Raw genomic sequence first — 221,689 nt, 5'->3', positions numbered from 1 at the left:
GGGCGAGCCGGGCGCCGTCCTGCGCGCCCTCGTCCACGAACGAGTCCGGGGCGGCGAGCGCCTTCTCGACCAGCGCCCGGAAGGCGTCCGCGTCGGTGACGGCGAGCAGCGCCGAGCGGTCGGTCCAGGCGAGGTGCGCGATCTGGTGGGCGACGGTCCAGCGGGGCGCGGGGGTGGGCAGTGCCCACTGCTCGGGGCTCAACTCGGTCACGAGCAGGTCGAGTTCCTCGCTCTCGGCACGCAGGTCGTCGATGACGGGCGTCGGGTCGGCCATGGGGGGAGCATGGCAGCGAGCCCAGAAACAATCAAGCGTGCTTGCATGAATTTGGTCGACACCGAGCGAGGGCGCCCTCTCCCGCACTCGGCCGCCAGATCGCCCGGGCCCCGATGGAGCGGGTGAGGGCCGTCAGGCCTCCGGCGTCGGGGCCAGCTTGGCCCTGCCGCGGCCCACCTGGGTGCGGACCGCGCCGATGGTCGCCGCGATGACCAGGGCGATCGCGGCCGCCTCGGTGGCGGACAGGGACTGGCCGAGGACGAGGAAGCCGGCCGTCGCCGCGATCGCCGGTTCCAGGCTCATCAGGATCGCGAACGTGGAGGCGGGCAGGCGGCGCAGGGCGAGGAGTTCGAGGGTGTAGGGCAGGACCGAGGAGAGCAGGGCCACCGCTGATCCGAGGGCGACCGTCGTGGGATCCAGCAGGCGGGTGCCCGCCGAGGCCACGCCGATGGGAAGGAAGAGCAGGGCCGCGACCGCCATGGCCAGCGCGAGGCCGTCCGCCTGCGGAAAGCGGCGGCCCGTACGGGCGCTGAAGAGTATGTAGATCGCCCACATGGCGCCGGCCCCCAGGGCGAATGCGACACCTATGGGGTCGAGATCGCTGAAGCCCCCACCGCCCAGCAGGAAGACGCCGAGCAGGGCCAGTCCCGCCCACACCGCGTTGACCGCACGGCGGGAGGCCAGCACCGACAGGGCCAGGGGGCCGAGGACCTCCAGGGTGACCGCGGGGCCCAGCGGGATGCGGGCGACCGCCTCGTAGAAGAGGCCGTTCATCGCGCCCATCGCGATACCGAAGGCGATCACCGTGCCCCAGTCGGCGCGCGAGTGGCCGCGCAGCCGGGGGCGGCAGACCAGGAGGAGGACCAGGGCCGCGGCGAGGAGGCGGAGGGCGACGACGCCCGGCGCACCGGCCCGGGGTATCAGGGTCACCGCGAGCGCGCCGCCGAACTGGACCGAGATGCCGCCGGCCAGCACCAGGCCCACGGGGCCGAGCGAGCCGAGGCGCCCCGGTGCTCCGGCGGGTGTGGCCGGGGTGGCCGGGGTGGCCGGGGTCGAAGTCGTGGCGCTGGAGGCGCTTGGAGCGTTTGGGGTGCTGGGGGCGGCGGTCACGGGCAGTCCTGGGCTTGATCGAGTACGTCCATCGCGATGTACTACCAAGTCCAGGGTAATGGACTTCGACAGGAGCGTGAACCCTTTTAGGGACTGTCCCGGATGATGGGATCCGAGGAGGGATCCCCGACCGTCACATGCCTGGCCAGGCCCCCTGCGCGTCCCGGAACAGGGGGCGCCCGTCGGGAAGGTACGACGGCATCTCGGCGGACGGCTCATAGGGCGAGCCGTAGGCCTCATAGGTCGAGCGGTACTGCTGGTGAGGTGGCTGGGGCGGCGCCTCCTCCCACAGCGGCATGCGCAGCTCGCCGGTGTCCATCACCGCGTTGTTCTGCGAGCGGTGCAGCCGTGCGTACGCGCCGCCCCGGGCGAGGAGTTCGTCGTGGCGGCCGGTCTCCACGATCCGACCCCGGTCCACGACGAGGACGCGATCGGCGTCCGGGGCGAGGTTGAGGTCATGGGTGATCATGATCGTCGTACGGCCGGCCATCAGGCGGCGCAGAGGCTTGACCACGCGGCGGGCGGCCATCGCGTCCAGGCCGGTCGTCGGCTCGTCCAGCACCAGGACCGGGGCGTCGCGCAGGATGGCGCGGGCGATGGCCAGGCGCTGGAGCTGGCCGCCGGAGAGCCGGGCCGAGTTGGGGTCCACCCTGGTGTCGTAGCCGTCGGGCAGGCGGACGATGAAGTCATGGGCGTCGGCCGCCCGCGCCGCCTCCTCGATCGCCTGGTCGCTGGCGCCGGGCCGGCCGCAGGCGATGTTGGCGCGGACCGTGTCGTGCAGGACCAGGGTCTCCTGCGGCAGGAGCGTCACATAAGCGCGCAGACGGGCCAGCGGGAAGTCGCGCAGGGGCACACCGTCCAGCAAGACGTCCCCGGAGTCCGGGTCGTAGAAGCGCAGCAGGAGCTTGGACACGGTGGACTTGCCGGCGCCGCTCGGGCCGGTGACGATCACCAGCTCGCCGGGACTGACCGTGAAGGAGAGGTCTTCGAGGGCGGTCCGCTCGGCGCCCGGGTAACGGAAGGTGACCCCGCGGACCTCGATGGTCCCGTCCGGGCGGCCGGTTTCCGTGGCCCTGCGGGGGTCGGTGACCGAGGGTCGGACGTCGAGGATCTCGATGAGCCGCTCGGCGCCGGCCGTGGCCGCGGTGACGGTCAGGCCCAGCTGGGCGAGGCCGCGCACCGGCGGATAGAGGTAGCCGAGGAAGGCGGCGAAGGCGAGGAGCCGGCCGAGGGTCATCCGGCCGGTGGAGATCTCCCAGGCGCCGATGCCGATGACGGCGAGCACGCACACCGTCTCGATGACCTGGACGAGCTGCTCGTACGCCTCGTTCAGCCGGGTGGAGCGGACCGAGGCGCGGAACCAGGCGGAGGCCTCCTCTCGCAGCCGGCGGCGCTCGGCGTCCCGGCGGTCGTAGGCCTGGGTGAGCACGATGTTCCCGAGGGACTCCTCCACCACGGAGGTGATCGCGCCGTCGACGACCCGGCCCTCGCGGGAGACGTCCTTGATGGAGCCGGAGAAACGGCGGGCGGCCAGCCAGAACAGGGGCGCGAGGACGAAGGTGGCGGCGGCCAGGTCCCAGCGCAGCCAGAACGCGGCGACCGCGTAGAAGAGGGCGGAGAAGGCCGCCGAGGCGGCGCCGACCAGGCCGGACACGACCATCGTCTCGATCGCCTCGACGTCGCCGGTCAGCCGGGAGAGCAGATCGCCCTGGCGGTGGCGCTGGAAGAAGTGCGGGGGCAGCTGCTGGACATGGTCGAAGACATGCTCGCGCAGCCGCATCACGAACCGCTCGGTCACCCAGGCGGCGAGGGAGTTGCCGGCGTACGCGACGATCGCGCCGGCGATCGCGATGGCCAGCCACTGGCCCGCCGGGCTCCAGAACGCCGTGAGCGAGCCCTTCTGCAGGGCGTGGTCGGTGAGTTCACTGAACAGCAGGATGGCCTCGGTCTCGGCGAGCGCGGCGAGCACCGTGCATATCCAGACGACGAGCAGCCATTTTCTGATCCCCTTGGCCAGCGGCCAGAAACGACGGAATGCGGTGCGGGCGGGAATGGTGGGCGTTTCATGCTCGGACTCATCCGCCTCGATGCTCTCTTCACCCATTGAATTCCTCTTCCAGTGAAAAGCAAAAGGGGCCGACGGTGCACCATCGGCCCCTTTCCGTTCAGCCTCGGATCACTGGTCCCGACCGGGGAACAGCTTGGGCAGCGGCGGCTTCGGCGCGTGCTTCTTCGGCTTCGGCGGCGGGGGGAGCTGCTTGTTGGGCTTGGGGGGCAGCGGGGCAAGCTTCTTGAAGCTCATTTCCGACTCCTATTGGTTCGAAGTTCTTGTTTTCGAGAATTCCGCGTCCGGCTCCCGACATCAAAAAACCTACACGCCACCAGAGAGCCCGAAAGGCAAAATCGGCAAAGGGGCGCTGTGAATACCTTGGTGGTTCCTGAGAGACTCACTCGAAGCCTCTGCGAACCTGAGAGTTCCCTTATAAACCTGAGCGTTGCCCTATGAACCGGCCTTCGGCCCCCAGGCCGCGAGCACCTCGGTGTCCGTCGCCCGCGCGTGCAGGAAGTAGTCGGCCCAGTCGGCGATGTCCGGGTAGGCGCATTCCGCGGTGAGCCGGGCGACGGCCGCCGGTATGTCGTACGGCGTCACGCGCAGGTCGGTGCCGGGGCCGAGGAGGCACCAGTGGGCGCCGGGGCGGCCGTAGGGCATGCCGACGCTGCCGGGGTTGACCACCAGACGGCCGTGCGCGAGGCGGACGTAGGGCATGTGGGTGTGGCCGCAGACGACCGTGCCGATGCCGGGGTCGAGGCCGGTGAAGACCTCCGCCCACCGGTCGGGGCGGGAGTCCACGAGCACCAGTTCCTCGTCGTCGCGCGGGGTGGCGTGGCAGAACAGGACCGTGCCGAGGCCGCGGACGCGCAGGGTGAGCGTGCGGGGCAGGCCGGCGAGGAAGTCGACCTGGTCCTCGCGGAGTTGCCGGGCCGCGTAAGGGCCGATGGGGTCGGGGATGTCCGTGCGCGCACCGCGCCGGTACTCCACCAGCTCACGGTCGGCGTTCCCGCCGACCCACAGCACCCTCTCGCCCTCCTCGCGCAAGCGGTCCAGCACCTCCGCGGGCTGCGGGCCCGCCGTGATGTCGCCGGTGAGGACGATCCGGTCGGCGGCGGCCACCTCGGGCTCCGCGAGGACCGTCTCCAGGGCGGGCAGTACCCCGTGGATGTCCGACAGGACCGCCAAGCGGGCGTGTTCCTCCGTCACTTCACCACCTGTGGTCTCCTTGTCCGGCGCCTGCGCCGGTGCCCTTGCCGGACCTGCGAGACGCCGCGGGCCGTTGCGGACACGGCCGCGGGCGTCAGAGGCGCCCGACGCCCACAGCCGCGTTCGCCGACCTTCATCGGCCTTCGTCGACCCTCGCCGACGTACTCAGTTCGAGTGCCCCTGGCTGTCGCGGGCACGGGCCCACGTCAGCATGACGAGACCCGCGGTGACGTACATGACGACACTGGCGGTGGCCACGGATTCCACGTACGGCTCGTAACCGTCCGCGCGGAGTTGGAACGTGAGGAACGCGAGAGCCGTGCCGAGCGCCGCGATCGCGGCGGACAAGGATCCGAACGGTACTTTCTTCATGGGCAGTTCCTCCGAGCTGCGAGACGACTGGTCAATCCCGAGTCTACGTATGCTCTGCAAACAGTTATTCGCATTCCGGAACACCTCTCAGCTCCTCAACTCCCCTTCTCCTCCTGCAACGCCTGAGCCAGCACCTCCGCCAGATGCAGTCCGCGCACCCCGGCCAGCTGTTCCAGCTGGGTACGGCAGGAGAAACCGTCGGCGAGGACCACCGTCTCCTCGGACGCCGCGCGGACCGACGGCAGGAGCTGTTCCTCCGCACAGGCCCGCGACACCTCGAAGTGGCCTTTCTCGAAGCCGAAGTTGCCCGCGAGTCCGCAGCAGCCGCCGCTCAGCTCGCCGGTGAGGCCCGCGGCCTCGCGCAGCCGGCGGTCGGCGCTGTCGCCGAGCACCGCGTGCTGATGGCAGTGGGTCTGGCCGGCGACCGGTCGGTGCACGGCGGGCGGTGTCCAGTGCGGGGCGTGCCGCTGCAGGGCCTCGGCGAAGGTGAGGACGGCCGAGGCGAGCCGGGCCGCGCGCGGGTCGTCGTGCAACAGCTCGGGCAGATCGGTGCGCAGGGCGGCCGCACAGCTCGGTTCCAGGACGACGACGGGGACCTCGGCCCGCAGCACCGGCTCCATCAGATCCAGTGTGCGGCGCAATACCGCGCGGGCGTGGTCGAGTTGGCCGGTGGAGAGATAGGTCAGGCCGCAGCAGACGCGGGCTCGGCGGGCGGTGAGCAGCGCGGCGGCCGACCTGCTCCGGCCACCGCCGATCCCTTCCCCGCGCACCAGCAGCGTCGGCGGCAGGGCCACGCGCAGCCCGGCGGCCTCCAGCACCCGGACGGCGGCCCGGCCGACGGACGGGGACAGATGCTCGGTAAAGGTGTCCGGCCAGAGCACCACCAGCCGCCCGGCCCCCGGACCGACCGAGCCGGCATCGACCGACCCCGGGCCGGTGTCGACCGACCCCTCGCCGGTGTCGACCGACCCCTCGCCGGTGTCGACCGCCCCAGAGCCGGCATCGGCCGACCCCGAGCCACCGGACCCCTCCCCCGCACCGGCCCCCGGGCCGCTCGCCCCCGAATCGCCCTCCCCCAGCCTCCCGTTGTCCCGCGTGGGTCGCCTCGTGCGCCACCAGTCGGTGAAGGTCTGTGTGGCCAGTCGGGGGATCGCTCGTTCGGGTGCGATCCCGGCCAGGCGTTTGCCGGCGCGCGCCAGCGGGGGGACCGCGGCGAGGGCGTTGAGCAGCGGGGCCGTACGGGTGACGGCGGCCCAGCGCAGCCACTGCGGCAGCCGGCCCATGCTGAGGTGCGCGGCGGGACGGCGCCGGCCGGCGTAGTGATGATGCAGGAACTCCGCCTTGTAGGTGGCCATGTCGACGCCGACCGGGCAGTCGGAGCGGCAGCCCTTGCAGGACAGGCACAGATCGAGGGCGTCGCGGACCTCGGTCGAACGCCAGCCGTCGGTGACCAGTTCACCGGCCAGCATCTCGTGCAGCAACCGGGCCCGGCCGCGCGTGGAGTGCTCCTCCTCGCCGGTCGCGCGGAAGGAGGGGCACATCACGGCGGGGCCGGCCGCCGTGGTCGTACGGCACTTGGCGACGCCGACGCAGCGGCGCACGGCCGCGCGGAAGTCGCCGTCGTCCGCCGGGTAGCCGAAGGCCACATCGACCGGTTCGCGGGGCAGCGGCGAGAAGCGGAGGTTCTCGTCCAGCCGGGCCGGGCGCACCAGCATCCCCGGATTCAGCAGGTCGTCCGGGTCCCAGACCGCCTTGGCCCGCTCGAACAGCCGCACCGTCCGTGCGCCGTACATGCGCGGCAGCAGCTCCGCGCGGGCCTGTCCGTCGCCGTGCTCCCCGGACAGTGAGCCGCCGTGGGCGACGACCAGGTCGGCCAGTTCCTCGGAGAAGCGGCGGAAACGGGCGATGCCGGCCTCGGTGAGCAGGTCGAAGTCGATGCGGACGTGGATACAGCCGTCGCCGAAGTGGCCGTACGGCGTGCCGCGCAGACCGTGGGCCGACAGCAGCGCGCGGAAGTCCCGCAGATAGGCGCCGAGCCGGGCGGGCGGCACGGCGCAGTCCTCCCAGCCGGGCCAGGCCTCGGAGCCGTCGGGCATACGGGTCGCCGTGCCGCTCGCGTCCTCCCGGATGCGCCACAGGGTCCGCTGCGCGGCCGGGTCCGTCACGACCAGGGAACCGACCGCGTCGGCACCCCGGACGATCTCCTGCGCTCGCGCGCGTGCCTCGGCCGCCGACCCGCCGCCGGTCTCCACGAACAGCCAGGCGCCGCCCTCGGGCAGTCCGGCCGGCGAGCGCACCAGGTCGGCCGCCATGCCCTCCACCGTCAGCGGACCGTAGGGCAGCAGTCCGGCGGCGGCCTCGGCGGCGGCGCTCTCGTCGGCGTACCCCAGCACGGCCAGGACGCGCGCGGGTGGAGCCTCGACGAGCCGGACGACCGCCTCGGTGAGGATGCCGAGGGTGCCCTCGGAGCCGCAGAAGGAGCGGGCGACGTCGGCGCCCTTCTCGGGCAGCAGCGCGTCCAGGGCGTAGCCGGAGATACGGCGGGGCAGGTCCGGGAAGCCCGTGCGCAGCCGGGCCAGGTCGCCCTCCACCAGCTCGCGCAGCCCCTCGGGAGCGCCCGCCCAGCCCGGTCCGAGCCGCAGCCGCTGCCCGCGCGCGGTGAGGACGGTCAGCTCCCGCACGCTGTCCGCGGTGGTCCCCCAGGCCACCGAGTGCGAGCCGCAGGAGTTGTTGCCGATCATTCCGCCGAGGGTGCAGCGGCTGTGTGTGGAGGGGTCCGGGCCGAAGCGCAGGCCGTGCGGGGCGGCGGCCTCCTGGAGCCGGTCGAGGACCAGGCCGGGCTGCACGATCGCCGTCCGCGTGCCCGGATCCAGCTCCAGCAGGCCGTTCATGTGCCGGGTGAAGTCCAGCACCACGCCGGTACCGGTCGCCTGTCCGGCGATCGACGTGCCCCCGCCGCGCGCCACCACGGGCACGCCGCGCGCCCGGCACACCTGGAGCACGGCGGCCACGTCGTCGGCGTCTCTCGGGGCGACGACGCCCACGGGGACACGCCGGTAGTTGGACGCGTCCATGGTGACCAGCGCCCGGGAGGTGATGTCGAAACCGACGTCACCCCGGACGGCCTTGCGCAGCTCCGCTTCCAGACCCGTCTGATCCGTCATGCGTCCAGGATGCATCCGATCACGCACAGTCACCGAAACTTTTCCACAGCCCCGCACATATCGTCGTACTAATCCATAGGTCCACGGCTCGGCGATCTTGTCTCATCGGACGGACACGGTTCCGCCCGGTTTCGCCCAGCGGATACCCTCCGACTCGTGGCCGACATCCAGATTCCCGCTGACATCAAGCCCGCCGACGGACGATTCGGCGCGGGCCCCTCCAAGGTGCGCACCGAGGCGCTGGACGCCCTCGCCGCCACCGGTACGTCCCTGCTCGGGACCTCCCACCGCCAGGCGCCCGTCAAGAACCTGGTCGGCGAGGTGCGCGAGGGCATCTCCGAGCTGTTCTCGCTGCCCGAGGGCTACGAGGTCGTCCTCGGCAACGGCGGCTCCACCGCCTTCTGGGACATCGCCACCCACGGCCTGATCGAGAACAAGTCCCAGCACCTCAACTTCGGTGAGTTCTCCTCCAAGTTCGCCAAGGCCGCCAAGCTCGCCCCGTGGCTGGCCGAGCCCACCGTCATCGCCAGCGACCCCGGCACCCACCCCGAGGCCCGGGCCGAGGCGGGCGTCGACGTCTACGCCTTCACCCACAACGAGACCTCCACCGGCGTCGCCATGCCCATCAAGCGGGTCGCCGGTGCCGACGAGGGCGCGCTCGTCCTGGTCGACGCCACGTCCGGCGCGGGCGGCCTCCCGGTCGACATCGCCGAGACCGACGTCTACTACTTCGCACCGCAGAAGTCCTTCGCCTCCGACGGCGGCCTGTGGATCGGTGTCTTCTCGCCGGCCGCGATCGAGCGCGCGGAGCGCATCCACGCCTCCGGCCGCCACGTCCCGGAGTTCTTCTCGCTCCCCACGGCGATCGACAACTCCCGCAAGAACCAGACGTACAACACCCCGGCCCTCGCCACGCTCTTCCTCCTCAACGAGCAGCTGAAGTGGCTCAACGGCCAGGGTGGTCTCGCCTTCTCCACGGCCCGCACGAAGGACTCCTCGACCCGCCTGTACACCTGGGCGGAGGAGTCGAAGTACGCCACCCCGTTCGTCACCGACCCGGCCAAGCGCTCCCAGGTCATCGGCACGATCGACTTCGCCGACGAGATCGACGCGGCCGCCGTCGCCAAGGTGCTGCGCGCCAACGGCATCGTCGACACCGAGCCCTACCGCAAGCTCGGCCGCAACCAGCTGCGCATCGCCATGTTCCCGGCGATCGCCCCGTCGGACGTCGAGGCCCTGACGAAGTGCGTCGACTATGTGATCGAGAAGCTCTGACCTCTCGGCACGTACGACGGTGAAGGGCGCCCGGCGGTGTACGTTGCGCCGGGCGCCCTTCACGTTGCGGAGTCCGGCCGCCTTACTGTCCGGCGAACAACTCGTCGGCACTCGTCACGGTCATGGAGCGGTCGAACCAGGTCCCCAGCAATTCCAGGTCGCCGCAGGCCATAACCCGCTCCCGGACGGAGCCGGAGACCTCGATGCTCCGCACTTCAAGAGCCCGAAGGATGGCCTCGGCCTTACCCTCGGCCTTGCCCTTCGCCTCGCCGTCAGCGTGGACCTTGCGCCACGCCTCCTCCATCACGGTGCCGTTGCCGGGGAATTCCGGGGTGTACAAGGTCATCAGTTTCCTCCAGTAATCCCGGGCCGGGCCCTCACCCAGACCCACCTCGATGATTTCCGCCCACTCCGGGTGGGGCCCCACCACCGGCGCCGCCTCATCCAGTATCGCAAGCAGCCCCGGATCCTTGGCATGCACGAGCACGGAGAACACCGTGGCGGGGATGTCCCTCACCTCTTCCTCCAGGTCAGTGATCACGGGCACGGTCTTCGGTCCCAGCACCAGCGGGAAAACCTGCATGCTGGTGTGGAAACGGCTGCCGATGCGGATGGGCTCCGCGGCCCACGACGCCGTCGTCTTGTCCTGGCACACCACCAACAGGACCGGCGGCAGGCGGTACTTGGCGTAGATGTACGCCAAGTAGTAGGTCCAGCTGTTGTGCTTGTCCGGGTCCGGCCTGCCCTGCGACTCGACGGCGAGCAGAAAGCCACCCTCGTCGTCGGCCGTCCGGACCCGGAAGAGGCTGTCCACTCGCCGTTCCAACGGCCTGATCTCGGTGAGATCGGTGTTCAGGAGCTCGATCGAGCTGTACTCGGGGAACGACATGCCCGCGCGCGGCAGAAAGTGGGCGAACAGATCCGGTTCCTTGCGGAAGACCTGATGCATGGTGTCATGCGGTGAACTGACCATATAGCAGAAAGTAGTCATGAGAACGCGTTCCGTGCGTCTGCATGGCGACAAGGTCGACCGAATGAGTGAATATGCCTTTGGGATATTCCAGGGAGCAACTGGAAAGGGCGCCCGACGGAGTACTACCGCCGGGCGCCCTTCGTTGTCCGTACGTGCGATGCCTACGCGAACTGCCGGAGGAACGCCTGCCAGCTGTCGCGGGAGACGGTGAGGAGGGGGCCGTTCTGCTGCTTGCTGTCGCGGACGGCTCGGCCGTTGTCGGTGGCGTCGGCGACCTCTACGCAGTCTCCGTGCTGACCTGAGTACGACGACTTCCAGAAGGGGCCCTCAGCCTCGGTCACCATCAGTCTTCCTAGATGCTCCGCAGTATGTCCCGGATTCGCTTCGCACTCGCGTCCGGTGCCAATGCTGCCGATCGTAGTACGTCGAACATGTTGCCGTAAGCCGCCAGATCCTCCGGTGCTTCGAGGACCGACGTACCCCGGAGGTTCTCGATGGCCACGGCCTCGACGGTCGGTTCGGAGTCGAAGCTGAAGGAGGAGAAGCCAGCGGTCGTGACGGCCAACGCTCCCGCGCTGAACGGGAGGACCTGCACGGTGACGTTCTTGCGTTTCGCGACGTCAAGGATGGAGGCCAACTGCGCCCTGTGGATGTCGACGCTCACCAAGGGCTGTGTCACCACCGACTCCCAGAGGATGGCGGTGTACGCCGTCCCGCCTGCCTCGATCTTCGTCTGCCGGCTCTCCCTCACGGTCACCAACTGGTTGACCGCTTCAGGTGCGATGCAGTCGGGCCCTTCCATGATGACCGCACGCGCGTAGGCCGGAGTTTGCAGCAGTCCAGGTACCAGCGTGGGCTGCCACTGGCGGATGTACGTTGCGTCATCCTCCAACGCGATGTGATCGACGTAGTCCGGCCGCAGGTGTGCGGAATGCTCCAGCCACCAGCCCCGCTTCTTCGAGTGCTTGGCCAACTCCTCCAACTTGATACGCACTTCCAGGTCCGTGACGCCGTACGCATCAAGCAGCAGCCGTACCTCGATGACACGCGGGGTGGCGTGTCCGCTCTCAACGCGGCTGATCCTGGCCTGGCTTGACGCGATGACCTCGGCAGCCTGCGGCTGGTCGAGCTTGGCGGCCTGCCGGTACTGCCTGAGTGCCGTACCCAAACGCCTGCTGCGCACCGTCGGCCGTCCACCTGCGGGCATGGGACCTCCCCTCTCCGTCGGCAACGATGCCATGCCGACACCAACCCTGGTAGCGCATCACACGATCGAGTGACACCCATGCATGTATTCATTGATTGGGATTGTCGAGGTGCTGAATCCACCTCTAGCTTCGTGCCCATGACCGCAACCCAGACCTTCCGCATCCCCAAGCGCAGACGACACGTGCCGGCCGCCCGTCAGCGCATCCGCAAGGCCCTTGCGGACTGGGGGATCACGGGCGAACTCGCCGACGCCGTGACCCTGTCCGCGAACGAACTCGTCACCAACGCCGTGGCCCACTGCCGGACCTCCTGCGCCGAGGTCGAGGTCGCGCTCACCCTCGATGGACCGGAACTGTTGCTGGAGGTCACGGACCCGGACCGGGACCGGATTCCCCGGCCCCACGACTCCGACCCCGACGAGGAGTGCGGGCGCGGGCTCGCGATCGTCGCGGGGTTGGCCGAGGCGTGGGGGCATCGGGAGAAGACGTACGCGAAGTGCGTGTGGGCCCGGTTCACGGTCGCGGAGAGGCTGGAGGGGACTCATGTTCCGGCGGGCTTATGACGCGCTCGCCCACCTGCTCGGCCGCCCGCGCTCCGGCGTCCCCGCCGCCGACCCCATGGACTTCGCCCGAGAGGTCAGGGCACCGGACCCGTACGTCTGGCGGCTACCGAACCCGCACGACGCCCGCTGGCGCCGCTGGGCCAGGTGCAACCGCGCGGCCGGTTTCCGGCTGCCGATTCCGCGTGATGAGGAGTGCTGGCGCATCGCCACGCATCCTGGCGCACCCCCCTGGGAAGCCACTGACGACGTGGTGCGACCGTACGTAGTCAAGCGCTGACAGGGCAAGCGGCGTTCGGGTCAGCCCAACGCATCGATGGCCTTCGTCATCAGGACGCGTGCCTCACCGCCGTACACGGCCAACCTGGTCAGCCTTGCGAACGCGCGCAGGTAGATGTCCAGCTCTCCAGGTGCTGTGACGGCCACCTTCGCGGCGAGCAGTTCCACATGCACGCGAACGTCGTCGAAGACGGTGAACTGCTCAAGCGGCCACATGACCGCCTCCCTGGCAGCTCCGGCAGGGATGATACCCAGTGAGATCGACGGCAGGGTCATGGAGGCGAGAAGACTTCCAAGCTGACTTGCCATCACATCATCATCGCCAATTCGATGGTGGAGGACGTTCTCCTCGATGAGCGTCGCGAAGCGATGGTCACCCTCGTGCACCACGCGGGAGCGGCGCAGGCGGGCTTCCACCGCTTCGGTCACATCGTCGGGAGTGCCACGGAAGCTGGCGATGGTGCTCATGAGGGCAGTCGCGTACCCCGGGGTCTGCAGATATCCAGGAATCACGTGGGAGGCGTACACGCGGAACAGACGGGTGCGTTCGTACAGCGGTGTAGACGCCTCTTGGAGACGTTTCATACCAGTGCGCTGAAGCCGTCTCCATTGCACGTACATGGAGTCGGCCTGTCGGTTTGCCGCGACCAGATCCGCCGCCTGGTCCCCTGCTCCGCAGGCCGTGCACCATGCCTCGATGTCCTTGTCCGACGGAGCCGTGTGCGCGTTCTCGATACGGGAGGACTTGGCCACGGACCAATGACACCGCCGCGCCAGTTCCTTACCGGTGATGCCCGCGTCCAGACGCAGCTCCCGCAGGCGGCCTGCGAGAGCTGCGCGTGCATCCTGCACACCGGGCGTGGGAAAGGGCGGCATTCCGGCTTACTTGATCTCGTATTCGTCGTGCTCGATGGCGCGCTGCCAAATCAACTCAAACGCGGCAGAACAGGCCTGCACCGCTCCCTCATCGCCACACAGTTCCTTGCCCACCCACTCACCGTCGCCGGAGAAGTGATGCACGCGCATCAGTCGCCCGTCGAAGATCCAGAAGTCGTTGGCTGGCAGCAGAAGATCAACTGCGAGAGGGCGTGGCAGCCACCGGACGACTTCCCCCGCCTCCAGGTTGGCCCGCGTCTGCTGGTGTTCCCAGCGGATGTAGTCACTCACCGGCTCGGAAACGACGCGAGCGCGACGCACGGACACTCCTCGTGCCACGGCGTCCGCGATGTCCTGATGGAAGGGACGCCACCAGGAGGCGCGGTCGGTCCAGTCCACGCGAAGTCCTCGCCGCCACGCCTCGAAGCGCGGGTTGCTGAAGTAGGTGTCGCGTGTCTCCAGGTGGACAGCCGACCGCTCGGTGCCGGCGAGGAGTTCACCGAACTCCGGGATCGAGCTCATCGCATGCCTTCCTGATGATCGGGATCATTCGCCTCGGGATCCTGATGACGGTCTCGCCAGGTGGGATCGGTGCCCTGGCCGGAGACAGAGCGTCGCAGATACTGCTGGTCTCTGCGTCTGCTTCATAGCTCTGGATCAGGAGATCGGCGGTTTCCGCGTCCACCCAGACTGTCGGGCACCCGTCCTCGTCCGTGTCCGGGTCGATTCCAACGAACCGAATGTCCATGGTGGTTGTCCTCCAGCGCCAGTCGGTTGCATGGATTTACACCACGGTCATGCCCGAGGACTCGCACAGTCAAGAGCGCAAATCAGCTACGACGTCGAGGGATCAAGTCACCCGTAATTCGGTGCAACTTCGTGGCACATGAGTGTTGGCGGTTCATACGGTCCTTCTGGCGACTACCTCATCCGTCGCCGCACTCGCTCCAGCCGAGCGGGAGGACATCGAAAGAAGAGGAGTGCACGATGCCCGAGAACGTCATCATGCAGCCCACCGAGGACGGCCTGATCATCTCCCGGAAGTCCATCGCCGCCGCCCGCTCTCGCGCAGAGCAGCCCTCCGACGGCGGCTCGACCGGTGTTTCCGACACCAACGACTGAGCGGAGCCGACAGAAGTGACCGCCTTCTCGAAGGTGGTCGAACGCCTCGGTGGGGACTTCCTCACCGGGGCTTTCGGCCGCACTTACCGCATCTGGCGCGGCGTCGCCGGCGCCTCCTCCGTCCTGACGTGGGGCGACCTCAACACCGTCATCGGCCGGGGACGCCTTGAACCACCTCGCCTGCGTCTTCACCGCGACGGGGAACTCATCCCCTGGCAGAGTTACGCCAGCGCTGTCACCACGCGCAGGAACGTGGTGTGGCAGCGCGTCCAGCCCTCGCGGCTGCACGGCCAACTTCAGGACGGTGCCTCACTGGTCCTGGACGCCGTGGATGAACTCCACCAGCCGGCCGAACGCTTGGCGCACGCTCTCGAAGAGGTGTTCCGCGCCCGTGTCCAGATCAACGCATACGCCTCGTGGACGGCGACGGAGGGCTTCGGTACCCACTGGGACGATCACGACGTCATCGTGATCCAACTCGAAGGAGCCAAGCGGTGGCGTCTGTACGGGCCGACCCGGATCAACCCGCTCCACCGTGACGCCGAAGCCCCGGAGCCTCCGGCAGCCGAGCCCGTGGAAGAGACCGTTCTGCGCACCGGCGACATGCTGTATCTGCCCCGGGGCTGGTGGCACGCGGTAGCGGCCACCGAGGGCCGGTCCCTGCACCTGACCTGCGGGCTCCAGACCACGACCGGCGCGGACCTGCTGGGCTGGCTCTCGGACCGGCTGCGAACCTCGGAAACCGTACGCGCGCACCTGCCCGTCTTCGCCCCACCGCAGGAACAGGCGGCCTACCTCGAACTCCTCCGCAAGGAAGTCACCGACGCCCTCCACGACGACATGATCGGGGACTTCCTCACCGCACGGGACGGCATCGAGCCTGGCCGCCCCATGCCGTCGCTGCCGTTCCTCGACGCCGTACCGGCGCAGGATGACCTGCGTGTCCGGCTCACCACCGCCCGAGCCCGGCTCGCCGCCGACGATCAGGGCCGGGTCGTGCTCCTCGCCGGGGGCGAAGAGTGGACGTTCGCCGCGCCCGTTCGCGCTGTGCTGTCCCCGCTCCTCGGCGGCTGCTCAACGCCCCTGGGGCACCTGGCGGAAGCAAGCGGCCTCGCGGTCGGACAGGTCGCGGGACTCGTCACGGAACTGGTCAATGCAAACGTCGCGGCGGTGAGCGAGCCGTGAGCCCTGACCTCGCGCTGGGAACGTACCGGTGCCGGGACATCCCGCAGGCGGCCGCCCAGGCGATCGCCTGCGGGACTTCCTGGATCGACACCGCTCCCAACTACCATCACGGCCACGCCCAGACCCGGCTCCAGCCAGTGCTCGCCGGGAACCCGGATCTGCGTGTGTCGACGAAGGTCGGATTCTTCACCCCCGACCTTGCGACAGCTGCCGGCGACGCTGGAGTACTCACACCGGCCGAAGCCGCTCCAGGCCACTGCCTCACCCACGGCTACGTCACTTGGCAGAGCCGCCGCAACGCCGCAGAGCTGGGACGTGCGCCGGACATCGTCTTTGTCCACAACCCCGAACGAGCCGTCCGCCCGCATGACGCCATCACCCGCGCCTTCTCCGCTCTCGAAGCCGAGGCCCGCGCCGGACGGATCGGAGGCTACGGCGTCGCCACCTGGACCGGCTTCGACGGCGCGTTCAGTGTCGCTGACCTGCTTCGCATCGCCACCCGCTGCGGAGGGCCCGGCCATCACCTGGCCGCCGTCCAGCTCCCCGTCTCGCTGGTCATGCTCAAACCGGTCGCCCAGGCCCTGGACGGCACCGGCCCTCTCGCCGAGGCAACAGCAACCGGCCTGGACACGTTCATTTCCGCGCCCTTGCACGGCGGAGAACTCCCCGCCATGGTCACTGACGACCTTGCCCGGCTCATTGCCCCAGGCCACACCCGGGCCGAGGCCGCGCTGCGTGTCACCGCGTCCACCCCAGGGGTGAAACACGTCATCCTGGGGTCCGGGCGTGCGCGACACCGGGAGGCCGCCCAGCGCGTCCTCTCTTTGCCTCCGCTCTCGGACAAGACTCTGCACGAGGTGATCGATGTTCTCGGCGCCTGACGACGCCACCGCCCAGCGCATGCGTACCGCCAGGGCTTTCGCGTGTACAACTCTCGCTCTGGCCGACCATGCTGAGAATCCCGTCTGGGGCTACGCCGGCCGGACTCTCTCCGGTGCCGTGACCAGCGCGCAGGGCACCGGCTGGCTCCGCGTCGTCGCGGAGCGCCCCGACAAGGCGCGCGGGAAACTCTGGGACGGTCCCAAGACCGCCCAGGAGCTGTTGCCTCCCGAGATCCCCCGCCCCGCCCTCCACCACGTCCACGACTGGCAGGCCGTCGGCTGGACGTATCGGGCGGAGCTGTACCAGCACTCGGACGCCACCGTCATCTCGCGCTCACCAGTCCTGGAACACGATCCCGCCCTACCCGGATCATGGTGGGCGGAGCTGCGGACCGCGCTCGACTCCCTTGCCGAAGTCCCCACCGTGCGCATCGCCGTACGCGAGGAGTACATCCGCCGAACTGTCCCCGAGTACACGGACTGTGACGTCGGTGAGATCGAGTGGTCCACTGCCCATGGCGATTTCCACTGGGCGAATCTCGGCGGCCCCGGCCTCGCCATCCTCGACTGGGAAGGCTGGGGGCGAGCCCCGGTCGCCTTCGACGCCGCCCAGCTCTACCTCTACTCCCTCCACACCCCCGCCACTGCCGCCCGCGTCCGCCAGACCTTCGCACACATCCTCGGCACCCCGGCCGCACGCGTGGCAGAACTGACCATCTGCGCCCAGGTACTCCAGGCCGCCGACCGCACACCGTTCTACAAGGAACTGGCGAGCCCGGTGAAGGAGTACCTGGCGGCGGCATACGGGAGGACGGCAGCCCCGAGGACCGGCACGTGGTGAAGCTGATGCGGCAGGCACCCCAGTGATCGCTCAGCGCCCGCGCCGCAGCCTCCGCAGCCCGAACAGCGCGGCCAGACCCACGGCGACGACGACGGCGCCGAGCTTCACACTGCCGTTGATGCCACTTCCGCTTCCGCTTCCGAATGAGCCAGAACTCCCGCTCGCCGAAGGTGACTTGGCGGCAGGCGGCGGGTCGGGGGCGTCCTTCGCCACCACCTCGCTGTCGGCGCCCTCGCTGCTGTAGAGCAGCTTGGTGCCGTCGGCGGAGTAGGTGACGCCCTCGCCCTGTCCCTGCAGGGGGACCTCCAGCTGGCCCGCGCGTTTGATCCGGCCGGCGTCGAAGTCGTAGTAGATCCCGCCGAAGTAGCCGCGTACGGCGAGTCGTCGGCCGTCCGGCGAGAACGCCGCGTCCGTGGCCCACAGGTCGACCGGGGCGATCGGCTTGAAGATGTTCGCGCCGGAGGTGGAGAGGGTGGCCGGGCCCTCGTACAGATGCCCGCCGTCCTCCTTCTTGTCGATGATGTAGACCCGCCCGGTCTTCGGGTGGACGATCAGCGACTCGGCGTCGCGCGGACCGTTCGCGTACTTCACGACGTACTGCGTGGCGCTGACCGTCTGGTCCTTCAGCTCCTTCGGCTCGGGCAGCCGGTAGATCCAGACATACGGCCATTTTCCGCCGAAGTTGTCGCCGATGTCGCCGAGGTAGATCTCGTTGTGCGGGCCGATGGAGATGGCCTCGACGTCGCGCGGGGAGCCGATGCCGCGCAGGGTGATCCGGGCGACCGTCTTCCCGGTACGGCTGTCGACGGCGTAAACGTAGGGCCCGTCGCCGCTGTCGTTGTGCGTCCAGTAGATACCGGGGTGGAGACGGGAGGCGGCGAGCCCGCTGGACTCGTCGATCCTCGGGTCCTTGAGGGTGAATCCCTGGTCGCCGTCACCGGCGGAGGCGGACGCGGACGCGGCGGCGGGCAGCGCACAGGCGCCGGCGAGCAGCACCCCGGCGAGGACGGCGAACGAACGACGCATCCCCCAAGCCTGCCATTCCCTCCGGGGGTTCGGCCGAGCCACTCCCGTGGAGCACACCTGACGTGGCGGGCCTCACATCCCACGGCCGCGCTTGATCCTCCATTGATCGTCCATCATGAGCGGATGCTCAGGTTCATGCCCGTAGGTGACTCCATGACGATCGGGAGCGCCGGCGAGCACACCTGGCGTTACCGGCTGTGGCGTCACCTGTGCACGGCGTACGACGGCCCGTTCACCTTCGTCGGACCGCGCGAGGAGCTGTACGACAAGGCGGCCGACGCCCCCACGTCGTCCGCGTACGCCGACCCCGGCTTCCCGCGCCGGCATCTGGCCGGCTGGGGCGAGGGCTGGCTGCACATGGCCCCGCTGGTCGGCGCGGCGGTGCGCGCACACCGCGCGGACGTCCTGCTGGTCTCCCTCGGACTGATCGACCTGGGCTTCTACACCAACGCCGAGCAGACGGCGGAGAACGTCCGGGCCTTCGTCAGCGCCGCCCGGGAGGCGAACCCGCGCATCCGCATGGTCCTGCTCCCGGTCATCCCGAACGTCCGCGCCACGACGGACCCGCCCTTCGCCACCCAGGTGGACCTCTTCAACGTCCTGCTGGCGAAGGCGGTCGCCGACCTGGACGAACCCCGCTCACCGATCCTGCTGGCCTCGCCGCCCCAGTCGTACGACATCCACCTCGACACGTACGACGGCACACATCCCAACGCGAGCGGCGAGCACCGGATCGCGGAGGCGTTCGCGGGGGCGATGTGGGAGGCGTGGGGGCTCGGACAGATGTACGCGGCCGGAACGGATTGACCGGATTCCGGCGGTTCCTGGTCACGGTGCGTATCGTTGTACCGCGCGGCTGCACTCGTCCGTGGGGCAGCCGGGGAGGAGCGCCACGGTGACCATCCTGGAAGACAGGATCGAGATCAAGATGGCCGACGAGAACGCCGTATACCTGGACCAGTGGTTCGAACGGTTCGAGCGCATGCCCGTCCCCGAGGGATACAAGGCCGAGATCGTCGGGGGCAACATCTTCATGGCACCGCAGCGGGACATTCACTGGCAAACCATCCGCCATATCATCTGGGCACTTGAGGACCGCTTCGGAAGGCGGGCGCAGATTTTCACGGACGTCCGCATCGACTTCCCCGGTCCCGGGAACGGCTTCTGCCCCGACGTGGCCAAGCTGCGCGAGGGCGCCGCGAAGGACGACGAGGGCCGTTGGCGGTACGAGGACATCGAGTTCGTCGCCGAGGTCATCTCGAAGGGAACCGCCCACAACGACTACGGCCCCAAGATGACCGCCTACGCGGAGGCCGAGATCCCCGTGTACCTCATCGCGGACCCTTACCAGGGCCGGTGCCATGTGTACACCGAGCCCAAGAGGGGGGACTACACCTGCGAACTGCGCGTCGTCTACGGAACCGACGTCGACATGACCACCACCCCCCTCGGCCTCACCCTCAAGACCGACGAACTCCCCCGCGACTGACCGCCGGTGGCGCTTGCTTCGAGCCCACTTCAAGCCGTTGGCTGGGGAACCATGAAGTACACGCAGCTCGGACGCACGGGACTCAAGGTCGGCCGGCTCGTCCTCGGGACGATGAACTTCGGTCCGCAGACGGACGAGGCCGACAGCCACAGCATCATGGACGCCGCGCTGGACGCCGGCATCAACTTCTTCGACACCGCCAACGTGTACGGCTTGGGCGAGAACAAGGGCCGGACCGAGACCATCATCGGCAACTGGTTCGCCAAGGGCGGCGACCGCCGTGACAAGGTCGTCCTCGCCACCAAGGTCTACGCCAACATGGCCCCCGGCGGGCAGCCCGCCTGGCCCAACCACGACAAGCTCTCCGCGCTGAACATCCGCCGGGCCGTGGACGCCAGCCTGAAGCGGCTGCGGACCGACCACATCGATCTGTACCAGTTCCACCACATCGACCGGGACACCCCGTTCGAGGAGATCTGGCAGGCGATCGACACCCTGATCCAGCAGGGCAAGATCCTCTACGCGGGATCCAGCAACTTCCCCGGCTACAAGATCGCCCAGGCCAATGAGACCGCCGCCCGCCGCGGCACCCTCGGCCTCGTCAGCGAGCAGTGCCTGTACAACCTCGCCGAACGCCGCGCCGAGATGGAGGTCATCCCGGCCGCGCGGGAGTACGGCCTCGGCGTCATCCCGTGGTCGCCGCTGCACGGCGGTGTGCTCGGCGGGATCGTCAAGAAGGAGGTCCAGGGCGGTCGCCGCGCCTCCGGCCGGGCCGCCGACACCCTCAAGGATCCGGTCGGCCGCGCCCAGGTCCAGGCGTACGAGGACCTGGTCGACAAGCACGGCCTGGAGCCCGGCGAGGTGGCCCTGGCCTGGCTGCTGACCCGGCCGGGGGTGACCGGCCCGATCGTCGGCCCGCGCACCGCCGAGCAGCTGGACTCCGCCCTCAGGGCGGTCGAGCTGGAACTGAGCGAGGAGCTGCTGACCGGCCTGGACGAGGTCTTCCCGGGCCCGGGACCGGCGCCGGAGGCGTTTGCCTGGTAACACCAGAAGGGCAGCCGGCGAACCGGCTGCGGTTCCCCGCCGCGGCCGGGAGCTACCTGACCGCCGCGGCCACGGCGACCACAACAAACATCAGCACAAGCACACCGGCCATGATCCGGTTCCGGGTTTTCGGGTCCACGCCCCCGAGCCTAACCGGCCCCGCCCAGGGACCAGCAGGCAACCACCTCGTACCGCGGCTGCTCCCCCGGCACCCCGGACCGCGGCAGATTGCTGCGCACCAGCGCCACATCGGCCACGGTCCAGGTGCCGCTGGTGAACTCCGCGAGCGCGTCGACGTACGGCCGGGCGTCGACGCCGTCCCGGCTGCGCGCCACCGTGAGGTGGGCCTTGTACCGCCGGTGCTCCCCCATCGGCACGCCCGCCTTCCGGGCCGCGGCCTCCGCCCGGTCGGCCAGCAGCCGGAGCGCCTCCACCTCGCCCGAGGCGCCCGTCCACAGGGCCCTGCCGTGCCCGAACTGGCCACCGCCGAAGAGGGCCAGGTCGAAGGGGGTCGTGCGGCGGGCGGCGCGGGCCAGGCGGTCCGACAGGTCCGGTACGAGGTCGTCGGCGACCTCGCCGTAGAAGGCGAGGGTGAAGTGCCAGCCCGGACGGCCTGTCCAGCGCAGCCGCTCCGCACCGGGCAGTGCCTTCAACCGGGCGACCTCGACGGCGAGTTCCTGCACGACGCGCTCCGGAGGGAGTACCGCGGCGAAGAGTCTCATGCCTTCACCTTCGCAGACGCGTCTGTGCATGATGACCTTCATGACGCTCACCATTCGCGAAGGCGGCCCCGACGACCTCCCCCTCATACTCGGCATGCTCGACAGCTGCGTGGAGTGGCTGACCGCGCAGGGGCGCACCGGCCAGTGGGGGACGAAGCCGCTGTCGGAGAACCCGAAGGTGGCGGAATCGGTCGCCGGCTACATGGAGCGGGGCAGGACGTACATCGCCGAGGCCGACGGTGTGCCGGCCGCCACGCTCACCCTCTCCGCGGCGCCCGGCCCCTATCTGTCGCATCTGCCCTCGCCCGGCGAGCCCGAGCGGTACATCCACTGGCTCGCCTCCGACCGTCGCTTCAAGGGGCGGGGCGCCGGTGCCGCCCTGCTCGCGCACGCGGCCGAGGTGACCCGTGAGGCCGGGGTCTCCCTGCTGCGCGTGGACTGCTACGCGGGCGACGACCGCAAGCTCGTCGCCTACTACGAGGCCAACGGCTTCACCCCGACGCAGACCTACACCTCCGGCGAGCAGAACGACTGGCCGGGGCAGGTACTGGCACGCCGGGTGCGGTAGCGGCTCCGGGCACGGGCCGCCACGCGGCCGACGGCGGTACGACCCGCCAGGGGCGCGGGGCTGTATCGAAATGCGGCTCCGCCGCGTGGGCGCGACCGGCCGCGGCGGACCCGCAGCCGGCAACGCACCAGCCCCCCACGGCGCACTCCCGCCCCGTCGGCAGGCCTACGTGACGGCCAGTTGCTCCCGCTCCCGCGGCACGAAGCGCACCCGCGGATGCCCCCCGTGCCAGCCCACCGACAGGCGCAGTCCGCCGATCCGGGCCAGGACCAGGCCGATCGCGGCGGCCGCGACGGCGGACACGACACCGCCGAAAGCGAACCCGACCCGCGGGCCGTAGGTGTCGGTGATCCAGCCGACGACGGGCGCGCCCAGCGGCGTACCGCCCATGAACACCATCATGAACAGGGCCATCACCCGGCCGCGCATGGCCGGGTCGGTGGCCATCTGGACCGCGGTGTTCGCCGTGACGTTCACCGTGAGGCCGAAGATCCCGATCGGGACCATGAGCAGCGCGAACAGCCAGTACGACGGTGTCAGCGCGGCCACGATCTCCAGCGCGCCGAAGGCCAGCGCGGCGGCGCTCAGGACGCGCAGCCGGGCCGTGCCGCGCCGGGCGGCCAGCAGGGCGCCGGCCAGGGAGCCGGCGGCCATCAGGGTGTTGAAGAGGCTGTAGCCGCCGGCCCCGGCGTGGAAGACATGCTCGGCGTAGGCCGAGAGCCACACCGGGAAGTTGAAGCCGAAGGTGCCGATGAAGCCGACGAGGACGATCGGCCAGATCAGCTCGGGGCGGCCGGCCACATAGCTCAGGCCCTCCCGCAGCTGGCCCTTTCCGCGCGGTGCGCGCCGGACCACGTGCAGTTCGCGGGCGCGCATCAGCAGCAGGCCGGTGATGGGCGCGACGAAGGACAGGCCGTTGGCGAGGAACGCCCAGCCGGTGCCCACCCCGGTGATCATCAGGCCGGCGACGGCCGGGCCGACCAGGCGGGCGGACTGGAAGTTCGCCGAGTTCAGACTGACCGCGTTCTGCAGCTGCCCGGAGCCGACCATCTCGGAGACGAAGGACTGGCGGGCCGGGTTGTCGAGCACCGTGGCGAGGCCGACGGCGAAGGCGGCGACGTAGACGTGCCAGACCTGGACATGGCCGGTGAGGGTCAGGGCGGCGAGCGCGAGGCCCGCGAGGGCCATGGCGGTCTGGGTGACCAGCAGCGTGGGGCGTTTGGGCAGGCGGTCGACCAGGACACCGCCATAGAGGCCGAACAGCAGCATCGGCAGGAACTGCAGGGCCGTGGTGATGCCCACGGCCGCGGAGGAGCCGGTGAGACCGAGGACGAGCCAGTCCTGGGCGATGCGCTGCATCCAGGTGCCGGTGTTGGAGACGACCTGGCCTATGAAGAACAGCCGGTAGTTCCGGACCTTCAGCGAGCTGAACATCGAGGACGTGCGGGCGGCGGGGGTAGTAGTGGCGGTCGGTGCGGGGACGGAAGGTGTTCCGGGTCCCGTACTCAAAGTGGCTTCGCCTCCTCCTTGCGGGGTCTTACAGGTGTGCGAGCTTCTCCAGCACGGGGGCGGCGGCGCGCAGTGCGGCCCACTCGTCCTCGTCGAGGCCCTCGACCAGGCCGGCCAGGAACGCGTTGCGCTTGCGACGGCTCTGTTCGAGCATCGTCTCGGCCTGCTCGGTCTGGGTGACGACCTTCTGCCGCCGGTCCTCGGGGTGCGGCTCCAGCCGGACCAGTCCCTTGGCCTCCAGCAGCGCGACGATGCGGGTCATCGACGGCGGCTGGACATGCTCCTTGCGGGCGAGCTCGCCCGGGGTGGCCGAGCCACAGCGGAAGAGGGTGCCGAGCACCGACATCTCGGTGGGGCTCAGCGACTCGTCGACCCGCTGGTGCTTGAGCCGACGGGACAGCCGCATCACGGCGGAGCGGAGGGCGTTCACGGCGGCAGCGTCGTCGCCATGGGTAAGGTCCGGCATGTTCTTTAGAGTAACTCATTACTCTCCCTAAAGACCACCGCGACACAGGCGAAATGCCCGTGACCCTGGCCACGGAACCCCATAGATCACCCATATGAGTGAGTCGGTTCCGGAAAGTGACACACCGGGTGGCCGGATATGGCGACCCTCGTACACATGGGGACCAGTGTGCTCAGCCTGCGGATAGACGGGGAGCTGCTCGAAAGGCTCCGGCACCATGCGGCGAAAAGAGGAATGAGCGTGCAGGACTATGTGGTCCGCACGCTCGTCCGGGACGACTTCGACGAGCGGTTCCAGACCGCCGTCGAGGAGACGGAGAAGTTCTACGGGGTCACCTGAGGGACCCCGGGGGCGCTCAGGTCAGGCCCAGGGCCGGCATCAGGTAGTAGAAGGCGAAGACCGCCGAGACGACGTACATCGGGACCGGGATCTCCCGGAACCGGCCGCCGGCCAGGCGCAGCACCGTGAAGGTGAGGAAGCCCATGCCGATGCCGTTGGTGATCGAGTAGGTGAACGGCATCATCAGCATCGTCACGAACGCCGGCATCGCGATCGTGTAGTCCGCCCAGTCGATCTCCTTGATCGAGTTCGACAGGATCAGGAAGCCGACCGCGATCAGCGCCGGGGTGGCCGCCTGGGAGGGGACCATCGTGGCGACCGGGGTGAGGAACAGCGCCGCGGCGAAGAGGCCGCCCGTGACGACGTTCGCGAGGCCCGTCCGGGCGCCCTCACCGACACCGGCCGTGGACTCCACGAACGCGGTGGTGGCCGAGGAGGAGCTGGCACCGCCCGCCGCCACCGCGAGGCCGTCGACGAAGAGGACCTTGTTGATACCCGGCATATAGCCCTGGGCGTCGGTCAGCTTGGCCTCGTCGCTGACGCCCATGATCGTGCCCATCGCGTCGAAGAAGCACGACAGCAGGACCGTGAAGACGAAGAGGACGCCGGTCAGCGCGCCGACCTTGGAGAAGCCGCCGAACAGGCTGACCTGGCCGACCAGGCCGAAGTCGGGGGTGGCGACCGGATTGCCCGGCCACTTCGGGACGGTCAGGCCCCAGGACGAGACCGTGGTGACCGCGTTGATGATCACCGCGAGGACGGTCATGCCGACGATCGAGATCAGGATCGCGCCCGGCGTCCTGCGCACGATCAGCGCGAAGGTCAGCAGCGCGCCGAGGATGAAGACCAGCACCGGCCAGCCGTGCAGATGACCGCCCGTGCCGAGCTGCAGCGGGACGGTGGTGTCGGCGGCGTCCGGCATGCGCGTGACGAAGCCGGAGTCGACGAGACCGATCAGCATGATGAACAGGCCGATACCGATCGAGATCGCCTTGCGCAGGCCGAACGGCACGGCGTTCATCACACGCTCGCGCAGCCCCGTGGCGACCAGCAGCATGACCACGAAACCGGCCAGGACGACCATGCCCATGGCGTCCGGCCAGGACATCCGGGGCGCGAGCTGCAGCGCGACGACCGAGTTCACGCCGAGGCCAGCGGCGAGCGCGATCGGCACATTGCCGATGACGCCCATGAGCAGCGTGGCGAACGCGGCCGTCAGCGCGGTCGCCGTCACCAGCTGGCCGTTGTCCAGGTGGTGCCCGTACATGTCCTTCGCGCTGCCGAGGATGATCGGGTTCAGCACGATGATGTACGCCATCGCAAAGAAGGTGGCGAAACCACCGCGGACCTCCCGGGCGACGGAGCTGCCGCGCTCGGAGATCCTGAAGTAGCGGTCGAGCACGCCATGGGGCTGCGAACCGCCCGGTATCTCGGGGGTGGGGACCTTGGCGGGGGCCGGGCTGGACATGCGCATCCTCATCACCAAAGGGGGTCCCCCGAGCCCCTTTGGAGTTTCATACGAGCAGAAGTGGTCAAAGACAAACGGTTTCAGTATGAAGGTATGAGTGCGAGATCGCTATCTCCGCGCGTAGAAGACGGGCACGCTTAAGCTGTCCGCATGGCTAAGTGGACCCCCAAGCACGAGGCGCCGGAGCCCCTGGAGGGGCCCGTGGTCGCCACGATCGTCGGCGGCACCATCGTGTGGTTCGTGCTCTTCCTGGTCCAGCTCCCCTTCTACGGCTGGTTCGCCGACCACGGACATCTGTGGTGGCTGTGGACCTGTCTGACCGGGGGCGGACTGGGGCTGATCGGGATCTGGTACGTCAGGAAGCGGGACGCGGCGATCAAGAGGGCGGCGGGGCTCCGGCCGACGTCGGCGGAGCAGCTGTGACCGAGTCCTTGAGCCGGCCGCTCTGAGCGCGGCAGTTGGCCAGAGGGCGACGACGGGCTCGGGGCTCCTTCTTGAGCCGGTCGAAGCCGGTGGTCGGCCGCCCGCCGCGCCCCGGCGGCGCCAGGGCGCGGCATGGTCACACTTCTCCGAGATGGCGTGCGGGAAGGGGCCACAGGCCCACGCGCACCCCTCGTCGTACTCCCGTTCCCAGCAGGTGGAAGATGGGACAGAGGGGGGTATGTGATGACCGTACAGCGAGCGAGGGCTACGGCGCAGAGCACGGGCGAGGCACCGAAGAAGCGCGGCGCAGGTCGGCTGTCGCCCGGCCGGACCCGATCCCTGGGCGCCCTACTGATCCTGCTGTCCCTGATCGCGGCGGTGCTCTGCTACCTCGCGTTCACCGCGTGGCTGCCCTCCGACCGGGAACGCTATCGGGACTACCGGGCCGCCGAGCCGTGCCCCGCCCATGCGACTGAGCAGGTCCGGGCGGAGAAGGACTGCCTGAGCACCTGGCGGTACATTGTCGAGAAGACGGTGATCAAGGACGGCGGGAAGAGTTCCACCTATCAGGCAACCCTGAAGGGCGGGGCTTCCTGGCGGAGGGTCGTGGACTTCGGCGACCCGGGGCCGCTCCTGGAGAAGCTGGAGCCGGGCGACCAGGTCACCGGCACCATCTGGCGCCGCACCATCGTGGTGCTCAGCAAGGACGGCGTCCGGCAGAACACCTCCGAAGCGCCACGCGACGAGCTCCAGATGAACGCCGCCTTCGGCCTCATGGCCGCGCTCCTCGCGGCCCTGATGTTCGTCTTCGGCGCAGTGCGCCTGGTCAGCCCTTGTGCCCCCGAACCCTTCACCTGGAACCCGTACGGCAGGCGGATGCTCATCACCATCGCCGCCGTCTGCCTCGGGGTGGGGCTCCTGACCGTGTGGACCGGGATCCCCTGGTGGGTCGTGCCCGCTGTGGTCGTACCCGTCGTGGTGGGCGCGGCCGGAGTGATGTACCGCGACCTGCGGCGGGGGGGCGCAGGCAGGGCGTGACGGCACCGCGACACCCGCGGCACGCTCCACCATGGTGAGCAAGTGACGAAAGCCCTCGATACGGGTTCGGTCGGGTAGCCGGAGCCACGACGTGTGACTGAGCGCTTCAGTCGGCCAAGTCGAGCGCTCAGTCACAGTGGCCCGGTCGGGTGGGCGGGCGGGCGAAGCCCCACGTACCGTCGATTACATGACCCACATAGACGCGGGCGCGGAACTCGACCCCGTGCATCCGGTGGCCCTACCAGCAGGCAGACCGGCGGGCCTGACCAGTGCTGACGTAGCGGACCGCGTCCATCGCGGCCAGGTCAACGACGTTCCCGTGCGCAGCAGCCGGTCGCTCGGGGAGATCGTCCGGGCCAATGTCTTCACCCGGTTCAACGCGATCATCGGCGTGCTCTGGGTGGTCATGCTGTTCGTCGCGCCGATCCAGGACAGCCTGTTCGGCTTTGTGATCCTCGCCAACACCGGCATCGGCATCGTCCAGGAATGGCGGGCCAAGCAGACCCTCGACTCGCTCGCGGTGATCGGGGAGGCCCGGCCGACGGTGCGCAGGGACGGGAACGCCGTCGAAGTCGCCACCAACGAGATCGTGCTCGACGACCTCATCGAGATCGGGCCCGGCGACAAGATCGTCGTGGACGGGGTGTGCGCGGAGGCCGACGGGCTGGAGATCGACGAGTCGCTGCTCACCGGCGAGGCCGACCCCGTCGTCAAACGCGCCGGCGACCCGGTGATGTCCGGCAGCTTCGTGGTCGCGGGCGGCGGCGCCTTCACGGCGACCAAGGTCGGCCGCGAGGCCTACGCCGCCCAGCTCGCGGAGGAGGCCTCCCGCTTCACTCTGGTCCACTCCGAGCTGCGCACCGGTATCTCCACGATCCTCAAGTACGTCACCTGGATGATGGTCCCGGCGGCCGTGGGACTCGTCATCACCCAGCTCGTCGTCAAGAGCAACGGGCTCAAGGACGCCGTCGCGCGGACCGTCGGCGGGATCGTGCCGATGGTCCCGGAGGGGCTGGTGCTGCTCACCTCCGTCGCCTTCGCGATCGGCGTCATCCGGCTCGGCCGCAAACAGTGCCTGGTGCAGGAGCTGCCGGCGATCGAGGGGCTGGCCCGCATCGACACCGTCTGCCTGGACAAGACCGGCACCCTCACCGAGGGCGGCATGGACGTCACCGAGCTGCGGATGCTGGACGGCGCGGACACGACGTACGTACACAAGGTGCTCGGCGCGCTCGGCGAGTCCGACCCGCGCCCCAACGCCTCCCTCCAGGCGATCATCGACGCCTACCCGGACAGCGAGGAATGGCGCTGCGTGGAGTCGCTGCCCTTCTCCTCGGCCCGCAAGTACAGCGGGGCCGCGTTCAGCGAGGCCGACGGCGAGGCCAGCACCTGGCTGCTCGGCGCCCCGGACGTCCTGCTGACCGACCGGGACCCGGCCCTGGCCGAGACCGAGCGCCTCAACGAACAGGGGCTGCGGGTGCTGCTGCTGGCCCGCGCGAGCCGCGACCTGGACGATCCCGACCCCGCCCATGGCGTCCGCCCCACCGCGCTCGTCGTCCTGGAGCAGCGGCTGCGGCCCGACGCGGCCGACACCCTGCGCTACTTCGCGGACCAGGACGTCCGGGCCAAGGTCATCTCCGGTGACAACGCGGTGTCCGTGGGCGCGGTCGCCGCCAAGCTGGGCCTGGAAGGTACGGCGGTGGACGCGCGGCGGCTGCCCGCCGACCCGGCCGGGATGGCGGAAGCGCTGGACGAGGGGACCGTCTTCGGGCGGGTCACCCCGCAGCAGAAGCGGGACATGGTGGGCGCGCTCCAGTCCCATGGGCACACCGTCGCGATGACCGGCGACGGTGTGAACGACGTGCTCGCGCTGAAGGACGCCGACATCGGGGTCGCCATGGGCTCCGGCTCGGAGGCGACCCGGGCGGTGGCCCAGATCGTGCTGCTGAACAACAGCTTCGCGAGCCTGCCCTCGGTCGTCGGCGAGGGCCGCCGGGTGATCGGCAACATCACGCGCGTGGCGACGCTGTTCCTGGTGAAGACGGTCTACTCGGTGCTGCTGGCGGTGCTGGTGGTGTGCTGGCAGGTCGAATACCCCTTCCTGCCACGGCACCTGACCCTGCTGTCCACCCTGACCATCGGTGTCCCGGCATTCTTCCTCGCCCTCGCGCCCAACAAGGAGCGGGCGAGACCCCACTTCGTGCGGCGGGTCATGCGGTACTCGATCCCGGGTGGCGTGGTGGCCGGCGCGGCGACCTTCGTGATGTATCTGATCGCCCGTCACTCCTACACCGGCTCGGGCCAGCTGAGCGCGGAGACCAGCGCGGCGACCCTGACGCTCTTCCTGATCTCCATGTGGATCCTGGCGATCGTCGCCCGCCCCTACACCTGGTGGCGGGTGCTGCTGGTGGCGTCGATGGGCCTGGCGTTCGTCCTCATCCTGGCCGTGCCCGCGCTGCAGACCTTCTTCGCGCTGAAGCTGGTCGGTATGGCCATGCCATGGACCGCCGTCGGCATCGCGGTGGTGGCGGCGGCCGCCCTGGAGTTCCTGTGGAAGTGGGTCGACCGCCGCTTTCCCGACTAGTCGGGCGTTACTTCTGGTCGGGCGTTACTTCACGCCGACGTAGACACCCGTGGCGCTGACGCCCGGGGTGGTGGAGATGCCGGCGTAGCTGTAGCGCCAGTAGCCGGCGGCGCTCGCGGTGGCGGTGGCCTTCACATTGCCGGAGGTGTCCGACGTCACCGTCTTGATCGTGGTGTACGTGGTCGTGCCGGACTTGCGGAACTGGAGCCTGACCGACTGGCCGCCGACCGTGTTGTACGTGTGCTTCTCCCAGTCGGCGCGGGTCAGCTTGCCCGAGACCGTGACCGTCCCGCCCTTGGTGACGGACGTCGCGCTCACGGTCGTCGTCAGCTTCGAGTAGCGCTGCACCAGCGTGCTGCCGAGGCCGCTCTGGTCCTTGTAGCCGACCTTGCTCATATCGGGGTTCTGCTGGTCCTGGCCGTTGAAGGCGATGGCCTCGGCGGCCACGCTCCAGCCGCCGGCCCAGGCGTTCATCAGGCCGCCGTCGGACGGGGGGTCGGCCGGGTAGATGTCGACGGTGCCCTTGCAGGTGGCCGTCGTCGACGTGGTGGCGGTGCAGGTCGCCGGAGCGCCGTACAGCTCGGGGGCCGTGTCGCTGTAGGTGCCGTGGTAGAGGAAGGCGTCCGTGTAGAAGTCGCTCGCGGCGATGTTCACGTCGGTGCCGTGCGTCATGGTGTACGTGTACGAGACGCTGACCGCGTTGGTGGTGCCCACCTTGACCGCCTTGGCGATCGAGACGTTGGAGAAGCTCACGTTCAGCGTGTAAGGGGTGCCCGAGTCGGTGACGGCCTGCGCGGCCGGGACTGCGAGGGCGGAGAGGGCCAGGGCGCCGGAGACGGCGGCCACGGTGGCACGTATGCGCATGTGCGTTTCCCCTGGAGGGAGAAGTGATCGTGGAGTCGGTTGACTCGCGCGATCAGATCCGCGGGGGATGCGACAGGTTGTACGTGCGTTCCGCCCGCGGATCAGATTTTATGCGCAGCTTACTGATCCATTACCTCATGTCGGTGAAGTCAGTCGAACCAGCGGTCCCGGGCCAGTTCCTCCGTCCGGGACGGGTCCTCCAGCAGGGCCGCCACCTCGAAGCGGCGCGGCCACTGCCCCGCCGCCCAGGCCAGCCCCGCCGCCACACCCTCCAGCGTGGCCGCGTGCAGCACGCCGTCGTCGGTGAGCCGCCAGTCGATCTCCACGCCGTCCACGACCAGTTCCTCGTGCTCGACGTACGTCGCGGGCGTGCGCGGCCCGAGCAGCACCCGCACCGACTCCGGTACGTCGTGCTCGGCGCCCTCGCTCGTCACCTCGCCGGTGACGGACTCGCTCAGCCGCCGCACCTGGAACAGCTCCGCCAGCTCGGCCGCGCGGGCCGGCCGGACCGGCAGCAGCGGCACCCCCGAGGTGAAGGGCAGCAGATCGGGCGAGTCGACGACCACGGCGTCGGCGGCGTCCACGACCTCCGCCCGCCCGTCGAGAACGGCGCGCAGCTCGTCCGGCAGGGTCACCTGCTCCGGGTCCAGCTCCCCCAACGCCCCGTACAGTCCGTGCAGTTGGGCCGTTCCGACCGGCCGCTCGGGGTCGGCCAGCCGGTCCAGCAGCTCGGCGGCGCCGCCCGGCTCGTCCAGCAGTGCCGCCACCGACGTCCGTACGCCCAGCGCCCGCAGCACCTGCTCGTCCTCGAAGCCGGTCGCGTCGGCCTCGTCGTACAGCCCGTGCAGCAGCGGATCGCCGCCGGCCGCGAGGAGACCGGCCGGCCGCCGCCCGTCGAGCACCGGGTGCCCGCGCAGCCACCAGGCCGTGTACGGCCGTACGACCTCGTGGGTGCCGTCGGGCAGCAGGATCCGCACCGGCTGGGTGAGGGCGTCCCGCAGCGGCGGCTGCGCGAGCAGCGCGAGCGCCTGCGGCCACCGCGCGTCGTCCACCAGGTCCAGATCGCGTACGGCGACCAGCTCGGTGGCGACCGGCGGTACCGGGCTGTCCGGGAAGCGGTCGAGGAGGTCCTCGCACCACACGTCGACGGAGTCCAGCAGCCCGGGGTCGTCGGGCTCGGCGAAGTCGCTCTCCCTGGGTTCCAGTTCGTCCGGGTCGAGGACGACATCGGTGGCGCGGACCAGCGCGAAGTTCGCGAGCACCCCGCAGGCGGCCAGCGGCTGCTCGCCCCACTTCTCGGCCAGCTCGGGGTCCACGGCGGCCAGCTCGTCCTCGCGGATCACCTGGGCGAAGGGGCTGCCGGGAAGGACCAGTTCACCGGCCGGAGCCAGTTCCCCGTCCTCGTCGGGCAGGGCGAGCGCGCCCAGCCAGGGCTCGTCCCCCGGCTCAAGACCGGCGTCCCGCACCAGCCCGAGAACCGTCTCGGCCAGCTCCTCGGCGTCCGGCGCCTCCTCCTCCCAGCCGAGGCCGCCCTCCTCGTCCAGCGAGGCGGCGACGGCGGCCCGCACCTGCGGGGTGGTGAGCACCGCGCGCGGGGTGGCGGACAGCGCGCCCAGCTTCTCCAGCAGCGGATGCGCCGCATCCTGGTGGACGACCTTCAGCCCGAGCCGTCCGAGGACGTCCGGGTCGATCCGGGCGCCGTCCGGGGTGGGCAGCAGCACCTGTCGCGGACCGATGGTCGTCCGCCGGTCGGCGAGCGGCACCGGCAGCCCGGACAGCCGCTCGGGGTCGACCCCGGCGAGGCTGTCGTAGAGCCGCCACCACCACTCGGGGTCCTTCTCCAGCCCGGCGAGCCGGTCGACGGCATCGGCGAGCGGCAGCCGGGCGACGCCGAGGGTGCGCAGCTCGACGCGGCGTTCCAGGCCGGCCGGGAGCAGCGTGGGCAGCACCTCGGCGAGCACCCGTACGGTGTCCGCGCCGGCGCCCTCCACGATCTCGGCGTCCCGGGGCCGTACGACCTGCGGCAACTCGTCCTCGCCGCCCGGCCCCGGCACGGCGGGCGGCAGGAAGGCGGTGCGCGGCAGCCTCTCCAGGACGGCCTCGCGCAGCGCCCCGTCCAGCTGCCCCTTGCCGAGCGGGCCGGGCACGAGGTCGACGATCCCCTCCGTGACCGGCCGCCACTCGGTGAGCAGCTCGGCGTAGACGTCGGCCGCGCGCTGCACCAGGAAGTCGGTGAGCGGACCGGGCGCCGGGTGCCGGCGGGTGGTGTCGAGGGGGAAGGAGGCGATCAGCAGGGCGGGCACGCCGAGGGGTTCGTCGCTGGGAGTGGGGGCGTGCACGACCGGGGCGGTACGGGGCCGGGCCGGGGCGCCATAGGCGTCGACGGGTACGGCCCAGGCCACCGTCCAGTGGGGTCGCAGCCGCTCCTCCAGCGGGCGGTCGGCGAGCAGTTCGGGGGTCAGCGGCCCGTGCCCGGAGGCGGTGCGCCAGTTGGTGATGCCGTCGCGGGAGTCCTCCACGACCGTGAAGGCGCCGTCGGTGCGGCGGGTGAGGGTGCGCGGCGCCTCGTCACCGACCTCCACGACCACCTCGCGCAGGCCGGGAAGGGCGAGGAGCAGCGCGTCGTCGACGGCGTGCAGCAGCCGCTCGGCGAGATCGGCGGCGGCCGCGTCCCGCAGCGGCAGGATGACGGCGGTGTCGTACGGGTCCGGGGCGGTGCCCTCGGCGGCGAACGGCAGCCGGAGCAGCGGCACATGCCCGTCCCGGCGCCGCACCTCGTCCCCCAGCCCCGGGCTGTGCCGGGCGGTCCCGGCGGCCAGCTCCCGCGCCTCGGCGAGCGCCCAGCGCACGCCCCCGTGCCGGCCCACGATCGCGGGCTCGTCGGTCACCGAGAGCACGGCGGCGAACCCGACCCCGAACCGCCCGACGGCCCCCTGTGTCACCTCGACGTCCCGCTTCGCGGACGCCCGCAGCGTGGACAGCGACTCGACACCGGCCGCGTCCAGCGGCGCACCGGTGTTGGCGGCGACGAGCACGCCGTCCCTGAGGGTGAGCCGCAGCCGCCCCGGCACCTTCGCCCGCGCGGCGGCGTCGGCGGCGTTCTGGGCCAGCTCGACGACGAGCCGGTCCCGGTAGCCGCCGAGGACCAGGTCCTCCTCGGCGTTGGCGTCCTCACGGAACCGGGCGGGGCTCGCCGCCCAGGCATCGAGGACACCGCGACGCAGACGGGCGGTGCCGAAGGGGTCGGCGCCCTCGGCCGCCGGCCGCACGTACTTGCTCACGTTCTCACTCCTCGTCGACGACGACTGAAGGTACCGCGCCGGGGGAGGCGCGCGGCGCGAGCGGGGGCGGGTGCAGGGCGGTGGGGTGAGCGGACGTCGATGCTGATAGAGATGAAGATCCTGTTGTCAGTGGTCGGTGTGATGCCGAGTACCACTGCAGGAACGTATCGGCAGGGGGATGTACGGAGGTTGGTGTGACGGGGTGGGACATCACGCCCGGGGGCGTGCAGTCGGTGGTCTCCAAGGTGCGCGAGGCCGCGGGCGACATGAACGCCGGGATCACGCTGTACGGGCGGAGCGCGCAGGGCGCGATGGAGTCGGCGGGCACGCTGTCCTTCGGCGACGAGAGCACCGCGGGGACCGGCTCCGGACGGGCGGCGGGTCTGGTGGCGGTGGCGCTGGGGAAGTTCATCGAGGGCACGCAGAAGGACGTGGCCTTCCTGCCGCTGCGCGCCAGTGATTCGGCGAACGGCGCGATCGAGGCGACCAACGCCTATCTGGCCGGGGATCTGGAGCAGGCGTGGAACGCCCAGCACCACGCGACGCTGCCGCCTGATGTGACGGCCTTCCTGGAGAAGGCGCGCAAGCGGGCGGACGGCAAGCAGGCGGACGGCAAGCGGTGATCAGCCCGGAGAAGATACCGACGTTCACCGGCGACCTGGTCGGGCTGCGCCAGGAGATCGCCTTCCTGCGGCAGGCCGCGAAAGCGATCAGCGAGCACGGCCACGCCGTCCACACGCGTTTCCAGCACCTGGACGCCTTCTACAAGGCCCCTGAGGCGCAGCAGCTGTTCGCCACGACGCAGGCGGTGCAGGACACCTCCGGAGGTTTCGGCGAGAAGTTGACGTCGGTGGCCGGTGCGCTGGAGACGTACATGGTCGAGGCCGCGGAGATCGTCAAGCAGCTGGAGACGCTGCGCGCGCGGGCCCGGGTGTTCGTGGAGTCGGTCAAGGGCCACGAAGGCGGTATCCACAGCTGGCGCAGTGACCCGGACAAGGTCGCCGAGCACAAGGCGATCTGGGACGGTGTGAACACGGCCATCGCCTCCTTCCAGCGGGCCGAGGTGACCTGCGCCGACAAGATCACCGCGCTGGTGGGCGGCACGCAGTGGCATGTGAACAACGGCAGAGCCGACCAGAAGAACGCCTACGGTTTCAGCGCCGGCCAGCTCGCCCAGGCGGATTCCCTGCCGTGGGGCCGCCCGGAGCACGAGGAGCTGCTGCCGTTCGGGATCGACTACCACCTGCGGCAATTCGGGATCAGCATCGGGGACAACGCCAAGGGCTCGGTCACAGGGCTGATCGACCTCTTCAGCCCCGGTGACGAGGGCAGCGCCACCCGCGAGGGCCTGGTACGGGTCTTCGTCGGCGCCGAAGGCTATCTCCTCGACCCGCACGGCGACCGGAACACCCACCTCGGCCCGGCTTCGGACCAGTTCATGGAGGACAGCAAGCCCTACGCCAAGGAGTTCGCCAAGTCATTCGTCGGCTGGGACGACTGGTCCACCAACCCCGGCAAGGCATTCGGCACGGTCGTCTTCAACACCCTCACCCTGGGTTCCGGACCTCTGGGTGCGCTGTCCAAGGTCGGCGAGGCGGGCGCGGTGGCGGGCAGGGCGGGCGGACTGGCCCGCGTGGCCGGCACCGTGGCCAAGGTCGGCGAGGTCCTGGACCCGATCGGCGCGGCGACCAGGACGGTGGGTATCGCGGCCCGCACCCTGCCGAAGGTCTCCGACCTGGTCTCGGGCGTCCGGGCGGCCACGGAAGCGGCCACCACCGCCGACAAGGCCCACAGCGTCCTCCGGCTGTCCGACGGCTCCCATATGGAGATCTCCGACGGTCAGTTCGTCCATGGCAAGCATGGCGTCACGGACACCACTCCGGCCCCGTCCGAAGGGGCGGCCGCCGACCGGGTTCCGTCGATCAAGGCTCCTGGCCACCACGAGCTGGTGGGTGCGGGGGCGCGGGCGCCTGAGGCTGCCGCACACGGGGGTGAGAGCCTGCCGCCTCAGGGCAGCCACGAGGGCGGGGCATCGCACAACTCGACGACAGGCCATGGCGATGGCGATGGCGCGCATGGTTCCGGACACGACCATGGATCGGGCCACCATGATGCGGGGGCGGGGCACGAGAGCCATCACTCGCCTGCTGAAGGCAGCGGTCACTCGTCTTCAGAACACCATCACGCCGATGCGACGAGTGTCGGTGGCTCCGGGGCCGGGGGTACCGGACCGGGAAGGGGGCCATGGCCTGTGGCCGACGGCGTCGAGGGGCCTGCGGCGGGTAAGAGCCTCATGTATCCGAATTCTCGGCATACTGTCGCAGGGGCAGCCCGCGGCGAGATCAAGAAAGCGAACAGTGTCATCCTTCGTGGCTACGAGCAGCAGGTCAATCAGGACCTCGCTGACATCGCTGCGGGCAAAGCGACCTGGAAGGTCAAGCTCAGTCGTTACCTGGTCAACGGGCGCCTGTACGAGGTCGAACCCACGGGAAGGGTGTACCCCGACAGCGGCACGGGGATCGCGAAGCTCGACCGGAACGAGTACGCGGCCCTCGTGCAGATCTCCAAAGCCAAGGGCGACATCAGTGCTGCACCGCAGTTGACCCGCGACCCGCGCTTCACAAACAACCCAGGGATCGTGCAGAAGGCCCTAGACATCTACAACGGGACCTATCAACCATGACGTACAACCTCCTCACCGTGGAGCCTCTGAATCTCGACACCATCACAGCAGTACTCGCGCAGTGCCTGCACGTGCGCGAGCAGGAGGTGGACGTCGCCGACGAGGACACCGACCAAGAGCTGCGCAACTGGGACGCCTTGGTGCTCTGCGGCAAGAAATCGGTACTGGGTGACGTGTCCACGTCTCTGGACATCTATGTCCAGGAGTCTGTGCAACCACAGCCCGACGAGTCGGAGCTGGCGTCCGCCTTCGCTCGGGCGGCAGGTGCCGTGGTGCTCTTTCCCGCCGAGGACGTGCCGGTGAGCGCGTACTGGCTGGCCACGGAAGACGGGCGGGTCACACGAGCACGCCTGTACGACTCCGATGACGAAGAACCTGTCTTCACGATCGACACGGTCGAAGCTCCCGTCGCTCGACTTCCGCATGTCGCCGTCGCCCTCATCCCCGAAGTCGTCCGCGAACTGAAGATCGCCACCCCTGTTTCCGATGCCTTCGATGTGCACCTTGAGCACATGCGGCCGGATCAGGCCGGAACTTTGGGAACGCCGCTCCGGCTGGCAAGTGATCGCCTGGGTGCCTGGGAGAAACTCATCCGACACATGGAAGCCTCCTGGGCCTCCTCCGGCTGGTGTCCGCCCGATCTCTATCGCGAGCGCCTTGAAGCGCGGGACGACCTGGAGCAGGTGCGCGGTCAGCTCCCTCACGACGCAGCCACCCTGCTCCAGAAAGCTCTTGAGCCCCTGGACGCTCTGTTCGCCGAGCTGACAGTCGACGACACCGGCGGTCTGCTCCGCAAGGAACTGCCCTTGGCGCAAGATGCCGCGTCGGAACACGGATGGTGGTGGAACCGTCGCCCCGATCCCCTGCCCTGGTAATACGGCCGGCCGCGAACAGGAACCCCTGTGACACACGACATCATCGCCCTCACCCCAAAGATGCCGGACGCCCGGACCATGCTTGCTGGGCTGTACGCCGGCGGCCCCGACCTTCGGGTGGACAGTGTCTCCGAAGGAGCAGCCGTCCGGTTGTGCACAGCTGACGGGCGTCCCCGGGTGACCGTTGAGGTGCCGTTGTTCGTTCAGGTGCCCGGCGAGGTCAGCCGCCTGCTCGGGTCGGACGTGCGAGGCGAGGCGCCGGTGTGGTGGACCGAGGTGCGGGCGAGCACGGCGGTGGAGGAAGCGGGGCGGCTGGCCGGATCGCTCGGTGGGCGGCTGGTGGCGGTGCTGGGCGGGGCAACCTGGCCGGGCGATGCCGCGCATACCGACGTCGTTTCCGTTCCTTTCGGCGGCGGAGGCAGTGCTGACGGCGACGCGCTCGGTGTCGACCTCCTCACCGACCACGCCGCCCTGGTCATCCAGGACCGTCCCGTGGTCGCCGCGACCACCTGGCTCACCGACCTCCTGCGGACCACCGTCGCCTCGGGGCGGGAACTGCAGATCCTCAGCCCGCCCAGCGCCCGGCTGAGCCTGCCCGCCCGCACTCTGATGACCAACGTGCCCGCGCGCTGGGTCGTCCGTGACCCCGACTGTGGTTACTACGACGGTCTCACCGGCGCCGTACTCCACTGGCACGAGGGCCGGTTCGCTCCCGCGCCCGGGGTCCCGGTCGCGGAGGCCTTTGAGGCACCTGCCGCCGCCGAAGGCGAACAGCAGCTCCACCTCTCCATCCGCACCACCCACCCCTCCGACGGGAACCTTCTCCTCGGTGGCGCCCTGGAAGCCGCGTGGCACGCGCTCACCGGTGACGCGCCCGCCGGCTGGTCCACCGCCGAACCCGTCAACCTTCCCTGGTCTCGACGCCAGTTGACCGAACTGGCCCGTACTCGCGCCGAGAAGTCCGCCCCCACCTGGCTCGTCGCCGTCGGTGCCCCGGACCGGCCGGGAATCGCCACCTGCCGTGTCGTGCGCACCCCGGCCGGGGTCGAGGAGCAGATCACGCTCGCCTTCGGCTACACCAGGGGCCAGGCGCCCCTTGAGGCTCTTGGACAACTGGCCGAGACGCTGGCCACCCGTCATCGCCTCACGTCCATGCTCGCCTGCCTCCGCGGCGCCCGCGCCGACCTCACCACCGCGCCGCACCGCGAGGCACCACTCGTTCCGGTCTCCTTCACCCTGGGCTGTGACGCGGTACGTCTCATGGGCCCCGCGGCTGCCGAATCAGCCCTGGAGCCGCGTCCCGTCCGGCTCGGCCCCACGGCACGACCCGCCCTGCACTACCCGCTCGGCGACGGCACCGACCTCACGTCCTGGCAGCGCCTCGCCAACCTCAGCGAACAGCTCAGTCCCCGGACGCGTACGACACGAAGTCGGACCAGGCGTCCGGCGTGAGCGCGAGCCGGGGGCCTGCGGTGTGCTTGGAGTCGCGGACGTGGATGGTGCGGGGGGCTATCGCGATCTCGACGCAGGAGTTGCCGTCGTTGCCGCTGCTATGGCTGCTTTTGAACCACTCCAGGGCCACTTCGACGCAGGAGTCGCCGTCGGGGCCGCTGCTGTAGCTGCTCTTGAACCACTCCAGCTTCATGTTTCTCCCAGCAGTTGTTCGATGAGGGCCAGTGACTCCCCGGGTGGAAGTGCCTGAGCCCGGATGGTCCCGTACCGCAGTTCAAGAATCCGCAGTTCCTTGAGGTTCGAGATCGGGCGCCCATTGAAAGCGCCGTCAGCGCGTCCCACTGCCGTGCCGTCCTCGAACTTCAACAACTCGATCCTGCCGCTCATGCCGGGGTGTGACGGGCTGTCCAGCGGCATCACTTGAAGCGTGACGTTGTTCAACCGCCCCACCTCCAGCAGGCGCTCGAACTGCTGTCGCCGCACCATTGTGCCCCCGACCTTGCGGCGCAGGGTCGCCTCCTCCAGGACGAACCCGAGGGCCGGAGCAGGCGACCGCTCGAAAATGGACTGCCTGGCCATGCGGGCGGCAACTCGTCGTTCTAAGTCCTCCGGTGAGTAGGCGGGGAGCCAACACTCCAGCAACGCTCGCGCATGTTCGAGTGTCTGCAGCAGTCCAGGGATGTTGCTGGTCTCGTACACGCCAATCTCGACCGCCTTGCCCTCGGACTCCGCCAGAGCCCGCACCTTCTTGGGATACCGGACCTTGGCCACGTCCTCCCTCGTCGCCGAGATCAGCCCGCCCGCCCCCAACACCTTGTCGGCCTTGTCCAGATACTCCGGTCGGGGAATCCGCTGGCCGCCCTCGATCTTGTAGACCAGGTCCTCGCCGTAGCCGATGGCCTTGCCGAAGTCCGCGGCCTTCATTCCCACAGCCTCGCGCCGCAGTTTCAGCTGACGCCCCACCATGGCGATGACCGCGATGCCCCACTCGTCGTCCGGATCCACCTCCCAGCCCGGCTCGTCCGCCTCGCCCTTGAGTTCGTCCGACATCGCCCCTCCTGACAAGCCCCGACACGCCGGAGAACCACCGGACAGTGACGGTACGCAACGGCGTAGTTACTCACCACGGTAAGCATCACCGGCCACTCTGAGTGACGTGAATCAGAAAATCGCCGAGACCGAGCCCCCGCCCCAGCCCCAACTCGACGGCGGCATCCCGAACTTCACCGTCCTGTTGTCCTCCACTCCGCGCGGTGCCCGGCTGGCCCGGCTGCTCGCGGCGGACCAGCTCCGGAGCTGGGGGCTTCCGACGGACCCCGCGACGCTGATCGTGGCCGAGCTGGCGGCCAACGCCGCGACCCATGGCCGCCTGCCCGGTCGTAGCTTCCGGGTCACGCTCTACGTCGTCGGCCCCACCCTGCGGATCGAGGTCACCGACACGCGCGGTGACCGGCTGCCCAGGCTTCAGGAGCCGGACGCGCGGGCCGAGTCCGGTCGTGGTCTCCTCCTCGTGGACGCGCTCGCGGATCGCTGGGACGTCAGCGAGGGCCGCTTCCCGCGCAAGACCGTCTGGGCCGAGCTATGCCTTCCGGCGCCGCAGAAATGCCGAGACCCTCGCCGGGAGTAGCGATCCCGGCGAGGGCCTGTCCGGACCTGTGTCAGCCGCCCAGGACGGGCAACGTCAGACCGCAGTCGACCGGCTTGGCGTGGGCCGGGTCCAGGGCGTTGCGGACGAGTTGGGCGGCGTTGGAGTCGTACGCCATGGCGACGTGCTCGGAGAGGTCCCTCGGGCAGATGTCCTGGATGGTGATGTTCTTGACGGTGGCCTTCGGGCCCGCCTTCAGGAACTGGTGCGTGTAGGGAGTGACGACCTCGTCGAGCTTGGTGGCGATGACGGTGTAGTCGACCCCGGGCTGGGTGTCCCCGTCCCGGTCCAGCGTCGTGTTGACCTCGGAGCCGACCAGCTGGTCCTCGTACGCCTCGCCGAGGACCAGCGACACGGGCTTGTTGAGGCCCAGCTTCGTGGTCAGGGTGCCGAGGCCGGAGCCGGTCGTGCCGTGGTTGGACGGGGCCAGTCCGACGAGGCTGTGCACCTTGTTCCGTTCCGGGTGCGCGGGGTCCGTGCCGCCCGCGAACCGCAGATACCAGCGGGGGGTGACACCGCCGCCCTGGGAATGCCCGACGAGGTCGACCTGGTGGGCGCCGGTCGCCTTCAGGACACGGTCGACGAAGTCGGCGATCTGGCCCGCGGACACCGGGACGTGGGCGGTCGCCTTGACCGGGTTGCCGGGTGTCCCGCCGTACTCGGCGGCGAAGACGCAGTAGCCGAGCTGCTTGAGGTACGGGGACATCAGGGCCCAGTTGTCGTAGGCGTTCGCCCAGGTGCCGTGGAGCAGGACGACCGGGCGCGGGTGTGCCTTCGTGGGCTTGCAGTTGAAGTCGTTGGCTCCGGCCGGCGGGTCGTCCGGGTGGACCAGGCCCCCGACCGCCGCCAGGGGGGCGGTGAGGATCTTGCCCCGGGGGGCCGGGGGCTCGGGGGTCCCCGCCGCCGCTGCCACGCCCTGGCCCGCGCCCAGCGCCAGGGCGAGCCCCGCGCAGAGCGCGGCCAGGCCGCCGCGCCACCGGTTCGACCGTCTCGGGGACACACGGTTCGACGGTCTCGGGGAAACACTCCGGCTTCGGGACACACTGCGGTCCGGCATCGGGCCACTCCTCGCCTCGCGGCCGGCCCAGCGCCGGCCCCGGCGATGATCGAGGAGCGGGCCCCCCGCCATGGCCGACGAACGCGCGCGAACCCCCGTATGGAGCAGTCCGTTTCATCCGGTCAGCGGTTGGCGGCCCTCCCAACGGCCCGCCCATCAGCCCGCCGACCGGCTTTTTCGCCGGGCAACTGGGCCCCTGAGGGCCGCCGTTGGACCCGGTGACGCCGGCTCAGGAGTGGCCCGGTGACTCAGGAGTGGTCCGGTGGCTCAGGAGTGGCCCAGCTCCGCCGTCTCCTCGTCGCCCGCCTCCGGGACCGAGCCGGAGTCGCGGGCGGGGCGGAGCGGGAAGGGGTCGACCCTGGTCTCGTCGATGACCGGCGGGGCCGGCTGCGGAGGCTTCGGCATGACCGCGGCCTCCGAGTGGCCGCCGCAGCCGTAGGCGAAGGAGACCACACGGCCGTCGGCCGGGGAGAACTCATTGGCGCACACGCCGAAGGCCTGGCCGAGGGAGCCGCCGATGGGGCTCAGGAAGCCACAGGTCAGACAGGTCGCCGGGGCGGCCTGGGCCATCGGCGTCTGGGGGCCGTACGACTCCTCCCAGCGGTCCGCCGCGACATGGAGGCCGTAGCGGGACAGCACACGGGCGCGGCGCATGCCCAGTTCCTCGGCGACGGCGGCGATCGAGCCCCGGGAGGGGACCATGGGCTGGACGGCCGGGGTGCCGGGGGTGACGTCGGCGTCCTCCGCCTCCGCCAGCTCCGCCATCTCGTGCGAGACCGCCGAGGTCGGCAGCGGCTCCTCCTCGCCGCTGTAGCCGGGCTCCAGACGCAGGTCCTCCTGGTCCGTGGGGAGCAGATCGCCGGGCCCGAGGTCACCGGGGCGCAGCCGCTCGCTCCACGGCACCCACTCGGGGGCGAGCAGGGCGTCCGGGCCGGGCAGCAGGACCACCTCGTCGAGCGTGACGACCTTGGCGCGGGAGGCGCGGGCCACGGTCACCGCCCAGCGCCAGCCGCGGTAGCCCGGCTCTTTGCACTCGAAGAAGTGCGTGACAACACGGTCGCCCTCGGAGAGCAGGCCGGCGTGCTCGCCGACCACGCCGGGCGCGGCGGCCTCCTCGGCGGCGCCGCGGGCGAGGTCGACCGCCTCGGCACACAGACGGTCGGGGGTGCGGCTTCGCGTTGTCGCTGCGCTCACAGGTATCGCTTCTCTCCTACGCCGTCTCGTCGAGTGCGGCTGCCTGAAGGCGGTGAAGCGGACGGAGCGGACCTTGGGGCCGCATCGACGTCTGCTTGCGATCGCGCTCGGGCGCACCTCTGCCATCCATTCTGCGTTATGGCTGAGATACGCACGCTACACCGAATGGGATTCGTCGCCGCTACGCGGCATTGTCTCCCATCCGCTCGCCGATGACCATCGGACCGTCGGCGGGCGGGACGGATGTGATCACGGGCACGGTTCGCCGTCATCCGCGCCGTACCGCACTATCCGGCCGCTTCTCAGGGCACTATGAAGCACGTGGCGACCGCGGACAGGCGTGGTGTTCGGGGTGGCGGTGCGAGCCGGGTCGGCGGCGCCGTCCGGTCCGTCGGGCGTGCCCTGCACTTCCCGGTCACCGGGGCCGCCCGGGGCATCCGCAGGGCCACGCACGCGCATGGCGCGGGTGAGTCGGGCCTGGGCAAGCTGATCGAGCTGCACGCGGTGAACGGCGCCGGCGATGTCATGGTCACCGTGGCGCTCGCCTCCACCGTGTTCTTCTCCGTACCCACCGACGAGGCGCGGGGCCGGGTCGCGCTGTATCTCGCCATCACCATGGCGCCCTTCACCGTCCTCGCGCCCGTGATCGGCCCGCTGCTCGACCGGCTGCCGCACGGCCGGCGCGCCGCGATGGCCGGGGCCATGCTGGCCCGTGCGCTGCTCGCGCTGGTGATCTCGGGCGCCGTGGCGAGCGGCAGCCTGGAGCTGTATCCCGCCGCGCTGGGCGTGCTGGTCGCCTCGAAGGCGTACGGGGTGGTCCGCAGTGCCGTTGTGCCACGGCTGCTGCCGCCCCGGTTCTCGCTGGTGAAGGCCAACTCGCGGGTCACCCTCGCGGGGCTGCTGGCCACCGGGATCGCCGCGCCGATCGCGGCCGGGCTGCACCGGGTCGGTGATCCCTGGCCGCTGTACGGCGCCTTCGCGATCTTCGTCGGGGGAACGTTCCTGTCGTTCTCCCTGCCGCCCAAGGTGGACTCGGCCCGGGGCGAGGACGTGGCGCTGCTCGCGGCCGACGAGCAGCATCTGCACGGGCCCCGCAGGAAGGCGCAGCGGGCGCAGGGGAAAGAGCCAGGCGAGGAGCCGGGGAAGGAGCAGGGGAAGGAACCAAGCAAGGAGCAGGGGAAGCGCCCGGGGCTGCGGACCGTGGGGCCGGCCGTCACCCACGCGCTCGGCGCCAACGCCGCCCTGCGCTGTCTGTCCGGCTTCCTGATCTTCTTCCTGGCCTTCCTGCTGCGCGAGCATCCGCTGACCGGGGAGAGCGCGGCCGTCTCGCTCGGGATAGTCGGTGTCGCCGCCGGGGTGGGCAACGCGCTGGGGACGGCCGTCGGGGGCTGGCTGAGATCGCGTGCCCCGGAGATCATCATCGTGACCGTCGTCGCGGTCGTGCTCGGTACGGGGATCGTGGCCGCCGTGTTCTTCGGGGCGTTCCTGGTGGCCTGCCTCGCCGCCGTCGCCGGGTTCGGCCAGGCGCTGGCCAAGCTGGCGCTGGACGCGCTGATCCAGCGGGACGTGCCGGAGTCGGTGCGCACCTCGGCGTTCGCCCGCTCGGAGACGCTGCTGCAGATGGCCTGGGTGTTCGGCGGCGCCGTCGGCATCGTGCTGCCGCTCAACGGGACGCTGGGCCTGCTGATCGGCGCGGCGTTCGTGGCCGTCGGCTGGCTGACCACGCTGAAGGGACTGCTCGCCTCGGCCCGGCACGGCGGCCGCACCCACCCGCGCGTGGCCTGACCCGCCCCCGTACGGCTTCACCAACCCCCGTACGGCTTAACCGACCCCTGTATGGCCTGACCGACCCCCGTACAGCCTGACCTGCCCCGGCACCCGCCCGGCACCTGCCCGACCCCCGCTCCGGCACCTGCCCCGATACCTCCCCGGCATAACGAACCGGACACGGTTTCCCCGCGCGGGGCACGGCTGGCGTAACGAAGCGGGCACGCCGCACCCCGCATGGGCGGACGGCTCCGGGCGCCCGATAGCCTTCGTGCCATGACCACGCTGCAATCCGCTGTGCGACGCCGCCGCGCCGTCGCCGCCGCCGGCCTCGTTTCCGCCGGACTGCTCGCCCTGTCCGCCTGCGACAAGCCGACGCCCGTCGCGACGGTCACCGTCGGCACAAGCTCGGTCAACTCCGAAGCCATGTGCTACAACGACGGCAACGCGCTGGACGCCAAGGCGCTGACGAACTGCATCAAGAACATCGACAAGGCCAAGTCGATCAAGGTCGACCAGGACGCGACGGTCCGCTTCGGAGTCGACCCGAAGATCGCGGACGCCGGCTGGGTCGTCCTGGTCAACGGCCAGCAGTTCACCGACGTCAGCAAGAAGACCTACCGCACCATCCCGGGCAGCGCGTTCTTCAACCAGCAGTACGGCACCCAGGGCGACACCAACACCGTCACGATCCGCATGGGCGAGAAGTCCAACCAGGGCATGTGGTCGTTCAAGCTGAAGAAGGCCTGATCACGGCCTCCGCGCGCATCCTCGTCGCCACCGCGGTCCCGGCCGAACGGGACGCGGTGGCACGGGCGTTCCCCACGGCCGGGCGATTGCCCTCGGCCGGGCGATTCCCTACGGCCGCGCGAGAGGTACGGCTCCCCGGCGCACTGCTGTGCCGTACCGGCGCGGGCCCCGATCTGCTCGCCGCCGGTGTCGGTCCGGCCCTCGCCGCCGCCTCCACCGCCGGCGCCCTGACCGCGGCCGGCCTTCAAGGCGACCGGTACGGCCTGGTCGTCTGCGCCGGGATCGGCGGCGGCTTCCAGCCCGGGGCACCCGTCGGCTCGCTCGTCGTCGCCGACGCGATCACCGTCGCCGACCTGGGCGCCGAGACCGCCGACGGCTTTCTCCCGGTCACCGAACTGGGCTTCGGGACCATCACCCACCGCCCCCCGGCCTCGGCCGTACGCGCCGTCGCCGAGGCGACCGGCGCCCGCACCGGCACGGTCCTGACCGTCTCCACCGTCACCGGCACCGCCGACCGCGCCGCCACCCTTCTGGAGCGGCACCCGGGCGCGCTCGCCGAGGGCATGGAGGGCTTCGGGGTGGCGGAGGCGGCCGCCGCCCACGGGGTGCCGGTGCTGGAGATCCGCGCGGTCTCCAACCCGGTCGGCCCGCGCGACCGTGCCGCCTGGCGCATCGGCGACGCCCTCGCCGCCCTCACCGAGGCGTTCGGGAAGCTCGCGCCAGCATTGGAGAGTTGGAAACCTGTATGACGACCAGTGAGCAGCAGCAGACCCTGCGGATCGCGTACTCCCCCTGCCCCAACGACACCTTCGTCTTCGACGCCCTCGCCCACGGCCGCGTCCCCGGCGCCCCCGCGCTGGACGTGACCTTCGCCGACATCGACATCACCAACGGCATGGCGGAGCGCGGCGAGTTCGACGTGCTGAAGGTGTCGTACGCCGTCCTGCCGTACGTCCTCGACGAGTACACGCTGCTGCCGTGCGGCGGGGCGCTCGGCCGGGGCTGCGGGCCGCTGGTGCTCACGCGGGAGCCGGACACCGAGCTGACAGGCCGTACGGTCGCGGTGCCCAGCGAGAAGTCGACGGCGTATCTGCTGTTCCGGCTGTGGGCTGCGGACACGTTGCGGGACGGTGGGGTCGGCAAGATCGTGGTCATGCCGTTCCACGAGATCATGCCGGCCGTGCGGGACGGCAGGGTGGACGCCGGACTGGTCATCCACGAGGCCCGGTTCACCTACCGCGGCTACGGGCTGCACAAGCTCGCCGACATGGGCGAGCACTGGGAGCGGACGACCGGGCTGCCGATCCCGCTCGGCGCGATCGTCGCCAAGCGCTCACTGGGCGCGGACACGCTGACGCGGCTCGCCGACGCCGTCCGCGCCTCCGTACGGGCCGCCTGGGACGACCCCGAGGCGTCCCGGCCGTATGTCATGGCCCACGCCCAGGAGATGGACCCGGCCGTCGCCGACCAGCACATCGGGCTGTACGTCAACGAGTTCACCGCCGGCCTCGGCGAGGACGGCTACGCGGCGGTCCGCGGACTGCTCACACGCGCGGCGGCCGAGGGGCTGGTGCCGCCCCTCGGCCGGGATGCGCTCGTCTTTCCCTGACGGGTTCCGCCACGGGCCCCGCGGGCTGCTACACGTCCAACTGGTCGGCGACCGCCCGCAGCAGGCCGGCGATCTTCGCGCCGGAGGCCTTGTCCGGGTAGCGGCCCTTTTCGAGCATCGGCGTGATGTTCTCGAGAAGGGTCGTCAGGTCCTGCACGATCGAGGCCAGCTCGTCCGGCTTCTTGCGCTGGGCGGCGGCGACCGACGGCGTCGGGTCCAGCACGGTCACCGACAGCGCCTGGTCACCGCGCTGACCGGCGACGACGCCGAACTCCACGCGCTGTCCCGGCTTGAGTACGTCGACTCCGGCGGGGAGAACAGAGGAATGGACGAAGACGTCACCGCCGTCGTCGCGGGAGAGAAAGCCGAAGCCCTTCTCGCTGTTGAACCATTTGACACGCCCGGTCGGCACCGTCTGTCCTCGTCCTCGCACTAGTTGGGAACTGCTGCGTCCACTGCTCGCAAAGTGCTCTTGATAGCAGTAGAGCGGGTCCACCGTGACCCGCCGCTACCAAGCGTAATGGTCTCGGGGCGGGTGACAAGACGTCCCCCGGTTGTTCTCTCGCGCTGGGAACTACCCTGGTCCGGTGCGTGACAAAACCCAAACGAATTCCGCCGGGCCCGGTGACCGTCTGATCCGTGCCGGTGCGATCGTCTTCTTCCTGGGCACCGTGGCCACTCTTGTCACGGTGGCCCCGCTGTTCCTCGGCGCGAAGCCCTTTCCGACCTACATGTACTGCATGAGCATGCTCATGGGCGTCGGATTCCTGCTGGCCGGCGCGGGGGTGCTGCGCTCCGTGACCGCGGGCCGGCGTCAGGCGCGAGCAGCCGCCCGGTAGCCCGTCAGCCACTCCGGGAAGGCCGACAGGTCGTCGAGGACGACGTCCGCCCCGGCGGCGCGCAGTTCGTCGGCGGGGCAGGGACCGGTCGCCACGGCGACCGACAGCGCACCCGCGGTACGGGCCCCGCGTACGTCTCCGACGTGATCGCCGACGTACACGCCCGCGCGGTACTCGCGCAGCGCCTCCGCCTTCTGCTCGGCCCACAGATCGCCCACGACGACGTCCGGCTCGATGCCGACGTGGGACAGGTGCAGCTTGGCGCTCGGCTCGTACTTCGCCGTGACCACCATCGTCCGGCCGCCGGCCGCGGCCACCGCGGCCACCGCCTCCCGGGCGCCTGCCATGGCGGGCGACGCGGCGATGGCGATCGACGGGTACATCTCCCGGTACAGCTCGACCATCGCGGGGAGCCGCTCCTTCGGGAACCAGTGGGCCAACTCGTCCAGGAGCGGCGGACCGAGCCGGGTCACCGCCAGATCGGCGTCGATGAACGTCCCGGTCCGCTCCGCCAGGGCCACGTAGCAGGCGTGGATACCGGGCCGGGAGTCGATGAGGGTCATGTCGAGGTCGAAGCCGACGGTCAAAGTCATATCGGCCATTGTGCCGGGTGCGGGTCCGTGGGTGGCTGGTCGCGCCCACGCGGCGGAGCCGCGTATCAGACACAGTCCCGCGCCCCTGGGGGGTTGCAGTCAGCGCAGTTGCATCGTGCCCCCTCCTTCTGCCGCCTCAGCGGCTGCGCTGGGAACGCCACACCACGTACAGGGCCGAGGCGACGGCCGCGCCGCGGACCACCCAGGGCCAGGTCCCGGCGATCGCGTCGTTCATGTGGCCCTGCGCGATCGGGGTGCCCCAGCGGCCGTTGTCGCGGCCCCACAGCCAGACCAGGCCGGCCGCGATCGCCGTGCCGGGCAGGATCATGACGGCCAGCTTGGTCTCCGCGGGCGTCAGCCGGCGCGAACCGTAGGCGATCGCCCAACCGAGCAGCAGGGCGAACCAGTTGCCGAGCACCGCGCCGGCGACCAGCGCGGCGGCGGCCAGCAGCAGAAGCGGGTTGGTCCAGCCGGCGGCGGGCCGGGGCACCAGCCGGCGGCGCCGCCGGGCGTGCTCGGCCTCGGCCGCGGGTTCGGCGGCGTCCGCCTCCTCGACGGGCGGGGACGATGCCCCGGCCTCCTTCGCCGGCTCCTCGCCCGGCCGCTGCGGCCGCTGGAGCAGCTCCGGGATCTCCACGCCGCCGAAGAACCCCGGCACCGAGTCGGCCGACTCGGCGGCCCCGCCGAAAGGGCTGTCGCCGGTCCGCCACCAGTCGGGCTGTACGGCGCTGTCCCCCAGCTCGTGCGCGCCGGCGAGGTGCGGCGGTGACGGGACGTCGCGCGGGGCGGCGGGTGCGGGCTCTGCGGAGTCCGGACGGGGCCGGGACCGGGGGACGGTCCGGCGCAGGCCCTTGCCCTTGGCGCGTTCCGGGTCCGCGGGCCGCGCCGGCACGGTGGCGGCGGACGGGGCGGAGGCACCGGAGGGAGCGGTGCCGCCCGCGGCCGCGACGACCTCGTCGGGGGTGCCCAGGCGGTCCAGGATGCGGCGCACCGCGGCGGGACTGTCGGTCTGCGCCTCGGACCGGTGCCGGTCGATCTCGCCCCGCAGCTCCGTCACGAGCCGCATCCGCGTGCCCGACGGCAGCTGCCGCTGCTGAGCGATGTCCCCGACACGGCTCAGGTACTCGTAGACGACCTGGTCGCTCTCGATCCCCAACGGAATCCCCTCCGGGGCGACGGTGATGAACCCCGGTGAGGACGGTACCGCGTCCGCGTCCGCGCTCCCCCACGCTCGGCTTCTCCCCCACGCTCGGCTTCGCTCGCGCGGGAGGGGCCCCCACCGCGGGGGGACCCCCATCCCGCACTCACTCGGCTGGGACCGGCGCACCCGCTACCGTGGGTCAGATGAGCCATGCGGCCCACCCGGCCCCCCGATCCCTCGCCGAAGCGCTGCGCGCGCGGGACGACGTCTCGCTGGCCGCGCTGCTGCGCAGCCGCCCCGACCTCATCACGCCCGTCCCCACCGACCTCACCCAGCTGGCCACCCGCGCCGGCACCCGCGCCTCGGTGCTGCGGGCGCTGGAGCGGCTGGACCGGTTCGCGCTGCAGACGGCGGAGGCGCTGGCCGTGGCCCCGGACCCGGCGTCGTACGGGACGCTGCTCGGGCTGATGGCGGGCGACGCCGGTGACGAGAGCGTCGCCGCCGCGCTGCCCCGGGCCCTCGCCGCGCTGCGCGAGCAGGCGCTGGTGTGGGGCGACGACGAGCGGCTGCGGCTGGTGCGCACGGCCCGCGAACTGCTCGCGCCGTCCCCGCAGCACCCCTCCCCCACCGGGCTCGGGCCCAGCGTGCAGGAGGCCGCCTCGGGTATGTCGCCGGGCCGGATCCAGGAGATCGTCACGGCGGCCGGGCTGTCCTCGACACACGACGCGGTGTCCGCGCTGACCGCGCTGACCGCGCTGTTCGCCGACCGCGAGAAGATGGCCGAGCTGCTCGCCGGCGCCCCGGAGCCGGCCCGCGAGGTGCTGTCCCGGCTGGTGTGGGGGCCGCCGTACGGACAGGTCACCGCGGATCCGGCCACGCATCTGCGCTGGCTGCTGGACCGCGGTCTGCTGCTGCCGGCCACGCCCGGCACGGTCGTGCTGCCGCGTGAGGTGGCCCTCCATCTGCGCGAGGGCCTAGCGCACCGTGTACCCGAGCCGCTGCCGCCCGCCGTCGAACCGGCCGCCTCGCACAGCCCGCAGGTGGTGGACGCGACGGCGGCCGGACAGGCGTACACCGCGCTCGCCACGGTCGAGGAGCTGCTGCAGGACTGGGACGAGGGCGGCCCGGCCGTGCTGCGGGCCGGCGGACTGAGCGTCCGCGATCTGAAGCGGACCGCCGTCGCCCTGGATGTGTCCGAGCCGGTGGCCGCGTTCTGGGTGGAGCTGGCGTACGCGGCCGGCCTGATCGCCTCCGACGGCGAGGCCGACGAGCGGTACGCGGCCACACCCGCCTACGACGAGTGGCTGGAGCGGCCCCCGGCAGAGCGCTGGGCCCGGCTCGCCGAGGCCTGGCTGGCGGCCACCCGGACCCCGGGGCTGGTCGGCGGGCGGGACGCCAAGGACCGTACGCTCGCCACGCTCGGTCCGGGCCTGGACCGCTCGGCCGCGCCCGAGGTACGGCACCGGGTGCTGACCCTGCTGGCCGGGCTCCCGGCGGGCGCCGCCCCGGACGCCGCGTCGGTGCTGGCCCGGCTGCGCTGGGAGCGGCCGCTGCGCGGGCCCCAGCGGGATACCCAGCAGGGCGGCGAGGAGGATCTGCGCTCCCGGCTCGCCCGCTGGACCCTGACCGAGACCGAGCTGCTGGGCATCACGGGCCGGGGCGCCCTGTCGGAACACGGACGGGCACTGCTGGGCACCTCGGGCGCCTCGGGTCCCCCGGCCACATCGGCCGTGGCGCCCCTGTCGCCCCTGTCGCCGTTGTCCGCCGGCCCGGCCGAACCCGTCGGCCCCGGTGACAAGCTGCCCGTGCACCATCACCCCCGGCCGGCCGCCGGGCCCGCTCCGCTCTCCCCCGCCGAGCAGGCCGTGGCGACGGCCGCCGCCGGACGGCTGCTGGCGCCGCTGCTGCCCGAGCCGCTGGACCACGTCCTGCTCCAGGCCGACCTGACCGCGGTGGCACCCGGGCCGCTGCAGCGCCCGCTCGCCGATCTGCTGGGCGTGCTCGCGGACGTCGAGTCCAAGGGCGGCGCGACGGTGTACCGCTTCACCCCGGCCTCGGTGCGGCGCGCCCTGGACGCCGGCCGCAGCGCCGCCGATCTGCACGCCTTCCTCGCCGGGCACTCCCGCACCCCGGTCCCGCAGCCGCTCGCCTATCTGATCGACGACGTGGCCCGTAGGCACGGCCATCTGCGGATCGGGGCGGCCTCGGCATACGTCCGCTGCGACGACGACGCCCTGCTGAACGAGATCATGGCCGACAAGCGCGCCGCGGGCCTGCGGCTGCGGCGTCTGGCGCCGACGGTGCTGGCCGCCCAGAGCGACCCGGCCACCCTGCTGGAGGGCCTGCGCGCGATGGGCTACGCGCCGGCCGCCGAGTCCGCCGAGGGCGACGTCCTGATCGCCCGCGCACACGCCCACCGCACCCCGCCGCGCACGGCCCCCGAGCCGGTCCCGGACGGCCCGCCGGCGCCCGACGCCACGCTGCTCGCGGCGGCGATCCGCGCGATCCGGGCGGGCGATCTGGCCGCGACGGCACCGCGCAAGGCCGTCGGTGAGTCCGCCGCCGCGTCCGCCGGCGCGCCGCACACCGCCGGCGGGCTGCCCCGTACGTCCTCCGCCGAGACCCTGGCCACCATGCAGGCCGCCGTGCTGACCGGCGAGTCCCTGTGGATCGGCTACGTCAACGCCGAGGGCGCCGCCAGCCAGCGCGTCATCGCCCCGGTCCGGGTGGAGGGCGGTTTCGTCACGGCGTACGACCACACGGCCGACGAGGTCCGCACCTATCCGCTGCACCGGATCACGGGAGTGGCCGAGCTGGCGGAGGACTGACCCGGTGCCACGGCCGCCCGGCCCCGTTGCCCGGCGGATGCGGCACACTGGAGGTTTGGCCGCAGTGAAGGCCGTAGTGGAAAGGGTGTGCCGCTCGTGAACGGACCACTGATCGTCCAGTCCGACAAGACCCTGCTTCTGGAAGTCGACCACGAGCGGGCCGACGACTGTCGCCGGGCCATCGCGCCGTTCGCCGAGCTGGAGCGGGCGCCGGAGCACATCCACACCTACCGGGTCACGCCGCTCGGGCTGTGGAACGCGCGGGCGGCCGGGCATGACGCCGAGCAGGTCGTGGACGCGCTGGTGCAGTACAGCCGCTATCCGGTGCCGCACGCGCTGCTCGTGGACATCGCCGACACGATGGACCGGTACGGGCGGCTGACGCTGAGCAAGCATCCGGCGCACGGGCTGGTCCTGACCACCACCGACCGGCCGGTGCTGGAAGAGGTGCTCAAGTCCAAGCGGATCGCGCCGCTGGTGGGCGCCCGGATCGATGCGGACACCGTCGTGGTGCACCCCTCCGAGCGCGGACAGATCAAGCAGACGCTGCTGAAGCTGGGCTGGCCGGCCGAGGACCTCGCCGGCTACGTCGACGGTGAGGCGCATCCGATCGAGCTGCTGGAGGACGGCTGGGCGCTGCGGCCGTACCAGAAGCAGGCCGTGGAGAACTTCTGGCACGGCGGCAGCGGTGTGGTCGTGCTCCCCTGCGGTGCCGGAAAGACGCTGGTGGGCGCCGGGTCCATGGCCCAGGCGAAGTCCACCACCCTCATCCTGGTCACCAACACCGTCTCCGCCCGGCAGTGGAAGCACGAGCTGGTGAAGCGGACCTCGCTGACCGAGGACGAGATCGGCGAGTACAGCGGGACGCGGAAGGAGATCCGCCCGGTCACGATCGCCACCTACCAGGTGCTGACGACCAAGCGGAAGGGCGTCTATCCGCATCTGGAGCTGTTCGACTCCCGGGACTGGGGTCTGATCGTCTACGACGAGGTGCATCTGCTGCCCGCTCCTGTCTTCAAGTTCACCGCCGATCTGCAGGCACGGCGGAGGCTGGGTCTGACGGCCACCCTCGTCCGCGAGGACGGCCGCGAGTCGGACGTGTTCTCGCTCATCGGCCCGAAGCGGTTCGACGCGCCGTGGAAGGAGATCGAGGCGCAGGGGTACATCGCGCCCGCCGACTGCGTCGAGGTCCGGGTCAACCTCACCGACTCCGAGCGGCTCGCGTACGCCACCGCCGAGACGGAGGAGAAGTACCGCTTCTGTGCGACGACGGACACCAAGCGGAAGGTCACGGAGGCGATCGTCCGCCGGTTCGCCGGGCAGCAGATCCTCGTCATCGGCCAGTACATCGACCAACTCGACGAACTGGGCGAGCACTTGAACGCCCCCGTCATCAAGGGCGAGACCTCCAACGCCCAGCGCGAGAAGCTCTTCGACGCCTTCCGCGAGGGCGAGATCAGTGTGCTGGTCGTCTCCAAGGTCGCGAACTTCTCCATCGATCTGCCCGAGGCCACCGTCGCCGTCCAGGTGTCCGGCACCTTCGGCTCCCGCCAGGAGGAGGCCCAGCGACTCGGCCGGGTGCTGCGCCCGAAGGCCGACGGCCACCAGGCGCACTTCTACTCGGTCGTCGCCCGCGACACCATCGACCAGGACTTCGCCGCCCACCGCCAGCGCTTCCTGGCCGAACAGGGCTATGCCTACCGGATCGTGGACGCCGACGAGATCCTCGCGGAGGGCACCGCCTGAGCGGCCCTGAGCGCCGCCACCGCGATCAGCGCCAGCCCCAGCAGCGGGTACGGCGCGGCCAGGGGCTGCTGCCACCAAGGCAGATGCAGGTCGCGGTCGCCTTCGTGCGGGACCAGCCAGAGGGTGCGGGCCGTGAAGGCCGCGGCCACAAGGACCGCGAGCCGGACGCGGCCCTCGGCGAGCAGCACCGCGAGCAGCGGGACGCACCACACCCAGTGGTGGGACCAGCTGATCGGTGAGATCAGCAGGGCCGTGACCGCGGCGAGCAGCACGCCGTGCCGCTCCTCGCGGGCACGTGCCGCCAGCCACAGTCCCGCCGCCGCCACGGCCGCCGCGGACAGCACCCAGACGGGACCCGGGGCCGCGGTGCCGAGCGCCCGGGCGAAGAGCCCCTGCAGGGACTGGTTGTCCACGATCCACGCCTTGCCGACCCGCCCGGTGTCGTACAGCCGGTGGGTCCAGAAGTCGGTGCTCGCCGCGGGCAGCAGGGCGGCGCCGAGCAGCACCGTGCCCGCGCAGGACGCCGACGCCGTCAGCGCCTCCCGGTGGCGGCCCCGCAGCAGCAGATACGCCAGGAACACGGCCGGGGTGAGCTTGATCCCGGCCGCGACACCCAGGGCGATGCCCTTGCCCCGGGCGCCCGGGGGCCGGGTGAGGTCCCCGAGCACCAGACAGGCGACCGCCAGGTTGATCTGTCCGAACAGGACCGTCTGGAAGACCGGTTCGAGCCAGAGGGACAGGGCGGTGGCCGTGTGGAGCAGGGGTGCCCGGACCGGCCGGCCGGCGAGGCGGGCCGAGAGGGCGACCAGGGTCGCGAGCAGGAGCGCGTTGCCCGCGAGACAGGCCGCTTTCAGGGCCGGGAGGGGGAGCCAGGTGGCCGGGACGAACAGGATCGCCGCGAAGGGCGGATAGGTCGCGGGGAGCCGCCAGCGGGTGACGGTGAAGCCGTAGAGATCGGTGCCGTGGGCCACGGCCGCGCCTTCGGCCCGGTAGACGAGCAGGTCGGCCATGGGTGCGTGCCGCAGGACGCACAGGGCGGCGAAGAGGGTCAGGGAGACGGCGAGAAGGGCGAGGGAGAGGGAGAGGGCGGGAAGTGCCGGGGGGACGGCGAGGAGCGGCGTCGGCATCCGTTTCCGCACGGGCGCGAGCCTATGCCGTCACTTACGGCGTATGCCCGCTTCCTCGCCGTACTCGCCGAGGATGACCACGCTGAACGCGGCCTCCGCGAACACCTTGATGGCGCGCAGGGCGTTGCCCAGGGGGTGGTGATGGGGGCCGTCCGTCGCCGTGGCACCGGACGGGGGTCGGACAGGGACTGGTGAGATGGCTGCTGCGCTCATGTCTCCATGGTGGATCGCCGGGCACCGGAACCGCATCGGTCTGCAGAGCCAATCCCGGACGGCCGCGCGTAGGCCCCCGGGTGGACCGCGGCCCCTACTCCGGGGGCCCACACCCCCTAGGGGTCGGAAAGCCCGCACCCCCTTGGGGTCGGAAAAACCATTGGCTTCCGACCCATGTGCTCGCCTAAAATCTCCGCTCTTGCCCGCCTCCCGTACGGAGTGCCGCCGTCCGGACGGAAACCGGACGGCCCCAGTCATGTCATGCATGTCATGCGAGAGCAGATCCGGAGGCACCCCCTTGTCCGCGCCCGCCCACGAACCACTCGAAGACCCTCTCGGCGACCTCGACAACCCCCTGGCCCGAGAGCGTTCCCACCTCACCTCCTCCCGTGCCGCGCTGCGCGCCATGCGGGAGGACGTGGAGGCGCTGGACATCCGGGACGTCACCGCGAACTGGGTCAACGCCGAGGTGCTGAGCCGCCAGATCGACGAGCGGATCAAGGCGCTGGCCGACCTCAGCGACACCCCGCTGTTCTTCGGCCGGCTGGACTATCTGCACGCCCCGGGCGCGGACCGGGCCGAGGGCGCGGAGGGCGAGCGGTTCTACATCGGGCGGCGGCATGTCCACGACGCCGGCGGCGACCCCATGGTCATCGACTGGCGCGCGCCGGTCTCGCAGCCGTTCTACCGGGCGTCCAAGAAGGACCCGATGGACGTCGGACTGCGCCGCCGCTTCGGCTACACCGGCGGCGACCTGACCGCGTACGAGGACGAGCACCTGTCCGACCCGGAGGAGACCGCGAGGACCAGCAAGCTGCTCCAGCAGGAGATCGAGCGGCCCCGCGTCGGCCCCATGCGGGACATCGTCGCCACCATCCAGCCCGAGCAGGACGAGATCGTCCGCAGCGGGCTGGGCGGCACCGTGTGCGTGCAGGGAGGTCCCGGGACCGGGAAGACCGCCGTCGGCCTGCACCGGGTCGCCTATCTCCTCTACGCCCACCGGGAGCGGCTCGCCCGCACCGGCACGCTCGTCATCGGGCCGAACCGCTCCTTCCTGCACTACATCGAGCAGGTCCTGCCGGCGCTGGGCGAGTTGGCCGTGCAGCAGGCCACGGTGGACGACCTGGTGGCGCATGTGGAGGTGCGCGGCACGGACGAGGCGGCCGCGGCCGTGATCAAGGGCGGCGCCCGGATGGCCGAGGTGCTGCGCCGGGCCCTGTACTCCCATGTGACGCTGCCGACGGAGGGGGTCGTGGTGGTGCGCGGCTCCCGGCGCTGGCGGGTGCCGTCGTACGAACTGGAGGACACTGTCCGGGAGTTGCTGGAGCGGGACATCCGTTACGGCGCCGCCCGCGAGGCCCTGCCGCAGCGGATCGCGCACGCGGTGCTGGTGCAGATGGAGCGGTCCGGGGAGGCCCCGGACGACCGGGTGCAGGACGCCGTCGCCCGCAACAGCGCGGTGAAGGCGGCCGTGAAGGAGATCTGGCCGCCGGTGGACCCGGCCAAGCTGGTGCTGCGGCTGCTGACGGACGCCGGCTTCCTCGCCGAGCACGCCGCCGGGGTCCTGGACGAGGCGGAGCAGGCGACGGTCCTGTGGGCCAAGCCGGTGCGCAGCGTGAAGTCGGCCAAGTGGTCGGCGGCGGACGCGGTGCTGATCGACGAGGCGGCGGATCTGGTCCAGCGCACACACTCGCTCGGCCATGTCGTCCTCGACGAGGCGCAGGACCTCTCCCCCATGCAGTACCGGGCCGTGGGTCGTCGCTGCACCACCGGCAGCGCGACCGTCCTCGGCGACCTGGCGCAGGGCACGACGCCGTGGGCGACCCGCAGCTGGGACGAGGCGCTGGCCCATCTCGGCAAGCGCGAGGGTGTGATCGAGGAGCTGACGGCCGGTTTCCGCGTCCCCACGGACGTCATCACGTACGCCTCCCGTCTCCTCCCGCACATCGCGCCCGGCCTCACCCCGGTGGCCTCCGTCCGTGAGAACCCCGGCTTCTTCGAGGTCCGTACGATCACGGCAACGGCCGAAGTCGTCGCCGCCTGCGAGGAGTTGCTGCGCAACGAGGGCTCGACGGGCCTGATCGCTGCCGACGCCCGGATCCCGGCCCTGTCCGAGGCCCTGACGGCGGCGGGGATCGGCTACCTCGCCCCCGGCGAGGAGACCACCCGCGAGACCCGCCTCACCCTGGTCCCGGCGTCCCTCGCCAAGGGTCTGGAGTACGACTACGTGGTCCTGGACGAACCCCAGTCGGTGGTGGACGGCGAGCCGGACGAACGCACCGGCCTGCGCCGCCTGTACGTGTCCCTGACCCGCGCGGTGTCAGGCCTGATCGTGACGCACTCGGCCCCGGTACCGGCCCAGTTGGCGTGACGGCCTAGGGTGCTCTGCGGTTCCGTCGCGATCGCGGTTCCGTCACGTCCCCACGGGAAGGCCTCCGTTGAGCACTCCGCCCCCTCCGCACCCCATGTACCAGCAGAACCCCGGGCCCTACCCGCAGGCCCCGGGGGGTTATCAGCAGGCCCCGGGGCCGTATCAGCAGGGACCGGGGCCGGCTGCGTATCCGCAGGACCAGGCGGGCTACGCGCAGCCCTTCGGGGCGTATGCGCAGAGCCCCGCGGGTTACCCGCAGCCCTCCGCGCCGTACCAGCAGCTGCCGGGCGGCTACGGCCAGAATCCGTATCACCAGGGCCACGCCGTCCACCCGGCCGCACCCGGCTTCGGCTGCGAGGTGTGCGGAGCCTCGCCCGCCGAGCCGGTGACGATCCGCGGCCATCAGGGCATGGTGCTGATGATGCGGTTCCTGCGGCGGGAGGGCACCTTCTGCCGCACCTGTGCGCTCGCCGTGTTCCGCAAGATGCAGGCGGACACCCTCGCGCAGGGCTGGTGGGGTCCGATGTCGATGCTGATCACGCCCGTCACCCTGCTGGTCAACCTCTTCACCCTGGCCAAGATCCGCAAACTCCCGGCACCGACCGCCGCCCAGGGCCCCGGGCTGGACCCGGGCCGCCCGGTGTTCGGACGCGCCACCGGACTGGTGGGCCTCGTCCCGCTCACCGGCTTCGCACTCTTTGTGTTCGTCGTGATCGTCGGGATGATCGTCCGCTGACGACGTCGGCAGGAGACTGCCGGAAGGGGGCTAGCCGTCCAGCGTCCTCCGCCACTCGGCCACGGCCTCCTCGCGGACCGGCCCCTCCCACCCGGAGGGCCGCGCGGCTCCGCCGATGTGGAACGCGTCGATGCCGGCGCTGAGCAAGGGCCGAACGTGCTCCAGGCGGAGGCCGCCGCCGACGAGGAGGGTCTGGTCGTAGCCGGGCTCGCCGCGCCGGCCCACCTCCGCGACCAGCGTCGGCAGGCCGTCGTCCACGCCGGTGGCGGAGCCGGCGGTGAGGTAGGTGTCGAGGCCGGGCAGATCGGCGAGCTGCTTGCGCAGCGCGTCGCGGTCGGCGGCCCGGTCGATCGCCCGGTGGAACGTCCATGCGCAGCCGTCCAGCACGCCGGCCACCCGCTCCACCGCCGCGAGGTCCACCGCACCGTCCGCGTCGAGGAACCCGAGCACGAACTGGTCGGCGCCGGCCGCCCGCAGCTCCGCGGCCACCCCCACGAGCCGCTCCACGTCACCGGCCGCGAACCCGTCCGCGAGGCGGAGCATCACGCGCAGGTCGATGTCGACGGCGGCCCGGATCCCGGTGAAGACGGCCACCGACGGGGTCAGTCCGTCCGCCGCCATGTCGGTGACCAGCTCCAGGCGGTCCGCGCCTCCGGCCTGGGCGGCGACCGCGTCCTCGACGTCGAGCGCGATCACCTCCAGGACTGCACGCTTGCTCATGGCACCCCATTTCTCGGCGTTCTTCGGCGCGTACCGCCGGCGACTACAGGTCTAGTCCAATTCCAAGACTACGCCTGTACCGCGGCGCCCTTCACCCGAAGACGTTCGGTTCTCCCTCCCGCGCGCCGGCCGGCGGCAGAATGACCGCATGGCCGATCTCGACGACCTGCGTTCCCGCTGGCTGCGTGCCCTGCTCGCGGCACGGGACGACGACTCCTGCGCCCCGAACCCCCACCGGTACGCCGATGCCCTGCTGCGCCGCTGGCAGGAGCCGCAGCGCCGGTACCACACGGTCGAGCATCTGGCGGCGGTCCTCGACCACATCGACGTACTCCAGGAGTACGCGGACGACCCGGACGCCGTACGCCTGGCCGCCTGGTTCCATGACGCCGTCTATCTGCCCGAGCGGTCGACGAACGAGGAGCGCTCCGCCCGCCTCGCCGAACGCGCGCTGCCCGAGGCCGGGGTCTCGCAGGCCAGGACGGCCGAGGTGGCACGGCTGGTCCGGCTCACCGTCACCCATGACCCGGCCGACGACGACCGCGACGGCCAGGTGCTGTGCGATGCCGATCTGGCCATCCTGGCCGCGCCGCCGTCGGCGTACGCCGCCTACACCGCCGAGGTGCGCGAGGAGTACCACTTCGTACCGAACGACGCCTTCCGGGAGGGGCGTTCGGGGATCCTGCGGCAACTCCTCGGCCTGCCACGGCTGTTCCGCACCCCGTACGGACAGGAGCACTGGGAGGCCACCGCCCGCTACAACCTCTCGGCCGAGCTGGAAATGCTGTCGACCTGAGGAAAGGGGGCCTCTAGGGTTCGCCGCATGCGACTGACAAACGGGGATGACGTGATCGCGGCCGTGGCGGGCTGCACGGCGGCGCTGCGCACGGCAGCGGACCGGGACTGGCGGGCCGTGCGGGCCGGGCGGCTGGAGTGGGACTGCCACACCACCGCCGTCCATGTCGCCGACGACCTCATCGCCTACGCCGCCAACCTGGCCGGACGCGCACAGGACGCCTATCTCCCCTTCGAGCTGACCCTCGACGAGGACACCGACAACGCGGGCCTGCTGCACGTCGTCGAGACCACCGGCGCGCTGCTCGCCGCCACCGTCCGCACCGCCCCGTCCGACGCCCGCGCCTTCCACCCCTACCCCTTCCGCAGCGCCGACCGGTTCGGCTTCGCCGGGATGGGCATCGCCGAGGTGCTGCTGCACACCCATGACATCGCCGAGGGCCTGGGGATCGCGTACGAGCCGCCGGCCGACCTCGCCGCGGCCGTCCTGGCCAGCCTCTTCCCCCACGTCCAGCCCGGCGACGCCCCCTGGCCGACGCTGCTGTGGGCCACCGGCCGCGACGAGCCGCCCGGCCGCGCCCCGGTCACCGAGTGGCGCTGGAACAACAACCTCGTCATCCCCGCCGAGCGCTTCGACCTCGTCGGGATCCGCCCGGGCGCCGCCCACGAGCTGAGCCTGGGCGGCGACGGCGGCTTCGACTGGCTCGACGGTGGGCCGTACCAGGGCACCCGGGACGCCTCGTCCTTCCTGGTGAAGGCGTACGAAGCGGGCGTGCACCGGCCGGAGTTCGGGGTCTTCGCGCTGGTCCGGCACGAGGACGGCCGGGCGATCGGCGGCATAGGCTTCCACAGCGCCCCGGACGAGGACGGCCGGACGGAGATCGGCTACGACCTCGTCGAGGACGCCCGGGGACAGGGATATGCGACGGAGGCCGTACGGACGCTGGCGGAGTGGGCGCTGGCCCGGGACGACATCGCCTCGCTCTTCGCGACCGTCGAGCGGGACAACACCGCCTCCCAGGCCGTGCTCGGCCGGGCGGGGTTCGCCGAGGTGACCGCCGAGGGCGAGGCGGGCGGGGAACTGGCCTACGAACTGCGCCGCTGAGCACGCGCCTACGGCAGGACGGGCCTACGGCAGGGCCCGTCTACGGCAGGGCCCGTCTACGGCAGGGCCCGTCTACGGCAGGGCCCGTCTACGGCAGGGCCCGTCTACGGCAGGACGCGCACCTACGAACCGCGCCGCCGCGCGAGCCCCTTGCGCCGGCGCAGACCGGAGGCGTGCAGCAGCCGCACCACCTCGCGGCTGCCGACCTCCACCGCCCCGGCCGCCACCGCGTCCGCGTACCGGTGCGCCGGAAGGTCGTAGTGGTCGCGGTCGAAGGCGCGCCTCGGCACGTCCAGCTTCTCGGCGAACGCGTGCAGTTCGTCGTACGACACATCGCTCACCAGATGTGACCACAGCCGGCCGTGGCCGGGCCAGGCGGGCGGGTCGATGTACAGCGTCACGAGGAGGTCATTCCGCCGGTGGCCGGGCCCAGCGAACCCACCGCGGCGACCCGCACGCCCGCCTTGTGGCACACCCAGTGCGGATCGGGGCCCAGTTCGGGCTCCACGTCCAGCGCGTGCGGGTCGCCGGTGCCGCACACCGGGCACAGCGGCCAGCGGCCGTACCGGTCCAGCAGCGCGTCCTGGACGTCCTGGGCGACCAGCCCCGCGACATAGGCCGCGCCGTCCGGCCACTGCTCGACCCACCAGCGCCGCTCCGCGACCGAGTCCTCGACCAGCGAGATCACATCCGCCTCCGCCACCTCGCCTGCCACGAGATCGGCGAGCACCAGGGCTCGGGCGGCATGCAGGGCCTGCTCAAGGGGGCTGACGGGATCCATGGAACCCATTGTGCGCACTCTTGACCACAAGACCGAACCGAAAATATCTTTCATCTGTGACCCAGGACGTGAAGGAAACTTTCGGCAGTCCGGGCGGTTCCCTCGCCGCCAAGGTGCGCACGCTCGCCCCTTCCATGACCCGGTCCATGCAGCGCGTCGCCGAGGCCGTGGCGAACGACCCGGGCGGCTGCGCCGCCCTCACGGTCACCGGCCTCGCCGAGCTCACCGGCACCAGCGAGGCCACGGTCGTCCGCACCGCCCGGCTCCTCGGCTACCCCGGCTACCGCGATCTGCGGCTCGCCCTCGCCGGGCTCGCCGCGCAGCAGCAGTCGGGGCGTGCGCCCGCGATCACGACCGACATCGCGGTGGACGACCCCCTCGCCGATGTCGTCACCAAGCTGGCCTACGAGGAGCAGCAGACCCTCGCCGACACGGCCGCCGGACTCGACACGGGCCAGCTCGGCGCGGCCGTGGGCGCGCTGGCCGGCGCCCGGCGCACCGATGTGTACGGCGTCGGCGCGTCCGGGCTCGTCGCCCAGGACCTCGCGCAGAAGCTGCTGCGGATAGGGCTCATAGCCCAGGCACACAGCGATCCCCATCTCGCGGTGACCAACGCGGTGCAGCTGCGCTCGGGCGATGTGGCGATCGCCATCACCCACTCGGGCTCGACGGGGGACGTCATCGAGCCGCTGCGGGTCGCTTTCGAGCACGGGGCCACGACCGTGGCCATCACCGGCCGGCCGGACTCGCCGGTCACCCAGTACGCCGACCACGTACTGACCACGTCCACCTCACGGGAGAGCGAGCTGCGACCGGCCGCGATGTCCTCGCGGACGAGTCAACTGCTCGTGGTGGACTGCCTGTTCGTGGGAGTGGCCCAGCGTACGTACGAGACGGCGGCGCCCGCGCTGGCCGCCTCGTACGAGGCGCTGGCGCACCGGCATCGCACCAACCCCAGGTGAGTACCAGCACGCGAACCCGAACCTGAGAGAGCCGCCCCCCATGACCTCCCATGATCTGCGCAGTCAGTTGGCTTCCCTGACCACCGAGGCCTTCCGGCCCGAGCTCGCCGGCATCGACCGCCTGCCCACCCTCGACATCGCCCGGCTGATGAACCGCGAGGACGCCGGGGTGCCCACCTCCGTCGGCGCCCAGCTGCCCCGGATCGCCGCCGCGATCGACGCCATCGCCGAGCGGATGACGAGAGGCGGCCGGCTGATCTACGCCGGTGCCGGTACCGCCGGGCGGCTCGGGGTGCTGGACGCCTCCGAGTGCCCGCCCACCTTCAACACCGAGTCCGGGCAGGTCGTCGGCCTGATCGCGGGCGGACCCACGGCCATGGTCACATCGGTGGAGGGCGCCGAGGACTCCGGGGAACTGGCCCGCCAGGACCTGGACGGGCTGAAACTCGCCGCCGATGACACCGTTGTCGGCGTCTCCGCCTCCGGCCGCACCCCGTACGCGATCGGCGCCGTCGAACACGCCCGCGCCCTGGGCGCCCTGACCGTCGGTCTCGCCTGCAACGCGCACAGCGCGCTCGCGGCCGCCGCCGAGCACGGCATCGAGGTCGTGGTGGGGCCCGAGCTGATCACCGGGTCCACCCGGCTGAAGTCCGGTACGGCTCAGAAGCTGGTCCTGAACATGCTCTCGACGATCACGATGATCCGGCTCGGCAAGACCTACGGGAATCTGATGGTCGACGTACGGGCGTCGAACGACAAGCTCCGGGCCCGCTCCCGCCGGATCGTGTCCCTGGCCACCGGCGCCTCGGACGAGGAGATCGAGAAGGCGCTCACCGAGTGCGGCGGCGAGGTGAAGAACGCGATCCTCGCCCTTCTCGCCGACGTCGACGGCCCGACGGCCGCCCGCCTTCTGGAGGAGTCCGGCGGGCATCTGCGTGCCGCGCTGGCGCACGCGGCCCCCTGACCCGCACGCTCGGGGCGTGCGCAACGACCCCGCCTCCACCGCGGCCGCCGTCCTCACCCAGGTCGGCGGCCCGGCCAACGTCGTCTCCGTGGCCCACTGCATGACCCGTCTGCGCCTGTCCCTCGCCGACCCCTCGGCGGCGGACGAGGCGGGCCTGCGGGCCCTGCCCGCGGTACTGGGGCTGGTCGCCGACGGCACCGCCTGGCAGATCGTGCTCGGCCCCGGCGTGGTCGACACGGTCACCGCCGAGGTGACGGCCCGGATCACGGCCGAGGCTGCGGCACAGGCCACCACCGAGGTGACGACACGGGTCACCGCCGGGCCACTGGGCGACCGCCGCGCCGCGCCGCGGGAGGGGGCCGGGCTGCGGGACCGCGGTAGGCCGAAGGACGGCGCCGAGGCGCGGGACGGCGGAGAGCCCGTGGGCGGTGCCGAGCTGCGCGACGGCATCGGGCTGAAGGAGGAGCTGCGGCGGCGTAACGCCACCCCGGTCAAGGCCGCCCTGCGCCGGGTCGCGAACGTCTTCGTACCGCTCATCCCCGCGCTGATCGGCTGCGGCATCCTGTCCGGCGTCAACGGGCTGCTGCTGAACACCGGCCGACTGCCCGCCCTGACCCCGGCACTGTCCGCCGTCGCCGCCGCCTTCCTGGCCCTGATCGCGGTGTTCGTCGGCATCAACACGGCCAAGGAGTTCGGCGGCACCCCCGTCCTGGGCGGCGCGGTCGCCGCCGTCGTCGTCTACCCGGGCGTGGCGAAGGTGACCGTGTTCGGGACGCAGCTGGCGCCCGGCCAGGGCGGGGTGCTCGGCGCGCTCGCGGCGGCGCTGCTCGCGACCCGCGTGGAGAAGTGGGTCCGGGGCCGGGTGCCGGGCGCGCTGGACGTCCTGCTCACCCCCACGGTCACCGTCCTCGTCTCCGGCCTGGCGACGCTGTACGGCCTGATGTACGCGGCCGGCGCGGTGGCCACCGCGATCGGCGCGGCGGCCACCTGGCTGCTGGCCACCGCCGGGGCGGCCGCCGGCCTGCTCCTGGGCGGCCTGTTCCTGCCGCTGGTCATGCTGGGTCTGCACCAGGCCCTCATCCCCATCCACACCACCCTCATCGAGCAGCAGGGCTACACCGTCCTGCTGCCGCTGCTGGCCATGGCGGGCGCCGGCCAGGTCGGCGCGGCCCTCGCGGTGTACCTCCGGCTGCGCCACGACACCTCCTACGACGCCCTGCGCACGACGATCCGCTCGGCCCTCCCGGCCGGCCTGCTGGGCGTCGGCGAACCGCTGGTCTACGGCGTCTCCCTCCCCCTCGGCCGCCCCTTCCTGACGGCCTGCGCGGGCGGGGCGGCGGGCGGGGCGTTCGTCGGCTTCTTCGCGATGCTCGGCACCCGGGTGGGGGCGACGGCGATCGGCCCGTCGGGCTGGGCCCTCTTCCCGCTGCTGGCCGGGAACCGGGGCCCGGCGACGGCGGCGGCGATCTACGCGGGCGGGCTGCTGACCGGATACGCGGTCGGCTTCGCGGCGACCTACCTCTTCGGTTTCCCCCGCCGCTCCCGTGTGGCCGCACCCGCGTGACGTACCGCCCGACCGGTCGTTCCCCCGGGCATGATGAAGAAGCTCCTGGCCACCGCCGTTCTCACGGCGGCCGTCGCGGCCCTCGCCGCCCCCGCACACGCCGACGACCGCGAGATCGACTCCGATGCCGTGCGGTGCGCCGAGAACCTCACCGTGCTCCCCCTCCTCCAGCCCGCCTCACCGCTGTCCCTGGCCGCCGGCGCCCTCGCCGCCGTCCCCGTGTGCGGAGCGGGCAGCGCCCTGAACCAACTGCACGGCTGACGACACGACCTAGTGCCCCGGCAGGCAACGTTTGCCGGGCGTCGCGACGGGGCGAACGTTGCCTGTTGGGGCACTAGCGGTCGGCCGGGGCACGCCAGACGAGGGTGTAGCGCCAGAAGAGCCGCCGCCGCAGCCGCGCACCGGGCAGCAGCCGGCCCGCCGCACGGCCGATCTCGTCGAAGGTCATCTCCGGGTCACGGGTGGGAGCGGTCATGGCGACGGGCCGCCGCGAGGCGGCCCGCCCCCGGTTCCTCACCCACCCCGTGAGCGCGTTGAGCGGTACGGCGACCAGCCCCAGCGCGTGATCGCCGGTACTCGCCGCCCGGGCACACCCGACAACGACCAGCACTCCCCCCGGCGCGAGTTCCCGCCGGAGCCGGGTGAGGGTCTCGGCGAAGGGCAGGTGGTGCAGTACGGCGACACAGGTGATGACGTCGTAGGGGCCCGAGGGGATGCCGTGCGGGGCTTCGGCGAGGGTGTAGGTCACGGGGGCGGCGGGGCCGGTCAGCTCCCGGGCGCGGGCGAGGATCTCCGGATCCGAGTCCACCCCCCGGACCCGCTTCCCCCGCCCGGCCAGCACCCGCGCCAGCTCCCCGGACCCGCACCCCACGTCCAGCGCCCCGCCGAACCTGCGCGGCAGCTGCCGCAGCAGCCAGCGGTGATAGTGCGCGTTGTGGTCCCAGGGGTACGCGGCGTTGAAGCGGTTCAGAGCCTCGACCAGTCGCGGCGGCAGCACACTCATGCGTCCCTTCCTACCCGGACGCGCTACCGTCGGGCACCATGAACCACGCCCAGCTCGCCGCCCTCGGAAGGGCGCTTCGGCTGCTCGGGGAGCACGGGGAGGCGCTGGGCGCCGACACCCCGGACGCCCGGCTGCACGAGATCAAGGCCGATCTGCGCAGGGCGCTCGACCTGGTGGAGGAGAGCACCGGGAACAGCGCGCCCAGCACCCGCTGTCCGGAGCATCCGCACGGCCCCGTCGACGAGAGCGCGCCCGATCTGTGTCTGCTCTGCGAGACCCGGCGCCGGGCCGCCCGCCGCTCGGAGTTCCAGGGCCGGCCGAGTGCGGCCGAGCCGGCGGCCACCGCGCCGTCCCGTTACGGCGTCCGCGCCGACCGGCCCCAGCCGCAGCAGCGCTGGCTGCCGGAGTCGTGGACCGGGCAGGAGTGGCAGCTGTGCGGGACACCGCGCCGGGACCGGCGCGAGGCCGAGGCCTATCTCGCCGCCCAGCGGCGCGGTTCGCGGCCCGCGATGGCCTACCGGCTCGTGCATGAGTTCACCGACTACGAGGTGCTGCGGGTGTGGGGCACACCCGTGCACGTCGACATCGAGCCCATGGGCAATCTGTAGCCTCCCTCAGCCCAGCAGGGGCAAGGCCGGGAAGTCGTACCCCTCCCAGATGAGCCGGCTCCGCTCCTCCGGGTACGGTGCCTGCTCGGGCTCGGCGTCCAGGATCTGGACGAGGCGGGATCGCGGGTCGTAGGCCGGCCAGCCGGGGTCGCCGGTGCGGGCGAACCCGGTCCAGGCGCGCTGGAAGAAGGATGTGAGCCGCTCCGCCTCCGGCGTGGGTCTGCCGCCGGGGAAGAGCAGCGTGCCGAGGTCCGCGCCGTATGTGCCGAACAGCAGCGGGATGTCCAGGGCGTGGCAGGCGCCCAGCGCGCCGCCGCCGCTGTCGGGGGCCGACCAGGTCAGCTCATAGACATGGGCGCGGCCGCCGCCCGCGTGCTGGGCCTGGGCGAGACGCAGGCTCGGCATGGCGAACAGCCAGTCGGTCTGGACGCGTTCGAAGAGCTGCTCCGGGCCGGCGTCGGGGAACGCCGAGCGATAGGCCTTCTCGCCCGCCTCACCGCCCGGTGCGTACATCCGCAGGGTCGCCGTCGCCAGGTCGTCCGTGATCTTGCCCTGCAGGCCCGCCGCGACCAGGAACAGGCGGTACTCGTCGCGGTTGTGGCCGACGAGGAGGTCGATGTCGCGGGCCGCGCCGGAGGTGAGGGCCTGCCAGGGGGTGCACGGGAGGATCTCGCCGTCGACGACCGGGGCGAAGGGGACGGTGGTCGGCGCCACCTGGCCCCAACGGTCGGCGTGGCGGGCCATCTTGGTGCCCAGCGCCGCGCTCGCCTCGGTGAGCCGCTGTGGCGCCACCGCCGCCAGGCCGGCCGCGGTGGGCTCGCCGCCCGCCTCGGCCGCCAGCGCCGCCGCTATGTCCCGGGCCAGCTCGGCGGAGAAGAACGTGCCGGGCACGCTCTGCGCCACCGCGCGCCGGAACAGCCCCCGCGCCCTGGGCATCGCCAGCAGCGAGGCGACGGAGCCCGCGCCCGCCGATTCGCCGAAGACCGTGACCTGGGCGGGGTCGCCGCCGAACGCGGCGATGTTCTCCTGGACCCATTCCAGGGCCGCGACCTGGTCCAGCAGACCGCGGTTGGCCGGGGCGCCGTCCCAGAGGGCGAAACCCTCCATGCCCACGCGGTAGTTGAGGGTGACGAGCACGACATCGCCCGCGCGGGCGAGATGCTGTGCGTCATAGCCCGGCTGACCGCTGTGGCCCAGTTTGAACGCGCCGCCGTAGATCCACACCATCACCGGGCGGGCGGCGGAGGGGTCGGGGTCCGGGGTCCAGACGTTGACCGTGAGCCAGTCGTCGCCCTGTGGGAGGGGCAGTTGGGCCGCGCGGTCCACGAAGCCGTTCTCCTGCGGGGGCGGCGGCCCGAAGGCGTACGCCTCCCGGACGCCGTCCCAGGGGTGGGGCGGGCGCGGCGCCCGGAAGCGGTCCTCGCCCACCGGCGGCCCGGCGAAGGGGATGCCCCGGAACACCGACAGGCCCTGCTCGCGCAGGCCGCGCACCGCGCCGGAGGCGGTGCGCACCACGGGACCGTCGGGGTCCGGGGCGGTCTCGGACTCGTTCGTCGTCATTGCTCGCTCCTCGCTGCCCTCACTGCTTCATCAGGGGAACGCGCGAGGAGGATCACAAGTGCCCGCTCCCAGGCGTCAGCTGAGGGTCTTCACCGCGGCCGCGTCGTACGGCTTCAGCTCCTCGAAGCGGTCGGCGAGCACCTTGGCCGCCCACTGCGGGTCCTGCAGCAGCGCACGGCCGACGGCGACCATGTCGAACTCGTCGGCCTCCAGCCGGTCGAGGAGGTTGTCGATGCCCTGGACCGGGGAGCCCTCGCCCTTGAAGGCGTTGACGAAGTCGCCGTCGAGACCGACCGAGCCGACGGTGATGGTCTGCTTGCCGGTGAGCTTCTTCGTCCAGCCCGCCAGGTTCAGGTCCGAGTCCTCGAACTCCGGCACCCAGTAGCGGCGGGTGGAGGCGTGGAAGACGTCGACGCCGGCCGCGGCGAGCGGGGTCAGGATGGCCTCCAGCTCCTCGGGGGTCTCGGCGAGCCGGGCGGCGTAGTCCTGCTGCTTCCACTGCGAGTAGCGGAAGAGGATCGGGAACTCGGGGGAGACCGCCTCGCGGACCGCGGCGACGATCTCCGCGGAGAACTTCGTCCGGGCCACCGGGTCGCCGCCGTAGGCGTCGGTACGGCGGTTGGTGCCCGCCCACAGGAACTGGTCGAGGAGGTAGCCATGGGCGCCGTGCAGCTCCACGCCGTCGAAGCCGATGCGCTCGGCGGCGGCAGCGGCCTCGGCGAACGCGCCGATGACGGCGTCCAGGTCGGCCTGGGTCATGGCCTTGCCGGTGGTCTCGGCGCCCTCGGTGACCAGGCCGGACGGGCCCATCGCGGGGGCCTCGGGGAAGGGGGCGTCGCCGTCCTTGCGGACCATGCCGATGTGCCACAGCTGCGGGACGATGGTGCCGCCCGCCGCGTGCACGTCCTCGGCGACCTTCGCCCAGCCCGCCAGCTGCTCCTCGCCGTGGAAGCGCGGCACGCGGTCGCTCTGCCCGGCCGAGGTGTGGCCCACGTAGGTGCCCTCGGTGACGATCAGTCCGACGCCGGCGGCGGCGCGGCGCGCGTAGTACGAACGCACGTCCTCGCCGGGGACGCCGCCGGGGGAGAACATCCGGGTCATCGGCGCCATCACGATCCGGTTGGGGACGGTGAGGCCGTTGAGCGCGATCGGACGGGACAGTATCCGGGCCGCGCGGGAGGCGGAGGGGGTGGCGGTCACGTGGGGGGCTCCTCGTGAGTACGGTGCGGGCCGACCTGTTAACCGGCCGGTATGTGTGCACGCATTGTTGCAGCTTCTTAAGTAACCGCCTATGCGCGGCCTCACATTCCCGAACCCCGCACAGCCCTCATGTGACACCGGCCACAACAAGAAGAGGCCGCCCTGCCACATGGGCGGACGACCTCTTCCCTAGACCCTCACCGATACCTCAGCGGGACATGTCACCAGCTGTAGTAGCTGTGGGACATCCATCCGGTGACGCCGCTGTCGACGTCGTAGACCAGGTCCCACTGGCCGTCACCGGACACGTCCCGGTGCGCCAGGCGTTCGCCGGTGTAGCAGAGACCGAGCACCGTGCCGGAGGTGCTCGGGTTGGAGCGGATGCGGACACCGTCCCCGGTGCAGTGGCCGTAGACATCGTCGGCGTAGGCCGGCGTGGCCAGCGTCGCGCCACCGATGGCGGCGGCGACCGCGAGGCCGGTCAGTGCCATGCCGCGCTTCCCCCGTACTGCGAAGGACACACTTCCTCCTGGATGAGCCATGTGAAGCCACCTGAATGCGCCATATGAAGCCACATCAGATGATCTTGATCGGGAGGAACATAGCATGTTCATGATCTTCAAGGAGGGCGGCGGCTCACGCGGAAACGCCCTGGGGCGGCACCCCCGGCCAAAGGCCGGGGGTGCCGCCCCAGGTAAAGACTCGGATCAACCAGAGGTCGATCAGAAGTCCATGTCACCGCCCGGCATGCCGCCGCCGGCGGGCGCGGCGGCCTTCTCCGGCTTGTCGGCGATGACGGCCTCGGTGGTGAGGAACAGCGCGGCGATGGAGGCGGCGTTCTGCAGGGCGGAACGGGTCACCTTCGCCGGGTCGATGATGCCCTCGGCGATCATGTCGACGTACTCGCCGGTGGCGGCGTTCAGACCGTGACCGACGGTCAGGTTGCGCACCTTCTCCACGACGACGCCGCCCTCGAGACCACCGTTGACGGCGATCTGCTTCAGCGGGGCCTCCAGGGCGAGCTTCACGGCGTTGGCGCCGGTCGCCTCGTCACCCTCGAGCTCCAGCTTCTCGAAGACCTGGGAGGCCTGCAGCAGGGCCACGCCACCACCGGCGACGATGCCCTCCTCGACGGCCGCCTTCGCGTTGCGGACGGCGTCCTCGATGCGGTGCTTGCGCTCCTTGAGCTCCACCTCGGTGGCGGCGCCGGCCTTGATGACGGCCACGCCGCCGGCCAGCTTCGCGAGGCGCTCCTGGAGCTTCTCGCGGTCGTAGTCGGAGTCCGACTGCTCGATCTCGGCGCGGATCTGGTTCACCCGGCCCGCGACCTGCTCGGAGGAGCCGGCACCATCGACGATGGTGGTCTCGTCCTTGGTGATGACGACCTTGCGGGCGCGGCCCAGCAGGTCCAGGGAGGTGTTCTCGAGCTTGAGACCGACCTCCTCGGAGATGACCTCGCCGCCGGTGAGGATGGCGATGTCGTTCAGCATCGCCTTGCGGCGGTCGCCGAAGCCCGGGGCCTTGACGGCGACGGACTTGAAGGTGCCGCGGATCTTGTTGACGACCAGGGTCGACAGGGCCTCGCCCTCGACGTCCTCGGCGATGATCAGCAGCGCCTTGCCGGACTGCATGACCTTCTCCAGCAGCGGGAGCAGGTCCTTGACCGAGGAGATCTTGGAGTTGGCGATGAGGATGTACGGGTCCTCGAGCACCGCCTCCATGCGCTCCATGTCGGTCGCGAAGTAGGCGGAGATGTAGCCCTTGTCGAAGCGCATGCCCTCGGTGAGCTCAAGCTCCAGACCGAAGGTGTTGCTCTCCTCGACGGTGATGACGCCTTCCTTGCCGACCTTGTCCATGGCCTCGGCGATGAGCTCGCCGATCTGGGTGTCGGCGGCGGAGATGGACGCGGTGGAGGCGATCTGCTCCTTGGTCTCGACGTCCTTCGCCTGCTCCAGCAGGGCGGCGGAGACGGCCTCGACGGCCTTCTCGATACCGCGCTTCAGGGCCATCGGGTTGGCGCCGGCGGCGACGTTGCGCAGGCCTTCCTTGACCAGGGCCTGGGCGAGCACGGTCGCGGTGGTCGTACCGTCACCGGCGACGTCGTCCGTCTTCTTGGCGACTTCCTTGACCAGCTCGGCGCCGATCTTCTCGTACGGGTCCTCGAGCTCGATCTCCTTGGCGATGGAGACACCATCGTTGGTGATCGTGGGGGCGCCCCACTTCTTCTCGAGGACGACGTTGCGGCCCTTGGGGCCGAGCGTCACCTTCACGGCGTCCGCGAGCTGGTTCATGCCGCGCTCGAGGCCGCGCCGCGCCTCCTCGTCGAACGCGATGATCTTGGCCATGTGAAGTGGTCCCTCCAGGACTGGGGGTGATTCCTTCGGACCGCGCCCGCGCCCGCGACGGACGGCTCGCCGGCCTTGTGGTTCCTTGCCCCACGTGGCCCGCGGGCCTCACCGACCCGGTCCTTCTTTGTCACTCTCACCTTCAGAGTGCTAACGCCAATGATTAGCACTCGCCCCCTCCGAGTGCAAGCGACTCCGGGCGATCCGCGGGCGGCAGCGGCACCCGCCGCGCCGGGGCATGCCGAAGGGCCCGCACCCCAGGGGGTGCGGGCCCTTCGAAGACGAACAGAAGAACGTCGGTGTCAGTCGACGCGCGCTTCAGCCGATCGCCAGCTTGACCATGTCCGCCTGCGGGCCCTTCTGGCCCTGCGAGATCTCGAACTCGACCCGCTGACCCTCTTCCAGGGTGCGGTAACCGTCCATCTGGATCGCACTGTAGTGGACGAAAACATCCGCACCACCGTCGACCGCGATGAAGCCGTACCCCTTCTCCGCGTTGAACCACTTGACGGTGCCCTGAGCCATGCCTAACTCCCCTATTACTGGCCCTTGCACAGATCCACACTTCGCGGACCCGGGTCAGACCTCACCCCCTAATCGACGGGGGCGTGCGCCGGAACGCGTCGACCGCGGCTGAATGTATCTGTCCAACTGCCGTCTGCAACAGGTCAATCGGACGAGAATTCTGGACGGCAACGGTCCGGAATGTGGTGTGAATTCATCCGACTTCGGGGCAAGTCGGGCCACACAAACGTCACAAAAGCCGCATAAAACCCGTGCATTTTGGCTACTTCTTGTCGGGCTTGCGGGCATGAATCCGGGGCTCGCACCCCGAAGAGCGCGACCGGGTGCCCCAACTGTACCGCGCTCAATCACACAGAATTGCCCCCTCCGCTTCTCTCGCGGAGGAGGCAATTCGATGAACAATGCGTGACTGAAGTTACCCAAGGTAACGATCAGCCGCCGGCGACCGCCGGAATGATGGAGACACCGGCGCCGTCCGGGGTCGCGGTCTCCAGGCCCTGCTCGAAGCGGACGTCGTCGTCATTGACGTAGACATTGACGAACCGGCGCAGCTTGCCCTGGTCGTCCAGGACGCGGGCGGCGATCCCGGTGTGGTTCTTCTCCAGGTCCTCGATGACCTGGGCGAGGGTCGCACCCTCGGCGGCGACCTCGGCCTGCCCGCCGGTGTAGGTGCGCAGGATGGTCGGGATGCGGACGGTGACGCTCATGCGGTGAGACCAGCCTCTCGGAAGGAGTCCAGGGTCGGGCGGATGGTGGCGGTGAGACCGGTGCCGGCCACCGCGTCGAGGGTCTTCAGGCCGTCGCCGGTGTTGAGGACGACCGTGGTCTTCGTGGGGTCCAGGACGCCGTCCTTGATCAGCTTGCGGGTGACGCCGACGGTCACCCCGCCCGCCGTCTCCGCGAAGATGCCCTCGGTGCGGGCCAGCAGCTTGATGGCGTCGACGATCTCCTCGTCCGTGACGTCCTCCACGGCGCCGCCGGTGCGGCGCGCGATGTCCAGGACGTAGGGGCCATCGGCCGGGTTGCCGATGGCGAGGGACTTGGCGATGGTGTCCGGCTTCTGGGGCCGTACGACGTCGTGCCCGGCCTTGAAGGCGGCCGACACCGGCGAGCAGCCCTCGGCCTGCGCACCGAAGATCTTGTACGGCCGGTCCTCGACCAGACCCAGCGCGATCAGCTCCTTCAGACCCTTGTCGATCTTGGTGAGCTGGGAGCCGGAGGCGATCGGGATCACGATCTGGTCGGGCAGCCGCCAGCCGAGCTGCTCGCAGATCTCGTACGCGAGGGTCTTGGAGCCCTCCGCGTAGTACGGCCGCAGGTTGACGTTGACAAAGCCCCAGCCCTCGCCGGCCGGGTCACCGATCAGCTCGGAGCAGAAACGGTTCACGTCGTCGTAGTTGCCCTCGATACCGACCAGTTCGCCGCCGTAGACCGCGGCCATGACGACCTTGCCCTGCTCCAGGTCGTGCGGGATGAACACGCAGGAGCGGAAGCCGGCGCGGGCCGCGGCGGCGCCGACGGCGCCCGCGAGGTTGCCGGTCGAGGAGCAGGACAGGGTGGTGAAGCCGAAGGCGCGGGCGGCCTCCAGGGCCTGGGCGACCACGCGGTCCTTGAAGGAGTGCGTCGGGTTGCCGGAGTCGTCCTTCACATACAGGCCGCCGGTGACGCCGAGTTCGGCGGCGAGGTGGTCGGCCTTGACGAGCTTGGTCCAGCCCGGGTTCAGGTTCGGCTTGCCGGCCACGTCGGCGGGGACGGGCAGCAGCGGGGCGTAGCGCCAGATGTTCGCCGGGCCGGCCTCGATGCGGCGGCGCAGCTCTTCGGTGTCGTGGCCGGAGAAGTCGTAGGCGATCTCCAGCGGGCCGAAACACTCCTCGCAGGCGAAGACCGGGCCGAGCGGGACGCGGTGACCGCACTCGCGGCAGCTCAGCGCCGCGGCGGGACCGAGGTCGACGGTGGAATCGCTGGAGTTTGCAACTGTCTGCACAGCCATGGAGGCGAGGCCCTTTCTCCTCATCTTCCTCATGACGCATCTCGCCATGAGACGGATTTGGCACCTTCCCTAGCCGGGAGCCTCGCGGAGCGATCGCTGCGGATCTGCGAGTGCCGGCTGGAGGGTTGCCGGGGCTTCATCGGGCCGTGTCCCTCTGCCCCTCTGGATGAGCGGTATTCGGTTGTGAACGCTTCAGAACCTCCGACATGCGATGGTCATCGGCGTTGTTCAAGACTGTAACCGACGGCCGGGAGAGTTGAGATAGTCGTCCGCACCGCGAGATGGATCACTCGCTCGCCCCCCTGTGATCACGAACAGTGAGGAGCCGCAGACCGTGTTGGAAGAAGTCGAGCGCTGGCTGGCCACCCGCTCCTGGTCCGTGGCCGATCGCCCGCTCCACCGGATCCTGTCCGCCAAGCAGCGCACGGGCCGGACGATCAGCGTCGTACTGCCCGCGCTCAACGAGGAGGAGACGGTCGGCGACATCGTCGCGGTCGTCCGTCACGACCTCGTGGAACAGGTCCCCCTCGTCGACGAGATCGTCGTCGTCGACTCGGGCTCCACCGACCGCACCTCCGAGGTCGCCGCCGCCGCGGGCGCCCGGGTCGTTCACCGCGACGAGATCCTCCCGCGCATTCCCGCCGTCCCCGGAAAGGGTGAGGTGCTGTGGCGCTCCCTGCTGGTGACCAGCGGGGACATCCTCTGTTTCGTCGACGCCGACCTCAAGGAGTTCTCCTCCGACTTCGTCTCCGGGATCGTCGGCCCGCTGCTCACCGAGCCGGGCGTCGATCTGGTCAAGGCCATGTACGACCGTCCGCTCGGCACGGCGCCGGGGCAGGGCGGCCGGGTCACCGAGCTGATGGCCCGCCCGCTGCTGAATCTGCACTGGCCGCAGCTGGCCGGATTCGTCCAGCCGCTGGGCGGCGAGTACGCGGCCCGCCGCGGCCTGCTGGAACAGCTCCCCTTCCCCGTCGGCTACGGCGTGGAGCTGGGCATGCTCGTGGACGCGGTGCATCTGGTGGGCCTGGACGCGCTGGCCCAGGTCGATGTCGGGGTCCGCAAACACCGCCACCAGGACGGACAGGCGCTGGGCCGGATGGCCGCGGCGATCTACCGCACGGCCCAGCTCCGGCTGGCCCGCGGCCACCTGGTCCGCCCCGCGCTGACCCAGTTCGAACGGGGCGAGGACGGCTTCGAACCGCACACCTACTCGCTGGACACCGAGGAGCGGCCGCCGATGGCGGAGATCTCGGAGTACGCCGAACACAAGGTGGCGTGAACCGGTCGTATACGTCCACGCACGCCACCCGGTCCGTACGTTTGAGCGTTTCCGAGCCGGGCTAGGTTGTGGACCATGGCTGCCACGCAGGGTGCTGTCGAGAAGGCTCAGGTGCTGGTCGCGTCCAATCGCGGGCCGGTTTCGTACACGGTGGACGAGGACGAGGGGGCCGGCGGGCTGCGGGCCAGTCGGGGCGGGGGCGGGCTGGTCTCGGGGCTGTCGGCCATCGGGGCGGACGCCGGCTCGGTGTGGGTGTGCGCGGCGCTGGGCGACGGCGACCGCGCGGCCGTACGGCGGGCGGCCGGCGGGCTGCTGCCGGGCGAGGACACCGGCGGACAGCGGGTGCGGATGCTCGACATCGACGCGCGGGTGCACTCGGACGCCTACAACGGCATCGCCAACTCGGTTCTCTGGTTCGTCCACCACATGCTGTACCAGACCCCGCTGGAGCCGGTCTTCGACGCGGAGTTCCGGCGCCAGTGGGCGTCGTACGAGGCCTACAACCGGGCGTTCGCCGAGGCGCTGGCCGAGGAGGCGGCCGAGGGCGCGGCGGTGCTGGTGCAGGACTATCACCTGTGTCTCGTGCCCGGGATGCTCCGGGCGCTGCGCCCCGACCTCAGGATCGGGCACTTCTCGCACACCCCGTGGGCGCCCCGGGAGTACTTCGAGCTGCTCCCCGAGGACATCCGCGAGCAGCTGCTGACGGGCATGCTCGGGGCGGACCGGGTGGCCTTCTTGACCTGGCGCTGGGCGACGGCCTTCATGAGGTGCGCCGAGGGTCTGGATGCCGAGCGCCACCGCGTGGCCCGGCCGTCGGGTGCCCCGGGGGCGGTCGAGCATCTGCGGGAGGACCGCAGGACCGAGGTCGGCGTGCACTCCCTCGGTGCCGACGGCGACTTCCTGCGGGAGCGTGCGCACCGGCCGGACGTCGAGGAGCGGCTGGCGGCGCTGCGGGCGGAGATCGGCGAGGGCCGCAAGGCCATCGTGCGTGTCGACCGCACCGAGCTGTCCAAGAACATCGTGCGCGGTCTGCTGGCCTACCGGCAGCTGCTGGAGGAGCACCCCGAGTGGCGGGAGCGGGTGGTGCATGTCGCGTTCGCGTATCCGTCGCGGCAGGACCTCGCCGTGTACCGCGACTACACGGCGGCGGTGCGGCGCGTCGCCGACGAGATCAACTCGGTCTACGGCACCCCCGGCTGGACGCCGGTCGTCCTGCACGTCAAGGACGACTTCGCACGCTCGCTGGCCGCCTACCGGCTCGCCGACGTGGCCCTGGTCAACCCCATCCGGGACGGCATGAACCTGGTCGCGAAGGAGGTGCCGGTGGTCTCCGAGCAGGGCTGTGCGCTGGTGCTGTCCCGGGAGGCGGGGGCGCATGAGGAGCTGCGCGCCGACGCGCTCGTGGTGAACCCGTACGACGTGCTGGAGACCGCGCGGGCCCTGCACGAGGCGCTGTCCCTCAGGCCGGAGGAGCGGGCGGACCGCGCCAAGAGGCTGGCGGCGGCGGCCACCGCGCTTCCCCCGGCCCAGTGGTTCCTGGAGCAGTTGCGGGCGCTGGAGGAGCTGCGGGCGGGCTGAGTCGCCTCGGTCCGGCCGGGCGGCCTCAGTCCAGCTGGGCGGCGAGCGTGCGCAGCAGGTGGACGACGCCGGCCGGGCCGTCCACCACCACGTCCGCGCGCTCCGCCAGTTCCGTGACCTCCGTGCTGCCGCTGCACACCAGGAGGCCGGGGAGGCCGTCGGCGCGGAGTTCCCCGACGGCGTCGAAGGCGGGCAGGTCGCCGAGGTCGTCGCCGGCGTAGAGAACGGACTCGGCGCCGGTCTTGCGGACGTACTCGGCGAGCGCGACGCCCTTGTCCATGCCGGGCGGGCGCAGTTCCAGGACCAGGCGGCCGGGCTCGACGATCAGGCCGTGGCGGGTGGCGAGGTCGGCGAGGGGGCCGCGCAGGGCCTCGAAGGCGGCCTGCGGGTCGTCGGCGCGGCGGGTGTGGACCGCGACCGCGCGGCCCTTCTCCTCGATCCAGGTGCCGTGCCAGGCGCCGGCCCGGTCCAGGACGCCCGGCAGCTCGGCGCGGACCGCCGCGACACCGGGGTGCGGGGCGGGGGCGGTGACGGTGCCGGTGACCGCGTCCCAGCGTTCGGCGCCGTAGTGGCCGAGGACGGTCAGGTGCTCCAGGCCGGGGACACCGGCGAAGCCGCCGTAGCGGACCGCGACGCCGGCGGGGCGGCCGGTGATCACGGCGACGGAGGCCACCTTCGGGGCGAGGGCGGCGAGGGCGGGTACGGCGTCGGGGTGGGCGCGGGCCTGGTCGGGGTCGGCGACGATGGGGGCCAGGGTGCCGTCGAAGTCGAGGCCGACGATCGCGGCGGCGGGCTTCGCCAGGAGGGCGGCGAGTCCGTCCCGGCCGGGCTGGGTCTGCGGGGTGGGCAGAGGGTCCATACCCCCGACACTATCCACGCTCGGCCGGCGTCATTCCTGGGGCTCCGCCCCGGACCCGGCCGGCGCCGGTCGGCTTCAGCGCTCCGAGCGGCGAGCGTCCCGCACCCTTCGCAGGCGGTTCACCGTCACCGGGTCGTGGGCCAGGGCTCTCTGGTCGTCCAGCAAGGCGTTGAGCAGCTGGTAGTAGCGGACCGGGGGCAGGCCCAGTTCCTCGCGTATCGCTCGCTCCTTCACGCCGGGGCCGGTGAAGCCCCGGCGCTCCAGCGCGAGGATGGCGTGTTCGCGGGGGCCGAGTTCCATGACAGCCACCGTAGCGGCCGGCACTGACAGCCGGGCGCCGGCGGCGGAGGTCAGCTCTTGCTGCTGCTGTCCGCCGCGGTCGCCGTCGCCTGGAGGCGGGTCAGGACGCCGGAGGGGCTGCCGCCGGGGGCGACGGCCTGGCCGATGTTCTGCTTCACGGCCGCGCTGACCGCCGCCCAGGAGGTCTTGCCGGCGGGGTACAGCTCGGAGGTCGGCAGCTGGTCGAGGAAGGGGTGCAGGGCCTCGTCGGGAGCGGCGTCGGAGGCGCTCATGGCGTTGGAGGCGGAGCCGGTGACCGGCAGCAGGCCGTACTGGCGGGAGAAGTCGAGGACGTTCTTCTGGCTGTAGACGAAGTTGAGGAAGTCGCCCACCTGGTCGGCGTGCCCGTTCTGCTTGAAGGCCATCATCCAGTCGGCGACGCCCATGGAGGCCCTGGCCTTGCCGGTGCGGCCCGGCATCGCCACCATGCCGAACTTCACGCCCTTCTTCCCGGCCTGCTGGATCAGCGTGGGGTGCCCGTTGAGCATGCCGACCTGGCCGTCGGCGAAGGCGGCGAAGGCGTCCGCGCGGTTGAGCTTGCCGGGCGCGACCGGCCCGGTCAGGCCCTTGCCGACCAGGTCGTCCCTGAGCCAGGTGAAGGTGTCGACGTTCTGTGTGGAGTCGATGGTGTAGGTGCCGATGTCGTCGGTGTAGCCGCTGCCGCCGTTGCCGCCGCTGAGCAGCCACTGCATGGTCTCGGCCTGGGCCTCCTCGGGGCCGAGGGGCAGCGCCATGGGGTACTTCACGCCCTTGTCCTTGAGCGTCTTGGCGTCGGCGGCCAGTTCGTCCCAGGTGGTGGGCGGGGTGGTGATGCCGGCCTTGGCGAACAGGGTCTTGTTGTAGAAGAGCACGCGCGTGGAGGCCCCGAAGGGGATGCCGTACTGCGTGTGGTTCCACTGGCCCGCGTCGGAGAGCTGGGAGAGGAAGTCGGCCTGGGTGCGGATGGAGAGCAGGTCGGAGGCCGGGTAGAGCTTGCCGGCGGCCGCGTAGTCGGCGTAGGCGCCGATCTGGGCCAGGTCGGGGGCGTTGCCCGCTGCGACCATGTCCTTGACCTTGGCGTCGACGTCGTTCCACGAGTACACGCTGACGTCGACCTTCACGCGGGGGTGCTTGGCCTCGTACTCCTTGACCAGGGCGTCCCAGTACTTCTTGGAGCTGTTCGCGGCGGAGTCGCCGTAGTCGGCGGCGACCAGTCTGAGTGTGACGTCGGAGGAGCCCATGCTCCCGCAGCCGCCGAGGACCGCCGTCATGCCCAGTGCGGACACCACCGCGATCGTTCCTGCCGTACGCCGACGCACCCTCAACGCCCCAACCCTGCTGTCTGACCGTTCAACATATGGACAGATAAGGTCTACACCACGCGAGTGGACTAGACCTCTCGCGGGTGGGCGGGCCACACTAGGTGCCGTGGTGAGACATGTCATCGCCCTGGACGTGGGCGGAACCGGGATGAAGGCCGCCCTCGTCGGCGACGACGGCGAACTGCTCCACCGCGCCCGCCGCGCCACCGGACGCGAGCGCGGCCCGGACGCGGTGGTCGAGACGATCCTCGACTTCGCCGCCGAGCTGCACGCGTACGGCGCCGAGCGCCATGGCGCGCCGCCCGTCGCCGCCGGCATCGCGGTCCCCGGCATCGTCGACGAGGAGCGGGGCGTCGCCGCCTACGCGGCCAACCTCGGCTGGCGGGACGTACCGCTGCGCGCACTGCTCACGCGGCGGCTCGGCATCCCCGTCGCCCTCGGCCACGACGTGCGCACCGGCGGCCTCGCCGAGGGCCGGATCGGCGCGGGCAAGGGCGCCGACCGGTTTCTGTTCGTGCCGCTCGGCACCGGGATCGCCGGCGCCATCGGCATCGACGGCCGGGTCGAGGCGGGCGCGCACGGCTTCGCCGGCGAGATCGGCCATATCGTCGTACGGCCGTCCGGCACCCCCTGCCCGTGCGGGCAGTACGGCTGTCTGGAGCGGTACGCCTCCGCCTCCGCCGTCAGCGAGGCCTGGGCGGCGGCCTGCGGGGACCCGGACGCGGACGCCGCCGACTGCGCCAAGGCCGTGGCCTCCGGCGACCCGGACGCCGTCCGCGTCTGGCAGGAGGCGGTGGACGCGCTCGCCGACGGCCTGGTCACCGCGCTCACCCTGCTGGACCCGCGCACCCTGATCATCGGTGGCGGTCTCGCGGAGGCGGGGGAAGTGTTGTTCCGACCCCTGCGGGACGCCGTCCGGCGGCGGGTCACCTTCCAGAAGCTGCCGGCCATCGTCCCCGCGGCCCTGGGTGACACGGCCGGCTGCCTGGGCGCGGGACTGCTGGCGCAGGATCTGCTCGACTCCACCGACCCCGACTCCACCGACCCCGACTCCACCGACCCCGACTCCACCGACCTCGACCCCACCGACCCCTCGGAGGTACGTGCCTGATGGCTCCCAGCTTGGTTCTCGCAGGTGCTCGGGTGGTGCTGCCCGGCGGAGTGGTCGCCGACGGGCGCGTGTCCGTCGAGGGTACGAGGATCGTGGCCGCGGCCGCCGAGAACGCCGAGGTCATCGACGTCTCCGGCCACTGGCTGATCCCCGGCTTCGTCGACATCCACAACCACGGCGGCGGCGGAGCCTCCTTCTCCGGCACCACGGCCGACGCGCTGCGCGCGATCCGCACCCACCGCGCGCACGGCACCACCACCCTCGTCGCCTCCACCGTCACCGACGAGATGGACCTGCTGGTGCGGCAGGCCGGGCTGCTGAGCGAGCTGGCCGAGCAGGGCGAGATCGCGGGCATCCACTTCGAGGGGCCGTTCATCTCGCCGTGCCGCAAGGGCGCGCACTCCGAGGCGCTGCTGCGCGACCCGGACCCGGCCGAGGTCCGCAAGCTGATCGACGCGGCGCGCGGCAAGGCGAAGATGGTCACCCTCGCCACCGAGCTGCCGGGCGGCATCGACTCCGTACGGCTGCTCGCCGAGCACGGTGTCATCGCGGCGATCGGCCACACGGACGCGACGTACGAGCAGACGGTCGAGGCCATCGACGCGGGTGCCACGGTCGCCACCCACCTCTTCAACGCGATGCCCGCGCTGGGCCACCGCGCGCCCGGCCCGATCGCGGCCCTGCTGGAGGACGAGCGGGTGACGGTCGAGCTGATCAACGACGGTACGCATCTGCACCCGGCCGCCCTGGAGCTGGCCTTCCACCACGCCGGCGCCTCCCGCGTCGCCTTCATCACGGACGCCATGGACGCGGCCGGCATCGGCGACGGCCGCTACATGCTGGGCCCGCTGGAGGTCGAGGTCAGCGAGGGAGTGGCGCGGCTGGTGCAGGGCGGTTCGATCGCGGGTTCCACGCTGACCCTGGACCGGGCGTTCAAGCGGGCGGTGACGGTCGACAAGCTGTCGGTCGAGGACGCGGTGACGGCGCTGTCGGTCAACCCGGCCCGCCTCCTGGGCCTCTTCGACCGCATCGGCTCCCTGGAACCCGGCAAGGACGCCGATCTGCTCCTGCTGGACGCGGACTTCGGCCTCAAGGGCGTGATGCGGCAGGGCGAGTGGGTGGTCAGCCCGCCCCAACTGGCCTGATCTGCCCGCCTTTTCCCTTGACGGCGGCCGACCCGTGACTGGGCCGGCCGCCGTCTCTTTGGCATGATCGGGGCCCGGAAACCGATGACGGGCGCGACGACAGGCGCAGAGGACTTCGAGGGAGGCCGGCCCGGGTGATCCTCACGGTCACACTGAACACCGCTCTCGACCTCACCTATCGCGTGCGGTCGCTACGGCCGCACGCCTCGCACCGGGTCTCGGAGGTCATCGAGCGGCCCGGCGGCAAGGGCGTCAACGCGGCCCGGGTGCTGGCCGCGCTCGGGCACGAGACGATCGTCACCGGGTTCGTGGGCGGCGCGACCGGGCGGGTGCTGCGCGACCGGCTCGGCGACATCCCGGGCCTCGCGGACGCGCTGGTCCCGGTCTCGGGCCCGACCCGGCGCACGATCGCCGTCGTGGACCAACTGACCGGCGACACCACGCAGTTGAACGAGCCGGGCCCGCAGATCACACCGGCCGAGTGGGGCACCTTCCTCGGCCGCTACGAGGAACTTCTCGCCGGTGTCTCGGCGGTGGCCCTGTGCGGCAGCCTGCCGCCGGGCGTCCCGGTCGGCGCCTACGCGACCCTCGTCCGGGCCGCCCGCACCCACGGCGTCCCCGTCCTGCTCGACACCAGCGGCGAACCGCTGCGCCGCGGGGTCGCCGCCCGCCCCGACGTCATCAAGCCGAACACCGACGAACTGGCCGAACTCACCGGCTCCCACGAGCCGTTGCGCGCCACCCAGGACGCCCGCAGGCGCGGCGCCCAGGCGGTGGTCGCCTCCCTCGGCGCGGACGGCCTGCTGGCCATCGCCCCGGAGGGCCACTGGCGCGCCACCCCGCCGGCCCGCGTCCACGGCAACCCGACGGGCGCGGGCGACTCGGCGGTGGCCGGCCTGCTGTCGGGCCTGGTCGAAGAACTCCCCTGGCCGGACCGCCTCACCCGCGCGGTCGCCTTGTCGGCGGCGACGGTGGCGGCTCCGGCAGCGGGCGAGTTCGACCGGGCGACGTTCGAGGAACTGCTGGGCCGGATATCGGTGACCGGCAGAGCCAGCGCCGCGTGATCCCTATCTCGTGGTGGAGACGCGGTCGAAGAGTTCTCCCGCGACGGTGCTGAGGAGACCTTCTTCCGGTTCCTCCTCGGCATCGGAGGACTTGATGGCCCGACCGCGCGAACTGTCAGCCCCTCTGGTCTCACTGTGCCTGGCATCCTCACTGTGCCTGGCATCCTCGCTGTGCCTGCCATCAGGGGCAGGCTCAGGGCGGGTGCTCGACTGCTCAGGGGTGGGCTTCTGCTGAGTGGCCGCGGATGCGCCGGTCATTCCGATCGCGGCGAACAGGACAGGAGTGGCGGCCGCGATGGCCAAAGCTCTGCGTACAAGCATGGTTTTCCGCCTCGTCTAGGACAACGTCGCCGCCAAGTTGCCCCAGTAATCATTCCGAAAAACCGCTCACCGAACTAACCACTCGTATGACCGAGCATCGGACCGCCCCGCCCGCGCGGCCTAGGTGTCCTTCGTGACCTGGCCCGGCTTCAGCGTCACGTTGCTGATCAGAGCGTTGCACTTGTCGCCGGCACCGCAGGAGATGGAGATCGTGTTGGACCCCTTCTTCAGGGTCGGCCACACATAGGACCTGGTCCAGCCGTTGGCGAAGTCGCCATCCTTGGCGTCCCGCCAGTTCCTCAAGCCCAGCTTGCCGCCGAACGGGGTGCCGTTGACGATGACCGACATCGACTGGTCCTCGCCCGTGACGCTGTAGTACACGAACATGGTGTACGGGCCGTCCGACGGGACGTTGACGGTCCAGGTGAGCGAGGCGCCGGGCTGGTTCAGTCCGGTCACGTAGCTGCCGTCGGAGGAGCTCGCGCCCTTGACGTCCGACGCTTTGGACGCACCGCCTGCCGGCGTGAGAGCCCCGGCGTCGGACTTCATCGAGGCACTCACCGCCGAGCTGCTCCCCGACGGGCTCGGGCCCTGGCTCTGGGACTGGGTCGGCGTCGTATTGGCCTGGTTGTCGGTCTTCTTGTCTTCGTTGCCGTTGAGCATGGCGACGCTGATGCCTATGACGACCGCGGCGACCACCGCGATCGCGCCGATCAGCAGGCCCTTGGTGTTGGGGCCGCGGCGGCCGGGCGCGGGCGGCGCGGTGCGGGGGCCGCTCGGCGGGGCGCCGCCGGGCAGGGTCTCCGGGGCCTGGTACGCGGCGGTCGGCTGACCGTAGGCACCCTGCTGCTGCGGAATCGTGGGCTGGCCGTACTGCGGCTGCGGCTGGCCGTACTGGCGCTCGCCGACCGCACGCACCCTGCTGACCGAGTTCGGGTAGCCGTAACCGCCGGACGGCGGCTGGGCTCCTCTGGCCTGGCCGTCTGCGTACAGATAGCCGAACGGGTCGTCGTCCTCGGGCGTGCTCGGGCCGTTTTCGCCGGGCGTCATCCCTTGGTCTCCTCAGCGGGTGCGGGTGGTGCGATACAGGTCTGGAAGAGCGAGCCTACCCGCTCAGGCTGAGCCAAACGGGTGACTCGAATCGCATCAAGTCCCTGACCTGCGGATCACCCGGCGCGTCGGTGTTGTTTGGGACGCGATCGTTTCTCTACGTACATCCGCTCGTCAGCGGACTTCAACACTTCGTCCGCCGTCATGCCGCAATGCGCCCATCCGATACCGAAGCTCGCGCCCACCCGGACGGCCCGGCCCTCGGCCCGGATCGGCTGGATGATCTCGTTGCGCAGCCGTACGGCGAGGTCCTGGGCGTCGGCCCGGCCGAGGCCGTCGGCGAGGATCACGAACTCGTCGCCGCCGAGCCGGGCCACCGTGTCGCCGTCGCGGACCCCCCGCGACAGTCTGCGCGCCACCTCGATGAGCACCGCGTCGCCCGCGTTGTGGCCGAAGCGGTCGTTGATCGACTTGAAGCCGTCGAGGTCGCAGAAGAGGACCGCGAGGCCCTTGGTGCCGTCGTCGCGGTCGTCCTCGGGGGCGACGGTGTGCACATGGTGGTCGTAGCCGTCGTACCCCTCCGCGCCCGGCCGGAAGTCGAAGCCGTGGCCGGCGGGGGCGTCGAAGGCGGGGTGGCCGTAGGCCGCGTCCAGGGACTCCAGCTCGCCGGCGTGGGCCGGGCGCCGGCACAGCCGGGCCGCGAGGCGCGAGCGCAGCTCGGCGGAGTTCGGCAGGCCGGTGAGCGAGTCGTGCGAGGCGCGGTGGGCGAGCTGCAGCTCGCGGCGCTTGCGCTCCTCTATGTCCTCGACGTGGGTGAGCAGGAAGCGGGGACCGTCGGCGGCGTCCGCGACGACGCTGTTGCGCAGGGACACCCAGACGTAGGAGCCGTCGCGGCGGCCCAGGCGCAGTTCCGCGCGGCCGCCCTCCGCGGAGGTCCGCAGCAGGGTGCCGATGTCCTCGGGGTGGACGAGGTCGGAGAAGGAGTAGCGGCGCATCGCGGAGGCGGGACGGCCCAGCAGACGGCACAGGGCGTCGTTGGTGCGCAGGATGCGGCCGTGCTGGTCGCCGCCCATCTCGGCGATCGCCATGCCGGAGGGGGCGTACTCGAAGGCCTGCCTGAAGCTTTCCTCACTGGCCCTGAGCGCCTGCTGATCGCGCTCCAGACGGACCAGTGCCCGCTGCATATTCGCGCGTAGACGGGCGTTGCTGATCGCGATGGCGGCCTGGAAGGCGTACATCTGCAGGGCCTCGCGGCCCCAGGCGCCGGGGTGGCGGCCGTTGCGCGGCCGGTCGACGGAGATGACCCCGAGCAGTTCCCCGCAGGAGCCGCCCTGCCCGCCCGGTGTGTACATGGGGGCGAAGAGGCGGTCGGAGGGGTGCCACTCGTCCTCGAAGCGGGGCGCGGGCCCGTCGGTGTACCACTGCGGGACGTCGTCGTCGTCGAGGACCCAGCCCTCGGTGTGCGGTATGAAGACCAGGTCGCCCCAGCGGTCGCCCATGTTCAGCCGCCGGTCCCAGGACTCGCGGGAGCCGACCCGGCCGGTGATCAGGGCCTCGGCCGCGGAGTTCCCGGAGAACGCGGCGACGACGAGATCGCCGTCGGGGCGTACGAGATTCACGCACGCCATCTCGTACCCGAGGGCGTTCACGGCGCCGTCGGAGACGGTCTGCAGCGTGTCCGCCAGACTGCGCGCCGTGTTCATGTCGGCCATGACCTGGTGCAGCTGCCGCAGGGACGCAAGGCGGACATACGGCTCCGACTCGGTCTCCATGTTCGCCCTCCCCCCGAGACCTCGCAGCGAATCAAGGGTTGTCTTTGGCGCTTCTCTGAGGTGCCTCTTACGGTGCTGTCTGAGTTTCCCCGCCACTGAATCACAGCGCGCTGCCCACTCGGTACACAGGGTCAACAATTCCTGCCCCTTGTGACTCAAGTCACAGGAGAACGTGAACAATTGAGTGGAGTTTCCGCGATTGGCCTGTGCGTTTCCTGAACGCGGTTTTGACTGCGCGCGCACATGATGGCGCGCAGTTGTCGCACGCGCGCGTACGGCCTCGTCCGCTGGTCCTAGGACCCGGCTCGGGCGAACGCCCGATGCGGGCCGCGCGGAGCGGAGATTAGCGTTTCCGGCGTGCTGAAGACTCCGTCACCCACGGCCACCGCCGCTTCCGGGCATGCTGAGGGGGTGAGCAACGACGAGTTCCGGGCCGCCCTGTCCCGGCTGGCCGCCGGAGTGGTCCTGGTGACCGCGCAGGAACCGCCGCTGGACCCCGACGACCCGGACGCGCCGGGCATGGAGGACGTCGGCATGACCGCCACCGCCTTCATGTCGGTCTCGCTCGAACCGCCCCTGGTCATGGTCAGCCTGCGCACCGGCTCCCGCATGGACGACCTGCTCGACGAACAGCCCCGGTGGGCGGTGTCGGTGCTCACCGAGAGCCAGCGGCACATCGCGGGCCGGTTCGCGATGAAGGGCCGCATCAGCGACCGGCTGCTCTTCGAGGACATCCCCTGCACGCGCGGCGAGGCCTCCGGCGCCCCGCTGGTCGGCGGGGCGCTGGCCACGCTGGAGTGCCACACCGAGCAGCGGGTGCAGGCCGGCGACCACACCCTCGTCATCGGCCGCGTCCTGACCGCACACGTCCCGAGCGCGGAGGGCGGCCCGCTGCTGTACTTCCGCGGCCGGTACCGGCAGTTGGGCTGAGCCGGACCCGCACCGGACCGCCCTTGAGTCCGGCGCGCGATTCCGTCGCATAATTCCGTCGCGCCCGCGCAGCCGGCCTGCCTAGGGTGCGCGGATGACCCCCCGCCTGGAAGAAGTCACACCCGCGAACTTCGACGCCGCGACCGGCATCCGGATCCGCCCCGGCCAGGAACACGCGGTCGAGCCGGTCGTGAAGTCCCTCGCCGAGGCGTACGTCCACCCCGCCGGGGTCGCCTGGCCACGGCTGATCGTCGACGACGACCGCCCGGTCGGCTTCCTGATGGCCTTCCTCGACATCGACTGGAACGGCGACGGCAGTGTGCACCGCTCGGGCCTGTGGCGCCTCAACATCGCGGCGGACACGCAGGGACGGGGCTACGGCCGCTTCGCCGTCGAGTCGGTGGCCGCCGAGATCCGCCGGCGCGGCGGCAAGGAGATGTACGTGTCCTGGCATCCCGGCCCGGACGGTCCCGAGGAGTTCTATCTGCGGCTCGGGTTCCGCAAGAACGGCGAGACGAGCGGCGGACAGACCGTCGGCGTACTGGAGTTGTGACCGATCCCGGGATGCCGCCCTCAGGCGGGCTCGACGGTCAGGGCCGACAGGTCCGCCGGATTCGTCATGATGTCGATGGATGTGATGCGGTCGTCGACGAAGGTGAACGTCAGGACGCGCTCCAGGCGGCCGTCGGCGTACACCACCAGTCCCGTCGCGCCGTCGACCAGCGCGGGCCGCGCCACGCGCGCGAGATGCGCGAAGCTCTTCGCGCCGGAGGCCACCTGGGCCGCTCCGACCGTCGCACCGCTCTCGCCGCGCGCCACCACGTCCGGGTCGAGCACCGCCAGCAGCCCGTCGAAGTCACCGCTCCGCGCGGCCGCCAGAAAGGCGTCGACGACCTCCCGGCGGCGGACCAGATCGGCCTCCGGCGCGTCCGCCCCGCGCACCCGCCGCCGCGCCCGGCTGGCCAGCTGCCGCGCGGCGGCCGGGCTGCGCCCGAGGACATCGCCGACCTCCTCGAACGGCACCCCGAACAGATCGTGCAGCACGAACGCCAGCCGCTCAGCCGGCGAGAGCGTCTCCAGGACGACGAGCAGCGCCGCCCCGACCGAGTCCGCGAGCACCGCGTCCTGTGCCGGGTCCGGTTCGGCGGAGGGCCCCGGCTGCCAGGTGTCCAGCGGCTGCTCGCCCCGGGAGCGGCGCGAGCGCAGCATGTCGAGACAGACCCGGCCGACCACGGTCGTCAGCCAGCCGCCGAGATTGCCCACCTCATGGGCGTCGGACCGGCTCAGCCGGAACCACGCCTCCTGCACCGCGTCCTCGGCCTCCGTGGCCGAGCCCAGCATTCGGTAGGCGACGGCACGCAGATGCCCCCGGTACGCCTCGAACCGCTCGGCGAGAAGGTCGTCGTCGCGGTCGTCGCGGTACTGCTCATCGTCGCTCATCGGGGTCTCCGGTCTCTCCGTCGCCTCACTGGACGTGTACCCCACTGACGGATCACGGGCCGGATATGTGACGGACCCTCCGGCTCATCCCCAGTCCCGGCCGGAGCGGCCCCGCTTGGTGTCCGACCGCTGCTTCTTCTCGCGCAGCCGGCGTTCGTTGATGCCGCGCGGGATCCGGGTGGGCCGGCGCGGCTTCGGCGGGGGCGCGCAGGCCTCCGCGAGGAGGGCGGCGAGGCGTACGGCGGCGCTCTCGCGGTTGCGCCACTGGGAGCGGTGCTCGGAGGCCCGTACGGACAGCACGCCGTCGACGAGCCGGCCCGCGAGCCGCTGCAGCGCCCGCTCCTTCCACACCGGAGGCAGCGCCTCGGTGCGGGCGAGGTCGAAGCGCAGCTCCACCTGCGAGTCGCTGGTGTTGACATGCTGCCCGCCGGGCCCGGAGGACCTGGAGAAACGCCACATCAGCTCGGCCTCCGGGAGGGAGACCGAGCCGCGGATGAGATAGGGCCCGGACATGCCTCCCATGTTCCCGGCACGGGCCGCCTCACGTCACCCGGTTTTCGCCCTCAGTAAAAAAGGTAAAGGCATCCGGAACCACCGGGACCCCGCTCGACGTTCTTCGGGGTGACGGTAGCTTCTTCGGCACGGCTACACAGAAATTCAAAGGAAGGGACTCCCAACATGGCTGTAAGCCTCTCCAAGGGTGGCAACGTCTCGCTGACCAAGGAGGCTCCGGGCCTGACCGCCGTCACCGTGGGCCTCGGCTGGGACGTCCGCACCACGACCGGCACGGACTTCGACCTGGACGCCTCCGCCATCGCGGTGAACACGCAGGGCAAGGTCTACTCGGACGCGCACTTCGTCTTCTTCAACAACAAGCAGACCCCGGACAACTCCATCGTCCACACCGGTGACAACACCACCGGCCAGGGCGAGGGCGACGACGAGTCGATCAACGTCAACCTGGCCGCGCTCCCGGCCGACATCGACAAGGTCGTCTTCCCGGTGTCCATCTACGACGCCGAGAACCGCAGCCAGAACTTCGGCCAGGTCCGCAACGCCTACATCCGCATCATCAACCAGGCCGGCGGCGCCGAGATCGCCCGCTACGACCTGTCGGAGGACGCCGCCACCGAGACGGCCATGGTCTTCGGCGAGCTGTACCGCAACGGCGCGGAGTGGAAGTTCCGCGCGGTCGGCCAGGGGTACGCCTCGGGCCTGGTCGGCATCGCCCAGGACTTCGGTGTGAACGTCTGACACACGCTCGACCCGCGGTGCGCCCGGCTCCGGCCGGGCGCTCCGCCCGCCCGGGTCACGGGTGGGCCGGCTTTCCGTCGCCGTACAGCCAGTCCTTCCAGATCTCGGTGAAGTCGTGGTCCGGGGCCTTCTTCTCCACGAACGCGGTGAAGTCGGCGGTGTTCGCGCTGCCGTGGCGGCGGGCGGCGGCCCAGCCCTGGATGATGTCGTAGAAGGTGTCGTCGCCGACCTTCTGCCGGATCTTCTGCAGGATCATCGCGCCGCGCTGGTAGACGGGGCTGTCGGAGATATGGGCGGCACTCGACGGTTTCGCCGGCGGGAAGGCCCAGATGGCCTCGTCGTCACTGTTGTACTCGTCCATGAAGGTCTGCTGGGCGCTCTTGCCGCCGTGGTCCTCCCGGTACAGCCACTCCGCGTAGGTGGCGAAGCCCTCGTTGAGCCACATGTCCTGCCAGGACTTGGGGGTGACCGAGTCGCCGTACCACTGGTGGGCGAGTTCGTGCACGACCGTCTCGGTGTCGAACTGGTCGGCGGGGAAGACGGGCCGGTTCTGGGTCTCCAGGGCGTAGCCGGCGTCGCTCGGCGGGGTGACGATAGCCCCCGTGGAGGAGAAGGGGTACGGCCCGAAGTTGATCTCCTCCCAGTCGATGATGCCGGGGATCTCCTTGAGCACGTCCTTGCTGTCCTCCGCCTGGCCGGAGTCGACGGCGGTGAGGATCGGCAGCCCGTGCGGGCCGGTGCTGCGGGCGATGTCGTAGTGGCCTATCGCGACGGTGGCGAGGTAGGTCGCCATGGGCTCGGCGGTGTGCCAGTGGAAGGTCGTACGGCCGCCCTTGGTGGTCTGCCCCGCCAACTCGCCGTTGGAGACGGCCGCAAGGCCCTTGGGGACGGTGACCCTGAGGTCGTACGTCGCCTTGTCCGAGGGGTGGTTGTTGCCGGGGAACCAGGCCATGGAACCGACGGGTTCGCCGAGGCCGAGGGCGCCGTCGCCGGTGGGCACCCAGCCCTCCTCGGAGCCGTCGGGGTCGGTGAGGGTGCGCGGTCTGCCCGAGTAGCGGACGGTGGTCCGGAAGGTCTCGCCCTTGCTCAGATCGTCGTGAGGGCGGACGGTGAGTTCCTGGCCGGCCCGGCTGAAAAGAGCCTTCTTGCCCTCCACGGTGACCGAGTCGACGTCCAGCCCGGCCAGGTCGAGGTTGAAGGCGGACAGATCCTGGGTGGCGCGGGCGGTGATCACGGCCGTGCCGGTGAGACGGCGGCCGGCCGGGGTGTAGTCGAGGGTGAGGTCGTAGTGCCCGACGTCATAGCCGCCATTGCCGGCCTTGGGGAAGTACGGGTCGCGTACGCCGGAGCCGCCCGGGGTGCCATGGACACCGCCCTTGCACGCGGTGGCCGTGAGGGTCAGGGCGAGCAGGGCAGCGGCAGCCGGGACAAGGCGTACGGATCTGGACATGTCAGTGATCTTATGTGCAGGGGTGCGCCCGGCGGCGTGACACCATCTCTTGCGTGCTCGACATCGGCTACGCCCTCTCCAACCGGTTCCCGGACCCGCCGCAGACCGACTACCGCCGCGCGGACGTCCACGCGCTGCGCCACGATCTGTTCTGCGGTGACGTCTATCTCGCGGACACCAAGACGGACCGGGAGCTGTCCACAGCCTGGGGATGGGTGCCGGTGCTGGACTTCGCCTGGGCGCTGTGCGACATCGTGGAGCGGCTGGACCGGGATCCGATGGGCTCCCGAGCCGCCCGGCCGCAGCGGGCGGAACTGGACTTCACCGAGTCCACCGACCGGATGCTCTTCGAGCGCCGCTTCGGCTGGGTCGACATCACCGCCGACTGGCTGCCGGCCGAGGAGTCCCCGCTGTCCTTCTCGCACGCCGAACTGCGCCGCGAGGCGCGCGACTTCCTGCACGATCTGATCGAGGACCTCACCGACCTCCATGACGACCTCGCCGAGAACCCGGCCGTCTGGACGCTGCAGGCCCGCTTCCCCCGGCTGCCATAGGACCCACTGCCGTAGGACCGACTGCCCCAGGGTCCACTGCCCTATGACCTACTGCCCCAGGGCCCGCCGCCGTAGGGCCTACTCCACCCGGATCCCCAGTTCCGCCGCCAGCGCCGGTGCCAGATCGAGCAGTTGTCCGGTGCTGATCACCGCGCCCGACAGGCGGTCCAGGCCCCGCACGATCTCCAGCGGGGCGGCCCCCCGCAGGTCCACGTCCTTCAGTGTCGCGCTGCCGAAGTCGGCCTCGCGCAGCGCGCAGTCGACGAACTCCACCCGCTCCAGGCGCGCGCCCGCGAAGTCCGGCTCGACCAGGACACAGCCCTCGAACACGACGTCCTTGAGGCGGGCCTCGCGGAGATTCAGATAGTCGATCTTGCCGCCGCGGATCACGACCCGCTCCAGGACGGCACCGTGCAACTGCGTGCCGCCCAGCCGGGCGTCGATCAGCTCGACGTCCCGGAACGTGGACTCGGCCAGATGTGTCCCCACCCCGCGCAGCCCGGTCAGGACCGAGTCCAGCACCCTGGCTCTGCCCAGTGCCGTCCCGCCCACCGCGCAGCCGGTCAGCGCGCAGTCCATGAACCGGGCGCCCACGCCGTCCTGCCCGGTCAGGTCGGTGTCCCGGAACTCCAGTCCGTCATAGTCCCCGTCCGGCTGCAACTCCCCCTCGGTCCACGGCTGAAGCGGCGGCAGCCGCAGCTCCGGCCGTCGCGCACCCTTCGTCTCCGCCCGGCCCGCAGGCCGGTCGCCCGTCACTCTCCTCGCCATGCCCCCATGCTGCACCCCGCCACTGACAATCCGGCTGACCTGCGGCTGACCTGCAAAAACGCGGACGGTGTCACATTCCGGCGCCCCTTCGCCGTCGTCATCACGACCAGGCGTTGCCGCACACGCGTCCATCGCCTCCGAGCCGAGGGAGAGCCCACACCATGCAGCAGATCACCGTCATCGGCGGCGGTTTCGCCGGACTCATCGCCGCGATCACCGCCGCCGAGGCAGGCGCCCAGGTCACCCTGCACGAGGCCCACCACACCCTGGGCGGCCGCGCCCGCACCGCCGAGGGGCCGTACCGCACCAACGAGGGCCCGCACGCCCTCTACAACGGCGGCCCACACTGGACCTGGCTGAAACAGCGCGGCCTCATCGGCCCGCTCGCCCCGATCCCGCCCCTGGACGCAGCACGGCTGAGGCTGAGGCACCACGGCGCCCTGCGCCGCGTCCCGCCCCTCGGGATGCTGAAACTGCTGGGCACCAGTGTCCGCCGGGCCCCCGTCGACGCCGACTTCCTCGGCTGGGCGACCGCGGTCGCAGGCGGGGAAGGCGCCCGCGCCGCGGCGAACTACGCGGCCGTCGCCCTCTTCCACCACGACCCGGGCGCCCTGTCCGCCGCGTTCGTGCAGGAGCGGCTGCGCCGGGCCACCAAACTGCCGCCGGAGGCGCACTACCCGGTCGGCGGCTGGGGTCCGCTGATCGAGCGGATGACCGCACGGGCCTGGAATCTGGGCGTACGCGTCGAGACGCGGTCCCGCGTCACCGAGCTGCCCACCGGCAGCCCCGTGGTCGTCGCCACCTCGCTGTCCGCCGCCCGGCGGCTGCTCGGCGACGACTCGCTGACCTGGCCGAGCGGCCGTACCGTCCTGCTCGACCTCGCCGTACGGACCCGGCGCGGCGATCCCTTCATCCTCTCCGACCTCGACGCGGCCGGCTGGTTCGAGCGGTGCACCGCGCCCGACCGGTCCCTCGCGCCGGCCGGGGAGCAGCTGATCCAGGCCCATCTCCCGATCGGGCCGCAGGAGACCCGCGCCGACGGCCTGGCCCGCGCCGAGGAACTGCTCGACCTGGGCTTTCCCGGCTGGCGGCAGCGGCTGACCTGGCGTCGGGAGGCCCTGGCGGACGGCCGTACCGGCGCCGTGGACCTGCCCGGCAGCAGATGGCGGGACCGGCCCGCGGTGGACCGGGGCGACGGGGTGTACCTCGTGGGCGACTCGGTGGCGGCGCCGGGCGTGCTGTCCGAGGTGTCCTTCAACAGCGCGGTCACCGCGGTGTCCCTGATCCTCGGCCGGCCCGCGGTGGCACAAAAGCCATGACGCGCCCGGCCCCGGCGCTACGGAATCAGTGACCCGACCCCAGCGCGGCCAGCGCCCTGTCCGTGAGCCGGTACACCGTCCACTCGTCCTGCGGCCGCGCCCCGAGCGCCTCGTAGAAGCCGATGGCGGGCTGGTTCCAGTCCAGTACCGACCACTCCAGCCGCTCGTACCCGCGCTGGACGCAGATCCGCGCCAGTTCCGTCAGCAGGGCGCGCCCGTGGCCGCCGCCCCGTGCGCTCGGGCGGACGTACAGGTCCTCCAGATAGATGCCGTGCACGCCGCGCCACGTGGAGAAGTTCAGGAACCACAGCGCGAACCCGGCCGGCTCACCGCTGTCGTCGTCCACCGCCATGTGCGCGAAGGCCGCCGGCCGCTCGCCGAACAGCGCCTCCCGGAGCTGCGCCTCGCTCGCCCGCGCCTCCTCGGGCGCCTTCTCGTACTCGGCCAGCTCGCGGATCAGGGCATGGATGACGGGGACGTCTTCGGGACAGGCGGCACGAATCATGCCGGGAGGCTAACCGGACGCACCGCGGCGCGACATCCCTGGCCGCTCCGGCCTGGGCTTCTTCATGCGTCGCGGAGCCGGCGGGCGATCTCCAGCCGGCGTTCCTCCGGCGGCCGGCCGTCCTCCAGGTCCCACAGGGCGTTCTGCAGGAACCGGCCCAGTGTCCAGGCGCGGGCCCGCTCCCGGTCCAGGCCGAGGACCTCCGTCATCGCGTCGAAGCGCCGGCGCACCTCGGCCGCCTCGAACCGGTTGTCCAGCGCGGGCCACAGCTCGAACCCGGGGTCCCCGGCCAGCGGCTTGGGATCGATGGCGAGCCACTCGGCGCGGCCGGCGGCGAGGACGTTCTCGAAGTGCAGATCCCAGTGCAGCAGCCGGTCCCCCGGCTCGGCGGCGACCTCGCGCAGGGCGGCCGCGCAGTCCGCGACCAGGCGGCGCACGGCCGGATCGGGGATGCGTTCCAGAGCCCAGGGCGTCTGCTCCAACATGGCCTCGGCGATGTCACCGAGCCGGCGCAGCTGCGGCGGCGCCGGGAAGGACGTCAACCGGGCCAGCAGCCCTGCGATGACCAGGACGGCCGCGCGGGTGTCCTCGACCGCGGAGAGCATCCGGGACTCGTCGAGCCGCTCCAGCAGCATCGTGCCGGTCGCCGGATCGTGGTCGAGCAGCCGTACGGCCCCGTCCCCGGCCCACGTCCGCAGCGCGACCGGCTCGCCCGCGGTCTCCTCGTCCGGCAGCTGGAGCTTGAGGACGGCGGGGCTGTCGTCGGCGCGGACCACCGGCACGACCAGCGCGCTGACACCGTTCATGGAGGGGCCGTCGATCCGCAGCCGCCAGCGATCCAGGAAGCCGGCCGCCAGATCCGGCAGCCCGGCGATGAAGGCCCGGCCCGCCGCTCCGTTATAGGTCTCCTGTGCTTCCGCGAGATCACCGGGGATGTCGATCACCCACCGGACGATACTGGCGTGCGTGAATCGGCTCATGCGAATTAACCGGGGCCTCGGCGGCGTGTGGGCGTACATCCGCAGCGCACCCGGCACATATGTGTGGCTGGCGGTCCTCTTTCTCACCACCGTCGCGATGCACCAGATGTCACCGGCGTTCGAGCAGCATTTCCTGCGCCAGCGGTCGACCAATATCCACGAGCTGTCGCACAATCCCGTACGGGTCCTCGTCGCGAGCGCGATGTGGATCGACAGCGGCCACTGGCTCCCCTATGTGGTGCTGTACAGCGTCTTCCACGCGTCGGCCGAACGCTGGCTCGGCACGGCCCGCTGGCTCGCGGTCTGCGCGCTCGCGCACATCCTGGCCTCACTGATCAGCGAGCTGGCGCTGCTGATGGCGATCCGCGACGGCATGGCCTCCAGCTCCGCCGTCAACACCCTTGACATCGGGGTCAGTTACGCACTGGCCGGGGTCATCGGCGTCCTCACCTACCGGATCGCCGCCCCCTGGCGATACCCCTATCTGCTGGCCGTGCTGATCTTCTTCGGGCTGCCCCTGGCCGAGGGGCCGACCTTCACCGACCTCGGCCACTTCCTGTCCGTATTGGTCGGCCTCTCCTGTTATCCGCTGGTCAGAGGCCGCGGAAAAGCATGGAATCCGAAGGAGACACTGGCCGCTCCGAGGGGTTAGCGTCCCGGCCATGAGCAGCTCGGCAAGCAGTGTCGTCAACGGCGGGATCTCCTACTGGTACGCGGACGACGGCCTCCCGGCCGTACGGGAACCACTGCCCGGCGACACGTCGGCCGACGTCGTCATCGTCGGCGGCGGCTACACCGGCCTGTGGACGGCGTACTACCTGAAGAAGGCCGCCCCCTTCCTGCGCATCATCGTCCTCGAACAGAAGTTCTGCGGCTACGGCGCCTCCGGCCGCAACGGCGGCTGGCTCTACAACGGCATCGCCGGCCGCGACCGGTACGCGAAACTGCGCGGTCACGAGGCCGCCGTACGGCTGCAGAAGGCCATGAACGACACGGTCGCCGAGGTCATCGCGGTCGCCGGGGCCGAGGGCATCGACGCCGACATCCACCAGGGCGGCGTCCTCGAAGTGGCCACCACACCCGCCCAGCTGGCACGCCTGAGGGCCTTCCACGCGCATGAGCTGTCCTACGGCGAGAAGGACCGGGAACTGTACGGCGCCCGGGAGACCGCCGAGCGGATCCGCGTCGCCGACGCCGTCGGCTCCGCCTGGACCCCGCACGGCGCCCGGCTGCACCCCGTGAAACTGGTCAAGGGACTCGCGGACACCGTCGAGGCCCTCGGTGTCACCATCCATGAGTCGACCCCGGTGACCGAGATCCGCCCCCGGCACGCGATCACCCCGTACGGCACGGTGCGCGCCTCGTACGTCCTGCGCTGCACGGAGGGCTTCACGGCCTCCCTGAAGGGCCAGAAGCGCACCTGGCTCCCGATGAACTCCTCCATGATCGCCACCGAGCCGCTGACCGAGGAGCAGTGGGCGACGATCGGCTGGGACGGCCGCGAGACCCTCGGCGACATGGCCCACGCCTATATGTACGCCCAGCGCACCGCCGACGGCCGGATCGCCCTCGGCGGCCGCGGGGTGCCCTATCGCTTCGGGTCGCGGACGGACAACGACGGCCGTACCCAGGAGGCGACCATCGAGGCCCTGCGCGAGATCCTCAGCCGTTTCTTCCCGTCCCTCGCGGGTCTGCGGGTCGCCTACGCCTGGTCGGGCGTCCTCGGTGTGCCACGCGACTGGTGCGCCACGGTGACCCTCGACCGCGCCACGGGCCTCGGCTGGGCCGGCGGCTACGTCGGCTCCGGTGTCGCCACCGCCAACCTGGCCGCGCGCACCCTGCGCGACCTGGTCCAGCAGGACTCCGGCCAGAGCGGCCGCACCGAGCTGACCGACCTCCCCTGGGTCGACCACCAGGTCCGCAAATGGGAGCCGGAACCTTTCCGCTGGCTGGGCGTCCACGGTATGTACGCCACCTACCGCACGGCCGACCAGCGGGAACGGCTTCGCCCGGGCACCGGGTCGTCCCGGCTGGCGAAGATCGCGGACCGGGTGGCGGGACGGCACTGAACGAGACGGCACCGAACGCGAACGGCCCCGGACCGAAGTCCGGGGCCGCACCGTGTTCCGAGCCCCCTGTCGGATTCGAACCGACGACCTTCGCTTTACAAGAGCGGCGCTCTGACCAGCTGAGCTAAGGAGGCCTGCGCATGGGGCGCCCGTGCAGTGTACCCAGGTCTGGGCCCGCCCCTGTCGAAAATTTCCGCGAAGTTCACTGTGGCCCAGGTACTGACAGATCGAGTGAACGCCAGGTACGGTCCTGAGCCAGTTCACTCGCGTGGACCACATCGCGTGGACCACGCCGGGCGGACTGGACCAACCACCTTCCTACAACGGATCGTCCGGCACGTTCCTGCCGGTAGAAGGGGGCCTCTGAGCCATGGCCACTGTCACGTTCGACAAGGCGACCCGGATCTACCCGGGCTCCACCAAGCCCGCCGTCGACGGCCTCGACATCGCGATCGAGGACGGCGAGTTCCTCGTCCTCGTCGGCCCGTCGGGTTGCGGAAAGTCCACCTCGCTGCGGATGCTCGCGGGCCTGGAGGACGTCAACGCCGGCGCCATCCGCATCGGCGACCGCGACGTCACGCATCTGCCGCCCAAGGACCGGGACATCGCCATGGTGTTCCAGAACTACGCCCTCTACCCGCACATGTCGGTCGCCGACAACATGGGCTTCGCGCTCAAGATCGCGGGCGTCAACAAGGCGGAGATCCGGCAGAAGGTCGAGGAGGCCGCGAAGATCCTCGACCTCACCGAGTACCTGGACCGCAAGCCGAAGGCCCTGTCCGGCGGTCAGCGCCAGCGGGTCGCGATGGGCCGCGCCATCGTGCGTGAGCCGCAGGTCTTCCTCATGGACGAGCCGCTGTCGAACCTCGACGCCAAGCTCCGTGTGTCGACCCGTACGCAGATCGCGTCCCTGCAGCGCCGTCTCGGCATCACCACCGTCTACGTCACCCACGACCAGGTCGAGGCCATGACGATGGGCGACCGGGTGGCCGTGCTCAAGGACGGTCTGCTCCAGCAGGTCGACTCCCCGCGCAACATGTACGACAAGCCCGCGAACCTCTTCGTCGCCGGCTTCATCGGCTCCCCGGCCATGAACCTGGTCGAGGTGCCGATCACCGACGGCGGCGTGAAGTTCGGCAACAGCGTCGTCCCGGTCAACCGGGAGGCCCTGAAGGCCGCCTCCGACAAGGGTGACCGCACGGTGACCGTCGGCGTCCGGCCCGAGCACTTCGACGTGGTCGAGCTGGGCGGCGGTGCCGCCGCGTCGCTCTCCAAGGACAGCGCGGACGCCCCGGCCGGTCTCGCCGTCTCGGTGAACGTGGTCGAGGAACTGGGCGCCGACGGCTATGTCTACGGCAGCGCCGAGGTCGGCGACGAGGTCAAGGACCTGGTCGTCCGGGTCAACGGCCGCCAGGTGCCGGAGAAGGGCGCCACGCTGCACGTGGTGCCGCGGCCGGGCGAGACCCATGTGTTCTCGACGTCCACGGGTGAGCGCCTCTCCGACTGAGCAGGGCGTTTGTACCGAAGTTGACGAAAGGGGTCCCACGGAGTGCCGTGGGACCCCTTTCGTGTGTCATCCACCCTCGGATATACCCCGGCACAGCGTTCATTCCGGGCGCGACACGTCAACCCCCTACCCGGAAAGAGGGGCCTTTCCATCCCCCGAAGGGGTGACCAAATGTCGCCAAATCATTACCCCGCGCTACCCTCACACGCGTGAAGCACTCCACCATCCCGCAGACGCGACACGGCCATCGGGGCGGCCCTGCCCGCCGGATCGGCCGCACTCTCGCCCTCGTCCTGCCCGTCGTCCTGGTGCTCTCGGGGACCCTCGCGGTCACCCGGGTCAACTGGACGGGAAGCCCCTCCAGCTCGCTGCTGACCGCCTCGGACGTCTCCACGGCGGCGGGCACCGCCAAGAAGGCCCGGCCCCCGCAGGACGTGCTCCGCGACCAGCTGATGGGCGAGCTCCAGGAGAAGAACCCGGCCATCGTCCTGACCCACCTCCAGCAGGCCGTCAACGGACGCCCCTCGCTGGCCCGGCACTGCACCGCGATCGCCCGCGCCCTGGGTCAGGCGGCGGTGCGCAAGTACGGCGCCTACCGCGCCCAGTCCTACGCCCGCCCGGTGTGCGACACCTCGTTCGCCTCCGGCGTGCTGGCCGCGCACAGCTGACGTCCCTGCCCCGGTGCACGCACCGGACACGGCTGGACGCAGCGGTGTGCCGCCGTCGGCGCGGCTCGGAGCGGGGCGCCACGTACAGTGCGGTCATGACCCATCCCAACGCCGCGTCGCGCCCCACTCAAGCCGTGGTCCTGGCCGGTGGCCAGGGCTCCCGGCTGCGTCCCTACACCGACGACCGGCCCAAGCCGATGGTCGAGATCCCCGGTACGGGCACTCCGATCATCGGCCATCAGCTCACCTGGCTCGCCGAGGAAGGCGTGACCGACGTCGTGGTCTCCTGCGGCCACCTCGCCGAAGTCCTGCAGAAGTGGCTGGACTCCGCCGATCTGCCCGTCTCGGTCACCACCGTCGTGGAGACCGAGCCGCTCGGCCGGGGCGGCGGCCTCAAGTACGCCGCGGCGCGGCTGCCCCGCCCCGACCAGCCCTGGTACGCCACCAACGGCGATATCTGGACCCGCTTCTCGCTGCGGGACATGGCGGACTTCCACACCGAGCGGGATGCCACGGCGACCCTGTCCCTGGCGCGGCCGCGTATCCCGTGGGGCGCGGTGGAGACCGACGGGTTCGGGCACATCACCGACTTCATCGAGGCTCCCCCGTCGACGTTCGAGATCAACGCCGGTGTGTATGTGTTCTCGCCCGAGTTCGCCGAGCTGCTGCCCGAGCGGGGGGATCACGAGCGGACGACGTTCCCCGGACTGGCCCGTGAGCGGAAGCTGTACGGGTTCCCGATTCCCCAGGGTGCGTACTGGCGGGCCATCGACACGGCGAAGGATCTGACGGAAGCCGCGAAGGAACTGGCGGCGCTGGGCCGGTAGTCGAAGAAAGCCGGTCATCGGGAAAAAGCCGGTCATCGGGAAAGAGGAGAGCCCCGTACCTCCTTGGGTACGGGGCTCTCCCCGTCTCGTTCCGTCTCGTTCCGTCAGCCCAGCAGGCCGCCCACCAGGCCCGGCTGGCCGGAGGAGGACGAACCGCCGCTGCCGCTCGTGGACGAGCCGCCGCCGGTCGAGGAGCCGCCGGAACTCGTCGGGCCGGCCGTGGTGCTCGGGGCGCCGCCCGTCGGGGCGGACTGGCGGGGCGAGGTCTGGCCCGTGGTGCCCTGGGTCTGGCTGGGGGTCGTGGTCGTACCGCCGGCGGACCGGGTGGCGCCCGGGGTCGCCGCCGCGCCGGACGGGCTGGCACCGGCGGTGGCGCCGCCCGTGGGCGAGCCGGAGACCGACGGGCTCTGCTGGTGCCGCCGGCCGGGTCCCTGGGTGAGCGGGGTGCCGGGGAGGTCGTTACGGGGGGCCTCGCCGGGACCGGGGACGACCACGCGGCTGGAGTCGCGCACCGCGCCGCCGAGCAGGGAGCCGACGAGCAGGGTGAGGCCGACGGTGACGACCGTGATCAGGGCGCCGCGGCGCAGGACGTAGCTGCGCAGGTCCCAGATGTCGGCGCGGGGGCCGAGGCGGCGCCAGGCGCTGGCGGCGAGGCGGCCGTCCACGGAGTAGACGGGGGCACCGGCGATGATCAGCGGGGACCAGGCGGCGAGATAGATGATGTCGGGGGCGTCGTAGGCGGGGACCGTCTTCCAGCTGACCGTGACGATCAGGGCGGCGGAGAGCAGGGCGCCGACGACGGCGGCGACCCGCTGCCAGCAGCCGAGGACCGTGAGGGCGCCCACGACCACCTGGAGGAAGGCGATCACGAGGCCGGAGCCGACCGGGTGGTGCAGGGCGAGCTGGCGAAGCGGTTCGGCGACGTCCCAGGGGTGCAGGGTGTTGAGCCACTTGACCATCGAGCCGCGCCTGCCGCCGTCGAAGTAGACGGGGTCGCACAGCTTGCCCATGCCGGCGTAGATGGAGATGAAGCCGAGGAAGATCCGCAGCGGGAGGAGGACGACGCCGAGGTTCATCCGGCGGCCGGGGTAGTAGGCGTGCCGGGCCGGGTCGTCGCCGTGCCGGCGGACCGGGCGCGGGTCGTCGGGGTCGTCCGGGTCCGCGTCCTCGTCGTCCGCGTAGTCGTCGTAGTCCTCGTAGTCCTCGTACGACGCGAAACCGGGGCCCTCGTAGGGGGGATCGTCATAGGCGCCGGCGACCGTCCGCATGTGCGGCAGGAGGCGGGTGCCGTCGGTGTCGTCGGGGGCGGTGCGCTGATGGCCGACGACCGGGGTCTCGACGGTCTGGCCCAGCGCGTCGTAGGTGTCGCCGTATCCGGTGTCGACGCGCGGGATGACCTGGGTGGCGCCGGGCTCGGGCTCGTCGGCGTGGCGGACGCTGCTGCCCCGCACGGCCTGGAGGAGGCGGTGGGCGCCGGTGTCGTCAGGGGCGGACCGGCCGCTCCACACGACGGGGCGGCGGCGGCCGGCGGCGCCCGACCGGCCCGCGGTGCCCACGACGGGCATCCGGGCGGATTCCGGGGCGCCACTCAGATGCCGGGCGATCCGCGAGGACTGGGTACGTTTCGCCGACGGGCCCAGCTGTACGCGGAAGCTGGGGTGGTTGACGATGACCTGCGCCGGATCGCTCGGCACCTTCACCATGCTCAGCGCGGGAGCGTCATCGGTTCCGGACTGGAATCCCGACGAGCGGTCCCCCGTGGGTGTGCGGGGTGTTCTGGTGTCCACACTCATCTAACCGAGTGACATGGAGTTAGGACACTGCTTTGACCGGGGCGGATGTGTCCGGACCCCGTCAAAGCGGCTGCGAACGCCACATGGGCGCCGGATTGCCCCCGTAAGGGTGAAGTTCCGGACGGGTGTTCAGTCCCGTCCGGTGTGCCTGTCAGCCGCGCCTGCGTGCCGCCTCGTACAGCACGATCCCCGCCGCCACACCCGCGTTCAGCGACTCCGCGCCACCCGGCATCGGGATCCGCACACGGACGTCGCAGGTTTCGCCGACCAGGCGGGACAGGCCCTTGCCCTCGCTGCCGACCACGATGACGACCGGGCCGCCGAGGGCTTCGAGGTCGCCGAGTTCGGCTTCGCCGTCGGCGGCGAGACCGACGATGGCGATGCCGGCCTTCTTGTACGCCTCCAGGGCACGGGTGAGGTTGGTGGCGCGGGCGACCGGGGTGCGGGCGGCCGTACCGGCGGAGGTCTTCCAGGCGCCGGCGGTCATACCGGCCGAGCGCCGCTCGGGCACGACCACGCCGTGACCGCCGAAGGCGGAGACGGAGCGGACGACGGCGCCGAGGTTGCGCGGGTCGGTGACGCCGTCGAGCGCGACGATCAGCGGGTCGGCGCCCTCGTCGTAGGCGGCGTCGGCGAGGTCCTCGGGGTGCGCGTACTCGTACGGCGGGACCTGCAGGACGAGGCCCTGGTGGTTGAGGCCGTTCGTCATGCGGTCCAGCTCGGGGCGCGGGGCCTCCATCAGGTTGATGCCGCCGCGCTCGGCGGCGAGCTGCAGGGCCTCGCGGACGCGCTCGTCGTTGTCGATGAACTGCTGGACGTAGAGGGTGGAGGCGGGCACGCCCTCGCGCAGCGCCTCGACCACGGGGTTGCGGCCCACGACCATCTCGGATGTCGACCGGCCGGCGCCCCGGCGCTGCTGCGGGCGGCCCTGGGCGCGGCGGACCTTGGACGTGGCGGCGCGCTGTTTGGCGTGGCCCTTGCGCATCTCGGCGGGCGGGGTGGGGCCCTTGCCCTCCAGGCCCCGGCGCCGCTGTCCGCCGCTGCCGACCTGCGCGCCCTTCTTGCCGGACATGCGGCGGTTGTTCGCGGCCATGAGTTACCTGTCTCCGTGAGCTTCGTACGTACGTCTTATGCAGTGTGCCGCCCGGGGGGCCGGGCGGCACACTCGATCTTCGGGTCCGGGGCTAGGCCCTGAGGCTCCAGCGCGGGCCCTGCGGGCCGTCCTCGATGGCCAGCCCGGACTGGGCGAGCTGGTCGCGGATGGCGTCGGCGGTGGCCCAGTCCTTGCGGGCGCGGGCGGACTCGCGCTGGTCCAGCACCAGGCGGACGAGGCTGTCGACCACGCCGCTCAGGTCCTCGCCCTGGTCGGACGTGCCCGCCCACAGCTCGTCGAGCGGGTCGAGGCCGAGGACGCCGAGCATCGCGCGGACCTCGGCGAGCCGGGCCACGGCGGCTTCCTTGTCGTCGGCGGCCAGCGCGCTGTTGCCCTGCCGGACCGTGGTGTGGACGACGGCGAGGGCCTGCGGGACGCCCAGGTCGTCGTCCATCGCCTCGGCGAAGGCGGGCGGGACCTCGGCGGCCGGGTCGACCGTCTTCCCGGCCAGCTCCACCACGCGCTGGATGAAGCCCTCGATCCGCGCGAACGCCGACTCGGCCTCGCGCAGCGCCTCCTCGCTGTACTCGATCATCGAGCGGTAGTGCGGGGTGCCGAGGTAGTAGCGCAGGACGACGGGCCGCCACTGCTTGACCATCTCGGACACGAGGACGCTGTTGCCGAGCGACTTGGACATCTTGTCGCCGGCCATGGTCACCCAGGCGTTGTGCACCCAGTACCGGGCGAAGTCGTCGCCGTAGGCCTTGGCCTGGGCGATCTCGTTCTCATGGTGCGGGAAGATCAGGTCCAGGCCGCCGCCGTGGATGTCGAAGGCGGAGCCCAGGTACTTGTGGGCCATCGCCGAGCACTCCAGGTGCCAGCCGGGGCGGCCGGGCCCCCACGGCGTCGGCCAGGTCGGCTCGCCGGGCTTGGCGGACTTCCACATGGCGAAGTCGCGCGGGTCGCGCTTGCCGGTCTCGCCCTCGCCGGACGGCTGGAGCAGGTTGTCCAGCTCCTGCCGGGACAGCTGGAGGTACTCCGGGAAGGACCGCACGTCGAAGTAGACGTTGCCGTCGGCCGCGTAGGCGTGCCCGCGCTCGATCAGGCCCTGCATCATCTCGACCATCTCGGTGATGTGGCCGGTCGCGCGCGGTTCGTACGTCGGCGGCAGGCAGCCGAGGGCGGTGTAGCCCTCGTTGAAGGCGCGCTCGTTGTCGTACCCGATCGACCACCAGGGCCGGCCCTGCTCGTGGGACTTGGCGATGATCTTGTCGTCGATGTCCGTGACGTTCCGGACGAACGTCACCTCATAGCCGCGGTAGGCGAACCAGCGGCGCATGATGTCGAAGTTGAGGCCCGAGCGGATATGACCGATGTGCGGTGCCGCCTGCACGGTGGCGCCACAGAGGTAGATCGAGACACAACCCGGCGTGAGCGGGGTGAAGTCACGGATCTGCCGGGCGCTGGTGTCGTACAGCCGAATGGTCACCCCTCCAGGGTAGTGGGCGCGGGAGGGTGCCTCACGCCCCTTCCCCACAATCCCGGGGCCCGCCGCGCGCGCCGCCCGTCCGGACCGCCGCCGCGGCCGGGTGTCTCAGAGCATCCCGACGATCTTCCGCGGCCGGATCCGTACTACCACGCGCGGGGCGTCCTGGCCGGCGGCCGGGTTGAACGCGGCGTACTTCTTGCCGGTGTACTTCTCGCTCAGTTCGTCGATGAGTTCCAGGCCGCCGTCGGTCGTCATCTCGGCGGTGCCGCGGATCTCGGCGTACTCATAGGGCTGTTCGGGGTTCATGACGACGACCGTCACCCGGGGGTCGCGGTCCAGGTTCAGGTACTTGCGGCGGTCGACCGTCGTGGAGAAGAGGACGTCGTCGCCGTCCCGCTTCACCCAGACGGGCGACAGCTGCGGGCTGCCGTCGGGCTGGGCGGTGCCGACGACGATGAACACCTTGCCGTCGAGCACCGACTTCAGGCGGTCGGACAGTACGGCGGACATGGGCACCCTCCGGAGTCCGGGGCTCACTGATGGTCGTGTGGGTACCCTCGCACGCCCTCAGCCGGCCCGCACCACGAGCGCTGTCGCGACCGCCATCAACCCCTCGTCACGGCCGGGGAAGCCGAGGCCGTCGGTCGTGGCTCCGGAGACGGAGACGGGCGCGCCGGCCGCCGCGGAGAGGATCTTCTGAGCCTCGTCGCGGCGCTTGCCGATCTTCGGGCGGGGGCCGACGACCTGCACGGCGATGTTGCCGATGACGAAGCCCGCCTCGCGGACGATCCGGGCGGCCTCGGTCAGCAGGGTCACCCCGGGGGCGCCGGACCACTCGGGGCGGCCGGTGCCGAAGTGCTGTCCCAGGTCACCGAGCCCGGCGGCGGAGAAGAGGGCGTTGCAGGCCGCGTGGGCGACGACGTCCGCGTCGGAGTGCCCGGCCAGCCCCGGCCCCTCGCCCTCCCATTTCAGGCCCGCGCACCACAGCTCGCGGCCCTCCTCGAAGGCGTGGATGTCGGTGCCGATGCCGACCTGGGGCAGCGGCGGGATGCGGTCAGAAGCCATCGTTGAGCCTCCTGCGGGCCAGGACCGCCTCGGCGAGGACCAGGTCGAGGGGGCGGGTGACCTTGAAGGCCTCCTCGTGACCGGGGACGGTCACGACCGTCAGCCCCAGCTGCTCCACCATGCTCGCGTCGTCGGTGACATCGTCCGTGACGGTCTCGTGCGCGCGGACCAGGGTCGCCCGGTCGAAGCCCTGCGGGGTCTGGACGGCACGCAGCCGGGCGCGCTCCGGGGTGGCGACGACCGGTTCGGGGTCGCCGGCCTCGGCCGCGGGCTCGACCTCCTTGACGGTGTCGGCGAGCGGGAGCGCGGGGACCACGGCGGGCGCGCCTGCGCGGACGGCCTCGATGACCGTGTCGACCGTGTCGACCGGGACGAGCGGGCGGGCCGCGTCATGGACGAGGACGACGCCGTACTCGGGGGGCAGCGCGTCCAGGCCGAGCCTGACCGACTCCTGGCGGGTGTCCCCGCCGGGCACGACGAGGAAGTCGGTGCTCCCCCAGCTACCGCTGGGGGTACCCCCAGGCAGGGCGTGCGCGTCGAGGAGGGACTTGACCTCGGCGGCGCCGTCGGACGGGGCGACGACGATGACCAGCGAGACATGGCGGGACGCGGCGAGCGCGCGGACCGCGTGGATGAGCATGGGCGTGCCGTTCAGCGCGCGGAGCGCCTTGGGGGCGCCCGGACCGAGGCGTACGCCCCGGCCGGCGGCGGGAATCACGGCGGCGACGGCGGTCTGCGCAGGCGAAGGGCGCGATTCGTCAGACATCGGTTCCTGTCAAGGTTTGTGTGCTCGACCCAGGTGGGTATGGCCTGGAGGAGTGCCGGGCGCGACGCTTTGACCGGACCCTTTCCGTGACCCTGGTCGAGCCATCTGCCCGGGCCCGGCACATCAAGCAGGGGGAGCGGCTTTCCCTGAAATGTACGACGGGCGTTTCGGCGCCCTGTTTCCGGCTGCCGAAGCCGTGTTGAAGTTTTGCGGTTTCTCCGGGGACGACCGGGGACGAACATGCCGCAGCGCCCGGCGACAGGGTCAGTGTCATCGGGCACCGCGGCATTTACTGTGCTGAGCGTGGCGGGAGCGAAGGTTCGCTGCCGTGGCGCGTCAGGAGGCGAGCACCTCGTCGAGCAGGGCCTCGGCCTTGTCCTCGTTCGTGTTCTCCGCGAGAGCGAGCTCGCTCACCAGGATCTGCCGGGCCTTGGCGAGCATGCGCTTCTCACCGGCGGAGAGCCCGCGCTCGCGCTCACGACGCCACAGGTCACGCACGACTTCCGCGACCTTGATGACATCGCCGGAGGCGAGCTTCTCCAGGTTTGCCTTGTAACGACGGGACCAGTTCGTGGGCTCCTCGGCATACGGCGCGCGCAGCACCTCGAAGACCCGGTCCAGCCCGTCCTGACCGACCACATCACGCACACCCACGAACTCAGCATTGTCCGCTGGCACACGCACCGTCAGGTCACCCTGGGCGACCTTCAGCACCAAGTAGGTCTTGTCCACGCCTTTGATCTGGCGAGTTTCGATGGCCTCGATCAGCGCGGCCCCGTGATGGGGATAGACCACGGTGTCGCCAACCTTGAACGTCATGTGACAGGTACCCCTTCCGTGGCTATCCAGAGTAACACGGATACGGCGTCTTCTGAATGGCGTTTTCGCAGGTCAGGGCATATCTCGGGGCTTGACAACTGCGACAGGAACGTGCTTCGAGGGGCCTGCGGAACCGGGAATTCGCAGGTCGGAGGGGCTCTTCGGGCGGGGTGAAACGCGTACGTCACACACGCCCGGAGCCGTCTCCAAGTGGACGAACGTCCCGTTTTGTCCACTTCCAAGCGTACGACTTCCGCTACTCCGTTCGGTGACCCGAGGCCGATCCGGACCGATTCCGGAATTGATCAACGACTGCCGGACGCGTGGCGTCCGATCAAAAATCGAGAGCACTCATCGAGGGGTCGCGCATTCCTTCACGGAAATTTTGCGGGCGGTTATGTGAATGGCGGACGAGCGCCCGGCAAAGTGACCGGGGAGTCACTTGTGGCGGGAGCGACGAGTCACGCGCGGTACCCCCAGCCGGAGGCAAGCCGGACGCTTGGGGAGGGTCGGGTGCGGTGGCCCGGGAACGGCTCGGTAACCTAAGCCCGCTGACAGACACTTAGGGTGGCTTTATAAGGGGAGCCGCCCGCGCGTTCAAGGAGTTGCCGCCGCCGTGAGCAGCAGCCTTCGACGCGGCGCCCTCGCCGCCTCGGCCATCGTCTTCTCGATTGCCTCGCTCGCCGCCTGCGGCGCCGGCAACGACTCGCAGACCCTGGAGGTCAAGCCGGACAACGCGGCCGCCACGGTCGGCAACATCAGGATCCAGAACGCCCTGGTCATCACCCAGCCCGATCTGAAGGCGACGGGTCCGGCGGTGATCTCCGCGACCCTGTTCAACCAGGGCGGCACGGACGAGACCCTGCAGTCCGTCTCCGTCCAGGGCGGCGGCGAGACCGTGAAGCTGACCCCGGCCAAGGGCGGGAACCTGACCGTCCCGGCGCACGGCTCGCTGCTGATCGGCGGCAGGGGCAACGCCTCCGCCGAGATCCCGAACGGCCGCGAGTCCGTCCAGGACGGCAACGCCCAGAAGGTCACCTTCACCCTCAGCAAGACCGGTGATGTCAGCCTGCGCGCCTTCGTGGTCCCGGCCACCAGCTACTTCGACAAGTGGGGCCCGAGCCAGATCCCGTCCGCCCCGGCGACCCCCACCGGCGCCCCGGGCGCGAGCGCGTCCGCGTCGGGCAGCGCCAAGCCGGGCAAGGGCAAGGGCGGCAAGGCCACCCCGTCGTCCTCCGCGAGCGGCCAGGCGAGCACCGGCGCCACCCCGACCGACTCCGCGTCGCAGTCGGTCGCCGGCCACTGAGCGGCCCTGCACGGCCGTACGCACGAGGGCGGCACCCCACACGGGGTGCCGCCCTTCGTCGTACGGCGGGTGGGCGAGCGGTTTACGGCTCGAACTTGTAGCCCAGACCGCGGACCGTCACCAGGTAGCGCGGGGCGCCCGGGTCCGGCTCGATCTTGGCGCGCAGGCGCTTGACGTGGACGTCGAGGGTCTTGGTGTCGCCCACGTAGTCGGCGCCCCAGACGCGGTCGATGAGCTGCATCCGGGTCAGCACACGGCCGGCGTTGCGCAGCAGCATCTCCAGCAGGTCGAACTCCTTCAGCGGAAGGTCCACCTTGGAGCCGCCGACCGTCACCACGTGGCGGTCGACGTCCATGCGGACCGGGCCCGCCTCCAGCGCGGCCGGCGTGACCTCCTCCGGCTCGCCGCGGCGGCGGAGCACCGCACGGATGCGGGCGACCAGCTCACGGGAGGAGAAGGGCTTGGTGACGTAGTCGTCGGCTCCTATTTCGAGACCGACGACCTTGTCGATCTCGCTGTCCTTGGCCGTCACCATGATCACGGGGACGTTGGAGCGGCCGCGCAGCTGGCGGCAGACCTCCGTGCCGGGCAGGCCCGGCAGCATCAGGTCGAGGAGGACGAGGTCGGCGCCGTTGCGCTCGAACTCGTCGAGTCCGTCGGGGCCGGTGGCCGCGATGGCGACCTCGAAGCCCTCCTTGCGGAGCATGTACGACAGGGCGTCGGAGAAGGACTCCTCGTCCTCGACGACGAGCACTCGGGTCACGGAAGGACCTCCGGGGCGGGAAGCGGTTCGTACGGGGATGATTCAGGGGAACTGCCGGCCTCGTCGTCGAGGTCGGGGTCGGGGTGCTGCGACGCGCGGTCGCGGGCCGCACCCGCCTCCGGCAACCTGAGGGTGAAGGTGGAGCCCTGGCCTTCGGCGCTCCAGACCGTGACCTCCCCGCCGTGCGAGGCGACCACGTGCTTGACGATAGCGAGACCCAGACCGGTGCCTCCGGTGGCCCGCGAGCGGGCCGGGTCGACGCGGTAGAAGCGCTCGAAGACGCGCTCCTTGTCCTTCTCGGAGATACCGATGCCCTGATCCGTCACGGCCAGCTCGATCATGTCGCCGCCAGGGGCGCTGATCCGGCGGGCGGCTATGCCGACCCGGGTGCGGGCCGGGGAGTAGTTGACGGCGTTCTCGACCAGGTTGCCCAGGGCGGCGGCCAGCTGGCCGCGGTTGCCCCAGACATGCAGATCGGCCGTGCCACCGGCGGCCATGGTGATCTGTTTCGTGCCGGCCTGGTGGCGGCAGCGGTCGACGGCCTCGGCGACCAGCTCGTCCACGCGGATGGGCTCCGCGTCCTCCAGCGGGTCGTCGTTCTGCACCCGGGAGAGGTCGATCAGTTCCTGGACCAGGTTGGTCAAGCGGGTCGCCTCGATCTGCATACGGCCCGCGAAGCGCTGTACGGCCTCGGGGTCGTCCGAGGCGTCCATGACCGCCTCGGAGAGCAGGGAGAGCGCGCCGACGGGCGTCTTGAGCTCATGGCTCACATTGGCCACGAAGTCGCGCCGTACGGCCTCGATTCTCCTGGCCTCGGTCAGGTCCTCGACCAGCAGCAGGACCAGGCGGGAGCCGAGCGGGGCCACGCGCGCGGAGACGGCGAGGGCCTCGCCGCGTCCGGTGCCGCGCCGTGGCAGGTCCAGCTCGACCTGGCGTATCTCGCCGTCACGTCTGGTGTCTCTCGCCATCTGGAGCATCGGCTCCACGGCGAGCTTGCCACCGCGCACCAGCCCGAGGGCGTAGGCGGCGGAACTGGCCTTGACGACGGCGTCGGCCTCGTCAAGGACGACGGCCGAGGAACGGAGCACGGACAGCACGGTGTCCACGCCCGGCGGGAGTACGGGATCGATATGCAAGGAAGTCCTGGTCGGTCGCTTCTGGTCGCGTTCGCTCCAGCGGAACGCCAGCATGGCGATGACGCCGGTGAGCACCCCGGCGATCGCTGCCGCTGCGGCGACCGCCGCGTTCACGTCCATGCCTCCAGGTTAAGCAGGGCGTACGACAAGACCACAGCCGTCGAGGTGCGACCTCGAACACTCGTCGCCCAGAGTTCACCTGGGAGCCAGTATTGGTTCATTTGGGGTGGCAGAAACGGACGCGTACAGGCCACAGCGTGGGAGCGTGGGGATCGCACCGCCGGTACTGCCACGGGGCGCTCGGCCCGTTCGGTGTCACTGCCCCGGAAAACCCCAGAACACGCACGTAGGAGAGGAAAACCCTGATGCGGGACGCGTACCACGAGGAACTTGACTCGATCGGCGACAGTCTGGTGGAGATGGCCCGGCTGGTCGGGTCGGCGATCGGGCGCGCCACGACCGCCATCCTGGATTCCGACCTCAAGCTGGCCGAAAGCGTGATCGAGGCGGACCAGAAGGTCGACGAACTCCAGCACGACCTGGAGGCGCGCGCGATAGCCCTGCTCGCCCGGCAGCAGCCGGTGGCGACCGACCTGCGGATCGTCGTCACCTCCCTGCGGATGTCCGCCGACCTGGAGCGCTCCGGCGACCTCGCCCAGCATGTGGCGAAGCTGGCCCGGCTGCGCTTCCCCGAGCGCGCGGTCCCGCAGGACCTGCACGCCACGATCCTGGAGATGGGCCAGCTCGCGCAGCGCCTGATGGCGAAGGCGGCCGAGGTGATCATCACGAAGGACGTCGACCTCGCGATGCAGCTGGAGCAGGACGACGACGAGATGGACCAGCTGCACCGCACACTGTTCCAGCACCTGATCGACGAGCGCTGGAAGCACGGCATCGAGACCGCCGTCGACGTCACCCTGCTCGGCCGCTACTACGAGCGGTACGCCGACCACGCCGTGGCCGTCGCCAAGCGTGTCGTGTACCTGGTCACGGGTGAGCACGCGGACGAGCTGCAGGCGGACATCCAGCCGGTCACGGGCGTCGAGGGGGCCTGACAGCGGGCCTGACCCCGCCGGGCCGGCCCGGGCGGCCGGGCGGCCGGGCGGCTCCCGGAGTGGTGCCGGGGGGCGCGTGGACGTGTGAGCGCCTCCGTGCGCCGTTGATGCGCCCAGGAAAACGGGCATGAGATGGGCAAGGGCATCCCTGCCCCCGCGTCTAGGAGGGACCCATGGCCGAATCCCCCAGCACCACGCCCGACCCCACGCAGGAGCGCGAGACCGACCGGCCCGCCGAAACCAGGAACCTTCCGCTGATCGGTGCGTGCGGCTGCGGCTCGGGCTGCGGCTGCGGCTGCCAGTCGGGTGGCCCCTGCCAGTGCGGCTGAGGGCGGTACGACGCCACAAGGGCCGGTGTGGGATCACTCCCCACCGGCCCTTCCTCTGCGCCGGGCGGCACGCCTGGTAGAGGGCCTGGCAGGAAAGGCCCCGTACGCACTGCACCTTGATGAACGGCCTTGATCACGTCCCCTCGACGGTGAACCGGCGCACCCATATGGCTCATTCATTCGAGCCGATTCCCTCGAACGAGGTAGTAAGCGTCAACTCTGCTTGACGTGATCAAGAACCTCAGGTGGGCCGCCCCCGCGGTCGTACTCCTTGTCGTGCCCTTCACGACGTCCACCCCGGCCCAGGCGCGGGACCGTTCCGCCCCGGTGTACACCGTCTCTCTCGCGGCGGCGGTGCACGCGCTCCCCGTCGCCGCGGAGTCGCGGGACGGGTACCGGCGCACGAGCTTCAAGCACTGGAACGCGGGCCAGAATCCGACCGACGGCTGCAACACCCGGGCCGAGGTGCTCATCTCGGAGGCGGTCGACCCTCCCCTGATCCTTCCGGGGTGCAAGCTGTCCGGAGGGCGCTGGTGGTCGTACTACGACTCGAAGTGGATCACCTCGGCCGCGGCCCTGGACGTCGACCACATGGTGCCGCTGGCCGAGGCCTGGGACTCCGGGGCGTCACAGTGGACGGCCCAGCGGCGCGAGGCCTACGCGAACGACCAGGACGCGCCGGCCTCGCTCGTCGCCGTGTCAGCCGCCGCGAACCGCAGCAAGGCCGACAAGGACCCGGCGGAGTGGCTGCCGCCGACCGCCGAGGTCCTGTGCCGGTACCTCTCGGAATGGGTCGGCACCAAACTCCGCTGGAGGCTCACCGCGGACGCCGCCGAACTCGAGAGCCTCGACGATCTCGCGAAGGCGTGCCCCAGCACGGCCGTGACCTACCAGCCGGCGGCCTGAGCCCCCTCGGGCCGACCGGCGCCCTGCCCGCGGAGCTTGATCCACTGCGGGAACGTTTGAGCTTGCTCGTACGAGTGATCACGGCTGCCCGGCCGTTCCTCGGAGAGCGGTCCGATCGTCTTCAGGCCGTAGTAACCACTATGGGATTGGAGTTTCATATGGACACGCTCTCCGCACTTCTGGGCAGCCTCTCGGGCATCCTCGGCGGTCTCCTCGGCGGCCTGGGCGGCTGACACCCACTCACAGCGGCTGACGCCCGCTCACGGCCCCGCACCACAACAAGCCCCCTGCCGGCGGAAGAACCGCGGGCGGGGGGCTTGGTCGTTGTGGCTTACTTCTTCTTGCCCTGGTTCTTCACTGCCTCGATGGCCGCTGCGGCCGCGTCGGGGTCGAGGTAGGTGCCGCCGGGGGTGACCGGCTTGAAGTTCTCGTCCAGTTCGTAGGACAGGGGGATGCCGGTCGGGATGTTCAGGCCCGCGATGTCGGCGTCGGAGATGCCGTCCAGGTGCTTGACCAGGGCGCGCAGCGAGTTGCCGTGGGCCGCGACCAGGACGGTGTGGCCGTCGAGGAGGTCCGGGACGATCGCGTCGAACCAGTACGGGAGCATGCGCAGGACGACGTCCTTCAGGCACTCCGTCTTCGGGCGCAGCTCCGGCGGGAGCGTGCCGTAGCGCGGGTCGTCGAACTGGGAGAACTCGGAGTCGTCCGAGAGCGGGGGCGGCGGGGTGTCGTAGGAACGGCGCCAGAGCATGAACTGCTCCTCGCCGAACTCGGCCAGCGTGGCCGCCTTGTCCTTGCCCTGGAGGGCGCCGTAGTGGCGCTCGTTCAGGCGCCAGCTGCGGTGGACCGGGATCCAGTGCCGGTCAGCGGCCTCCAGGGCCAGCTGGGCCGTGCGGATCGCGCGCTTCTGGAGGGACGTGTGGACCACGTCGGGGAGAAGTCCGGCGTCCTTCAGAAGCTCGCCGCCGCGGACTGCCTCCTTCTCGCCCTTCTCGTTGAGGTTGACGTCCACCCAGCCGGTGAACAGGTTCTTCGCGTTCCACTCGCTCTCGCCGTGGCGGAGGAGGATCAGCTTGTACGGTGCGTCGGCCATGGGACAGAGCGTAATCCACAGGTTCCCGGGCCCGCCCGGACCGGCCGGTGGGTGGACGGTTGGCGGCATCTGTTAATCGAGTGGCCACCGGCAGACCCCGCATGTAGGTTGCGCTTACCGGTTGAGCCACTTACAGAGCCCCACATCGGGGCATTCCGGGATCCACGGGGGGTCTTGTCATGTCCGCAGCTCGTCTTCGACGTGCCGCACGGGAGAGCGTCTCCGGGTTGCCCCGTGAGTTCTGGTGGCTGTGGACCAGCACCCTGGTCAACCGGCTCGGCGGCTTCGTGGCCACGTTCATGGCCCTCTACCTCACCCTCGACCGCGGCTACTCGGCCTCGTACGCCGGTCTCGTCGCCTCCCTGCACGGGCTCGGCGGGGTCGTCTCCTCGCTGGCCGGCGGGGTGATGGCCGACCGGCTGGGGCGGCGGCCCACCCTGCTCATCGCCCAGTCCGCCACGGCCGCCTCCGTCGCGCTGCTCGGCTTCATGACGCACCCGGTCGCCATCGCCGCCGTCGCCTTCCTCGTGGGCATGGCCTCCAACGCGTCCCGGCCGGCCGTGCAGGCGATGATGGCGGACATCGTCCGCCCCGAGGACCGGGTGCGCGCCTTCTCCCTGAACTACTGGGCCATCAACCTCGGCTTCGCCGTCTCCTCCATGGCCGCCGGGTTCATCGCCGAGTTCAGCTATCTCGCCGGGTTCCTGATCGAGGCCGGGATGACCCTGGCCTGCGCACTCGTCGTCTTCCTGAAGGTGCCCGAGTCCCGGCCCACGGCACACGCGCAGGAGAAGGACAGCGCCGTGAGCCTCGGAACCGTGCTGCGGGACGGGCGGTACATGGCCGTCGTCGGGCTGTCCTTCCTCGTCGCACTGGTCTTCCAGCAGGGGGCCGTGGGGCTGCCGGTGGCCATGGGGCGGGCCGGGTTCTCCCCCGCCGACTACGGCCTCGCCATCGCCGTCAACGGCATCCTGATCGTCGCCCTGCAGATCCCGGTCACCCGGTTCATCGAGCATCGCGACCCGCGCACCCTGCTCGTCGTCTCCTCACTGCTCGCCGGCTACGGCTTCGGACTCACCGCCTTCGCCGGGTCGGTGGGCGTCTTCATGGTCACCGTGTGCGTCTGGACCCTCGCCGAGATCGTCAACGCACCCACCCAGACCGGCCTCGTCGTCCGTCTCTCCCCGGTGCACGGGCGCGGGCGCTACCAGGGCGTGTACACCCTGTCCTGGTCCGTCGCCGCGCTGGTCGCCCCGCTGATGTCCGGCGCCGTCATCGACCACCTGGGCGCGCGGTGGCTGTGGGGCATGTGCGCCGCGGTGGGAACGGCGGCGGGACTGGGGTACGGGGTGCTCATGCGGGGGCTGCCGAAGGAAGAGCCGGTTCCGGCCCAGCGGCCATCCGCTTCCACACCGGAGTCCGTGCCCCAGGAGACAGCCTGACGAAAAGCCCGACCGCGCAGTCGGCCTATCCCATGGCATCCGCGCGCTCAGCCAGGCCACGCAGTTCAGGCGAGGCTGAGCGTCCACCCATCAGCATCAGCTCGCGGATGGCGCCGCGCGCCGCGATATGGCTTCTGATCAGATCTGGCGCGATCTCTTCGGCTCTCAGCAAGCACACAAGCGCGTCCCCGAACTGCCGACGCTGTACATGAGCGCGCCCCAGATCCATCAGCAGCCTGGCCTGTCGCTCGACGGACAACGCGCCGATGTCCAAGTCCTTGGCCGTGTCGAGGGCTTCCCCCGCGTCACCGAGGTCCACGGCCGTAGAGACCGCCTGGACCTCGACGTTCGTGGGGCCGAATTCCAGATCGAAGTCGTTGCGCTCACCTCCCATGCGGGCAGCTACCGTTCGAGCCTTGTCGATCTGCTCGCGAGCGGCGGATCGTTCACCGGCCCGTGCATGCACCAACGCCAGCGCGAGGTGAAGTGAGCCAAGAACCGACAATTCCTCCATGGGCGTCGCCGTCGCTTCGGCGTGCCTTGCGAGCGTGTTGAGCGCTGCGGCGGCAGCGTGCTCGGCCTGGTCCAGGCGCTTGAGTCGTACGAACGCATGGACCAGCCGGAAGACCCCGACGAAGACCCCGAGACGGTCGTCGGCGAGTTCGGCCGCGCGGATCGCCCGATCCGCCGCCAGCCATGCGGCATCTGCCTCGTCCTGCCGGACAAAAGCTGCCGACAAGGCTTGGTAGGTGCGCGCCAACAGCCGGTGAATCTCCGGCCGGAACTCGCCAGGGGCAGTTCGCGCCGCGCGTTCCAAGCGTGGCAACAACGGCCCCAGGACCCTGCTCAGCTCTGCGAACCGGTCTCCGTGAGTGAGCCTCCAGCCCCGCTCCACCTCGTCTCGCAGCTCGTGGAGCAGTTCGGCACGGAAGTCCTCCCGAGGCTCAAGGACGACGTCGAGCGCCGAGTGCCCGGAGATGACCAGCCGTGCTTGGTCCAGGTCATTGGGCACCGCGTCATCCGCAACCCCCGTGTCAGGTCTCGCTGCACTGGGAGCCTCGGGCTGGAGGACGTGCAAGGGAACGCCGAGTCCGTCGGCGAGCAGCCGCAGAACATCCAGCCGGTTCACCGGCTGGATGCCTCGCTCGACCTGCGACACCCAACTCGCCGTCCGCCCGATCGCCGCGGCCAGTTCGCTCTGAGTGAGGTCTCGTTGTCGTCGCAGTTCGGCCACGCGCGCCCCGAAGGCCCGGCGCACCTCCGATGACACGGCTATGCCGCCACCTTCCCTGCGACGGCGTTGAGGAACGTCACGTCGACGCCCGTCAGGTATTGCTCGCGTTCAGTGAGGAACCGCTTGGTGTGCGGCTGAGCCTCATGCGCCTCGAACGCGGCGCGATCTGCGTACAGCTCGTAGAACACGCGGATCAGTGGCTCGCCGACAGGCGTGTGAGTCACGTACGCCAGCGTGCCCGGCTCCTGCTCATTGATCCCCTTCAAGGTCTCAGTACACAGATCATCAAAGGCAGTTGCCGCCTCCTGGTCCCGCAGTTCGAAGCGCACGACCAATCCGAGGCCTTCACCCATGAGCACTCCTTCCGTTGGCGCCAAGTCTGTCAGGTACGCAATCCAGCTGTGAATAACAGAGTTTCTTAACTCGCAGAGACTCTGCGAGTATGCTCGTAGTCATGCTGCTACCGAGCGTGATCCGACCTGCGACGCATATCCGTTGGACGGCCCGTCACCGTCTGCCGCTCGGGGCGCCACAACACGACAGACCCCCGCGACCGCTGACACGGCCCGGGGGCATGGCTCACCTGAAGAAAGCAGGTAGACGTGCCGCACTGTATCGCCCTCCTCGGCGCGCTATTGCTGAGGCTGCTGCTACCCCCGCGCGGTCGGCACCGCGCCGCCCCGTGCTCCATCAGCACCTCACCAGAACTGCGGACCGCAACCACCCACGCAGGGCATCGCGTGCGGCACCAGCCCCCTGCTCCGCCCCACTTCCGAGGGGAGGACTCCCCTCTCGTGCGCCCCTACGTCCTCTCCCCCGCCGAGTGGAACCGACTGAAGCACCACCGACAGCAACAGCACCGACGCCGACGCGCCCTCTGGCTCGCCGTGCACGACATCGACATCGGCCCCCGTCCGATCCGCAGCTCGAAGATCAAGGATGTACAGATCAACGGCGTAAGGGCTGCTGCCTGATGGACGACCCCACCACTCCCATCACACGCCGCACCACCCGTCTCCTGCCCTGGTCCGGCCCCGAAGGGAAGCCCTGCTACCTCCTCACCGAGGACCACAGTGGCGGCTGCCTCTCCCGGCTCGCCGACAACGTGGAGTCCGTCCAACTGGGCATGGGCGATCAACTGCTTGAGCATGCACGGGCGTTGATCGACGACCCCAAGACCGGACCCGCCGAGCTGCGATATCTCTCCACACGATTGACCGAGTCGCTGCGGGACGTCCTTCGCGTCGCTGAAAGCCGCGGGGCCTCCGGCAAGAAGCCGCCCGCCCATCCTGCTCACATGCCACCGAGATGCTGGAGGCCGCATGCATCAACTCATCGCAAGCCCGTTCCTCGACGAGTACCTCGTCTTACGCCCCGGCCTCGACACCGGAGTGCAGATCCCGTTCGCCCGGTACCTCGAACTCGGCAAGGCCACGAGCACGGGCACCGAGGCTCCTCGCTGGCTCGTGGACGGCGCACACCAGGCGTGGGGGCTCGAACTCCCCGCACACCGCCCGCTACGCGACACCGTCCTCGTACGCGCCCCCTCCCCGTACGGCATGGCCCGCGCGTCCTATGAGATCAACAAGGGCTGTGACTACGACTGCCCGCACTGCTACCTCGGCTTGAAGCGGTTCGAGGGAATGCCGTGGGCCGACAAGATCCGGCTACTCGACATCATGCGCGACGCAGGCGTGCTCTGGCTCCAGATCACGGGCGGCGAACCACTGATCGACCGCGAGTTCCCCGAGGCGTACTCGTACGCCTACGACCTCGGCATCATGTTGACGATCTCGACGAACGGCTCGCAGCTCCACAAGGCGAAGATCCTCCAAACGCTCACCGAGCGACCGCCCCATCACCTCTCTCTGAGCCTCTACGGTGCTACCGAAGAGACGTACGACGGGTTCACCCGCAACCGAGGCGCGTTCGGCCGCTTCATCCGTGGACTCGACGCCGCGCGCGAGGCTGGCCTGCGCTTGCAGTTGAACATCGTCATCACGAAGGACAACGCCGACGAGTTCGCCGCCATGGAGCAACTCGCCGAGCGCTACGGGCAGGTGTTCGTGTTCACCAACATGTCGCCCACCATCCAGGGCGACGCAACTCCGATTCCCGAGCAGGCCGCGAAGTACCTGCGCAGACGGAAGCCGTTCACCGGCTGCAACGCCGGACACACGTTCTTTCACGCCGACCCGTTCGGCCACGCGTCCATATGCAAGATCGGTCGCGACCCGCACATCCCTCTGACGCGGGAAGGCATCGAGGGACTAAAACGCCTCGGCGGTATCGCCGACGGCCTACAGCTTCGCACCGGGGGCTGCGCCGGCTGCGCGTTCGGACAGAAAGACGCCGACGGCAACCCGGGCGGCTGCACCACCTGCCGCCCCATGGCCAAGCTCTACCAGGAGGCGAAGGCACCGCAAAACATGTACTGCCAGCATCCCGACCGCGAACCAGTGAGGTGAACCCATGGCAACCGCCATCGAGCCCCGCACCATGGAAGAGACCGCCACTCGATCTCCCGGCCCCGTGATGGTCGCGATCATGCCCCGCCCGACCGCGCCGATGGCCGACCCGCTCCCCGTCGCGATCACGTCCCGTCCGATCGCCGACGACGAGTTCCGGATCACCAAGGAGATCGGTACGTTCTCCAAGAGCCTCGGCTGCTCGTGCCAGGCCGACGATGACCAGCCGTACTAGACCCCACACGCACCACAGAGCCGCCCCCGCCCGCGTAGGGTCGGGGGCGGCTCGCCGTCCACCCCCAGGAACCTCACATGCCCGTAGACCGCATCCGCTGGGACGACCTGCCGCTCGCCGCCCGTGACGCGGTCGAGCAGTACACCGGCCCGGTACTGCGCACCAAATCCGCCGACGCCGGCGCGAACTCCGGCATCGCCGCCACCGTCCACACCACCGCCGCGACCCTGTTCGTCAAGGGCGTGCCCACCGATCACCCGCAAGCCCGGACGCAACAGCGCGAGGTCACGATCAACCCGTACCTACCCCCCTCATGCCCTCGACTGCTGTGGCATGTACAGGCCGCCGGATGGGATCTGGTCGGATACGAGCACCTCGTCGGCCGCCACGCTGACTATGCCCCCGGCTCCCCCGATCTGCCGCTGGTCGCCCGTGCCGTGGTCGAGCTCCAGAACACGCCCTGCCCCGACATCGAACTGAAGCGCGCCGAGGACCGATGGAGCGGTTACACAGGCCCTGCCGGCGTCGAGCAACTCGTCGGCGACACCCTGCTGCACACCGACCTCGCGCCGCACAACATGCTCGTGACCGACCGCGCCCACCTGATCGACTGGGCATGGCCTACCCGCGGCGCGGCATGGATCGACCCTGCCGTGCTCATCCTGCGACTCACGGAAGCCGGCCACACCCCGGAAGGCGCGGACGCATGGGCGCGCGAGCAGTTCCCGTCATGGGCAGCAGCGTCGCACGCTTCCGTCGCCGCGTTCTCCGAGGCGAACGCCCGTACCTGGGATGAGATCGCCCGCAACGACCCGCAGGACTGGAAGAAGCGTGTGGGCCGACTCGCCCATGACTGGGTGACCTACTGGCGCACCCGAGCCTCGTAAGCCAGACCCCGCGCAGGAACTGCAGCCGCGCGTGTCGGAGCAGGCCGTCTGACCGGTTCTGCCACCAGGCATTGGTCGACAGCCACTAGGCATTGGGCGACGGCGCAGGTTCCCGTCGATGCTCCAGCCACGTGCGACTCAGGTCGTCCCAGATCGTTTGGTATCTGCCGAATATCTCGCCAAGGTGGTCATGCGTGAGGTCGTCGGCTGCCGTGGATGCCATGAGGTACTCCAGGTCATCGGCAAGCCGCTGGAACCGGTACTGCGTTTCCTCCATGAGCACCCATCGAGAGCGCCAGTTGAAGAACGGTTCGACGGCCCCCAGCAATGTCCCCAGAGCCACAAGGGCAAAGGCCAGACCTGCCCATGTGTTCAGACTCTGCAGGCCCAGAATGATGGTGGACGCGGCGGACAGCGCGAGCGTGAGTATTTTGGTCGCTGAAGCGCTTCGACGGAACCTCTGCTTCCTGCTGCGTGCGTAGTCGTTGCCCTGATGAATCTTGTTCAGCAGGAGGGCCGCTGTCTCCCTCGGGCTGAGACCGACGCCTGGTCCACTGTCCGGCTGCACTCCGCCCCCAAAGATCTGTCGCCGCCTTGCAGCTCGCCCCCGGCAGACGCAGCTCCGTGACCGCGTGGTTCCCCGGCATCACCTGCTCGATGGCCGCCCGCCTCGGGCGAGCGCGGAAAACTCCCCGCCCCGCACCGTGATCCTCCCGGTGCGGGGTGGGGAGTGGAGGCACGGGGCGGCTGTCAGCCGGTGGTGCGGTCAAAGATACCGCCGGCCTGGCCGAAGCCAGACGTATCGGGGCCGAAATCCGATTTGCCGTGCGAGGAGCTCCCGAAATCGCCTCCGGCGTTGCCCTTGAGGCTGCCCATGGGGCTGCTGCTCATGGGGTTACTGCTCATGGGGTTGCTGCCCATGGGACTGCCCATGTCGTCGTTGTCGTCGGCGAGGGCCTGGGCCGCACCTCCGAGCAGGACGGTGCCGGCGAGAGCGATGGCGGCCACCACGGTACGTGCACGCATTGAAGCGTCTCCTTCGGTCGGTGTGTGCTTGCGCCAGAGGTATGCCGCCGCCTCACACGCGAGAAGCGGTGACGTGCGCACAAGCACCCGAATAGGCGCCAGGCATGGCGCCACCCGCGTCGGAGACGTGGACGTGTCGTGGATGAGTCGTGGACGAGTGCGGGATGAGTGCGTGGACGAGCGCGTGGACGGGTGGAAGGGCCGGCGCGTCATGAGCGAGGCCCCCGCCCGGGGGTTCTCCCAGGCGGGGGCCAGGTGCACGGAGCGGAACGCTCAGCCGGAGCGGAAGGCTCAGCCGGAGCGGAAGGCTCAGCCGGAGCGGAAGGCTCAGAGGGCGGCGCTGACGCCGATCTGGTGGCTCTGGCCGAGGGCGCCCAGCGCTTCGCCCGTGACGGCGCCCGTGACGGCGGTCAGCTGGGACAGGGCGCCGGCGCTGCTGAGGGTCGTGTTGTCGAGGGTGAGCGCGACCTCGGGCATCAGGCCGCCGGCGACGGTGTCGAGGTCGGCGTCGGAGATCTCGAGGGTCTGCACCTGGTGAGCGGAGTTCATGGGGAGACTGCCCTTCGCATGCTGGTTCACGGGGGAAGCGGCACCATCGGGGATGGATGGTGGGCTGCGGCCGCCGCGGGCATGCGCCATCGTCCCTTTCGGGACACCGTGGCGCGATCCCGGCGGTGCGAGCGATCCAACCACGGAGCGCGCGGGGCATCCAGCCAACCATCGCCCGGTGCGGAGCAGTTGGTGGCGGCGGGTGATCGATCCGTGCGGACACGGTCACGCTTCGCGGGCGGATTCTGCACATGCCGCGCCCCACAGGCCGGCCACAGGTATTGCCACCGCCGCGCCGGTTCGGACAACTCGGCAGCAACGGAACCCTCCGCTCCGCGATTGCGTACGCACTGTGCAGATTCCGTTCCGTCATCGCCCTGCGGGGTGTGATGGGCGTCATGGGTGGGCGTGTCACATCTCGCCCGGTCCTTTCGTCAGTGAGGTGTAAGCAGACGCCACCACCACACGGGAGCACACCATGGACGCTCGTCTGAACCTCTTCGCCAACCCGGTCGCCGGCACGTTCCTCAAGCACCTCAACTCGGCCGGGAAGGCGGTCTCGGACTCCACCCTGCCGGCCGCGACGCAGGAGCTGGTGAAGATCCGGGCCAGCCAGATCAACGGCTGTGGGTTCTGCACCGACATGCACACCAAGGACGCCACCGCCGCCGAGGAGAGCGCACAGCGGCTGCACCTGGTCGCGGCCTGGCGCGAGGCCAAGGTGTTCACCGACGCCGAGCGGGCCGCGCTGGAGCTGACGGAGCAGGGCACCCGGATCGCGGACGCGGCCGGCGGCGTCCCGGACGAGGTCTGGGCGAACGCGGCCAAGCACTACGACGAGGACCAGCTCACCGCGCTCGTCCTGCTGATCGCCGCGATCAACGCGTACAACCGCCTCAACGTCCTGGTCCAGCAGCCCGCCGGCGACTACGAGCCCGGCATGTTCGGCTGACCCGGCCGGCCCAGAGCCAAGAAGCCACAGGGGTCACGGGTGCATCCGTGACCCCTTCAGCACCTTGTCCACGCCGTTGCGGGGGCCGTACACCGCCAGCCCCACCAGGTCCAGCTCGGCGGTCGGTACGGCCCGTACGGCCGCGCGGTTGTCGCGGTCGTTGCCCGTCGCGAACAGGTCCGAGGTGAACACGGCGCGGGGCAGGGCGCGGCTGAGCGCCCGGCCGTGGGCCGTCTTCAAGGTCTCCTTCGAGCCCTCGAAGACCAGCACCGGCTGGCGGAACATGGGGAGGTAGCCGACGCCGTCCGCGTCCTCGTACGGCTCGCCGATCACCTCGGGGACCTGGCTGCCGAGGCCGCTGAGCAGGAACGCGGTCACGTTCAGGCGCTGCCAGGACTCCAGGTCCTCGCGCAGCAGTACGGCGATCTTCGTGTCGAGGCGAACAGGCTCCGTGTCGAGGCGAACAGGCTCGCTGGGGATCGGTTCGGTGTTCATGCAGTGAGACTGCCGGGCGTCCGGACCACGGGTCTTGTACGTTTTTTGCGTGGCCGACCAGCAGGAAGTCTCCGCCTGGCGCCCGCGCGTCCCGGGCGTCGTGGAGGTCTTCCACGCCCACTTCACCGAGTACGCCTACCCGATGCACGTCCATGACGCCTGGACGCTGCTGATCGTGGACGACGGGGCCGTACGGTACGACCTCGACCGGCATGAGCACGGCACCCCGCTCGACACCGTCTCGCTGCTGCCGCCGCATGTGCCGCACAACGGCTCCCCCGCGACTCCGGACGGTTTCCGCAAGCGGGTCGTCTACCTCGACAGCAGCCGGCTGGGAGAAGAACTCATCGGGGCCGCGGTCGACACCCCCGACCTGCGGGATCCGCTGTTGCGGCAGCGCGTCGGGCAGCTGCACTCGGCCCTCGCCCGGCCCGGTGACGAGCTGGAGGCGGAGAGCAGGCTGACCCTGGTCGGGGAACGGCTGCGGGACAGTCTGCGACGGCGCACGGACGAGCCCCCGCGGCGCCCGGACCCGGTGCTCGGCCGGCGGCTGCGGGAGCTGCTGGACGCCCGTGTGGTCGAGGGTGTCCCGCTGGCGGAGGCCGCCCGGCTGCTGCACGCCCATCCGGCCCATCTGGTACGGGCGTTCAGCGCCGCGTACGGTATCGCGCCGCACCAGTACCTGATGTCGCGGCGGGTCGGGCGCGCCCGGCGGCTGCTGCTGGACGGGCTGGCGCCGGGCGAGGTGGCCGCGGCCACCGGGTTCTACGACCAGGCCCATCTCACCCGGCACTTCAAGAAGCTGGTCGGGGTGACCCCGGGGCGCTATCGCGGCAGCGCGCGCTGAGCGTCGTACAGATTGCGCGGCCGTACGGCGTCCGTGGTGCCGTACAGCTCCAGGCGGGAGTGCAGATCGCCGGAGAAGTCGGGGACGTCGGTCTGGTCGGACTCGCTCACCTCGTTCAGCCCCACCGTCGCCGAGTACGGGGCCAGTCCGTCGATCTTCATCAGGCCCGCGCGGCCGTTGGTGACCCTGATGTTCCAGTGGGTGAAGCGGGCGCCGAAGAGCGGGCCCGCGTTGGCGTCCCCGCCGTGCCGGCCGTTGTTGTTCACCGTGATGTCGGTGCGGACGTTGGCGAAGGGCAGGCCGCGGTGCGAATCGAAGGTGCCCATGTCCATCTTTCCGCGCGACCAGACGTTGTACGACGACAGTCCCTCGACGTTGATGCCGTGCAACTGCGTGTCCGCCGGGGCCGGGACCGTGCGCTGCTCGATGGTGAAGTCCTCGATCAGGTTGTCGTGGGAGCCCTCGCGGCAGAAGTAGGGGTGGTGCGAGCCCCGGCCGCCGACGCGGGTACGGCGCAGGGTGCAGGCGGAGGCGGCGACCAGCCCGAAGCCGTTGTCGACGTTGCGGACGGTGACGTCGTCCACCCGGCAGTCGTAGGCGCACTGCAGGACGACCCCGTTGTAGCCCTTGTCGAGGAGGTGGGGGGACATCGGGGTCTCGGTCACGTCCAGGGTCAGGCCTTCGACGCCGGAACCCGTCAACTCCGATATGTGCGTGGTGAGTTGCGGGTTCCACTCGGGGCGGATGTCGAGCGGGAGGGGGCGTTCGAGGGTGATCCGGCGGTCCCGGACGCGGGTGATGCGGACGGGCCACTCGTAGGGGACGTAGGACAGCAGCTTCGTCTTGTCGTCCCAGGTGTACGACGCCGGGCCGGGGCCGCCGCCCGCCATGTGCCGCAGGAGGGTGTGGGCGGGGTCGTCGGAGAGGCGGAGGAGGACGAGCCGGCCGGGGTGCAGGGCGGAGGCGTCGGCGACGGAGACCGTCCAGGAGCCCCGGGCGGCCGGCTCCACCGCCGTCAGGGGCGTCCACTCGTCGCGTTTGTTGCCGGTCCAGCCCTCGAAGGGCCAGGCGCGGGCCTTGATCGCCGCGATGAGGGAGTCCCAACGGGCGTGCGGGGCGAGCCAGATGAGGCCGCCGGCCCAGGACCAGGCGGACTTGTCGCCGCCGTAGCGGGAGCCGTAGACGCCGATCAGCTCGGTCAGGGACTTCGTCGCGTGCAGGGTCGTGCGGCCGCTGCCGGCGCCGCGCAGGACGACGTCCGAGTCGCCGATGCGGATCAGGCCGTCGATGCGGAAGGTGCCGGGCGGGATGGTGACCGTGCCACCGCCGGCCCGGCCGGCGGCGGCGATGGCACGGTTGATCGCGGGGGCGCTGTCGGTGGTGCCGTCGGCCACCGCGCCGTAGTCGGTGACGTCGGCGGCGAACCGCGGGCGGGCCGTCCGGCCTCGGCAGCCGGCGCGGCCGACGTAGGGGATCTGGGGGTGGGTCAGGGGCGTGCGGCGGAACTCGTCCCACAGGGTGGGCACTTCGCCCGCGCGGGCGGTTCCGGTGGTGGCGCCGAGGGCCACGGCCGTGGCGCCGGCGAGCAGGGTCCGTCTGGCGATGCGCGCGTCGCTCATGTCCAACCGCCCCTTCGAATTCACGCCGTGCATTCATGGATGTGAACGTCATTCATGAATGCGTTGGCGGTGAGCATGCCACTGCACCCCGTGAGCGGGAAAGGGGTCGTACGAAAGAAAAGGTCGTACGAAAGAAGGCTGGAGGTCAGTCCGAGGCGCGGTCGATCAGATGCTTGAACGCGTCCAGGTTGCGCGTGGACTCGCCGCGGGAGACCCGCCAGGCGTACTCCTTGCGGATGGAGGAGGCGAAGCCCAGCTCCAGCAGGGTGTTGAAGGCGCCGTCGGCCGCCTCCAGCACCTGGCCGAGGAGGCGGTCGATCTCGTCGGGGGTGACGGAGGCGAGCGGCAGCCGGGCGGTGACGTAGATGTCGCCGAGGCGGTCGACCGCGTAACTCACGCCGTACAGCTTGAGGTTGCGCTCCAGGAGCCAGCGGTGGACGCCCGGTTCGTTCTCGTCGGGGTGGCGGATGACGAAGGCGTTGAGGGAGAGGGAGTGGCGGCCGACGAGGAAGGAGACCGTCGTGGACAGCTTGCGCGTGCCGGGGAGTGTGACCACGTAGTTCCCGGGCTCGGGGCTCTCCCACTCCAGTTCGGCGTCCTTCAGGACACCCTCCAGGACCTGCCCGGTCTTCTCGACGTCAGCCATGGCGGGAGCGTACGCGACGGCGGTGCGACTGGGTCGCGGCCGTGTAGACGTCGGCGGTCGTGGCGGCGGCGCGGTCCCAGCCGAAGGACCGCGCGTGCCGGGCGGCGGCCCGGCCCATGGCCGTCACGAGGGCCGGTTCGTCGGCGAGGCGGCCGAGCACGCGCGCGTAGTCGGCGGGATCGTGGCCGTGCACGAGGAAGCCGGTGTCGCCGTCGCGCACGGCCACCGGCAGCCCGCCGACCGCGGCCGCGAGCACCGGTGTGCCGGCCGCCTGCGCCTCTATCGCGACCAGCCCGAAGGACTCGCTGTACGACGGCATGACCAGCACGGACGCGGCGCGGAACCAGTCCGCGAGCTGCTCCTGGCCGACCGGCGGGCGGAACCGTACGACATCCGCGACGCCGAGCCGGGCGGCGAGCTTCTGCAGGCCCTCGGGCTTGGCGAGCCCGCTGCCGCTCGGGCCGCCGACGACCGGGACATGGATACGGGAGCGCAGCTCGGGGCGCTCGTCCAGCAGCACGGCCACCGCGCGCAGCAGGATGTCGGGGGCCTTCAGGGGCTGGATGCGGCCCGCGAAGAGCGGGATCAGCGCGTCCGGGGGCAGTCCCAGGCGGGCGCGGGCGGCGGCGCGGCCGTCGGCGGGGCGGAAGCGGTCGAGGTTCACGCCGGGGTGGACGACGGCGACCTTCGCCGGGTCGGCGGCGTAGTGCCGTACCAGCTCGTCGGCCTCCTCGGCCGTGTTGGCGACGAGCCGGTCGGCGGCGGCGACGATCTGGGTCTCGCCGATGACCCGGGCGGCGGGCTCGGGAGTGTCGCCGTCGGCCAGGTTGGCGTTCTTGACCTTGGCCATGGTGTGCATGGCGTGCACCAGGGGGACGCCCCAGCGCTGGGCGGCGAGCCAGCCGACGTGGCCGGAGAGCCAGTAGTGGGAGTGGACGAGGTCGTAGTAGCCGGGGCGGTGACCCGCCCAGGCCTGCATCACGCCGTGCGTGAAGGCGCACAGCTGGGCCGGGAGGTCCTCCTTGGCGAGGCCCTCGTACGGGCCGGCGTCGATGTGCCGGACGAGGACGCCGGGGGCCAGCTCGACCGTGGCGGGCAGCCCGCCCGCCGTGGCCCGGGTGAAGATCTCGACCTCGATGCCCAGGGCGGCGAGCCGCTGGGCCAGCTCCACGATGTAGACGTTCATTCCGCCGGCGTCGCCGGTGCCGGGCTGGTGGAGCGGAGAGGTGTGCACGGAGAGCATCGCGACCCGACGGGGCCGGCGGTGGAGCCTGAGTCGTGACGCGGCCGACGGGGAGCGTCGCCCGAGCCTGCTGACGTACTGGCTCACGTGGCGGTCCTCCTTGCTGCGGGCATGCCGGACGGAGGACCTGCCTCGCCCTCCAAGGGGGTCCAACAGCGACCGGGGGGCGCGCCATTTCCCGAACAAGCCGCTTTGCCCAATCGTTACCATACTTCGATCAACCATTCGAACGGGGAGTGTCGGGAAGCGTCGGGGAGTGTCGGCGGGAGCATCCCGGAGCCGCTTACCCTCGTAGACATGAAAGCCCGTGCAGCGACCCTCCCCCGCGCTCGGCCTCGCCCGAGCCGGGGGACCCCCGTCGTGGGATCGGTGACGCGCGGGACGACCAATCCCAACCGGCTGCGCCGCATGGACCGCTGGATCGCCGCCGTGCACGGCGGTGAACTGCGGCGCGCCGCGGACCCGCTGGCGGTCGACCTCGGCTACGGCGCCGCGCCCTGGACCGCCGTCGAGCTGCTCGGCCGGCTGCGGACCGTCGCTCCGCACGTGCGCGTGGTCGGCATCGAGATCGAACCGGAGCGGGTCGCGGCCGCGCTGCCGTACGAACGGGAGGGGCTGGCCTTCCGGCACGGCGGCTTCGAGGTCCCGGTGCCCTCGCGGCCGTTGCTCATCCGGGCGGCCAATGTGCTGCGCCAGTACGACGAGGCCGAGGTGGCCGCCGTCTGGGAGAGGCTGTGCGCACGGCTCGCCCCGGCCGGCGCCGGCTCGCGCGGCGGGCTGCTGGTCGAGGGCACATGTGACGAGATCGGGCGGCGGCACGTGTGGGTGGCGCTCGGCCCGGAGGGCCCGCGCACCGTCACCTTCGCCACCCGGCTGGGCTCCCTGGAGCAGCCGTCCGACCTCGCCGAGCGGCTACCGAAGGCCCTGATCCACCGCAATGTCCCGGGCGAACCGGTGCACGCCTTTCTGCGCGACTTCGACCGCGCCTGGGCCGCCGCCGCGCCCTACGCCTCCTACGGCGCCCGGCAGCGCTGGCTGCGCGCGGTGCGCGAGCTGTGCGCCGACTGGCCCGTGACGGACTCCCCGGCCCGCTGGCGGCAGGGCGAAGTGACGGTGGCGTGGGCGGCGTTGGCGCCGCGCGGCTGACATCTCCCGGACACGGCGGGACGGAACGAATCACGGGCGCCGTTCGTCACACGGGCGGGGAGGGCGTCATATCGGGGCCAGTGCGGGGGAACAGCTGCCTCTGTCTGCCTCTGTCGCTTTGTGTCGCGACGTGACACCATCCCCGGAGCACCGGAAGTTACTGACGGTAAATCAGCTTGGGGGCATCTGTGATGGGCTGGGGCAAGCGCGGTGTTCTCTCGGCCGCCGTGACCGTGGTCTGCGCGGCTACCGTGCTCGGCGCGCCCGGTACGGCCTTCGCCAACCCGGAGCCGAGCCCGAGCCCGAGCACGAGTCCGAGCACGAATCCGAGTACGTCCCCGACTCCCGTGCCGGACAAGGACCTTCAGAAGGTCCGCGACAAGCTCGACAAGCTGTATCACGACGCGGCCGTCGCCACCGACGCGTACAACGCGGCCGAGGAGAAGACCAAGCAGCAGTCGGCCGAGATCGTCGCCCTGGCGAAGAAGATCGACGCGGGTCAGCGGCGGCTCGCCAGACTCCAGGACCAGGCGGGCGCGGCCGCCCGCGCCCAGTACCGCACCGGCGGCCTGCCGCCCACCGCCCGGTTCCTGCTGAGCGACGACCCCGGCCAGGTCCTGGACGGGGCCGGACTGATGCTCCAGGGCCAGCGGGCGACGAAGTCCCTGATGACCGAACTGACCAGCACCCAGAAGAACTTGCAGGCGTACGCCGACGACGCCGCGGACCAGTGGAAGAAACTGGACACCGAGCGCAAGGCCAAGGCCGCCGCCAAGAAGAAGGTCCAGCAACAGATCGACGCCGCCGAGAAGCTGGAGTCCCGGCTGGAGAAGAAGCAGAAGGAGCGGCTCGACCAGCTGGAGCAGCAGGCCGCCCTGAAGGCGCAGACGAGCTGGCTGGACACCGGCATCCTCAAGAAGATCCACGGCAAGGCCTCCGCGCAGGGCGAGAAGGCCGTCGCGTTCGCCACCGCCCAGCTCGGCAAGCCGTATGTGTGGGGTGCCCAGGGCCCCGAGTCCTTCGACTGCTCCGGACTGACCTCCCAGGCCTGGGCCGCGGCCGGCCACCCCATCCCGCGCACCTCGCAGGAGCAGTGGCAGCAGCTCAAGCACGTCGACATCAAGGACATGCGGCCCGGCGACCTCGTCATCTACTTCGACGACGCCAGCCATGTCGCGATCTACGTCGGCGACGGCGCGATCATCCAGGCCCCGCGCCCGGGGCGGACGGTGACGGTGGGGGGCGCCGGATCGATGCCGATCCTGGGGGTCGTACGACCGGACGCGTAGGCCTGACCGGCCGGGCGCGGAGCGGTGCGGCGCCGTGCGGTGCGGCGCCGCCCGGCCACGGCCGTCTTCCGGGTGCCGGTTTCGCCGTGGCCGGGCGCGCCCACGCGGCGGAGCCGCATATCGGTGCCGTATGTCGATACAGCCCCTAGTGCGTGCCAGACGCCGGGCGGCAGGCGGGACTTTCGCAACACGCCCTAGCCCCTCGGGGAGTCCCCGTGACGCGTGCCATACACGTTCCCGTGACGTACGCCATGTGACCCACCGCACCGCCCATCACGCCCCGACGCGGGCCGACGTGAGCTTCGTCATCCCCCACGCCGGGGCACCCTGTCCAACTGTCGTACGGAACGCGGCATATGACAGCGGTCTGAGCGTGAGCGACGCGGCTCACACCATTCCATCGGGCCGGGCAATGCCGCTATGGTCCCCGTCGGTGGCTTCGAGACCCTCGGTGCCCACCGTGCCCTCGGGGGGAGGGAAGGAACCCAGACGATGCCCGTACCCGTACCGCGGCAGAGAGCGATCCCGGCCGTGGAGTGTGGTCAGGCGCAGGCCGCCTCCGCAGTCGGCGGCCCCCTCAAGGAAGAGGCCCACCGCGACACCACACCCACCGGCCCCGCCGCCGCCACGTTGACCCTGCTGCTGATCGAGGACGATCCGGCCGGTTCGCCGATCGTGCCCGATCTGCTGGACTCCGCCGGCAACCCGATCCGCGTCCGCACCGCCCGCAACCTCACCGAGGCCGAGCGGCTGCTCACCGACGACGTCCACTGCATCCTGCTGGACCTCGCGCTGCCCGCGCCCAGCGGCGACACGGACGACGAGCTGGCCGTGCTCCGGCATGTGCTGCGGCTCGCGCCGAGGCACGCCGTGCTCGCGCTGACCGGCTCCGGCGACGCCGAGCGCGGCGCCGAGGCCGTGCGCGTGGGCGCCCAGGACTATCTCTTCCGGGACGAGCTGGACGGCCGGCTGCTCAGCCGCGCCATCCGGTACGCGGTGGAGAGGAAGCGTTCCGACACGGCCGAGCGGCGCCTCGCGGAGGGCCGGTTGCGCGCGCAGGAGAACCGCCGCCTGGAGCGCGGGCTGCTGCCCACGCCCCTGCTGGAGGGCTCCTCGCTGCGCTTCGCCGCCCGCTACCGCCCCGGCCGCTCCCGGGCGCTGCTCGGCGGCGACTTCTACGACGCCGTCCGCACCCCCGACGGCACCGTGCACGCCATGATCGGCGATGTCTGCGGCCACGGCCCGGACGAGGCCGCGCTCGGCGTGGAGCTGCGCATCGCCTGGCGCGCGCTGACGCTCGCCGGGCTGTGCGGGGACGAGCTGCTGGGCACGCTGCAGCAGGTGCTGGAGCACGAGCGGTCCGACGAGGAGATCTTCGCGACGCTGTGCACGGTGGACATCGCGCCGGACGGCCGCCACGCGGGCCTGTGCCTGGCCGGTCACCCGGCCCCGCTCGTCGCCCGCCCCGGCCGGCCCGCCCGGCTGCTGCCCTACGACAAGAACGGCCCCGCCCTCGGCCTGCTGCCGGGCGCCCGCTGGCCGCGGATGCAGGTAGAGCTGGGGTCCGAGTGGAGCCTGATGCTCTACACCGACGGCCTGATCGAGGGCCGGATCGGTCAGAGCGGTGAACGGCTGGGCCAGGACGGCATGGTGTCCATGATCCGCCGGCAGCTGGGTGAGGGGCTGCGGGGGGAGCATCTGCTGCGGGCCGCGGTGAGTGAGGTGCGGGATCTCAACGGGGGCGAGCTGACCGACGACGTGGCTGTGGTGCTGCTGGACCGCACGGCCTAGCCGGGGGCTTCGCGCCCCTGGGTGGGTGACCGCGTCCGGCGGCCGAGAAACGGCCGCCGGCTGTGGATGCCGCTAGCGGCCGCCGTTGTACGGGCCGTAGGGGCCGTCGCTGCTGCTGCCGCGGCCGCGGCGGCGGAAGCCCTTGCCGCCCGAGACCTGCTGGAGGGCCGGGCGTACGTCCACGAAGAAGACGATCGTCGCGACCAGGCCGGCGAGCTGCAGGAACAGCATCGGCACGAACAGGTTCACGGCGACCGCGACGCCGAGGATGATCAGCCAGAAGCCCTTGTTCTGCTTGTCCGCGGCGCGGTACGCGTCGTCGCGGAAGATCGCGGCCATCACGAACGCCACGATGGCGAGCGCCAGCATGGCGGTGAAGATCAGCCACATCACTCCGCCGACTGCTGTCATGACCACAATGCCCACCACCCGAGTCGAGTCTTCCGTACCGCCACCGTACCCGTACAACGGGCCGGACACCCCCAAGGTGCCCGGCCCTTTGTCATCTCGCTGACAGGGGTCACTTCGTCGGCGGGGTGGTCTTCTTCGCGGTGGTGGTCTTGCGGGCGGCCGGAGCCTTCTTCGCGGCCGGCTTCTTCTCCGCGGCGGGCTCGGCCTCGGCCTCGGCCGACTTCGGCTCGTCCTCGGCGGCGACCGGCGCGGGCCCGCCCGCGACGGCGATCGCGAAGTCCTCGATGTCCTCGGCGGCCTCGCCGCGCCAGCTCTTCACGGCCTGCTCGCCGTGCTCGGCGACCTTCTCGTAGGTCTCGCGGGCCTTGACGGCGTACTCGGCGGCGACGCCGACGCCGCGCAGGGCGAGGTCCTGGGCCTGCTCACCGAGCTTCTTCAGGTCACCGTCGATGGTGCCGAGGAACTCGTTGACCTTGGTCTGCAGGCTCTCCTGCGCCTCCTTGGCGCGGGCGGCGGCCTTCTCCTGCACGGCCTTCGGGTCGGTGTTGCGCACGGCCTCGATACGGGCCGGGGCCTCGGCACGCAGCTGCTCGACCAGGGCGGGCACCTTCTTGGCCTGCTGCAGGGCGAGGTCGGCGGTGCCGGCGGCGAAGTAGAGCGGAGTCGGGTCGCTGAGGGTCTTGCGCAGGTCGTCGTTGATGGCCATCGTGATCAGGTCCTCCCGGATTCGCGTTCGGCTGAGGTTGGTGTGGTCCGCGGTGGGGCGGCCGGCGCCCTGGTCCGGTTATCCGGCCGTCCGCCGTGGACCGGCATCGGCATCGTGTCCGCCGGCCGTACCGGTGCCGCCGGTGTCCGCGTCCGGATCCTGTGCCACGCCCTCGGGCGTCTCCTCCGCGGCGGGCTCGCCGGTCCCGAATCCGTTCTCCTTGCGGAAGGACTCGTAGATCTGGAGCAGCACCTGCTTCTGCCGCTCGTTGAGCGACGGATCGGCGAGGATGACCGCGCGTGTCTCCACGTCGTCGCGGTCTCGCTCGTCGTCGAGGATGCCCGCGCGGACGTACAGCGTCTCGGCGGAGATGCGCAGCGCCTTGGCGACCTGCTGGAGCACCTCCGCGCTGGGCTTGCGCAGCCCGCGCTCGATCTGGCTCAGGTACGGATTGGACACCCCGGCGGCATCGGCGAGCTGCCGCAGCGACAGCTGGGCGTTCCGCCGCTGTTCGCGCAGGTACTCACCGAGATTGCCGACGTTCAGCGATGCCATGCCCCCACCTTGCCCCACCTCTGCTAACAATTGCAAGCGACCTGCTTGCAAAAGTGTGCCGAGCGGGTGAGGCCGGGGTGTGACTCGCAGCGATAACTGTCACTTCGCAGCGATATCTGTCACCAGTCCCCAGGGGGCGCTGACCGGTTGCGACTTTTCGAGATAGGTGACATCGAGTCGTGCCGACTGACACCGAGGACGTGCGCCGCTGTCCGGGAACGGCCCCTCACGCTGCGCCCAGCGGAAGCGCCCGGATTCATCGTCGGAGCGTGGCCGGGGCATGATTCCCACCGTGCATGAGGGCGAGAACCATCGCGGGCCCACGCGGTACACGCTGACCGACACAGAGCACGGCCATGCCTGGGGCGTCTGCGCCGAGGCGGAGGGGCTGTTCGGGATCCCCCAGCGTGGGACGTACGAGATGCTCGGCTGGGTACCGGAAGGAGCTGGGGTGCGCGGCTGGGTCGGCAGCCGGGTGTGGCTGGTGCCGGATGACGAGGCACTCGAGCCCTGGCTGCTGGGGGACGCGGAGAGCCTGGGGCAGCTCGCGGGGACGGACAGTCTCGTGCTCACCGGCCTGGACGACTACGAAGGTCCGCCTGAGGGGCACATGGGTCCCGTCCGCGTGCACGACGGGCACCAGTGGCTGGGCTCGTGCCGGGAGTTCGCCCGCATCCTGCCGCCTGAAGAGGCGGCGCCCCCGCTTGTCCTGCGGGGACTTGCCCAGAGTGATCAGCTGCGTACGGCGTTGATGAAGGGCACCCGGCGGGCGCAGGATCTGGAGGAGGCCGCCCTTGAGATACGGGATGACCAGGGCGAGCCGCTCACCGATCGAACGCTGTGGACCAAAGTGAACGCCTGGCGCCCGTCCTCCTACGGGACGGATCTCATCGACCTGGAGCTGGACGGAGAGCTTTTCACACCCGTTCCCGAATACGCCCGGCCGATCTGGGAGCGGTGGTTCGCCGGGCCGCCGGATACCCTGGGGGCCTGGACCGGCCTCGACACCCGGCTCCGCGATGCCTGGCTCGAACTCGTGCGGGAGCGTGCCTGCCGACGCGCCCGCAGGGACCGGCCGGCTGGTCACGCCTACGAACTCGACGGCAGGCACATCACCGACGAACCAGGCCTCTATCTGGCGCTTGGCGAGGCAGTGAACGGGCCGGGCGGCTACTTCGGCGGCTGTCTGGCCGCACTGGACGACTGCCTGCGCGGTAGGTTCGGCTACACGGCCTCCGCCACCCTGCTCTGGCGAAATGCCGCGACCGCACGCGAGCACCTGTCCCAGACCCTGACGCCGGACGGACAACCTTACGACCTGTTCGCCGAACTACTCGACGTCCTGGCCGAGGGCGGCATGCACGTCACCCTGACCTGAGCTGCGGCTCACCAGCCCGGCACCGGCGACTCCCCACCTCTCTCCTTTGGATCTGGCTCCAAGCAAGCCGCCGACTCACACGCTCCCTGGTGTCCACTTGGCTGCTCAGATGCCAATCGAGTTGCCTGGTCACAGGTGGCAACTGGACTGCAAACTCGGCGTAGGTGTCAACAAGATCGACCTTCTGGTGTCAAGCGAAGCGAAAACTTCGTCACAAATACCCAGGTCAGACCGTGGTCTTGATGTCATCTATCTCGAAAAGTCGCACCGGCGAAGGTCGCCACTCGCGGTCGCGTGCCTTCGGGTACTGATTGATTGCTGTGATCGTGACTGGGGCTCTGCGGGTGAGGAGGGCCCTCAGCGGCGGAGAGTTCTTGGGCGAGTTGCGCATCCTGTCGCCCTCGGCCTTCACAGGGCCCTGAACCTCCTGCAGGTGCGCGTGGATCGGAGCGAGCGCTTCCAGGGCTTGCAGGTCGGTGCCCTTCAAGATCTGGTGGGCAATAACGGTCGCTGCGACGTAGGCCCGGGCGTCGGGGGCGGGGCTGACCAGCACGTGAAGGTAGTGGAATTTACCTCTCATCGCGTGCAGGCGATTCCTGCGTTCTTCCCGCAGTTGAACATCGTGCTCAAGGATTCCGGCGTGCTCGTCGCTGCGGGCGAGGTCCCGGGCTGCTGGCCAGGTCAGCGTGATCAGGCCGGCGATGGTGTGCAGGTCCATGAAGTACTGGCTGGTGTCGATCATCCAGCCGACGCATCGGACTTCACGAGGGCTGTCGGGATCGAGGGCAATGAGCAGTTCTCCCTGCAGCGCGAGCGCGGTATCGAGGAAGGTTTCGCTGCAAGTGGGTGGGGGGCCTTGGTCGTGGCGGGTGCCGCAGATGGGAGAGCTGAGGCTGTCCGGCGAACCGTCGATGACGGTGCGGCATCGGTTGGGGTGGAGTTCTTCGTCCTTGACCCGGGGGATGAAAGAGAGTCCCTGGACCTCAAGGCCAAGATGGCTGCATTTGAAGCAGTTGTGGCGGAGCAGGCAGCGGTGGGTGAGACAGGAAAAGACCGGAGGGAGCCGCCAAAGGCGCTTCCAACTGCCTCCATGGGCACGTTCGATGTTGGAGCCTCCGGCCAGACAACGGGGGCAGAACCGGGTCCATTGTCGAAACACGCCGTGATTGCTGTGGAGAATCCGATCCGGTTGCCGACGCATCAGGGTCGTGTCGAGCGGTCCGTAGCGAGACCCGAACGGGGCGAGGAACGGGAATCTCCGCCGGCGGAGCCGGGTTGCTCCCTGGGACAGGGATTGCCGGGAGGACGGGAGCCGATGAGTCTTCGTCAGTTCGAGTACGCCCTGGCCGTTGCCGAGGAGGGCTCGGTGACGGCGGCCGCGGAGCTGCTGCATGTCGCTCAGCCGTCGGTGTCCCAGCAGATCCGCGGCCTGGAGCGGGAACTCGGCGTGGAACTGTTCGCCCGCACACCGAGCGGACTGGTGCCCACCGCGGCCGGCCGCGCCTTCCTGCGGGAGGCGGAGGTCGCGGTGCGCGCGGCGCGGCGGGCGAGGGCGACAGCACGGGCCGGTGCCGATGAGCTGGTGGGCGAGCTGGTGGTCGCGGTGCAGATGGGCTTCGGCACACGGCAGCTGCCGGGCGCGCTGGGCGCGCTGCGCCGCCGCTACCCACGCCTTGAGGTCACCGTCTTCGAGGAGCCCGGCTCCGCCGAGCTGGAGCGGCTGTGCCGCCGGGGGGTGCTGGACCTCGCCCTGATGGCGGCGTGCGAGCGCAGTCCCGCCGACGCCCATCGCCTCGGCGACGAGGAGTTCGTCGTGGTGCTGGGCGCCGGGCACGCGCAGCTCGCCGCGGACCGGGTAGAGCTGCGCGAACTGGCGGGAGAACCATGGGTGCGGTTCGACCGCGACAGCGCGCTCGACGGCGTACTGCTGAAGGTGCTGCGGGACAACGACCTGCCGCCGACCACGGCCGCCCGCGTCTCCCAGACCGCGACGGCCGTGCGCTGGGCCGCCCACGGGCTCGGGGTGACGCTCGTCCCGGCCTCCGCGGTGCCCCACGGTCACGAGCACCTCGTGCGCCCGGTGTTCCCGGTCGTGTCCCAGCCCGTCATCGCCGTGCTCCGGCCCGGCGCGGGCCCGGCGGAAACGGCCCTGCTCGAATTCCTGCGTCAGGAGAGCTGGTCCGGGTCCGATTTCTTCTCGGTGGTGTCCTGACGGAATTCTTTCCGGAATACCGTCGGCGTCATCCCCTGGGGAATTCCCCGCCGTCCACGACGAGATTGCTCCCGGTCAGCCAGCTCGCCCGGTCGGACACGAGGAACAGCACCGCGTGGGCGATGTCGTCGGGCCGGCCCTCGCGCCCCAGCGGCACGGTGCTGTCGGCGTCGGTCCGGCCCGGTGCCGGGTCCAGGCGCGCCCACTCCTGCCGTGTCGCCTCGCCGCCCGGGGTGGCGGTCCTGCCGGGAGTCACGGTGTTGACCCGGATCCCGAACGGGGCCAGCTCCGAGGCCAGTCCCCGGCTGTAGTTCTCCAGCGCCGCCTTCGCAGCCGTGTAGTGCAGGAACGGTCCCACCGGAGTGGGGACCACGGCCGAGGAGACGTGCACGATCATCCCCGAGCGCCGTTCCCGCATCCCCGGTGTCAGCAGCGAGTCCAGCCGCACCGACGCCAGGAAGTTCAGGTCCAGCGCATCCTGCCACTCCTCGTCGGGAATGGCCGAGCTGTCCTTGTACGGGCGCGCCCCGCCCGCGTTGTGGACCACGATGTCCACCCCGCCGAGCATCTCCCGCGCGGCCGCGGCGAGCGATTCCGCGCCGGCCCGCGTCCGCACGTCGGCCCGCACGAAGGCGGCCCCCTCCGGCGCCGCGCCCGTCGCCGACCTGGCGGTCGTGAGCACCTCGGCGCCCGCGTCCAGGAGCTGGCGAACGACGGCCGCTCCGATTCCCCGAGAACCACCCGTGACCAGGGCCCGCTTTCCCGTGAGTTCGCGCGTTCCCGATCCGTTCTCGAACGTGGTCATGCCACCGGTCCTCTCGATCGCGTCATTGTCCGCCCGACGGAACGTGATTCTCGATTCCTCGGAGAAATCGCGGTGAGCACCTTGTGAGCACCTCGTCGAGCTGTTTCACGGTAGGCGCGGAAAAGAACGCAAAGCAAAGACGAAAGAGCAGCACGCGCTATAGGAAATACCTATGCGCAGTCGGTGATGTGGTCCTCGGGGGCACTGCGGGCGAGAGCGGCGAGGGTGGTCAGGGCCTGGGTGAGGATGTCGGGCGGCGGGGTGGCGAGGCCCAGGCGGACGGCGTTCGGGGCGTGGTGGTCGCCGACGGTGAAGGCGGCCGCCGGGACCACCGCGATGCCGTGCCGTGCGGCGGCGGCCACGAAGGTGTCGGCGCGCCAGGGGCGTGGCAGGTCCCACCAGGCGTGGAAGGAGCGCTCGTCGCTCCGTACGGCGAACCCGGCCAGGCATCGGGCCGCGATCTCCTGTCGTGCCCTCGCCTCGCGCTGCTTGGCGGCCACCAGCCTGCGTACCGTGCCGCCGCGCTGCCAGCGGTCGGCGGCCTCCAGGGCGAAGCGCAGCGGGGCCCAGCCGCCCGCGCGCAGGGCGGTGTTGACCGCGGCCGTCAGGGCGGGCGGGGTGATCGCGAAGCCCAGGGACAGGCCGGGCGCGAGGCGCTTGGAGAGGCTGTCGATCACGACGGTCCGCTCGGGGGCGTACGCGGCGAGCGGCGGCAGGTCATCGCGCAGGAACGCCCAGATCGCGTCCTCCACGGCGGGCAGCGCGAGCCGCCGCAGCACCTCGGCGAGCTGCTCGACGCGCTGCTCGGACATGGTGAGCGAGAGCGGGTTGTGCAGCCTCGGCTGGACGTAGACGGCGTGCAGCGGGGCGGCCGCGTGGGCCTCCGCCAGCGCCTGCGGGACCAGGCCGTCCGCGTCCATGGCCAGGGGTACGAGGACGATGCCGAGCCGCGTGGCTGCCGCCTTGACCAGCGGATATGTCAGCTCCTCGACGCCGAGGCGGCCGCCCGGCGGCACCAGGGCGGCGACGGCGGCCGTCAGGGCCTGCCGGCCGTTGCCGGTGAACAGGATCCGCTCGGGGTCGGGGGCCCAGCCGCCGCGGGCGAGCAGGCCGGCGGCCGACTCCTGTACGGCGGGCAGCCCGGCCGCGCCGACCGGCCGCAGCGCCTGCCCGAGGGCGTCGGGGCGCAGCAGCCCGCCGAGCCCCTCGGCGAGCAGCGCGCTCTGCTCGGGTACGGAGGGGTAGTTCAGCTCCAGGTCGATCCGGCCGGCCGCCGGCTCGGTGAGCGCGGGGGCCGGGTCGGCGGGGGCCGCGCGCACGAAGGTGCCGCGGCCCACCTCCCCCACCGTCAGACCGCGGCGGGCCAGTTCGCGGTAGACGCGGGCGGCGGTGGAGCCGGCGATGCCGTGCCGCCGGGCGAACGCGCGCTGCGGGGGCAGACGGTCGCCGGGGCGCAGGGCGCCGGACCTGATCTCCTCGGCCACCGTGTCGGCGACGCTCCGGTAGTCCTTCACGGCACGCCATCCCACCACAGCATTGCACCGAGCGCAATCTTTTGATTGCACCGAGTCATTGCCCTGTCCTAGGGTCGGGGCATTGCACCGAGAACAGCAGCGGGGGGACTTCATGGTGGAAGCGAGCGGGATCCTCGGCGTGGCCGTGGTGGCACTCGGCATGGTGCTCACCCCGGGGCCGAACATGATCTATCTGGTCTCCCGCAGCATCACACAGGGCAGGCGGGCCGGGCTGACCTCCCTCGGCGGGGTCGCCCTCGGCTTCCTGGTGTACCTGTGCGCCGCGAACCTCGGTCTGTCGGTCGTCTTCACCGCCGTACCGGAGCTGTATCTCACCGTGAAGCTGGCCGGCGCCGGCTATCTCGCGTACCTCGCCTGGAAGGCGCTGAAGCCGGGCGGCATCTCGGTGTTCGCCCCCAGGGAGGTGCCGCCCGACTCGCCGCGCAGGCTGTTCACGATGGGCCTGACGACGAGTCTGCTCAACCCGAAGATCGCCATCATGTACGTCTCCCTGATCCCCCAGTTCATCGATCTGCACCGGGGCCATGTCCTGCTCCAGGGGCTCGTCCTCGGCTCGGTGCAGGTCGTGATCAGCGTGACGGTGAACTTCGTCATCGTGCTCGCCGCTGGCACCATCGCGGTCTTCCTCGCCCGCCGTCCCTCCTGGCTGAAGACACAGCGCTATCTGATGGGCACGGTCCTCGGCGCCCTCGCGCTCTCCCTCGCGGCCGACACCTCCGGCCCTGCCTAGGGCACGCCCAGGGCCTGTCGGCCTGGAGCCGCTCTCGAGGATCGTGACGAGGCCGTCAGGATTCGAGAAGCGCGGGCCCGACCACCCCGGCTAGCGTGACCGCCATGGACCGCACCGCATCGCACGCAGCCGACAGCCATGACCTGATCCGGGTGCACGGCGCCCGCGAGAACAACCTCAAGGACGTCAGCGTCGAACTGCCCAAGCGGCGGCTGACGGTGTTCACCGGCGTGTCCGGCTCGGGCAAGAGCTCGCTGGTGTTCGACACCATCGCCGCGGAGTCACAGCGGCTGATCAACGAGACCTACAGCGCGTTCGTCCAGGGCTTCATGCCGAACCTGGCCCGGCCCGAGGTCGACGTGCTCGACGGGATCACGACCGCGATCATCGTGGACCAGCAGCGGATGGGCGCCGACCCGCGCTCCACCGTGGGCACCGCCACCGACGCCAACGCGATGCTCCGCATCCTCTTCAGCCGGCTCGGCACACCGCACATCGGCTCGCCCAAGGCGTTCTCCTTCAACGTCGCCTCGATCAGCGGCGCCGGCGCGGTCACCGTCGAGCGCGGCGGGCAGCAGGTGAAGGAGCGGCGCAGCTTCAGCATCACCGGCGGGATGTGCCCGCGCTGCGAGGGCCGGGGCGCGGTCACCGACCTCGACCTCACCCAGCTCTTCGACGACTCCCTGTCCCTCAACGAGGGCGCGCTCACCGTCCCCGGCTACAAGCCCGGCGGCTGGAACTACCGCCTGTACACCGAGTCCGGCCTGGTCGACCCCGACAAGCCGATCCGCGGGTACACCGAGCGGGAACTGCGGGACTTCCTGTACCGCGAGCCGACCCGGATGAAGATCGCGGGGATCAACATGACCTACGAGGGTCTGATCCCGCGGATCCAGAAGTCGATGCTCGCCAAGGACAAGGAGGGCATGCAGCCGCACATCCGGGCGTTCGTGGACCGCGCGGTCACCTTCACCGTCTGCCCGGACTGCGCGGGCACCCGGCTCACCGAGGCGGCCCGGTCCTCGAAGATCGAGGGCGTCAGCATCGCCGACGCGTGCGCGATGCAGATCAGCGACCTGGCCGGGTGGGTGCGGTCCCTGGCCGAGCCGTCGGTGGCGCCGCTGCTCGCCTCGCTGCGGCACACCCTCGACTCGTTCGTGGAGATCGGCCTCGGCTATCTCTCCCTCGACCGGCCGGCCGGCACGCTCTCGGGCGGCGAGGCCCAGCGCGTGAAGATGATCCGCCACCTCGGCTCCTCGCTCACCGATGTGACGTACGTCTTCGACGAGCCCACCATCGGGCTGCACCCGCACGACATCCAGCGCATGAACGAACTGCTGCTGCGGCTGCGCGACAAGGGCAACACCGTGCTGGTCGTGGAGCACAAGCCGGAGGCGATCGCGATCGCCGACCATGTCGTCGACCTCGGTCCCGGCGCCGGTACGGCGGGCGGCGGCGTCTGCTTCGAGGGCACCGTCGAGGGCCTGCGGGCCAGCGGCACGCTCACCGGACGGCATCTGGACGACCGGGCCGCCGTGAAGGACACGGTGCGCAAGCCGACGGGCGCCCTGGAGATCCGCGGCGCGAGGACGCACAACCTGCGTGACGTGGACGTCGACATCCCGCTCGGCGTGCTGTGTGTCGTCACCGGGGTCGCCGGCTCCGGCAAGAGTTCCCTCGTACACGGCTCGGTCCCGGCCGGCGCGGACGTGGTCCGCGTCGACCAGGCCCCGATCCGCGGCTCGCGGCGCAGCAACCCGGCGACGTACACCGGTCTGCTGGAGCCGATCCGCAAGGCCTTCGCCAAGGCCAACGGGGTCAAGCCGGCCCTGTTCAGTGCCAACTCCGAGGGCGCGTGCCCGACGTGCAACGGCGCGGGGGTCATCTACACCGACCTGGCGATGATGGCCGGTGTCGCCACGACCTGCGAGGAGTGCGAGGGCAAGCGGTTCGAGGCGTCGGTGCTGGAGTACACGCTCGGCGGGCGGGACATCGCCGAGGTGCTGGCGATGTCGGTGACCGAGGCCGAGGAGTTCTTCGCCGGGGGCGACGCGCACCTCCCGGCCGCCCACAAGATCCTTCAGCGGATGGCCGCCGTGGGCCTCGGGTATCTCACCCTCGGCCAGCCGCTGACGACGCTGTCCGGCGGCGAGCGGCAGCGGCTGAAGCTGGCCACGCACATGGCCGACAAGGGGGGTGTCTACGTCCTGGACGAGCCGACGACGGGTCTTCATCTGGCCGACGTGGAACACCTGTTGGGCCTGCTCGACCGGCTGGTCGACGCCGGGAAGTCGGTCATCGTGGTCGAGCACCACCAGGCCGTCATGGCCCACGCGGACTGGATCATCGACCTCGGTCCGGGGGCCGGGCACGACGGGGGGCGGGTGGTGTTCGAGGGGACACCGGCGGAGTTGGTCGCGGCGAGGGCCACGCTGACCGGGGAGCACCTGGCGACGTACGTGGGAGCGTGAGGGCGGGGCGGCGCCGTCGAGCCGGGAACGGCGCCGCCGGCGCTCAGCCCTCGAAACCCGCCGCCGCCAGGATCTCGTCGATCCGCTCCCGATGCTCCTTCTCCCAGTCGGCCAGGGTCTGGCCCGCCTCCTTGGCGAGCTGGGCCCGGGCCCGCCGCAGGATCTCCGCCGAGCGTGCCGCGGGTACGGCGACCACGCCCTCCTCGTCCGCGACGATCATGTCCCCGGCCGCCACCCGGACACCCCCGCAGCGCACGGGCTCGTTCAGCGGCCGTACGGCCTTCTTGGCGCCGGGGACCGGGATGACGCCGCGGGCGAAGACGGGAAAGGCGCACTCGCGGATCTCGGCGAGATCGCGGACCACGCCGTCGGCGACGAACGCCGCCACTCCCCTGACCTGGGCGACCGCGCACATGTTGCCGCCGGCCAGCGCGTAGTCGAGATCGCCGGACTCGACCACGACGACCGAGCCGGGCGCGGCCCGGTGGACGGCCGCGTGCAGCATGAGATTGTCGCCGGGCGGGCAGCTGACGGTGAACGCCGGTCCGGCGACGCGCGGTACGGGCCCCCACAGGGGCCGGATCCCGATGTCCATGACCTGCTCGCGGCCGAGCAGATCGGCGAGCGTGGTGGTGGACACCGCCTGGAAGGCAGCGGACTTCTCGGTGTCGGTCATGGGCCGCACGCTACCGCCGTCAGAACGGCAACGGGCGGGCATGGACGACGTCCAGACGGGACACCGCCCGGGTCAGGACCACATACAGCCGGTGCGCTCCGCGCCGCTCCGCCTCGGCGACGGCGGCCGGTTCCACGGCCACGACATGGTCGTACTCCAGGCCCTTGACCATGCTCGCGGGGACCACGGTCAGGCGGGCGCCCAGCACGTCCGGGCCGGCCGGACCGAGGCCGGCCGCGTGCAGCGCCGCACGCACCCCGGCCACGTCGGCGTCCGCCGCCACGACGCCGACGGAGCCCTCGTGGGTGAGGGCCTCGCGTACGGCGGTGACGGTCGCGGCGGGTACGTCGTCGGTCGGGCGGAGCGTCAACTCGCCGTCCGTGCGCAGGGATTCGGCGGGCGGGATGGCCACCCCCAGGCGGGGCAGCAGCCGGTTGGACAGCTCCATGACGGCCGCCGGCACCCGGAAACCGGTGGTCAGCGGCACCACCGCCGCGTCCGGCCGGCCCAGGTGGCGCAGTTGGGCCGGCCAGTCGCGGGCGGCCCACGGGGTCGTGCCCTGGGCGAGGTCGCCGAGGACGGTCAGCGAGCCGAAGGCGGCCCGGCGGGCGATCGCCCGGCACTCCATCGGCGAGAGGTCCTGTGCCTCGTCCACGACGATGTGCCCGTAGCCCTCGGGGTGTTCGATCAGCCCGCCCAGTTCGTCCAGCAGGACCAGGTCGGCGGCCGACCAGCGGGCCGACCTGTACGAGCGCGGCGGGCGGGACCGGAGCAGCGCCGCCTGTTCGCCGGCGTCCAGCAGGCCGTCGGCGGCCCGGGACAACACCGCGCTGTCGGTGAGGAGTCGGTGCAGCACCTCCTCGGGGCGGACCCTGGGCCAGACCGTGTCGAGGTGGGCGGTGAGCGGCCGGGCCCGTTCGATGCGGCGCACCCAGGCGGCGGGCAGCACCCCGGAGCGCCGTTCGGCCTTCTCGCGCAGCCGCCGCACCAGCCGGGTGCGCACCCGCTCGCGGCCGACGGCGTACGGCGGCTGTTCCGCGCGCACCTCGGCGACGACGGCGGCCAGTTCGGCGGCGGGGACCCGCCAGCGGTAGGAGCCGTCCGGTACGGCGAGGTCGCGCACGCCGTCGGTGGTGACATGGGCGTACAGCGCCCGGCGCAGCACCTCGGCCATCCGGGCGTCGTGCTTGAGCACGGCGGTCTCCACCGGGTCGCCGCCGGTGGCCGGGTGGCGGGCGATCTCCTCCAGCAGGGTGGCCTGGCGTACGCCCGTCTCGCCGAGCGAGGGCAGTACCTCGGCGATGTAGTGCAGGAAGGTGCGGTTGGGGCCGAGGATCAGCAGGCCGGCGCGCTGGAGCCGTTTGGGGTGGGTGTAGAGCAGATACGCGGCGCGGTGCAGGCCGACGGCGGTCTTGCCGGTGCCGGGAGCGCCCTGGACGCAGACCGAGTCGGCGAGGGCGGCGCGGACCAGGTCGTCCTGCTCGGGCTGGATGGTGGCGGCGATGTCCCGCATGGGTCCGACGCGGGGCCGTTCGATCTCGCGGGCCACGATGTCGCTGGTCCGTGCCTCGCCCCGGCCGAGGTGCTCGTCCTCCAGGCCGGTGAGGTCGGCGCGGTCGCCGCTGCTGCCGGGCGCCCAGCCGAACCGGCGCCGTACCTCCACACCCTGTGGATCGCGGGCGCTCGCCTGGTAGAAGGCGCGGGAGACGGGGGCCCGCCAGTCGACCACGAGGGGCGGGGCGGCCGCGTCCTCGGTGATCCGGAGCCGGCCCACGTGGTAGTGCTGCCCGCCGTGCCGCGGGTCGGCCTCGGCGAAGTCCAGCCGGCCGAAGAACAGCGGGCCGGGCGGGAGTTCGCGCATCGCCTTGGCCCGGCTGCGCAGCCGGTGGCCGAGGACCTCGGCGTCGGCTCCGGAGGCGGAGACGTCCTCGCCGATGACGACCTGCTCGGCGGCACCCTCGATCATCGCGGCGAGGGCGGCACGGCAGCGGTCGTGGTGGGCGCGTTCGGTGCGCAGGGTGCCGACGAGGGCGGGGTCGATGGACGTCATGACGGCAGCGTACGCCATAACGTTACTGAGTTAAATTTTTAACCCAATCTCATTTGCTGGGTCGGTCTCACCGGCGGATTCCCAGATCGGGAAGCCCCTGCGCCAGCCGCCCGAAGGCCCGCTCGGCGGCCCGTACCGCGTCCGACCGCACCTCCTCCACACCCTCCCCCGCCGCGATCCGCCGCCAGTTCTCCAGCGCGAGGATGCGCTGTACGGCGATGATCTGCCCGGCGGCCAGCCGTGCGTCCAGATCCCCGCCGAGCGCCTCGGCGAGCGCCGCCTCGGACCGCTCCTGATGCCGGTACGCCCGCGCCACCAGGGACGGAGTGCCGTAGAGCAGGGCGTGGAAGGCGAGCACCTGCGGATGGTCGTTGAGCCCGGTGACCGGGTCGCGGCGCTCCAGGCCGGCCAGGAAGTGCCGGCGCAGCGCGTCCACCGGGTCGGCCCGGCCGGCGACCACCCGGGCGGCCTCCGCCTCGTGGTCCGCGATCCGGTGCAGGACCAGGTCCTCCTTGGCCGGGAAGTACCGGAAGAGGGTCGGCTTGGAGATCCCGGCCGCCGCCGCGACCTCGGCCACGGACACCGCGTCGAAGCCCCGCTCCAGGAACAGCCGCACCGCGATGTCCGACACGTCCTGATACATCTGCTGCTTCTTGCGCTCGCGCAGCCCCATCTCACCCATGCGAAGGAGCCTACGCAGCGCCGCCCGGACGGGTGGGCCAGGCCAGGGCGCGGGTGAGGTACGGGTCGGCGCCGTGCCGGGACGACAGCCCCAGGGCGGCGACGGCCGCCGCCAGGGTCATCGCGTAGGAGTCCACCGCGCGGCGGACGTTGGGCGCGTCCAGGCTCGCGCCGGTGACCAGGCGGTCGAGGTCGACGTAGGCGGAGCGGACGATCTCGGTCCACCGGTACACCCGCCAGTCCCGCTGCCAGTTCTCGGTGCACCGGGCGGGCAGCCGGCTCTCCCAGCGGCGGAACATCCGGTCGCGGATCTCCGGCCGGGTCGGGGTCAGATGCATGTGCCGGACCAGCTCGTACAGCGGGTCGCCGACCACGGCCAGCTCCCAGTCGATGAGGGTGAGCGCCAGGTGGTCGTCACGGCGCACCAGGTTCCAGGGGTTGAGGTCCCCGTGCAGCAGGGCCGGGGCGCGGTCGGTGACCTCGTGCCGGGCGAGGATCTCGCGCAGCCTGGGCGCGTCGGGCAGACCGAGGAAGCGGGCCGCCTGCTGGGACTGCCTGGGCAGCGCGGCCACCAGTGCCACCAGCTGCTCGCACAGCCAGCTGTGGAAACCGGGGCGGCCGGCCACCGGGTCGACCAGGGTGTAGTCGACCCCGGTGAGCGCGGCCAGCTGGTCGACCAGGCCGTCCGCCTCGTGCGGGAGCAGCCCGTTCACCGGGTGCTCGGGGCGCCGGCGGACGTCGGGCGGGCCCTCGTAGGTGTGGATGGCGAAGCGGTCCCCCAAGTAGCCGCGGATGCCCGAGGGGTCCGTCGAGTGGCTCTCGCCCAGCGCCAGCACCCGCGGCGCGGCCACCGCCGCCCCGGACCGCTCGATCGCCCGGAGCACGCCGTGCTCGCTGAGGAAGCTGCGCTCGCGCCGGGTGACATGCACGACCTTGCGGCGCACGACGACCGGGAACGGGGTGCCGGGGACCTCAAGGACCGAGTTGAGGTGCGCGGTGCCCTTGAACACCCGGTGCGCCGGGGCCGCACCCTCCAGGACCAGCGCGTCGGCGACGGCCGAGTGGGGGAAGCGCGGGTGCTCCGGCACCCGCCGGTCCGGCTGCCAGTCGATGCCGAACGCGACCGGACCCGGACCCGGCAGCGGCCCGGCACCGGAGCCGGTCGCCCCGGCCCCGGCCCCGGTCCCAAGCTCGGCGGCCGTCCCGGCATCAGGTCCCACCGACGCCCGCCAGCGGAACAGGATCCGCTCGATCTCCTCCCGCCCCGGCACCCGGACCAGCCCGAGCGGTTCCGCCGCCGCCGACACGGCCCGGTGCACCCACGCCGTCGCCTCGTCCAGGCGCTGGTGGTCGAAGGACTCCGCCAGCGACTGCGCGGCCCGCATCACATCGGGGAACACGGACTGCGCCCGTTCGAAGGCGACGTAGTGCCGCAGATCCCGGCCCACGCCGTTGACCGCGGCGGGCCGCACCGCGTCCATGGCGCGCGCCCACGCCGTGACGACCTCGTCCCACTGGTGGTCCGGGTAGTGCATCCGGACCAGATGGACGGCGAGGTCGTGCAGCGGGTCGCCGTAGGTGGCCAGCTCCCAGTCGACCCGGATCAGCGGCGCGTCCCCGCCGTACGGCACGATCACGTTGTCCCGGTGCAGATCGGCGTGGAGCAGGCTGTAGGGCCGGCGCGACAGGGACGGGACCCGGTCGGCCAGCCGGATCAGGGCGTCCTCGGGAATGCCGAGGGCCGCGAACAGGCCGCCGAAACGGCACCAGTTGGGCTCGCGGATCTGCAGATCGGCCAGGCGGGCCAGGGTCCGCAGGAACCCCTGGCTGTCGGTGTGGTTGCGCGGCCACAGGGCCGGCAGGGGCGGCAGCGCGGCACGGCGCACCTGAGCCGTCCCGGCGAGCAGGTCCGCGAGCGCCCCGACCAGCGGGGCGTCGACCGGTTCGCCGGCCCGGCAGACGCCGGAGAGCGCTTCGCCCTCCACATAGCTGTGGACGGCGAAGCCGGCACCCTCGACCAGGCATTCGGGCACGTGGGGCAGCACACCCCCCAGCGCCCGCAGGATCTCCGGCTCGCTCGGCCAGGTGCGGATCACCACGGGCAGGACGGCCGGGCGCGGCAGCCGTACGGTCACCCGGGTGCCCGGCGCCCGGCCGAGCAGCCCGGCCAGGGGCTCGGTGAGCGCCAGCACATAGTTCTGGTTGTGGAAACCGCTGTTGCTGCGCCCCCGTGCGACGGCCTCCGCCAGGAAGGCCCGGCACACGGCGTCGGGCACGGCCCGGCCGGTATGTCTCCCGGCCGGGTCGCGGGGGACGGATGGTGCGCCCACGGGCCGCTCCGGGGTTCGATCGCACTGCGCTGGAGGGGGACGAAGGGGGAAGGGGCGGAACGAGCAGCCCGACGGGTGGTCTGCCACTCGCCCGCGCCGAGCCGGCAGAGGCTGGCTCGTACGCCATCTCCTGCGCGAAGACCCGGCCGGTCGCTCAGCGGGTTGGCCGGATGCTATCCCATGGCACTCGCCGCGGGCTCGACCGTCCGCACGGGAGCGTCGGGCCTTTGCCGGGGCGGGCGGAGGCGAGGGCGGGCGAAGGCGAGGGCGGGCGAAGGCGAGGCGTCCGCGAGGCCGTCCCTCAGAGCTGCCCGAGCCACCGTCAGAAGCCGCGCAGTATCCGAAGCAACGGCTCCAGCGAGGCGATCACATGCGCGGCTCCGGCCTCCCGCATGAGCTTGTCCTTGCGTTCGTTACGCGCGTAGCCGAGAAACGGCACGCCGGCCTCCTTCGCGGCGGCGAGGTCGGAGCCGGAGTCGCCGATCATCAGGGCCGCCGAGGGGGCGCAGCCCATCGCGGTGAGGGCCCGGTTGAGACAGTGCGGGTGGGGCTTGAGGAGATGCAGGTCGGCCGTGCGGCCGTAGATATGGGACGCGAAGCAGGGGGTGAGGCCGCGGCTGTCCAGATAGGCGCGGACCACCTTCGGGGAGTTGTTGGTGGTGATGGCGAGCCGCGCGCCGACCGCGGTCCAGGTGCGGATCAGCGGATCGGCGTAGGGGGTCGGCAACGCGGAGCCGGCGGCGCGCAGTTCCTCCTGGGTGAGACGTTCCTCCAGCTCGGTCACGAGATCGCTGCCTGGGTGGCGCAGATCCACGGCGCGCAGCACCACCTGCGGGTCCACCAGCTCGCGTTCGGCGTCGCTGAGGAGATTGCGCAGCCCGTGCCCGGCCAGCCAGTCCACGAGCCCGGCGGCGATCCGTTCCGCCGTGTGCCGCGCGAACAGACGGCAGATCGGCCCGTCGAAGTCCCACAGCACCACCCGGGCAGGTTCGATCAGATTTCGCAGCTTCTCGATCTCATTCGCGGTCTGTTCGGTCTGAGTCGTCGCATCAGAAGTCACTAGGAGAGTGTCAGGTCCGTCGTGATGGTTTCCCAGAGGGCGTCGAACCACTTCTGCGATTGCTCCACGAACGCCGCGTCCCGCTGCCCCGCCCGCTGCTCGAAGGAGAACAGCAGCGACTCGGAGCCCAGGGTGTCCCACATCTCCAGTGTCCCGCTGTCGGTCGGCTCCTCGCGGCGCGTGATCATGTAGTGCGCGAACAGCGCCTCGGCTCCGTTGAGCAGATACAGCTTCACCGGCGGGGTGAACGGCAGCGCCCGGAAGGTGACCTGGACGTCGATGCCGTGCGTGCCGCGCAGCGCCTGGAGGTTGTACTGGAGCACCTGGCCCTGGGCGTTGCGCATGGCCAGCCAGCGCTGGTGGACGGCGTCGTCCTCCTCGCTCCCGGCGTCGACCGAGACCGGGAAGGCGAGGTTGATGTCACGGGAGGGCAGCAGGACCCGGGCGTCGATCCGCTCGGGGCGCAGCCGGCCCTCGTGGACCAGGCGCAGCGACTCGCCGAGCGCGGGGATCAGGCTCTGCGCGGTCAGACAGACGGCGTCGATGCGTACGTGCCGGGCGGAGAAGGCCTCGGTCAGCCGGGGCGCGAGGGCCACCATGGTCGGCTGTGGTTCGTCCCGGACGGGCGGCGGCTCGGCGACCCGGGGCGGGCTGCCCTTGCTGACATCGCTGAGCAGCCCGTCCTGCTGGAGCGCGCGCAACGCCTGGCGTACGGCGCCCCGCTCGACGGCGAACTCCTCGGCCAGCTCGGCCTGCGTCGGCAATCGCTCGCCGGGCCGCAGCGCACCGGTGCGGATGCGTTCGCGGAGGCTGTCGGCGATCTCCGAAGGCGTGAACCGTCTGCTGCCGTTCACTGCCACATGCTCCTGAGTCACGACCAAACGCTACAACTCACATCCATCTATGGGGAGTTGGTTGCCAACTTTTCAGACCTTGGGGTGCCTGCCCGGGCGACCGAGCGGCTACGGGCTGAGCAGCAGCTCCGAACTGATCGTCTCCCACAGCGCGTCGAACCACCGTCGCGACTGCTCCACGAACGCCGCGTCCCGCTGTCCTGCCCGCCGCTCGAAGGCGAACAGCATCGAGCGCGTGCCGTCGGCGTCGTACAGCTCCAGATGCTCGTGCTCGATCTCCCGCTCGCGGCGCAGCAGCGTGTAGTAGGCGAACAGCGCCTCCGAGCCGTTGAGCAGATACAGCTTCACCGGCGGAGTGAACGGCAGGGCGCGGAAGGAGACCCGTACGTCGACACCGTGTGTCGCGTACAGGGCGAGCAGATTCTGCCGCAGCACCATGCCCTGCGCATTGCGCTGGGCCAGCCAGCGCCGGTGCAGCAGACCCCCGTCGTCGGCGGCCACCGCGGCCGGGAAGGCGAGGGGGATGTCCCGGCTGGGCAGCAGCACCCGGACGTCGATCTTGGCCGGTTTCAACCGCCCCGCATGGATCTGCCGGAGCGGTTCGCCGACGGCCAGGGTGAGCGAGACCGAGGTCAGACAGAGCGCGTCGATCCGCACGTGCGAGGCGGCGAAGGCCTCGGCGATACGGGGCGCGAGCCCGGCCACCGTGGGCTGCGGCGGCGCCGCCGGTCCGCCCGGCGGCCGCACTGGCACGGGCACCGGCGCCACGGTGGCCGGGCTGCCTTTGGCGGCGCCGGTGAGCAGGTGCTCCGAGCGCAGGATGTGCAGCGCCTGGCGTACGACCCCGCGCTCCACGCCGAACTCGTCGGCCAGCTCGGCCTGCGTGGGCATGCGCTGTCCCCGCCGCAGCACACCGGACGTGATCCGGCAGCGCAGTTCGTCGGCGATGTCCTGATGGGACGGGCGAGGTCGCCTGGACCTCGTCCGTCCACCGGCGGAGGCGTGCTCCGGGTCCACGGACAAACACTACAACTTCCCGCCAACTTCCGGCAGTTCACGGATAGCTGGTTATGAGCCGCTTCCCCAGGAGATAAGTACAGTGAAGTTGGCTACCAACTTGCATGACATGGTCAAGCTTCCCAGTGGTTGGTCGGCCGGGCTCCCTTCCGGAGGGGAGCCGGGAGCCCGGACAGGGGACGGCCACCGAAGCGCACAGACACAACTGAACACGACATCGCACAGTCACAACTGAACACGGCACAGCGCAGCCACAACTGAACAGTCAGCTACGGATGAACGGTCAACACGTCGCCGGCGGAAGGAGACCTCAGAAGATGTCCGGGCACCACGGCTGCCCGGACGAGCGGAACAGGGCGTCGGCCTGCCGGGCGGCGCCCTCTCGTTCTTCCCGGATCCGGCCGAGCGTCGCGAGCCGCAGCGGCGACTCCCCACCGAGCCAGATCGAGCCCAACTCCCCTACGGCCAGGGTGAGATCGGGGCTCTCGACATCCGCCGGCACACAGGACGCCCCCTCGGGAGAGGCCTCCAGCCGGAACCGCCCCCCGGCCAGTCCGCCCTCGTCCACGACGTCCAGGACCAGCGTGCCCACGGCGTCGTACGTCCGCGCCTCCAGGGCCCGTACGACATCCAGGATCCGCACCCACAGCCAGTCCGCGTGCCCGGTGATCCGGGCCGCGCGCGGGTCGGGCAGGTAGTACGGAAGCAGGTCGTCGGGGGCCCGGAAGCCGCTGTCGACCTTGGTGATCCAGTCGATCGAGCACAGGTAGTGCCACAGGGCGCGCTCGGCCGCCGGCGTGGTGGCGATGAGCTTGCGCACGCCGGCCGTCTGGTCCGGCTGCTTGCCGTTCCAGGTGTCGTCCGACCGGTACGCCACCAGGCCCTGGACCTCGCCGTCGGCCGCGCGATGGACGGCGTAGAACGGCTCGGTCCAGTCGGCGCGGAAGCGGACGGCCCCGGTGTTCATCCGCCACCACAGCTCGCCCCGGCTGACCACGCCGGGCCGGGCGCGACGGAACCGCTCGAACAGCTCGGGGCCCAGCTCGCGGACGTCCTCGCCGTCCACCAGATCGATCCGGCCGCCGTCCTCGGGGCCGGACCAGCGTGGATCCAGGCCCGCCCGGGGCACCTCGACGGTCCACTGTGTCGACCAGGTGGCCGGGCCGAAGCCGTAGCGGCCGTAGATCGGGTATTCGGCGGCGATCAGCGTGGCGACGACGTCACCGCGCTCCTTCGCCGCCGCGAGGTCCTGCCGCATCATGCGGGTCAGCAGGCCACGGCGGCGGTGGGTGGGGCTGACGGTGACGTTCGAGATCGCGTCCGCGGGGACGAGACCGCCGCCGACCGCGGTCAGCTCCTGCGCGAAGGAGCGGAACGTGGCCACGCACCGCCCGCCGTCGAAAGCACCGAGCAGCCGTCCCGGCACGAACTGCGTCCGGCGGGCGTCGAGTTGCTCGGGAGTCAGCACCGGCGGCTCCAGGAACCCCGTGGCCAGGGCGCGGTGCCAGTCCTCGAAATCGGCCTCGGTGACGATCCGGACGTCGCTCATCCGCCCACGGTAGGCGGACCGGCGCTCGCCTGTCCCCTCGTTTTCCGCGCTCAGATCAGCAGGTCGTCCACCTGGGCCTCGCCCACCCGGTAGCGGCGGGCGATCTCCGCGCTGGAGTCGTCGGCGGTGCGCTGCAGATGCTGGCGGCGCCGGGAGACCTCCTGCTCGTACCGGACCAACCGCCCCATCGCACTGGTCAGTTCGAGATCCGTACGGGCCTGCAGATCGCTCAGCTCGACCTCGGCGAGCATCTCGGCGGCCAGCTGCCGGTACTCCTCGTTGTGCGGGGTGCCGAGCGTGACATGGCGGGCCGAGGAGCGGTGCCGGGCCGGGGCGTCCTTGAGGATCTCCGGGAGCCGGTCGACCACCGAGCCGTCCGCGGGCGCCGGCACGGAGGTCCGGCCGCGCCGGCACAGCTCCGCCCGCAGGATGTCGATCCGGCCCTGCAGCAGGCGCCGTACATAACTGAGGTCCGCCTCGTCGCGCTGGGCGTCGCGGCGCAGGGTGCGCAGCTCGGGCAGGCTCAGCAGGGCCAGATCGGGCTCGGGCGGCTCCGGTGGCAGCGTCGCGCCCGCCGGAGTGTCGGCGCGCTGGACCGGCGCCCGGTACGTCCCCTGCGCCCCCAGCCACCCACTGGTACTCGGTGTGCTCATGTGCGTGAAACCGTCCCCTCGACCGGCGTGTGGAAGCATCGTGCCACCACAACTGGCCGCTATGTGACCGAGTGCCCCCGAACAGCCCCAGATGGGGGGTAAGGATCTATATTGGACCCCCTGTGACCGCGCGCCGGGCACCCGGCATGATGGTCCGCATGCGTGCGGTGGTGCAAAGAGTGGATGGCGCGAGCGTCGTCGTGGACGGCGAGACGGTCGGCGCGATCGAGGGCGAGGGGCTGTGTGTCCTGGTCGGGGTGACGCACGAGGACACCAAGGAGAAGGCGGCGCAGCTGGCCCGCAAGCTCTGGTCGATCCGCATGCTCCAGGACGAGCGGTCGTGCAGCGACATCAACGCCCCGCTGCTGGTCATCAGCCAGTTCACCCTCTACGGCGACGCCCGCAAGGGCCGCCGCCCGACCTGGAACGCGGCGGCCCCGGGCGACATCGCCGAACCACTGGTCGACGAGGTGGTGGCCCAGCTGCGCTCCCTCGGCGCAACGGTGGCCACGGGCCGCTTCGGCGCCCAGATGCGGGTGTCCCTGACCAACGACGGCCCGTTCACGGTGCTGCTGGAGATGTAGCGGCGGGTGGCCGGGGGGACTTCGCTTGCCCGCGCATGCGGGGTGCCGCGATGAAACTACGCTGACCGCAACCCCTTAGGGGCGCGGGACTGTATCGATATGCGGCTCCGCCGCGTGGGCGCGACCAGCCCCCACCGGCCCGCGGCCGCACGACTACGGCTCGACCACGACCTCCTGCGCCGCCGCCGTCTCTCCGGCCAGGAGCCTCGCAGAGACCGGCACGTTCCTCTTCACCAGCGCCAACGCCACCGGCCCCAGCTCATGGTGGCGAACCGACGTCGTCACGAAACCGATCTTGCGGCCGTCCGGGCCCTCGTCCGCGACGCGGATCTCGGTTCCCGCCGTCGGCAGATGCACCTCGCTGCCGTCCAGGTGGAGGAAGACCAGCCGGCGGGGCGGCTTGCCCAGGTTCTGGACGCGGGCGACCGTCTCCTGGCCCCGGTAGCAGCCCTTCTGCAGATGCACCGCCGTACCGATCCAGCCCAGCTCGTGCGGGATCGTGCGATGGTCGGTCTCGAAGCCGAGCCGGGGCCGGTGGTGCTCGACGCGCAGCGCCTCGTAGGCGAGCAGGCCCGCGGCCGGGCCGTGCGTGGCCGCGAAGGACTCCAGGTCCGCGCGGGGCAGGAACAGATCACGGCCGTACGCCGTCTCGCGTACGACGGCGCCCCGCGGCACCTCGGCGATGGACCCGGCGGGCAGCTGGACCACCGCGAAGTCGGCCGTCCGGTCGGCGACCTCCACCCGGTAGAAGAACTTCATCGACTCCAGATACGCGATCAACGCGTCCTGCGTATCGGGCTCCACATGCGCCCAGACCGTCGTACCGTCGTCCACCAGATACAGCGCGTGCTCGATATGTCCGTGCGCGGACAGGATCAGCGCCTCGGTCGCCTCACCGACCGGCAGATCGCTGACGTGCTGGGTGAGCAGCAGATGCAGCCAGCTCAGCCGGTCCGCACCGGTGACCGTGACGACACCGCGGTGCGACAGGTCGACGAAACCGGTGCCGTCGGCGAGGGCGCGCTGCTCGCGGAACAGGTCGCCGTAGTGGGCGGCGACGCCTTCGTCCACACCCTCGGCGGGGACGGCGCCGGGCAGCGACAGCAGGGGGCTCTTCATATCGCCAGCCTACGACGTGGTAGTTGAACTCTTCAGCGAGCAGTCCCTGCACCGGCCGAAGATCGCGAAATGCTTCATGTCCGTGTCGAAGCCGAACTGCGCGCGCAGCTTCGCCGTGAACTCGGCGGCGACCGACACATCGGCCTCGATCACGTTCTCGCAGTCACGGCACACCAGGTGCAGATGGTGGTGGCGGTCGGCGAGGTGATAGGTCGGCGCGCCGTGCCCGAGATGGGCGTGGCTGACCAGGCCCAGCTCCTCCAGCAGCTCCAGCGTGCGGTAGACCGTGGAGATATTGACCCCCGACGCCGTCTTCCGCACTTCCACGAGGATGTCGTCGGGGGTCGCATGCTCAAGGGTGTCCACGGCTTCGAGGACAAGCTGTCGCTGCGGCGTCAGCCGGTAGCCGCGCTGTCTGAGGTCGCTCTTCCAGTCGGTGCTCACCACACCGGAAAGTCTAGGTCCGACCGGCCGCTCACGGCATCGCCCGGCCCACCCAGCCCCCGGTGAGGTTCTGCACGGCCGAACCGTCGAGGTCGGTGAGCTTGGTGCCGACGAAGTCACGGGCCCAGTCGGAGGTCTGCGTCCGCAGCGGCGGACGCTCGGCGGTGAGCGCCTCGATGATCGGCGCGGCGGCGTCGGCGGGGCTCTGCGCGCCGCTGAAGGAGGTCTGTGCGCGCTCGATGTACGACTGGAGCGCCGGGGCGTACGGTCCGGCGGCGGCCAGCAGTGCCGGGACGTCGAGGCTGACGTTGGCCACGAACTCGCTCGCGACCGCGCCCGGCTCGACCATGGTGACGGCCACCCCGACGGTCGCGGCGACCGGGGCGAGGGACTCCATGAAGCCCTCGACGGCGAACTTGGCCGCGCAGTACGCCTCGTTGAAGGGCTGGCCGACCACTCCGCCGACGCTGGTGACGGTGATCAGACGGCCCCGCCGGGCGCGCAGGTGCGGCAGCGCGGCCCGGGTGACCTGGACGACGCCGAAGAAGTTGACCTCCATCGCGGCCCGGACGTCGTCCACGGTGCCCTGCTCGATGGTGCCGACATGGCCGGCGCCGGCGTTGTTGACGACCGCGTCGAGCCGGCCGTACGCGGCGATCACCTCGTCGAGACAGGCGGTGACCGACCCGGGGTCGACCACGTCCAGGCGCCCCACCCGCACCCGCTCCGCCACCCCGGCGTCGGCGGCGGCCCTGCGCAGCGGCTCGGCCTTGCCCGGGTCCCGCATGGTGGCGACGACCCGCCACCCCGCGCGGGCGGCGGCCACGGCGGCGGCCAGCCCGATGCCGGAGGAGGTCCCGGTGATCACAACGGTCCTGTCACTCATGACGTCGCTCATGGAATTACCTCTCGGGGAATCTGGCGGCACCACCCTCGCCGCGCGCGTCGACGAGGCCCTGCTGTGCGCCCATGACCTGCCGCTGTCGTGGTTCGAGGTGATGCTCTGGCTGCACGGGCAGAGCGAACCGGTCGCCGCCTCCGACCCCGGCGCGAAGACGCTGCTCAGCCGCAGCCAGGTCTCCCGGGTGATCAACTCGCTCAAGTCCCGGGGCCTGGTGACCCGCGTGGTCTCCCCCACCGACGCCCGCTCGGTGCACATCGCCCTCAGCGAGGCCGGCCGCAGCGCCTTCGCCGAGGCGGACGCCACCCGCCGGGCGGCCCTGGCCGAGGTCTTCGACGACCGCCTCGACGAGCGGGACATCGAAGACCTGGAGCGGGTCTGCCAGAAACTGAAGCGAAGGGCCTGAGGCCTACTTCGAAGGGCCTGAGGCCTACTTGAAGAAGGCGATGCCGTCGTCGGGCATGTCGTCGGGCAGGGCCTTGGCCCAGCGCTCGACGTCCTCCGGGGTGACGACCTTCTTCAGCTGCGCCGACATATAGGGCCGCAGCTCGACGTCCGGGGTCTGCTTCTCGCCGACCCACATCAGGTCGCTCTTGACGTAGCCGTAGAGCCGCTTGCCACCGCTGTACGGCTGCGAGCCGGCGATCCGGGCGACGGCGTCCGTGGCCAGGTCGATCTGCGGCTTCTTCTCGGCCATCTCGCCGTACCAGATCTCGATGACACCGTCGTCGCGGGTCATCGTCACCTCGACCTTGCGGTCGGCGTCGATCCGCCAGTAACCGGACTCCGACTCCAGCGGGCGGACCTTGTTGCCGTCCTTGTCCAGCACCCAGGTGTGCGAGTGGTACTCCAGGAAGTCCCGGCCGTCGTGGGTGAAACTGACCTCCTGGCCGAAGTTGCACTTCTCGGAGCCGGGGAAGTCATGGACGCCGGCACCGGCCCAGTTGCCGAGCAGGAAGGCCAGCGGAACCAGGTCCTTGTGGAGGTCGGACGGGATCTCGATCATGAGGAAGCTTTCCTAAACAATTGGGTCAGCGCTGGCCCTGGTACAGCTTCTTCACGGTCAGACCGGCGAAGGCGAGCACGCCGACGCAGACCAGGACCAGCAGGGTTTCGAAGAACGTCTCCACGGGTGCTCCTTGAGCGAGGGTGGGCATACGACAGAGCCGGGGCCCAGCTTACGCGGCCGGGAGCGAGGCCTCTTGGCGAGGTGCGCCGTCCGGCTGGGGCTACCCTTCCGGCATGGCGAAGAAGCTCGTGATCAAGGTGACGGCCGGGGCCGATGCGCCCGAGCGCTGCTCGCAGGCGTTCACCGTGGCGGCGGTGGCCGTGGCCAGCGGGGTCGAGGTGTCGCTGTGGCTGACCGGGGAGTCGTCCTGGTTCGCGCTGCCGGGGCGGGCCGCCGAGTTCGAGTTGCCGCACGCCGCCCCGCTGCCGGATCTGATCGAGTCGATCCTCGCCGCGGGCCGCATCACCCTGTGCACCCAGTGCGCGGCCCGGCGCGAGATCACCGAGAAGGACCTCATCGAGGGCGTACGGATCGCGGGCGCGCAGGTCTTCGTACAGGAGGCCCTGGCGGACGACGCCCAGGCCCTCGTCTACTAGGCCTTGCGTTTCTTGTACTGGGCCCTGCGTTTCTTGTCCTAGGGCCTGCGTTTCTTGCCGTCGAGTTCGTCCCACCACTCGTCCGACTGGGGGTCGCCGGACGGGTCGTCCCACCAGCGGTCCTCGGGACCACGCCGGTTCGCGATCATCGCGGCGACCGGCGGGATGACCATGGCGACGACGCACATGCCGACGGCCGCGGGAACGGACCAGATGCGCACGACTCCCCAGGCCAGGACGAACAGACCGATACAGGTCCCCATCATGGCGAAGTAGATGTGGCGCCGCCGCGCGTACATACGTACAGGGTAGGACCGCGGGCCCCTGTCACAAGTGATCCACAATCTCCGCCCGGGCCCGCCCGGCAGGGTTACCGTGGCGTAGCCGTACACCTTTTGCCGCTCCGGGGGGAAACACCACATGCGCGCCCTGCGAATAGTCCTGATCGTCGTCGTGGTCCTGGGCGGGCTGTTCGTGGCCGCGGACCGCATCGCCGTGTACGTCGCCGAGGGCCAGGCCGCCGACAAGCTGAAGTCGACGGAGAACCTGGCCTCGACGCCGGATGTGAACATCAAGGGGTTCCCGTTCCTCACCCAGCTCGCGGGCGGCTCGCTCGACGACGTCGAGGTCGGGATCAAGGGCTACGACGCCGCCACCGGGACCGCCGGCAAGACGATCCGGATCGACGATCTGGAGGCCGACATGAAGGGCGTCTCCTTCTCCGGGGACTACAGCTCGGCCACCGCGGACAGCGCCACCGGCACCGCGACGATCTCCTACGCCGAGCTGCTGAAGACGGCCAAGGCCCAACCGACCGAGGTCGCCCCGGGGATCACCGCGCGGATCGTCGGTCTCTCCGACGGCGGCCACGGCAAGATCAAGGTCATGGTGGAGGGCACGATCTCGGCCCTGGGGATCAAGCAGACGGTGCCGGTGCTCAGCTCGGTGACCGTCGAGCACGACCGGGTGCAGGTGCACGCCGACACGCTGCCCCGGCTCGGCGCCGCCGCGATCGCCGAGAACCGCATCCGTGAGATCACCGACTTCCAGCAGGCCGTCGACCAGCTGCCCGGCGGCGTCAAGCTGGACAAGGTGCAGGCCGCGCCGGACGGCGTCCAGATCTCCGTGAAGGGTTCCGACGTCAAGCTGGCGGGGTAACGGGGTAGAGCGGGGCGACGGGCTGGAAGTGGCACGCTGGACGACCTTCGTCCGACTGGCGAGACGGTGTCGTCCGTAGCGTAGATATCCCGACCCGCACAAGCGTCCGGCAGGCCATGCGAGGGCCGCCGGGCGCTTTTCTCATCCCGGTATACGGACGATCGTGTCTCGTCATGTGACACACCGGTGACACGCCCGCCCGGACGTCCCTACGATCGAGCCCATGAGGCGACAGGCGGATCTCACGAAGCGGCGGGCAGTGGACCTGTGCCGCGTTGCCGCCATGCTCTGTCGCCCCTTCTGAGCGAAAGTCCCCGACTTCCGCATTTCCCCGCTGCCCTGCTGGAAGGGCACCCGTGCGCCGTCCGCGCGCACGCTTCTCTACTTCGCACGCCCCGCCGCAACTGCCCCGGAGGAGAAAGAGCATGAGCCGCAGCGACGTCCTCGTCGACGCCGACTGGGTCCAGGACAACCTGGACAACCCGAACATCGCGATCGTGGAGGTGGACGAGGACACGTCCGCCTACGAGAAGAACCACATCAGGAACGCGATCCGTATCGACTGGACCAAGGACCTGCAGGACCCGGTCCGCCGCGACTTCATCGACCAGGCCGGCTTCGAGAAGCTGCTGTCGGCGAAGGGCATCGCCAACGACACCCTGGTGATCCTCTACGGCGGCAACAACAACTGGTTCGCGTCGTACGCCTACTGGTACTTCAAGCTCTACGGCCACGACAGCGTCAAGCTTCTCGACGGTGGCCGCAAGAAGTGGGAGCTGGACGCCCGCGAGCTGGTCGAGGAGGTCCCGGAGCGCGCCGAGACCACCTACAAGGCCAAGCCGCAGAACACCGCCATCCGCGCCTTCCGTGACGACGTCGTCGCCGCGATCGGCTCGCAGAACCTGGTCGACGTGCGCTCGCCCGACGAGTTCTCCGGCAAGCTGCTCGCCCCGGCGCACCTGCCGCAGGAGCAGTCGCAGCGCCCGGGCCACGTGCCGAGCGCGAAGAACATCCCGTGGTCGAAGAACGCCAACGACGACGGCACCTTCAAGTCGGACGACGACCTGAAGGAGCTGTACGCCCAGGAGAACGTGGACCTCGCCAAGGACACGATCGCCTACTGCCGCATCGGTGAGCGCTCGGCCCTGACCTGGTTCGTGCTGCACGAGCTGCTCGGTGTGCAGAACGTCAAGAACTACGACGGTTCCTGGACCGAGTACGGCTCCCTGGTCGGCGTGCCGATCGAGCTCGGCGCCGGCAAGTAAGACACCCCCTTCTTCAGGCTTCAGGAGAACAGCATGTGCGGAGCGAAGGCCGGCGGCCCGGACGCCTCGGCGATCAAGCCCGGTGAGACCACGATCCAGGGGCAGGTGACCCGCGACGGCGAGCCGGTGACGGGCTACGTCCGTCTGCTCGACTCGACCGGCGAGTTCACCGCCGAGGTGCCCACCTCGGCGACCGGTCAGTTCCGGTTCTACGCGGCCGAGGGCACGTGGACCCTCCGGGCGCTGGTGCCGGGCGGCTCCGCCGACCGCACGGTCGTCGTGGCGGAGAAGGGCGCACTCGCCGAGGTCGCGATCGCGGTCTGAGCCCGCGCGGGCTCAGCGGTGCGGCAGTGACGGACCGAAGGGCCGTACCCCCGGGGTTGGACACCGGTGGGGGTACGGCCCTTCGGTTTGCCGCCGTGCAGGTGCCTAGGGCCCGGCCGGCGGATCCTGTCGCGGACGCGGGGGTCGGTGCGCCGATGAGGCACCGTCACTTTCCGGCGACCTGATCCGCCGGACAGGCCCTAGCCCAGGGCCCGGCCCAGGACCCACACCGCCGGGGCGGCCGCGGACAAGGGCAGGGCGACGCCGGCGGTGAAGTGGACGAAGCGGGAGGGGTAGTCGTAGGCGGCGACCCGGTGGCCGATGAGGGCGCAGACGGCCGCCGCCGCGCCCAGCGCGGCGCCCCTCGGGCCCATCCCCGTCATGTCGCCCACCGCGATCCCCGCGCCGGCCGCGGCCAGCAGGGACACCGCGATCGAGGCCGGCCCCGGCAGGGGCAGCGCCTTCGCCACGAGCGCCACCGCCACCGCCGCCGCGCCCACGGACACCGCGTGCGGTTCGGCGCCGAGATATCCGGCGGCGAGGACCGACAGCGCCGCCGAGACGACCGTCGCCATCAGGCCGTACATCCGCTCGTCCGGTGAGGCGTGCGAGCGCAGCTGGAGCACCAGGGAGAGCAGGACCCAGACACCGAGCGGGCCGAGGATCGCGGCGGGCGCGTTGTCGCGGCCCGCGGCCAGCACGGCCGCGTCGGCGGCCAGCCCGCCCAGGAAGGCCAGCGCGATGCCCTGCCGGGCCGGCCACATGCCGTTCAGCCGGAACCAGCCCGCGGCCGTCACCGCCTGGAGCACCACCAGCGGAGCGACGAGCGCGTACGAGGCGACCGAGGCCGTCGCGGCGAGCATCAGGCCGAGCAGCGCGGTCAGCAGCGCCGGCTGCATACCAGGCTCGATGATCGGCGAACGGCCCTCCAGCCGGGCCCGCTGGGCGTCCGTGATCCGGGCGTTGCCGGCGAGCGTGGCGGGGCCGTAGGCCGGTTCGGACTCGGACTCCGGATCCGCTGCGGCCTCCGGCGCGGGGGCCGGGGCCGCCGCCGGGCCGGGCTGCGGCTGCGGCTGCTGCTGCTGAAGGTGCGGCTGGGGCTGCGGGTGCGGCTGGGGAGCGGACGCGTAAGGGCCCGCGTACGGCTGCTGCTGGTAGCCGCCCTCGAACTGCTGCGGCGGCAGATACGCCGTCTCCTCCGCCGGCGCCGGCATCTGCAGTGACGCGTGCGTCTGCGAGTCCCAGGTCTGCCCCTGCCAGTGCTGGGTGTGCTGGGGGTCGTAGCCCGGCTGCTGCTGCCCCTGGCCGGCGTACGGGTCCTGCTGGGGCCACTGCTGCTGATAGGGGTCGTAGCCCTCGTACGGGCCGCCCTGATAGGGCTGACCGCCCTGATACGGCTGGTCGGTCATCGCCTCACCCTCCTGCGAACGGCGGGAGCACCTCGACCGTGCCGCCCTCGGCCAGCCGTACCGTCTCATGCGCGCGGGTCCCGACGGGGTCACCGTCGACGAGGAAGGAGCATCGCTGCAGCACGCGCGTGAGTTCACCGGGGTGTCGCTCGCGTACGGCGGCCAGCGCGTCGGCGAGCGTGGCCGCGTCGTACGGCTCCTCGGCGACGCCGGACGCGGCCTTCGCGGCGGCCCAGTAGCGCACCGTGACCTTGGGCATCTCGTTCCTCAATCGACGGCTGGGGACATTCAAAGACAGAGAACAGATGGTGTCAGGCTAGCCCGCCCGGGCCACAGCCCAGTCCGCGATCCGGGCGAGCAGCGCGTCGTCCGCCGCGTGCTCCGCATGACCCATGCCCGGCTCCGTCCACAGCTCTCCGTGGTCACCGGCCGCTTCGGCGAGCATCCGGGGATGGTCGAGGGGGAAATAGCCGTCGCGGTCGCCGTGGACGATGAGGAGCGGGACCGGAGCGATCCGCGGGACGGCCTCGACCGGCGACAGCGGCACCGGGTCCCAGTCGCGGTCATGGATCCGGGTGCGCAGGCCGTAGCGGCCGACCAGCCGGCCCGCGGGGCGGGTGACCAGCCAGTGCACCCGGCGCATCGGAGGCGTGCCCCGGTAGTACCAGCGGGCGGGCGCGCTGACCGAGACCACCGCGTCGGTCGTGGCCGGGTGCAGGGCCGCGTGCCGCAGGACCACCGAGCCGCCCATCGAGAAGCCGACGGTCACCACGCGCGCGTGCCCGAGGCCACGGGCCCACTCGACGGCGGCGGCGAGGTCCAGGACCTCCTTGTCGCCGACCGTGGACCGGCCCCCAGAGCGCCCGTGCCCGCGGAAGGAGAAGGTGACGACCGCGCCGTAACGGGCCAGGACGCCCGCCACCCTTCGTACGTGCGGACGGTCCACGTCCCCGGTGAAGCCGTGGGCGACGACGAACACCAGGCCACGGATGGCGGAACGGGGAGCGTCCGGCGGCGTTTCGTATACGAAGGCGCCCGGGTCGTATACGGAATCGACCGGAACCCCGTCGGCGGTGCGCAGAAACGTCCGGATAGGGGCCTGTCTGCCTGTCTCGGGATTCGGACGAACGGTGGAACGTGCCACATGACCTGCCGGACCGTTGCTCATGTGGGCTATTCTGCTGGGCAGAGGACTCGGGCAGCGCAGCCCCCGGGTCCTTTTGTGCTTTCGGAAGCGTTGTATACGAAGCGGGAAACCTCCGGTGACCGCGGGTGTACGGGGCCTTCGGGATCGCAGAGCAGTGCCCGTCCGCACAGGCTCGCAGGGACCGAGGAGGAACCAGACGTATGAGTTCTCTGCTGCTCCTGACCAACGCCCTCCAGCCGTCGACGGAGGTCCTGCCCGCACTCGGCCTGCTGCTGCACAACGTGCGCGTGGCTCCCGCGGAAGGCCCCGCCCTGGTCGACACCCCGGGCGCCGACGTGATCCTCGTCGACGGCCGCCGTGATCTGCCGCAGGTGCGCAGCCTGTGCCAGCTGCTGCGCTCCACCGGCCCCGGCTGTCCGCTGGTCCTCGTCGTCACCGAGGGCGGCCTCGCCGCCGTCACCGCCGACTGGGGCATCGACGACGTACTCCTCGACACCGCGGGACCCGCGGAGGTGGAGGCCCGGCTGCGGCTGGCCATGGGACGCCAGCAGATCGTGGGCGACGACTCCCCGATGGAGATCCGCAACGGCGATCTCTCGGTGGACGAGGCGACATACAGCGCGAAGCTCAAGGGGCGGGTCCTCGACCTCACCTTCAAGGAGTTCGAGCTGCTCAAGTACCTCGCCCAGCACCCGGGCCGGGTCTTCACCCGCGCCCAGCTGCTGCAGGAGGTGTGGGGCTACGACTACTTCGGCGGCACCCGGACGGTGGACGTGCACGTACGGCGGCTGCGCGCCAAGCTCGGCCCGGAGCACGAGTCGCTGATCGGCACCGTCCGTAACGTCGGTTATCGATTCGTTACGCCCGAGAAGGGCGACCGGTCCGACCGCTCGGGCGAGAAGGCCGACCGCTCCGCCGGGCCGGCCAAGGCCACGACGGACCGGGCAAAGACGGAAGATGCGGACGCGTCCGCCGTCCGGGACGGCTCGGAGATCCACGCCGACGTCTAGCGCGTGCGGGGACGCATGCATGGAACGCACTCGGGCGGGGCATTGCTCCCGCACATCCAAGCATTGATACGCCCTGCCCAGAGTGGGTCCATCCGCGTAGACTCCGCGCGTGGCCAAGGTGACTCGGGATGATGTGGCACGGCTGGCTGGGACCTCCACCGCCGTCGTCAGTTATGTCATCAACAACGGACCCCGGCCGGTCGCCCCGGCCACGCGCGAGCGTGTCCTCGCGGCGATCAAGGAACTGGGGTATCGCCCCGACCGGGTCGCCCAAGCGATGGCCTCGCGCCGCACCGACCTCATAGGCCTGATCATCCCGGACGCCCGTCAGCCGTTCTTCGGCGAGATGGCGCACGCGGTCGAACAGGCCGCCTCCGAGCGCGGAAAGATGGTCCTGGTCGGCAACACCGACTACATCGGTGAGCGTGAGGTCCACTATCTGCGCGCCTTCCTCGGCATGCGCGTCTCCGGGCTGATCCTCGTCTCGCACGCCCTGAACGACCTGGCCGCCGCCGAGATCGACGCCTGGGACGCCCGGGTGGTGCTGCTGCACGAGCGGCCCGAGGCCATCGACGACGTCGCCGTGGTCACGGACGACCTCGGCGGCGCCCAGCTCGCCGTCCGCCATCTGCTGGAGCACGGCTACGAGTACGTCGCCTGTATGGGCGGTACGGCGGACACACCCGCCGTCGGCGACCCGGTCTCCGACCACGTCGAGGGCTGGAAGCGGGCCATGGACGAGGCGGGGCTGTCCACCGAGGGCCGGCTGTTCGAAGCGCCGTACAACCGCTACGACGCCTATCGCGTCGCCCTGGACGTCCTGTCCGGGCCCCATCGTCCGCCGGCGATCTTCTGCTCCACCGACGACCAGGCGATCGGCCTGCTGCGGGCCGCGCGCGAGCTGCGCCTCGATGTGCCGGAGCAGCTGGCGGTGGCCGGGTTCGACGACATCAAGGAGGCGGCGCTCGCCGATCCGCCGCTGACCACGGTCGCCTCGGACCGCTCGGCGATGGCCCGGGCGGCGGTCGACCTGGTGCTGGACGACGGGCTGCGGGTGGCGGGGTCGCGGCGGGAGCGGCTGAAGACGTTCCCGTCCCGGCTGGTGGTGCGCACGTCCTGCGGCTGCCTGAGCTGAGCGTCCCGGATCCGTCTCCATCGTCCCGGGTCCGTCTTCATATCGGGCAAACGAGGTTCTGCCGGGCTTCTCAGCGAGCACTCAGGAAGCTCTCATGGTCAGCGGGGAGGCTATATGTCATGACCGAGAGCCAGGGTGGATACCCCCAGCAGCAGCACAGCTACTCCGCTCCCGTGCACCCCGAGTGGCCGCCCCCGCCGCCGTACCGGCCGGCCACGGACCCCGCAGCCCACAAGCGCGGGCGGGGCCGGAGTCCGGTCGCCCTCCTCGCGGCCGTCGCGCTCGTCGCGGCGGCGGTCGGCGGCGGCACGGCGTACGCCTTCCAGGAGCTGACCGGCAAGGACACGGTCGCCTCCGCCGGGACGAGCACCAACGTGGTGCCGGCCGGCAAGAAGGGCGACGTCGCCGCGATCGCGGCCGCGGTCAGCCCGAGCGTGGTCGAGATCCAGGCGACGCTCAGCAGCGGCTCGTCCACCGGCTCCGGCGTGATCATCACCTCGGGCGGCGAGATCGTCACCAACAACCACGTCGTCTCCGGCGCGCAGTCCGTCAAGGTGCGCACCAGCGACGGCAAGAGCTACACCGCCGAGGTCGTCGGCACCGACAGCTCCAAGGATCTCGCCCTCATCAAGCTGCGGGGCGCCTCCGGTCTGAAGCCCGCCTCCCTCGGCAACTCCTCGAACGTCCAGGTCGGTGACTCGGTCGTCGCGATCGGCTCCCCCGAGGGCCTGACCGGCACCGTCACCAGCGGTATCGTCTCCGCCCTCAACCGGGACGTGACCGTCTCCACCGAGGAGAGCCAGGGGCAGGGCCAGGGCGGCGACGGCAACTGGCCGTTCCAGTTCGGCGGCCGCCAGTTCAACGGCGACACGGGTTCGTCGACGACGACGTACAAGGCGATCCAGACCGACGCGTCCCTCAACCCCGGCAACTCCGGGGGCGCGCTGATCGACGCCGGCGGCAATGTGGTCGGCATCAACTCCGCGATGTACTCGTCGAGTCAGCAGGCCTCGTCGTCCTCGGACGCGGGCAGCATCGGCCTCGGCTTCGCGATCCCCGTCAACACCGTCAAGTCCGACCTGGCCAAGCTGCGGGCGGGCAACAAGAGCTAACGCTTCACCTCCAGTCAGCGGGGGGCACGTCCAGCAGGGAGTACGTCATGATCACCAAGGTTTCGCACCAGATCGTCCTCCGCGGTCCCGCCGACGTCATCCTGGCCCTCTCGGTCTCCCGGGATCTGCACGCCCCCATCCCGGCCCCCCGCGAGCCCGAGCCGGCCGCCCGCGCGGCCGAGCCGGCCCCGCGCGCGCCCGAAGTGGCCGTGCCCACGTTCCCCGAGCTGATGGGCCTGCGCACCGGCCCCCTGCGCACCCACCGCCGCAAGGTGCCGCTGAACCGCCTGACCGCGATCCGGGCCTGACCCCGACGGTGCCTCTGCGGACCCGCCGGTCATGGCAGGCTGAGAGGCACCCCGTTCCTCCTTCCCTCCCACCCACCGCACCCGACTTCCCTCCCACCCACCGCACCCGACTTCCCTCCCACCCACCGCACCCCGAGGAATCCGCGAGCGATGAGTCCCGCCGAAGGCGACCGTGACCCCCAGCGCATCCTGATCGTCGACGACGAGCCGGCCGTACGCGAGGCGCTGCAGCGCAGCCTCGCGTTCGAGGGGTACGACACGGAGGTGGCCGTCGACGGCGCGGACGCGCTGGAGAAGGCCACCGCCTACCAGCCCGACCTGGTCGTCCTGGACATCCAGATGCCCCGGATGGACGGTCTGACGGCGGCCCGCCGTATCCGCGGCGCCGGCGACACCATCCCGATCCTCATGCTCACCGCCCGGGACACGGTCGGCGACCGGGTGACCGGGCTGGATGCGGGCGCCGACGACTACCTGGTCAAGCCCTTCGAACTGGACGAGCTGTTCGCCCGGATCCGCGCGCTGCTGCGCCGCAGCACCTACGCGGCCACGGTGTCGGCCGAGGCCCAGGAGGACGAGGCGCTGACCTTCGCCGACCTGCGCATGGACCTCGCGACGCGCGAGGTCACCCGGGGCGGCCGGCAGGTCGAGCTGACCCGCACGGAGTTCACCCTGCTGGAGATGTTCATGGCGCACCCGCGCCAGGTCCTCACCCGTGAGCAGATCCTGAAGGCGGTCTGGGGCTTCGACTTCGAGCCGAGCTCGAACTCCCTGGACGTCTACGTCATGTACCTGCGCCGCAAGACCGAGGCCGGCGGCGAGCCGCGCATCGTGCACACGGTGCGGGGCGTGGGGTACGTCCTGCGGCAGGGCGGCGCCGAGTGAGCAGGCTGGTACGGCGCTACCACGCGCTGCCCATCCGGGCCCGGCTGGCGATGCTGGTCGCCGCGGCGGTGGCGTTCGCGGTGGCGGCGGTCTCGGTCACGGCCTGGTTCATCGTGCAGGAGAAGCTGTACGCGCAGGTCGACGCCGATCTGGAGAAGTCCCTGCGGGGCCCCGCGCAGATCGGTCAGGTCGACGACGCCCTGGCCAACTGCGTCGAGACGCCCCAGCGCAACCCCCTCTTCCAGAACAGATACGGCCAGGTGGTCACCGAGAACGGCAAGATCTGTCTCTTCGACGGCTCCTCCGGGAAGGTCAAGGTCACCCAGCACGACGAGGACGTGATCAGGAGGGGGAACGTCAACAATCTCTACTACCGCAACGGCACCGACACCGACGGCAACGAGATGCGGGTGCTCACCCACCCCATGGGGGCCACCGCCTCCCGTGTCACCGGCCAGCCCGGTCCCAACGTCGGTCTCGTCACGGCCGTTCCCCTCAAGGGCACCCAGAGCACCCTCAACGACCTGGCCCTCGTCCTCCTCCTGGTCTCCGGCGTGGGAGTCGTCGGCGCCGGCGCCGCCGGTCTCGCCGTCGCCCGTGCGGGGCTGCGTCCCGTCGACAAGCTGACCGAGGCCGTGGAGCATGTGGCGCGGACCGAGGACCTGGCCGTCCGGATCCCCGTGGAGGACGACAGCGAGGACGAGATCGCCCGGCTGTCCCGCTCCTTCAACTCGATGACCACCGCCCTGGCCGGCTCCCGCGATCTCCAGCAGCAGCTGATCGCCGACGCCGGCCATGAACTGCGTACGCCCCTGACGTCGCTGCGCACCAACATCGAGCTCCTCACCCGCAGCGAGGAGACGGGCCGGCCGCTCCCGCCGGGGGACCGCAAGGCGCTGCTGGCCTCGGTGAAGGCCCAGATGACCGAGCTGTCCTCGCTGATCGGCGATCTGCAGGAGCTGTCCCGCTCGGAGGGCCAGCGCGGCGAACGCGTCCAGGTGGTCTCCTTCCAGGACACGGTCGAGGCGGCCCTGCGCCGCGCCCGGCTGCGCGGCCCGGAGCTGACGATCACGGCGGACCTGGAGCCCTGGTACGTGCGGGCGGAGCCCTCCGCGCTGGAGCGGGCGGTCGTCAACATCCTCGACAACGCGGTGAAGTTCAGCCCCGGCAGCGGCACGGTCGAGGTGCGGCTCGCCAAGGGTGTGCTGACCGTCCGCGACCACGGGCCCGGCGTCCCCGAGGACGAACTCCCGCACGTCTTCGACCGCTTCTGGCGCTCCCCCAGCGCCCGCGCCCTGCCCGGCTCCGGCCTCGGCCTGTCCATCGTGGCCCGCACGGTCCAGCAGGCCGGCGGCCAGGTCACCCTGGCCCCCGCGGACGGCGGCGGCACGGTGGCGACCGTACGGCTGCCGGGCGCGCCGACACCGCCGCCGGAGGCAGCGGGGACGGCCGCCGAGATGCCGGCCGGCTGAGCGCAGGCTGAGCGGGCCGCGCCGGTTCAGTCCGGCTTGGGCAGGGAGCGCAGCCGCTCGATCTGGGTGCGGCTCAGCTCGTTCGCGCGCCGCATATGGCGGGTGATCGCCCTCAGCTCGTCCTCGCTGTGGTCGTCCAGCAGCGTCTCCCAGGTGCGGCCCAGCTCGTCCCACACCGCGGTGACGCGGGCGACGCGCTCCGGCACCGGGGTGACCAGCACCCGGCGGCGGTCGCGCGCATCCGGCGTACGGGTCGCGTAGCCGGCGCGTTCGAGCCGGTCCACCAGCCGGGTGGCCGAGCCCGTGGTGAGTCCGGTCAGGTCGGCGATCTGCCGGACCGTGAGCGGCTCGGGCTCGACGGTCAGCAGACTCAGGGCCTGTACGTCGGTCGGGTGCAGGCCGAGGTGGTCGGCGACGGCCTGGTTGAACAGCACGAACGCCGCGTGGTAGCGGCGCGACTCCGTCGCCAGCTCCTCGTACAGCCGGGCCCGGTCCGGGTCGGTCATGGACTCGTCTCCAAAAATCACTGCGCAACGCAGCGAAAATCGCGCTACCGTCTCCTGCGTGACGCAGTTAATGCGCCGCACAGCCATCACTGATTCTATGCACCCACCGGGGGACATCCATGCTCACCATCGCCGTCACCGGCGCCACCGGCGCCCAGGGCGGAGCCACCGCCCGCGCCCTGTGGGCCGCCGGCCACCACGTCCGCGCCCTGACCCGCCACCCGGACTCGGCGGCCGCCGCCGCACTGCGCGCCCTCGGCGCCGAGATCCGCCACGCCGACTTCGACGACCGCGCCTCGCTCGACGCCGCCCTCGCCGGCGCGGACGCGCTCTTCGCGGTCACCACCCCCTTCGGCACCGACACGGCGACCGAGGTCCGCCAGGGCCGGACCCTCGTCGACGCCGCCGCGGCCGCCCGCCTCGGGCACGTTGTCCTCACCTCCGCCGCCCACGCCGACCGCGGCACCGGCATCCCGCACTACGAGAGCAAGGCCGAGATCGAGCGGCACCTGTGCGCATCCGACCTGCCCTGGACGGTGATCGCCCCGGCCGCGTTCATGGACAACTTCGCCGACGGCTGGACCCTGGACGGACTGCGCGAGGGCACCTTCGGCTGGCCCATGCCCGCAGACCAGCCCCTCACCCTGATCCCCGCGGCCGACATCGGCGCCTTCGCGGCGCTGACCTTCGACCGCCGGGAGGAATTCACGGGCCGCCGTATCGACATCGCCTCCGACGCCCGCACCTCGACGGAGATCGCGGCCGCCCTCACCACCGCCACGGGCCGCCCGATCACCCACCACGAGGTCGCCCTCGACCACGTCCGCACCCACTCCGAGGACCTGGCGGCCATGTTCGCCTACTTCACCACGACCGGCCTCGACGTCGACACCGCCGCCCTGCGCCGCGCCTACCCGGAGGTCGGCTGGACGAGCTTCACGGACTGGGCGACCGACCAGGACTGGCCCGCGCTGCTGGCGGACTGAGCGGGACCCGGGAGACGAGCGGCAACCTTTCCGCCCCGCGGTGACGACAGCTCGGCAGTCACCCCCCGCAGGAAAGGCATCTCCCGCATGAGTGAGCACCGCAGCCCCGCCGAGCCGCCCCGCCACCGCAGAAACCGCACGGCACTCGCCTACGGACTGCCACTCGCGCTCGCCGCCACCGGCTCCCTCGCCTACGGCCTCTTCGGCGCGGACACCCAGCAGCGCGCGTCCGCCGCCACCGTCACCCCCGCCGTACCGTCCTGGGCCACCACCACGCTCACCGTCGCCCGGGACGGCTCCGGCCGGTACCGGACCGTGCAGGCCGCCGTGGACGCGGTCCCGGTCGGCAACCGGGCCAGGGTGGTGATTTCCATCAAGCCCGGCACGTACCGGGAGACGGTGAAGGTCCCCGCGAACAAGCCGCACATCACCATCCAGGGCACGGGGACGAGCCGTAACGACACGGTGATCGTCTACGACAACGCGTCGGGCACGAGGAAGCCCGACGGTTCCGGGACGTACGGCACCGGCGGCAGCGCGACCGTCGCCGTCGACGCGGACGACTTCCAGGCCCGCGACCTGACCATCTCCAACGACTTCGACGAGCGCGCCCATCAGGACATCGCCCAGCAGGCGGTCGCCCTGCGCACCGGCGGGGACAAGGAGTTCCTCGACTCGGTCATCGTCAGCGGCGACCAGGACACGCTGCTGGTGGACACCGCGGCGAAGGAGAAGCCGGGCCGGGTCTATATGACGCACTCCTACGTCATCGGCAACGTCGACTTCATCTTCGGGCGGGCGACGGCGGTCGTCGACCACTCCGTCATCACGCTGAAGAAGCGCTGGGACGGCACGTCCGCCGGCTTCGTCACGGCCCCGTCGACCGCCGCGAACCGCAAGGGCATCCTCATCACCAACTCCACGGTGAACGGCGACGTCTCGTCCCGCAGCTTCTACCTCGGCCGCCCCTGGCACGCGGGCGGCGACGCCACCCTCGACCCGCAGACCACGGTCCGCAACACCACCCTCAGCGCCGCGATCAGGACCGCCCCGTGGTCGGACATGGGCGGCTTCTCCTGGAAGAACGACCGCTTCGCCGAGTACCAGAACACCGGCCCGGGCGCGGGCGGGGCAAGCAGCGATCACCCCCAACTGACCCCCGCCCAGGCGGACCAGCAGGAAGTCACGGACTGGCTGGGCGACTGGACGCCGAGCGCGTCCTGAAACGTCGCCCAGCTCGGTGCCTACTCCTCCGCTGGAGGTTCCCCAGCCGGTTCGGATCCCTGCCAGAAAATCTGTTCCACGGTGATCTGGGGGTCTTCCGCGCGCGGCACGAAGGAGTAGGTAAGCCAGCCATTCCCACGATCGAAGTAGAGGACGCGAGGCCCCTTTGGCCGACTGGACTGTGCTGGCTCGATCCACATGCCATCAGGCAACTGTGCATCGGTTTCGATGCCTCGGAAGTACGGGTCCTTCCCTGTGACCAGCTCAGTACGGGCCTCGTCCACGATCTTCTGCACGCGTTCAGGCAACGCATTACGACTGGCGAGGGCATCGAGCCGCCAGTCCATCTGCCAAGGCGGCCCCATGAACTCGTTGGTCACTCGCCGGGCTCCGTCCTCAGCGCCCTGTAACGAATCGTCGACGCTTCTTCGAGGAGAGCCTTGGCCTCGGCAATGTCGGTGGACTCCGCAGCGCGGTGCTCCAGGTCGCAAAGGTGAGCGTCAAGCTTGGGATCACGCGCAATCGCGTACTCGACCCACCAGCGGGCCACGAACGCCGGCACGGGGCCCGCGTCGTACGTGTCGGCGATCGCCCGCTTCCAGTGCTTGTCGAAGTCGGGGAGGAGCGTGGGCGTGTGCTGGGCGATGGCCCTGCGCAGCGCCTTAGGGGTCCGCTCGGGCATGGGAGGGATGATCGGCTCGGGCTCCGCAGCGTGGGCACTCATGCTCGCTGTCCTCCTTCGACGCGTCGTGTCTACGACCATAACCGCCTGGCACCTTTCTCATGAGTCGTTCGTGCCCCGGCCGTCCATGCGGCCCGGAGAACAACCATGGAGGCGGTGCAGCCCAGCGGTCAGGGCTTCCGACCTGCGTCACCCGAACGTGCGCACGCCTCTCCCACCCTTGATCCCTTCCACGAACCCGGCCCAGGAGGCGGTCGAGAGGACCAGCGGGCGGGATGCGGGGGTCTTGCTGTCGCGGACGGGGATGACGCCGGGGTAGCCGTCGGCGACCTCGACGCAGTTATTGGCTCCCCCGTCGCTGTAACTCGACTTGCGCCAGGTGGCGGTGCCGGGGGCGAAGGTCACGCCGTCTCCTTCACGTCGCGCAGAAAGGCGTCCCAGGAAACCGCCGAGAAGATCAGCGGGTGGGCGGAGGGGACCTTGCTGTCGCGGACCGGGATGATGCCGGGGTAGCCGTCGGCGACCTCGACGCAGTCGTTCGCTCCCCCTTCGCTGTAGCTGGACTTACGCCACAGGGCGGTGCTGAGATCGGGGGTGCGCGTCATGATCTGTGCTCCTCCACTACGTCCCTGATGAACGTGCGCGAGTCCGACGGGGACTGCGCCAGGTCGCGGAGCCGATCGTAGGACAGTCGTTGTCGCAGTACTTCGTCCGGATCTTCGATCAACCGGCTGCAACCGTTGCCTTCCTTGTAGGCAACGGCACTTCCGTCCCTCTGCCAGAGCAGCGTCAGCGACCCGGTCATATGGTGGTGCGCTCCCGCCGAGAACGGCAGTACTTGCAGCGTCACGTTGGGCCACAACGCAGCCGTCTCAAGATGGAGCAGCTGGTCACGCCAGGCCTTGCCCCGAGCAGCAGGACGCCGAAGCGCGAACTCGTCCATGACAATGCGGACTTCGGGCTCAGGCTTCTGCCGCAGGAGGTACTGCCGCCCGAGCCGTGCCGCCACTTGCTCCTCGACGACCTCGTCACCATCAGCTGTTGTCTGAGCCCCAGACAACACCCCACGAGCGAATTCCTCGGTCTGCAGAAGCCCGGGAATCCCCGGCGAGAACAGCCACATGATCCGCGCCGTCGCCTCAAGTCCCATGTACTCCTTGTACTGGTCCTTGAACGCGTCCAGCCGAGCCGCACGCCAATGCCGAACCAGCAGGTCACCGGCCCCGTAGTACCCGTCCAGGTCCTCCATCACGGTCACCTTGGACAGCCGGTCACCGGACTCCAGCCGACTCAGATAACTCTTGTCGTACCCGGTGTCATCGGCCAGTTGCCCCAGCGACTTCCCCGCCTTCTCCCGGAGGAACTTCAGCGTTCGCCCCAGCACAGCGCGCCCCGACTCCCGTTCCCCGTCAACGTCTTCGGCCACGTCACCCCTCCCCGTTGCCTGGCGCCCCAGACAACACCGAACCTCTTCCGCAGCGTACGCAAGGGCTGTGACGATCGAGGCACGAACGGTAATCACCGCTCGTCAACCCCCGTGCCTCCCTTGGAGCGTCGACGTGCGCGCACGTACCGCAGGACTCATCGAACCGCTACTGCTCCTCCTCATCCGGACCCTGCTCCCCGCCCGTGGCCGCCGCCGCGCGGACTTAATCCAACTGCCGGATCCGGAGCCGTCGTTGACCACATGCGCCGTCCACCGACACGACGCCGAAGCGCACCTCTTCTGGTACGACACCCCCCTCGTCCGCCCGTACCTCCGCGAAGTGGAGGTGTTCGCGTGAGCGACGGACTCCGCCTCCTGCCGTGGAGCACCCCGGAGGGCAAACCCTGCTACCTCAGCACCGACAGCGGCCACAGCCGGCTCTCCCTCCTCGCCGACGACGTGGAAGCCGCGCAGCTCGACTCGGGGGAACAGGTACTCGCCGGCGCGAGGGCCGTACTCGCGGACCAGGCGGCGGGAGAACGCGCGGTGCGCTTCGCACTGACCAGGGCGTCGGAGTCGCTGGCGGAGGTACTCCGCATCGCCTGCAGCAGAGGCGCCCGCGTGCCCCCGCACCGCCGCGCACCGTGATCGCGTTGCTTGTGTCGCTGCCCGACCCAGCCCACACTTGAGGAGGAGGTGCCACCTTGACCGCTCTCGCACATGAGAGGCCCAAGACCATGTCCGAGGCTCCCGCTGAACCCCTGAACGGACCCGACCTGGACGAGGTCCTGTGGCAGGCATGGAAGGCCATGGAACTCCCCGAGGGCTACCGCGCCGAGATCATCGAGGGAGCCATCGAGGTGTCGCCCACCGGCCGCTACTCACACAGCCAGACCATCTTCCTCCTCAAGGAGGCACTGGGAGATTTCCTGAAGGGTGGGGACTATGCCGCCCGGCAGGACACGAACATCGTTCATGAACACCGAGCATGGGTGCCGGACCTTCTCGTCGTCGCCAGAGACCCCGAGCGCTACGTGACGGATGACGGCGTCGGCCTGACAGCCGCGAGCGCACGGGTCGTCTTCGAAGTCACTTCACCGGGCACGCGCAACCTCGAACGCGACCGCGTCCGCAAGCGCCGCGAGTACGCCCGCGCCGGCATTCCCGTCCACGTCGTCATCGACGACTACGACGGTCAGGGCGCCGTCACCCTCTTCACCGGTCCGCGGCCCGACAAGGCCGACTGGGAGGACATCCACCGCGTCCCCTATGGCACCGAGGTGACCATCCCCGAAGGCCCCGCCAAGGGATTCGTCATCGGTGAGGCCGTGACCGGGCCCAAGCGGAAGTAGGTGCACAGCGGCTCCGTAGGGTGGGGGCCATGCCGGAAGACTCTCCTCTGATCCAGAGCCTGCGTACGGCCGTCGCGGCCGCGCCCGCCGATGTGCCGCTACGACTGCATCTGGCCGAACTCCTCCTGACCGAGGGCCAGGCGGAGGCCGCGGTCACCGAGGCGGCCGTCGCCCTGCAGCACGCGCCGGGTGACGCGCAGGCGCGGCAGCTCATGGCCCGGGCCATGGGAATGCCCCAGCAGCCGAGCCCCGTCGCACCTTCACCGGAGATCCCCGCGGCCTCGCAGCCCGCCCCGGCCGCGCAGCGCCCCGGTTTCGACTGGCAGGCCGCCGAAGAGCAGGTCGGTGACGTCGTACCGCCGCGGTTCGTCGAGGAGCCGGGGACGCCGACGCGGGCGGACGGGCAGGACGATCCCGGGGACGCCGAGGCATGGGACGTCGAGCGGCCCGAGGCGCTGCGGCTCGCCGACGTCGGGGGGATGCAGGAGGTGAAGGACCGGCTGGAGGCCGCCTTCCTCGCGCCGCTGCGCAATCCCGAGCTGCAGAGGCTGTACGGCAAGAGCCTGCGCGGCGGGCTGCTGCTGTACGGGCCGCCCGGATGCGGGAAGACCTTCATCGCGCGGGCCGTCGCCGGGGAACTCGGCGCGTCCTTCCTGTCCGTGTCGGTCAGCGACGTGCTCGACATGTGGACCGGCAACTCCGAGCGCAACATGCACGAGATCTTCCAGACCGCGCGCCGGCAGGCGCCCTGCGTCGTCTTCCTCGACGAGCTGGACGCCCTGGGCGCCAAGCGCAGCCGCACCCTGCACGGCGGGCTGCGCAACACCGTCAATCAGCTGCTGACCGAGCTGGACGGGATCGACTCGGGCGCCAACGACGGGGTCTTCGTGCTCGCCGCCACCAATGTGCCCTGGGACGTCGACAACGCGCTGCGCCGGCCGGGACGGCTGGACCGCACCCTGCTCGTGCTGCCGCCCGACGCCCCGGCCCGCGAGGCGATCCTCCGCTACCACCTGCGGGACCGGCCCATCGAGAGCATCGACCTGGGCAAGCTCGCCAAGGCCACCGACGGGCTCTCCGGGGCCGACCTGGCCCATGTGTGCGAGGCCGCCGCCGAGCGGGCGCTGCTCGACTCCGCCCGGACCGGGACCGTACGGATGATCGGCATGAAGGACCTGCTGGCCGCCGCCAAGGAGGTCCTGCCGTCCAGCGAGCCCTGGTTCGCGTCCGCCCGCAACGTCGCGATGTTCGCCAACGAGGGCGGCATGTACGACGACCTCATCGCCTATCTGAAGAAGCGCCGCAAGCTGTGAGCACCACACCGCACCCCGCCCTGGAGCGGGCCGACGCACTGTACGAACTGCGGCGCTACGACGAGGCCAAGAAAGTCCTCGGGCAGCGGCTCGCGGAGGTCCCGGAGGATGCCGACGCCCTGGTCCGGCTCGCCCGCTGCCATCTGCGCACGGAGGGCGAGGCGGACCAGGCGCTGGCGGCGGCCGAGCAGGCGCTGGCGTTCGCTCCCGAGCACATCGGGGCGCTCATCCAGCGTGCCCACGCGCTGCAGGCCGTGGGCGGCCGCTTCCTGGAGACCGAGGACGTCCTGCGCGAGGTCATCCGGCTCGCCCCCGAGTACTGGTACGGGTACGCGCTGCTCGGCGACTGGCTGTACCGCATACGGGTCATACGGTTCGTCAAGGCCAACGGCGGCGAGGTCACACGGGAGGCCATGGACTCCTTCCTCCAGGAGTCCGATCAACTGGCGCTGACCGCCGTCCGGCTGGCTCCCGAGGAGGTCTACCCCTACGAGGTGCGCTGGCTGATCGCCGAGCTCGCCGGCGACCGCGCCCGCACCGCCGAGATGGACCGGATCATCCTCCGGCTGGACCCCGGCCATTCCGATGCCCTGGCCCGGCAGACGCAGGCGGCCGCAGGCGCCCCCGGCGTCAAGGCCGCCGAGGCCGCCGCCCTCTACGCCGACGCCCTCGCCGCCACGCCGGACTCCGCGCCCCTTCGGCAGGGCCTGGACCAGGCCTCGTACCGGCTGCTGCGCGGGGTGCGCTGGATCGCCCTGCTCTGTCTCGCCTTCGCCGCCGCCATGCTCGACCTGTGGACCAAGGACGGGGTCGTGCCGCGTGCGCTGCCCGTCTCCCTCGGGCAGCGGCTCTGGTACTTCGTCCCCGTCGCCGCCCTGTGGGCCGTGGGCGCGCTGCTTCGCTACCGCCGGCTGCGCACGGGCGTCCGCTACAACCTCCGTTCCCTGGTCCGGCGGCGCCGCTGGCCGCGGATCGTCCTCGGCCAGACCGCCTGGGCCATGCTGTGCGCCGTGGTGATCAGTCAGGTGCCGTGGTCCGACCGGACGGTGCCGCGGATCGTCTTCTGGGCGGGGCTGGTGCCGACCCTCGCCACGATCTGGTTCGACCGGAAGAAGACCGACTGACTTTATTTATACCCGGCTTGCTTTTATGGCGGAATTACTTGTGGCCGACCGGGACAATCTCGTGGAAGCCAATGGACGTTTCCTCCAGAAAAAGCGAATTCCGGTGAGACCTCGATTAAAGAGCGCGGCGCCATTCACATAGGTTTTACGGGGCGGCTGCCGTACCCTCTACGCATGAGCAGCGACGACACCGTACGGGCCCTCCCGGCCCGCTCCATCGAGACCCACTCCGCGCTCACCCCGGACCGGGCCGAGGCCGTGACGGCCCTGCTCGCCGAGGCCGCCCGGGTCGACGGGCAGCAGCCGGTGTCCGAGCAGGGCCGGCTCCAGCTGCGCGGAGGTGCCCGCCAGGGCGTCTCCCATCTGCTGCTGACCGTCGACGGCGAACTCGTCGGCTACGCCCAGCTGGAGGACACCGACCCGGTGGAGGCGCCGGCCGCCGAACTCGTCGTCCACCCCGCGCACCGCGGGCACGGGCACGGCCGGGCGCTCGGCGCGGCGCTGCTCGCCGCCTCCGGCAAGCGGCTGCGGGTATGGGCGCACGGCGGGCATCCCGCCGCCCGGCATCTCGCCCAGGTGCTCGGTCTGACCCTGTTCCGCGAACTGCGCCAGATGCGGCGGCCGTTGACCGGTCTGACGCTGCCCGACCCGGTGCTGCCGGAGGGCGTGAACGTGCGCGCCTTCGTGCCCGGCAAGGACGACGCGGCCTGGCTCGCCGTCAACGCGGCCGCCTTCGCCCACCACCCGGAGCAGGGCTCGCTGACCCAGCGGGACCTCGACGACCGCAAGGCCGAGTCATGGTTCGACCCGGCCGGGTTCTTCCTCGCCGAGCGACGCGGGGAGTTGATCGGCTTCCACTGGACCAAGGTGCACGCCGAGGAGGGGCTCGGCGAGGTGTACGTCCTCGGTGTCCGCCCCGGCGAACAGGGCGGCGGCCTCGGCAAGGCCCTCACCACGATCGGCCTGCGTCACCTGGCCGCCCAGCAGCTGCCGACCGCGATGCTCTACGTCGACGCCGACAACCAGGCGGCCGTGACGGTGTACGAACGGCTCGGGTTCAACACGTACGAGACAGACCTGATGTACCGCACGGAGACCTGAACACAGATCTGAACGCAGACCTGAGCGGCGCCCTCACCGTGCGGCGCCGGCGCGGCTCGCGCAGCGACACCGCCCACAGCGCCGCCGCCCCCGCCAGCACCCACGCCCAGCGCTCGTGCGCCGCGGCCCATCCCGGGTCGCCCGGCGCCACGAACAGCGCCCAGCGGGCGGGCAGCAGCAGCGGCGCGAGGACGGCGCCGGCGAGCAGCGCGGTGGCGACGGACCGGCCGGGTTCCGGCTCGTCCGTGCGGCGTACGGCGACCGTGGCCGCGGCCAGGGCGAGGACGGACGCGGTACCCGCCTCCAGGGTGATGTCCCAAACCGGCGGCCGTACGGATCCGGGCACCAGCAGCAGCACGGCCGTCCACCACACGGCGACGACGGGCGCGACCAGGGCCACCCGCAGCGCGGTCCGTACCACCCGCCGGACCGGGACCGTCGCCGTGGTGTGCCGTGCGGGGTCGTCCAGCAGAAAGGCGAGCCCCAGCGCGCCCGCGAGCACCGCGGCCCGCAGCAGAACCAACGCCGGCAGCGGCCCGCCCCCGCACACCCGGATCAGCCCCGCCGCCAGTGTCCCCGCGCCCTGGGCCACTCCCCACACCCGCCAGGGCAACCCGCGCCAGACGGGACGGACGAGCGCGGCGGCCGCCGTCGACGGCGCTGTCCACGGCCGCCTCAGCCGGTACACCGGTCACCCCCCACGGACACCCGCACACCCAGCAGTTCCGCCGCCCGCGCCGTCGTGACGCCCGGCGCCGTCAGCTCGTCCCAGTGGGCCTTCACCCGGGCGCCGACGTCAGCGAGCGGGCGGTGCAGCAGCGCACGGACGACCTTGGTCTGTCCGGCCGTCATGGTCAGCGGCTCGGTCCCGGAGAGGACCAGCGCGGAGCCGGTCACGCTGTCGTCGAGGCGCACGTGCCGCAGGGCGGACTCGGGGTCCCGCTGCCAGGCGAGGGACAGCCACATGAGGGGGACCATCCGGCCGTCGCACAGTTCACCGGCCCGCCGCTCGTTGCCCGCGACCAGCACACCGGCCACGGCGGTGGAGAACTCCGGCACCCGGTCACCGCCCCAGGACGTGCCGACGGTCACCTGGTCGGGTCGCGTGGCCGGGTCGAGCGCCGCGTCGTCGGAGAGGCCGTAGCGGGCCTCCAGCCGCTGCCGTACGAGCAGCGGCCGGTCGTGGGCGGCGCCGCCGGCCAGGCCCTGCACCCGGTCCGCGATCCGCGCCCAGTCCTCGACGCGGGGCGTCCACTCCGGGAAGGCGCAGTAGTGCGAGGCGCCGCGCCGTACGCACGTCTGGTCCTGCTCCGGGGCGAGCGAGGCGCGGCTGCGGGCCGTGTCCGTGGCCGCCGGAATCCCGCCGGTCTGCATGACCCCGCCCAGCGCGGCCAGGGCCAGCGCACCGGCGAGGGCCGCCTGCACGGTCCGGGTCCGGCCGCCGGAGACCAGCACGGCGAGCAGGGCCACGGTCAGGGCCAGGCCGGCGAGGTACAGCGCGTGCCAGCCGGCGGGACGGCCGAGCAGGTCGGAGGGGAAGGGATGCACGCCGGACGTGACGACCACCGGCCACAGCCACACCGGCCCGGTGTCCTGCCCGCCGGACTGCGATGCACTGCCGACGAAGAGCAGCAGGAAGGCCACGACCAGCAGCGGCCCGGCGACGGCCGAGGAGTTCAGCCGGGCGAGCAGCACCCCGGCCGTCCCGAACAGCAGCACCGTCAGCGGTCCGGCCAGCAGCTCGGCCACCGATCCCCGGCCGACCGCGCCGGGCTTGGCCGCCTCCCAGGTGAACTGGGCGGTCACGGCCACGGCGGTGAGCAGCGCGAGCGGGACGACGGACAGCACATGCGCGGCCGTACGGCGCCACAGGGTGAGTGACGTGACGGCGAAGTGGCGTTCGGTGTCCCGGCGCAGGGAGCGCAGCGCGGCCTGGTTCGCGCACAGCATGACGGCGAGGCCGACGAACAGCGGGCCGCTCTGGGTGGCCCGGTCGGCGTCCTGCAGGACGGGAAAGTCGTCCGCGGGCCGCAGCGTGCGCCACACGATCCAGGTGACATGGCCGGCGAGGGCGAGCAGCACCGGGAGGCGCAGCAGCAGACGGCGGGCCTCGAAGCCGGCGAGGGCGACGACGGCCGCCCGCCCGTTGCGGGTCCCGGTCGACACGGCGACGGGGGCGGTCCGCTCCGTGCGGGTCGCGGTCATGCCGTCACCTCCGCGTGCTCGTCGTCCAGGGCGAGCAGATAGCCGTCCTCCAGGGTGGGTTCGAGCAGATCGGCGCCCTCGGGCGGGTCGCCGACATTGCGGAAGGCGCCCGTGCCGGTGCGCCAGCCCGCCTTCGCTCCGGCGTCGCGTGCGGTGCTGCTCCACACCCGGCCGGCGGCCCGTGCGGCCAGCTCGGCGGGGGTGCCGTCGAAGCGGATCCGGCCGTCGGCCATGACCAGCACCCGGTGGCAGAGCATCGCCACGTCCTCGGTCTGGTGGGTGGACAACAGCACCGTGCGGCCCTCGCCCGCCTCGGCGATCAACTCCCGGAAGCGCAGCCGCTGTTCGGGGTCGAGGCCGACGGTCGGCTCGTCCAGCACCAGGAATCCCGGATCGCCGACGAGGGCGGCGGCCAGCGCGACCCGCTGCCGCATCCCGCCGGACAGCTTCCTGATGCGCTTGCCGCGCACCTCGCCCAGGCCGACCTCGGCCAGCACACGGCGCACCTCCCGGTGCCGGCCGGCCCGGTCGGTCAACTCCTTGAGGATCGCCACGTAGTCCACGAACTCGAACGGTGTGAAGTCGGGGTGGAAGCCGGGCGTCTGCGGCAGATACCCCAGCGCGCGCCGCACCTCCTGGCGGCCGCGCGCGGTGCCCGGGTCGCGGCCGAGCACCGTGAAGGCACCGGAGTCGGCGGGCACGGCCGTGGCGAGCACCCGCAGCAGGGTCGTCTTGCCCGCGCCGTTCGGCCCGAGCAGCCCGGTGACGCCCGGGGTCAGCCGCAGCGACACATCGTCGAGGGCGCGGGTGGCGCCGTAGCGCAGGGTGAGCCCGCTGGCGGAGACGGTGACGGTCATGCGATTCCCCCGTGGGACTGGTCGGACATGGTCATACGGCACCCCGGTGCGACTGGTCGAAACGGTCGCGGACGGCGAGGAGCAGCCCGGCGCCGAGCGCCGCCACCCCCGCCGCCACCGCCTGGCCGGCCGCGGTGAACGGCACGAGCACCCCGGCACCGCCCTGGTACGCGTGGGCCGCCAGCAGCAGCGCGACCCAGGCCCCGCCGACGACGGACGGCGCGAGGACCGGCCCGAGCCGGGGCGTCAGCGCCAGCCCGGTCGCGGTGAGCGCGAGGGCCGGCAGCAGCCAGCCGAGCGCGCCGAGCCCGTATCCGGGCAGCGCGAGCGTGGCCAGCCCGGACAGGCCGAGCGCGGCGGCGAGCACGGCGACCGTGCGGATCATCAGCAGGCGGAAGCCGTGCACCGGCGAGACGACCGCCATCTCGTACGTCGGATCGAGCGCGGGCCCGTACGACAGCGCGACCCCCGCGAGCGGCAGCAGCGGGGCCAGGGCCAGGAAGAACCTGTCGGAGTGGATGCCGTGGGCGGTCAGCACCGACATCACCAGCAGCAGCGTCACCGCGGTCAGCCAGGAGCGGCGCAGCACGGGGGTGGCGGCCAGCAGCCGCGCGGTGTGCTCCGCGGCCCCGAGCCGTACCAGCAGCCGCTCGAACAGGCCGGGGCGCGGCGCGTCCAGCTCGGCGTCCAGCCGCTCCCAGGCGCTCTCCAGCTCCCCGGGGTCCCAGGCCCCGGCGAGCACCGCCCGGCAGCGGGCGCACCCGGCCAGATGGGTGTCGGCGGACCACAGCAGCGGGGGCGCCAGCTCCCCGCGCGCATAGGCCAGCAGCTCGTCCTCGGCAACATGCCAGGTCATGTCAGTGCCTCCCGCAGTTGCTTCCGGGCCCGCATGGCGCGGGTCTTGACCGTGCCCGGCGGTATGCCGAGCAGGACGGCCGCCTCGCGGGTGGTCAGGCCGTCGACGACGGTCGCCTGGAGCACCGCCCGCAGCTCCGGCGACAGCCGGACCAGGGCGCCCGCGAGGTCCCCGTGCTCCACCCCCGCGAGCACGCGTTCCTCGGCGGACGCCTCGTCCCGGTGCCGCAGCCGGGCGAGCGCCTGCCGCAGCCGTCCGCGCGCCCCGTCGCCGCGCAGCGCGTCCACCAGCCGGCGCGACCCGATCCGCCACAGCCAGCCCGCGGCGTCACCGTCCTCGCGGTAGCGGGCCTTGCCGTGCCAGATCGCGAGGAACGTCTCCTGTACGACGTCGTCGACGATCCCGGCGTCGGCGCACCGGCCGCGCAGGCGCGCGGTCAGCCAGGGCGCGTACCGCCGGTACAGCTCCTCGAAGGCGCGCCGGTCCCGCTCCGCCGCGACGGCCCGCAGCAGCTCTCCGTCGCTTCTCGTCTCGCTCACGTCACCTCATCGGACCGGGACCGTCGATCGGTTCACGGGGCCCGGGTGAAACTGGTGTCCGACACCCCGCACCGGAGGCAAATCTTCCGCTACCGGAGGCGTCACTTTCGCGATGAGGACTTCCGGGAGCCGCCCTGCGCTATCCCGCACGTCATGTCTCCGTAACCATTGATTCAGCCAGGCTTGCGACGCTCGGCCAATGAAGCCCGCCGTGCCAGAGCCTTCGACGCCCCCCGAGGGGCCCGCGCAGAACGGGGCCGTGACGCTCCCGCCCGCACGTTCCGACGCGCCCGTCACCCCCGCGGCGCGGAAGAATGGACTCATGAGCCAGCAAGACGCCCAGGCACCTGTCCAGCACGCGCAGCCTCCCGTGGGCTCCATCGCCGCACACCGCCCCCACACGGTGGCCGCCACGGTCTCCGATCTGGAACCCGACATCGACGCGGACCTCGACGCGTACGAGGACGCCCAGGGCGACGGTACGTCCCTGCCCCAAGGCCGGTTCCTCGACCGCGAGCGCAGCTGGCTCGCCTTCAACGAACGCGTCCTGGAGCTGGCCGAGGACCCGAACACCCCGCTGCTGGAGCGCGCGAACTTCCTCGCGATCTTCGCGAGCAACCTGGACGAGTTCTTCATGGTCCGCGTCGCCGGCCTGAAGCGCCGTATCGCCACCGGTGTGGCGACCCGGTCCGCCTCCGGGCTCCAGCCCCGCGAGGTGCTGGAGATGATCTGGGCCCGCTCGCGCGAGCTCATGGCCCGGCACGCCGCCTGCTACCACGAGGACGTCGCCCCCGCACTCGCGGAGGAGGGCATCCACCTGGTCCGCTGGCAGGAGCTGGCCGACAAGGAGCAGGCCCGCCTGTTCACCCTGTTCCGGCACCAGATCTTCCCGGTCCTGACGCCGCTGGCCGTCGACCCCGCGCACCCGTTCCCGTACATTTCCGGCCTCTCGCTGAACCTGGCCGTCGTCGTACGCAACCCGGTCAGCGGCCACAAGCACTTCGCGCGCGTGAAGGTGCCGCCGCTGCTGTCCCGCTTCCTGGAGAGCAGCCCCGGCCGGTACGTCCCCATCGAGGATGTCATCGCCGCGCACCTGGAAGAGCTGTTCCCGGGCATGGAGGTCCTGGAGCACCACACCTTCCGGCTCACCCGCAACGAGGACCTGGAGGTCGAGGAGGACGACGCCGAGAACCTCCTGCAGGCCCTGGAGAAGGAGCTCATGCGGCGCCGCTTCGGGCCGCCGGTGCGCCTGGAGGTCGAGGAGTCGATAGACCGCGAGGTCCTCGACCTGCTGGTCCGCGAGCTGAAGATCTCCGAGGCCGAGGTGTACCCGCTGCCCGGCCCGCTGGACCTCACCGGTCTGTTCCGCATCCACGGCCTGGACCGGCCGGAGCTGAAGTACCCGAAGTTCATCGCGGGCACCCACCGTGACCTGGCCGAGGTCGAGTCGGCGTCGGCGCCGGACATCTTCGCCGCCCTGCGCCAGCGCGATGTGCTCCTGCACCACCCGTACGACTCCTTCTCGACGTCCGTGCAGGCCTTCATCGAGCAGGCGGCCGAGGACCCGGACGTCCTCGCGATCAAGCAGACCCTGTACCGCACCTCCGGTGACTCGCCGATAGTCAACGCGCTGATAGACGCCGCCGAGGCCGGCAAACAGGTCCTGGTCCTGGTCGAGATCAAGGCCCGCTTCGACGAGCACGCCAACATCAAGTGGGCGAAGAAGCTGGAGGAGGCCGGCTGCCATGTCGTCTACGGCCTGGTCGGTCTGAAGACGCACTGCAAGCTGTCCCTGGTGGTCCGCCAGGAGGGCGACACCCTGCGCCGCTACAGCCATGTCGGCACGGGCAACTACCACCCGAAGACGGCTCGCCTGTACGAGGACCTGGGCCTGCTCACGGCCGACCCGCAGGTCGGCGCGGACCTCTCCGACCTGTTCAACCGGCTGTCCGGCTACTCGCGCCGCGAGACCTACCGCCGCCTGCTGGTGGCCCCCAAGTCCCTGCGCGACGGTCTGGTCTCCCGGATCAACAAGGAGGTCGAGCACCACCGCGCGGGCCGTCCGGCCTTCGTCCGCATCAAGGTCAACTCGATGGTCGACGAGGCGGTCATCGACGCCCTGTACCACGCGTCCCAGGCCGGGGTGCCGGTGGATGTCTGGGTGCGCGGCATCTGCGCGATCCGCCCCGGCGTCCCCGGCCTGTCCGAGAACATCCAGGTCCGCTCGGTCCTCGGCCGCTTCCTGGAACACTCCCGGGTGTTCGTCTTCGGCAACGGCGGCGAGCCCGAGGTGTGGATCGGCAGCGCCGACATGATGCACCGCAACCTCGACCGCCGGATCGAGGCCCTGGTCCGCGTCGTCGACCCGGCGCACCGGGCGGCCCTGAACCGGCTCCTCGACACCGGCATGTCCGACTCGACCTCCTCCTGGCACCTCGGCCCCGACGGCGAGTGGATCCGGCACGCGACCGACGCGGACGGACAGCCCCTGCGCAACGTCCAGGAGATGCTCATAGACGCCCGGAGGCGCCGGCGTGGCACAGCAACACCTTGACCCGACGGACCCCACGGCCGGGGTGGTGACGGGGGACGCTCTCGGGGCGTATCTGCGCGCCCAGGCCACGGAGTTCCTGCGCGCCCTGCGCCTGCACCGCGAGACCGGCGGTGCGGGCGGGAGCGCCTCCGCGCGCGATCGCTCGGGCGCGGGCACGGGCGCGGGCACGCGGGAGAACGGCACGCAGGACTCCGTCGACGCGGCGCGCGCCCTGCGCCGCTCGGCCCGCCGCGTCAGCGGCAGCCTGCACACCTTCCGCCCCCTGCTCGATGCCGACTGGTCCGAGGAGATGCGCCCCGAACTGGCGTGGCTCTCCGGCACGCTGGGCCTGGAACACTCCTACGAGGCGCGCCTGGAAAGACTGCTGCTGGCGTTGCACCGGCTGTCGGGGGCGACGGGATTTCCCGGTCAGGCGATGCCCGTCGACGCGGCGGCAAACGTCCCGGCACCTTCCGGCGCCCACGCGAGTCCCGCACCGGAACGCGGCAACCTCACGGTGGGCGCGGCCAAGGCCGGCGCCCTGCTGGAACGCCAGCTGACCCTCGCCCGCACCCGCGCCCACTCCACGGCGCTCCAGGCCCTGGGCTCGTCCCGCTTCCACGCCGTCGCCGACAAGGTCGCCGTGCTGGCCAGCGAGGTCCCGCTCACCCCCAGCGCCCCGGCCACCGATCTGCGCTCCCTGTCAGCCGCTGCGGAGGAACGGCTGACGGACGCCATCGCGGCTCTCCCCCTGGTCACCGCGGGCCACCCGTACAACGCGGAGGCCCTCGTCCACGGCCTGTCCCCGGACCCGTCCCCCCACCCCCAGGACGGCCCCTGGCACCAGGTCCGGCTGCTGCTGCGGCTGCACCGCTACGCCCAGGAGGTGCTGCACGAAGGCACCGCCCCCGTGGACGTACGCCTGCTGGCGGCGGGCGAGGCGCTGAACCGGCACCGAGACGCCTCGGAGGCCGCCGCGGCGGCGGCCCAGGCCGCCCGCACCCCGCGGATCGCCCCGGCGACGGCGTACGCGCTCGGCGTGCTGCACGCCGATCAGCGGCACGAGGTGGAGGCGGCCAGGTTCGCCTTCCAGCAGGCCTGGCAGAAGCAGACCGTCAGCACACCTTGAGTTCCCACGAGGAGGCGGTGTGAACGACACTCTGGTGCGAGCGGCCGGCTGCGTCCTGTGGCGCCGCTCGCCCATCTCCGGTGACCTGGAGATATGTCTGGTCCACCGGCCGAAGTACGACGACTGGTCGCACCCGAAGGGCAAGCTCAAGCACGGCGAGGACGCGCTCGCGGGCGCCCTTCGGGAGGTCGCGGAGGAGACCGGGTACACGGCCGAGCCGGGTACGGAACTGCAGACCCTGCGCTATCTCGCCAACGGCCGCCCCAAGCAGGTGCGTTACTGGGCGGCCGAGGCGGCCGGCGGCCGCTTCACCCCGAACGCGGAGGTGGACCGGATCCTCTGGCTCTCCCCCGCAGCCGCGCGCAGCCGCCTCACCCAGCCCCGCGACCGGGACCTGGTGGAGGACGTCGTTCACAGACTGGCGGTGTGAGTCTCCGCGTCCGTGCGGGCCTGGCTGCGGGCTCTGCGGGCGGGGCCGCTCCAGCCGCAGCTGCACCGGGCCACACAGAAGCGGCCCTGCTCACTCGTCGTCGTGAGGTGTTCCTGCCCGGGCCGGGCACGCTCCGGCCCGTCCTGCTGTGCCGCGCTGACTACCACCCTGACAACGTTACCCACCCCGCGCCGAAAGGGCTCATGGGGCGCTCGTACGGCGCTCATGCGGCTGCCCCCGCCCCGTCCCCGCCCCCTGGCGACGCGTGACGGCGCCCCCTACCCGTCGTTAACCGGACAGGGGCCCGTGACGGACGTACCGGCTGGGGAGGCAGGCGATGGATCGGCGGCAGCACAGGAACGCGGGCAGGACGGTCGTCGCGGTCGGCATCATGCTCGGCCTGGGGGCGGGGGCGACGGGGTGTTCCGGCACCGGGGCCGCCGCCGAGGACGCCAGGGGCGGGGGCGATCCGGTCGCCGTACTGCACCGGGCCGCCGACACGCTCGGCCGCGCGGACACGTCCAAGGCCACGACCTCCATGGAGATGGCCACGGGCGGCACCCGGGTCACCATCCGCGGCCAGGGCGTCTACGACTTCCGGCACCGGCTCGGCCGGCTCACGGTGGTCCTGCCCGAGGACCCGGCGGGCACCGCCGAGCACCAGCCGATCACCGAACTCCTCGCTCCCGGCGCCCTGTTCATGAAGAACCGGGGTGCGGGGGTGCCCGCCGACAAGTGGGTGCGGGTGGACACCGCCACCCTGTCCGACGGCAATCTGGTCACCGGCGGCGCGACCGATCCGTACGCGGCGGCCGAGGTGCTGCGCGGGACGCGGACGGCGACGTACGTCGGCAGGACCGAGGTCGGCGGGACCGCGGTGCGGCACTACCGGGGCACGGCGGATCTGCGCAGCGCGGCCCGCCAGGCCTCCGCCGAGAACAGGGAACCGCTGGCCGTGGCGGCGAAAGGGTTCGCCACGGCCGAGGTTCCGTTCGATGTCTACCTCGACGACCAGGGCCGCGTCCGCAAGCTCAGACAGCACTTCAGCTTTGTCAACGGCCGGCAGAAGACACCGGTGGCGGTCGCCTCGACGACCCTGCTGTACGCCTTCGGCACCCGCGCGGACGTACGGCTGCCGCGCCCGGCGGACATCTACGCGGGCCGGATCGCCGAGGACGGCGGCGACGGGCACTAGTCCGGGGTGCCACCCCGTAAGTAGCCCGTCCGTGCCATGCGCGGTGTGTAGAGCGCTGCCTACTCTAGGAAGTCGGTGACTGTGGAGAAGAGGTGAGGCAAGTGGCTCCGGTCGGCGGTACGGCGGTGCAGGACCATGTGGCCCTCGCCGAGATCGAGCTGTGCGGAGAGCTGATCATCGCGGCCTCCGCGGCCGAGGACCGGCTCAGCCTGGAGAGCATCGACGAGGTGCTGCGGGTGGCCGAGGAGCGGCAGGACTGAACCGCGCGCTCAGGTGCGCAGCAGCCGGCCGATCGCCTTCGTGGCCTCTTCCACCTTCGCGTCGATCTCGTTGCCCCCCTTGAGCGCCGCGTCGGCCACGCAGTGCCGCAGATGCTCCTCCAGCAGCTGCAGCGCGAAGGACTGCAGCGCCTTGGTGGAGGCGGAGACCTGGGTGAGTATGTCGATGCAGTAGGTGTCCTCGTCGACCATCCGCTGCAGCCCGCGGATCTGCCCCTCGATCCGGCGCAGCCGCTTGAGGTGCTCGTCCTTCTGCTTGTGGTAACCGTGCGTCTGCTGCACGGGCTCACTCGGGGTCCCGGAGGGTGCCGCGGCGCCGGCCTCGGTCGTCGTCATTGCGATCCTCCATATCGGTACGAGCGATGACTCGGTACAAGCGGTGACTCGATACGAGCGGTGAATAGATACCCCTGGTGGGTATATGGTAACGAACTTTGCGGGGTAAGGAGCCCTTGGTGCGCCCCCGTGCTGATCACTCTGCCCGATGGGCGACACTGGGATGCGGCCCATTAGCCGTGGCCGGATGATGCGCCTAGCATCAGCCTGACCGAAACCGAAGCACCCCGAGGACCCCACGTGCGCTTTCGTCTGACCCCCAGGGAGACGAGCTTCTATGACATGTTTGCCGCATCCGCGGACAACATCGTCACCGGCTCGAAACTCCTGATGGAACTGCTCGGGGCGGACGCACCTGCCCGGGCCGAGATCGCAGAGCGTATGCGGGCCGCGGAACACGCGGGTGACGACGCCACGCACGCGATCTTCCACCAGCTGAACTCCTCGTTCATCACGCCGTTCGACCGCGAGGACATCTACTCCCTCGCATCCTCCCTCGACGACATCATGGACTTCATGGAGGAGGCCGTCGACCTGGTCGTCCTCTACAACGTCGAGGAACTGCCGAAGGGCGTCGAGCAGCAGATCGAGGTGCTGGCCCGGGCGGCCGAGCTGACGGCCGAGGCGATGCCGCATCTGCGCACCCTGGACAACCTCACGGAGTACTGGATCGAGGTCAACCGGCTGGAGAACCAGGCGGACCAGATCCACCGCAAGCTGCTGGCCCACCTCTTCAACGGCAAGTACGACGCGATCGAGGTGCTCAAGCTGAAGCAGATCGTGGACGTCCTGGAAGAGGCGGCGGACGCGTTCGAGCACGTGGCGAACACGGTGGAGACCATCGCCGTCAAGGAGTCCTGAGGCGTCGATGGACACCTTCGCCCTGGTCGTGACCATCGCGGTCGCGCTCTTCTTCACCTATACGAACGGCTTCCACGACTCGGCGAACGCGATCGCGACGTCGGTGTCGACGCGGGCGCTGACCCCGCGGGCGGCTCTCGCCATGGCGGCGGTGATGAACCTCGCCGGTGCCTTCCTGGGCTCGGGCGTCGCCAAGACGGTCAGCGAGGGCTTGATCGCGACGCCCTCCGGCTCCACGGGGATGGGCATCCTCTTCTCGGCGCTCATCGGCGCCATCGCCTGGAACCTGCTCACCTGGTACTTCGGGCTGCCGTCCTCCTCCTCCCACGCCCTGTTCGGCGGCCTGGTGGGCGCGGCCCTGGCAGGCGGTACGGCGGTCCACTGGAACGGCGTGATCGACAAGATCATCATCCCGATGTTCCTGTCCCCGGTGGTCGGCCTGATCGGCGGCTACCTGGTCATGACGGCCATCATGTGGCTGTTCCGCCGCTCCAACCCGCACAAGGCGAAGCGCGGCTTCCGCATAGCGCAAACGGTCTCGGCCGCCGGAATGGCCCTCGGTCACGGCCTCCAGGACGCCCAGAAAACCATGGGTGTCGTCGTCATGGCACTGGTGATTTCCGGCCATGAGACGTTCGGCGACCCGATCCCGGTCTGGGTGAAACTGGTCTCCGCGATCATGCTGTCCCTGGGCACCTACGCGGGCGGCTGGCGCATCATGCGCACGCTGGGCCGCAAGATCATCGAACTGGACCCCCCGCAGGGCTTCGCGGCGGAGGCCACGGGTGCCTCGATCATGTTCGGCACGGCGTTCCTCTTCAAGGCGCCGATCTCCACGACCCATGTCATCACCTCGGCGATCATGGGCGTCGGCGCGACCAAGCGCGTCAACGCCGTCCGCTGGGGCGTGGCCAAGAACATCGTCCTGGGCTGGTTCATCACGATGCCGGCAGCGGCGCTGGTCGCTGCGCTGGCCTTCGGAATCGTGAAGCTGACGGCGCTCTGACCGCCTTTCTTTTCGCCCACCCACCCGTCTCGGCCCGCTGCGAAGCGAGGCCGGGGCGGGTGGGTTGTTTTGCCGGCCGTGCCCGCTTCGAGGCAACTCGTTGACTCATGCGAGTGCTCATTGCGCGGCTGCGCAGAACTGCACGTATTCGATCGTCGCGCCTCCGGGGTGCCGCACGGTCAGATTGCGACCGGTGGGGACCTCGTTGGGTCCGTCGAGAATCTTCCCGCCGTGTTGTTCGGTGACGCGCAGGACCTGCTCCAGGGACTCAACGATCGTGGTGGCGTGGGTGCCGCGGTAGGGGGCGAGGGCTTCCTCCGAACCCGCGAGAAGCAGATAGCCGCCGACGCTCGCGAGGTCCAGGTCGCGGTAGGTGAACCGGAGCCGTGGCTGCTCTCCCGTGAGCTCGACGAAGGTCGGCAGCGCCACAGCCAGGTCGTCGACGTAGACACGGGCAAGGGTGGCGAGCACAGTCACGGTCATCTCCTAGATCATTTCGACTTTCCCGAAACGTCGAAGCGACCTGCATACTACGGGTGCCATGCGGGCGAAGACGAGGAGGGCCAGTGGGACAGCCCGATCATGCGGACGTGGACTTGGCTGTAGTGCTCCATGCCCTGGGCGATCCGGTTCGGCTGACGCTGGTACGCCGGATGGCCGAGGACGGTGAGAGTGCGTGCAGCCCGGACGGCGTGGACGCGCCCAGATCAACTCTGTCCAATCATTGGCGGATCCTGCGCGAAGCCGGAATCACCCAGACCCGTCGGGCAGGAAAGGCCCGTCTGATGACTCTGCGTCGCGCCGAGCTCGATGCCCGGTTCCCGGGACTCCTTGCCGCCGTGTTGGCCGAGGACAGGCGATGAGTGCCACAGCTGGTCCGGCCTTCACCGCCACCGTTCTCAAGACGCGAGCACTCTGACTCGTGCCAGTGCCGGGTCAGGCAGGGTTCGCCCCGCCGATGACCGCCATGGAGGTTTCGCCACATGGCCCGCAGCCCGTGTGGCGAAACCCAGACATCGTGGGTGGTGAGGTCAGTGGAGGGTGACCGTGAACACGGGGGACACCGCACCACCGCCGACCACACGGAACTGCTTCTTGCCCTTGGCGCCCAGCTTGTCCCGCATTGCGTATGACGTTGCGTATGAGCCGTCCTGGGCAACGGCGGCTGCAGCGGGCAGGCTGACCCACTTGGCACCCTGCTTGTTCTGGAGCGTCACCTTGGTGCTGGGCTTGAGGCCGGTCGACGTACCGGCGATCCTGAACGCCTCCCTCGCCTCGACGGTGCTGACGCTGGGCTTGGCGGTCAGTGTCGCCTTTTGCGATACGGCACTGGCCCTCTGCGTGGTGGCCAGAGGGGCTCCGACTGCGGCGGTGGCACCCCCCGCCAGGAGAATGACGCCGAGAGTGCTTGCAGCGGCAAGACGGTACGCACGGTTCATTGTGATTTCCTATCCAGTGCCTGGCGTTGAGGTTTTCCTCGATGACAACAACGCCGGGCACGGCCGGTCAGTAGCTGCGCCGTACGAATGGTTCCCACACAATGCCGCCAGGGACCAGACGACGCCGAAGGCGCTCGCGCACAGTTTCACGACAGTCGGGTCATCAGTGAATTCTTCGTCATCCGGCACGAGTTCACCGTCGCCGGTCATTGCCCGGCAGGGCCAGTCTGGAGGCACGGCGGCGAGGCAGCCGGCGCACTCGCTCGCCCGCCGCCACGGTGGGGCCCGTCAGGTGATGCTCAAACCTGATGTAGTCCGACACCGGCTCCGACACGATCCGCGCCCTGCGCACCTCGATCCCCTGGCCCACCAGGTCGGCGATCAGCCGCAACCACGGACGACTCTCCGGGTCGCTCTCGGCCGGGTCGTTCCTGACGCCCTGCTGCCAGGCTGCGAACCGCGGATCGGAACGCATGTACCCGTCGCTCTATACCCCCCCTCTTCGAGGCCCCGAATCGGCGCTGAGCGTCAGTCCGCGTACTGCGGGTAATAGGTGCGCTTCGGGGCGATCTGCGCGGCGGTGAGTGCTGGCACCGTGAGGTTGCCGGTGACCAGCACGTCTTGGTTGCACCAGGAGCTGGCAAGCTTCACGAGCCAGCCGCCGGGCTCCATCACCCAATCAGCGTCGGAGAGCATCACGACAGCGTCGCTGCCGCAGATGAACGCTCGGGATGCCTGCGAGACAATCCACTCGGCCTTTCTGGTATCCGTCGCCCCGTCGTTGTGACACCTCTCCGCCATCTTCCAGAGCAAACGCCACCCGACAAGTGGCCGGTCTCAGCAGCAGGGGCCGTCGCCGCAGCACGCCGGTTCATTGCACTCAGCCCTGGTGCCCCACAGCGACTCGTCGACCTCGAAGCCGTGGGCGCGAATTTTGGCCACGACGTCCGCCATCGTGGACCTGTCCCGGTACCGGGACTTGGGGGCGTGGTGGATGAACCGGCCGTACCGTGTCCGGCAGAACTCGGCGTACTCCTCCGTGTGGAGCATGAAGGTGTGCCACCCCGGATCCACGAGCCTGGAGGGTGACATGGCCTCACCGGTCCGGCCCATGACTTCCACGAACGCCAGGGCCTCGCTCGTGATCCGCTCAGCCATGGACCACTCGTGCCCGTACTCCTCGGCGCGGAAGTCCGCCAGCCGTGCGAACAGCTCGGGCGACACGAGTTCCCGGCCGTGCCGCAGGGCGACGACCGGCCTTTCAGATGCCACAGTCATGCGGAGGTCCTCTTTTCCACCAGATCTGATGCGTACGGGCCGCCGCAGGCCGGAACGGCTGCGCCTTGCCGCTCTGCGTGACCATCGGGCGCGTGATCGCGGATGTTCGTGGCGTGCTTGGCGGCCAGCGTGATGTCGCCGAGTTCCTTGGCCTCGTGAAGGCGCTGCCACTCGGACTGGCAGGTCTCGCAGTCAGCGATGGGAGCGCAGTCCAGGAGCCAGGCGTTGAAGCCGACCGGAAGATCAATAGGACGCGGGTCGGGGCACGTCTGCCGGGTTCTGACCATGGTGCCCAGGCTGGAACTGCGATGGACTTGCGGTCGATGAGCTTCTACGGACTTGCGCGGCGGTCACCCAAGGGCATCGATGGCAGTAGTGATGAGCGATCTGGCCTGTACGCCGTACACCGCGATGGCGGACAGCTCCGCGAAAGTCCTGGCGTATTCGGCGATCTCACCGGGCTGGGTGACCGTCAGGTGAGCGGAGACCAGTTCCACGTTGACCTGCGCATCGTCGTACATGGTGAACGACTCGACGGGCCATCCGGCGCCACGTGGCGTGCCGAGAGGAATGACGCCCAGGCTGACCGACGGCAGCGAAGCGACGGAGATGAGGTGGCCGAGTGCTCCGGCCATGGTGTCGCTGTCGCCGATGACCGTGCGCAGTACCCATTCCTCGACGAGCATCGCGAATCGGTGGTCGCCGGAGTGCAGGATGCGCTGGCGGTCCATTCGGACGGCTACGGCGTCATCGATGTCGTCGGGCACGTCCCGCAACTGCGCCACGGTGCTCAACACGGCCCGCGTGTACCCGGCCGACTGGAGCAGGCCTGGGATCACCCACGACTGGTAGACGCGGAAGCGCCGCGTGCGCTCGAACAGAGGCGCCACTGATTGCTGGACGCGCTTCAGGCCCGCCCGCTCCATACGCCGCCACTGGATGTACGCACCTTCTATCCCGCGTGCCGTGGCGATGAGGTCTGCGGTCTCGTCCCTGGCAGCACAGTGGGCCGTGTACGTGCGGATGTCAGCATCGGACGGCAGCGTGTGCCCATTCTCAAGACGCGAACACTTGGACTCGTGCCAGCCGGCACGCCGTGCCAGCTCTCGCGCCGTGAGGCCGGCGCCCTTGCGGATCTCGCGCAGACGCCGGCCGAGAGCCTGCCGTGCTTGCTTAGCACTGGATGAGGTCACGCCGGGGATCGTGGATCAGGTGAGCTGGTAGTCCGCGTGCGGCACTGCCAGGGACCAGACGGCGTCGAAGGCGCTCGCGCACAGTTTCACGACCGTCAGGTCGTCGGTGAACTCCTCGTCATCAGGGGCTAGTTCGCCATCCCCCGCAAAGTGATGGAAGACCACCGAGCTGTCGTCGAACAGCCAGAAGTCATTGCCCGGCAGAGCCAGTCTGGAGGCGCGACGGCGAGGCAACCAGCGCACCTGCTCGCCCGCCGCCACGGTCGGGCCCGTCAGGTGATGCTCAAACCTGATGTAGTCCGACACCGGCTCCGACACGATCCGCGCCCTGCGCACCTCGACCCCTTGGCCCACCAGGTCGGCGATCAGCCGCAACCACGGACGACTCTCCGGGTCACTCTCGGCCGGGTCGTTCCTGACGCCCTGCTGCCAGGCTGCGAACCGGGGATCGGAACGCATGTATCCGTCGCGCATCTCCAGGTGCACGGCGGCACGGGTACAGCCCCTGAGCCGCTCCTCAAGCATCGGCATCGCCACCGCTGTTCACCTCCAGGAAGAACTGCACCATGCGTCGAGGGATCTCTACGACGTCTTCATGGCCAGGTAGATCCAATTGTGAGCGCCTGTCCTCGTCGGTCACCTTCCAGCCCTGGACCAAGTAGGTGTCTTTCTCGTCGTCCAGGTAAACGGTCGGCGACTTGCCTTCAGGGTTCTCAGGGTCCTGTCCCAGCTTGCGCAGCGCCATGCCTGGCCTCCTTTGACCGTGGTGAGCGATCACCGGGACGAGCTTGCAGGGTGAGAGGCTGCCGCCGCCACGAACGTGCGCGAACTTCTACGAGGCCGTGGTGTCTGCCGCGTACCGGAGGAACTTCATCCAGGTGGAGGGGGAGGCGGTCAGGTGGGGGGCAGTGGGGGTCTTGGAGTCGCGGATGTGGATCGTAGTGGGGGTGGGGGATATTTCGACGCAGTTGGACGCGTCGGGGCTGTACGAGGACTTCTTCCAGTGGAGTTCGGACACGGTTACCTCAGACGGTCTGGGCGATGCGGTGAATCAGGTCACGGGACTCAACGGGTTTGAGGGAGTTCGCCTCCATGCGATCAAGGACGAGGCGGTACTTCTCCAACTGGGCCTCGGCATCCAGGAACTCACAGCCGTGGTGAGTGTCCAGCTGAACAGTGTCGAGCTGAGGCACCGGACCCAACAGATAGTCGACGGACTGTCCTGTGCCGGGGAAGCAGCCCTTGCCGAAAGGGATGATCCGCACGGTCACGTTCTCCAACTCGCTCATGTCCAGCACATGCTTGAGCTGAGCGCGCACCGTGGCAGAGCCGCCGTATCCCATGTGCAAGGCGCACTCGTGGATCACCGCCGTGTACGAGGGCGGGGTGTCCCGGTGCATGATCTCCTGCCGCTTGATCCGGTGACTGACCCGATGCTCGATCTCGTAGGGGCGCAGTGGCGGTACCGCCTCCTGGAACAGGGCACGAGCGTGATCGACCGTCTGAAGCATGGCTGGGATGTGGATGACCAGAGCAACCCGCAGCGCTGCCGCGTGGTACTCCAGCTCGGCAAGGTCGATCAGGCCGACCGGCAGGTGATCGCGGTAGCTGTCCCACCAGCCATGAGTCTGCCGCTGCGTCATCGCGGCAAGGGCATCCGCCAGGGCGGCGTCCGTGCAGTCGTAGGCGCGTGCGAGGGAGCGGACACGCTCGGCACTGAGAGGGCTCCGCCCGGTCTCGATCATGCTGATACGCCCCTGGTTGACGCCGAGCCGCGTGGCAGCGGCAGTAGCCGTAAGGCCCGCTCGCTCGCGAAGCTTTCGCAGTTCAGCGCCCAGGCGCCGTTGGCGCAGGGTGGGGGTGCTGCTCGGTGGCAAAGGGCCTCCTTCCAGTCGACGACTCGACGCTCCGGTACCTCACACGAGGTAATCGCTGATGAATTTCTCTCCATTCACTGAGAAGTATCTCAAGGCTGCGCTAGCGTACACATCGCCGCCCAACTCCCCCCATCCATAAGCCGGAAGCGCACCTCCCCAGGCAGAGCCACCGCCGGGCGGAGTCGTTGAGCGAGCCCGAAGTCCCTTCTCTCACCGGAGGTTTTCATGGGCACCGTATCCCTGCCCGACACCTGGGTGTACGCCCTTCGCCTGCCTCATGATCCGCGCGCGGCACGCGTCGCACGTATGACCGTACGGGCCGTTCTGAGCGGGCACGGGAGATCCGAAGTTCTGGACAGCGTCGAGCTGTTGGTGTCAGAGCTGGTGAGCAATGCCTACCGGCACACCCGCAGCCCGGCCTCCCTACGGCTCACCGCCCTGGCGGACGGGCGGATCCGGGTCGGGGTGTGGGACAGGCATCCGCGCGTCCCCGCGCCCTTCGGGGAGCCGCCCCGGGACCGGGTTCCGCCCGCTCCGGTCGACGTCGAGGAGGGGCGTGGGCTGCACCTCGTACAGGAATACGCCGACTCGTGGGGCGGCCTGGCCCTCGGGGACAGCCCGCTGGACCGAGGCGCCGGGAAGCTGCTGTGGTTCGAGGTGGGCGGGCAGAGGGCCGTAGACCCACGGATGTCCGGTGTCTGACAGGACCTCACAGCCGACCGAGTCGGATGGGCGGGTGGGTAAAAGGGGGAAACACGGCCCGAGCCAAGCGCGGCGAACGCGCAGCGGGCCCGCCCCCGGGAGCCAGGGGCGGGCCCTCTTGCGTCCTCGCGGTGGCACCGCCATGCAGCACCGCGAGGGGTCTATGACGCCGGCGTCAGTGACACCGGCGGCGGCTCAGCCGAAGCGGCCGGAGATGTAGTCCTCCGTGGCCTGGACCGACGGGTTGGAGAAGATCCGCTCGGTGTCGTCGATCTCGATCAGGCGGCCCGGCTGGCCGACCGCGGACAGGTTGAAGAACGCCGTACGGTCGGAGACACGCGCGGCCTGCTGCATGTTGTGCGTCACGATGACGATCGTGAAGCGCTCCTTCAGCTCGCCGATCAGGTCCTCGATGGCGAGGGTGGAGATCGGGTCCAGGGCGGAGCAGGGCTCGTCCATGAGGAGGACCTTCGGCTCGACCGCGATCGCGCGGGCGATGCACAGGCGCTGCTGCTGGCCGCCGGAGAGGCCGGAGCCCGGCTTGTTCAGGCGGTCCTTGACCTCGTTCCAGAGGTTCGCGCCCTTGAGCGACTTCTCGACGATGTCGTTCAGCTGGCTCTTCTTGTAGTTGCCGTTCAGGCGCAGACCCGCCGCCACATTGTCGAAGATCGACATCGTGGGGAAGGGGTTCGGGCGCTGGAACACCATGCCGACCTCACGGCGGACGGACACCGGGTCCACGCCCGCGCCGTACAGGTCCTCGTCGTCCAGCAGCACCTTGCCCTCGACGCGGCCACCGGGGGTGACCTCGTGCATCCGGTTCAGCGTGCGCAGGAACGTCGACTTACCGCAGCCGGAGGGACCGATGAACGCCGTCACCGAACGCGGCTCGACGGTCATCGAGATGTCCTCGATCGCCTTGTGGGAGCCGTAGTAGGCGGTCAGTCCGCTTACGTCGATTCGCTTGGCCATGTCGTTTACTTCACTTCCAGAAATTCAAGCTCGGTCGCTGAGGGGGCCCCGCCCGGCGGAGCCGGAAATTGTCGCCTTAGCGACCGGTCTTCGGGGCCTTCCAGCGGGCGATGCCGCGGGCCACCAGGTTCAGGATCATCACGAAGGCGATCAGCGTGAGAGATGCCGCCCAGGCACGGTCGTAGGCCGCCGTCGAACCCGAGCTGTTCGCGTACTGCTGGTAGATGTACAGCGGCAGCGCCTGCTGGGCACCCGAGAACGGGTTGTTGTTGATGAAGCTGTTGCCCCATACCAGCAGCAGGATCGGGGCCGTCTCGCCGGCGATGCGCGCGATCGCCAGCATGATGCCCGTGGTGATGCCGCCGATCGAGGTCGGCAGGACCACCTTGAGGATCGTGCGCCACTTGGGCACGCCCAGCGCCAGGGACGCCTCACGCAGCTCGTTCGGGACGAGCTTGAGCATCTCCTCCGTGGAGCGGACGACGACCGGCATCATCAGGATGGCCAGGGCCAGCGAGCCGGCGAAGCCGAAGGGCTGCATGTCGAACATCAGCATCAGGCTGAGGATGAACAGACCCGCCACGATGGAGGGGATACCGGTCATCACGTCGACGAAGAACGTGACCGCCTTGGCGAGGCCGCCGCGGCCGTACTCCACCAGGTAGACGGCGGTGAGCACACCGACCGGGGCGCCGATCGCGGTGGCGAGGCCGACCTGCTCCAGGCTGCCGATGATGGCGTGGTAGATACCGCCGCCCGGCTCGGAGTCGGAGACGATGCCCATCGAGTGGGTGAGGAAGTAGGGGTCGAGGACCTTCACACCGCGCTTGACGGTGGTCCAGATCAGCGAGACCAGCGGGATGAGCGCCAGCAGGAAGGCGACCCAGACCAGGGCGGTGACGACGCGGTCCTTGGCCTGCCGCTTGCCCTCGACCTTCGCCGCGACGGCGAAGGTGCCGAAGATGAAGAGCAGTGCGGCGATCAGACCCCACTGGACCTTGCTGTCGAGGCCGGCGCCCGCGCCGATGCCCACGGCGACCACGATGGAGCCGGCGGCGATCGCCCACGGCGACCACTTCGGCAGACTGGCGCTGCGCAGCGTGCTGGGACGCTGTTCGGTGACGTCTGCGGTGCTCATGCGTTGGCCCCCGAGTACTCCTTGCGGCGGGCGATGATCGCACGGGCCGCGCCGTTGACCAGCAGCGTGATGACGAACAGGATCAGACCGGAGGCGATGAGCGCGTCCCGGCCGTCCTGCGTCGCCTCGCCGAACTTGCTGGCGATGTTCTGGGCGAAGGTGCCGCCACCCGGGTTGAGCAGGCTGGCGTGGATGTCGAAGTCCGGGGAGAGCACGGTGGCGACGGCCATGGTCTCGCCGAGCGCGCGGCCGAGGCCGAGCATGGACGCGGAGATCACGCCGGAACGGCCGAAGGGCAGCACGGCCATCCGGATCACCTCCCAGCGCGTGGCGCCGAGGGCGAGGGCGGCTTCCTCGTGCATCTGCGGGACCTGGCGGAAGACCTCACGGCTCACGTTGGTGATGATCGGCAGGATCATGATCGCGAGCAGGATGCCGACGGTCAGCATCGAGCGGGGGGCGCCGCCGTCCCAGGAGAAGATGCCGGTCCAGCCGAAGTAGTGGTTCAGCCAGCCGAACAGGCCGTTCATGTGCGGTACGAGGATCAGGGCGCCCCACAGGCCGTACACGATGGACGGCACGGCGGCGAGCAGGTCGATCACGTACGCGACGGGACCGCTCAGCCTGCGCGGGGCGTAGTGGGTGAGGAACAGCGCGATCGCGACCGCGACCGGCACGGCCAGGGCCATGGCGATGACGGAGGAGACCACCGTGCCGAAGGCCAGGACGGCGATGCCGAAGGTCGGCGGGATGAGGTTGGTGTTCCACTCGAAGGTGGTCAGGAAGTTCCCGTGGTCCTTGCTGATCGCGAGGGAGGCGCGGTAGGTGAGGAAGACCGCGATCGCGGCCATGATCACCAGCAGCAGGATGCCGGAGCCACGGGACAGGCCCAGGAAGACGCGGTCGCCGGGGCGGGACTTGGTGCGCGCGGCACCGTGCTTCCCGACGGCGGCGGGGGTGGGAGGAGATGCGTCGGTTGTTTTGGTCGATATGTCCATCAGGGAGTCTCCGGTCTGCGGAGCCGCTCACCCGGTGGGGTGGGCGGCTCGTGGCGGCGGTGCACCGGACGGTGCGGCCCGGCCCGCGGAAAGGCCGTGGGAACCGGGCCGCACTCTCGGATCAGGTCAGCTCAGGCCCGCGATGGTGGTGCGGACCTTGCTGATGATCTCGTCGGGCATCGGCGCGTAGCTGATGCCGCTCAGGATCTTCTGGCCGTCCTCGGAGGCGATGTAGTTGAGGAAGGACTTGACGGTGGGCAGGGTGTCGGCCTTGTTGCCCTTGTCGCAGACGATCTCGTAGGTCACCAGGGTGATCGGGTAGGCGCCGTCAGCCTTGGTGTTGTAGTTCAGCTGGAGGGACAGGTCCTTGCCGACGCCGACGACCTTGGCGTCCGCGATGGCCTTGGTGGCGCTGTCGGTGCTGGGGGCGACCGGCTGGGCGGCACCGGTGCTGATGCTCGCGGCCTTGACGCCGTCACCGACGTAGGACAGCTCGAAGTAGCCGATGGCGCCGTTGGTCTGCTTGACCTGCTGGGCCACACCGGAGGACTGGGCGGCGGACTGGCCACCGCTGGCCTGCCAGGTCTTGCCGCCCGAGTACTTCCAGTTGTCGGGGGTGGCGGCCTTCAGGTACTTGGTGAAGTTGTCCGTGGTGCCGGAGTCGTCCGAGCGGTGGAAGGCCTGGATCTTCAGGTCGGGAAGCTTCGCCTTCGGGTTCAGCTTCGCGATCGCCGGGTCGTTCCAGTTCTTGATCTTGCCGTCGAAGATCTTGGCAACGGTGGGGGCGTCCAGGACCAGGTTGTCCACGCCGTTCAGGTTGTAACCGAGGGCGATCGGGCCGCCGACCATCGGAAGGTCGATGCCCTGGCCGCCGGAGCAGACCTTCTTGGAGGCGGCGACCGCTTCGGGCTTCAGCGCGGAGTCGGAACCGGCCCACGGGATCTGGCCCTGGGTGAACGAGGTCACACCGGCACCGGAACCGCCGGCCTTGTAGTTGATCTGCACGCTACAGGCCTGGGAGAAGTTCTTCACCCAGGCGTCGATCGCGTTCTTCTGCGCGGAAGAGCCGTCCGACAGCAGCTGACCCTTGGCGCCGTCGCACTTGATCGAGGAAGCGTTGGCGGCACCGGACGGGTTGCCCGAGGCCTTGGAACCGCCACCGTTGTCGTCGGAGCCGCACGCCGTCAGGGCCAGGGCGCCGGAGACGGCGATCGCACCGAGGGAGAGGGCGCGCAGCCGGTTCTTGCGCTGAAGCTTCACTTTCGGGAGTTCCTTCCAGGAGCCGCCGCGAGGGGCGGCGTGCGAAGTATCAAGGTTTGTGAGCGCTCATATGGCCGAGCGCATATGTGGCCGCGCTCCGCACCGTGCACGGCCGAAATTAGGCAGAACAGGTGAAGCCGCCGATGGCCGGAAGTGAACGGCGGGTGAACCCCTGCCGTCGGCCCGGTAAGGTCACGGAATGCTTACGGGGAGGGCACATGGAGGTTCCGACGACAGGGTTACGCACACGCGTATTCGACGTTCGTCTACCTGTGTGCGAACTGTTGCGAACCGAGCGAACCAACGTGCCACTCCGCGCCATCTCACCCCCCGTAAGGCCAAGGAGGCCTGGGGAGAGGTGACAGACGACGATGGGCATGGAACGCCGAAGGTTCATCGCGGGCGGCACGGCCGCCCTGGCCGCAACCGCGCTGACCGGCTGCGGCTCGGGCAGGTCCACCACTTCGGCCGCCACGGGCTCATCGTCCCGCACGTCCCTCAAGACCACCAGCGCCAACGCCGCCGCGAACTGGGCGGGCCTCGCCCATGACCTGGACGGCACCCTGATCCGGCCCGGTGACACGAACTGGCAGACGGCCCACCGGCTGTACAACACCCGCTTCGACGGACTGAAGCCCGCCGCGGTGGCCTACGTGGCGCACGCCGACGACATCCGTACGACCCTCGCCTACGCCCAGGCCCACAGCATCCGGGTTTCCATACGCAATGGCGGCCACTCCTACGCGGGCTACTCCTCCGGTGACAACCGTCTGATCCTCGATGTCTCCCGGCTGAACCGCATACGGGTCAGCGGCGGGCAGGCGGTGGTCGGCGCCGGCTCCAAGCTGATCGACGTCTACCGAGGGCTCGCCGCGAAGGGCGTGACCATACCCGCCGGCTCCTGCCCCAGCGTCGGCGTCTCCGGGCTGGTGCTCGGCGGCGGCCACGGCGTCGCCTCCCGTGCCTACGGCCTGACCTGCGACAGCCTCACTCAGGCGACGCTGATCACGGCCGACGGCACCCAGGTGACCGCCGACGCGAAGAACAACTCCGACCTCTTCTGGGCGCTGCGCGGCGCGGGCAACGGCAACTTCGGCGTGGTCACCGAGCTGCAGTTCAGGACCCACCCGGCGCCACAGGCGGTGACGGCGTATCTGACCTGGCCGTGGGCGAAGGCCGCCGCGGTGCTCAAGGCCTGGCAGGAGTGGGGCCCGAGCCAGCCGGACGAGGTCTGGTCCTCGCTGCATCTGTCCTGCTCCCCGGGCGGCACCCCGTCGATCTCCCTGGCCTGCTTCTCCCTCGGCACCTACGGCGAGCTGCAGAACGCCGTGGACCGCCTGGCGCACGCCGCCGGCGCCAAGGCCTCCTCCGTCACCCTGCGTCGCCGGGGCTATGAGGAGGCGATGGAGGTCTACGCCGGCTGCTCCTCCTTCTCCACCGACGCCCAGTGCCATCTGCAGGGCTCCACCCCCGGCCGCTCCCCGCAGGGCCGCCTGGGCCGGGAGACCTATGCGGCCCGCTCGGACTTCTTCGACCGCTCGCTGTCGGCGGCCGGCATCCAGACCGTGCTGAAGCAGATCGCGTCCGTCCGCGGCGGCGCCGGCAGCATCGCGTTCACGGCCCTCGGCGGCGCGGTCAACCGTGTCTCCCCCACGGCGACCGCCTTCGTCCACCGCCGCTCGCGCATGCTGGCGCAGTACATAGCGTCCTGGGGCGCGGGGGCCTCCGGCGCCTCGGCCCAGTCCTGGCTGACCTCGGCGCACGACGCGATGAAGCCGTACGCCTCCGGCGCGGCGTACCAGAACTACTCCGACCCGACGCTGAAGGACTGGAAGAAGGCGTACTACGGGGACGCGGCGACCCGGCTCGCCAAGGTGAAGAAGCAGTACGACCCGCAGCGCTTCTTCTCCTACGCGCAGGGGCTGTGAGACCCGGGCAGGCTACGCCGCCAGGTCCCGCTCCTCCGACGTCGCCGGCGTGCGGGCGCCGGGGAGCAGCGCGCCCTCGGGCGCCCCGCCCGCCGATCGCGTCCGTACGAGCCACCCCGCCCCCGGCGCCTTCTCGACCGCTCTCATCAGCGGCGTGAGCAGCGCCATGGCCAGCGGGGACAGCAGCAGGGCGACCGCCGTACCGAGCGCGAAGCCGCCGACGACGTCCGTCGGATAGTGCACTCCCATATAGACCCGGCAGAACCCCTCCAGCAGCGCGAGGCCGATGCCCGCGACACCGAAGCGGCGGTTGGCGACGAAGAGGCCCACCCCGAGCGCCATGGTGACGGTCGCGTGGTCGCTGACGAAGGAGAAGTCGGTCTTGCCGGTGATGAGGACGTCCAGCCCCTGGTGGTCGACGAAGGGGCGGGGGCGCTCCACGAAGCCGCGGATCGGAATGTTGACCAGCACGGCGATGCCGGCCGCGAGGGGGGCCCACACCAGCGCGGCGACGGAGGACGCCGCGTCCTCGCCGCCCCGGCGCCGCACGGACCACCAGCACCACAGCACCAGCAGGACCAGGGCGAGCAGCAGGCCGTACTCACCCACGAACTCCATGGTCCGGTCGAACCAGTGCGGGGCGTGCTTGGCCAGGCCATTGATGTCGTAGAGCAGTTCGACGTCGGGGTTCGATCCGGATTCGGCGAGTACAGCCATGGTGCTGCGGCCCCTTCGTCGTCTGCCGGACGCACCTCGTGTGCGTACGTCAACAGGAACGCATGACCCCCATCAATACGTTCCACTCTCTACTGAATGATCACCCAGACGTTATCGAAGAGAGACTCATCATCGCAGCTCAGGGGGGTGGTTCACGCACGGTGCACACCCGCTCAAACCGCCGTGGGGAGTGCTTTCGCGCCATCCGCGGTGACACGGGTGGCACCGAAGTAGTCGGGGACGTCGATGGGGTCGAACCGGATGACGGCCCCGGTGCGCGGTGCGTCGATCATGTAGCCGCCGCCGACGTAGATACCCACGTGGTGGATGGCCCGCGAATCGCCGAGGTCGGTGGAGAAGAACACCAGGTCACCGGGGAGAAGCTGGTCCCGTGAGGGATGCGGGCCGGCGTTGTACTGGTCGTTGGCCACCCGCGGCAGAGTGATCCCGACCCTGGCGTACGCGGCCTGCGTCAACCCCGAACAGTCGAACCGCCCCCCCTGCTCGGCGGTCCCCTCCCCACCCCACAGATAGGGCGTCCCCAGCTTGCTCTGCGCGAACCCGATGGCACCGGCGGCCTGTTGGGTGGGGTCGACGCGGGTCTCCGGGGCGGCGAAGCTCTTCTCCAGAGTCGTGATCGTCCGCACGTAGTTCTGGGTCTCGCTGTAGGGAGGCACGCCTCCGTACTTGATCACCGAGTCCGCGCCCGCGTTGTAGGCGGCGAGCATGTTGTCCGAGATGTTCCCGGGCACGCTCTTGACATACTTCGCGAGTTCGCAGTCGTACGCCGCGGCCGATGGAATCGCGTCATTCGGGTCCCAGACGTTACGGACGCCGTCGCCATTGCCGTCGACTCCGTGCGTCGCCCAGGTGCCGGGGATGAACTGCGCGATCCCCTCCGCCTTCGCCGGGCTCACCGCGTTCGGGTTGAAACCGCTCTCCTGGTACAACTGGGCGGCCAGCAGCGCTGGGTTGAGGGCCGCGCACAGGTTGCCCCACCTCTGCACGAGCGTCTTGTACGCCGTCGGGACGGCCCCCTTGGCCAGTCCCACGCTCCCCGAGCCGACGCCGTTGACGAGGTTCCCGGCGACGACATAGACCCCGACGACGAGCAGCATGACGAAGCTCAGGCCGAGCCCGACCGCGACGCCACCCACCACCCACACTTTGCGCACGACCCAACCCTCCCCCATGCGGGGCGTGTTCAAGGCCACTTTGGCAGCACGTCTGTTCCCGAGGCCAACATTTCGGCCCATTCGTGACGCTCGTGCGGCCTACCGGCCCGGAACGTGGAAGCCCGTGCAGCCGAAGCTGTCGTAGTCGGTGGGGCTGTTCTTGACGTGGTAGAAGACCGCGGTCCAGTCACCGGGATCGTTCCTCACAGGGATCCCGGGCGCGGTGTGGCCCTCGACGTGGTGCTGGAAGTCGTCCGGGTACGTCAGCTCGATGAACCCCCCGCCGTCCTTCCAGTACTTGTTGATGTCGACGGGCTTGCTGGTGTAGCCGACGGACTTGTCCGGCCCCATCAAGTCGTACGGCCTGCCCGTGCTGTTGTCGATGTCGTGCGGCGGTCTGACCCCCACCGACACGTAGTACGGCGCGGGCCTCGTCCGCGAGTAGCTCACCTTCTGGAAGCGGAAGGAGATCTTCGCCTTCTCGCTGATGTACCCGGACTCGGGGTCCTCGACGGAGTTGACACTCGTCAGCAGCATGTCGGGCGGGTTCACGCCGCCTGTCACACCGCACTGGCCGATGCCGTGAGCGCGTTCGTCCGGCTTGGTCGACAGCCGCCAGGAGTCGTTCGAGACCCTGTTGTCCTCGATGTAGGCGGGCACCCTGTGCGCGGCGGTGCTCGCGGACGCGGAGGCGGGCGGTGCGGTGCTCCCGCCCTGTCCGCCATCCTGCAGCGCCCGCAGGGCCACGGCGGAGGCCACCCCGACGACCGCCGCGGCCGAGATGCCCACGACCCAGCGTGTACGCCCGGAACGCGCGCGCACGGGCACGGTGGGCGGCGCCGCCGGCGCGAGCGTCGGAACATGGGCCCGGGCCCCGACCGTTTGGACGTACCCGGGACCCGCCGTCGGCGGCTGGGCCGGTACCGGCGGAGCCAGGCCGGCCGCCACGGCGGCCGCGAGGTCCGAGGGCGGACGCTCGTGGCCGGCGACGAGCCGCGCATAGCCCGGATCCGCCGCCAGCGAGGAGGTCACCGAGCACCGGACGATGACCGCGTCGAGCGCGGGCCGCCCGGCGGGGCCCTTCGCGACACAGTCCTGGATCAGCGCGGTCAGGCCCGGCTCCACGCCGGCGACATCGATCTCCTCGTGCACGGCCCGGTACGAGACGGCGTGCGCCGCGCCGGACCCGAACGGGGGGCGTCCGGTGCCAGCGTAGGCCATGGTCGCGCCCAGCGCGAACACATCGGCGCTCGGGCCCACCTGATTGCGGACCAGCACTTCCGGCGCAGTGAACCCGGGCGTACCCGGGGTGAACCCGGTCTGTGTCAGGGCCGTGTCCTCGGCCGCGCGGGCGATACCGAAGTCGATGAGCAGCGGGCCCTGCGGGGAGAGGATGACGTTCTGCGGTTTCAGGTCCCGGTGGGTGACGCCCTGGGCGTGGACCGCGGCGAGGCCCTCGGCGAGGGCGGCGAACAGGGCGCGGCAGGTCTCCGCGGGCAGCGGGCCGTGTTCGGCGACGGCCTGGGCGAGGGTGGGCCCGGTGACGTACTCGGTGGCCAGCCAGTAGGGCGCGTGCTCCAACGAGGCGTCAATGAGGTTGGCCGTGAACGCGCTCCGCACCGCCCGGGCCGTCTCCACCTCGCGCCGGAACCGGGCGAGTGCCTCGGGATGGTCGGTGATCTCGTCCCGGATCACCTTGATGGCGACGAGCCGGCCGCCGGGCGAACGCCCCAGATAGACCTGTCCCATCCCACCCGCCCCCAGCCGGGCGAGCAGCGTGTACGTGCCTATGTACGGCGGGTCCGAAGGCTTGAGCGCATCCACGGACCCACCTTGCCACGAAGATCAGTTGAGGGTCCGGGACGGTCAGGGATCGCCGGCCGCGTCCTTGTACAGCTCGGCCGCCGCGCTGCCGAGCATCACGCTGTAGGACACGTCGTCGGTCGAGCCGCCCTCCTCGTGCCCGCCGAGGATGCCGACCACCTGGCCGTCGCCGTTGATCCAGGGGCTGCCGCTGGTGCCGCTGGTGAAGGCGGGGCAGTCGATGCGCTGCTGGGTGCTGCTGTGCGCGGTCGGCTTGTTGGTGCAGCTGATCGGCACCTCACGGGAGTCGGGGTAGCCGATGACGGTCACGGCGGTGGCACCGGTGGTCGTGCCGGGCGTGAACCGGTTGGCTCCGACGACGTCCTCGATCGGCTTGCCGCCCTGGTCGTCGACGGTGGCGAACGCCAGATCGCTGTCCTCGTCCTGGTCCTTGGACCACCCGTCGGGCAGATAGCGGTGCCCGAGCTTCCACTCCCCGTACGGCGCCTTCCCGTCCCGGTAGCCCGGCACGAACACCAGGTCGCTGTCGGGGTCGCTCACACAGTGCGCGGCGGTGGCGATGAGGTCGCCCCGGGGGCTGTGCACGACCGAGGCCGTGCAGAAGTGCCCCTCGGCGAGGTCGCCGGAGCGGTCCGCGCCGAACAGCGCGCCGACCCGGACCGTCTGCCGGTTCGGGACGACGTCGGCGGTGACCCCGAAGGGCCCCGGCCCGTCGTCGGCGGCCGCGACGGACGCCGACGTCAGGGCGAGCATCACCACCGCTGCGAGCAACGCGGGACGCGAGGTGACCGAGATGCGTGAGATGCGCTCCATCAGTCCTCACTCTGTCCCACGAAGGTGAGAATCCCGCTCCGACTTCACTGAGATTTTCCTGTGAAACCTCCCAGCGGCCGTCGAGCGTGCCGCCCAAGAGGAGCCACCTTCACGTTCCGAACAGGTACGATCACATTACGTCACTCATCTGTCAATCCGCTCGCAGGAATAGGTCAGAGGAGGGGTGGTCAGGGGAGGGGGCACAGGAATGGGTCAGGCGACGGGCTTCAGCGGCCAGGTCACCCCGGTCAGTTCCTCCGACAGGGTCCACAGCCGGCGGGCCGCCGCCGGGTCGCTGGCCGCCGCGCTGCGCCCGACCAGCGCGGGCGCGCCGCGCATCTCGCCGAGGCCGTCGGGGCCGACGTAGGACGCGCCGGGCAGGTCCTGGCTCGCGGCGTAGAGAGTGGGCAGGGCGCCGGCCTGGTCGCTCTGCGCGAAGACCTTGTTGCCGACCGACATGAAGGCCCTGGCCAGCGGGTTCGCATGGTGGCTCTGGAGGTTGGTGGCCGCGTAGCCGGGGTGGGCGGCGAGCGCCCGGACGGGGGATCCGGCCTCGGCCAGACGGCGCTGCAGCTCCAGGGTGAACAGGAGGTTGGCCAGCTTCGACTGGGCGTAGGCACGGGTCGGGGTGTAGCGGCCGCGCAGGTTGACGTCCTCGAAGTGGATCACTCCGTCGCCCCCGCGGTGGAGGCCGGAGGAGACGGTCACCACCCGGTCGGTGACATGCGGCAGCAGCAGGTTGGTCAGCGCGAAGTGCCCGAGGTGGTTCGTGCCGAACTGCATCTCGAAGCCCTGCCTGGTGCGCTGCTCCGGCAGCATCATCACGCCCGCGTTGTTGATCAGCAGGTCCAGCGGGCGGTCCCAGGCCGCCGCGAACTCCCGCACCGAGTCCAGGTCGGCCAGATCCAGGCGGCGCACCTCGGTGCTGCCGCCCGCCTTCGCCGCGGCGGCACCGCCCCGCGCGAGATCCCGTACGGCGAACACCACATGCGCTCCGGCCCGAGCCAGCGCCTGCGCCGTGACGAGGCCGAGGCCGCTGTTGGCACCGGTGATCACGGCCGTACGGCCGGAGAGGTCGGGCAGGTGGGTCGCGTTCCACTTCTTCGTCGTATCAGCCATACCCCGAATGTAGACATCGACAACAAAGCTGTCAATGACAACATCCCGTTACGATGGTGCACATGCCGCGCCTGCCCTCCTCCTCCGCGAATCGCCCCTACCACCACGGAGACCTGCGCGCCGCCCTGCTCAAGAGCGCCGAGCGCACCCTGCGGGAGAAGGGGGTCGGCGCGCTCTCGCTGCGCGAACTGGCCCGGGACATCGGCGTGAGCCACGCGGCGCCCGGCCGGCACTTCAAGGACAAGCAGGCCCTGATGGACGCCCTCGCCCTGGACGGGTACGAGCGCCTCAACCAGGCCCTGGCCGCCGCGGTCGAGCCCCCCGGCCAGTCCGTCGAGGAGCGGATGACGGCGCTCGCACGGGCCTACCTCGGCTTCGCCGTGGACAACCCCGAGCTGCTGGAGCTGATGTTCGCCCGCAAGCACGACCCCGACAGCTCCGCCCAGCTCGCCGGGGCCGTCGACGAGTCCCTGGGCTCCCTCACCCGGATGGTCGCGGACGCCCAGGAGCGGGGCGAGATCGTCGCGGGCGACCCCGAGCGGATCACGATGGTCGCCGCCGCGAGCCTGCACGGCCTCGCCGCCCTCATCGCCAGCTGCGCGCTGGACGCCGAGGACGCCATCGGCGGCCTGGACGAACACGTCCGGCTGCTGCTGCACGGCCTCAAGCCGCGCTGACACCCGCGCGGGCCTGCGCGGAAGCCCGTGCGGGAAGCCTGTGTGCCAGGTCAAGCGGCGCCCAGCACAGCTCCAGCACAGTGCCATCGACCGGTAAGCGGCCAACCTCCTTGAGTAACGCGGCAGTCAGGATTCCACAAGCCTCTTGTTGTCGCGTACTCAACAAGCGATGGTCGTCGCGGGCCGCCGCCCCCACCAGTCACCCCACCGGTGGAACCCCCACACCCGCAGGCCTCTGTCCACCACTCACAGGAGGCTGTACCTTGCGTACGACCACCCCCGACTCTCCCCGCATACGTGGTAGATGGCGCCGCATCAGCTCGGTCGCCATCGGCACCACCGCACTCGTCGCCGCCGGACTCGGCACCGCCGCCCACGCCGGCGCGGCCACCGCGGCCACGAGCCCCAAGGTGAGCACCAAGGCCGTCGCCGCCCAGGTCGCCAAGGCGCATGTGCGCTACGAGAAGGCGTGCGCCGCCACCCCGAAGAAGGGCTACGCCGCCTGCGACGCCCTCCGGGTCACCGGCGGCACCACCGCCTTCATGGAGAAGCAGGCCGCGCTCAAGGGCATCGCGCCCAAGACCGTCCGCCCGGACGCCGCCGCCGACTCCCCGACCGGCTACGGCCCCTCGGACATCCAGTCGGCCTACGGCCTGGCCGACGCCGCCGCCTCGAACGGCTCGGGCGAGACCGTCGCCATCGTCGACGCCTACGACGACCCGAACGCCGAGGCCGACCTCGCGACCTACCGGTCGCAGTACGGCCTGTCGGACTGCACCACCGACAACGGCTGCTTCAAGAAGGTCTCCCAGACCGGCTCCACCACCTCCCTGCCCGCCGCCGACAGCGGCTGGGCCGGCGAGGAGTCCCTCGACCTCGACATGGTCAGCGCGACCTGCCCGAACTGCAACATCCTGCTGGTCGAGGCGACGTCCGCGAGCGACGCCAACCTGGGCACCGCGGTGAACGAGGCCGTCAAGCTGGGCGCCAAGTTCGTCTCCAACAGCTACGGCGGCTCGGAGTCCTCCGCCGACACGTCGTACGACTCCAAGTACTACAACCACCCGGGCGTCGCCATCACCGCCAGCGCGGGCGACGAGGCCTACGGCGCCGAGTACCCGGCCGGCTCACGGTATGTGACCGCCGTCGGCGGCACCGCCCTGAAGACCTCCTCCAACAGCCGCGGCTGGACCGAGAGCGTCTGGAAGACCTCCAGCACCGAGGGCACCGGCTCCGGCTGCTCCGCCTACGACGCCAAGCCCGGCTGGCAGACCGACAGCGGCTGCTCCACGCGCATGATCGCCGACGTCTCGGCGGTCGCCGACCCGGCCACCGGCGTCTCCGTCTACGACTCCTACGGCTCCGACGGCACCGGCTGGAACACCTACGGCGGCACCAGCGCCTCCTCCCCCCTCATCGCCTCGGTCTACGCCCTCGCCGGCACCCCGGGCAGCAGCGACTACCCGGCCCGGTACCCCTACAACGCGGCCGGCACCTCCGCCCTGAACGACGTCACCAGCGGCAACAACGGCACCTGCTCGACGTCGTACTTCTGCACCGCCAGGTCCGGCTACGACGGCCCGACCGGCTGGGGCACCCCGGAGGGCACCAGCGCCTTCGGCGCGAGCTGACCCCACGGCACATACGGAACGACCACCCCGTCGGGTCACGGGGAGCCGCCTGACGGAGGGGGACGTGGGGTCCCCTCGGCGGCACGGAAAGGAAAGCGGGTCACGGCAGCCGGCCGCGGCCCGTTTTCCCTGTCCGGCTCCGAGCACGCACGCCGGGGCCCTTGGCCATTTCGCGTACCCCGCCCATGAGAACATCGTCTCGACTCGTCACCCGATCGGCCGTCAGAAACCGGGCCAGGCCGCGAAGGAGGACAACGACAGAACCACATGACGGGTTCCGGTCGGACCTCGTTGCCCGGCGTGACCTGCCGTGATACACAGAGTCACCGTGCGGGCTATTCGTACGAAACCCGCCAGTCAATGACGTCAAGTCGACATACGTTGGCGGCGTTGTCGGCGACAATGAGGCCTGACCTCTGCACACCGCAGGGGGCAAAACGGAACTACCCACCAGGGGCGGTGACTTACATGCTCTTTGCGGCCGACAAGGGAGACATCAACACCATCATCGGCGGGATCGCTCCGGACTGGGGCCCCTTCGGCAGCCTGGGCAACGAGGCCAAGGTGATGATCGAGGTGGTCATGGCCGTAGCCATCCTCCTGTGCCTCGGCATCGCGGTCTGGGGCGCGGCCAAGCAACGCATCGGCGCCACGGCCCTGCGCGACACCTTCAGCGCGGAACAGGGCAAGGGCCTCATCATCGCCGGCCTGACCGGAGTCTTCATCATCGGCTCCCTCGGCACCCTGTTCACCATCGTGTACGGCATGGCGGTCTAGCCCCCGCGCCCTTCCCCGGCTGAGGTTGCGTCTCCCTGATGCTGATGTCGAGTCACCACACCGCGCCCACGCGGGAACCAGCACGGCTACCGTCGTATGCCTACGAGGGTGAGGGAGCGCGCACGGTATGAACCCCGGAGACGAACCGTCCTACCCCGACTACGGCGACACGGGCCACACCCGCACCCGCCTCCCCGAGGGCGACCCCTACGGCGGCGCACCCCGCCGCACGCCCCGCCGCTCCTCCCCGCGCAGCCTGGTCACCGTGGTCGGCGTGGTGGTCCTCCTCATCGCCGCCATCGCTTTCGCCAACCGAACCGACCACTCCTCCACGAACGGGTCCACCACCAAGGGCTCCGAATCCCAGACATCCCCAACAGCCCCCACAGGCACCCACCCCGTACAAACCAAAACCGGCACCATCCCCTCAGGCTTCGCCCATACGGAGCAGGGGGCACAGAGCGCGGCGGCGAATTACGCGGTGGCGTTGGGGTCGGCCGAGATGTTCGACATCACGACGCGCCACGAGATCATCGACACGGTCTACGCCCGGGATGTCGCGACCACTCGGCAAACGGCGATGGACAGCGCGTACTCCAACGCGAAGTTCCTCTCCAACATCGGCCTGGCCAAGGACGGAACAGCACCGAAGGGGCAGACATTCGTCTCCCGAGCGATTCCCGTCGGCACCAAGGCCACCGCTTACGGAACGGACACCGCCACGGTCGAGGTCTGGTACACCTCGCTCTTCGGCCTGTCGGGCAACGCCTCGACGAACCCGGTGACCGAAAGCTGGTTCACTACGACGTACCAGCTGACCTGGGTCGACAACGACTGGAAGATCACCGACTTCCAGCAGAAGGACGGGCCCGTTCCCGTGGGCCGCGACCAGACGGCTTCCACTTCCGAGGACATGACGAAGGCTGTCGAGGAGTACGGAGGGTTCACGTATGCCCGCTAACCACCGCCGCCTCAAGATCGCGACAGTCCTCGGTACTGCGCAAATGGTCACAGTGCTGTTCGCCACCCGAGCCTTCGCCGCCCCCTCCCCCACGCCGTCGAAGAGCAACGACCCCTGTGCGCTGATCCGTGATGCCGCGAAGGAATTCTGCGAGGAGGACCACGGGTCCAAGGGCTCGTCCGGCTCCACCACCCCTCCCCTCAACGACACCCTCGACCCCCTGACCTCCCTGGCCAAAGGCTGCGCGGACGCCGCCTCCTGGACCATCGGGAAGCTCAGTAAAGCTGTGAAGGAGACTGCCAATGTCGACTTCACGAATCAGAAGTTCCTGCAGCAGTACGCCATCGTCTTCGCCGCGTCCACGATCCTCACGCTCCTGCTGTGGCTCCTCGCCGTGGCCAAGCGCGCCGTCCGCGGCGTACCCCTCACGACCGCCATCTCGGAAGCCATCGGCTTCCTGTGGCTCACCGTGCTCGCCTCCGCCTTCACCCCGCTGATCCTCTACACCGTCGTATCGGCCACCGACGGCGTGAGCGACGTCCTCGCCAAGGCCACCGGCGACCAGGCCGACACCTTCTTCGGCACCTTCTCCGGCGCCCTCGGCAAAGGCACCGACATCGGCGGCGGCCCGATCATGCTGATCGTCGTCTCCCTGGTCAGCATCCTCGCCGCCGGCGTCCTCTGGCTGGAGCTCGTCATCCGCGCCGCGCTCCTCTACGTCGGCGCCCTCCTCGGCACCGTCGTCTACGCCGGCCTCGTCGACAAGAACCTGTGGGGACACGTCCGGCGCTGGGCGGGGGTCATGATCGCCGTCATTCTCGTCAAACCGGTGATCGTGATCGTGCTCGGCCTCGCCGGCGCCCTGTCCACCGGCAACGGCCCCGACTCCTTCTCCGCCGTCGTCTCCGGCCTCGCCATCATCCTGCTCGCCATCTTCGCCAGTGCGATGATCTACCGCTTCGTCCCCGGCTTCGGCGACGAGATCGCGAACGGCCGCAACAACCGCATCATGCAGGGCGCCGAGAGCAAGGCCGCCGCCGTCATCAGCTCCCCCGCCACCCTCGTCGCCCAGGGCATCAAGACCCACAGCTCCCGCGCCGACAACAACAACGGCGGAGCAGGACAGAGCAGCAGCGCACCCCGCCCCGCCAACCCCGCCACCGGCGGCGTCGCCGCCCACAGCAGCCGTACCCCCGCCTCAGGCGGCACAGCCGCCCCCTCCGCCACACCCGCGCCCCGCGCACCCAGCCCCGCCAACACCCCGCACGCCAGCAACGCCCGCAACAACCGCACGGGAGGTGAAGGGCGTTGACGACCGAGTCCCATCTCTCCCATCCGGTCACGCCCCGCCGTACGTATCTCATCGGCCGCGCCCGGCCGAACGCGATCGTCGGCCGCAACCGCGAGTCCGGAGAGATCGCGCTGATCATCGCCGGCGCGTTCCTCGGCATGATGTGCGGCCTCCTCGTGCCGGTCCTCTCCGCACGGATCGTGCTGCTCACCGGCTTCCCGCTGATCGCGCTCGCCGCGGTCTACGTGCCGTACAAGCGCCGCACCTTCTACAAGTGGTTCGAGATCAACCGCAGCTACAAGCGGACCATCAAGGGCAGCAACGCCGCCTACCGGTCCAGCGTCATGGAGGCCGGCACCCGGCTCGACGGCCGGGAGGTCGAGGTCGGCCCGCCCCCCGGCATCGGCCGCATCAACTGGCTCGCCGCGCCCTTCGGGCCCGACGAGATCGCCGTACTGCTGCACGCCGACCGCAAGACCGTCACCGCCGCCATCGAGATCGAGGGCCCCGGCGTCGGCCTGCGCGACTCCGAGGACCAGGAGGCCCTGGTCGACCGGTTCGGCACCCTGCTCAAGCATGTCGCCAACGGCGACGGCTTCGTGACCCGGCTGCAGATGCTCGCCCGCACCCTGCCCGCCGACCCCGACGCCCACGCCAAGGACGTCGCCCTGCGCGGCGACGACCGCTCCCTCGGCTGGCTCCAGCAGTCCTACGACCAGCTCCAGTCCATGGTGTCCACCAGCAGCGAGCAGCACCGCGCCTACCTCGTCGCCTGTATGCCCTACAACCGCGAACTGGCCGCCGAGGCGAACGCCATGGCCCGAGCCGTCCGCACCCAGGGCGGCAAGGTCGACCGCGACTCCGGGCTCGCCATCGTCATGGCCCGCGAGCTGACCGACATCTGCTCGCGGCTCCAGGAAGCCGACATCCGGGTACGCCAGCCGCTCGGCCAGGGACGGCTGGCCTCCCTCATCCACTCCATGTACGACCCCGACCACCCCATCGACCACATCCAGGCGATGACCAAGCGCAACGCCTGGCCGGCCGAGCTGGACGCCATGGAGCCCACCTACCTCCAGGCCAAGACCCGCGAGTCCTACACCCGCGCCCCCTGGTGCCACGCCACCGCCTGGGTGAAGGAATGGCCGATGACCCCCGTCGGCGTCAACTTCCTCGCACCGCTGCTCGTCCACACCCCGGACGTCATCCGCACGGTCGCCGTCGCGATGGACCTCGAACCCACCGAGGTGGCCATCGAACGCATGCTGACCGAGAAGACCAACGACGAGGCCGACGCCTCCCGCGCCGCCAAGATGAACCGCACGGTGGACCCGCGGGACATCGCCGCGCACAACCGCCTCGACCAGCGCGGCGAGGACCTCGCCAGCGGCGCCGCGGGCGTCAATCTCGTCGGCTACATCACCGTCTCCTCCCGCACCCCGGAGGCCCTCGCCCGCGACAAGCGCACGATAAGGGCCTCCGCCGGCAAGTCGTACCTCAAGCTGGAGTGGTGCGACCGAGAGCACCACCGCGCCTTCGTGAACACACTTCCCTTCGCCACCGGCATCCGACGGTAGGGGCTGATTTCACCGATGCGGGATCCGCTGTCCGTCCTCACCGAAGCCTTCACCTCCTTCCTGTTCGGGAAGGTCGAGACGACCCGGCTGCCGGTCCGCACCTCCACGGGCCAGGCCCAGGCGGTCTATCTGCCCACCGCCGCACCCGGCCTCGGCGACTCCGGCGTCATCATCGGCCGCGAGGTGTACTCCGGAAAGGGCTATATCTACGACCCCTTCCAGCTGTACGGCCAGCAGCTCCCGGCCCCGCACTGGCTGGTCCTCGGCGAGTCCGGCAACGGCAAGTCGGCGCTGGAGAAGACGTACGTCCTGCGCCAGCTGCGCTTCAAGGACCGCCAGGTCGTCGTCCTGGACGCCCAGGGCGAGGACGGCGTCGGCGAATGGAACCTCATCGCGCAGGAGCTGGGGATAACACCCATCCGGCTGGACCCCACGGCCGCCCTGGACCACGGCATCCGGCTGAACCCGCTGGACCCGGCCATCACCACCACGGGCCAGCTCGCCCTGCTGCGGACCATCATCGAGGTCGCGATGGGCCACGGCCTCGACGAACGCGCCGGCTTCGCCCTGAAGGTCGCCCACTCCTACGTCAACGAGTCCATCCTCGACCGCCAGCCGGTCCTCACCGACATCGTCGAGCAGCTACGGCACCCCGAGCCGGAGTCCGCCGAGACCATGAACGTCGCCATAGACGACGTACGGGCCTGGGGCCTGGACGTCGCCCTGGTGCTGGACCGCCTGGTCGACGGTGACCTGCGCGGCATGTTCGACGGCCCGACCACGGTCGGCATCGACCTCGACGCCCCCCTGATCGTCTTCGACCTGTCCCACATCGACCGCAACTCCATCGCCATGCCCATCCTCATGGCGATCGTCGGAGTGTGGCTGGAGCACACCTGGATCCGCCCCGACCGGAAGAAGCGCATCTTCCTGGTCGAGGAGGCCTGGCACATCATCAACAGCCCGTTCGTGGCCCAGCTGTTCCAGCGCCTGCTCAAGTTCGGCCGCCGGCTCGGCCTGTCCTTCGTCGCGGTCGTCCACCACCTCTCCGACGTCGTCGACGGAGCCGCCGCCAGGGAAGCGGCGGCGATCCTGAAGATGGCCTCCACCCGCACCATCTACGCCCAGAAGGCGGACGAGGCACGGGCCACCGGCCGCGTGCTGGGTTTGCCGAGGTGGGCGGTGGAAATCATCCCGACGCTGACGCCCGGCATCGCCGTCTGGGACGTCAACGGCAATGTCCAGGTGGTCAAACACCTGGTCACCGAGACGGAACGCCCACTGGTCTTCACCGACCGCGCGATGACCGAGTCCTCCAGCGACCTCATGGCCGACGACGCCCTGCGCGCCGCCGAGCTGGAGGCCGAGCAGCGGGCGGCGGCCTTCGTGGAACAGCATCTGGGCGACTCCGAATCGACGGTCGCGTAGGGGCACAGGCACAGGGGAGGAACGGGTGAGACCGGACGCTCGCGAACGCCGCGAGGACCGCCGGGCGGGCCAGGGCGGCATCCCCGACGGCCTCCTGATCGGCGTGCTCGCGTTCATCATCGGCATGACCGTGCTGGTGTGGACGGCCACGGGCCTCGCGGCCCTCTTCGCCAAGGGCACCTGGCCCGCGACCGTCAGCTTCACTCATACCCCCCTGGCCATGCGCCATCTGATCGGCCGGCCGCATGACATCGCCGGCGCCTGGCGGGACACCCCCGCCTCCCAGCTCTCCGGCTGGGGGCTGTTCTGGGGCCTGTTCATAGGCCAGCTGATGGTTCTGTTCGTGCTCACCATGTTCGTGATCGGAACGGTGGCGCGCTGGCGAGCGGGAAGAGCCCGACGAGCGGCAACCGCCAAGGCCGCCGCGCGGCCGACGGCACCCGTCGAGGCTGTCATCCCGCCACAGGCACCCGTCGAGGCCGCCGCCGCGCCGATGGCACACGCCGGTCCGCGCTACGAGGTGCCGCTGCCGCGCACCGAGCAGGTGCCCGGGCCCACGGTGCCCCACCAGGCGTCGCCCGCCGTACCGCACCAGGACCCGCCGACGGTGCCCCACCAGGGGTCACCGGCGGCGCCCGCACAGGAGACGGCACCGCTCGGCGACCCCGTCGCGCACGCCGCGGCCGGCGGTGAACGGGCGGGCGGCCGCGAGAAGGTCCTCATCGCCCCCCGGGAGAGCCGCCACATGGCCGCGGCCCAGGCCATCCAGGACGCCTCGGGCCCGGCCCTCGTCGTCACCTCGAACCCGGCCCTGTGGGCGGAGACCAAGGACGCCAAGGCCAAACTGGGCCCCACCCTCCTCTACGACCCCACCCACCTCTGTGACACCCCCGCCCGCCTCCACTGGTCCCCCACGACGGGCTGCGAGGACAAACAGACGGCCCTCCAGAGAGCCACCGCCCTCCTCGCCCCCGTCCGGCCCACCGCCAAGATCGACCAAGCGGTGGCGGACACCGCGACCACGCTCCTGCGGAGCTACCTGCACGCCGCCGCCCTGGACAACCGCACCATCCGCCATGTCCACCGCTGGTCCCAGGGCACCCAGGTCCAGGACGCCGTACGCACCCTGCGTACCCACCCCAAGGCCGCCCCCGGCGCCGCCGGCGAACTGGAGGCCGCGCTCACCGCGCATCCCGAACGCCGGGACATCGCACAGGAGCTGACCAGCCGGGCGCTGTCCGCTCTGTCCACGGTCAACATCCGCGAAGCCTGCACGCCCAACCGAACTGATGCGCTCGCCCTGGATTCCTTCGTCGACGAAGGGGGCACGCTTTATGTGGTCGGTGAATCCATCGAGGACCCCAAGAGCAGTCCCGGCGCGATGCCGCTGCTGACGGCTCTCGTCTCAAGCGTGGTCGAGCGCGGCCGGCGCATGGCCGAACGGTCATCCTCCGGTCGGCTCGACCCACCACTTGCCCTGATCCTGGACGACGTCGCGGCCGTGGCGCCGCTCCCCCAGCTACCGGACCTCCTCGCCGGCGGCGCCGGCCAGGGCCTGCCGACCCTCGCCCTGCTCCGCTCCCGCGAGCAGGCCCGCTCCCGCTGGCCCCACCGGGAACTGCCGGTCTAGGACGGCCACTCCAGAACGAACTCCAGTTCGTTCTGCGCCTCGTCCTTGAAGAACGGTACGACCACGCCGCTCGGCATGAACCCGGCCTTCCGGTAGGCGCCCCGGGCCCGCTCGTTGTCCTCGTGCACCAGCAGCCGTACCCGCTGTGCACCCCGTTCCCGCGCCCAGACCACCCCGACGTCGAACAGGGCCTTGATCAGCCCGTTCCCCCGGTGTTCGGGCCGGACGTACACTCCGACGACATGCCCCTGCCGGCACTCGACGGCATAGCCCGCCCAGTCCTTGGTGCCCGCCTCCTCGATGAGGACGGTGACCGAGGCGACCCAGCTCCCGTCGGACGTCTCGGCGATGAACTGCCGCGCCGCCATGGATCCCTCACCCGACCCGACGGCTCTGTCCTGCCAGAACGCGTCGGCCTTGGCCAGGGCGTCCTCATAGCTCTCCAGGAAGGCGAGAGGTGCGGCCGGATCCCGCAACGCCTCCAGCCGCAGCTGCTTCACTCGGGTCCAGTCGTCCGGGCGTATGGCGCGAATGACGTAGTCACCACTGATGTGGTCACCACTGGTCGGGGAGCTCATGGGCTCACCGTAGTGCGGACCGTTCCCAGTGGCATCCCATATTGTGGACGCCATGACAACACTGCCACAACGGCCGAACAGCGCCCTGCTCGTCATCGACGTACAGAACGGCGTCGTGGCGCCTGACGCACCGCACCGCGAAGCGGTCATCGCCAACATCAACACCCTGGTCGGCAGGGCCCGCACGGCCGACGTGCCGGTGGTGTGGATCCAGCACCAGGACGAGGAACTGACCGCAGGCACCGAGAGCTGGGAGTTCGTCCCGGACCTCAAGCGACTCGACACCGAGCCGCTCATCGCCAAGAGTTACCGCGATTCCTTCGACGACACCGACCTTGAGTCCGTCCTCGCCGAGCGCGGGGTGGGCCGGCTCGTCGTCACGGGCGCCCAGAGCGACTTCTGCGTCCGCTCGACCCTGCACGGCGCCCTGGCACGCGGCTACGACGCGACGCTGGTGGCCGACGCCCACACCACGGTCGACCTCACCGCGTACGGCGCCCCCGCCCCGGAGCAGGTGATCACTTCCACGAACCTCTACTGGAGCAGCCAGCACGCACCCGGCCGGCAGGGCGGCACGCTGAACACGACGGAGGTCACCTTCTGACATACAGAAGGGTCCAAAGCGCAGAAGGGCTCAAACGCAGAAAGGCCCACGCCATACGGCGTGGGCCTTTCCTAAAATTTGTTCGGCGGCGT

Annotated in this window: 233 protein-coding genes, 1 tRNA gene, 3 pseudogenes and 1 riboswitch (1 of these 238 cut by a window edge); of the genes and pseudogenes, 110 read left to right on the top strand and 127 right to left on the bottom strand. The window is 70.8% G+C overall.

What is annotated here, in order from left to right; genetic code table 11:
• From IE277_RS07320 to IE277_RS07295, 7 genes are all read right to left on the bottom strand, one after another.
• Window positions 1-274: the 5' end (the start) of a TIGR03084 family metal-binding protein gene (locus IE277_RS07320; protein ID WP_189949661.1), read on the bottom strand. Its footprint begins 521 nt before the window's first position; only the first 274 of its 795 coding nucleotides appear in the window; the start codon lies at window positions 272-274; its stop codon lies off the left edge, out of view.
• A gap of 132 nt (window positions 275-406) precedes the next feature.
• Window positions 407-1,384 carry an EamA family transporter gene (locus tag IE277_RS07315; protein ID WP_189949659.1) on the bottom strand — a complete coding sequence of 326 codons (978 nt, stop codon included), beginning with the start codon at window positions 1,382-1,384 and terminating at the stop codon, window positions 407-409.
• 133 nt (window positions 1,385-1,517) lie between these two features.
• Window positions 1,518-3,488: an ABC transporter ATP-binding protein gene (locus IE277_RS07310; RefSeq protein WP_189949657.1), complete on the bottom strand. Its 1,971-nt coding sequence runs from the start codon at window positions 3,486-3,488 to the stop codon at window positions 1,518-1,520.
• Between the two features lie 72 nt (window positions 3,489-3,560).
• Window positions 3,561-3,686, bottom strand: coding sequence for a hypothetical protein (locus IE277_RS48750; protein ID WP_268252214.1), 126 nt, complete (start codon window positions 3,684-3,686; stop codon window positions 3,561-3,563).
• Window positions 3,687-3,884: 198 nt separating this feature from the next.
• Window positions 3,885-4,643, bottom strand: a complete 759-nt coding sequence (locus IE277_RS07305) for a metallophosphoesterase family protein (protein ID WP_189949655.1) — start codon at window positions 4,641-4,643, stop codon at window positions 3,885-3,887.
• Window positions 4,644-4,808: 165 nt separating this feature from the next.
• A complete protein-coding gene (locus tag IE277_RS07300) occupies window positions 4,809-5,015 on the bottom strand; it encodes an SCO3870 family protein (protein WP_189949654.1) in 207 nt (68 codons plus the stop codon).
• Between the two features lie 95 nt (window positions 5,016-5,110).
• Window positions 5,111-8,179: an FAD-binding and (Fe-S)-binding domain-containing protein gene (locus IE277_RS07295; RefSeq protein ID WP_189949652.1), complete on the bottom strand. Its 3,069-nt coding sequence runs from the start codon at window positions 8,177-8,179 to the stop codon at window positions 5,111-5,113.
• Between the two features lie 156 nt (window positions 8,180-8,335).
• On the opposite strand from IE277_RS07295, the gene serC reads away from it, so the two are divergent.
• Complete coding sequence (gene serC, locus IE277_RS07290; protein ID WP_189949650.1) at window positions 8,336-9,454, top strand: phosphoserine transaminase; 1,119 nt, start codon at window positions 8,336-8,338, stop codon at window positions 9,452-9,454.
• Window positions 9,455-9,536: 82 nt separating this feature from the next.
• Here serC and IE277_RS07285 read toward each other — a convergent pair whose 3' ends face one another.
• The 3 genes from IE277_RS07285 to IE277_RS07275 form a co-directional block, all read right to left on the bottom strand.
• Window positions 9,537-10,427 carry an RpnC/YadD family protein gene (locus tag IE277_RS07285; protein WP_229880921.1) on the bottom strand — a complete coding sequence of 297 codons (891 nt, stop codon included), beginning with the start codon at window positions 10,425-10,427 and terminating at the stop codon, window positions 9,537-9,539.
• A 161-nt stretch (window positions 10,428-10,588) separates the two neighbouring features.
• Window positions 10,589-10,771, bottom strand: a complete 183-nt coding sequence (locus IE277_RS07280; RefSeq protein WP_373310735.1) for a DUF397 domain-containing protein — start codon at window positions 10,769-10,771, stop codon at window positions 10,589-10,591.
• An 8-nt stretch (window positions 10,772-10,779) separates the two neighbouring features.
• Window positions 10,780-11,634: a helix-turn-helix domain-containing protein gene (locus IE277_RS07275; RefSeq protein ID WP_189949648.1), complete on the bottom strand. Its 855-nt coding sequence runs from the start codon at window positions 11,632-11,634 to the stop codon at window positions 10,780-10,782.
• A gap of 138 nt (window positions 11,635-11,772) precedes the next feature.
• On the opposite strand from IE277_RS07275, the gene IE277_RS07270 reads away from it, so the two are divergent.
• Both IE277_RS07270 and IE277_RS07265 read left to right on the top strand, forming a co-directional pair.
• Window positions 11,773-12,198: an ATP-binding protein gene (locus IE277_RS07270; RefSeq protein ID WP_189949646.1), complete on the top strand. Its 426-nt coding sequence runs from the start codon at window positions 11,773-11,775 to the stop codon at window positions 12,196-12,198.
• On the top strand, window positions 12,179-12,475 hold the full coding sequence (locus tag IE277_RS07265; protein ID WP_189949644.1) for a hypothetical protein: 297 nt from the start codon (window positions 12,179-12,181) through the stop codon (window positions 12,473-12,475). Before IE277_RS07270 ends, IE277_RS07265 begins: the two co-directional genes overlap by 20 nt.
• A gap of 20 nt (window positions 12,476-12,495) precedes the next feature.
• Here the strand turns inward: IE277_RS07265 and IE277_RS07260 are convergent, their stop codons facing one another.
• Both IE277_RS07260 and IE277_RS07255 read right to left on the bottom strand, forming a co-directional pair.
• The gene (locus IE277_RS07260; protein ID WP_189949643.1) at window positions 12,496-13,350 is read right to left on the bottom strand and encodes a helix-turn-helix domain-containing protein; all 855 of its coding nucleotides are present in this window, start codon (window positions 13,348-13,350) and stop codon (window positions 12,496-12,498) included.
• Window positions 13,351-13,356: 6 nt separating this feature from the next.
• Window positions 13,357-13,872, bottom strand: a complete 516-nt coding sequence (locus IE277_RS07255) for a DUF6879 family protein (RefSeq protein WP_189949641.1) — start codon at window positions 13,870-13,872, stop codon at window positions 13,357-13,359.
• 465 nt (window positions 13,873-14,337) lie between these two features.
• Here IE277_RS07255 and IE277_RS48745 point away from each other — a divergent pair, with 465 nt between their 5' ends.
• From IE277_RS48745 to IE277_RS07240, 4 genes are all read left to right on the top strand, one after another.
• On the top strand, window positions 14,338-14,472 hold the full coding sequence (locus IE277_RS48745) for a hypothetical protein (RefSeq protein WP_268252211.1): 135 nt from the start codon (window positions 14,338-14,340) through the stop codon (window positions 14,470-14,472).
• Window positions 14,473-14,487: 15 nt separating this feature from the next.
• Window positions 14,488-15,657 (top strand): cupin domain-containing protein, encoded by a 1,170-nt coding sequence (locus tag IE277_RS07250; protein ID WP_189949639.1) that lies wholly within the window; start codon window positions 14,488-14,490, stop codon window positions 15,655-15,657.
• Window positions 15,654-16,538, top strand: a complete 885-nt coding sequence (locus tag IE277_RS07245) for an aldo/keto reductase (protein WP_189949637.1) — start codon at window positions 15,654-15,656, stop codon at window positions 16,536-16,538. Before IE277_RS07250 ends, IE277_RS07245 begins: the two co-directional genes overlap by 4 nt.
• Before the next feature lie 118 nt (window positions 16,539-16,656).
• Window positions 16,657-17,379, top strand: coding sequence for a phosphotransferase family protein (locus tag IE277_RS07240; RefSeq protein WP_229880915.1), 723 nt, complete (start codon window positions 16,657-16,659; stop codon window positions 17,377-17,379).
• A 30-nt stretch (window positions 17,380-17,409) separates the two neighbouring features.
• On the opposite strand, the gene IE277_RS07235 is transcribed toward IE277_RS07240, so the two are convergent.
• Window positions 17,410-18,405 (bottom strand): WD40 repeat domain-containing protein, encoded by a 996-nt coding sequence (locus IE277_RS07235; RefSeq protein ID WP_189949633.1) that lies wholly within the window; start codon window positions 18,403-18,405, stop codon window positions 17,410-17,412.
• Window positions 18,406-18,528: 123 nt separating this feature from the next.
• Between IE277_RS07235 and IE277_RS07230 the strand changes: the two genes are divergently transcribed.
• The 3 genes from IE277_RS07230 to IE277_RS07220 all read left to right on the top strand — a co-directional run bounded on the left by IE277_RS07230 (window position 18,529) and on the right by IE277_RS07220 (window position 20,938).
• Window positions 18,529-19,212, top strand: coding sequence for a GDSL-type esterase/lipase family protein (locus IE277_RS07230; protein ID WP_189949631.1), 684 nt, complete (start codon window positions 18,529-18,531; stop codon window positions 19,210-19,212).
• Window positions 19,213-19,300: 88 nt separating this feature from the next.
• On the top strand, window positions 19,301-19,894 hold the full coding sequence (locus IE277_RS07225; protein ID WP_189949629.1) for a Uma2 family endonuclease: 594 nt from the start codon (window positions 19,301-19,303) through the stop codon (window positions 19,892-19,894).
• Between the two features lie 51 nt (window positions 19,895-19,945).
• Entirely contained in the window at window positions 19,946-20,938 is a 993-nt protein-coding gene (locus IE277_RS07220; RefSeq protein WP_189949627.1) for an aldo/keto reductase, read from the top strand.
• Window positions 20,939-21,087: 149 nt separating this feature from the next.
• On the opposite strand, the gene thpR is transcribed toward IE277_RS07220, so the two are convergent.
• Window positions 21,088-21,660: an RNA 2',3'-cyclic phosphodiesterase gene (gene thpR / locus IE277_RS07215; protein WP_189949626.1), complete on the bottom strand. Its 573-nt coding sequence runs from the start codon at window positions 21,658-21,660 to the stop codon at window positions 21,088-21,090.
• 40 nt (window positions 21,661-21,700) lie between these two features.
• On the opposite strand from thpR, the gene IE277_RS07210 reads away from it, so the two are divergent.
• Window positions 21,701-22,228 carry a GNAT family N-acetyltransferase gene (locus IE277_RS07210; RefSeq protein ID WP_189949624.1) on the top strand — a complete coding sequence of 176 codons (528 nt, stop codon included), beginning with the start codon at window positions 21,701-21,703 and terminating at the stop codon, window positions 22,226-22,228.
• A gap of 165 nt (window positions 22,229-22,393) precedes the next feature.
• Here the strand turns inward: IE277_RS07210 and IE277_RS07205 are convergent, their stop codons facing one another.
• Complete coding sequence (locus IE277_RS07205; RefSeq protein ID WP_229880912.1) at window positions 22,394-23,737, bottom strand: MFS transporter; 1,344 nt, start codon at window positions 23,735-23,737, stop codon at window positions 22,394-22,396.
• 28 nt (window positions 23,738-23,765) lie between these two features.
• Entirely contained in the window at window positions 23,766-24,203 is a 438-nt protein-coding gene (locus IE277_RS07200; protein ID WP_189949622.1) for a MarR family winged helix-turn-helix transcriptional regulator, read from the bottom strand.
• A gap of 156 nt (window positions 24,204-24,359) precedes the next feature.
• On the opposite strand from IE277_RS07200, the gene IE277_RS07195 reads away from it, so the two are divergent.
• On the top strand, window positions 24,360-24,542 hold the full coding sequence (locus IE277_RS07195) for a ribbon-helix-helix protein, CopG family (RefSeq protein WP_189949620.1): 183 nt from the start codon (window positions 24,360-24,362) through the stop codon (window positions 24,540-24,542).
• Between the two features lie 16 nt (window positions 24,543-24,558).
• On the opposite strand, the gene IE277_RS07190 is transcribed toward IE277_RS07195, so the two are convergent.
• On the bottom strand, window positions 24,559-26,010 hold the full coding sequence (locus IE277_RS07190) for an NCS2 family permease (protein WP_189949618.1): 1,452 nt from the start codon (window positions 26,008-26,010) through the stop codon (window positions 24,559-24,561).
• A 150-nt stretch (window positions 26,011-26,160) separates the two neighbouring features.
• Between IE277_RS07190 and IE277_RS07185 the strand changes: the two genes are divergently transcribed.
• From IE277_RS07185 to IE277_RS07175, 3 genes are all read left to right on the top strand, one after another.
• Window positions 26,161-26,433, top strand: a complete 273-nt coding sequence (locus IE277_RS07185; protein WP_189949616.1) for a DUF2530 domain-containing protein — start codon at window positions 26,161-26,163, stop codon at window positions 26,431-26,433.
• A 243-nt stretch (window positions 26,434-26,676) separates the two neighbouring features.
• Window positions 26,677-27,471, top strand: coding sequence for a hypothetical protein (locus tag IE277_RS07180; protein ID WP_189949614.1), 795 nt, complete (start codon window positions 26,677-26,679; stop codon window positions 27,469-27,471).
• A 187-nt stretch (window positions 27,472-27,658) separates the two neighbouring features.
• The gene (locus IE277_RS07175) at window positions 27,659-30,055 is read left to right on the top strand and encodes an HAD-IC family P-type ATPase (RefSeq protein ID WP_189949613.1); all 2,397 of its coding nucleotides are present in this window, start codon (window positions 27,659-27,661) and stop codon (window positions 30,053-30,055) included.
• 24 nt (window positions 30,056-30,079) lie between these two features.
• Here the strand turns inward: IE277_RS07175 and IE277_RS07170 are convergent, their stop codons facing one another.
• Window positions 30,080-30,919, bottom strand: a complete 840-nt coding sequence (locus IE277_RS07170) for a hypothetical protein (RefSeq protein WP_189949611.1) — start codon at window positions 30,917-30,919, stop codon at window positions 30,080-30,082.
• 149 nt (window positions 30,920-31,068) lie between these two features.
• Window positions 31,069-34,200, bottom strand: a complete 3,132-nt coding sequence (locus IE277_RS07165; RefSeq protein ID WP_189949609.1) for a sacsin N-terminal ATP-binding-like domain-containing protein — start codon at window positions 34,198-34,200, stop codon at window positions 31,069-31,071.
• A 194-nt stretch (window positions 34,201-34,394) separates the two neighbouring features.
• Here IE277_RS07165 and IE277_RS07160 point away from each other — a divergent pair, with 194 nt between their 5' ends.
• The 4 genes from IE277_RS07160 to IE277_RS07145 are packed head-to-tail and all read left to right on the top strand — an operon-like array spanning window position 34,395 to window position 39,210.
• Entirely contained in the window at window positions 34,395-34,823 is a 429-nt protein-coding gene (locus IE277_RS07160; protein ID WP_229880910.1) for a DUF6507 family protein, read from the top strand.
• A complete protein-coding gene (locus IE277_RS07155; RefSeq protein WP_189949607.1) occupies window positions 34,820-36,883 on the top strand; it encodes a hypothetical protein in 2,064 nt (687 codons plus the stop codon). Before IE277_RS07160 ends, IE277_RS07155 begins: the two co-directional genes overlap by 4 nt.
• Window positions 36,880-37,758: a hypothetical protein gene (locus IE277_RS07150; RefSeq protein ID WP_189949605.1), complete on the top strand. Its 879-nt coding sequence runs from the start codon at window positions 36,880-36,882 to the stop codon at window positions 37,756-37,758. Before IE277_RS07155 ends, IE277_RS07150 begins: the two co-directional genes overlap by 4 nt.
• A gap of 27 nt (window positions 37,759-37,785) precedes the next feature.
• Window positions 37,786-39,210 (top strand): DUF6177 family protein, encoded by a 1,425-nt coding sequence (locus IE277_RS07145; RefSeq protein ID WP_229880906.1) that lies wholly within the window; start codon window positions 37,786-37,788, stop codon window positions 39,208-39,210.
• On the opposite strand, the gene IE277_RS07140 is transcribed toward IE277_RS07145, so the two are convergent.
• Window positions 39,161-39,403 (bottom strand): DUF397 domain-containing protein, encoded by a 243-nt coding sequence (locus IE277_RS07140; RefSeq protein ID WP_189949604.1) that lies wholly within the window; start codon window positions 39,401-39,403, stop codon window positions 39,161-39,163. The two genes, IE277_RS07145 and IE277_RS07140, sit on opposite strands and share 50 nt — an antisense overlap.
• Window positions 39,400-40,260 (bottom strand): helix-turn-helix domain-containing protein, encoded by an 861-nt coding sequence (locus IE277_RS07135; RefSeq protein WP_189949602.1) that lies wholly within the window; start codon window positions 40,258-40,260, stop codon window positions 39,400-39,402. The genes IE277_RS07140 and IE277_RS07135 overlap by 4 nt, the downstream gene beginning before the upstream one ends.
• A 106-nt stretch (window positions 40,261-40,366) precedes the next feature.
• Between IE277_RS07135 and IE277_RS07130 the strand changes: the two genes are divergently transcribed.
• Window positions 40,367-40,837, top strand: a complete 471-nt coding sequence (locus tag IE277_RS07130) for an ATP-binding protein (protein WP_189949600.1) — start codon at window positions 40,367-40,369, stop codon at window positions 40,835-40,837.
• A 31-nt stretch (window positions 40,838-40,868) separates the two neighbouring features.
• Here IE277_RS07130 and IE277_RS07125 read toward each other — a convergent pair whose 3' ends face one another.
• Together IE277_RS07125 and IE277_RS07120 are read right to left on the bottom strand one after the other, a co-directional pair.
• Complete coding sequence (locus tag IE277_RS07125) at window positions 40,869-41,855, bottom strand: esterase/lipase family protein (protein ID WP_229880892.1); 987 nt, start codon at window positions 41,853-41,855, stop codon at window positions 40,869-40,871.
• A gap of 324 nt (window positions 41,856-42,179) precedes the next feature.
• Window positions 42,180-43,106: a DUF3027 domain-containing protein gene (locus tag IE277_RS07120; protein ID WP_189949596.1), complete on the bottom strand. Its 927-nt coding sequence runs from the start codon at window positions 43,104-43,106 to the stop codon at window positions 42,180-42,182.
• A 312-nt stretch (window positions 43,107-43,418) separates the two neighbouring features.
• On the opposite strand from IE277_RS07120, the gene IE277_RS07115 reads away from it, so the two are divergent.
• From IE277_RS07115 to IE277_RS07100, 4 genes are all read left to right on the top strand, one after another.
• Window positions 43,419-44,891 (top strand): MFS transporter, encoded by a 1,473-nt coding sequence (locus IE277_RS07115; RefSeq protein WP_189949594.1) that lies wholly within the window; start codon window positions 43,419-43,421, stop codon window positions 44,889-44,891.
• Between the two features lie 258 nt (window positions 44,892-45,149).
• Window positions 45,150-45,623 carry a DUF2771 domain-containing protein gene (locus IE277_RS07110; RefSeq protein WP_189949592.1) on the top strand — a complete coding sequence of 158 codons (474 nt, stop codon included), beginning with the start codon at window positions 45,150-45,152 and terminating at the stop codon, window positions 45,621-45,623.
• Window positions 45,596-46,372 carry a futalosine hydrolase gene (locus tag IE277_RS07105; RefSeq protein ID WP_189949590.1) on the top strand — a complete coding sequence of 259 codons (777 nt, stop codon included), beginning with the start codon at window positions 45,596-45,598 and terminating at the stop codon, window positions 46,370-46,372. Before IE277_RS07110 ends, IE277_RS07105 begins: the two co-directional genes overlap by 28 nt.
• Window positions 46,369-47,232, top strand: a complete 864-nt coding sequence (locus IE277_RS07100) for a 1,4-dihydroxy-6-naphtoate synthase (RefSeq protein ID WP_189949588.1) — start codon at window positions 46,369-46,371, stop codon at window positions 47,230-47,232. Before IE277_RS07105 ends, IE277_RS07100 begins: the two co-directional genes overlap by 4 nt.
• 28 nt (window positions 47,233-47,260) lie before the next feature.
• On the opposite strand, the gene IE277_RS49165 is transcribed toward IE277_RS07100, so the two are convergent.
• Window positions 47,261-47,644: a cold-shock protein gene (locus IE277_RS49165; RefSeq protein WP_189949587.1), complete on the bottom strand. Its 384-nt coding sequence runs from the start codon at window positions 47,642-47,644 to the stop codon at window positions 47,261-47,263.
• Window positions 47,645-47,819: 175 nt separating this feature from the next.
• On the opposite strand from IE277_RS49165, the gene IE277_RS07090 reads away from it, so the two are divergent.
• On the top strand, window positions 47,820-48,071 hold the full coding sequence (locus IE277_RS07090) for a hypothetical protein (protein WP_189949583.1): 252 nt from the start codon (window positions 47,820-47,822) through the stop codon (window positions 48,069-48,071).
• Here the strand turns inward: IE277_RS07090 and IE277_RS07085 are convergent.
• Both IE277_RS07085 and IE277_RS07080 read right to left on the bottom strand, forming a co-directional pair.
• Window positions 48,047-48,673 (bottom strand): HAD family hydrolase, encoded by a 627-nt coding sequence (locus tag IE277_RS07085; RefSeq protein WP_189949580.1) that lies wholly within the window; start codon window positions 48,671-48,673, stop codon window positions 48,047-48,049. The two genes, IE277_RS07090 and IE277_RS07085, sit on opposite strands and share 25 nt — an antisense overlap.
• A 127-nt stretch (window positions 48,674-48,800) precedes the next feature.
• Window positions 48,801-49,820, bottom strand: a complete 1,020-nt coding sequence (locus IE277_RS07080) for a hypothetical protein (RefSeq protein ID WP_189949578.1) — start codon at window positions 49,818-49,820, stop codon at window positions 48,801-48,803.
• Between the two features lie 188 nt (window positions 49,821-50,008).
• On the opposite strand from IE277_RS07080, the gene IE277_RS07075 reads away from it, so the two are divergent.
• Together IE277_RS07075 and IE277_RS07070 are read left to right on the top strand one after the other, a co-directional pair.
• On the top strand, window positions 50,009-52,633 hold the full coding sequence (locus IE277_RS07075) for a helicase C-terminal domain-containing protein (protein WP_189949576.1): 2,625 nt from the start codon (window positions 50,009-50,011) through the stop codon (window positions 52,631-52,633).
• Between the two features lie 96 nt (window positions 52,634-52,729).
• Window positions 52,730-54,379: a DNA repair helicase XPB gene (locus IE277_RS07070; protein WP_189949574.1), complete on the top strand. Its 1,650-nt coding sequence runs from the start codon at window positions 52,730-52,732 to the stop codon at window positions 54,377-54,379.
• Here IE277_RS07070 and IE277_RS07065 read toward each other — a convergent pair.
• Window positions 54,331-55,506, bottom strand: coding sequence for a glycosyltransferase 87 family protein (locus IE277_RS07065; protein ID WP_189950131.1), 1,176 nt, complete (start codon window positions 55,504-55,506; stop codon window positions 54,331-54,333). The genes IE277_RS07070 and IE277_RS07065 overlap by 49 nt on opposite strands.
• A 30-nt stretch (window positions 55,507-55,536) precedes the next feature.
• Window positions 55,537-55,719, bottom strand: a complete 183-nt coding sequence (locus IE277_RS07060; protein ID WP_189949572.1) for a hypothetical protein — start codon at window positions 55,717-55,719, stop codon at window positions 55,537-55,539.
• A 298-nt stretch (window positions 55,720-56,017) separates the two neighbouring features.
• Here IE277_RS07060 and IE277_RS07055 point away from each other — a divergent pair, with 298 nt between their 5' ends.
• Together IE277_RS07055 and IE277_RS07050 are read left to right on the top strand one after the other, a co-directional pair.
• Window positions 56,018-58,090, top strand: a complete 2,073-nt coding sequence (locus IE277_RS07055; RefSeq protein ID WP_189949570.1) for a HelD family protein — start codon at window positions 56,018-56,020, stop codon at window positions 58,088-58,090.
• A gap of 67 nt (window positions 58,091-58,157) precedes the next feature.
• Complete coding sequence (locus IE277_RS07050; RefSeq protein ID WP_189949569.1) at window positions 58,158-58,826, top strand: hypothetical protein; 669 nt, start codon at window positions 58,158-58,160, stop codon at window positions 58,824-58,826.
• A gap of 30 nt (window positions 58,827-58,856) precedes the next feature.
• Here IE277_RS07050 and IE277_RS07045 read toward each other — a convergent pair whose 3' ends face one another.
• Window positions 58,857-59,546: a copper homeostasis protein CutC gene (locus IE277_RS07045; protein WP_189949567.1), complete on the bottom strand. Its 690-nt coding sequence runs from the start codon at window positions 59,544-59,546 to the stop codon at window positions 58,857-58,859.
• Window positions 59,547-59,694: 148 nt separating this feature from the next.
• Here IE277_RS07045 and IE277_RS07040 point away from each other — a divergent pair, with 148 nt between their 5' ends.
• Both IE277_RS07040 and IE277_RS07035 read left to right on the top strand, forming a co-directional pair.
• Entirely contained in the window at window positions 59,695-60,342 is a 648-nt protein-coding gene (locus IE277_RS07040; RefSeq protein ID WP_189949565.1) for an HD domain-containing protein, read from the top strand.
• 27 nt (window positions 60,343-60,369) lie between these two features.
• Window positions 60,370-61,446 (top strand): GNAT family N-acetyltransferase, encoded by a 1,077-nt coding sequence (locus IE277_RS07035; RefSeq protein ID WP_229880878.1) that lies wholly within the window; start codon window positions 60,370-60,372, stop codon window positions 61,444-61,446.
• A 122-nt stretch (window positions 61,447-61,568) separates the two neighbouring features.
• On the opposite strand, the gene IE277_RS07030 is transcribed toward IE277_RS07035, so the two are convergent.
• Entirely contained in the window at window positions 61,569-61,847 is a 279-nt protein-coding gene (locus IE277_RS07030) for a DUF4031 domain-containing protein (protein WP_189949562.1), read from the bottom strand.
• A complete protein-coding gene (locus IE277_RS07025) occupies window positions 61,844-62,227 on the bottom strand; it encodes a DUF8819 family protein (RefSeq protein WP_189949561.1) in 384 nt (127 codons plus the stop codon). The genes IE277_RS07030 and IE277_RS07025 overlap by 4 nt, the downstream gene beginning before the upstream one ends.
• 56 nt (window positions 62,228-62,283) lie before the next feature.
• Here IE277_RS07025 and IE277_RS07020 point away from each other — a divergent pair, with 56 nt between their 5' ends.
• The 4 genes from IE277_RS07020 to IE277_RS07005 are packed head-to-tail and all read left to right on the top strand — an operon-like array spanning window position 62,284 to window position 65,978.
• Window positions 62,284-63,189: a MurR/RpiR family transcriptional regulator gene (locus IE277_RS07020; RefSeq protein ID WP_189949559.1), complete on the top strand. Its 906-nt coding sequence runs from the start codon at window positions 62,284-62,286 to the stop codon at window positions 63,187-63,189.
• Between the two features lie 40 nt (window positions 63,190-63,229).
• A complete protein-coding gene (gene murQ, locus IE277_RS07015) occupies window positions 63,230-64,153 on the top strand; it encodes an N-acetylmuramic acid 6-phosphate etherase (protein WP_189949557.1) in 924 nt (307 codons plus the stop codon).
• A 16-nt stretch (window positions 64,154-64,169) separates the two neighbouring features.
• Window positions 64,170-65,717 (top strand): PTS transporter subunit EIIC, encoded by a 1,548-nt coding sequence (locus tag IE277_RS07010; RefSeq protein ID WP_189949554.1) that lies wholly within the window; start codon window positions 64,170-64,172, stop codon window positions 65,715-65,717.
• A 30-nt stretch (window positions 65,718-65,747) separates the two neighbouring features.
• Window positions 65,748-65,978: a hypothetical protein gene (locus IE277_RS07005; protein ID WP_189949552.1), complete on the top strand. Its 231-nt coding sequence runs from the start codon at window positions 65,748-65,750 to the stop codon at window positions 65,976-65,978.
• Between the two features lie 73 nt (window positions 65,979-66,051).
• Here IE277_RS07005 and IE277_RS07000 read toward each other — a convergent pair whose 3' ends face one another.
• Window positions 66,052-66,720, bottom strand: coding sequence for a class I SAM-dependent methyltransferase (locus IE277_RS07000; RefSeq protein WP_189949550.1), 669 nt, complete (start codon window positions 66,718-66,720; stop codon window positions 66,052-66,054).
• A 38-nt stretch (window positions 66,721-66,758) separates the two neighbouring features.
• Here IE277_RS07000 and IE277_RS06995 point away from each other — a divergent pair, with 38 nt between their 5' ends.
• A complete protein-coding gene (locus IE277_RS06995) occupies window positions 66,759-67,328 on the top strand; it encodes a hypothetical protein (RefSeq protein WP_189949548.1) in 570 nt (189 codons plus the stop codon).
• Window positions 67,329-67,334: 6 nt separating this feature from the next.
• On the opposite strand, the gene IE277_RS06990 is transcribed toward IE277_RS06995, so the two are convergent.
• The 7 genes from IE277_RS06990 to thrC form a co-directional block, all read right to left on the bottom strand.
• Window positions 67,335-68,888 carry a carboxylesterase/lipase family protein gene (locus IE277_RS06990; RefSeq protein WP_189949547.1) on the bottom strand — a complete coding sequence of 518 codons (1,554 nt, stop codon included), beginning with the start codon at window positions 68,886-68,888 and terminating at the stop codon, window positions 67,335-67,337.
• Between the two features lie 75 nt (window positions 68,889-68,963).
• A complete protein-coding gene (locus IE277_RS06985) occupies window positions 68,964-70,088 on the bottom strand; it encodes an NADH:flavin oxidoreductase (RefSeq protein ID WP_189949545.1) in 1,125 nt (374 codons plus the stop codon).
• A 221-nt stretch (window positions 70,089-70,309) separates the two neighbouring features.
• Window positions 70,310-70,609: an SH3 domain-containing protein gene (locus IE277_RS06980; RefSeq protein ID WP_189949543.1), complete on the bottom strand. Its 300-nt coding sequence runs from the start codon at window positions 70,607-70,609 to the stop codon at window positions 70,310-70,312.
• 201 nt (window positions 70,610-70,810) lie between these two features.
• Window positions 70,811-72,433 carry a chaperonin GroEL gene (gene groL / locus IE277_RS06975; protein WP_189949540.1) on the bottom strand — a complete coding sequence of 541 codons (1,623 nt, stop codon included), beginning with the start codon at window positions 72,431-72,433 and terminating at the stop codon, window positions 70,811-70,813.
• 318 nt (window positions 72,434-72,751) lie between these two features.
• Window positions 72,752-72,958 (bottom strand): cold-shock protein, encoded by a 207-nt coding sequence (locus IE277_RS06970; RefSeq protein ID WP_189949539.1) that lies wholly within the window; start codon window positions 72,956-72,958, stop codon window positions 72,752-72,754.
• 431 nt (window positions 72,959-73,389) lie between these two features.
• Window positions 73,390-73,665, bottom strand: a complete 276-nt coding sequence (locus IE277_RS06965; protein ID WP_071372534.1) for a MoaD/ThiS family protein — start codon at window positions 73,663-73,665, stop codon at window positions 73,390-73,392.
• Window positions 73,662-74,948, bottom strand: coding sequence for a threonine synthase (thrC, locus tag IE277_RS06960; protein WP_189949537.1), 1,287 nt, complete (start codon window positions 74,946-74,948; stop codon window positions 73,662-73,664). Before thrC ends, IE277_RS06965 begins: the two co-directional genes overlap by 4 nt.
• A 17-nt stretch (window positions 74,949-74,965) precedes the next feature.
• Window positions 74,966-75,121, bottom strand: a riboswitch (SAM riboswitch).
• A 161-nt stretch (window positions 75,122-75,282) separates the two neighbouring features.
• On the opposite strand from thrC, the gene IE277_RS06955 reads away from it, so the two are divergent.
• Both IE277_RS06955 and IE277_RS06950 read left to right on the top strand, forming a co-directional pair.
• Window positions 75,283-76,227, top strand: coding sequence for a glucosyl-3-phosphoglycerate synthase (locus IE277_RS06955; RefSeq protein WP_189949535.1), 945 nt, complete (start codon window positions 75,283-75,285; stop codon window positions 76,225-76,227).
• Between the two features lie 75 nt (window positions 76,228-76,302).
• Window positions 76,303-77,805 carry an alpha,alpha-trehalose-phosphate synthase (UDP-forming) gene (locus IE277_RS06950; protein ID WP_189949533.1) on the top strand — a complete coding sequence of 501 codons (1,503 nt, stop codon included), beginning with the start codon at window positions 76,303-76,305 and terminating at the stop codon, window positions 77,803-77,805.
• Between the two features lie 25 nt (window positions 77,806-77,830).
• On the opposite strand, the gene otsB is transcribed toward IE277_RS06950, so the two are convergent.
• The 3 genes from otsB to IE277_RS06935 form a co-directional block, all read right to left on the bottom strand.
• Window positions 77,831-78,664, bottom strand: a complete 834-nt coding sequence (gene otsB / locus IE277_RS06945) for a trehalose-phosphatase (RefSeq protein ID WP_189949531.1) — start codon at window positions 78,662-78,664, stop codon at window positions 77,831-77,833.
• A gap of 75 nt (window positions 78,665-78,739) precedes the next feature.
• Window positions 78,740-78,964: a DUF3263 domain-containing protein gene (locus tag IE277_RS06940; protein ID WP_189949530.1), complete on the bottom strand. Its 225-nt coding sequence runs from the start codon at window positions 78,962-78,964 to the stop codon at window positions 78,740-78,742.
• Between the two features lie 50 nt (window positions 78,965-79,014).
• The gene (locus IE277_RS06935; RefSeq protein WP_444544840.1) at window positions 79,015-80,301 is read right to left on the bottom strand and encodes an extracellular solute-binding protein; all 1,287 of its coding nucleotides are present in this window, start codon (window positions 80,299-80,301) and stop codon (window positions 79,015-79,017) included.
• 112 nt (window positions 80,302-80,413) lie between these two features.
• On the opposite strand from IE277_RS06935, the gene IE277_RS06930 reads away from it, so the two are divergent.
• The 3 genes from IE277_RS06930 to IE277_RS06920 all read left to right on the top strand — a co-directional run bounded on the left by IE277_RS06930 (window position 80,414) and on the right by IE277_RS06920 (window position 83,624).
• Window positions 80,414-81,415, top strand: coding sequence for an ROK family protein (locus IE277_RS06930; RefSeq protein ID WP_189950125.1), 1,002 nt, complete (start codon window positions 80,414-80,416; stop codon window positions 81,413-81,415).
• Entirely contained in the window at window positions 81,415-82,560 is a 1,146-nt protein-coding gene (gene nagA, locus IE277_RS06925; protein ID WP_189949527.1) for an N-acetylglucosamine-6-phosphate deacetylase, read from the top strand. The genes IE277_RS06930 and nagA overlap by 1 nt, the downstream gene beginning before the upstream one ends.
• A 134-nt stretch (window positions 82,561-82,694) precedes the next feature.
• Window positions 82,695-83,624 (top strand): 1-phosphofructokinase family hexose kinase, encoded by a 930-nt coding sequence (locus IE277_RS06920; RefSeq protein ID WP_189949525.1) that lies wholly within the window; start codon window positions 82,695-82,697, stop codon window positions 83,622-83,624.
• Between the two features lie 441 nt (window positions 83,625-84,065).
• Here IE277_RS06920 and IE277_RS06915 read toward each other — a convergent pair whose 3' ends face one another.
• Window positions 84,066-84,995: a carbohydrate-binding protein gene (locus IE277_RS06915; RefSeq protein WP_189949523.1), complete on the bottom strand. Its 930-nt coding sequence runs from the start codon at window positions 84,993-84,995 to the stop codon at window positions 84,066-84,068.
• 116 nt (window positions 84,996-85,111) lie between these two features.
• Window positions 85,112-86,767 carry a diguanylate cyclase CdgB gene (gene cdgB / locus IE277_RS06910; RefSeq protein ID WP_189949521.1) on the bottom strand — a complete coding sequence of 552 codons (1,656 nt, stop codon included), beginning with the start codon at window positions 86,765-86,767 and terminating at the stop codon, window positions 85,112-85,114.
• Between the two features lie 357 nt (window positions 86,768-87,124).
• Here cdgB and IE277_RS06905 point away from each other — a divergent pair, with 357 nt between their 5' ends.
• Together IE277_RS06905 and IE277_RS06900 are read left to right on the top strand one after the other, a co-directional pair.
• Window positions 87,125-87,697, top strand: coding sequence for a flavin reductase family protein (locus tag IE277_RS06905; RefSeq protein WP_189949518.1), 573 nt, complete (start codon window positions 87,125-87,127; stop codon window positions 87,695-87,697).
• Window positions 87,698-87,791: 94 nt separating this feature from the next.
• Window positions 87,792-88,250 carry a GNAT family N-acetyltransferase gene (locus tag IE277_RS06900; RefSeq protein WP_189949516.1) on the top strand — a complete coding sequence of 153 codons (459 nt, stop codon included), beginning with the start codon at window positions 87,792-87,794 and terminating at the stop codon, window positions 88,248-88,250.
• 20 nt (window positions 88,251-88,270) lie between these two features.
• On the opposite strand, the gene IE277_RS06895 is transcribed toward IE277_RS06900, so the two are convergent.
• Both IE277_RS06895 and arfB read right to left on the bottom strand, forming a co-directional pair.
• Window positions 88,271-89,137: a sigma-70 family RNA polymerase sigma factor gene (locus IE277_RS06895; protein WP_189949514.1), complete on the bottom strand. Its 867-nt coding sequence runs from the start codon at window positions 89,135-89,137 to the stop codon at window positions 88,271-88,273.
• An 84-nt stretch (window positions 89,138-89,221) separates the two neighbouring features.
• Complete coding sequence (gene arfB, locus IE277_RS06890; RefSeq protein ID WP_189949512.1) at window positions 89,222-89,659, bottom strand: alternative ribosome rescue aminoacyl-tRNA hydrolase ArfB; 438 nt, start codon at window positions 89,657-89,659, stop codon at window positions 89,222-89,224.
• 156 nt (window positions 89,660-89,815) lie between these two features.
• Here arfB and IE277_RS06885 point away from each other — a divergent pair, with 156 nt between their 5' ends.
• A complete protein-coding gene (locus IE277_RS06885) occupies window positions 89,816-90,391 on the top strand; it encodes a TerD family protein (RefSeq protein WP_189949510.1) in 576 nt (191 codons plus the stop codon).
• A 55-nt stretch (window positions 90,392-90,446) separates the two neighbouring features.
• Here IE277_RS06885 and IE277_RS06880 read toward each other — a convergent pair whose 3' ends face one another.
• Entirely contained in the window at window positions 90,447-91,841 is a 1,395-nt protein-coding gene (locus IE277_RS06880; protein ID WP_189949508.1) for a M1 family metallopeptidase, read from the bottom strand.
• Between the two features lie 53 nt (window positions 91,842-91,894).
• Between IE277_RS06880 and IE277_RS06875 the strand changes: the two genes are divergently transcribed.
• Complete coding sequence (locus IE277_RS06875; RefSeq protein WP_189949507.1) at window positions 91,895-92,395, top strand: hypothetical protein; 501 nt, start codon at window positions 91,895-91,897, stop codon at window positions 92,393-92,395.
• 78 nt (window positions 92,396-92,473) lie between these two features.
• On the opposite strand, the gene IE277_RS06870 is transcribed toward IE277_RS06875, so the two are convergent.
• Window positions 92,474-93,163 carry a pentapeptide repeat-containing protein gene (locus tag IE277_RS06870; protein WP_229880872.1) on the bottom strand — a complete coding sequence of 230 codons (690 nt, stop codon included), beginning with the start codon at window positions 93,161-93,163 and terminating at the stop codon, window positions 92,474-92,476.
• 161 nt (window positions 93,164-93,324) lie between these two features.
• On the opposite strand from IE277_RS06870, the gene IE277_RS06865 reads away from it, so the two are divergent.
• Window positions 93,325-94,482, top strand: coding sequence for an FAD-dependent oxidoreductase (locus IE277_RS06865; RefSeq protein WP_189949503.1), 1,158 nt, complete (start codon window positions 93,325-93,327; stop codon window positions 94,480-94,482).
• Between the two features lie 25 nt (window positions 94,483-94,507).
• Here IE277_RS06865 and IE277_RS06860 read toward each other — a convergent pair whose 3' ends face one another.
• Entirely contained in the window at window positions 94,508-94,987 is a 480-nt protein-coding gene (locus IE277_RS06860; RefSeq protein ID WP_189949502.1) for a GNAT family N-acetyltransferase, read from the bottom strand.
• A gap of 62 nt (window positions 94,988-95,049) precedes the next feature.
• On the bottom strand, window positions 95,050-95,967 hold the full coding sequence (locus IE277_RS06855; protein ID WP_189949500.1) for an aminoglycoside phosphotransferase family protein: 918 nt from the start codon (window positions 95,965-95,967) through the stop codon (window positions 95,050-95,052).
• Here IE277_RS06855 and IE277_RS06850 point away from each other — a divergent pair.
• Window positions 95,966-96,619 carry a rhomboid-like protein gene (locus tag IE277_RS06850; protein ID WP_189949498.1) on the top strand — a complete coding sequence of 218 codons (654 nt, stop codon included), beginning with the start codon at window positions 95,966-95,968 and terminating at the stop codon, window positions 96,617-96,619. The two genes, IE277_RS06855 and IE277_RS06850, sit on opposite strands and share 2 nt — an antisense overlap.
• A 10-nt stretch (window positions 96,620-96,629) precedes the next feature.
• A complete protein-coding gene (locus IE277_RS06845) occupies window positions 96,630-98,036 on the top strand; it encodes an NAD(P)/FAD-dependent oxidoreductase (protein WP_189949496.1) in 1,407 nt (468 codons plus the stop codon).
• 60 nt (window positions 98,037-98,096) lie between these two features.
• On the opposite strand, the gene IE277_RS06840 is transcribed toward IE277_RS06845, so the two are convergent.
• Window positions 98,097-98,170, bottom strand: a tRNA-Thr gene (locus tag IE277_RS06840).
• Between the two features lie 236 nt (window positions 98,171-98,406).
• On the opposite strand from IE277_RS06840, the gene msiK reads away from it, so the two are divergent.
• From msiK to IE277_RS06825, 3 genes are all read left to right on the top strand, one after another.
• Entirely contained in the window at window positions 98,407-99,543 is a 1,137-nt protein-coding gene (gene msiK, locus IE277_RS06835; protein ID WP_189949494.1) for a diacetylchitobiose ABC transporter ATP-binding protein MsiK, read from the top strand.
• A gap of 209 nt (window positions 99,544-99,752) precedes the next feature.
• Complete coding sequence (locus tag IE277_RS06830) at window positions 99,753-100,211, top strand: hypothetical protein (RefSeq protein ID WP_189949493.1); 459 nt, start codon at window positions 99,753-99,755, stop codon at window positions 100,209-100,211.
• 95 nt (window positions 100,212-100,306) lie between these two features.
• The gene (locus IE277_RS06825; protein WP_189949491.1) at window positions 100,307-101,038 is read left to right on the top strand and encodes a nucleotidyltransferase family protein; all 732 of its coding nucleotides are present in this window, start codon (window positions 100,307-100,309) and stop codon (window positions 101,036-101,038) included.
• Window positions 101,039-101,142: 104 nt separating this feature from the next.
• On the opposite strand, the gene IE277_RS06820 is transcribed toward IE277_RS06825, so the two are convergent.
• The 7 genes from IE277_RS06820 to IE277_RS06790 form a co-directional block, all read right to left on the bottom strand.
• Window positions 101,143-102,831: a DoxX family protein gene (locus IE277_RS06820; protein ID WP_189949489.1), complete on the bottom strand. Its 1,689-nt coding sequence runs from the start codon at window positions 102,829-102,831 to the stop codon at window positions 101,143-101,145.
• A 151-nt stretch (window positions 102,832-102,982) separates the two neighbouring features.
• Window positions 102,983-103,924, bottom strand: a complete 942-nt coding sequence (gene rlmB, locus IE277_RS06815) for a 23S rRNA (guanosine(2251)-2'-O)-methyltransferase RlmB (protein WP_189949487.1) — start codon at window positions 103,922-103,924, stop codon at window positions 102,983-102,985.
• Between the two features lie 91 nt (window positions 103,925-104,015).
• The gene (gene cysS, locus IE277_RS06810; protein WP_189949485.1) at window positions 104,016-105,413 is read right to left on the bottom strand and encodes a cysteine--tRNA ligase; all 1,398 of its coding nucleotides are present in this window, start codon (window positions 105,411-105,413) and stop codon (window positions 104,016-104,018) included.
• A 105-nt stretch (window positions 105,414-105,518) separates the two neighbouring features.
• A complete protein-coding gene (locus IE277_RS06805; RefSeq protein ID WP_189949483.1) occupies window positions 105,519-105,923 on the bottom strand; it encodes a PPOX class F420-dependent oxidoreductase in 405 nt (134 codons plus the stop codon).
• A gap of 57 nt (window positions 105,924-105,980) precedes the next feature.
• Window positions 105,981-106,478, bottom strand: a complete 498-nt coding sequence (gene ispF / locus IE277_RS06800; protein WP_189949481.1) for a 2-C-methyl-D-erythritol 2,4-cyclodiphosphate synthase — start codon at window positions 106,476-106,478, stop codon at window positions 105,981-105,983.
• A complete protein-coding gene (gene ispD, locus IE277_RS06795) occupies window positions 106,468-107,244 on the bottom strand; it encodes a 2-C-methyl-D-erythritol 4-phosphate cytidylyltransferase (protein WP_189949479.1) in 777 nt (258 codons plus the stop codon). The genes ispF and ispD overlap by 11 nt, the downstream gene beginning before the upstream one ends.
• A gap of 336 nt (window positions 107,245-107,580) precedes the next feature.
• Entirely contained in the window at window positions 107,581-108,063 is a 483-nt protein-coding gene (locus IE277_RS06790; protein WP_003953493.1) for a CarD family transcriptional regulator, read from the bottom strand.
• A gap of 616 nt (window positions 108,064-108,679) precedes the next feature.
• Between IE277_RS06790 and IE277_RS06785 the strand changes: the two genes are divergently transcribed.
• Window positions 108,680-109,369, top strand: coding sequence for a DUF461 domain-containing protein (locus IE277_RS06785; protein ID WP_189949477.1), 690 nt, complete (start codon window positions 108,680-108,682; stop codon window positions 109,367-109,369).
• Window positions 109,370-109,451: 82 nt separating this feature from the next.
• On the opposite strand, the gene phoP is transcribed toward IE277_RS06785, so the two are convergent.
• On the bottom strand, window positions 109,452-110,123 hold the full coding sequence (gene phoP / locus IE277_RS06780) for a two-component system response regulator PhoP (protein WP_506005340.1): 672 nt from the start codon (window positions 110,121-110,123) through the stop codon (window positions 109,452-109,454).
• A 5-nt stretch (window positions 110,124-110,128) separates the two neighbouring features.
• Window positions 110,129-111,388 carry a two-component system sensor histidine kinase PhoR gene (gene phoR, locus IE277_RS06775; RefSeq protein ID WP_189949475.1) on the bottom strand — a complete coding sequence of 420 codons (1,260 nt, stop codon included), beginning with the start codon at window positions 111,386-111,388 and terminating at the stop codon, window positions 110,129-110,131.
• Between the two features lie 245 nt (window positions 111,389-111,633).
• Here phoR and phoU point away from each other — a divergent pair, with 245 nt between their 5' ends.
• From phoU to IE277_RS06760, 3 genes are all read left to right on the top strand, one after another.
• Complete coding sequence (gene phoU / locus IE277_RS06770) at window positions 111,634-112,323, top strand: phosphate signaling complex protein PhoU (RefSeq protein ID WP_189949473.1); 690 nt, start codon at window positions 111,634-111,636, stop codon at window positions 112,321-112,323.
• Between the two features lie 173 nt (window positions 112,324-112,496).
• Window positions 112,497-112,652, top strand: coding sequence for a hypothetical protein (locus IE277_RS06765; protein WP_189949471.1), 156 nt, complete (start codon window positions 112,497-112,499; stop codon window positions 112,650-112,652).
• Between the two features lie 228 nt (window positions 112,653-112,880).
• The gene (locus IE277_RS06760; RefSeq protein ID WP_189949469.1) at window positions 112,881-113,558 is read left to right on the top strand and encodes a GmrSD restriction endonuclease domain-containing protein; all 678 of its coding nucleotides are present in this window, start codon (window positions 112,881-112,883) and stop codon (window positions 113,556-113,558) included.
• Window positions 113,559-113,889: 331 nt separating this feature from the next.
• Here IE277_RS06760 and IE277_RS06755 read toward each other — a convergent pair whose 3' ends face one another.
• Entirely contained in the window at window positions 113,890-114,651 is a 762-nt protein-coding gene (locus IE277_RS06755; protein WP_189949466.1) for a phosphoglyceromutase, read from the bottom strand.
• A 179-nt stretch (window positions 114,652-114,830) separates the two neighbouring features.
• Here IE277_RS06755 and IE277_RS06750 point away from each other — a divergent pair, with 179 nt between their 5' ends.
• Window positions 114,831-116,093 carry an MDR family MFS transporter gene (locus IE277_RS06750; RefSeq protein WP_189949464.1) on the top strand — a complete coding sequence of 421 codons (1,263 nt, stop codon included), beginning with the start codon at window positions 114,831-114,833 and terminating at the stop codon, window positions 116,091-116,093.
• Window positions 116,094-116,118: 25 nt separating this feature from the next.
• Here IE277_RS06750 and IE277_RS06745 read toward each other — a convergent pair whose 3' ends face one another.
• Both IE277_RS06745 and IE277_RS06740 read right to left on the bottom strand, forming a co-directional pair.
• Window positions 116,119-117,363: a helix-turn-helix domain-containing protein gene (locus IE277_RS06745; RefSeq protein ID WP_189949462.1), complete on the bottom strand. Its 1,245-nt coding sequence runs from the start codon at window positions 117,361-117,363 to the stop codon at window positions 116,119-116,121.
• A gap of 2 nt (window positions 117,364-117,365) precedes the next feature.
• Complete coding sequence (locus IE277_RS06740; protein WP_189949460.1) at window positions 117,366-117,680, bottom strand: putative quinol monooxygenase; 315 nt, start codon at window positions 117,678-117,680, stop codon at window positions 117,366-117,368.
• A gap of 441 nt (window positions 117,681-118,121) precedes the next feature.
• On the opposite strand from IE277_RS06740, the gene IE277_RS06735 reads away from it, so the two are divergent.
• The 5 genes and pseudogenes from IE277_RS06735 to IE277_RS06720 all read left to right on the top strand — a co-directional run bounded on the left by IE277_RS06735 (window position 118,122) and on the right by IE277_RS06720 (window position 120,917).
• The gene (locus IE277_RS06735; protein WP_229880869.1) at window positions 118,122-118,301 is read left to right on the top strand and encodes a hypothetical protein; all 180 of its coding nucleotides are present in this window, start codon (window positions 118,122-118,124) and stop codon (window positions 118,299-118,301) included.
• Window positions 118,301-118,591: pseudogene (locus IE277_RS46965) on the top strand (hypothetical protein); the annotation flags it as partial. The gene IE277_RS06735 and the pseudogene IE277_RS46965, both read left to right, overlap by 1 nt.
• Window positions 118,592-118,649: 58 nt before the next feature.
• Window positions 118,650-119,795: a radical SAM protein gene (locus tag IE277_RS06730; RefSeq protein WP_189949456.1), complete on the top strand. Its 1,146-nt coding sequence runs from the start codon at window positions 118,650-118,652 to the stop codon at window positions 119,793-119,795.
• A 4-nt stretch (window positions 119,796-119,799) separates the two neighbouring features.
• A complete protein-coding gene (locus IE277_RS06725) occupies window positions 119,800-120,030 on the top strand; it encodes a hypothetical protein (RefSeq protein WP_189949454.1) in 231 nt (76 codons plus the stop codon).
• Window positions 120,031-120,107: 77 nt separating this feature from the next.
• On the top strand, window positions 120,108-120,917 hold the full coding sequence (locus IE277_RS06720; protein ID WP_189949452.1) for an aminoglycoside phosphotransferase: 810 nt from the start codon (window positions 120,108-120,110) through the stop codon (window positions 120,915-120,917).
• Window positions 120,918-121,002: 85 nt separating this feature from the next.
• Here IE277_RS06720 and IE277_RS06715 read toward each other — a convergent pair whose 3' ends face one another.
• The 3 genes from IE277_RS06715 to IE277_RS06705 all read right to left on the bottom strand — a co-directional run bounded on the left by IE277_RS06715 (window position 121,003) and on the right by IE277_RS06705 (window position 122,492).
• Window positions 121,003-121,485 (bottom strand): DUF4231 domain-containing protein, encoded by a 483-nt coding sequence (locus tag IE277_RS06715; protein ID WP_189949451.1) that lies wholly within the window; start codon window positions 121,483-121,485, stop codon window positions 121,003-121,005.
• A gap of 182 nt (window positions 121,486-121,667) precedes the next feature.
• Window positions 121,668-121,943, bottom strand: coding sequence for a hypothetical protein (locus IE277_RS06710; RefSeq protein WP_189949448.1), 276 nt, complete (start codon window positions 121,941-121,943; stop codon window positions 121,668-121,670).
• 327 nt (window positions 121,944-122,270) lie between these two features.
• Entirely contained in the window at window positions 122,271-122,492 is a 222-nt protein-coding gene (locus tag IE277_RS06705; RefSeq protein WP_189949446.1) for a hypothetical protein, read from the bottom strand.
• A 478-nt stretch (window positions 122,493-122,970) separates the two neighbouring features.
• On the opposite strand from IE277_RS06705, the gene IE277_RS06700 reads away from it, so the two are divergent.
• Entirely contained in the window at window positions 122,971-123,444 is a 474-nt protein-coding gene (locus IE277_RS06700) for a carboxymuconolactone decarboxylase family protein (protein WP_189949444.1), read from the top strand.
• A gap of 33 nt (window positions 123,445-123,477) precedes the next feature.
• Here the strand turns inward: IE277_RS06700 and IE277_RS06695 are convergent, their stop codons facing one another.
• Entirely contained in the window at window positions 123,478-123,939 is a 462-nt protein-coding gene (locus IE277_RS06695) for a DUF2000 domain-containing protein (protein WP_189949441.1), read from the bottom strand.
• A gap of 49 nt (window positions 123,940-123,988) precedes the next feature.
• Between IE277_RS06695 and IE277_RS06690 the strand changes: the two genes are divergently transcribed.
• Window positions 123,989-124,786 (top strand): helix-turn-helix transcriptional regulator, encoded by a 798-nt coding sequence (locus tag IE277_RS06690; protein WP_229880867.1) that lies wholly within the window; start codon window positions 123,989-123,991, stop codon window positions 124,784-124,786.
• On the opposite strand, the gene IE277_RS06685 is transcribed toward IE277_RS06690, so the two are convergent.
• The 3 genes from IE277_RS06685 to mshA all read right to left on the bottom strand — a co-directional run bounded on the left by IE277_RS06685 (window position 124,765) and on the right by mshA (window position 128,381).
• A complete protein-coding gene (locus tag IE277_RS06685; protein WP_189949438.1) occupies window positions 124,765-126,405 on the bottom strand; it encodes a glycosyl hydrolase family 28-related protein in 1,641 nt (546 codons plus the stop codon). The two genes, IE277_RS06690 and IE277_RS06685, sit on opposite strands and share 22 nt — an antisense overlap.
• A 145-nt stretch (window positions 126,406-126,550) precedes the next feature.
• Window positions 126,551-127,051 carry a type III secretion system chaperone family protein gene (locus IE277_RS06680; protein WP_189949436.1) on the bottom strand — a complete coding sequence of 167 codons (501 nt, stop codon included), beginning with the start codon at window positions 127,049-127,051 and terminating at the stop codon, window positions 126,551-126,553.
• The gene (gene mshA / locus IE277_RS06675; RefSeq protein WP_189949434.1) at window positions 127,044-128,381 is read right to left on the bottom strand and encodes a D-inositol-3-phosphate glycosyltransferase; all 1,338 of its coding nucleotides are present in this window, start codon (window positions 128,379-128,381) and stop codon (window positions 127,044-127,046) included. Before mshA ends, IE277_RS06680 begins: the two co-directional genes overlap by 8 nt.
• Window positions 128,382-128,654: 273 nt before the next feature.
• Between mshA and IE277_RS06670 the strand changes: the two genes are divergently transcribed.
• From IE277_RS06670 to IE277_RS06660, 3 genes are all read left to right on the top strand, one after another.
• Window positions 128,655-129,440, top strand: coding sequence for a class I SAM-dependent methyltransferase (locus IE277_RS06670; protein ID WP_189949433.1), 786 nt, complete (start codon window positions 128,655-128,657; stop codon window positions 129,438-129,440).
• 191 nt (window positions 129,441-129,631) lie between these two features.
• Entirely contained in the window at window positions 129,632-130,729 is a 1,098-nt protein-coding gene (locus IE277_RS06665; RefSeq protein ID WP_189950124.1) for a C40 family peptidase, read from the top strand.
• 492 nt (window positions 130,730-131,221) lie between these two features.
• Window positions 131,222-132,520 (top strand): PP2C family protein-serine/threonine phosphatase, encoded by a 1,299-nt coding sequence (locus tag IE277_RS06660; protein ID WP_189949431.1) that lies wholly within the window; start codon window positions 131,222-131,224, stop codon window positions 132,518-132,520.
• A gap of 72 nt (window positions 132,521-132,592) precedes the next feature.
• Here the strand turns inward: IE277_RS06660 and IE277_RS06655 are convergent, their stop codons facing one another.
• From IE277_RS06655 to IE277_RS06645, 3 genes are all read right to left on the bottom strand, one after another.
• Window positions 132,593-132,931 (bottom strand): DUF2516 family protein, encoded by a 339-nt coding sequence (locus tag IE277_RS06655; RefSeq protein ID WP_373310729.1) that lies wholly within the window; start codon window positions 132,929-132,931, stop codon window positions 132,593-132,595.
• Between the two features lie 109 nt (window positions 132,932-133,040).
• Window positions 133,041-133,637 (bottom strand): hypothetical protein, encoded by a 597-nt coding sequence (locus IE277_RS06650; protein WP_189949428.1) that lies wholly within the window; start codon window positions 133,635-133,637, stop codon window positions 133,041-133,043.
• Window positions 133,638-133,715: 78 nt separating this feature from the next.
• Window positions 133,716-134,192, bottom strand: a complete 477-nt coding sequence (locus IE277_RS06645) for a helix-turn-helix domain-containing protein (protein ID WP_189949426.1) — start codon at window positions 134,190-134,192, stop codon at window positions 133,716-133,718.
• 280 nt (window positions 134,193-134,472) lie between these two features.
• Here IE277_RS06645 and IE277_RS06640 point away from each other — a divergent pair, with 280 nt between their 5' ends.
• Window positions 134,473-135,570, top strand: a complete 1,098-nt coding sequence (locus IE277_RS06640; protein ID WP_189949424.1) for a barstar family protein — start codon at window positions 134,473-134,475, stop codon at window positions 135,568-135,570.
• 226 nt (window positions 135,571-135,796) lie between these two features.
• Here the strand turns inward: IE277_RS06640 and IE277_RS06635 are convergent, their stop codons facing one another.
• Window positions 135,797-136,963, bottom strand: a complete 1,167-nt coding sequence (locus tag IE277_RS06635) for a TniQ family protein (protein ID WP_189949422.1) — start codon at window positions 136,961-136,963, stop codon at window positions 135,797-135,799.
• Between IE277_RS06635 and IE277_RS06630 the strand changes: the two genes are divergently transcribed.
• Window positions 136,886-137,782 carry a LysR family transcriptional regulator gene (locus IE277_RS06630; protein WP_189949420.1) on the top strand — a complete coding sequence of 299 codons (897 nt, stop codon included), beginning with the start codon at window positions 136,886-136,888 and terminating at the stop codon, window positions 137,780-137,782. The two genes, IE277_RS06635 and IE277_RS06630, sit on opposite strands and share 78 nt — an antisense overlap.
• A 28-nt stretch (window positions 137,783-137,810) precedes the next feature.
• Here IE277_RS06630 and IE277_RS06625 read toward each other — a convergent pair whose 3' ends face one another.
• A complete protein-coding gene (locus IE277_RS06625; RefSeq protein WP_189949418.1) occupies window positions 137,811-138,587 on the bottom strand; it encodes an SDR family oxidoreductase in 777 nt (258 codons plus the stop codon).
• Between the two features lie 170 nt (window positions 138,588-138,757).
• Window positions 138,758-140,101, bottom strand: a complete 1,344-nt coding sequence (locus tag IE277_RS06620) for an aminotransferase-like domain-containing protein (protein ID WP_189950121.1) — start codon at window positions 140,099-140,101, stop codon at window positions 138,758-138,760.
• 112 nt (window positions 140,102-140,213) lie between these two features.
• Between IE277_RS06620 and IE277_RS06615 the strand changes: the two genes are divergently transcribed.
• Window positions 140,214-140,852, top strand: a complete 639-nt coding sequence (locus tag IE277_RS06615) for a LysE family translocator (protein ID WP_189949416.1) — start codon at window positions 140,214-140,216, stop codon at window positions 140,850-140,852.
• A 104-nt stretch (window positions 140,853-140,956) separates the two neighbouring features.
• Window positions 140,957-143,323: an ATP-binding cassette domain-containing protein gene (locus IE277_RS06610; RefSeq protein ID WP_189949414.1), complete on the top strand. Its 2,367-nt coding sequence runs from the start codon at window positions 140,957-140,959 to the stop codon at window positions 143,321-143,323.
• 43 nt (window positions 143,324-143,366) lie between these two features.
• Here the strand turns inward: IE277_RS06610 and IE277_RS06605 are convergent, their stop codons facing one another.
• The 9 genes from IE277_RS06605 to IE277_RS06565 form a co-directional block, all read right to left on the bottom strand.
• Window positions 143,367-143,999, bottom strand: coding sequence for an RraA family protein (locus IE277_RS06605; RefSeq protein ID WP_189949412.1), 633 nt, complete (start codon window positions 143,997-143,999; stop codon window positions 143,367-143,369).
• A 19-nt stretch (window positions 144,000-144,018) separates the two neighbouring features.
• Entirely contained in the window at window positions 144,019-146,049 is a 2,031-nt protein-coding gene (locus tag IE277_RS06600) for a HelD family protein (protein ID WP_189949410.1), read from the bottom strand.
• Between the two features lie 67 nt (window positions 146,050-146,116).
• Entirely contained in the window at window positions 146,117-146,731 is a 615-nt protein-coding gene (locus tag IE277_RS06595) for a TetR family transcriptional regulator (protein ID WP_189949408.1), read from the bottom strand.
• A gap of 10 nt (window positions 146,732-146,741) precedes the next feature.
• Window positions 146,742-149,060, bottom strand: coding sequence for an aminoglycoside phosphotransferase family protein (locus IE277_RS06590; RefSeq protein ID WP_373310728.1), 2,319 nt, complete (start codon window positions 149,058-149,060; stop codon window positions 146,742-146,744).
• A 322-nt stretch (window positions 149,061-149,382) separates the two neighbouring features.
• On the bottom strand, window positions 149,383-150,120 hold the full coding sequence (locus tag IE277_RS06585) for an HAD family hydrolase (RefSeq protein WP_229880860.1): 738 nt from the start codon (window positions 150,118-150,120) through the stop codon (window positions 149,383-149,385).
• Window positions 150,120-151,001: a winged helix-turn-helix domain-containing protein gene (locus tag IE277_RS06580; RefSeq protein ID WP_189949404.1), complete on the bottom strand. Its 882-nt coding sequence runs from the start codon at window positions 150,999-151,001 to the stop codon at window positions 150,120-150,122. The genes IE277_RS06585 and IE277_RS06580 overlap by 1 nt, the downstream gene beginning before the upstream one ends.
• 81 nt (window positions 151,002-151,082) lie before the next feature.
• The gene (locus IE277_RS06575) at window positions 151,083-151,997 is read right to left on the bottom strand and encodes a winged helix-turn-helix domain-containing protein (protein ID WP_189949402.1); all 915 of its coding nucleotides are present in this window, start codon (window positions 151,995-151,997) and stop codon (window positions 151,083-151,085) included.
• 304 nt (window positions 151,998-152,301) lie between these two features.
• The gene (locus tag IE277_RS06570) at window positions 152,302-153,540 is read right to left on the bottom strand and encodes a GNAT family N-acetyltransferase (RefSeq protein WP_189949400.1); all 1,239 of its coding nucleotides are present in this window, start codon (window positions 153,538-153,540) and stop codon (window positions 152,302-152,304) included.
• 50 nt (window positions 153,541-153,590) lie between these two features.
• Window positions 153,591-154,193 carry an RsiG family protein gene (locus tag IE277_RS06565; protein ID WP_189949398.1) on the bottom strand — a complete coding sequence of 201 codons (603 nt, stop codon included), beginning with the start codon at window positions 154,191-154,193 and terminating at the stop codon, window positions 153,591-153,593.
• Window positions 154,194-154,351: 158 nt separating this feature from the next.
• Between IE277_RS06565 and dtd the strand changes: the two genes are divergently transcribed.
• Window positions 154,352-154,777: a D-aminoacyl-tRNA deacylase gene (gene dtd, locus IE277_RS06560; protein ID WP_189949396.1), complete on the top strand. Its 426-nt coding sequence runs from the start codon at window positions 154,352-154,354 to the stop codon at window positions 154,775-154,777.
• 153 nt (window positions 154,778-154,930) lie between these two features.
• Here the strand turns inward: dtd and ygfZ are convergent, their stop codons facing one another.
• From ygfZ to IE277_RS06545, 3 genes are read right to left on the bottom strand one after another with little or no spacing between them, the layout of a single operon-like run.
• Entirely contained in the window at window positions 154,931-155,896 is a 966-nt protein-coding gene (ygfZ, locus tag IE277_RS06555) for a CAF17-like 4Fe-4S cluster assembly/insertion protein YgfZ (RefSeq protein WP_189949394.1), read from the bottom strand.
• Between the two features lie 9 nt (window positions 155,897-155,905).
• Entirely contained in the window at window positions 155,906-156,343 is a 438-nt protein-coding gene (locus tag IE277_RS06550) for a Fur family transcriptional regulator (RefSeq protein ID WP_189949392.1), read from the bottom strand.
• Window positions 156,344-156,371: 28 nt separating this feature from the next.
• The gene (locus IE277_RS06545) at window positions 156,372-157,226 is read right to left on the bottom strand and encodes an SDR family oxidoreductase (protein ID WP_189949390.1); all 855 of its coding nucleotides are present in this window, start codon (window positions 157,224-157,226) and stop codon (window positions 156,372-156,374) included.
• Between IE277_RS06545 and IE277_RS06540 the strand changes: the two genes are divergently transcribed.
• Window positions 157,225-157,647: a MarR family winged helix-turn-helix transcriptional regulator gene (locus tag IE277_RS06540; protein ID WP_189949388.1), complete on the top strand. Its 423-nt coding sequence runs from the start codon at window positions 157,225-157,227 to the stop codon at window positions 157,645-157,647. The genes IE277_RS06545 and IE277_RS06540 overlap by 2 nt on opposite strands.
• A gap of 24 nt (window positions 157,648-157,671) precedes the next feature.
• Here the strand turns inward: IE277_RS06540 and IE277_RS06535 are convergent, their stop codons facing one another.
• On the bottom strand, window positions 157,672-158,247 hold the full coding sequence (locus IE277_RS06535; RefSeq protein ID WP_189949387.1) for a heme-binding beta-barrel domain-containing protein: 576 nt from the start codon (window positions 158,245-158,247) through the stop codon (window positions 157,672-157,674).
• 236 nt (window positions 158,248-158,483) lie between these two features.
• On the opposite strand from IE277_RS06535, the gene IE277_RS06530 reads away from it, so the two are divergent.
• Window positions 158,484-158,846, top strand: coding sequence for a DsrE family protein (locus IE277_RS06530; protein WP_189949385.1), 363 nt, complete (start codon window positions 158,484-158,486; stop codon window positions 158,844-158,846).
• 38 nt (window positions 158,847-158,884) lie between these two features.
• On the opposite strand, the gene IE277_RS06525 is transcribed toward IE277_RS06530, so the two are convergent.
• Window positions 158,885-159,145, bottom strand: a complete 261-nt coding sequence (locus tag IE277_RS06525) for a DUF3099 domain-containing protein (protein WP_189949383.1) — start codon at window positions 159,143-159,145, stop codon at window positions 158,885-158,887.
• Window positions 159,146-159,266: 121 nt separating this feature from the next.
• Between IE277_RS06525 and IE277_RS06520 the strand changes: the two genes are divergently transcribed.
• The 4 genes from IE277_RS06520 (at window position 159,267) to IE277_RS06510 (ending at window position 161,593) form a co-directional block, all read left to right on the top strand.
• Window positions 159,267-160,004: an LmeA family phospholipid-binding protein gene (locus IE277_RS06520; RefSeq protein WP_189949382.1), complete on the top strand. Its 738-nt coding sequence runs from the start codon at window positions 159,267-159,269 to the stop codon at window positions 160,002-160,004.
• Between the two features lie 223 nt (window positions 160,005-160,227).
• On the top strand, window positions 160,228-160,308 hold the full coding sequence (locus IE277_RS49425; RefSeq protein ID WP_351055874.1) for an Ms5788A family Cys-rich leader peptide: 81 nt from the start codon (window positions 160,228-160,230) through the stop codon (window positions 160,306-160,308).
• Between the two features lie 121 nt (window positions 160,309-160,429).
• The gene (locus IE277_RS06515; protein ID WP_189949380.1) at window positions 160,430-161,269 is read left to right on the top strand and encodes a sulfurtransferase; all 840 of its coding nucleotides are present in this window, start codon (window positions 160,430-160,432) and stop codon (window positions 161,267-161,269) included.
• 33 nt (window positions 161,270-161,302) lie between these two features.
• Complete coding sequence (locus tag IE277_RS06510; RefSeq protein WP_189949379.1) at window positions 161,303-161,593, top strand: DUF1416 domain-containing protein; 291 nt, start codon at window positions 161,303-161,305, stop codon at window positions 161,591-161,593.
• 200 nt (window positions 161,594-161,793) lie between these two features.
• Here IE277_RS06510 and IE277_RS06505 read toward each other — a convergent pair whose 3' ends face one another.
• The 3 genes from IE277_RS06505 to IE277_RS06495 are packed head-to-tail and all read right to left on the bottom strand — an operon-like array spanning window position 161,794 to window position 164,170.
• Complete coding sequence (locus tag IE277_RS06505) at window positions 161,794-163,002, bottom strand: hypothetical protein (RefSeq protein ID WP_189949378.1); 1,209 nt, start codon at window positions 163,000-163,002, stop codon at window positions 161,794-161,796.
• A 4-nt stretch (window positions 163,003-163,006) separates the two neighbouring features.
• Window positions 163,007-163,261 (bottom strand): MoaD/ThiS family protein, encoded by a 255-nt coding sequence (locus IE277_RS06500; RefSeq protein ID WP_189949377.1) that lies wholly within the window; start codon window positions 163,259-163,261, stop codon window positions 163,007-163,009.
• 57 nt (window positions 163,262-163,318) lie between these two features.
• Complete coding sequence (locus IE277_RS06495) at window positions 163,319-164,170, bottom strand: alpha/beta hydrolase family protein (RefSeq protein WP_189949376.1); 852 nt, start codon at window positions 164,168-164,170, stop codon at window positions 163,319-163,321.
• Between the two features lie 179 nt (window positions 164,171-164,349).
• Here IE277_RS06495 and IE277_RS06490 point away from each other — a divergent pair, with 179 nt between their 5' ends.
• The 6 genes from IE277_RS06490 to IE277_RS06465 all read left to right on the top strand — a co-directional run bounded on the left by IE277_RS06490 (window position 164,350) and on the right by IE277_RS06465 (window position 170,071).
• Window positions 164,350-165,159, top strand: a complete 810-nt coding sequence (locus IE277_RS06490; protein ID WP_189949375.1) for a winged helix-turn-helix transcriptional regulator — start codon at window positions 164,350-164,352, stop codon at window positions 165,157-165,159.
• Window positions 165,160-165,268: 109 nt separating this feature from the next.
• Window positions 165,269-166,294, top strand: coding sequence for a LacI family DNA-binding transcriptional regulator (locus IE277_RS06485; protein ID WP_189949374.1), 1,026 nt, complete (start codon window positions 165,269-165,271; stop codon window positions 166,292-166,294).
• Between the two features lie 119 nt (window positions 166,295-166,413).
• Window positions 166,414-167,406 (top strand): S1C family serine protease, encoded by a 993-nt coding sequence (locus IE277_RS06480; protein ID WP_189949372.1) that lies wholly within the window; start codon window positions 166,414-166,416, stop codon window positions 167,404-167,406.
• Between the two features lie 47 nt (window positions 167,407-167,453).
• Window positions 167,454-167,714 carry a hypothetical protein gene (locus tag IE277_RS06475; RefSeq protein WP_189949371.1) on the top strand — a complete coding sequence of 87 codons (261 nt, stop codon included), beginning with the start codon at window positions 167,454-167,456 and terminating at the stop codon, window positions 167,712-167,714.
• A 150-nt stretch (window positions 167,715-167,864) separates the two neighbouring features.
• The gene (locus tag IE277_RS06470) at window positions 167,865-168,599 is read left to right on the top strand and encodes a response regulator transcription factor (RefSeq protein ID WP_189949370.1); all 735 of its coding nucleotides are present in this window, start codon (window positions 167,865-167,867) and stop codon (window positions 168,597-168,599) included.
• Window positions 168,596-170,071, top strand: coding sequence for a sensor histidine kinase (locus IE277_RS06465; RefSeq protein ID WP_189949369.1), 1,476 nt, complete (start codon window positions 168,596-168,598; stop codon window positions 170,069-170,071). Before IE277_RS06470 ends, IE277_RS06465 begins: the two co-directional genes overlap by 4 nt.
• 26 nt (window positions 170,072-170,097) lie before the next feature.
• Here IE277_RS06465 and IE277_RS06460 read toward each other — a convergent pair whose 3' ends face one another.
• Window positions 170,098-170,577 carry a MarR family winged helix-turn-helix transcriptional regulator gene (locus IE277_RS06460; RefSeq protein ID WP_189949368.1) on the bottom strand — a complete coding sequence of 160 codons (480 nt, stop codon included), beginning with the start codon at window positions 170,575-170,577 and terminating at the stop codon, window positions 170,098-170,100.
• 119 nt (window positions 170,578-170,696) lie between these two features.
• Here IE277_RS06460 and IE277_RS06455 point away from each other — a divergent pair, with 119 nt between their 5' ends.
• On the top strand, window positions 170,697-171,563 hold the full coding sequence (locus IE277_RS06455) for an NmrA/HSCARG family protein (protein ID WP_189949367.1): 867 nt from the start codon (window positions 170,697-170,699) through the stop codon (window positions 171,561-171,563).
• A gap of 264 nt (window positions 171,564-171,827) precedes the next feature.
• Window positions 171,828-172,787, top strand: a pseudogene (locus IE277_RS06450) (pectinesterase family protein); the annotation flags it as partial.
• A gap of 20 nt (window positions 172,788-172,807) precedes the next feature.
• On the opposite strand, the gene IE277_RS06445 reads toward IE277_RS06450, so the two are convergent.
• From IE277_RS06445 to IE277_RS06425, 5 genes are all read right to left on the bottom strand, one after another.
• Complete coding sequence (locus IE277_RS06445; RefSeq protein WP_189949364.1) at window positions 172,808-173,167, bottom strand: hypothetical protein; 360 nt, start codon at window positions 173,165-173,167, stop codon at window positions 172,808-172,810.
• Window positions 173,164-173,511 carry a DUF6247 family protein gene (locus tag IE277_RS06440; protein WP_189949362.1) on the bottom strand — a complete coding sequence of 116 codons (348 nt, stop codon included), beginning with the start codon at window positions 173,509-173,511 and terminating at the stop codon, window positions 173,164-173,166. The genes IE277_RS06445 and IE277_RS06440 overlap by 4 nt, the downstream gene beginning before the upstream one ends.
• A gap of 147 nt (window positions 173,512-173,658) precedes the next feature.
• Entirely contained in the window at window positions 173,659-173,874 is a 216-nt protein-coding gene (locus IE277_RS06435) for a DUF397 domain-containing protein (RefSeq protein ID WP_189949360.1), read from the bottom strand.
• On the bottom strand, window positions 173,871-174,074 hold the full coding sequence (locus IE277_RS06430) for a DUF397 domain-containing protein (protein ID WP_189949358.1): 204 nt from the start codon (window positions 174,072-174,074) through the stop codon (window positions 173,871-173,873). The genes IE277_RS06435 and IE277_RS06430 overlap by 4 nt, the downstream gene beginning before the upstream one ends.
• A complete protein-coding gene (locus IE277_RS06425) occupies window positions 174,071-174,895 on the bottom strand; it encodes a helix-turn-helix domain-containing protein (protein ID WP_229880857.1) in 825 nt (274 codons plus the stop codon). The genes IE277_RS06430 and IE277_RS06425 overlap by 4 nt, the downstream gene beginning before the upstream one ends.
• A gap of 67 nt (window positions 174,896-174,962) precedes the next feature.
• On the opposite strand from IE277_RS06425, the gene IE277_RS06420 reads away from it, so the two are divergent.
• The 6 genes from IE277_RS06420 to mshD all read left to right on the top strand — a co-directional run bounded on the left by IE277_RS06420 (window position 174,963) and on the right by mshD (window position 179,785).
• On the top strand, window positions 174,963-175,253 hold the full coding sequence (locus tag IE277_RS06420) for a hypothetical protein (RefSeq protein WP_189950187.1): 291 nt from the start codon (window positions 174,963-174,965) through the stop codon (window positions 175,251-175,253).
• Window positions 175,250-175,543 (top strand): hypothetical protein, encoded by a 294-nt coding sequence (locus tag IE277_RS06415; protein ID WP_189949355.1) that lies wholly within the window; start codon window positions 175,250-175,252, stop codon window positions 175,541-175,543. Before IE277_RS06420 ends, IE277_RS06415 begins: the two co-directional genes overlap by 4 nt.
• Window positions 175,544-175,599: 56 nt before the next feature.
• Window positions 175,600-176,247, top strand: coding sequence for a Uma2 family endonuclease (locus tag IE277_RS06410; RefSeq protein ID WP_189949353.1), 648 nt, complete (start codon window positions 175,600-175,602; stop codon window positions 176,245-176,247).
• Between the two features lie 29 nt (window positions 176,248-176,276).
• Window positions 176,277-177,560, top strand: coding sequence for an ATP-binding protein (locus tag IE277_RS06405; protein WP_189949351.1), 1,284 nt, complete (start codon window positions 176,277-176,279; stop codon window positions 177,558-177,560).
• Window positions 177,557-178,684 (top strand): tetratricopeptide repeat protein, encoded by a 1,128-nt coding sequence (locus IE277_RS06400; RefSeq protein WP_189949349.1) that lies wholly within the window; start codon window positions 177,557-177,559, stop codon window positions 178,682-178,684. The genes IE277_RS06405 and IE277_RS06400 overlap by 4 nt, the downstream gene beginning before the upstream one ends.
• Window positions 178,685-178,858: 174 nt before the next feature.
• Window positions 178,859-179,785, top strand: a complete 927-nt coding sequence (mshD, locus tag IE277_RS06395) for a mycothiol synthase (protein WP_189949347.1) — start codon at window positions 178,859-178,861, stop codon at window positions 179,783-179,785.
• Here the strand turns inward: mshD and IE277_RS06390 are convergent.
• Genes IE277_RS06390 through IE277_RS06370 form a run of 5 tightly spaced genes read right to left on the bottom strand, consistent with a single transcriptional unit; the run spans window position 179,742 to window position 184,242 of the window.
• A complete protein-coding gene (locus IE277_RS06390; RefSeq protein WP_189949345.1) occupies window positions 179,742-180,473 on the bottom strand; it encodes an ABC transporter in 732 nt (243 codons plus the stop codon). The two genes, mshD and IE277_RS06390, sit on opposite strands and share 44 nt — an antisense overlap.
• Window positions 180,461-181,990 (bottom strand): ABC transporter permease, encoded by a 1,530-nt coding sequence (locus tag IE277_RS06385; protein WP_189949343.1) that lies wholly within the window; start codon window positions 181,988-181,990, stop codon window positions 180,461-180,463. The genes IE277_RS06390 and IE277_RS06385 overlap by 13 nt, the downstream gene beginning before the upstream one ends.
• The gene (locus IE277_RS06380) at window positions 181,987-182,847 is read right to left on the bottom strand and encodes an ABC transporter ATP-binding protein (RefSeq protein WP_189949341.1); all 861 of its coding nucleotides are present in this window, start codon (window positions 182,845-182,847) and stop codon (window positions 181,987-181,989) included. The genes IE277_RS06385 and IE277_RS06380 overlap by 4 nt, the downstream gene beginning before the upstream one ends.
• Window positions 182,848-182,878: 31 nt before the next feature.
• On the bottom strand, window positions 182,879-183,703 hold the full coding sequence (locus IE277_RS06375) for a cupin domain-containing protein (RefSeq protein ID WP_189949339.1): 825 nt from the start codon (window positions 183,701-183,703) through the stop codon (window positions 182,879-182,881).
• Window positions 183,700-184,242, bottom strand: a complete 543-nt coding sequence (locus tag IE277_RS06370) for an RNA polymerase sigma factor (protein WP_189949337.1) — start codon at window positions 184,240-184,242, stop codon at window positions 183,700-183,702. Before IE277_RS06370 ends, IE277_RS06375 begins: the two co-directional genes overlap by 4 nt.
• A 199-nt stretch (window positions 184,243-184,441) precedes the next feature.
• On the opposite strand from IE277_RS06370, the gene IE277_RS06365 reads away from it, so the two are divergent.
• The 5 genes from IE277_RS06365 to IE277_RS06345 all read left to right on the top strand — a co-directional run bounded on the left by IE277_RS06365 (window position 184,442) and on the right by IE277_RS06345 (window position 189,789).
• Complete coding sequence (locus IE277_RS06365) at window positions 184,442-186,796, top strand: RNA degradosome polyphosphate kinase (RefSeq protein WP_189949335.1); 2,355 nt, start codon at window positions 184,442-184,444, stop codon at window positions 186,794-186,796.
• Window positions 186,777-187,904 (top strand): CHAD domain-containing protein, encoded by a 1,128-nt coding sequence (locus IE277_RS06360; protein ID WP_189949334.1) that lies wholly within the window; start codon window positions 186,777-186,779, stop codon window positions 187,902-187,904. The genes IE277_RS06365 and IE277_RS06360 overlap by 20 nt, the downstream gene beginning before the upstream one ends.
• Window positions 187,905-187,923: 19 nt before the next feature.
• Complete coding sequence (locus IE277_RS06355; RefSeq protein WP_189949332.1) at window positions 187,924-188,334, top strand: NUDIX hydrolase; 411 nt, start codon at window positions 187,924-187,926, stop codon at window positions 188,332-188,334.
• Window positions 188,335-188,671: 337 nt separating this feature from the next.
• Entirely contained in the window at window positions 188,672-189,529 is an 858-nt protein-coding gene (locus IE277_RS06350) for an SCO4651 family lipoprotein (RefSeq protein ID WP_189949330.1), read from the top strand.
• A gap of 92 nt (window positions 189,530-189,621) precedes the next feature.
• On the top strand, window positions 189,622-189,789 hold the full coding sequence (locus IE277_RS06345; protein WP_189949328.1) for a hypothetical protein: 168 nt from the start codon (window positions 189,622-189,624) through the stop codon (window positions 189,787-189,789).
• A 9-nt stretch (window positions 189,790-189,798) separates the two neighbouring features.
• On the opposite strand, the gene IE277_RS06340 is transcribed toward IE277_RS06345, so the two are convergent.
• Window positions 189,799-190,143: a metal-sensitive transcriptional regulator gene (locus IE277_RS06340; protein ID WP_189949326.1), complete on the bottom strand. Its 345-nt coding sequence runs from the start codon at window positions 190,141-190,143 to the stop codon at window positions 189,799-189,801.
• A gap of 240 nt (window positions 190,144-190,383) precedes the next feature.
• Between IE277_RS06340 and IE277_RS06335 the strand changes: the two genes are divergently transcribed.
• Both IE277_RS06335 and IE277_RS06330 read left to right on the top strand, forming a co-directional pair.
• A complete protein-coding gene (locus tag IE277_RS06335; protein ID WP_067120521.1) occupies window positions 190,384-191,004 on the top strand; it encodes a DUF47 domain-containing protein in 621 nt (206 codons plus the stop codon).
• A gap of 7 nt (window positions 191,005-191,011) precedes the next feature.
• The gene (locus tag IE277_RS06330) at window positions 191,012-192,010 is read left to right on the top strand and encodes an inorganic phosphate transporter (RefSeq protein WP_189949325.1); all 999 of its coding nucleotides are present in this window, start codon (window positions 191,012-191,014) and stop codon (window positions 192,008-192,010) included.
• Window positions 192,011-192,127: 117 nt separating this feature from the next.
• Here IE277_RS06330 and IE277_RS06325 read toward each other — a convergent pair whose 3' ends face one another.
• On the bottom strand, window positions 192,128-192,493 hold the full coding sequence (locus IE277_RS06325) for a hypothetical protein (protein ID WP_229880847.1): 366 nt from the start codon (window positions 192,491-192,493) through the stop codon (window positions 192,128-192,130).
• Window positions 192,494-192,576: 83 nt separating this feature from the next.
• Here IE277_RS06325 and IE277_RS06320 point away from each other — a divergent pair, with 83 nt between their 5' ends.
• The gene (locus tag IE277_RS06320; protein ID WP_189949323.1) at window positions 192,577-192,873 is read left to right on the top strand and encodes an ArsR/SmtB family transcription factor; all 297 of its coding nucleotides are present in this window, start codon (window positions 192,577-192,579) and stop codon (window positions 192,871-192,873) included.
• 168 nt (window positions 192,874-193,041) lie between these two features.
• Here the strand turns inward: IE277_RS06320 and IE277_RS06315 are convergent, their stop codons facing one another.
• The 11 genes and pseudogenes from IE277_RS06315 to IE277_RS06270 form a co-directional block, all read right to left on the bottom strand.
• Entirely contained in the window at window positions 193,042-193,449 is a 408-nt protein-coding gene (locus IE277_RS06315) for a hypothetical protein (RefSeq protein WP_189949321.1), read from the bottom strand.
• A gap of 193 nt (window positions 193,450-193,642) precedes the next feature.
• A complete protein-coding gene (locus tag IE277_RS06310; protein WP_229880845.1) occupies window positions 193,643-193,924 on the bottom strand; it encodes a DUF6879 family protein in 282 nt (93 codons plus the stop codon).
• Window positions 193,925-193,977: 53 nt separating this feature from the next.
• Window positions 193,978-194,262, bottom strand: a complete 285-nt coding sequence (locus IE277_RS06305) for a hypothetical protein (RefSeq protein ID WP_189949319.1) — start codon at window positions 194,260-194,262, stop codon at window positions 193,978-193,980.
• Between the two features lie 24 nt (window positions 194,263-194,286).
• A complete protein-coding gene (locus tag IE277_RS06300) occupies window positions 194,287-194,727 on the bottom strand; it encodes a UCP032817 domain-containing protein (RefSeq protein WP_189949318.1) in 441 nt (146 codons plus the stop codon).
• A complete protein-coding gene (locus IE277_RS06295) occupies window positions 194,724-195,014 on the bottom strand; it encodes a hypothetical protein (RefSeq protein WP_189949316.1) in 291 nt (96 codons plus the stop codon). Before IE277_RS06295 ends, IE277_RS06300 begins: the two co-directional genes overlap by 4 nt.
• Before the next feature lie 63 nt (window positions 195,015-195,077).
• Entirely contained in the window at window positions 195,078-195,653 is a 576-nt protein-coding gene (locus IE277_RS06290) for a DUF5753 domain-containing protein (RefSeq protein ID WP_308433365.1), read from the bottom strand.
• Window positions 195,654-195,722: 69 nt separating this feature from the next.
• Window positions 195,723-195,920, bottom strand: a pseudogene (locus IE277_RS49160) (helix-turn-helix domain-containing protein); the annotation flags it as partial.
• A 15-nt stretch (window positions 195,921-195,935) separates the two neighbouring features.
• Window positions 195,936-196,451, bottom strand: a complete 516-nt coding sequence (locus tag IE277_RS06285; protein ID WP_189950113.1) for a DUF6879 family protein — start codon at window positions 196,449-196,451, stop codon at window positions 195,936-195,938.
• A complete protein-coding gene (locus tag IE277_RS06280; protein ID WP_189949313.1) occupies window positions 196,438-196,665 on the bottom strand; it encodes a hypothetical protein in 228 nt (75 codons plus the stop codon). The genes IE277_RS06285 and IE277_RS06280 overlap by 14 nt, the downstream gene beginning before the upstream one ends.
• Before the next feature lie 87 nt (window positions 196,666-196,752).
• Entirely contained in the window at window positions 196,753-196,938 is a 186-nt protein-coding gene (locus IE277_RS06275) for a DUF397 domain-containing protein (RefSeq protein WP_189949312.1), read from the bottom strand.
• 7 nt (window positions 196,939-196,945) lie between these two features.
• Window positions 196,946-197,797, bottom strand: coding sequence for a DUF5753 domain-containing protein (locus IE277_RS06270; RefSeq protein ID WP_189949310.1), 852 nt, complete (start codon window positions 197,795-197,797; stop codon window positions 196,946-196,948).
• A 225-nt stretch (window positions 197,798-198,022) separates the two neighbouring features.
• On the opposite strand from IE277_RS06270, the gene IE277_RS06265 reads away from it, so the two are divergent.
• Window positions 198,023-198,499, top strand: a complete 477-nt coding sequence (locus tag IE277_RS06265; protein WP_189949308.1) for an ATP-binding protein — start codon at window positions 198,023-198,025, stop codon at window positions 198,497-198,499.
• Window positions 198,500-198,694: 195 nt separating this feature from the next.
• On the opposite strand, the gene pstB is transcribed toward IE277_RS06265, so the two are convergent.
• The 4 genes from pstB to pstS form a co-directional block, all read right to left on the bottom strand.
• Window positions 198,695-199,471 carry a phosphate ABC transporter ATP-binding protein PstB gene (gene pstB / locus IE277_RS06260; protein WP_189949306.1) on the bottom strand — a complete coding sequence of 259 codons (777 nt, stop codon included), beginning with the start codon at window positions 199,469-199,471 and terminating at the stop codon, window positions 198,695-198,697.
• Between the two features lie 76 nt (window positions 199,472-199,547).
• The gene (pstA, locus tag IE277_RS06255) at window positions 199,548-200,609 is read right to left on the bottom strand and encodes a phosphate ABC transporter permease PstA (protein WP_189949304.1); all 1,062 of its coding nucleotides are present in this window, start codon (window positions 200,607-200,609) and stop codon (window positions 199,548-199,550) included.
• Entirely contained in the window at window positions 200,606-201,607 is a 1,002-nt protein-coding gene (gene pstC, locus IE277_RS06250; protein WP_189949302.1) for a phosphate ABC transporter permease subunit PstC, read from the bottom strand. Before pstC ends, pstA begins: the two co-directional genes overlap by 4 nt.
• A 126-nt stretch (window positions 201,608-201,733) precedes the next feature.
• Window positions 201,734-202,867 carry a phosphate ABC transporter substrate-binding protein PstS gene (gene pstS / locus IE277_RS06245; RefSeq protein ID WP_189949300.1) on the bottom strand — a complete coding sequence of 378 codons (1,134 nt, stop codon included), beginning with the start codon at window positions 202,865-202,867 and terminating at the stop codon, window positions 201,734-201,736.
• Window positions 202,868-203,244: 377 nt separating this feature from the next.
• Here pstS and IE277_RS06240 point away from each other — a divergent pair, with 377 nt between their 5' ends.
• Window positions 203,245-204,795 (top strand): FAD-binding oxidoreductase, encoded by a 1,551-nt coding sequence (locus IE277_RS06240; RefSeq protein WP_189949298.1) that lies wholly within the window; start codon window positions 203,245-203,247, stop codon window positions 204,793-204,795.
• A 12-nt stretch (window positions 204,796-204,807) separates the two neighbouring features.
• On the opposite strand, the gene IE277_RS06235 is transcribed toward IE277_RS06240, so the two are convergent.
• The 5 genes from IE277_RS06235 to IE277_RS06215 form a co-directional block, all read right to left on the bottom strand.
• Window positions 204,808-205,512, bottom strand: coding sequence for a phosphatase PAP2 family protein (locus tag IE277_RS06235; RefSeq protein WP_189949296.1), 705 nt, complete (start codon window positions 205,510-205,512; stop codon window positions 204,808-204,810).
• Window positions 205,513-205,685: 173 nt separating this feature from the next.
• Window positions 205,686-206,687: a C40 family peptidase gene (locus IE277_RS06230; protein ID WP_308433358.1), complete on the bottom strand. Its 1,002-nt coding sequence runs from the start codon at window positions 206,685-206,687 to the stop codon at window positions 205,686-205,688.
• A gap of 99 nt (window positions 206,688-206,786) precedes the next feature.
• Window positions 206,787-208,511: a serine/threonine protein kinase gene (locus IE277_RS06225; protein ID WP_189949292.1), complete on the bottom strand. Its 1,725-nt coding sequence runs from the start codon at window positions 208,509-208,511 to the stop codon at window positions 206,787-206,789.
• A 42-nt stretch (window positions 208,512-208,553) separates the two neighbouring features.
• On the bottom strand, window positions 208,554-209,324 hold the full coding sequence (locus IE277_RS06220) for a trypsin-like peptidase domain-containing protein (protein WP_189949291.1): 771 nt from the start codon (window positions 209,322-209,324) through the stop codon (window positions 208,554-208,556).
• 213 nt (window positions 209,325-209,537) lie between these two features.
• Window positions 209,538-210,443: an oxidoreductase gene (locus tag IE277_RS06215; RefSeq protein WP_189949288.1), complete on the bottom strand. Its 906-nt coding sequence runs from the start codon at window positions 210,441-210,443 to the stop codon at window positions 209,538-209,540.
• Window positions 210,444-210,505: 62 nt separating this feature from the next.
• Between IE277_RS06215 and IE277_RS06210 the strand changes: the two genes are divergently transcribed.
• The 8 genes from IE277_RS06210 to IE277_RS06175 all read left to right on the top strand — a co-directional run bounded on the left by IE277_RS06210 (window position 210,506) and on the right by IE277_RS06175 (window position 220,415).
• On the top strand, window positions 210,506-211,120 hold the full coding sequence (locus IE277_RS06210; RefSeq protein ID WP_189949286.1) for a TetR/AcrR family transcriptional regulator: 615 nt from the start codon (window positions 210,506-210,508) through the stop codon (window positions 211,118-211,120).
• A gap of 263 nt (window positions 211,121-211,383) precedes the next feature.
• Complete coding sequence (locus IE277_RS06205) at window positions 211,384-212,751, top strand: S53 family peptidase (RefSeq protein WP_189949284.1); 1,368 nt, start codon at window positions 211,384-211,386, stop codon at window positions 212,749-212,751.
• Window positions 212,752-213,219: 468 nt separating this feature from the next.
• On the top strand, window positions 213,220-213,528 hold the full coding sequence (locus IE277_RS06200; protein ID WP_014673544.1) for a DUF8827 family protein: 309 nt from the start codon (window positions 213,220-213,222) through the stop codon (window positions 213,526-213,528).
• 127 nt (window positions 213,529-213,655) lie between these two features.
• Window positions 213,656-214,489, top strand: a complete 834-nt coding sequence (locus IE277_RS06195; RefSeq protein WP_189949283.1) for a DUF8175 domain-containg protein — start codon at window positions 213,656-213,658, stop codon at window positions 214,487-214,489.
• Window positions 214,479-215,801, top strand: a complete 1,323-nt coding sequence (locus IE277_RS06190; RefSeq protein ID WP_189949281.1) for a hypothetical protein — start codon at window positions 214,479-214,481, stop codon at window positions 215,799-215,801. Before IE277_RS06195 ends, IE277_RS06190 begins: the two co-directional genes overlap by 11 nt.
• On the top strand, window positions 215,798-217,357 hold the full coding sequence (locus IE277_RS06185; protein WP_189949279.1) for an SCO6880 family protein: 1,560 nt from the start codon (window positions 215,798-215,800) through the stop codon (window positions 217,355-217,357). The genes IE277_RS06190 and IE277_RS06185 overlap by 4 nt, the downstream gene beginning before the upstream one ends.
• Window positions 217,358-217,372: 15 nt before the next feature.
• A complete protein-coding gene (locus IE277_RS06180) occupies window positions 217,373-218,785 on the top strand; it encodes an ATP-binding protein (protein ID WP_189949276.1) in 1,413 nt (470 codons plus the stop codon).
• 25 nt (window positions 218,786-218,810) lie between these two features.
• Entirely contained in the window at window positions 218,811-220,415 is a 1,605-nt protein-coding gene (locus tag IE277_RS06175; RefSeq protein ID WP_189949274.1) for a type IV secretory system conjugative DNA transfer family protein, read from the top strand.
• On the opposite strand, the gene IE277_RS06170 is transcribed toward IE277_RS06175, so the two are convergent.
• Window positions 220,412-220,993, bottom strand: coding sequence for a GNAT family N-acetyltransferase (locus IE277_RS06170; RefSeq protein ID WP_189949272.1), 582 nt, complete (start codon window positions 220,991-220,993; stop codon window positions 220,412-220,414). The two genes, IE277_RS06175 and IE277_RS06170, sit on opposite strands and share 4 nt — an antisense overlap.
• A 52-nt stretch (window positions 220,994-221,045) precedes the next feature.
• Between IE277_RS06170 and IE277_RS06165 the strand changes: the two genes are divergently transcribed.
• Window positions 221,046-221,597 carry a cysteine hydrolase family protein gene (locus tag IE277_RS06165; protein WP_189949270.1) on the top strand — a complete coding sequence of 184 codons (552 nt, stop codon included), beginning with the start codon at window positions 221,046-221,048 and terminating at the stop codon, window positions 221,595-221,597.
• The last annotated feature ends 92 nt before the right edge of the window (window positions 221,598-221,689 follow it).

The sequence above is a fragment of the Streptomyces alanosinicus genome, assembly GCF_014650595.1.
GTDB classification, from domain to species: domain Bacteria; phylum Actinomycetota; class Actinomycetes; order Streptomycetales; family Streptomycetaceae; genus Streptomyces; species Streptomyces alanosinicus.
This window is presented reverse-complemented; position numbering and strand designations above follow the sequence as displayed.

What these genes read in the sequence shown, in the direction of transcription:
- IE277_RS07310 (WP_189949657.1), bottom strand. Translation starts at nt 3,488, where the DNA reads ATGGGTGAAGAGAGCATCGAGGCGGATGAGTCCGAGCATGAAACGCCC.
- IE277_RS48750 (WP_268252214.1), bottom strand. Translation starts at nt 3,686, where the DNA reads ATGAGCTTCAAGAAGCTTGCCCCGCTGCCCCCCAAGCCCAACAAGCAG.
- IE277_RS07300 (WP_189949654.1), bottom strand. Translation starts at nt 5,015, where the DNA reads ATGAAGAAAGTACCGTTCGGATCCTTGTCCGCCGCGATCGCGGCGCTC.
- IE277_RS07295 (WP_189949652.1), bottom strand. Translation starts at nt 8,179, where the DNA reads ATGACGGATCAGACGGGTCTGGAAGCGGAGCTGCGCAAGGCCGTCCGG.
- IE277_RS07285 (WP_229880921.1), bottom strand. Translation starts at nt 10,427, where the DNA reads ATGGTCAGTTCACCGCATGACACCATGCATCAGGTCTTCCGCAAGGAA.
- IE277_RS07280 (WP_373310735.1), bottom strand. Translation starts at nt 10,771, where the DNA reads ATGGTGACCGAGGCTGAGGGCCCCTTCTGGAAGTCGTCGTACTCAGGT.
- IE277_RS07275 (WP_189949648.1), bottom strand. Translation starts at nt 11,634, where the DNA reads ATGCCCGCAGGTGGACGGCCGACGGTGCGCAGCAGGCGTTTGGGTACG.
- IE277_RS07270 (WP_189949646.1), top strand. Translation starts at nt 11,773, where the DNA reads ATGACCGCAACCCAGACCTTCCGCATCCCCAAGCGCAGACGACACGTG.
- IE277_RS07265 (WP_189949644.1), top strand. Translation starts at nt 12,179, where the DNA reads ATGTTCCGGCGGGCTTATGACGCGCTCGCCCACCTGCTCGGCCGCCCG.
- IE277_RS07260 (WP_189949643.1), bottom strand. Translation starts at nt 13,350, where the DNA reads ATGCCGCCCTTTCCCACGCCCGGTGTGCAGGATGCACGCGCAGCTCTC.
- IE277_RS07255 (WP_189949641.1), bottom strand. Translation starts at nt 13,872, where the DNA reads ATGAGCTCGATCCCGGAGTTCGGTGAACTCCTCGCCGGCACCGAGCGG.
- IE277_RS48745 (WP_268252211.1), top strand. Translation starts at nt 14,338, where the DNA reads ATGCCCGAGAACGTCATCATGCAGCCCACCGAGGACGGCCTGATCATC.
- IE277_RS07235 (WP_189949633.1), bottom strand. Translation starts at nt 18,405, where the DNA reads ATGCGTCGTTCGTTCGCCGTCCTCGCCGGGGTGCTGCTCGCCGGCGCC.
- IE277_RS07230 (WP_189949631.1), top strand. Translation starts at nt 18,529, where the DNA reads ATGCTCAGGTTCATGCCCGTAGGTGACTCCATGACGATCGGGAGCGCC.
- IE277_RS07220 (WP_189949627.1), top strand. Translation starts at nt 19,946, where the DNA reads ATGAAGTACACGCAGCTCGGACGCACGGGACTCAAGGTCGGCCGGCTC.
- thpR (WP_189949626.1), bottom strand. Translation starts at nt 21,660, where the DNA reads ATGAGACTCTTCGCCGCGGTACTCCCTCCGGAGCGCGTCGTGCAGGAA.
- IE277_RS07210 (WP_189949624.1), top strand. Translation starts at nt 21,701, where the DNA reads ATGACGCTCACCATTCGCGAAGGCGGCCCCGACGACCTCCCCCTCATA.
- IE277_RS07200 (WP_189949622.1), bottom strand. Translation starts at nt 24,203, where the DNA reads ATGCCGGACCTTACCCATGGCGACGACGCTGCCGCCGTGAACGCCCTC.
- IE277_RS07195 (WP_189949620.1), top strand. Translation starts at nt 24,360, where the DNA reads ATGGGGACCAGTGTGCTCAGCCTGCGGATAGACGGGGAGCTGCTCGAA.
- IE277_RS07190 (WP_189949618.1), bottom strand. Translation starts at nt 26,010, where the DNA reads ATGTCCAGCCCGGCCCCCGCCAAGGTCCCCACCCCCGAGATACCGGGC.
- IE277_RS07185 (WP_189949616.1), top strand. Translation starts at nt 26,161, where the DNA reads ATGGCTAAGTGGACCCCCAAGCACGAGGCGCCGGAGCCCCTGGAGGGG.
- IE277_RS07180 (WP_189949614.1), top strand. Translation starts at nt 26,677, where the DNA reads ATGACCGTACAGCGAGCGAGGGCTACGGCGCAGAGCACGGGCGAGGCA.
- IE277_RS07175 (WP_189949613.1), top strand. Translation starts at nt 27,659, where the DNA reads ATGACCCACATAGACGCGGGCGCGGAACTCGACCCCGTGCATCCGGTG.
- IE277_RS07170 (WP_189949611.1), bottom strand. Translation starts at nt 30,919, where the DNA reads ATGCGCATACGTGCCACCGTGGCCGCCGTCTCCGGCGCCCTGGCCCTC.
- IE277_RS07150 (WP_189949605.1), top strand. Translation starts at nt 36,880, where the DNA reads ATGACGTACAACCTCCTCACCGTGGAGCCTCTGAATCTCGACACCATC.
- IE277_RS07140 (WP_189949604.1), bottom strand. Translation starts at nt 39,403, where the DNA reads ATGAAGCTGGAGTGGTTCAAGAGCAGCTACAGCAGCGGCCCCGACGGC.
- IE277_RS07135 (WP_189949602.1), bottom strand. Translation starts at nt 40,260, where the DNA reads ATGTCGGACGAACTCAAGGGCGAGGCGGACGAGCCGGGCTGGGAGGTG.
- IE277_RS07115 (WP_189949594.1), top strand. Translation starts at nt 43,419, where the DNA reads ATGAAGCACGTGGCGACCGCGGACAGGCGTGGTGTTCGGGGTGGCGGT.
- IE277_RS07110 (WP_189949592.1), top strand. Translation starts at nt 45,150, where the DNA reads ATGACCACGCTGCAATCCGCTGTGCGACGCCGCCGCGCCGTCGCCGCC.
- IE277_RS07100 (WP_189949588.1), top strand. Translation starts at nt 46,369, where the DNA reads ATGACGACCAGTGAGCAGCAGCAGACCCTGCGGATCGCGTACTCCCCC.
- IE277_RS07085 (WP_189949580.1), bottom strand. Translation starts at nt 48,673, where the DNA reads ATGGCCGATATGACTTTGACCGTCGGCTTCGACCTCGACATGACCCTC.
- IE277_RS07075 (WP_189949576.1), top strand. Translation starts at nt 50,009, where the DNA reads ATGAGCCATGCGGCCCACCCGGCCCCCCGATCCCTCGCCGAAGCGCTG.
- IE277_RS07065 (WP_189950131.1), bottom strand. Translation starts at nt 55,506, where the DNA reads ATGCCGACGCCGCTCCTCGCCGTCCCCCCGGCACTTCCCGCCCTCTCC.
- IE277_RS07060 (WP_189949572.1), bottom strand. Translation starts at nt 55,719, where the DNA reads ATGAGCGCAGCAGCCATCTCACCAGTCCCTGTCCGACCCCCGTCCGGT.
- IE277_RS07045 (WP_189949567.1), bottom strand. Translation starts at nt 59,546, where the DNA reads ATGAGCAAGCGTGCAGTCCTGGAGGTGATCGCGCTCGACGTCGAGGAC.
- IE277_RS07040 (WP_189949565.1), top strand. Translation starts at nt 59,695, where the DNA reads ATGGCCGATCTCGACGACCTGCGTTCCCGCTGGCTGCGTGCCCTGCTC.
- IE277_RS07035 (WP_229880878.1), top strand. Translation starts at nt 60,370, where the DNA reads ATGCGACTGACAAACGGGGATGACGTGATCGCGGCCGTGGCGGGCTGC.
- IE277_RS07025 (WP_189949561.1), bottom strand. Translation starts at nt 62,227, where the DNA reads ATGGATCCCGTCAGCCCCCTTGAGCAGGCCCTGCATGCCGCCCGAGCC.
- murQ (WP_189949557.1), top strand. Translation starts at nt 63,230, where the DNA reads ATGACCTCCCATGATCTGCGCAGTCAGTTGGCTTCCCTGACCACCGAG.
- IE277_RS07005 (WP_189949552.1), top strand. Translation starts at nt 65,748, where the DNA reads ATGATGAAGAAGCTCCTGGCCACCGCCGTTCTCACGGCGGCCGTCGCG.
- IE277_RS07000 (WP_189949550.1), bottom strand. Translation starts at nt 66,720, where the DNA reads ATGAGTGTGCTGCCGCCGCGACTGGTCGAGGCTCTGAACCGCTTCAAC.
- IE277_RS06995 (WP_189949548.1), top strand. Translation starts at nt 66,759, where the DNA reads ATGAACCACGCCCAGCTCGCCGCCCTCGGAAGGGCGCTTCGGCTGCTC.
- IE277_RS06990 (WP_189949547.1), bottom strand. Translation starts at nt 68,888, where the DNA reads ATGACGACGAACGAGTCCGAGACCGCCCCGGACCCCGACGGTCCCGTG.
- groL (WP_189949540.1), bottom strand. Translation starts at nt 72,433, where the DNA reads ATGGCCAAGATCATCGCGTTCGACGAGGAGGCGCGGCGCGGCCTCGAG.
- IE277_RS06970 (WP_189949539.1), bottom strand. Translation starts at nt 72,958, where the DNA reads ATGGCTCAGGGCACCGTCAAGTGGTTCAACGCGGAGAAGGGGTACGGC.
- IE277_RS06965 (WP_071372534.1), bottom strand. Translation starts at nt 73,665, where the DNA reads ATGAGCGTCACCGTCCGCATCCCGACCATCCTGCGCACCTACACCGGC.
- thrC (WP_189949537.1), bottom strand. Translation starts at nt 74,948, where the DNA reads ATGGCTGTGCAGACAGTTGCAAACTCCAGCGATTCCACCGTCGACCTC.
- IE277_RS06950 (WP_189949533.1), top strand. Translation starts at nt 76,303, where the DNA reads ATGGCTGCCACGCAGGGTGCTGTCGAGAAGGCTCAGGTGCTGGTCGCG.
- otsB (WP_189949531.1), bottom strand. Translation starts at nt 78,664, where the DNA reads ATGGACCCTCTGCCCACCCCGCAGACCCAGCCCGGCCGGGACGGACTC.
- IE277_RS06940 (WP_189949530.1), bottom strand. Translation starts at nt 78,964, where the DNA reads ATGGAACTCGGCCCCCGCGAACACGCCATCCTCGCGCTGGAGCGCCGG.
- nagA (WP_189949527.1), top strand. Translation starts at nt 81,415, where the DNA reads ATGGCTCCCAGCTTGGTTCTCGCAGGTGCTCGGGTGGTGCTGCCCGGC.
- IE277_RS06915 (WP_189949523.1), bottom strand. Translation starts at nt 84,995, where the DNA reads ATGACGCCCGGCGAAAACGGCCCGAGCACGCCCGAGGACGACGACCCG.
- cdgB (WP_189949521.1), bottom strand. Translation starts at nt 86,767, where the DNA reads ATGGAGACCGAGTCGGAGCCGTATGTCCGCCTTGCGTCCCTGCGGCAG.
- IE277_RS06900 (WP_189949516.1), top strand. Translation starts at nt 87,792, where the DNA reads ATGACCCCCCGCCTGGAAGAAGTCACACCCGCGAACTTCGACGCCGCG.
- IE277_RS06895 (WP_189949514.1), bottom strand. Translation starts at nt 89,137, where the DNA reads ATGAGCGACGATGAGCAGTACCGCGACGACCGCGACGACGACCTTCTC.
- arfB (WP_189949512.1), bottom strand. Translation starts at nt 89,659, where the DNA reads ATGGGAGGCATGTCCGGGCCCTATCTCATCCGCGGCTCGGTCTCCCTC.
- IE277_RS06885 (WP_189949510.1), top strand. Translation starts at nt 89,816, where the DNA reads ATGGCTGTAAGCCTCTCCAAGGGTGGCAACGTCTCGCTGACCAAGGAG.
- IE277_RS06880 (WP_189949508.1), bottom strand. Translation starts at nt 91,841, where the DNA reads ATGTCCAGATCCGTACGCCTTGTCCCGGCTGCCGCTGCCCTGCTCGCC.
- IE277_RS06870 (WP_229880872.1), bottom strand. Translation starts at nt 93,163, where the DNA reads ATGGCGAGGAGAGTGACGGGCGACCGGCCTGCGGGCCGGGCGGAGACG.
- IE277_RS06865 (WP_189949503.1), top strand. Translation starts at nt 93,325, where the DNA reads ATGCAGCAGATCACCGTCATCGGCGGCGGTTTCGCCGGACTCATCGCC.
- IE277_RS06860 (WP_189949502.1), bottom strand. Translation starts at nt 94,987, where the DNA reads ATGATTCGTGCCGCCTGTCCCGAAGACGTCCCCGTCATCCATGCCCTG.
- IE277_RS06850 (WP_189949498.1), top strand. Translation starts at nt 95,966, where the DNA reads ATGCGAATTAACCGGGGCCTCGGCGGCGTGTGGGCGTACATCCGCAGC.
- IE277_RS06855 (WP_189949500.1), bottom strand. Translation starts at nt 95,967, where the DNA reads ATGAGCCGATTCACGCACGCCAGTATCGTCCGGTGGGTGATCGACATC.
- IE277_RS06845 (WP_189949496.1), top strand. Translation starts at nt 96,630, where the DNA reads ATGAGCAGCTCGGCAAGCAGTGTCGTCAACGGCGGGATCTCCTACTGG.
- msiK (WP_189949494.1), top strand. Translation starts at nt 98,407, where the DNA reads ATGGCCACTGTCACGTTCGACAAGGCGACCCGGATCTACCCGGGCTCC.
- IE277_RS06825 (WP_189949491.1), top strand. Translation starts at nt 100,307, where the DNA reads ATGACCCATCCCAACGCCGCGTCGCGCCCCACTCAAGCCGTGGTCCTG.
- IE277_RS06820 (WP_189949489.1), bottom strand. Translation starts at nt 102,831, where the DNA reads ATGAGTGTGGACACCAGAACACCCCGCACACCCACGGGGGACCGCTCG.
- rlmB (WP_189949487.1), bottom strand. Translation starts at nt 103,924, where the DNA reads ATGGCCGCGAACAACCGCCGCATGTCCGGCAAGAAGGGCGCGCAGGTC.
- IE277_RS06805 (WP_189949483.1), bottom strand. Translation starts at nt 105,923, where the DNA reads ATGTCCGCCGTACTGTCCGACCGCCTGAAGTCGGTGCTCGACGGCAAG.
- ispF (WP_189949481.1), bottom strand. Translation starts at nt 106,478, where the DNA reads ATGGCTTCTGACCGCATCCCGCCGCTGCCCCAGGTCGGCATCGGCACC.
- ispD (WP_189949479.1), bottom strand. Translation starts at nt 107,244, where the DNA reads ATGTCTGACGAATCGCGCCCTTCGCCTGCGCAGACCGCCGTCGCCGCC.
- IE277_RS06790 (WP_003953493.1), bottom strand. Translation starts at nt 108,063, where the DNA reads ATGACGTTCAAGGTTGGCGACACCGTGGTCTATCCCCATCACGGGGCC.
- phoR (WP_189949475.1), bottom strand. Translation starts at nt 111,388, where the DNA reads ATGGACGTGAACGCGGCGGTCGCCGCAGCGGCAGCGATCGCCGGGGTG.
- phoU (WP_189949473.1), top strand. Translation starts at nt 111,634, where the DNA reads ATGCGGGACGCGTACCACGAGGAACTTGACTCGATCGGCGACAGTCTG.
- IE277_RS06765 (WP_189949471.1), top strand. Translation starts at nt 112,497, where the DNA reads ATGGCCGAATCCCCCAGCACCACGCCCGACCCCACGCAGGAGCGCGAG.
- IE277_RS06755 (WP_189949466.1), bottom strand. Translation starts at nt 114,651, where the DNA reads ATGGCCGACGCACCGTACAAGCTGATCCTCCTCCGCCACGGCGAGAGC.
- IE277_RS06750 (WP_189949464.1), top strand. Translation starts at nt 114,831, where the DNA reads ATGTCCGCAGCTCGTCTTCGACGTGCCGCACGGGAGAGCGTCTCCGGG.
- IE277_RS06740 (WP_189949460.1), bottom strand. Translation starts at nt 117,680, where the DNA reads ATGGGTGAAGGCCTCGGATTGGTCGTGCGCTTCGAACTGCGGGACCAG.
- IE277_RS06730 (WP_189949456.1), top strand. Translation starts at nt 118,650, where the DNA reads ATGCATCAACTCATCGCAAGCCCGTTCCTCGACGAGTACCTCGTCTTA.
- IE277_RS06725 (WP_189949454.1), top strand. Translation starts at nt 119,800, where the DNA reads ATGGCAACCGCCATCGAGCCCCGCACCATGGAAGAGACCGCCACTCGA.
- IE277_RS06720 (WP_189949452.1), top strand. Translation starts at nt 120,108, where the DNA reads ATGCCCGTAGACCGCATCCGCTGGGACGACCTGCCGCTCGCCGCCCGT.
- IE277_RS06710 (WP_189949448.1), bottom strand. Translation starts at nt 121,943, where the DNA reads ATGCGTGCACGTACCGTGGTGGCCGCCATCGCTCTCGCCGGCACCGTC.
- IE277_RS06705 (WP_189949446.1), bottom strand. Translation starts at nt 122,492, where the DNA reads ATGAACTCCGCTCACCAGGTGCAGACCCTCGAGATCTCCGACGCCGAC.
- IE277_RS06700 (WP_189949444.1), top strand. Translation starts at nt 122,971, where the DNA reads ATGGACGCTCGTCTGAACCTCTTCGCCAACCCGGTCGCCGGCACGTTC.
- IE277_RS06695 (WP_189949441.1), bottom strand. Translation starts at nt 123,939, where the DNA reads ATGAACACCGAACCGATCCCCAGCGAGCCTGTTCGCCTCGACACGGAG.
- IE277_RS06685 (WP_189949438.1), bottom strand. Translation starts at nt 126,405, where the DNA reads ATGAGCGACGCGCGCATCGCCAGACGGACCCTGCTCGCCGGCGCCACG.
- IE277_RS06680 (WP_189949436.1), bottom strand. Translation starts at nt 127,051, where the DNA reads ATGGCTGACGTCGAGAAGACCGGGCAGGTCCTGGAGGGTGTCCTGAAG.
- IE277_RS06665 (WP_189950124.1), top strand. Translation starts at nt 129,632, where the DNA reads ATGGGCTGGGGCAAGCGCGGTGTTCTCTCGGCCGCCGTGACCGTGGTC.
- IE277_RS06660 (WP_189949431.1), top strand. Translation starts at nt 131,222, where the DNA reads ATGCCCGTACCCGTACCGCGGCAGAGAGCGATCCCGGCCGTGGAGTGT.
- IE277_RS06655 (WP_373310729.1), bottom strand. Translation starts at nt 132,931, where the DNA reads ATGACAGCAGTCGGCGGAGTGATGTGGCTGATCTTCACCGCCATGCTG.
- IE277_RS06650 (WP_189949428.1), bottom strand. Translation starts at nt 133,637, where the DNA reads ATGGCCATCAACGACGACCTGCGCAAGACCCTCAGCGACCCGACTCCG.
- IE277_RS06645 (WP_189949426.1), bottom strand. Translation starts at nt 134,192, where the DNA reads ATGGCATCGCTGAACGTCGGCAATCTCGGTGAGTACCTGCGCGAACAG.
- IE277_RS06640 (WP_189949424.1), top strand. Translation starts at nt 134,473, where the DNA reads ATGATTCCCACCGTGCATGAGGGCGAGAACCATCGCGGGCCCACGCGG.
- IE277_RS06630 (WP_189949420.1), top strand. Translation starts at nt 136,886, where the DNA reads ATGAGTCTTCGTCAGTTCGAGTACGCCCTGGCCGTTGCCGAGGAGGGC.
- IE277_RS06635 (WP_189949422.1), bottom strand. Translation starts at nt 136,963, where the DNA reads ATGCAGCAGCTCCGCGGCCGCCGTCACCGAGCCCTCCTCGGCAACGGC.
- IE277_RS06625 (WP_189949418.1), bottom strand. Translation starts at nt 138,587, where the DNA reads ATGACCACGTTCGAGAACGGATCGGGAACGCGCGAACTCACGGGAAAG.
- IE277_RS06615 (WP_189949416.1), top strand. Translation starts at nt 140,214, where the DNA reads ATGGTGGAAGCGAGCGGGATCCTCGGCGTGGCCGTGGTGGCACTCGGC.
- IE277_RS06610 (WP_189949414.1), top strand. Translation starts at nt 140,957, where the DNA reads ATGGACCGCACCGCATCGCACGCAGCCGACAGCCATGACCTGATCCGG.
- IE277_RS06605 (WP_189949412.1), bottom strand. Translation starts at nt 143,999, where the DNA reads ATGACCGACACCGAGAAGTCCGCTGCCTTCCAGGCGGTGTCCACCACC.
- IE277_RS06600 (WP_189949410.1), bottom strand. Translation starts at nt 146,049, where the DNA reads ATGACGTCCATCGACCCCGCCCTCGTCGGCACCCTGCGCACCGAACGC.
- IE277_RS06595 (WP_189949408.1), bottom strand. Translation starts at nt 146,731, where the DNA reads ATGGGTGAGATGGGGCTGCGCGAGCGCAAGAAGCAGCAGATGTATCAG.
- IE277_RS06570 (WP_189949400.1), bottom strand. Translation starts at nt 153,540, where the DNA reads ATGAGCGACGTCCGGATCGTCACCGAGGCCGATTTCGAGGACTGGCAC.
- IE277_RS06565 (WP_189949398.1), bottom strand. Translation starts at nt 154,193, where the DNA reads ATGAGCACACCGAGTACCAGTGGGTGGCTGGGGGCGCAGGGGACGTAC.
- dtd (WP_189949396.1), top strand. Translation starts at nt 154,352, where the DNA reads ATGCGTGCGGTGGTGCAAAGAGTGGATGGCGCGAGCGTCGTCGTGGAC.
- ygfZ (WP_189949394.1), bottom strand. Translation starts at nt 155,896, where the DNA reads ATGAAGAGCCCCCTGCTGTCGCTGCCCGGCGCCGTCCCCGCCGAGGGT.
- IE277_RS06540 (WP_189949388.1), top strand. Translation starts at nt 157,225, where the DNA reads ATGACGTCGCTCATGGAATTACCTCTCGGGGAATCTGGCGGCACCACC.
- IE277_RS06545 (WP_189949390.1), bottom strand. Translation starts at nt 157,226, where the DNA reads ATGAGTGACAGGACCGTTGTGATCACCGGGACCTCCTCCGGCATCGGG.
- IE277_RS06535 (WP_189949387.1), bottom strand. Translation starts at nt 158,247, where the DNA reads ATGATCGAGATCCCGTCCGACCTCCACAAGGACCTGGTTCCGCTGGCC.
- IE277_RS06530 (WP_189949385.1), top strand. Translation starts at nt 158,484, where the DNA reads ATGGCGAAGAAGCTCGTGATCAAGGTGACGGCCGGGGCCGATGCGCCC.
- IE277_RS06525 (WP_189949383.1), bottom strand. Translation starts at nt 159,145, where the DNA reads ATGTACGCGCGGCGGCGCCACATCTACTTCGCCATGATGGGGACCTGT.
- IE277_RS06520 (WP_189949382.1), top strand. Translation starts at nt 159,267, where the DNA reads ATGCGCGCCCTGCGAATAGTCCTGATCGTCGTCGTGGTCCTGGGCGGG.
- IE277_RS49425 (WP_351055874.1), top strand. Translation starts at nt 160,228, where the DNA reads ATGAGGCGACAGGCGGATCTCACGAAGCGGCGGGCAGTGGACCTGTGC.
- IE277_RS06515 (WP_189949380.1), top strand. Translation starts at nt 160,430, where the DNA reads ATGAGCCGCAGCGACGTCCTCGTCGACGCCGACTGGGTCCAGGACAAC.
- IE277_RS06510 (WP_189949379.1), top strand. Translation starts at nt 161,303, where the DNA reads ATGTGCGGAGCGAAGGCCGGCGGCCCGGACGCCTCGGCGATCAAGCCC.
- IE277_RS06505 (WP_189949378.1), bottom strand. Translation starts at nt 163,002, where the DNA reads ATGACCGACCAGCCGTATCAGGGCGGTCAGCCCTATCAGGGCGGCCCG.
- IE277_RS06500 (WP_189949377.1), bottom strand. Translation starts at nt 163,261, where the DNA reads ATGCCCAAGGTCACGGTGCGCTACTGGGCCGCCGCGAAGGCCGCGTCC.
- IE277_RS06495 (WP_189949376.1), bottom strand. Translation starts at nt 164,170, where the DNA reads ATGAGCAACGGTCCGGCAGGTCATGTGGCACGTTCCACCGTTCGTCCG.
- IE277_RS06490 (WP_189949375.1), top strand. Translation starts at nt 164,350, where the DNA reads ATGAGTTCTCTGCTGCTCCTGACCAACGCCCTCCAGCCGTCGACGGAG.
- IE277_RS06480 (WP_189949372.1), top strand. Translation starts at nt 166,414, where the DNA reads ATGACCGAGAGCCAGGGTGGATACCCCCAGCAGCAGCACAGCTACTCC.
- IE277_RS06475 (WP_189949371.1), top strand. Translation starts at nt 167,454, where the DNA reads ATGATCACCAAGGTTTCGCACCAGATCGTCCTCCGCGGTCCCGCCGAC.
- IE277_RS06470 (WP_189949370.1), top strand. Translation starts at nt 167,865, where the DNA reads ATGAGTCCCGCCGAAGGCGACCGTGACCCCCAGCGCATCCTGATCGTC.
- IE277_RS06460 (WP_189949368.1), bottom strand. Translation starts at nt 170,577, where the DNA reads ATGACCGACCCGGACCGGGCCCGGCTGTACGAGGAGCTGGCGACGGAG.
- IE277_RS06455 (WP_189949367.1), top strand. Translation starts at nt 170,697, where the DNA reads ATGCTCACCATCGCCGTCACCGGCGCCACCGGCGCCCAGGGCGGAGCC.
- IE277_RS06440 (WP_189949362.1), bottom strand. Translation starts at nt 173,511, where the DNA reads ATGAGTGCCCACGCTGCGGAGCCCGAGCCGATCATCCCTCCCATGCCC.
- IE277_RS06430 (WP_189949358.1), bottom strand. Translation starts at nt 174,074, where the DNA reads ATGACGCGCACCCCCGATCTCAGCACCGCCCTGTGGCGTAAGTCCAGC.
- IE277_RS06405 (WP_189949351.1), top strand. Translation starts at nt 176,277, where the DNA reads ATGCCGGAAGACTCTCCTCTGATCCAGAGCCTGCGTACGGCCGTCGCG.
- mshD (WP_189949347.1), top strand. Translation starts at nt 178,859, where the DNA reads ATGAGCAGCGACGACACCGTACGGGCCCTCCCGGCCCGCTCCATCGAG.
- IE277_RS06385 (WP_189949343.1), bottom strand. Translation starts at nt 181,990, where the DNA reads ATGACCGCGACCCGCACGGAGCGGACCGCCCCCGTCGCCGTGTCGACC.
- IE277_RS06380 (WP_189949341.1), bottom strand. Translation starts at nt 182,847, where the DNA reads ATGACCGTCACCGTCTCCGCCAGCGGGCTCACCCTGCGCTACGGCGCC.
- IE277_RS06375 (WP_189949339.1), bottom strand. Translation starts at nt 183,703, where the DNA reads ATGACCTGGCATGTTGCCGAGGACGAGCTGCTGGCCTATGCGCGCGGG.
- IE277_RS06365 (WP_189949335.1), top strand. Translation starts at nt 184,442, where the DNA reads ATGAAGCCCGCCGTGCCAGAGCCTTCGACGCCCCCCGAGGGGCCCGCG.
- IE277_RS06350 (WP_189949330.1), top strand. Translation starts at nt 188,672, where the DNA reads ATGGATCGGCGGCAGCACAGGAACGCGGGCAGGACGGTCGTCGCGGTC.
- IE277_RS06340 (WP_189949326.1), bottom strand. Translation starts at nt 190,143, where the DNA reads ATGACGACGACCGAGGCCGGCGCCGCGGCACCCTCCGGGACCCCGAGT.
- IE277_RS06330 (WP_189949325.1), top strand. Translation starts at nt 191,012, where the DNA reads ATGGACACCTTCGCCCTGGTCGTGACCATCGCGGTCGCGCTCTTCTTC.
- IE277_RS06325 (WP_229880847.1), bottom strand. Translation starts at nt 192,493, where the DNA reads ATGACCGTGACTGTGCTCGCCACCCTTGCCCGTGTCTACGTCGACGAC.
- IE277_RS06315 (WP_189949321.1), bottom strand. Translation starts at nt 193,449, where the DNA reads ATGAACCGTGCGTACCGTCTTGCCGCTGCAAGCACTCTCGGCGTCATT.
- IE277_RS06310 (WP_229880845.1), bottom strand. Translation starts at nt 193,924, where the DNA reads ATGCGTTCCGATCCGCGGTTCGCAGCCTGGCAGCAGGGCGTCAGGAAC.
- IE277_RS06300 (WP_189949318.1), bottom strand. Translation starts at nt 194,727, where the DNA reads ATGACTGTGGCATCTGAAAGGCCGGTCGTCGCCCTGCGGCACGGCCGG.
- IE277_RS06295 (WP_189949316.1), bottom strand. Translation starts at nt 195,014, where the DNA reads ATGGTCAGAACCCGGCAGACGTGCCCCGACCCGCGTCCTATTGATCTT.
- IE277_RS06290 (WP_308433365.1), bottom strand. Translation starts at nt 195,653, where the DNA reads ATGGAGCGGGCGGGCCTGAAGCGCGTCCAGCAATCAGTGGCGCCTCTG.
- IE277_RS06285 (WP_189950113.1), bottom strand. Translation starts at nt 196,451, where the DNA reads ATGCCGATGCTTGAGGAGCGGCTCAGGGGCTGTACCCGTGCCGCCGTG.
- IE277_RS06280 (WP_189949313.1), bottom strand. Translation starts at nt 196,665, where the DNA reads ATGGCGCTGCGCAAGCTGGGACAGGACCCTGAGAACCCTGAAGGCAAG.
- IE277_RS06265 (WP_189949308.1), top strand. Translation starts at nt 198,023, where the DNA reads ATGGGCACCGTATCCCTGCCCGACACCTGGGTGTACGCCCTTCGCCTG.
- pstB (WP_189949306.1), bottom strand. Translation starts at nt 199,471, where the DNA reads ATGGCCAAGCGAATCGACGTAAGCGGACTGACCGCCTACTACGGCTCC.
- pstA (WP_189949304.1), bottom strand. Translation starts at nt 200,609, where the DNA reads ATGAGCACCGCAGACGTCACCGAACAGCGTCCCAGCACGCTGCGCAGC.
- pstC (WP_189949302.1), bottom strand. Translation starts at nt 201,607, where the DNA reads ATGGACATATCGACCAAAACAACCGACGCATCTCCTCCCACCCCCGCC.
- IE277_RS06240 (WP_189949298.1), top strand. Translation starts at nt 203,245, where the DNA reads ATGGAACGCCGAAGGTTCATCGCGGGCGGCACGGCCGCCCTGGCCGCA.
- IE277_RS06235 (WP_189949296.1), bottom strand. Translation starts at nt 205,512, where the DNA reads ATGGCTGTACTCGCCGAATCCGGATCGAACCCCGACGTCGAACTGCTC.
- IE277_RS06220 (WP_189949291.1), bottom strand. Translation starts at nt 209,324, where the DNA reads ATGGAGCGCATCTCACGCATCTCGGTCACCTCGCGTCCCGCGTTGCTC.
- IE277_RS06215 (WP_189949288.1), bottom strand. Translation starts at nt 210,443, where the DNA reads ATGGCTGATACGACGAAGAAGTGGAACGCGACCCACCTGCCCGACCTC.
- IE277_RS06210 (WP_189949286.1), top strand. Translation starts at nt 210,506, where the DNA reads ATGCCGCGCCTGCCCTCCTCCTCCGCGAATCGCCCCTACCACCACGGA.
- IE277_RS06200 (WP_014673544.1), top strand. Translation starts at nt 213,220, where the DNA reads ATGCTCTTTGCGGCCGACAAGGGAGACATCAACACCATCATCGGCGGG.
- IE277_RS06195 (WP_189949283.1), top strand. Translation starts at nt 213,656, where the DNA reads ATGAACCCCGGAGACGAACCGTCCTACCCCGACTACGGCGACACGGGC.
- IE277_RS06190 (WP_189949281.1), top strand. Translation starts at nt 214,479, where the DNA reads ATGCCCGCTAACCACCGCCGCCTCAAGATCGCGACAGTCCTCGGTACT.
- IE277_RS06180 (WP_189949276.1), top strand. Translation starts at nt 217,373, where the DNA reads ATGCGGGATCCGCTGTCCGTCCTCACCGAAGCCTTCACCTCCTTCCTG.
- IE277_RS06170 (WP_189949272.1), bottom strand. Translation starts at nt 220,993, where the DNA reads ATGAGCTCCCCGACCAGTGGTGACCACATCAGTGGTGACTACGTCATT.
- IE277_RS06165 (WP_189949270.1), top strand. Translation starts at nt 221,046, where the DNA reads ATGACAACACTGCCACAACGGCCGAACAGCGCCCTGCTCGTCATCGAC.